The organism is Caballeronia sp. GACF4 (assembly GCF_023631025.1).
Lineage (GTDB): Bacteria > Pseudomonadota > Gammaproteobacteria > Burkholderiales > Burkholderiaceae > Caballeronia.
Genome location: NZ_JALQDW010000018.1, coordinates 1 through 230686 on the forward strand (window position 1 = coordinate 1; position 230686 = coordinate 230686).

The window sequence follows — 230686 nt, forward strand, 5'->3', positions numbered from 1 at the left end:
ACCGTGAAACGACTCCACGCCGATGATAGTGCGGATCTCCCGTGTGAAAGTAGGTAATCGTCAGGCTCCTCATGCAGCAACAAAAACCCCACCCCCAAACAGGTGGGGTTTTTGCATTTCTGCGGCGCATGGCGTGCGAGAGAACACGACGTCAACGCATCCAATAGCGTCAGGCACGTTATAAGCTTCGAAGGCTGTGATTCTGTCGGTAGAATGGCAACGCAAGGTTGTCCATGCCGAACGATTAGGCTGACCTCTGGAGCGCATATGAGAACGAGTCTGTTGATCGCCGCCGTGAGCGTCTCGCTGCTATTCGCAGCCTGCGGCAAGAAGAACGATGCGAGCGAGTCCAGTCTGGGCGACGCCATTTCCGCCGATATGAAAACAGATCGCGGGCTTCTGTGTCTGAATCGCAGTGGACGTGGCCCGTACACATTTCCATCGGCCTATACGAGTCGCGATCTCAACGAATATTCCGGCGCCGCGCTGCGTGAGCAACTCGCGGCGCTCGAAAAAAGCGGACTTATCGCGCGCTCCGCGGCGACGCCCGCCAATGCCAATGCCAAGCAAAATGGCATTGCATATAGCCTGACGGGCGAAGGGCAAAAGTACGCGGTTGAAACCACGCGTCCGGCTGGCGACCCCAACGCCACCAGCGATTCCCGTGTCTGGATGCTGTGCTACGCGCACGTCAAGCTCGACAAGGTCGTCAGTTGGACAGAGCCTGATCCCACCGCGCATCGTTCGGATGTCACCTACACCTATAAGCTCGATAATCCCGCGTCGTGGGTCGACGACCGCGACATCAAGCGCGCTTTCCCCGACCTGACCGCCGCCGATCGCGAAGCGGGCGAGACCAAGCTGCACGTCACGCTCGAACAGCGTACCGATGGCTGGGTGCGCGTGGATTGAGGAACTTCGCGCAAGCCAGGCCGAGCGACGACGCGCCATCGGGTCCGCCACGCATGTCCGATGTAGCGGCGCTCGCGGGCGTCTCGAAAATGACGGTATCGCGCGTGCTCGCAGGACACAGCGTTGCCCTGGCGACTCGTGAGCGCGTGCAGAAAGCCATCGAAGAACTCGGCTATGTAGCGGATGCCGCCGCCGGTGCGCTTTCATCCGGGCGGTCGGAATTCGTTGCCGTGCTCGTGCCGTCGCTCGCAAGCTCCAACTTCTCCGATACGGTGCGCGGTCTGTCCGCGTCGCTCGAACCGCATGGCTTGCAACTGCTGATCGGCGATACCGACTACGACTTGCAGCGCGAAGAACGCATCGTGCGTTCGATGCTGCGTCATCAACCACGCGCCATCGCTCTGACCGGCTCGCGTCACACGGACGCTGCCCGCGTTTTGTTGCGCCGCTCAGGCGTGCCCGTCGTGGAAATGTGGGATGCGCCCGCCGAGCCAATTGATTCCGCCGTCGGTTTCTCCAACGTCAGCGCCGCGCGCGCGATGGTGCGTCATCTCGCGGAACGCGGCCATCAACGCATCGGATTTCTCGGTGGCGCGAGTGAGTTGGACAGGCGCGGCCTCGACCGGCTCAAGGGCTTTCGTTCGCAGATGAAGGCGTTCGGTCTCGACGATACCCGCGTCATCCGGCTAGGCGACTCGCCGATCACGATGAGCCACGGCGGCCCTGCGATGGCCGCGCTGCTCGAAGCATGGCCGGATACGCAAGCCGTGATGTGCGTGAGCGACATGTCCGCGTTCGGCGCGATAATGGAATGCCACAGGCGCGGGCTTCGCGTGCCGCAGGACATCGCCATTGCGGGCTTCGGCAACTTCGAGGTCGCCATGTGCTGCACGCCGTCGATCACAACCGTTTCCGTCGATGCTTACGGCATCGGTTCGCGCACGGGCGCGACGCTGCTCGAAGCGATCGAAGCGCGCGATCGCGGAGTGATCGAGGGCATGGGCAAGAAGGTACGCGTCGGTTATTCGGTATTTGCGCGCGAGAGTGCCTAGGCGCATATCGAAGTAACTCGAACGCTGCGATAAACAACCCGCCCGTGTTACCGGTAACATAACGCAATCGAAAACCACGGAGACAACCCCATGCCCCAGCATCCAACTCGCCGTCTACGTAGCCAGGAATGGTTCGACGATCCCTCGCACGCCGACATGACCGCGCTCTATGTCGAGCGCTTCATGAACTACGGCCTCACGCGCGAGGAACTGCAATCGGGCAGGCCGATCATCGGTATCGCTCAGACGGGTAGCGATCTCGCGCCATGCAATCGCCACCATATCGAGCTTGCCGAGCGCACGAAAGCCGGTATTCGCGATGCGGGCGGCATTCCCATGGAGTTCCCCGTGCATCCGCTCGCGGAGCAAAGCCGCCGTCCGACCGCCGCGCTCGATCGCAACCTGGCCTATCTCGGTCTCGTCGAAGTGCTGCACGGCTTCCCGCTCGATGGCGTCGTTCTCACGACCGGCTGTGACAAGACCACGCCCGCATGTCTGATGGCAGCGGCGACCGTCGATCTGCCGGCCATCGTGCTGTCAGGCGGGCCGATGCTCGACGGCTGGTACGAAGGCAAGCGCGTCGGCTCGGGCACGGTCATCTGGCATGCACGCAATCTGCTTGCGGCAGGCGAGATCGATTACGAAGGCTTCATGCAACTCACGACCGCATCGTCGCCGTCCATCGGCCATTGCAACACCATGGGCACCGCGCTCTCCATGAACAGCCTCGCCGAAGCGCTCGGCATGTCGCTGCCGACTTGCGCGAGCATTCCCGCCGCATATCGCGAGCGCGGTCAGATGGCGTATGCGACGGGCAAGCGCATCGTCGACATGGTGCGCGAGGACTTGCGGCCATCGCAGATCATGACGCGCGAGGCTTTCGAGAACGCGATCGTCGTGGCGTCGGCGCTGGGTGCATCGACCAATTGCCCGCCGCATCTGATCGCGATTGCGCGTCATATCGGTATCGAATTGAGTCTGGAGGATTGGCAGCGTTATGGCGAAGACGTGCCGCTGATCGTGAACTGCATGCCTGCTGGAGAGTATCTCGGCGAGAGTTTTCATCGCTCGGGCGGGGTGCCGGCCGTGCTCAGGCAACTCGATGCGGCCGGTCTCATCGAGCGCGCGTGTCGGACGGTATCGGGCCGCAGCATCGGCGAAATCGCGGACGACGCGCCCGCTGCCGACCGCGAAGTCATCCGCACGGCCGACGATCCGCTCAAGCACGGCGCGGGCTTCATGGTGCTGTCGGGCAATTTCTTCGACAGCGCGATCATGAAGATGTCCGTGGTCGGCGAGGCCTTCACGAAGACCTATCTCAGCAAGCCGGGCGAAGAAAACGTGTTCGAAGCGCGCGCCATCGTTTTCGATGGACCGGAGGATTACCATCGGCGCATCAACGATCCCGCGTTGAACATCGACGAGCATTGCATTCTCGTGATTCGCGGCTGCGGCACGGTGGGTTATCCGGGCAGCGCGGAAGTGGTCAACATGGCGCCGCCTGCGGAAATGATCAAGCGCGGCGTCGATTCCCTGCCTTGTCTCGGCGACGGCAGGCAAAGCGGCACGTCGGCGAGTCCGTCCATTCTCAACATGTCGCCGGAAGCGGCCGTCGGCGGCGGTCTCGCGCTCTTGCGCACGGGCGACCGGATTCGCGTGGACCTGAATGCGCGTTCGGTGAACGTGCTGATCGAGGAAGGCGAACTCGAAAGCCGCCGCACGCATGCCGCGTTCGCCACGCCGCCCGCGCAAACGCCGTGGCAGGAGTTGTATCGGCAGACGGTGGGGCAGTTGTCGACGGGCGGGTGTCTCGAACCCGCGACCTTGTATTTGAAGGTGATCGAGACGCGCGGCAATCCGCGTCATTCGCACTGAAGAGGAGACGCTCATGGCCTATGCAATCTATCCGAGCCTCGTAGACCGACATGTCGTCGTGACGGGCGGCGGCAGCGGAATTGGCGCATCCATCGTCGAGGCGTTCGCGAAGCAAGGGGCGCGCGTGTCGTTCATCGATGTCGCCGAAACCGACGCGCGCGAACTCGAACAGGCGCTCGCCAACGAAAAGCACGCGCCGAAGTTTTACCGTTGCGATCTGCGCGATACGGCCGCCATCGAAGCCATATTCGACGACATGATCGCGGCGGCGGGACCGCTCGATGCGCTCGTCAACAACGCCGCCAACGACGACCGCCATCGATGGGACGACGTGAGCGCCGCGTATTGGGACGAGCGCATGGCCGTGAATCTGCGGCATCAGTTCTTTTGCGCGCAGGCGGCGGCCAAGAGCATGCGCGCGAACCGGCGCGGCTCGATCATCAACATGGGTTCGATTTCGTGGCATCTCGCGCTGCCGGAACTCACGCTCTACATGACGGCGAAGGCGGCTATCGAAGGCCTCACGCGCGGATTGGCGCGCGATCTCGGCGCGCACGGCATTCGCGTGAATACCGTGATTCCGGGCGCCGTGCGAACGCCGCGTCAGATGAAGCTGTGGCAGTCGCCCGACAGCGAGGCCGCGCTTCTTGCGCAGCAGTGTCTGCACGAGCGAATCGATCCGGAACACGTCGCGCGGATGGTGCTCTTTTTGGCATCCGACGATGCGGCGCGCTGCACGGGGCGCGATTATTTTGTCGATGCGGGATGGTTCGGAACCTGAGCGTTACGGCAAGGACGTCCCATGTGTCGTCTGCCCGTAACGTAACGTACACGGCACCTCACACCCGCGCGTCGCGCCCACGCATTGCACGCGGCGTCGCCTTCACCTTCGGCACGCTGCTGGTTTCGATGTAATGCTGCACGCGTTCGGCCGCGTCGTAGTAGCCGCGTTCATCGAGCCAATGCCAGACTGCCGCGAGGAAGAGCCCGAGGCCCGTATGGCCGCAATGGGCGATGAAATCCGCGACGCCTTCGGCCAGCGCGGCATCGCGCCCGGGCTCCTGCAGTGCGCTCGCCACGTGAGAGGCGCTGCGCGACACGAGCATGGCGTGCATCGAGAAAAGTTGCGGATTGAACGTGCGTGCAGCGTGACTGCGTTGTTTACTGCCCATCATCGGGCCCCCGGTTTCGAAAGTGCGGTGTACGGCGCGCTCGGTCCTGAACTGCTAGATGAGAAACGAGCGCGCGCCACCGATGGTCTATTTGGATTGTTCGTGACGCCTGTGCCGACGTTCGGAGCGGTTTATTGCAAGAAACGGGCCTACTTTGTCGATTTCGTTGTCCCGCCTTGCGGGATAAGGCAGACGAATACATGCGGCTTCATCCAAACAGCACCTGCCGGTGCGAAAAGACAAGTTTTTCTACATTCCGTAGAATCAATTGCCCGGCGTGCTTAATTCATAGCGAAGCCTAAGAAGCCGCCAACCGCGCATGGCCTGGCCTAAAGCCCAATGCGCTCAACCGGTCAACTCATGCGCCGTATCCTTGCGAGCCTTTTCAATGCAGGACAGCACGGCCCGCGCGCCGTCGTATGTGCCTTCGCCGTGCTGGCCGGCTGCTCCGGCAACACGGTCGCGCAGAGTGAGGAGCCAGCGAGCGCGAGCACCGCGAAGACCGATGCGCAAACCCAGCCGCAGCCGTTGCATCACGCGAAGCACACCGCGTCCGGCTTCGAGAACGACTACGGCCAGTTGCCGCACGAGTCGCTTCTGAAGTGGCGCTGGGAGCGCTTGCGGCAGGGTCTGCCCAAGCCGCCCGCGAACGGATATCGGTTTCCGATGGCGCATCCCGACATCGCCTGGCTCAAGGCCAATCGCACGGAGAACACGTTCACGTGGATCGGCCACGCGAGCGCGCTGCTGCAAATCAACGGCGTGAACATCCTCGCCGATCCGGTGTTCTCCGAACGCGCGTCGCCGTTCTCGTTCGCGGGTCCGAAGCACAAAACGCCGCCCGGTCTCACACTCGACGAGTTGCCGCATATCGATATCGTGCTGATTTCGCATAATCACTACGATCATCTGGATAAGGCGAGCGTCGAAGCGCTCAACCGGCAGGCGGGCGGCCCGCCGCGCTTTCTGGTGCCGCTCGGCGTGAAGAAGTGGATGAACGACGACGGCATCCAGAACGCGGAAGAACTCGACTGGAGCGACGAAACCCATGTTGCCGGCCTCGATATCTGGTTCGTGCCGAGCCAGCACTGGTCGGCGCGCACGCCCTTCGACCGCGCGGAAACGCTGTGGGGCGGCTGGGTCGTGAAGACGCCGGCGGGCGCGGCGCATCCGTTTTCGTTTTACTTCGCGGGCGACACGGGCTATTCGCCGGACTTTCGCGATATCGGCGCGCGCTTCGGCGGCTTCGACCTTGCGCTCATTCCCATTGGCGCGTACGACCCGCGCTGGTTCATGCACGGCCAGCACGTCGACCCCGAAGAAGCCGTGCGCATCTTCCAGGACGTGCAGGCGAAGAAGGCGATCGGCATCCACTGGGGCACGTTCGAACTCACCGACGAGCCGCTCGACGAGCCGCCGCGCCGTCTCGCCGATGCCGTGCGCCGCGCGGGCCTGCCCGCCGATTCCTTCACCGTGCTCAAACACGGCGAAATGATCCGTCTCGATTCCTCCCCCTCAAGCGCCGCCGCAATCAGCCGTTAACCCAGTCAACTGCACTGGCATATACCGTGCATGGTGCGTGGGACGCCGCGCGCAGTCAGAACGCGCGCGCCGCAAACGATTCAATGCTCGTGACGCCTTCCGACGCGGTTTCATACGGTCCGCGCCGATCGATTACACATGAGGGTTCATCGCGTGAAGCATCTGTCCATCCGGCATCGCATACTGGCGAGTTTCGGCGTCATTCTCTTCCTGATGCTGGTCATGGCCGCGCTGTCCTATACGCTGCTCGGCGGTATCGACCGCGAGGCGAAAAGCCTCGAAGAAGATTCGATGGTCGGTCTTTCGCTGTCCAACGATCTGCGCGCGGCCTGGCTTGAAAGCTACGCCGTGACGCAACGCCTGGTCTTCGCCGATAGCGACGAGGCACTCATTCGCCGCGATAGCGACCGTCTGACGCAAACGCGCGCGACGCTCGACAAGCTCATCGAGAACTACGCGCCGACCGTCCACGAAGAAGACGAGCGCCGCATCTTCGACGAATTCAGGCATCAGCGCGCGCTCTACGCGCCACTGCAGGACGAAGCGCTGCGCGGTCTCATCGATTCGAAACAAGCCGGCGCCACGGTGTTCAACACGCGCCTGACGCCAGTCTGGGAAGCGGGGCAAAATGCGGCGCGCGCGCTCGTCGACTACAACGAAGCGAGCAACGCGAGTTCGGTCAAGAGCATCCGTCATTCGGTGGGCAAGTCGGAGACGACGCTCGTCGTCATCATGCTGGTGGCGTTGGCCACGGCCGCCATGCTCGGTTTTCTGCTAATGCGCGCGCTGACCGTGCCGATGCTGCGTCTCGTCGATGTCGTCGACAAGATGCGTACGGGCGATTTCACGCAGCGGCTCGACCTCGCGCGCGCCGATGAGTTCGGCACGCTCGAAGCGGGTTTCAACCGCATGACGGACGAACTCACGGGGCTCGTCGGGCAGGCGCAGAAGTCTGCGCTGCAAGTGACGACATCGGTCTCCGAAATCGCCGCCACCGCGCGCGAGCAGCAAGCGACCGCGAGCGAGACTGCCGCAACCACGACGGAAATCGGCGCGACGTCACGCGAGATCTTCGCGACGGCGCGCGATCTCGTACGCACGATGAATGAAGTGTCGGGCGTCGCGGAGCAGTCGGCGACGCTCGCGGGCACGGGTCACGCCGGACTCACGCGCATGGAGGAAACCATGCGGCACGTGATGGAAGCGGCCGGTTCGGTGAACGGCAAGCTCGCGATCCTCAACGAGAAGGCGGGCAACATCAATCAGGTCGTCGCGACCATCACGAAGGTGGCGGATCAGACGAACCTGCTTTCGCTGAACGCGGCCATAGAAGCGGAAAAAGCCGGCGAATACGGGCGCGGCTTCGCGGTGGTGGCCACCGAGATTCGGCGTCTTGCGGATCAAACCGCGGTCGCGACCTTCGATATCGAACAAATGGTCAAGGAGATTCAGTCTTCCGTCGCGGCGGGCGTGATGGGCATGGACAAGTTCTCGGAGGAAGTGCGGCGGGGCATGCTCGACGTGCAGCAAGTGGGCGGGCAACTGTCGCAGATCATCCATCAAGTGCAGACGCTTGCGCCGCGCGTGTCGATGGTCAACGAAGGCATGCAGACGCAGGCAGCCGGCGCGGACCAGATTTCTCAGGCGCTCTCGCAATTGTCGGAAGCCGCGCAGCAGACGGCGGAGTCGTTGCGTCAATCGACTCAGGCCATCGACGACCTGACGCATGTCGCAAACGGTCTGCGTACCGGCGTATCGCGCTTCAAGGTGGCCGCGTAAAGCGGCGCGCGCCATGCTCTTCGTCCAGTTCACGCTCGGCTCCGATCGCTATCTGCTCGACAGCGCGCAGATCGAGCGCATGTTGCCGCTCGCGCCGTTGAAGGCGCTGCCCGGCGCGCCGGAGTGGGTTGCGGGCCTGTTCGATTACGAAGACGCGCCCGTGCCCGTGCCCGTGATCGATGTCGCGGCGCTGGCGCTCGGGCGCGCGTCGCGCGAACGCTTGTCGACGCGGCTCGCGCTCGTCGCATACAAGCGCGACGGCGCGCACGATTCGACGACGCATCGACTGGGTCTCGTGCTCGAACAGGCAACCCGAACCGTCAAGCTCGATACCGCCGCGTTTGCCGATGCGGGCATCGACACGCCGCACGCACGCTATCTCGGTCCCGTCGCGCGCGATGAAGCAGGCCTGCTGCAATGGGTGCGCATGGAACATTTGTTGCCGCTCGACGTGCAGGCGTTGCTCTTTGCCGAGAGCACATCATGAACGAAGACAACACGCGCCGCTTTACCGAGCTGCTGCATCGGACGATCGGGCTCGACGCCGAGTCTATCGGCACCAACGCGGTAATGCGCGCGGTGCGCGAGCGCTTCGATGCATCGCGCGCGGTGACGCTCGACGATTACTACCACGCCGTATCGAACGATCCCGCGCTGTTGCAGGAACTGATCGAAGCGGTCGTCGTGCCGGAGACGTGGTTCTTTCGCGATCCCGAGGTCTATACGGCGCTCGCGCGGCTTGCGCGCATTCGTCTGTCGGAGCGCCCTTCGAACCCCGTGCGCGTGCTGAGCCTGCCCTGCTCGACGGGCGAGGAAGCCTATTCGGTGGCGATGGCCTTGAGCGATGCAGGCATCGCGGCGGACCGCTTCGTCATCGAGGCTATCGACGTAAGCGAACGCGCGTTGTCGCATGCGCGCCGCGCGCACTATGGACGCAATGCGTTTCGTGGCCGCGCGCTGGGTTTTCGTGACCGGCATTTTCGCGCGACCGAAGACGGCTGGCAGCTCGACGAGCGCATGGCGCGCTGTGTGCGCTTCACGCAAGCCAATCTGTTTCAACTCGATGCGCGCATGTTCGAACGCTTCGACTTCATTCTGTGCCGCAACGTGCTGATCTACTTCGATCGCGAGACGCAGAGCGCCGCGTTGCGCGTGCTCGACAGCTTGCTGGCCGACGGCGGCATGCTCTTCATCGGACCTGCTGAAACGGGTCTCCTGATGCGCGAAGGCATGAGTCCCGCGAACATTCCGCTGGCTTTCGCGTTCAGAAGGCCCGAGCGCGAGATTGTGAATGCCGCTCCTCCGCTAAAGCCCGCGGCATCCGGCGAATTCGTCATGCCTGCATGGGCGCGAGGCGCTACGCGTGTGGACTCGTCGAAGATCTCCGTGTCGAAGCCGATGGCGTTTGCAGCGCCTGCAATGGCGTTGCATCGAACCTCGACACCGGTGAGCGTCAATCCGGCGCCGGCCTCGACGCCAACGCCAACGCCAACGCTCGCGCAAGCCCACGCTCTCGCCGATGCCGGTTCGCTGATCGAAGCCGAATCCATCGCGCGCGGGTGGTTGCACAAGCACCCGGCAAGCGCGGATGCGTACTATCTGCTCGGCGTGATCGCCGATGCCCGCAACGCGCACGACGAATCGCGCGCGCATTATCGCCGCGCGCTTTATCTCGATCCGACGCATCGCGAAGCGCTCACGCATCTTGCCGCGCTGCTTCAACTCGATGGCGACACGGACCGCGCGCGCATCATGCTGGCTCGCGCCGAACGCAGCGCCGAGAGCGCGCGATGAACGCCCGCACGCCGCTCATTACCGATGTCATCGACGACTGCTGGAACCGCATCGGCGTGCGCGGCGACGGCTCGTGTCCGAAGCTCGAACGGTACGTGCATTGCCGTAATTGCCCGGTCCATGAGTCGGCGGCGGCGCGCGTGCTCGATCGTGTCGATGCGGTTTCGGTCGTCGAGCGCTTCAAGGGCGACGCAAAAGGAAAGCGCGACGCAGCCGATGCCGTTTCGTATCTCGTGTTTCGCATCGGCGGCGAATGGCTCGGCTTGCCGACCGCGTGTTGTGCGCAGGTCGCGCAACTTCGGCCGGTGCATACGTTGCCGCATCGGCGTAACCGCGCGGTGCTCGGCGTCGTGAACGTGCGTGGACGTTTGCTGGTATGCGTGTCGCTGGCGCGTCTCTTCGGTATTGAGGAAAGCGTGGCGAAAGCGGTTTCGAAATCGCAAGTTGTCGATGCACGCGAACTCGGCCGTCTGCTCGTCGTTCAACGGCATCGGGATGACGCGCACGCGGATGACGAAGGACCGCTCGCTTTTCCCGTCGATGCCGTCGATGGCGTGCATCGCTTTTCGGCCGCGCGTTTGCAGCCGGTGCCCGCGACGCTCGCGCAACGTCATGCGTCGCATACGCAGGCGCTTGCGCCGTTCAAGGATACGACCGTCGGCTTGCTCGATGCCGAACGTCTCATCGACAGTCTCGACGGGAGTCTCGGATGACGAGTGCCGATCCCGGACGCCGCTCGCTGCTCGACCTGTTTCAGGAGGAAGCGCGCGCGCAGGCGCAGATTCTTTCCGATGGCCTTATCGCGCTGGAACGCGCGCCGAACGATCCGGTCACGCTCGAAGCGTGCATGCGCGCGGCGCATTCGCTTAAGGGCGCGGCGCGCATCGTCGGTGTGCCGGTCGGCGTGACGCTCGCGCATGTGATGGAGGACTGCTTCGTCGCGGCGCAGGCAGCGCGCGTGACGCTCGATGCGGTCTATATCGACATGCTCTTGTGCGGCGTGGATATGATCGTGCGGATCGGTCAGGCGGAAGAAATCGACGCGCAGACGACGCTGGAATGCGAGGTGAATGCGTTTGTCGAGGGGTTGAATGCGCGTTTGGTGGGTGATTCGGATGGATCGCGCGAGTTGGCGTTGGCAACGTCCACGGCGGATGAGACGGACAGACTTCGCCTAGGCGCAACGTATGATGTTTCGTCGCGCGATCGTGCAAACGATGGGCCTCGTTCGCACACACCGCATCATACGCATTCCGCAATGCGTTCGAACGAAGCTCACGCGCTTCACGCAAGCGATGAATCGAATCTCACATCGCGTTCTGACGAAGCCCACACGCTGCGCGCAAGCGCCGAAACGCATCGTCCACGAGCGTCGCAAGAAGCATCCCGCCCAACCGAAGCCCGCATGCTTCGCGTGCGCGCCGAAACTCTCGACCGCCTGTTGAGTCACTCCGGCGAGACGCTCGTCGAATCGCGCTGGCTCAAGCCTTTCTCGCAATCGATGCTGCGCGTGAAGCGCATTCAGCACGACGCGAGCCGCGCGCTCGAACGCCTGCACGACACCTTCGCCGACAGCGCGCCACTCGACGCGCGCGCACAGGCCGCGCTCGACGAAGCCCGGCGCCTGACGAACGAAGCGCACCGGCAACTGAGCGAGCGGCTCGCCGAACTCGAAAACTACGACCGCCGCTCGACGCATCTCGCGCAACAGATTTACGACGAAGCGCTCGCTTGCCGCATGCGTCCTTTCGTCGACGCAACCGGCGGCTTTGCGCGCATGGTCCGCGACGTGGCACGCTCGCTCGGCAAGGAAGTACGCCTCGTGATCGCCGGCGAAACCACGCAAGTGGACCGCGATATCCTCGATTTGCTCGACGCGCCGCTCGGCCATTTGCTGCGCAACGCGGTCGATCACGGCATCGAAGCGCCATCGCTGAGACGCGCGCTCGGCAAGCCGGAAATCGGCACTATCACGCTCGAGGCACGGCATAGCGCGGGCGCGCTTTTCATCAGCGTATCCGACGATGGCGGCGGTATCGACCTCGATGCATTGCGCCGCACCGTCGTGCACAAACGCCTTGCAAGCGAAGACACGGCCGTGCGTCTTTCCGAGGCGGAACTGCTCGAATTCCTCTTTCTGCCAGGCTTCACCATGCGCGACGCCGTCACCGATGTATCCGGCCGCGGCGTCGGGCTCGACGCCGTGCAAGACGTCGTAAGGCAAGTGCGCGGCAGTCTGCGCGTGACGCAGGACGCCCACGCCGGCACACGCTTCGTGCTGCAGTTGCCGATCACGCTGTCGGTCATTCGCAGCCTGATCGTCGAAGTCGCGGGCGAGCCCTATGGCTTGCCGCTTGCGCATGTCGTGCGCACGCTCGTGCTGCCGGTTAACGCTATCGATACGCTCGAAGGTCAGCAGCATTTCGCCTTCGACGGCAAGCGGCTGGGTCTCGTGACGGCACATCAAATCTTGCAGACGCCGAGCTTCGAAGCCGCGAACGACGCGCTCGATGTCGTCGTGATCGGGCAGGGCGCGTCGAGTTACGGCATCGTCGTGGACCGCTTTCTCGGCGAACGCATGCTCGTCGTGCAACCGCTCGACAAACGGCTCGGCAAGGTGCGCAACATCGCGGCGGGCGCGTTGATGGAAAACGGCGACCCGCTGCTCATCGCCGATCTCGACGACTGGCTGCGCTCCGTCGAAAAGCTCGTGGCGGGCGGCGAACTCGGCCGTGTCGATAGAAGCGCGTTACACACGACGGCAGCAAGCGCGAAACGTGTGCTCGTGGTCGACGATTCACTCACCGTGCGTGAGCTCGAACGCAAGCTGCTTGCATCACGCGGCTACGAAGTCGCCATCGCGGTGGATGGCATGGACGGCTGGAACGCGGTGCGCGGCGAGCACTTCGATCTCGTCATCACGGATATCGACATGCCGCGTCTCGACGGCATCGAGCTCGTGACGCTCATCAAACGCGACGCGCAACTTGCGCGCACGCCCGTGATGATCGTGTCGTACAAGGACCGCGCGGAAGATCGCCAGCGCGGTCTCGATGCGGGCGCGGATTACTATCTCGCCAAGGGCAGTTTTCACGATCAGGCGCTGCTCGACGCGGTGCGCGATCTCATCGGCGAGGCGAAGCCATGACCACGGAGCGCGCGCGATGAAGATCGGTATCGTCAACGACATGCAGCTCGCGGTCGAAGCGTTGCGGCGCGCGCTTGCCATTCGCCCCGACCTCGAGATTCTGTGGGTTGCAAGCGACGGCCGGCAGGCTGTCGACCTGTGCGCTTCGCAGACGCCGGATGTCGTGCTCATGGATCTCGTCATGCCGAACATGGATGGCGTAGCGGCCACGCGTCACATCATGGCGAAGTCGCCGTGCGCCATTCTCGTCGTCACGGTGGATATCGGCGCGAACACGTGGCGCGTGTATGAGGCGATGGGCGCGGGCGCGCTCGATGCCGTCGATACCCCCGCGCTCGCCGGTGCCGATGCGCGGCGCGGTGCAGCGGCGCTCATCGCGAAGATCGATCAGATCGGCGCACGGCTCGCGCCCTTGATGGCCATGACGGCCGCGCCCAAGAGCCAATCGCGGCTGCTTGCAATCGGCGCATCGGCGGGCGGCCCGGCGGCGCTCGCGACATTGCTCGGCGCATTGCCTGAAGACTTCTCTGCCGCGACCGTTATCGTGCAGCATGTGGACCGCGCCTTCGCCGAAGGCATGGCGGACTGGTTAAGCGGTCAATCCGCGCTGCCGGTGCGCATTGCGCGCGAAGGCGACGTGCCCGCGCCCGGCGTCGTGCTGCTCGCGGCGACCAACGATCATCTGCATTTCACGGATGCCACGCATCTCGGCTACACCGCGCATCCCGAAGCGTTGCCGTACCGGCCATCCGTCGATGTGTTCTTTCAGAGCGTGGTCGAACGCTGGACCGGACGCGCGGTCGGCGTACTCTTGACAGGCATGGGACGCGACGGCGCCATCGGTCTCAAGGCGATGCGCGCCAAGGGTTATCACACGATTGCGCAGGACGAAGCAACGTCCGCCGTCTACGGCATGCCGAAAGCGGCCGCCGCGCTCGATGCCGCCGTCGCGATCCTGCCGCTGCCGCGCATTGCGGGCGCACTCGCGCAAGCTTTCGACAAAGAAAAAGAAGCGCGTATAACGACATTTCCGAGGACACGTTTATGAAGCTCCCTCATCCCGATCCGCTCGCCGAACGCGTGAAGCGCGCAACGGCCGCCGCGGCTCAGAGCATCGAGCAGGCGAGCGCGCGCTCGCTGGCCCATGAACGCGCCGTATCCGAACTGCTCGCGGTGGCGCTCAATGCGCCGCCTGCCGCCGATTTGCCGGTGATGGTGCTGCTCGTGGACGATCAGGCGATCATCGCCGAGGCACTGCGCCGCGCGCTCGCCGACGAACCGAATGTCGATCTGCACTATTGCGCCGATCCCGCGAGCGCGCTTGCCGTCGCGCGCGAAACGCGGCCGACGGTGATCCTGCAGGATCTCGTGATGCCCGGCGTGGATGGACTCACGCTCGTGCGCCAGTACCGCGAACATCCGGCTACGCGCGACATTCCCATCATCGTGCTTTCGACGAAAGAAGAGCCGCGTATCAAGAGCGCGGCGTTCGCGGCGGGCGCGAACGACTATCTCGTGAAGCTGCCCGATACCATCGAACTGGTGGCGCGCGTGCGATATCACTCGCGTTCGTATCAGAACTTGCTACAGCGCGACGAAGCGTATCGCGCGTTGCGACAGTCGCAGCAAAAGCTCCTGGAAACGAATCTGGAATTGCAGCGCCTCACGCATTCGGACGGTCTCACGGGACTCTCGAATCGTCGAAGACTCGACGATTATCTCGATGCCGAATGGCGTCGTGCGGCGCGCGATCGCGCATCGGTCGGCTTTCTCATGATCGATGTCGACAACTTCAAGTCGTATAACGATACCTACGGACACGTCGCCGGCGACGATGTGTTGAAGCTTATCGCGCATGCCATCGAAACCAGTCTGAATCGTCCGGCCGATCTGGCCGCGCGCTTCGGTGGCGAGGAATTCGCGGTGGTGTTGCCATCGACATCGGCGCCGGGTTTGCGGCTGCTCGGCGAGAAGATTCGCATCGCGGTCGAGGCGTTGCAAGTGCCGCATGCGGGATCGGCCACGGACTTCGTGACCGTGAGTGTCGGCGGCGCGACGCAGGACGTGATCGACGAAAACGCTTCGAAACAACTGGTCGAATCGGCCGATCTCGCGCTCTATCGTGCAAAGCGCGATGGACGCAATCGCGTGATCATCGGTTGACTGGTGTAAAAAGCAAAGCCGGAAGCAAAAACGCGCGGTCCGAAGATCCGCGCGTTTTCGTTTGGGCTCACGCTTTCGTCATCGCCTGAACACGCCGAGCAAGAGCGTAGCGAGGAAGATCACGATAAAGATGAAGAACAGGATCTTGGCGATTTCCGCCGCGCCCGTTGCGATCCCGCCGAAGCCGAAGAAGGCCGCGATGAGCGCAATGATGAAAAAAATGACAGCGTAACGGAGCATGAAGCCTCCCACGGGGACACGATTGGTTGGTTTTTGATTCGCATGCGGACTGACATCGTCGCCGCCATCGCTCATCGGTTCATGCCGCGCTTTTGTTCAATGTTCGACGCGGCACGAGGACCTGAGCAACCAATGTGCCTAAGACCATGTCTGCGTGTAAATGCAACAACGCCGCGAGCACTGCTCGCGGCGTCGAGTAACGCGCTTCCATATGTGAAATGTCGATGCGCTCTAGCTGCCTGGCGCGCGATTGGAATCGGCTTCGTCTTGGAGATCGTCTTCATCGTCGACTTCGTTTAGCGCATCCGGCAGGTTGTTCTCCATTTCGTCGCGCTCGATCTGATCGGCCAGGTCGAGAGATTTACGCGTGGCGGGACCGGATGGGCGGTTGGCTCCAGACATGGCATGACTCCTTGAACGGATTTCAAAGCCGCGCCGGGAATTGGCGCGAGTGAACGGTGCCAGTCGAGGCACGTGCACGCCGGCAAGAGCCGCCTTAACGAATCGCTTAAGGGTGAATGCGCGATCGCTCGAAACGGCAATGGGTCGATGTCGACCGATGTCGACCACCGGGAAAAGACGCAGTCCCAAACTTGCAAGGGGGACGGCAAGAATTGCGCGGCCGGCGCGTCGGATCAGTATGCACCGGTCCGGCGGCGCGGCAAAGAGGCAATTAAAAGATCATCGGATGTTTAGCGCCGCGCTCGAAAAGCAAATCTCAGGCGAAGAAATGCGCGACGATGGGATACAGCGAGCACACGAGCAGCACGGCCATGGTGATGTTGAACGCGCGCAACCAGCGCGGTCTTGAAAGGAAGCGCCGCAACGACATGCCGAAAGCCGCCCATGCCACGATGCACGGCATCCCGATCACGACGAACAGGAGCGCCATCAGCCCGGCATTGAGCGAGAGACTCGAATGCAGATGGATGGTCGTCGCGGCGGTGAGGACCATCATCCACGCTTTGGGATTGACCCATTGAAACGCGACGGCTTCGTAAAAGCGCATGGGGCGGCGCTCGCCGTCGCGCATCTGCACGGACGACGACGTTCCGATCTTCCACGCCAGATACAGCAGATAGACCACGCTTGCGGTTTCGAGCACCGTATAGAGCCACGGCAGCCGCTCGAAGGCTTGCGCAAGCCCGAGCCCCACTGCAAGCATCAGGAGCGCGACGCCCGCGCTGATGCCGAGTACATGCGGAACCGTGCGCTTCAGGCCGAAGTTGACGCCCGACGCGAGCAGCATGGTGTTGTTGGGACCGGGCGTGATGCTCGTCACCATCACGAAGAGGGCAGCGGCGGGCAAGGCGTTCAGGAAGTCGATTGGCATGGTGCAGTCCGCAAACAAAAAATCTATTGCACCAAGTGTAGGGAAAGACGGCAGTACAGTACCGGTACAAAACGTCAGAGGCTTTCCGGTACGGTACGAGCGCCTTCAAAGAGAGCTATCAGACAGGAAACGGATTGCGCTCCGCAAATCCTTGCTGATGCCAGTACGGATACGGCGGCTTCACCGTGCTCGCTTCGTCGAGCTTCTTCACCTGCTCCGCCGTGAGGTTCCAGCCGACCGCACCGAGGTTCTGCCGCAACTGTTCTTCATTGCGCGCGCCGACCAGTACGGTCGCCACCGTCGGTCTTTGCAGCAGCCAGTTCAGCGCGATTTGAGGAATGGTCTTGCCGGTTTCCTCGGCGATGGCGTCGAGCGCGTCGATCACGCGATACAGATGTTCTTCCGGCACCGGCGGCCCCATGTCGGCGGTCTTATGCAGACGGCTCGACGCGGGCAGCGGCTGACCGCGCCTGATCTTGCCCGTGAGACGCCCCCAGCCGAGCGGACTCCACACCACCGCGCCCACGCCTTGATCGATACCGAGCGGCATCAGTTCCCATTCGTAGTCGCGCCCGATCAGCGAGTAGTAGGTCTGATTGGCGACATAGCGCGGATAGCCGTAACGGTCCGCGACATCCAGCGACTTCTGCAGATGCCAGCCCGAGAAATTCGACACACCGGTATAGCGGATCTTGCCCGCGCGCACGAGATCGTCGAGCGTGGAGAGCGTTTCCTCGACGGGCGTTTTCGCATCGAAACCATGTAGCTGGAAGATGTCGATGTAGTCCGTCTGCAAGCGCTTCAACGCATCGTTCACGGCATGGATGAGATGGAAGCGCGACGAGCCCACGTTGTTCGGCTCGTCTTTATCGAAGCGAAAGGTCGCCTTGGTCGAGACGATGACTTTGTCGCGCCGGCCCTTGAGCGCTTCGCCGAGGATGGCTTCCGACGAGCCGCCCGAATAGATGTCGGCGGTGTCGAACATGGTCACGCCCGCGTCGAGGCAAATGTCGACGAGCCGCTGCGCTTCGCTGACGTCGGTTTCGCCCCAGGCCTGAAAGAACTCGCCCTTGCCGCCGAACGTGCCCGTGCCGAAACTCAGCACGGGAACCTTGAAGCCCGAAGCGCCTAGATGTCGATATTCCATTGTTGCGTGTCCTCATTCGGTTGTCGGTCTGTCCTGCCGCATGCATCGCGGAAGGGGGATCGTCGAGACTACCGCAATGCGCACGTATGCGCTGAGACTGCCGCCGTGCGCTTTCACGAGGCTAACGCCGTTTTGCCGCGCGCTCGCCGAGCGAATCGTATATTGGCGGACAGCGCAGCAGCATGGGCACGAGCATGGCGGTGAAGCACGCGGTGAGCATCGGCAGGAGCAGCGTGAAGCTCGCGGTCATTTCGGTGACGAGCACGATACCCGTCATCGGCGAACGCACGACTGCCGCGAAGAACGCGGCCATGCCGACCGCCGCGAAGGTGCCGATATCGCCGGTGGATGCGGACATGCCGGGGAACCAGTCGAAGCAGATGCGGCCGAACACGAAACCGGTCTGCGCGCCGAGCACGAGCATGGGCGCGAAGAGACCGCCCGGCGTGCCGGCCGCATACGATACCGCGCCGAGCACGAAGCGCAGCGCAAGAATGGCCGTGACGCCCGCGATGCTGCCCGCGCCCACCAGCGCACGTTGCGTGAGGACATCGCCGCCGCCCGCGAGATCGGGTGCGATCCACGCGAGCAGACCGACCGCCGCGCCAATGACAGCCGCGCGCGCGAAGGCTCTGCGCGTCGGCGATGCAATCAACGGATGACGCGTGAGCCAGTCGGATGCGTCGAGTGTCCAGAGAATCGTGCGTGAATAAGCGGTGCCCAACAGGCCGAGCGCCACGCCGAGCACGAGATGCGCGGCCGTCATGCCGAAGCCTGGAAACGGCTGCGCGGGCAGATGGAAGTCGGGCAGATCGCCGTGCAGGAGACGCGCCATGGCAATCGCACTTGCCGATGCGCCGAGCGCGGCCACGGCGGTGCGCGTATCGAAGCGGCGCATCAGTTCTTCGAGCACGAACACCGCGCCCGCGATGGGCGCATTGAACGCGGTGGCGAGCCCCGCGCCCGCGCCGGCCGCGAGCAAGACGCCGCGATCGCTGGCGCTACGTCCAAGCAAGGTGCCGATGCGATGCGCGATGCTCGCGCCCATCTGCACCGTCGGTCCTTCGCGTCCGAGCGCGAGTCCTGCACCGATGGCGAGCACGCCGCCCACGAACTTGACCGGGATGAGGATGAGCGAAGCGGGCGGCGCCTTGCCATGCAAGACTGCCTCGACATGGGGAATGCCGCTGCCGCTTGCCTCGGGCGAGAAGCGCGCGACGAGCCACGCCGCCAACGCAGCGGCGAAAGCCGCCGCAAGCACCACGACAATGCTTGCCGCGCCATGCCCCGAATGCGCCCATGCAACGAGCGCGTAGCGCAGCGCATCGGCGCGTTCGAGCGAAAAGCGGAATAACGCACCGAGTGCGCCACTCGCCGCCCCGACGATGACCGCGGCTACGGCGAGCGGAATGAGTCCGCGTGGCGAGTCTGCTTCGACTTCGGCTTCGGGCTTGTAGTCGGTCATGGCGCTCGGTCGTTTGAAGGATGCGCGCCAAGCGTAGCACCGAACGCGGCGGCATCGCGGGCACGGCACTTGCAAACTTGGATTCGATGCAAATGCCGCGCTTGAATTTGGCGCGGCGAGCGAAACCATCACGGAGCAACCGGCATGAGTCGCACCCACGAACGCACGACGTCTGACGAAGCTGCATAACGCATGACGCACGTCGATGCCCCTTTCTTCGAGCCGGACCGCAATTGCGCGAACGTGCGCCATGCGGATCGCTTCAGCCTGCTGATAGACGGTGCGGATTATTTTCGCGTGCTGCGCGAAGCGATCACGCGCGCGGAGCGCACCGTGTTCATCCTCGGTTGGGATATCGACAGCCGCATGCAGCTCACGCCGGAAGGTGCGGACGATGGTTTCCCAGCTGCGCTCGGCGACTTCCTGCATGAGATCGCGGCGAACAAGCGCCGTTTGCGCATCTACATCCTCGCGTGGGATTTCGCCATGCTGTATGCGTTCGAACGCGAATGGCTGCCGGTCTACAAGATGGGCTGGCGCACGCATCGGCGTATCGCGTTTCAGATGGACGGCAAGCATCCGATGGGCGGATCGCAACATCAGAAGGTCGTCGTGATCGACGATAAGCTCGCGTTCGTCGGCGGTCTCGATCTCACGCGTTCGCGCTGGGACACGACCGCGCATGCACCCGACGATGCGCTGCGCCGCGATGCGAACGGTGCGCCGTATCAGCCTTTCCACGATGTCCACACCATGTTCGATGGCGATGCCGCGCGCGAAATGGGTATCCTGGCGCGCGAACGCTGGGCGCGCGCGTGCGGCAGACGGCTTGCGATACGCGCACATCGCGCGGCCGCCGACAGCGATCCGTGGCCGCCCGCACGCGCGGTCGATATCGACGATGTGCGAATCGCCATCTCGCTCACCGAGCCTGCTTACGGCGGACGTCAGCCCGTGCAGCAGATTCGCACGCAATATCTCGATGCCATCGCGAGGGCGCGCCGCTCGATCTATATCGAGAACCAGTACTTCACGTCGGGTTCCATAGGCGCGGCGCTCTCGGAGACGCTCGCGCGCGAGGACGGGCCGGACGTGGCTATCGTGGTGCCGCGCAATCAGAGCGGCTGGCTGCAGGAGGTGACGATGGGCGTGTTGCGCGCGCGGCTCAACACGCTCTTGAAAAGCGCGGACCGGCATGGGCGATATCGTCTGCTGAGCCCGGATGTGCCCAATCTCGGCGAGCAGATCGTCAACGTGCACAGCAAACTGATGATCGTCGATGACGAATTGTTGATCGTCGGCTCCGCGAACCTGAACAATCGCTCGATGGTGCTCGACAGCGAATGCAACGTATCCATCGACGCTGGCGCCGATCAGCGCATTCGCCGCGCGATTGCGAAGATGCGCGATACGCTGCTCGCGGAACATCTCGGTTGCGAAGTCGCGGATGTCGTGCGCGAGCGCGATGCACGTGGCGGCCTCAATGCCGCGATCGAAGCGTTGCAACGCAATCGCGATGAACATCGCACGTTGATTGCGCTCGACCCGGAAGTATCGGCGGAACTGGATCAGCTCATTCCGCCCGATGCGCTGATCGACCCTGAAACGCCTATCGCCGCCGATCAGCTCGTCGAACAATTCCTGCCCAAGGAAAGGACGCGTCCGCTGATCGGCCGCTTCGCGCTTCTCGGCGTGCTCGTGCTGATGGTGGTCGGCGTGGCCGCGCTTTGGCACTGGACGCCGCTTGGCGACTACGCCAATCTGAAGTCGTTGACCAACGCCACACGCCACATCGAAGCACTGCCGTTCGCGCCGCTGTTGATCATTCTGTGCTACGTGGCGGCCGCCGTGCTCTCGGTGCCGGTGACGTTACTGATCGCGACGACGGGCATCGTGTTCGGCGGTCTATGGGGCGGCGTCTATGCGTTCGCCGGCACGCTGGCAGCGGCGGCGATCACCTATTCGCTCGGCAACTGGCTTGGGCGCGATGCCGTGCGCAAGGTCGCGGGCGCGCGCGTCAACCGGCTATCCGAACGCGTGGCGAAGCGCGGCATCGTAGCGGTCGTCGTGTTGCGGTTACTGCCGGTGGCGCCGTTCGCCATCGTCAATCTCGTGGCGGGCGCCTCGCATATCCGCATGCGCGACTTCATGATCGGCACGGCGCTCGGCATGGGACCGGGCATCGTCCTGACAGTGGCGTTCGCGCATCAACTGGTGGCGTCGTTCCGGCATCCGACGGTCGGCTCGTTCGCGGTGCTGATCGGCATCGGCGCGGCGTTACTCGGCGTGTCGCTGCTGTTGCAACGCTTCCTCGGAAGTGGCGAAGAAGAGAAAGCCCACGAAGGCGCACCGAGCGATGCCGACAAACCGCGCGCCAGCGACGAGGCGCAACGCGCGAGCCGTCTGCGCGAAAGCGGTGCGATGCCGCGCGAAACCGGCCATGCCGCAAGCAACGGCGCGAACAAGGGCGCGCCTACACGCCATGACGAGGTCAACCCATGACGATGATGCACGAAGCGGGAATGGATATCGGCAATCAATCGAAGCACGCGGCGCGTGCGAGAGAGTTGCGTATCGCGACTTACAACCTGCATGGTGCGGTTGGCATCGACGGACGTTTCGCGCCGGAGCGTATCGGCGAAGTGCTCAACGAAATCGATGCCGATATCTTCGCGCTGCAGGAAGTGCCGCTCGGCGGCAGTGCATCGCCCGATGTACTCGAAGTGCTGCAGCGCATGACGGGTCTGCACGCGGTCGCGGGCCCGACGCTCGATACACCTGCGCGCCGTTATGGCAACGCGGTCCTTACGCGCTATCCGGTGCAGGCCGTGCGCACGCTCGATCTTTCGTTCAGAAGCCGCGAACCGCGTGGCGCGCTCGATGCCGACATCGACTGTGGCGGTGAAGTGTGGCGCGTGGTCGCGACGCATCTCGGGCTTGCATCGAGCGAACGTCGCATGCAGGTCGAACAAGTGCTGCAAAAATTCGATACACCTGCCTTGCCCGTGATCCTTCTCGGCGACCTGAACGAATGGTTCGTTCATGGCCGCACCTTGCGCCGGCTCGTTACGCACTTTCATCGCGCGAGTGCGCTGCGCACGTTTCCGACGCGCTATCCGCTCTTCGCGCTTGATCGCATCTGGGTGCATCCCGGTGAACGTCTGATGAGCGTGAACGTGCATCGCACGCGCTTGTCGCGGGTTGCATCGGATCACTATCCGCTCATTGCGCATATCGCGCATCGTTCATGACTGGCTCTTCATGAGCCTTTCAACTCGACGCATAAGCATCGATTCGATGCTCATCACTCGATCGTCGACTCGCATGTCAGCGCGACGCCACGAAAAAGCCCTGGAAAAACGATATAAAAACGCAAAAGACTCGCACGAACTCGCTTGGCGTATGTAGAATCCGGCCTGATACGAACGCATTACCGCGAACGTATTCCGATATCACTGACCAAAAACACAGGTAGGAGAAACATGCCGACTTCCGCAAAAACCGCTGCCAAGAAAGCCACGGCCAAAAAGGCCACGGTAAAGACCGCCGCACCGGCTAAGAAAGCAGCATCGAAGGTTGCCGCGAAGAAAGTACCCGCCAAGAAGGCCGTCGTTGCCAAGAAGGCAGTCGCCGCCAAGAAGACCACTGGCGCGCTGGCTCCGATCAAGGACACCTTCACCAAGGCATCGCTTGCAACGCATCTGTCCGAGCGTGCAGCCGTGGATGTGAAGGCGGTCAAGGCCGTGCTGGTCGCGCTGGAAGACACCATCCTTGGGTCCATCCATAAGAAGGGCGCAGGCGAGTTCACGCTCTCCGGTCTTCTGAAGATCACGGCGCAAACCGTTGCCGCGAAGAAGAAGCGCTTCGGCAAGGACCCGTTCACGGGCACGGAGCGCTGGTTCCCGGCCAAGCCCGCAAGCGTTCGCATCAAGGCGCGCGCGTTGAAGAAGCTGAAGGATGCCGCAGCGTAAGGTTTAAAGCCTGAACTGATTGCCTGATTTTCGGTGATCGGGAATCGAGAGGCCAGCGTTCCTTTTAATCGAGGACGTTGGCCTCTCGTGCTTTGATTTCAAACGTCGGCTTTCGCAAAGATATCGCTCAACCAGTCCACGAAAACCCGTACGCGCGCTGAAAGCTGCCTCGCATGCGGATAAAGCAGCGATACCGGCATGGGCGGAACAATCAAATCAGGTAACACGCATTGCAGCCTGCCATCGGCGAGTTCGCTTTCTATGCGATAACGCGGCACTTGCACAATACCGAGTCCCGCGAGCGCAGCTTGCGTATATAGCTCGACGCCGGTAACGGAAATCGCGCCCGGCAGTTCTATGCTTTGCACGCCGTCGGCCATTTCGAATTCAAGGGCAACATTGCGCCCGCTCGCACTCGATACATAATTCACCGCGCGATGCGCCGCAAGCGAATCGATATCTTCAGGCGTGCCCATTCGCGCGAGATAAGTGGGACTCGCCACCGTCACTTGTTCGAGCGTGGCGACGCGTTTTGCGATCATCGACGAGTCCTGCAGGGTGCCCGCGCGCAACACGCAATCCACGCCTTCACGCACGAGATCGACGAAGCGGTCGTCTTCGCCTACATGCAGTTCGATCTGCGGATAGCGTTCGAGAAACGCCGGCAACCCAGGCACGATGAAATGGCGTGCAAGCGTTCCTTGCAGGTTGACGCGCAGCAAGCCCTTCGGCTCCGCATGCCTGAACGAACCTTCCGCTTCCTCCATGTCCGCGATAAGCCGCACGCAACGGCGATAATGCGCGTCGCCATCGGGCGTGAGGCGCACGGTGCGTGTCGTGCGTTCGAGCAGGCGCGCACCGAGCCGTTCTTCCAGGCGCTTCATCAGATTGGTGACGGTTGCGCGCGGCATCTGCAAGTCGTCGGCGGCTTGCGTGAAGCTGTGGCGCTCGGCAATGCGCACGAACACCTGCATTTCCTGAAAGCGGTCCATGTCGGCTGAAGTTCGAGGTCTGAGATTGTTGAGGCAACTGGAACGATGATACTAATCCGCAAGCGATGATCGCGAAAACGAAATGATCCATCATGGCGCTCATCGATCAACGAACATCAGGAGCGAACCATGAATCAATCGCACGCGAACAAGGTTGCCATCGTCACGGGCGCATCGCGCGGAATTGGCGCGCAGATTGCGAGACGTCTCGCGCAGGAAGGTTTTGCGGTAGCGGTGAACTATGCATCGAGCGCGAAGGAAGCGGACGCGCTCGTCGCGGAACTGGAAGCCGCGGGAAGCCGCGCGCTCGCGGTAAAGGCGGACGTGGCTAGCGCCGACGACGTGCGACGCATGTTCGATGCGGTCGAAGCGCAACTCGGCCCCGTCGATGCGCTCATCAACAACGCAGGCGTGCTCAAGGCCACGCCGCTCGCCGACACGAGCGACGCGCTCTACGACCAGACTTTCAACATCAATGTGCGCGGCACGTTCAACACGCTGCGCGAGGCGGCGAAGCGTTTGAACGAAGGCGGGCGTATCGTCAATTTTTCGAGCACGACGCTCGCGCTCAACATGCCGGGATACGCCATTTACAACGCCACGAAAGCGGCCGTCGAAGCGTTCACGCATGTCTTCGCGAAGGAGTTGCGCGGACGAAGCATTACCGTGAATGCGGTGGCGCCGGGGCCGGTTGCGACTTCGCTCTTTCTCGATGGCAAGACCGACGAACAGATCGCGAACTTTTCGAAGATGCCGCCGCTTGAGCGGCTCGGCCAGCCGGAAGATATCGCGTCGGTGGTTGCGTTTCTCGTCGGCAAGGATGCGGGATGGGTCAACGCGCAGGTATTGCGGGCGAACGGCGGGTTGGCTTGAGTAGGACGCTCGATCGCGCCGTGTCGTTAGGGCGCCGTCTTCGCGTCAGAAACCCAATGCGAATTGATCTTCGACGTAACGCGTCTTCATGCGCTTCGTCTTCGTTTGGGTCGGCGCCGGCGTCTTCATCGGCGCCGCCACGATTTGCGCGATCTGCGCGACGAGACTGAACGCAGGTCGCGCATCGCACGCGATCCATTCGAACTGACCGGCCGACAGGCGTTTCGCGATCAGCGCGTACACATCCGGGTCGAACGGACGTATCTCCGGCGCACTGGCAAGCAACGATGCAATTTCATCGCGCGCGGCGCATGTGCCGAGATAGCACCATCGATCGATGACATGCCACGCCTCGCGATTCGTCGATGCATCGCGTTCGCTGATCGCGATGGCGCCTTCATGCGGCCAGCGCACGAGGCGCGCATTGCCGAGCGCTTCGAGCGCACGCGCCGCATGGTCCGCGAACGGCTCCGCGCCCGCGCATGAACCGAGACAGCGCTTCACCTGATAGCCGAAGCAACCGCGCGCCGGTCCCGCTTTTTCCAGGCCGAGCGTGGCGTGGCAGAGTCGATGTTCATCGGCGAGATGGCGCAGATACGCATGCGCCTTGGCGCGCGATTCGAACACGCCGAAGAGATGCGCCTCGCGCGACAGATCGCGCTTGCTCGCGCGCAGCAGCACGGGCGCAGGCGCGCCCGGCAGCCATTGCCACGCGCACGCCGCCGACGCGCGCTTGAGCAGCCGGTTATGCAGCGGCTGCAAGTCCTTCACGAGCTTCGCTTCGAGCAACAGCGCGCCGAGTTCGCCCACGGTCTCGCGGTATTCGATTCTGCGGATGGCCTGCGATATCGACAAATCCTTCGCCAACCGATGATCCCCCGCGAAATGCGCGCTCACACGCTGCTTCAGATTCACGCTCTTGCCGACGTAGAGCGTGAGGTCGTCCGCGCCGTGGAAGAGATAGACGCCGGGCGTGGCAGGCAACGCGTCGAGCGCGCCTTCGGGCAACGCGGCGGGCAGGCTCGCGCGCCTGACGAGCGCTTTCACGGCGGCATCGACGAGTTCTTGCGAATAGAGCGCGTGAATCTTCTGCCAGAACTGCCAGAGGAGGTCGGCATCGGCGAGCGCGCGGTGACGTCCTTCAGGCGCGAGATTGAAGCGCGCGATGAGCGCATCGAGCCCATGACGTTCGACCGATGGAAAGAGCGAGCGCGACAAGCGCACCGTGCACAGCGTGTCCGCGCGAAACGCAATGCCCGCGCGACGGAACTCGTTCTTGAGGAAGCCGTAGTCGAAGCGCGCGTTATGCGCGACGAAAAGCTTGCCCTGGAGACGCTCGGCAAGCGCCTGCGCGAGCGATTCGAAAGTGGGCTGACCGCGCACCATGCTGTCCTCGATGCCCGTCAGACGCGAGATGAACGGGGGCACCGGCATGCCCGGATCGACGAGCACGCTATAGCGTTCGATGCCCGCCTTGCTCACTTCTATGACGCCGATTTCGGTGATGCGATCCACCGTCGGATTGCTGCCGGTGGTTTCCAGGTCGACGAACACGATGGGACGCGCGAGGCCTGCGAGCAGCGTGTCCGCTGCGAATTCATCGAGGTCGTCCGTGAGATCGTGCATGAATAAGGTGCTGGAAGTGCGCGCTGGTGACGCTCTCAAGCAGCGCGGATAAGTGCCGTTAATCAGTTTAATGCCTTTACTGCCGCATTTATGCGATTCAGCGAAAAAACGCAGCGCGAATGCGATGCGCGGGCAGCGTCAGTACAATAGCGTTTTGTTTGGCTTCAGGATTGATCGACATGACTTATTGCGTGGGTATGTGTGTGGACGAGGGCCTCGTGTTCCTTTCCGATACGCGCACGAATGCCGGTGTGGACCACGTAAGCGCCGCCCGCAAAATGACTGTTTTCGAACAGCCGGGAGACCGGGTGATCGTGCTGCTCGCGGCCGGTAACCTCGCGCTCACGCAAGCGGTGACGCACATGCTCGCCGAACCCGCGGACCCGGACGCGCCCACGCTTTATAGCGTCGCCACCATGGCGGAAGCCGCGCGCATCGTCGGCGACGCGGTGCGCGAAGTGCATCGGCGCGACGCGCTTTCGCTCGCGGAATTCAGCGTCGATTTCAACTGCAGCTTCATTCTCGGCGGTCAGATACACGGCCAGCCGCCGCGCCTTTTCATGGTTTATGCAGCGGGTAACTTCATAGAATCGACGCGCGTTTCGCCTTATTTTCAGATTGGCGAGTCGAAATACGGCAAGCCGATCATCGACCGCGTCATTACGCCGTCCACGGATCTCGACGAAGTCGCGAAATGCGCGCTTATCTCCATGGATTCGACGCTGCGTTCGAATCTCTCGGTGGGCTTGCCGCTCGACTTGCTGGTCTACGAGAAAGACGCGTTGCGCGTGACGCGTTTCGCCTCGCTCGACAACGACAGCGCGTATTACCAGATGATCCACCGCACGTGGGGCGAGCGCCTGCGGCAGATTTTCGGCGAGATTCCGAACCCTTCGTGGACCGATCTGGCCAACGTGCCGCTGCGTCCGCGCGAGTCGCGCACGATCGTGCCGCGGCTCGTCATTGGCGATCTGCCAAGTTCTGGTGAAGCGCCGGCGCAGACGCTCGCCGAGGACGTGGATTCAAACGGCAACGCGCCGCAGCAGTAGACCTTCAAGAATCCTTCAGGGCGCGTTTGCAGGGCACTGCAGCGGCTCGGCGAGGCTTGTCTTGCTCGCGTATGCTCGGCGCGGCGAATCGGCCAGCACGGCGTCCATTCCAAGACACGCGGCGGCGCGATAATCCTCCGCCTGGTCGACCCCGATCGCCAGAATCCGGACCTTGCCGTTCGTCTTGAAGCAACTGACCGCCTGCGGCGTCCAGAGTCGCGCATCCACGGCGGAGCGCGCTTCGCCAAGCGTGAACGTCTCGACCAAATCCATCTTTCTCCTGTATTCGAACGCCGTCCATGCGCCTTCGGGCGGCGGCTTTCGGCACTCGTGCTCCAGCGCGACTTGCGCCAAGCGCTCACGCGTCGCATCGCGCGATTCGAAAAGACGCGCTTCGCGATAAGGCGCAAACGCCGCCTGGTAGGCGGCATCCGTCGAATAGATCAGCACGCGCGGCCACGCGCTTTCCTCGCTCAGCACGCGGGCGACGGCGCTTGCCTGCGTTTCGGCGGGCAGCGCTTTCATGTCGAGTATGACCGTCGTGGACGATGGAATGGCCCGCAATGCCTCGGCGAGCGAGGGAATAGGCAACGGCCGCGCGCGATACGGATACTGCTTCTCGCCGTTCGCATCCGTCTGCGTGAAGTTCCAGCCCGCGTTCAGGCTTCGCAACGCGGCGAATTCGTGGCTGGCGACAGTGCCCGTGCCATTTGTGTTTGCGGAGAGATCGGCCGGACGATAGAGCACCGGGACGCCATCGCGCGTGAGTTGCACGGTGAGCCAGATCGCATCCGCGTGATTCGCGAGCGCGGTCTCAATGGCGAGCAGGGTGTTTTCAGGCGCGTCCGCCGCGCCGCCGCGATGCGCGACGATCATTGGCAAAGCGTTACGGGATGCGGCTGGCACAGGCGCGAAACGGCAGGCGCCGAGCAAGACAAGCCAAGCGAAACACGAGACAGCGGCGAATTGGCGCGACAGCATGAACGAATCTCCCCGGATGCTTGGTTATCCGAACGATTGTGCTTTATGCGCGCGCGTCGATGAAGCCCGTCGGCACAATTTGTTGCGGTTCACGCTGGCTCGGAGTGTGGGACAAAGGCTTCGCACAAGAAAAAACAGCCACCGGAAAACCGGTGGCTGTCGAGGTGTGCTGCTCTATCGTGTGGCGCGGTACTCGCGTACCGGGCCATCCGCTTGTTCTTAGAACTTGTGACGCACGCCGATGATGACGATTTCCTGATGGCTGCTGCCGCTGTCGTAGCCGTAGGAACCGATCGAGGCTTGCGCCGAGTTGATGCCGCCCGTCGTGCCGTCGCGCTGATCGCCGCTTGCGTGCTGGTAAGCCGCAACCGCGTAGAAGTCCGTGCGCTTCGACAGCGAGTAGTCCGCACCCAGGCTGGCCTGGTGGTACTTGGCCGACGTGTCGCCGCCCGACTTCGTGTAGGTGTAGCCCACGCCAAGCAGCAGCGCCGGGGTTGCCTGGAAGTTCACGAAACCGTTGCCGACGTTGAAGTGTTCCGAGCCGAAGCGCGAACCACCGTCTGCCTTGAACTGTGCATTGCTGTACGAACCGCCGACCGTGAACGCGCCGATCGTGTACTGAACAGCGCCGCGAGCGATACCGATTGCGTGCGCCGATGCGTATGCGTTGTTGATCGGGCCGTCGAACAGTGCGTCCGACGTCGTGCTGTTCCACGTGCTTGCGCCCGTCGGCGGAATGCGGCCGGCGTTCGGGTTGTTAGCGTAGAAGTAGCCGCCGGCGACTGCCAGGGGACCGTTGTTATATGTTGCAGCGCCCGACCAGGTTTGACCTTGGCCCGTTGCGCCTGCCAGACCCGAGAAGCCGTACAGGCCTTCGACCTGGAAGCCCGCGTAGTTCGGCGAAACGTACTTGACGGCGTTGCTCACGCGCAGCGAGTTGTCGTAGTTGTCGACGTCGCCCGGCGTTGCGAAGATTGCGCCCCAGTAGTTGTCGGCCGTGATGCCTTGGACCATGTCAACCAGCGGATCGTATTGGCGACCCAGGGTGACCGTACCCCACTGATTGCCCGACAAACCGACGAATGCTTGACGACCGAACTCGCGGCCACCTTGGCCGAGACGGCCGGTGCCGATGTCAAAGCCGCTTTCCAACTGGAAAATCGCCTTCAGACCGCCGCCCAGATCTTCTTGACCCTTCAGGCCCCAGCGATCGCCGGACAGATTGCCGTTGATCATGCCGTACAGGTGGTCGCCATTTGCGTTGGCGTTGCTCACATAACCGAGACCAGCGTCGATCACGCCATACAGCGTCACGCTCGTTTGTGCCTGTGCCGCGCCAGCTGCGCCGAGCAGCGCCAGCGAGAGGGACGTCAGTGCGAATCGTTTCATCGAATTCTCCACGCGATTGTTAAATATCGTTGTTGCCGGCGCAGAGAATAACGCAACGTTTCGAATCTTAAGAAACGAAAAAAATTTACTGTCTCGTAAAAGACACAGTTTCTAACGTGGTCTCAAAAAGGGGGATTTCTGTTTGTTTTGAACGGGTTGCGGGTGACAGGCTATCTTGAAATTAGTTCCGCGCTCAATTCTAGGATATTCCAATGGCGCGCGATTACCATCAATCCGATTAACAAACCGCAGCCGCGAGCGGGTATTTTCCTTTCACCGAGGCAACAAAAAACGCCGCGCCCTAGAGGCGCGGCGTTCGTGGAAGGCGAAAAGGAAATGCGGATCAGCTTTGCAGGTCGTCGTTTTCCCGAGGCGCGGAGCCGCGGCGTGTAAGCAACGCGACTGCCATTCCCGCGCTTGCCGCGAAAAACACCGAGCGCCACGGGTGCCGCTTCACTGCGGCATTGGCGGTCGATGCCTTGCGACCCGCGCCCAGCATGGCCATCGCCGTGGCGCGCGTCGCGGTGCTCTCGACGCGCGCGATCTTGCGCGATATCTCCAGCGCCTTCGCCACCGCCGATACCTTCTTGCGCGCCTGTCCCGTCAACAACTGTGTGTGTTGAGCGCGCGCGCCGATGGCACGCCGGGCGCTCGTGGGCACGGGCGCATCGTTCCGAGCGCTGGCGGGCGATACGACTGGCGCTGTGCTCGATGCCTCCGTCGCCGCCGCCGATGCGGATGCCGCCGCGGGCATGCCCGTGCGCGTGGAAGCCGCGAGCATCGAACCGATCTTGGCGCGGCTGCCCGGCGGCACGCGTCCCATGTTTTGCTGGCCCCACGCGCCGCGCGGATCGTGCAGACGCGCGCGCGCCGCCGAGAACTCCGCGCCGAGCAACAACACGGCCGCCGAAAAATACAGCCACATGAGCAGAACCGCGAGCGATCCGGCCGCGCCGAACGCGCTGGCCGTGCCTGCGTGCGTCAAATAGAGCGCGAACAGTTTCTTGCCCGCCGAGAACAGCAGCGCCGCGACGAGCCCGCCGACGAGCGCGTCGCGCCACTGCACGGGGGCATCGGGGAGAAATTTGAGCAGCGCGCCGAACGCGACGGTCAGAATGGCGAGACCGGCGACCAATTGAACGATATCGCCGATGATCACGAACGGCGAGTCGCCCCAGAGCCACATGCCGACGGCCTGGATCGCGGTGTCCAGCACCAGCGAGACGATCAGGAGAAACGCCACGCCGAGCACGAGTCCAAACGAGATGAGCCGCACGCGCACCATCGCAAAGACGCTCGAGCGCTGATCGCCCGTGAGCGGCCATACAAGATTGAGCGCCGTATTGAGGGATGAAAACGTCGCCGACGCCCCGATCGCGAGCAGCGCGAACGAGATGACCGCCGCGATGCCCGTCCCGCCGCTGCGATGCGCATTCTCGACAATACTCTGCACGCCCGCCGCGCCCTGATCGCCGAGCAGCCCGTTGACCTGATGAAAGAGCTGACCGCGCGCGGCTTCGGCGCCAAACACCCAACCGGCCACGGCGATCACCATGACGAGCGTCGGCGCAAGCGAAAACGCAGAATAGAAGGCGATACTCGCGGCCATCGCGGCGCAGCGATCCTCTGAAAATTTCTTGAGCGCGCCGAGCACCCAGGAGGCGTCCTTTTTGACGACGGCTTCGATCTTCTGTGTGGATACGGAACTCATGGCGGACCTCTGGATACGATGAACGGACTGACCAAACTCGAACGAAGGAGAGCAGGAACTATTCCAGTCCAACCGTAAGTCGACGTGACTGGGTGCAACGTTTGGCTCTTGAACGCGCGTCGGCGCAACGCCACAACGAGGCTTCGCATCGAGTCGAAAGTGCCGTGTTCGCCAGCGAAATAGGACAGCGCGCCCTATAATTTCGCCACCCACATTACAAAACGCCGAGGCACTAAAATGCTGCAAATGTCACGGCGACAGTTCCTGAAGGTTTCAGCGAGCACGCTCGCCGGATCGAGCCTGGCGGCGCTAGGCTTCTCTCCGGCACCTGCGCTCGCCGAAGTTCGTCAGTACAAGCTGTCGCGTACCACGGAAACGCGTAATACCTGCCCGTACTGCTCAGTCGGATGCGGCATCCTCATGTACGGCCTCGGCGACAACGCCAAGAATGCGAAGGCCAGCATCATCCATATCGAAGGCGACCCCGACCATCCCGTCAATCGCGGCACGCTGTGCCCGAAGGGTGCATCGCTCATCGACTTCATTCATAGTCCCAGCCGCCTCATGCATCCCGAGTATCGCGCGCCGGGATCGGACGAATGGAAGCGCATCTCGTGGGAAGACGCGCTCGACCGTATCGCCAAACTGATGAAGGAAGATCGCGACGCGAATTTCGTCGAGACCACGGCGGACGGCAAGAAGGTGAATCGCTGGCTGACCACGGGCATGCTCGCGGCGTCGGCGGGCAGCAACGAAGTCGGCTATCTGACGCATAAAACTGCCCGCAGCCTGGGCATGCTCGCATTCGACAATCAGGCGCGTGTCTGACATGGCCCGACGGTGGCAGGTCTTGCCCCGACGTTTGGCCGTGGAGCGATGACGAACCATTGGGTCGACATCAAGAACGCGGACGTGATTCTGGTAATGGGCGGCAACGCAGCCGAGGCGCATCCGTGCGGTTTCAAGTGGGTGACCGAGGCGAAGGCGCATCGCAAGACGCGTCTCATCGTGGTCGATCCGCGCTTTACGCGCACCGCATCGGTGGCGGATTTATATGCGCCGATTCGCACGGGAAGCGACATCGCGTTCCTGGGCGGCATCATCAATTACCTGCTCACCAACGACAAGATTCAGCACGAGTACGTCCGCAACTACACGGACATGTCCTTTATCGTGCGCGAGGACTTCGCGTTCAAGGACGGCGAGTTCTCGGGCTATAACGCCGAGAAGCGCAACTACGACAAGTCGAGCTGGGACTACGAACGCGGCGACGATGGCTTCGTCAAGGTCGATCCGACCTTGCAGCATCCGCGCTGTGTCTACAACCTGCTCAAGCAGCATTTCTCGACCTATACGCCCGAGATGGTGACGAAGGTCTGCGGCACGCCGACCGACAAGTTCCTCAAGGTCTGCGAGATGCTTGCCACGACCGCCGCTCCGAATCGCGCGGGAACCATTCTGTATGCGCTCGGCTGGACGCATCACTCGGTTGGCGCGCAGATGATCCGCACCGGCGCGATGGTGCAACTTCTGCTTGGCAACATCGGCATGGCGGGCGGCGGCATGAACGCGCTGCGGGGGCACTCGAACATTCAAGGCCTGACCGATCTCGGCCTGATGTCGAATCTGCTGCCCGGCTATATGACCTTGCCGATGGAAGGCGAGCAGGACTTCGACGAGTTCATCAAGAAGCGCGCGACGCAGCCCTTGCGGCCGAATCAGTTGAGCTACTGGAAGAACTATCGCGCGTTCCATGTGAGCTTCATGAAGTCATGGTGGGGCGACAACGCGACCGCCGAGAACAACTTCGGCTTCGACTATCTGCCGAAGCTCGACAAGTCCTACGACATGCTCCAGGTATTCGAGCTGATGGCGCAGGGCAAGATGAACGGCTATATCGCGCAGGGTTTCAATCCGCTCGCGGCCGCGCCGAACAAGGCGAAGATCGGGCTTGGACTGTCGAAGCTGAAGTGGCTCGTCATCATGGACCCGCTCGCCACCGAGACTTCCGAGTTCTGGAAGAACCACGGCGAGTTCAACGATGTCGACGCCTCGAAGATTCAGACTGAAGTCTTCCGTCTGCCGACCACGTGTTTCGCGGAAGAGCGCGGCTCGCTCGTGAGTTCGAGCCGCGTGCTGCAATGGCATTGGCAGGGCGCGGTCGCTCCGGGCGAAGCGAAGAGCGACCTGGAGATCATGTCGGGGCTGTGGCTGCGCATTCGGCAGGCCTATAAGGAAAAGGGCGGCAAGTATCCCGATCCTATCCTCAACATGACCTGGCCTTATGCGGACCCGGAAAGTCCGACGCCCGAAGAGATCGCGATGGAGTTCAACGGCCGCGCGCTCGCGGATGTCGCCGATCCCACCGACAAGACGAAGGTGCTGGCGAAGAAGGGCGAGCAGTTGTCGAGCTTCGCGCTTTTGCGTGACGATGGCTCGACGGCGAGCGGTTGCTGGATCTTCTGCGGATCGTGGACGCAAGCGGGCAATCAGATGGGCCGGCGCGACAACTCGGACCCGACGGGCATCGGTCAAACGCTCGGCTGGGCGTGGGCGTGGCCGGCGAATCGCCGTGTGCTCTACAACCGCGCGTCATGCGATGTGAGCGGCAAGCCTTTCGACCCGACGCGCAAGCTGATCGCATGGAACGGCAAGGCGTGGACCGGACCGGACATTCCCGATTTCAAGGCCGACGAGCCCCCGGAGAACGGCATGAATCCGTTCATCATGAATCCGGAGGGCGTGGCGCGTTTCTTCGCGCGCGACGGCATGAACGAAGGACCGTTCCCGGTGCATTACGAACCGTTCGAGACGCCGCTCGGCTATAACCCGTTCTTCCCGGACAACAAGGCCGTGGTGAGCAATCCAGCCGCGCGCATCTTCCCGGATGACCGCGCGGCGCTCGGCACCGCCGACAAGTTCCCGGACACGGCAACGACCTATCGCCTGACCGAGCACTTCCACTACTGGACCAAGCACGCGCGACTCAACGCCATCGTGCAGCCGCAGCAGTTCGTGGAAATCGGCGAGGAACACGCAAAGGAAGTGGGCGTCGTGGCGGGCGAGCGCGTGAAGGTATCGAGCAATCGCGGGCATATCGTCGCGGTGGCGCTCGTCACCAAGCGCATCAAGCCATTGAACGTGGAGGGCAAGAAGGTGCATACCGTCGGCCTGCCGCTGCATTGGGGCTTCAAGGGCCTCACGCAGCCGGGCTATCTCGTCAACACACTGACGCCTTCCGTGGGCGACGGGAACTCGCAGACACCGGAGTTCAAGTCGTTCCTCGTGAAGGTCGAAAAAGCCGAGAAGGCGTAAAGGAGACGAGATGGCTCTGCAATCGCTCGACATCAAGCGCCTCTCGGCCACCACCACGCCGCCGCCGCAAGTCCGCGAGCCGGTGACGGGGACGGTCGCGAAGCTCATCGACGTATCGAAGTGCATCGGCTGCAAGGCATGTCAGACGGCGTGCATGGAGTGGAACGACCTGCGCGACGACGTCGGTCATACGACCGGCGTCTACGACAATCCGCGTGATCTCACCGAACATTCGTGGACGGTGATGCGCTTCACGGAGTACGAGAACCCGAAGGGCGACCTCGAGTGGCTGATCCGCAAGGACGGCTGCATGCATTGCGAGGATCCGGGGTGTCTCAAGGCGTGTCCGTCGCCGGGCGCGATCGTGCAGTACACCAATGGCATCGTGGATTTTCACGAGGAAAACTGCATCGGCTGCGGATACTGCGTCACGGGCTGCCCGTTCAACATTCCGCGTATTTCCAAGGAAGATCATCGCGCGTACAAGTGCACGCTCTGTTCGGACCGCGTCGCGGTCGGGCAGGAGCCGGCGTGCGTGAAGACGTGTCCGACGGGCGCGATCATGTTCGGCACCAAGGTGGACATGATCACGCAAGCGGAGGATCGCATCGAAGACCTGAAGGAGCGCGGTTTCGAGAACGCGGGTCTTTACAATCCGGCGGGCGTGGGCGGCACGCATGTGATGTACGTGCTGCATCACGCGGATCAGCCGCAGCTTTATCACGGGCTCGCGAAAGACCCGCACATCAGTCCGCTGGTGTCGATCTGGAAAGGCGTCACCAAGCCGCTTGCGATGGCGGGTATCGCGCTGGCCGCGATCGCCGGGTTCTTCCACTACACGCGTGTCGGTCCGAACGAGGTGAGCGCGGAAGAAGAAGCCGAAGCACAGCACGAAGCCGAAGAGGCGTTTCAGCAAAGGGAGCGTTCGAATGAAACACGATAGCGAACTGCGCGACGTGAAGGGCAACCGCCTGATCGTCCGTTACACGCCGAACGAGCGCAGCAATCACTGGATTACCGCGATCACGTTCGTCTTGCTGGCGCTCTCCGGTCTTGCGATGTTTCATCCGTCGATGGCCTGGCTCTACGCAATCTTCGGCGGCGGCCAGTGGACGCGCATTCTGCATCCGTTCGTCGGCTGCGTCATGTTCGTCTCGTTCATGATTCTTGCGCTGCGTTTCTGGCATCACAACTATCTGGACAAGGCCGACGTGCAGTGGATGAAGCAGATCGACGACGTGCTGGCCAATCGCGAAGACCGGCTGCCGGAGATCGGCAAGTACAACGCCGGGCAAAAGCTGCTGTTCTTCACGATGGCCGCTTGCCTGCCGCTTCTGCTGTTGAGCGGCATCGTGATTTGGCGGCGTTACTTCTCGTTCTACTTTCCTATCGAGATCATTCGCGTGGCGGCGGTCGTGCATGCGGCGGCGGCGTTCGTGCTGATCGTCGGGATCATCGTGCATATCTACGCGGCGATCTGGATCAAGGGTTCTGTCGGCGCGATGACACGCGGCACGGTCACTTATGGATGGGCCAGGAAGCACCATCCGCGGTGGTTCAAGGAGATCATCGGCAAGTAGGCCGAATGCGCGTTAGTCGAGAATGGCGTGAGGGCGCGCTAGCGCGTCGTCCGTCACTTCGATTGGCGCGCGTTCCTCGACTCGCACCGCGCGCTTCGAGGTCTAACGTGCGGACCATGTTGACGAGCGCGACGCCTTGCGTCCTTGTGCCAAGCCCGGCGAGCGGGACTGCGAAACCGGCGTATCGCGCGAAGCCGCCGCTCTGCGTGACAGGCGCGACCAGTGCGGTCTCCAGCGCATTGAATGACGCAGCCGAAAGCGCGAGCCCGCCTGAAGTCGCCTTGTTGCTCATGGCCAATTGCCGGACTCAGGCCGACGTGCGCAATATCCCCGTGTCAAATTTGTTGCCTTTCACCATCGCTCACGTCCTACCGGTTTTAGATTGTTCCAGTCAGCCAATTCATCGGAGATAGGCGCCTTCGGGTCGCACTGCGCCTGCAGTTCCTCGAGCGACAATTCGCGACGAGCCGGCATCGGCATGATTCCCTCCGGGCACACCTCGACATTGAATTTGTCGCCAAGGGTCAGTTTCATGCCTTCCAGCAGCGCGGCGGGCAACCGGACTGCCGCGCCATTTCCCTGCTTCCGTATTGAAAGTTCCATTTTGAATTTCCGTTGGCGTGGACTCATTTTTGTACCTCCGCGCGGAGCATGAGTATCGCTGAGCGCTCCGTTATAAGCTGTTATTCTTGATCCCGCCCCGACCTTCCTCAAGGAATCCCGTGGTCCAACGCATTCTCGAAGCCGCCAAGATCGAGTCTCTCGATCCTTCGGCCATTCCCCGTCTTCGCATGCCCGAACGCGGCACCGTGTTCGCCGCCCGCGCCGCGCGTCTGTTGCAACTCGCCGAAGCGAGCAATCCGATCGCGGGCTATCTGCGTCTCATGGCCGCGCTCGCCGATGCGCAGCAACGCATCCTTTCGACATCCACCGCTTTGATGCCCGCGCGCGAGTCGATCGAACGCAATCAGCAGCATTCGATGCCTATCGTCCCCGCGCTCACCGACGAGCGCGATCCCGCGTGGCGCGACGTGCTGTTCATGCTGCTCGACAGTATCGAAGCCGCGGGCGCGCTCACGCCGCCGCTCGCGCAACTCGTTGCGCGTCTGCGCACGACCGACGCCGCCACGCTCGACACGCAGGCCGACGCGATCATCGCGCTGCGCTTCGCGGAGATCGATCCGGCGGCGGCGCCATTCATCGTCGCCGCGCTGCAAGTGGTGTGGACCGATCTGGCCACGCGCATCGCCGTGTCGGATGTGCCTTATCTCGATGCGCCCGGCGTCTGCCCGCTCTGCGGCTCGATGCCGGTGGCGAGCATCGTGCGCGTCGGCGGCACGCATGATGGATATCGCTACGTGCAGTGCGGCTTGTGCTCGACCGAATGGCATGTCGTGCGCGCCAAATGCTCGAATTGCGACTCCACCAAGGGCATTGCGTATCACGCCATGGGCACGCCCACGGACGACGAAACCGAGGAGCAACGCGCCGCCCGCGCGAAGCAGGCCGCGCTCAAGGCCGAGTCGTGCGACGAATGCGGCACCTACAGAAAGATCGGCTATCAGGACAAGGCCTACGACTTCGAGCCTTACGCCGACGATCTGGCAAGCCTCACGCTCGACCTTCTGATGGGCGACGCCGGTTTTCGCCGTGCGTCGCCGCATCCGTGGCTGTGGCCCGAACACGTCGATGAAGCATGAAGGGAAGAGGATAGAAGCGTGAGTAATGTCACCGGCAACAACGACAGCGAATTGCGCGCGCTGATGGCACGAGTGCCATCGGTGGAGCGCGTGCTGGCATCGGCGGCATTCGCGCCGGTCTTGGCCGCGCACGGACGCACGCAGACGCTCGCCGTGCTGCGCGCGTCGCTCGACGCATGGCGCGCCGAAGCGCAGGCGGGCCGCGCATCCGTCGAGGCACTGGCCGATGCGAGCCTCGCGGCAAGCGTCGGCGCGACGCTCGACAAGCGCGCGGAAAGCAGCGTGAAAAGCGTCTTCAATCTCACGGGCACGGTGCTGCACACGAACCTCGGCCGCGCGCTGTTGCCGGATGAAGCGCTGCGCGCCGTCGCCGAAGTCCTGACGCGGCCGGCCAATCTCGAATTCGATCTCGCGACCGGCGCGCGCGGCGACCGCGATGACCTCATCAACGAACTCATCTGTGAACTGACGGGCGCCGAAGCCGCGACGGTCGTCAACAACAACGCGGCCGCCGTGCTGCTGACGCTGTCCGCGCTGGCCGCGCGTCGCGAAGTGATCGTGTCGCGCGGCGAGCTGGTCGAGATTGGCGGCGCGTTTCGCATTCCCGACATCATGAGCCGCGCGGGCGCGAAATTGCGCGAAGTCGGCACGACCAACCGCACGCATCTGAAGGATTACGACGAAGCGATCAACGCCAGGACCGCGCTCCTGATGAAAGTGCATTGCAGCAACTACGCGGTCACGGGCTTCACCAAGGAAGTCACGCTCGCGGAACTCGCGCCGCTTGCGAGGGCGCGCGGCTTGCCGGTTGTCGTGGATCTCGGCAGCGGCACGCTCGTCGATTTGGCGCAATGGGGCTTGCCGCGCGAGGCCACGGTTCGCGAGACGGTCGAGGCAGGCGCGCAACTCGTCACCTTCAGCGGCGACAAGCTGCTCGGCGGCCCGCAGGCGGGCCTGATCGTCGGTACGAAGGAACTGATCGCGAAGATCAAGAAGCATCCGCTCAAGCGTGCGCTGCGGGTCGGCAAGCTCACGCTCGCGGCGCTCGAAGCGGTGTTGCGGCTTTATCGCACGCCGGAGACGCTCGCCGAACGTCTCACCACCTTGCGCCTGCTGACGCGTCCCGCGGACGCCATGCGCATTGCCGCCGAACGCATCCGGCCCGTGCTGCAGGCAATGACCGGCGCGGATTTCGTCGTCGCCACCGAGCCGATGTTCAGTCAGATCGGCAGCGGCGCGTTGCCGGTCGATGTCCTGCCGAGTTACGGCCTCGTCGTGCGGCTCACGAGCGGCAAGAAGGCGGGCGGCCAGTTGAATCGCATCGAGCGCAGACTGCGCGATCTGCCGCGCCCGGTCATCGGGCGCATTGCGGATGGCGCGCTGTGGCTCGATCTGCGCTGTCTCGAAGCACAGGACGAAGCCGCGTTCATCGCCCAACTGGAGATGCGGGCAACGGGCCGCAACGCATGATCGTCGGCACGGCGGGGCATATCGATCACGGCAAGACCACACTCGTGCGCGCGTTGTCGGGGGTGGATACGGATCGTCTGAAGGAAGAGAAGGCGCGTGGCATTTCCATCGAACTGGGTTATGCATACGTGCCGCTCGGCGATGGCGGCGTGCTCGGCTTCATCGACGTGCCGGGGCACGAAAAGCTCGTGCATACGATGGCTGCGGGCGCATGCGGCATTGACTTCGCGCTCGTGGTGATCGCCGCCGACGATGGCGTCATGCCGCAAACGCGCGAACATCTCGCGATTCTCCAGTTGCTCGGCGTGAAAGACGGCGCAGTGGCGGTGACGAAATCCGATCGTGTCGATGCCGCGCGCCTGAACGAAGTCCATGCCGAAATCGCCGCGCTTCTAGCCGGCACCGCTTTGCAACACGCACCGCTCTTTAACACCAACGCCACGCGCGATGACGACTCCGGCGTGGCCGCGCTGAACGCGCATCTGCACAATGTCGCCATGCACTGGCGCGCGCGCCGCGACGACGGCTTCTTTCGTTTGGCCGTGGACCGCGTGTTCACGCTCGCGGGCCAGGGCACGGTGGCGACCGGCACGGTGTTCGCGGGGCAGACGAAGGTCGGCGACACGCTGGCGCTCGCGCCGCGCGAGGGCGAAGCGCCGGTTCGTGTGCGCAGCATTCACGCGCAGAATCGCGCTTCGGAGACGGGGCGCGCGGGCGAGCGCTGCGCGCTCAATCTCGCGGGCATCGAGAAAGACGCGCTGTCGCGCGGCGACTGGATTCTCGATGCGCGTCTCGCGCGAGCGTCCGAGCGAATCGACGTCGAACTCACGCTTCTCGCCGATGCCTCGCCGGCGCTCACGCACTGGAGCCCGCTGCATGTACATCTGGGCACGATGCACCGCGTCGCGCACATCGCCTTGCTCGACGGCGAAACGCTCGCGGCCGGGCAGACGGCGCGCGTGCAACTCGTATTCGATAGGCCGGTTTGCGCGCTGCCGGGCGACCGCTTCATCGTTCGCAATGCGCAGGCAGATAAAACGGTAGGCGGCGGGCGTGTGCTCGACCCGTTTGCGCCCGCACGCAAGCGCCGCACGCCGCAGCGCCACGCGTGGCTCGATGCGCTCACCGCGATGCTCGACACCGGCGCCATCGACGAACTCTTCGCGCAGTCGCCGTATGGCTTGCCGCGCTCGCTCGTCGAGCATCTTGCAGGTCGAACGCTTGGATCGATGACCCAGCCCGACGGTCTGCGCAGCATACCCATTCACGACGATGCGCTCTTGATCAGCGTCGCGCGATGGGACGCGTTGCACGCGTGTCTGACGGATGCACTCGCCGCCTTCCACGAACGCTTTGCGGACGAGCAAGGCCCGGATACCGCGCGCCTGCGCCGCATGGCCGCGCCGCTCGCGCCCGAAGCGCTGTGGCGCGCGCTCATCGACGACGCCGTGACGCTAGGCACGATTGAGCGAAGCGGTCCGTGGCTGCATTTGCCATCGCATACGGTTACGCTCGATGCCGCCGAGGACGCGCTGGCCCGCGTCGTGCTCTCATCGATCGAGGAAGGCCGCTTCGACCCGCCGTGGGTCAGGGATTTGGCCACCACGCATGGCGTGCCCGAAGACGCGGTGCGGCGTCTGTTGCGCAAGCTCTCGCGCCGTGGCGATGTCTTTCAGGTGGTGCGCGACTTGTTTTACGGACGCGCGTCCATCGCAGCACTTGCACGGCTGGCTGCCGAACATGCAAATGCGAACGGTGCGATAGGCGCGGCCGCATTTCGCGATGCCAGCGCGCTCGGCCGCAAACGCGCGATCCAGGTTTTGGAGTTCTTCGACAGGGTTGGGTACACTCGGTTTCACCGCGACCTTCATCTGTTGCGAACCGACAGCCGCTGGCACGAATCCGTCTGACTATCGAACGTCGAGTTACGACGTGGAGACCTTCGCGGCGCAGGCTGTCGCGTGAAATCCGATGGAGCATTCCTACTACAAGCTCTTGCATCTTCTGTCGAGCCATCCCGAATGGACGCTCGTGGTAGTGCTGCTTGCGTCGTTTCTGGAGTCGCTCGCATTCATTGGCACCTTCATTCCGGGCAGCACGGCCATGTTCATCGCGGGCGCGCTCGTCGGAACCGGCGCGCTGAATCTCGGCTGGGTGATGGTCTGCGCGGTCGTTGGCGCCATTGCGGGCGACGCGGTCAGCTTCTGGTTCGGCAAGCGCTATGCAACGAGCATTGCGCAGATGTGGCCGTTTCGGGCGCATCCCGGCGCACTCGTCGCCGGCCGAAGATACTTCGACAAACACGGCGCGAAGAGCGTGGTGCTCGCGCGTTTCGTTGGACCGATGCGCGCGGTGGTGCCGGTCGTCGCTGGCGTCGCGGGCATGACGCCCGCGCGCTTTCTGGCGGTCAACATCATTTCCGCGCTGATCTGGGCGCCGCTGCACATCCTGCCGGGCGTGGTCTTCGGAGCTTCGATCGAACTGGCGGGCGCGGTATCGATCCGGCTCGTGGTGATCCTCGTCATCCTCGCGGCGCTTGCGTGGCTCGTGTTCAATCTCGCGCGCGTGGTGATTTCGCATGCGAAGGAATGGACGTTCGCCTCGCGCGACATGTTGCTTGCGACCTGCCAGCAACGCCGTGGTCTGGCCGCGCGGATGCTCGCACGCGCGCTCGATCCGGGCAATCCTGCGACCGGGCTCATCGTGATGATTTCCGCGCTGCTGCTCGTCTCGGCGGTCGCGTTCTTCTACGTGCTGTCGGGCGTGGCGCGCGGCAGTTCGCTCGTGCAGGTGGACACCTCCATCTTCCGGCTGTTGCAGTCGTTCCGTTCGACCTGGGCCGATTCCATCCTCGATGCCGCCGCCACGCTCGGCAGCACGCCGACGCTCGCCGCGCTCGCCGTGACGGTCGTCGTGTGGATGGTGTTCGAGCGGCGCTGGCGCACGGTCACGTACTGGCTCGTCGCCGTCGTGTTTTCGCAATTGCTGGTGCTCGCGATCCGCTTCACCGCGCGCGATCCGATGCTCGTCACGCTCGCGCCCGCCGACCATTCTTTCCTGAGCAGTCACGTCTCGGCCACGGTCGTGATCTACGGCTTTCTCGCGTTCTTGCTGCTGCGGCGCGTCGGCACCATTTCGGGTGTGTTGATCGCGACAGCGACATCGGCGATCGTCACGGCCGTCGCGCTCGCCGGGTTGTACTTCGGCCGCTTCACCATTTCCGCCGTGCTTGGCAGCGTCGCGCTCGCGGCCATCTGGGTGTTCCTGATCGCGCTCACGGCGGTGTGGCGCAATCCCGGCAAACCGAAGCCGCGTCCGTGGATGCCGTTCGCGGTGCTGGCCGTCATCTGCGCAAGCGTGGCGTTGCAGTTGAGCGATTCATCCGAGGCGCACAGCGCGCCGCCCGTCACGGTCGTCATCACGCCGATTCAATGGACCGATACCTTCTGGCGCACGTTCTCGTGCTACCGGTCGGCCATGGACGGCGACCGTCGCGAGCCGATCACCGTGCAATGGGCGGCCACGCCCGCGCAGATTCGCGCGCAACTGACGAGCCGCGGCTGGACCGAGGTGTCGGGTGTGTCGGTGAAGAGCGTGATGTCGGTGGTGTCGCCCAACGCACCGGCGGTCGCCTTGCCCGCGCTGCCGCGTCTGAACAACGGCGAGCCGTCGAAGCTCGTGTTCACGCGCTCGCATCTCGGCCCGCAGGAGCGCGACGTCCTGCGTTTTTGGCCCACGAACTACGCGCTGGGCATGGGCGCCCGCGCGCGGCCCATGCCGATCTGGCTCGGGTCCGTGGTCCATGAGCGCATCAGGCGACCGACCTGGCCGTTCAACGTGCTGCGCCCGGACTTGCGTGGCGACCCGATGGCGTTCGACCGTGGCGCGAGTTCGCCGTGGGGCGGCATTGAAATTGCGAATAGCGCGGGGTGCGGCGGCATTCCCGTGATGCTCGTCGAATCGCGGGCCGATTGAGCGCGTCCGGCCGCGAGACCATAGACCACAACGAACCGAGGAAGACGCGTGATTCAGATACCGCCATCGGCGATTGCGCAGTGGGGCGGGGCGGCGGTGTTCGCCAATGTGCTGCTGACGCGGCTCGGTGTGCCGCTGCCTTCCGCGCCGTTGCTGCTGTTTGCGGGAACGGCTGTCGCGAACGGGCGGCTCTCGTTCGTCTCCGTGCTGATGGCGGCGGTGGCGGGCGCGCTCATCGGCGACGGTGTGTGGTTTGCGGCGGGACGCATCCACGGGCGCAAGCTCATTGCCGCGCTTTCGCGTCGCTCCTATGCGATCGACAACGGCATGCGTACGACCGGCGCTCTTTTCGAGCGGCATGGCGCGCCTATCGTCGCGGTATCGAAGTTCATACCGGGACTCGGACTCGTCACGCCGCCCTTGATGGGTACGACGCAAATCGCCGTGCCCGCGTTCTTTCTCTGGGATACGGGTGGGATCGTCGCGTGGGCTGCGTTCTGGCTGCTGGGCGGCGCGCTCTTTCAGCGGCAACTGCAATGGACGCTGATGGAGTTGCATCTGCATGGCGCGACGGTGATCGACCTGCTGGTGGTGCTCGCGCTTATCTTCTTCGCGTACCGTCTGTTACGCCGCAAGCCGCCGCATCAGCCTAGCGACAAGAGCGGTTAATGGCCGGTGCGCCGGCACGTATGCGAATTACGCATCACCGCTATAATCGCGGCGCGCCTGGTCGAAGTGTTGTCAGCGTGCTGAGTTTCTCCGCAGGAAGGCATTCGTATCCGGTGGTACGGCCGGGCTTCAAACCCGGTTGGGGATGTCAGACATTCCCAGGTCGGTTCGACTCCGGCTGCCTTCCGCCAATGCCTTTCCTCGCGCCTCTTTGGGTGCCGTTAGCGACGCTCGTACGACAACGTCGCCGGATCGCTGTTTCTGAAAACCGCGAACCACGGATCGACGAGGCCTCCGCCAACCGGAACGACGACGTCGCATTTCTTCGTGCGCGTGTCGCATCGGCGCAATTCGCCTGTCGTCTCCGCTGCGCTCCCAGAGATCGGAATGTACAGCTTTCCTTCGGGACCGAAGATCAGTGCCTGCGCGGATGCTCGCGGTTTATCGAAGTCGGATAGCGGCAAGGAGTCGACGACCTTCCCGCTCCTCACGTCGAACTTCAGAATGCGGTCGACGTTGTTCTTATCCAGCGGATCGGCGCTGCTGGTGGTGTCGCGAAAACTCGTGACCCAAAGGTAGCCCTTGTCGTCGAACACCAAGCCTTCTGGCCGATGGAATCCGAACTTCAAGCCCTGACTTTGCACCGATGCATTGGTCGCAATTACCTTGTCCAGTTTATGGGTGTAGGGATTGAAGCGAAGGATGTACGCGAGCAGCGATAAGGGGTCCGTCGGCGCCACCGCGGGACAGCCGCGCGCCGCGACATACAGCATGCCGTCCGGCCCGAACACGACGCCACGCGGATAGAAACCCGCCGCGAACCCGCCACGGTCCAGCGTGCGAACGAACGCGCCCGATTCGCTGTATTCCCGCACATCGCCTTCGTCCACCTTCGTGCAGGTTTGCCCGCTCTTGATGACGTTCGCGACGTAGTAATGGTCTGGCTGATAACCGTAATGCCAGTCGCGCGTGCCGCCGCCGAAAACGATGCCCTGCGGCGCATAAGGTACGTTTCGCGATTTTGGATTCACGAGGTACTGCTCGAACATGCCCGTGCGCCCATTCAGCTTGATGACGTCGCCACTCGCCGTAGGATCGATGCTGAAGTTTTGAATGCTGGCGATCAAGGAGGCGTCGTTGAAGATGATGCCCATGACGCCGTTCAACTCGCCACCGAAGGTAGAAGATGCGAAAACGCGCACGGCTCCGGTACGGAGGTCGACCTGCTTGATGGTGTCATCGTTCGTGTCATTCGGGTCGCCGATATCGCCGACGAAGATGCTCTCGCTTCTGTTGCCACCTCCTCGCGAGAACGAGTCATCGGCTTGCGCCCAATGCGTCGTGAATATGCCGCCCGCGACGGCCGCACTCAAAAGTAAAGAACGAAGAATCTTCGACGCGAATACCGCTCTTGCGTGCCGTGTCTCACTTGAGACCGGGAAAGCTGGTTTCATTGCCGCCTCCATGGATGAGCTTGATGTGTTCCTCGTATGCGCCACGGTCCGATCGCGCATCTGTGTCGCGACATGTGTGTACGACCGTGGCTTTCATCGGCGTCGCGTGCGGCGTCTGGTCTTGCTGAATTGCGCGGACAAAAGGAGAGGCGTGCTCGTGTCCGTCGAGCAGCATTAATTCGTTTGGAGTCTGAAATATACCGAACGGTCGGATGCGCGCTTGCTTTCTGGCGCGCGCTGGGACGCTGGCGATGACCTGACTTAGCATAGTCGGAACGAAGCGGAATGCAAGGCAATGACAAGACGCTCGTCGGATGCGTCCGGTGGGTTTCGGGCACAGCCAATTCAGCGCGAATCTTCGAGCCATTCGGAATTCACAATTCAGACTTGCTTTGACCTCTATATAGATTTTGGCTAACATCCAATCACTTGGTGTGTTCGTTTCGGGTTTTTGCAGCTCTTGCCCGCGCTTAAAAGTGCATATGCACTTTAGCTGGCCAACCTGGAACGGACGTGCTTAACCACGAAACAGGAGAGGCATCATGGGACAGCAACGAATTTTGGTTACGGCAGCGGCGGGCAAGACGGGCGTGCATACCGTTCAGAACCTCCTCGACAGCGGACATGCAGTCCGCGCGCTCGTGCGAACAGTGGATGCGCGCAGCGAGGCGCTTCGGCAGGCCGGGGCGGAAGTCGTCGTCGGAGACTTGCTCTCGCACGACGACGCCATTCGTGCGACGGATGGCGTCTCTGCCGCGTATCTCTGTTTTCCCGTGCGTCCGGGCTTCATCCAGGCGACCGCGTATTTCGCCGATGCAGCGCGTCGCAACGGACTCGATGTCGTCGTCAACATGTCGCAAATCTCCGCGCGAGAAGATTCGAAGAGCCACGCTGCGCGCGACCACTGGATTGCCGAGAGAGTGCTCGACTGGTCGGGCGTGCCGACGGTGCATATCCGTCCGACGTTTTTCTCCGAGTGGATGGTTTTTCCGTGGGTGCGCGATACGATCGTGCAGGACGGCAAGATTGCGCTGCCATTCGGCAACGGACGTCACGCGCCGATTGCCGCCGAAGATCAGGCGCGCTTCATCGCGACAGTGCTCGCGAACCCCGCAGGCCATATCGGCAAGACGTACGAGCTTTGCGGTCCCATCGAGCTGAGTCAGAAGGAAATTGCCGAGAAGATCGGCGCGGTGCTCGATCGCAAAGTCGTCTACGACCCGATGACGCTCGACGCTTATCGCGAGCATCTGAGCCAATACAAGTTGCCCGAATTCATGATCCAGCATTTCATCGAAGTGGCGGTGGACTATCAGAACGGCGTATTCGAAGGGCGCGACGAGATCATCGGCCGGGTCACCGGGAAGGCGCCGCAGACCGTCGAGGAGTTTGTAGAAGCCAATCGGGCTGCGTTCGAAAAGCGCGGCATTTAAGGCGCGTGCTCTGTAGCGTTGCCGTGGCGCGTTTAGCGTAAGAGCGCGTCATCGGCTCGCTTCAGCATCACGGACGTGTGCCGTTTCCAGATGTTCTCTGCATTAACGCGTCGCATGCGTTCCGACCCGTAGCGGTCTTTGGGTACGCTGGCTTATTCGCTGCAGAGCGCGTACCGCGTCGTCCGCGCCATGTACGGCCGAATAGCTTGAGTTTTGCAACCGGTCTAAATCGTTACCGGCCGACTGGCAGCGCAACGTATATGCGTCTTGCCAAACGACAGACATATTTAGGACGTTTAATAAAGTATCTTTCGTGCAGCTTGGTTACGATTGGGGTTCCGCTTGCTTTCGAACGACCGAGCCTGGTGGCTCCGGTTGTCGACAGCTTAAGTATCTGGCGACAGCATGTTTGCTGAAAGCGGACTGTCGCCCCACATAACCAGAAAAGGTTTGAAATGATCAAGATCGATCGCATTGCACTGGCACAATCGAATATCGCTGGCGGCGCTGTGAAGCAGGGCACGGGCACCGGCCCGTACTCGCCGAGCACGCCTGCCGCACCGACGCAAACGGGCACTGCCAGTTCCGTCATCATCGTCAACGGTCAGACGGTCATCAGTCAAAGCGTCACGTTCTAACGAACGCTGCGGCTGACAGTCGACAAAGGCGGATCGCACGATCCGCCTTCCTTCGAGTGTGTAACTGCCGTTCAACCTGCCTGCGCGGGTTGCACGCTGTCTTTCTGCCTGCGCTGCAGTTCCTGCGTCGTCTCGCCTTGACCGTTCGGCAACCAACCCGGCGGGCGAAGCACGAAGGAGACAGCATCCGAAACGCGCTTTGCACCGGCCATGTCTTTTCCAAGGCTCACCCAGTGCTCCGTCTCCACGACAATCGGGTTATGCGAAGTGGTCGGCGTTGTCAGGCCGTAGCGGCAGGGTTCATCGGCGCGTTCCTCCACGTAAGTGCCGAACAGCCGGTCGAAGATAATCAGCACACCGCCGAAGTTGGCATCGAGGTAAGTGGCATTCGAAGCATGATGAACTCGGTGTGAAGAAGGCGTGTTGAACACGTATTCGAGCCAGCCGAGCTTGGGTATCCACGTAGCGTGCAACCAGAACTGATAGAGCAGATTGATGGACACGACGGCTATCACCACTTCCGGTTTGACGCCGAGCCACGAGAGCGGCGTGAAGAAGATGGCCGAACCCGTGAGCTTGGTGGTCCAGCCGAGCCGATAAGCGGATGACAACGTCAACTGGTTCGGCGAGTGATGAACCGCGTGGCTCGCCCAGAAGAAGCGCACCGTATGCGCTATGCGGTGATACCAGTAGTAGCAGAACTCCTGGCCAATGAAGAGCAGGAAGATCGTCAGCATGTCGTTGGTCGCGACGGTATGGATACGGTGTTCCCACGCGAAATGAAACACAGGCGTTGCTAGCGAAAGCGGCAAGAACGCGAGCAGCTTTCGGCCGATCAGATCGGCGAGCGAAATCCAGAACTCGTGCCAGTCAAACGCGCGGTCGGTGCCTTTGTACTTGCCATGCAGCACGAACGCTTCGGTCATCGATGCAACAAGCACGATGGCCATCATGTACGTCGTGATTTTGCCGATCAATTCCATGATTTCACTCGGTTCCAGTGGGTTGCGAATGAAGTCACTTTAGCGATCGACTTCGTTGAAAACCATGCAGAAGTTATTTCGCGGGATGTCACGTCAACGACCTGCACCGGGCCTGCCGAAAAATCGAATTTAGATGCGCTTGCCTTTGGAGAGCCGTCTGAATGTTGCGTCGCTACAAATTTTCCATGCGGTTAATGATAACGAATCGCATTTACCCTATAATGCCGGCGACAATAGAACAGACCGAACGTGCGTGAGCCTTTCGGCGTTCGCCAAAATAATCCCGCCCGGATTCCCCTTGCCCTGGGACGGTAATCGACCATCACCGACGTTCTTCCGATTCATGCCCGTGTTCCGTTCGAATTCCGCGCAGGCCTTGCCTGCCAAGGCGCTTGTTCATCGCGCCGCTATCGTTGCCGCTATTGCCGTCGTGTTTTCCGTGTCGGCCCAAGCGCAAACTGCCGACGCTCCATCCAGCACCGATAACAGTGCTTCTACCGCCAATACTTTGCCTGCGGTCAAGGTTCAGGCATCGAAAGAAGCGTTGCCCGGTTCGCTCGAACCGACTTATGCAGGCGGCCAAGTCGCGCGCGGCGCAAGTTTTGGCGTGCTCGGCCAGCAGAAGATGCTCGACGTGCCGTTCAGCATGACGACTTACACGTCCAAGCTGATCGAAGATCAACAAGCGCGCACTATCGGCGACGTGCTGATGAACGACCCGTCCGTGCGCACGTCTTACGGCTTCGGCAACTTCGCCGAGACCTACGTCATTCGCGGCTTCCAGTTGCAGGGCGACGATGTGTCGCTCAACGGTCTCTATGGCATCACGCCGCGCCAGCTCGTCGCGACCGACGCGCTCGAACGCGTCGATGTCTTCAAGGGCGCAAATGCGTTTCTGAATGGCGCATCGCCGGGCGGTTCGGCGGTGGGCGGTGGTTTGAATCTGCAGTTGAAGCGCGCGGACGATAAGCCGCTTACGCGCGTGACGGTGGAGGAAACCGCTTCGGGCGATTTCGGCGCGCATGTCGACGTGGGTCGCCGTTTCGGCAGCGAAGGGCAGTTCGGTATTCGCGTGAACCAGGCGAATCACGACGGCGAGACGAGTATCGACGGCGAACATCGGCGCGACAATACGACGGCCGTGTCGCTCGACTGGCGCGGCGAAAAGCTGCGTCTCTACGGCGATTTTCTGTATCAGCGCCAGCGCGTGAACGGCGGCCGGCCGACGGTCAACGACTCGGCGAACTACATCCCCGAGCCGCCCTCGGCCACGTATAACTATGCGCAGACGTGGAGCTATTCATCGCTCGAAGATACCGTCGGCATCCTGCGCGCGGAATACGATTTTCTGCCTGGCTGGACGGCTTACGTGACGGGCGGCACGCGTCACACCAACGAGCACGGGGAGTATTCGTCGCCCACGGTGAGCGCGACTGGCGTGACGGCCACGCGTCTCGGCGTGCCGCACCAGGAGGACAACACGTCGGCGGAAGCGGGTGTGCACGGTCATTTCAACACGGGACCGGTGTCGCATTTCGTGGCGGCGGGCGCGTCGATCGTACGGACGGATTCGCAGTCGGCCTACACGCTTTCCGGTTCGTTCCCGACGAGTCTGTATGACACGCCGCAAGTCGGCTATCCGGCTAACGCGTTCACGGGCGGCAATCTGCAAGATCCGCAGACCACCGCGCTGAATCTGCTGCGCAGCATTTCCGTGTCGGATACGCTCGGCTTCCTGAACGATCGCGTGCTCTTCACCATCGGCGCGCGGCATCAGGAATTGCTGTCGAATTCTTACTCGTACACCGGAGCGCAGACGGCGAATTATAACCAGTCGATCACGACGCCGGTCTTCGGCCTGGTCGTGAAGCCGTGGGAAAACGTGGCGCTGTTCGCGAATCGCAGCGAAGCGCTGACCATCGGCGACACGGCGCCCAACACCGCGCTCAACTTCGGGCAGCAACTCGCGCCCGAGAAGTCGAAGCAATACGAAGTCGGCGCGAAGTACGACAACGGCAAGTACGGCGCGTCGCTCGCGCTATTCCAGATCGAAAAGCCGATGACCTACACCAACACCGCGGGCTTCTTCGTCGCGGACGGTGACGAGCGCCATCGCGGCGTGGAGGCATCGGTGTACGGCGAGCCGGTAAAGGGCGTGCGCCTGATCGCGGGCGCGACTTACATCAACGCGACGCAGCAGGACACGGGCACGGCCGTGACCAACGGCAACAAGCCGATCGGCGTGCCGACCATGATGTTCAACCTGAACGCGGAATACGATGTGCCGATGCTGAACGGCCTCACGCTAACGGCGCGCTGGATCCACACGGGTTCGCAGTATCTGAACGTGAACAACACGTTGTCGATCCCGGCGTGGGATACCTTCGACCTCGGCGCGCGCTACTCGACGGCGGTTTTCGGCCGTCCGACGACCTTCCGCGCAAGCGTGCTCAACGTGGCGAACAAGTCTTATTGGTCGTCGACGAGCGGCGGGTATTTGCTGCAAGGCGCGCCGCGCACGGTGCTGTTGTCGGTAACGACGGATTTCTGATGCTCACATAAAAACGCCGCTGGTTCGCAATGGAACCGGCGGCGTTTTCGTTTGCGCGATACACGTCAGGCAATCAGGCGTTCAGGCACTTATGCAGCGAAACCCGGCGTAGACGTACTGGTAATGCCCTTGAAACCAGTTGCGAAAACTCGGTCTCAACATGCATGCCGCGGTACGCGGTGAGCCGCCCTTCATGATGAAGTGCTTGCCGTCGAAGAAATTGGCCGAATAGCCGAGATAGAACGGGAAGGGCTCGAAGCCTTCGAGCGGCCCGAAGACCGTCGAGGTCCATTCCCAGCCATTGCCAAACTGGCCTTCGACGCCAAAGCCGCTGCGATTCTCCGGATAGGCCTGCACGGGTGAGGGATCCCAGCGCCGGAAGTCGAAGTTGCCTTCTACTTCATGCGGCGCGCCTTCCGCCGCGCGCTGCCATTGCGCCTCGCTCGGCAGCGCCTTGCCGGCCCAGCGCGCATAGGCGTTCGCCTCGGCATAACTCACGTACACCGGCCAGTCGAGCGGCAACTCGATTTCCTCGAACATCGTGCGCAGTCGCCAGCCATCGGAGCTGTCGCTTTCGGCGGGAATCCAGAAGGCCGGATGCGCCACGCGTTGCTCCTCCTTCCACGCCCAGTCGGCATCGGTCCAATAGGCACGATTCCAGTAGCCGCCGGCATCGATGAAGCGCAAATAGTCGCCGTTCGTCACCATGTGGCGGTCGATCTCGAACGCAGGCACGTCCACGCGAACCTGGCCGAACTCGTTGTCCCAACCGAACATGCCGCCTTCGCGCGTCAGCCCGAGTGTCGCCGTTCCGGCCGGCACGCTCACCGTCTCGTGGAAAAGTTCACGTTCGGAGTTTCGCTGCGAAATCGCATTCGCCGGCGCGATTTTTCTATCGACTGGCAATTGATGCAGCATGTAGGCAAGCGTTTCGGCGTGCATCAGCCGATGTTCGATTGCGACTTCCAGCAACTGCGCGGGCGATTCGTCGGCGGAAAGCGGCCGTGCGGCGATGGTCACCGGATCGAATTGCGCGTCGATATCCGCGCGCACGCGGTCGCGATACGCCCGCACTTCGGCGAGCGTGGGCCAGTCGGCGGGCTGATCGGTCGGCAAGCCGCCATCGACCGGATCGATGCCGAAAGCAAACAGTTGGTCGTAGGCAGGATTGAAGTCCGGCAGGTCAAAGAGCCGTTTGTCGAGCAGATTACGGTCGAAGGCTTCGAGATGCCCGATGTAGAAAACGATGCGATGCCGTTCGGCAATCGGCCGGTCGTAAAGATGCTCCGGCTTGACGATATCGAACAATTCGTCGGTCACGCGACGCGCCTCGGCGAGCCGGTCGAGCAACGGGTGACGCAGGGAAGGTTCGCGATTCATGTCGCCCAATCTCCGTGGCTTGGCCAATCAGAAAGATTAAAGCGTAGCGAACCGCGTGCCAACTGAAAAATCCACGCGGTTTATGCGCGTTTTGTCTAACAATCGCGGCGCAAGCCGCGCCGCGCAAGGCTTTGGCGTCAGATGCTGCGCAGGCGTTCGAAATCGTTGATGCGAATGGACTTGCCCTTCGCTTCGATGAGGCCGAGCTTGTCGAAACGCGAGAGCGTGCGGCTCACGGTTTCAAGCGTCATGCCGAGATAGCTACCGATATCGTCCCGCGTCATGCGCAACGTGAACTCCGCCGTGGCATACCCCCGCTTGGCGAGCCGCATGGATAGATCGAGCAGCAAGCGTGCAACGCGCTCTTCGGCGCGCAGCAGGCCGAGTTGCAGGACATGATCCGCCTCGCGATTGATAGCCTGTCCGAGCATGCGAAGCATCCGCTTTTGCAGGGTGTCGGTTTCGCGGCACATGCGCTCGAAAAGCGCATACGGAATGACACACACGGAACTGTCTTCGAGCGCGATCGCGTCGCAGGCATGCTCGCCCTCGCCGATACCGTCGAGCCCGAGCGCGTCGCCCGCCAGCAAGAGGCCCGTGACCTGTTCGCGTCCGCCTTCGCGGATGACCACGGTCTTGATCGACCCCGAGCGCAACGCGAACAGCGAATCGAACGGAGTGCCCGCCCGGTAGAGCGCTTCGCCACGCCGCACCGAACGCGTAACCGAGATCACATGTTCGAGCTTGGCGATGTCACGAGCGTTCAGGCCTTCGGGCATGCAGAGATGGCGCATGGCGCAGGTCGAGCACTGAGCCAGATTGCGCCGTGAGGGAAAAATGTCGGACATGGCGGCCGCTTTTGTTGATGGATGACAAAAACCATTGTCCCATCGCGGGATTGTTAACCCTGGCGACAAAATGCCGCGCATCCGTTTGCGCTAGTCCGTGGTCAGGCGCTTTCGTCGCCTTCCGCGCTGGCTGCCGAGGGAATTAGCAAAACGGGCAGCGTGGCTTGCCGCAGGCATCGCTCCGCAACGCTGCCAAGAAGCAGGCGCTGAAAGCCTTTGCGTCCGTGCGTGCCCATGATCAGCACATCGGCGTTGAAGTCGACGGCGGCCTTGGTGATGAGCATCGCAATGTCGTCGCTCGCGGTGGCCTCGACGGTCACGACCTGCCCTTCGATGCCGCGTTGCCTGAGCGCGTCCGCCGCCTGTCGAGCAAGGTCGGAGCCTTCCTCCGCCAGCGTTTTCTGCAACTGGCTCGGATCGTAGCCGGGCACGTCGAAATACACGGCCCCGCTCTCGACGACGTAATACGGCTGCACGACGGCCTGATGCGTGACAGCGAGATCGAGCGCGATTTCGAAGGCGCGCTGTGAAGTCCGGCTTCCGTCGATGGCGACGACAATGCGTTTGAACATGACGTTTTCCTCTTTCCCGGTCGATGTTTCACCGTGGATTGCACGGCGAGAAGGCGCTTCCAGCATAGCGCGCGAGTAGTCCGAAGACGTGCGGTTAATTTTGCGCTGGGTCGATCTGCCGCAAGCTAACCCGTACAATTCGTCTTTCTGACATCAGCGCCCGCTTAAAAATTCCACGGGCGTTCCTCCGACTCGTTTTCCCCAGCCCGCCGCATGACCGAAACCCAGCCGCCAGCACTCGCCTTCAGAACCGCGCTTTACGCGATGCTCGGCATCGGACTCGTCAACATGCTCGTGGCGCTCGATCAGACCGTGGTGAGCACCGCGCTGCCGTCTATCGTCGCGGAACTGCACGGCTTCGAGTATTACGCGTGGATCGCGAGCGCGTATCTGCTGGCGTCGGTGGTGACGGTGCCCGTGTTCGGACGTCTCGGCGATTACTTCGGCCGCAAGCGTTTCGTGATCGCCGCGGTGATCACGTTCACCGTGGCGTCGGTGCTGTGCGGACTCGCGCCGGACATGCTGTTTCTCGCGCTTGCGCGCGGCTTGCAGGGCGTGGGCGGCGGCATGATGGTCGGCACCGCGTTCGCCGCGATCCCCGATCTCTTCCCCGATCCGCGTGCCCGCGTGCGCTGGCAGGTGGTGCTGGCGGCGGCATACGGCATAGGCACGGCGGCGGGGCCGTCGCTCGGCGGCTGGATGAGTCAGCACTGGGGCTGGCGCTCGACCTTTCTCGTGAACTTGCCGGTCGGCGCGCTGGCGCTGTACTTCATCTGGGCGCATTTGCCGAATCTGCATCGGCCGCGTGAAGGTGGCGTGAAGATCGACTGGCCCGGCGCCGTGCTCGTCGCGCTCGTGCTCGGCGGTTTCCAGGCGTTGATCGAGGCACTGCCGAAGGGCGGACTGTCGGCTGGCAATCTCGCGCTCGGCGGCGCGGTGATCGTGGGCGCGGCGGCGCTTCTGATTTGCGAGCGGCGCGCGACGCATCCGATCATCCCGCTCGATATTTTTCGTGAGCCACAACTCGTCACGTTGTTCACGCTGTCGTTCCTCGCCGGCTTCGTCATGTTCTCGCTGATCTTCTTCGCGCCGCTTCTGCTGCAGGGCGGCTTCGGCCTTTCGCCGCAGGAGGCGGGGTTGCTCGCCACGCCGATTGCCGCGTGCATTGCGCTTGGCAGCTTCATCAACACGCGTATCGTCATTCATTTGAGCAAGCCGACGATGATCCTCACCATCGGCTTCACGCTGCTGATGCTGGCGTCGGTGGCGCTTGCCTTCGCGCAGGAAACGACGCCCTATTTGTATATCGAGCTGCCGATGGGCGCGGTCGGCATTGGTTTGGGCTTCGTGCTCAACAACATGAACATCTTCGGGCAGGAGATCGCGGGGCGCGAGCGTTTCGGCATCACAACGGCGCTCTTGCAGTCCACACGCATGGTCGGCGGCATGCTCGGAACGAGTATCGTCGGGACGATCGTCGCGCATCATTACGCGAGCGTGGTTTCACGCACGATCAGCGTTCTGGGTACGAGCGCGGCGTCGCAGTGGCGGCCGCGTTTTATCGACCCGCGCATTCTCGTCGATGAAGCGTTGCGCGACACATTGCTGTCCGAACTGCGCACGGCCGGGCTCGATGCTCCCGCGCTCTTCGATGCCGCCCGCGACGCGCTCGTGCAGTCCATTCACATCGGCGTGATGTTGACCGCAGTGGCCGCGCTGGTGGCGGCGTTGCTCGTGCGGCGGATTTCGCATATCACTTTTCGGCGGGCTGGGGCTTCGGCGAAAGACGCGGCGTAAGGCGCGGCGGTCAGGCTGAACGGCTGCCGCGCTTTAGTACGATCGGCTGCGCCTTCCACGGTTTGGTACCTTTCTGGCGCCAGTGTGCTAGCTTTTCGACGCGATCACCGCAGCTACGACACGCGTCGCTCATGCATTCGCGGAACGCTTCCCTCGCGTCGCCGGTCACTTAAATCAAGACGCGCAGCGCCGCACGCGGCACGCTTACTGCGCCCGTTCGTCGACACGTTCATTGCCGCGCGCCCTCGGATTTAATGAAAGAAGGCGCATCCGGCCTCATCGATACAAGGAGCTGACATGAAGATCACCGGCGAAATGCTGATCGGCGCATCGGCGGTAAGAGGCACCGACGCCACGCTGCGCGCCTTCGATCCCGCACGCGACATCGAACTCGAACCCGTCTTCGGCGGTGGCGGCGACGCCGAAGTCGCGCGTGCCTGCGAACTCGCGGATGCCGCATTCGACGCGTATCGTCTCGCGCCGCTGGAAACCCGCGCGCAGTTTCTCGAAGCGATCGCGGACAACATCATCGCGCTCGGCGATACGCTGATCGACCGTGCGCACGCGGAATCCGCGTTGCCGAAGGCGCGAATCGAAGGCGAACGCGCGCGCACGGTCGGACAACTGCGGCTCTTCGCGTCGCTCGTGCGTGAAGGCCGATGGCTTGCCGCGACGCTCGATTCCGCCCAACCCGACAGAAAGCCGTTGCCGCGCTCCGATCTGCGTTTGCAAAAGATCCCGGTCGGTCCGGTGGCCGTGTTCGGCGCTAGCAATTTTCCGCTGGCGTTCTCGGTCGCGGGCGGCGACACGGCGTCGGCGCTCGCGGCGGGCTGTCCTGTCGTCGTCAAGTCGCATCCGGCTCATCTCGGCACGTCGGAACTCGTGGGACGCGCGATCCAGAAAGCCGTTGCCGACAGTGGCCTGCCCGAAGGCGTGTTCTCGCTGGTGGTCGGCGCGGGCAATGCCATCGGCGAGGCGCTGGTGGCGCATCCCGCGATCAAATCGGTTGGTTTCACGGGCTCGCGCCGCGGCGGCCTCGCGCTCGTGAACATCGCGGCGAAGCGCCCCGAGCCGATTCCCGTTTTCGCCGAAATGAGCAGCGTGAATCCGGTCTTCGCTTTGCCGGGCGCGCTCGCCAAGCGCGGCGATACGCTCGCTTCGGGCTATATCGATTCGGTGACATTGGGCGTCGGCCAGTTTTGTACGAATCCCGGCCTCGTGATCGCGCTGGCGGATTCCGATCTCGACGATTTCATCGATCACGCGGCGGCCGCGCTCGAAAAGAAGGGCACGCAGACAATGCTGACCGCGGGTATCGCCGACGCCTACGCGAACGGCGTGAAGGAACGCGACGCGACGGGAGCGGAACGCATTGCAACGGGCAAGCAGGAAGGTGGCGCAGCTGGCAAGGGCGGCGCGTTGCCGGCGCTGTATCGCGTGACGGCGGAGCAGTTCTTGACCGTGCCGCAGCTCGCCGACGAAATTTTCGGGCCCACGTCGATCATTGTCGTGTGTCAGGGCGAGGACGAGATGATCGACGTCGCGCGTCGTCTGGAAGGCCAGTTGACCGCGACCTTGCTGATGGACAACGACGACATCGATCTCGCGCGCCGGCTCATGCCCGTGCTCGAACGCAAAGTGGGCCGCATTTTGGCGAACGGCTTTCCGACCGGCGTCGAGGTGTCGTATGCGATGGTGCACGGCGGCCCGTACCCGGCGACTTCCGACAGCCGTGCGACTTCGGTCGGCGCGATGGCAATCGAACGATTCCTGCGGCCGGTCTGCTATCAGGACTTGCCGGCAGCGCTCTTGCCCGAATCGCTTGCCGATGACAACCCGCTCAATCTCTGGCGCCTGCGCGATGGCGAGCTGGGACCGAATTGATCCACTTGAGCCAAACCGAGGAGACCCCAAGCATGACAAGCAACGAGCGCCGCTATCCCGACCCTGCCGTCCGTGTGCTGGACCCGCGCTTCAATGCGTTGAGGCTGGCATCGGCGTCGGTGGAATGTCTGTATCAGGGCGCGCGATGGTCGGAAGGCCCGGTCTGGTTCGGCGATGGCCGCTATCTGCTGTGGAGCGACATTCCGAACAACCGCATCCTGCGCTGGGACGAAGAAAGCGGGCAGGTCGGCGAATTCCGCAAGCCGTCGAATAATGCCAACGGCAACACGCGCGATCGCGAAGGGCGGCTCGTCACGTGCGAGCATCTCACCCGGCGCGTGACGCGCACCGAGTACGACGGTTCGATCACCGTGCTCGCGGATCAATACCAGGGCAAGCCGCTCAATTCGCCGAACGATGTGGTCGTGAAGTCGGACGGCTCGATCTGGTTCAGCGATCCGCCTTTCGGCATCGACGGCTATTACGAAGGCGAAAAGCAGACGGCGCAATTGAAGCCCGCGGTGTATCGCGTCGACGGCCAAAGCGGCGAGATCACGCTTGTGTTCGATGGCTTCATCGGGCCGAACGGGCTGGCTTTTTCGCCCGATGAGTCGGTGCTGTATGTCGTCGAATCGCGTTCGTCGCCACGCACGATTCACGCGTTCGATGTGCTCGACGACGGCCGGAAGTTAGGCGAACCGCGCCTCGTCATCGACGCCGCACGCGGTACGCCGGATGGCTTTCGCGTGGATATCCACGGCAATCTTTGGTGTGGCTGGGGTATGGGCGACGCGGAACTCGACGGCGTGCGCGTCTTCACGCCGCAAGGCGAGGCGATCGGACATATCGATTTGCCGGAGCGTTGCGCGAACGTGTGTTTTGGGGGAAGGCATCGCAACCGGCTGTTCATGGCGGCAAGTCACGGCCTGTACGCGCTTTATGTGAATACGCAGGGCGCAAAAGGCGGTTAAGCCATTCAGAATGCGCCGTGTGTGAGCGCGGCGCGTTCAAACCGATGCTTACTTGAAACCTGAACGGGTTCCGGCATCGAGCGCAGGGCCTACGCAATTCAGGCTGTAGCGCGCAGCGGCATCCGCGAGGCGAGATAGAGCGATGCCGCGAGCTTGCACACCAGTGCCGCACCGCAAATGATTGCGCCGGTCGGCAACGCATGCCATTGCAGGGCGATGGTCGGCGCCACGAACATGACGGACACGAAGCCGAGCGCGACAGTCATCCAGCGCGCCCACTGCAGTCGCGCGGCGACGCACAGATAAAGCAAGCCGACAAGCAAGCGCGAGACAATCGATGCAGCGAGCGGATGACTCGCCGCATCACCGGGAAATCCAATCGCGATAGCTAGCGCGAGTTCGGCCCATGACAGCGCGTACGCCGCGCCAAGGCACACGAGCGCGGATCTGAAGCGCTGTTCGGCCGCCGTGCGCGGCTCAGGAGGACGCGTGTGGTCAGTTGGGACGGATGCGGCGGTGTCGCTCGCGTAGCTTTCGTAGGCTTCGATCGTGGCCATTTGTTCTTCCCCTTGGTCGCGCTTCAGTCGATTAACGCGTTATCCGCGCTGTCGTTCTCATGCCTGTTCTCAGGCGTTTTTTCGTTGCATGACATCAGCATACGGCGTGCCTGAGCGATTGACGTTCGTCGGAGGAACACGCGTTGCTCGCTGAACATCAGCTTTCACCACGACAGGAGCCGAACATGAGCAACCAGAAAGAGCAAAATCCTCACTCCGAGCGCGACGAGGAAGACGTCGACAAAGCCGTGGAAGATACTTTCCCGGCAAGCGACCCGCCAGCAACCGGCGGCGTCACGCGTATCGAGCCGGATGAAGAGAAAGATCAGAAGAAATGAAAAAAGCCACGCTTCGCGCGTGGCTTTTAGTGGCGTCACGCCAGCGTGGCGTCGCGCTACGCTACGACTTGTCGATTTCGAAAAGCCGCGAAGGCCGCATGTGATTCAGGGCGTAATGCTTACGGCCACGCAAGGTGTTGCCATGCGCGTCGCGGCTTACATAAACCTGATTTTCCTCGACGGCGCGAATGCTTGGCGGCACCATCCCGCGGTCGATCACGCGATAACCGTGATCTAGCGCCAGCAATATTCCGTTGCGACCTGGCCGGCTGTCGAACCCGCCAAAGCCGTCGCCTTGCTCGGCGACATGGTTAGCATGCGTCGCGTTCGAATTGATGACGGCATCCGGATCGGTGGCCTGCATCTGCTCAAAGCGCTTCGCCTGGATGTTCTTGCCATCGGCATCGACGGTGTCGTCGAGGGTCTCGTCGTTGGCGACGTCGATGCCGCGCGGCCGCGACTCCGGCGTGCCGAGCGGTCCGATATTGCGGTCGGCCTGGCCCGCGCTTTCCTGCTTCGCGCCCGCGCCCGCGCCTGCATGCGCCTCGCGGCCGGACTCGGCCTTCTTCGCATCGCTCATGTTCACGCGCGCAGTCTCTGTGCTCGGCGTCTTGATCGGGCTGTCGGCGGCGCGATCCGCTTGCTTGTCTTGCGACTCGTTGGATTCGGCGTTATTCATTTCCTGCTCCTTGGGAACTGGCTAAACCGTTTTTCCTCACGCAAGACTCGTTCCGGAAATTTGGCGACGGAACTCCAGCCCTTGCAGGCGGGACACTCAATCGTCATCGGATTTTTAAGGCTTTTTTTTCAATGCCAAGCGGATTTCCTGCAAGTATTATTTGGAACCTGCTGGCAGCAAAGCGCGAATGCGGGACGCGAGCAACAAGGAGGGCGTGTCCAGTACGGCTGCTGGTTGAGCAAGTCATACGAACGAGCAGGGCACTTCACACAGGTGACTCATGCAACAAGATGCAGCCTTTTCACATCGAGGCTATCTACTCAACTGTGCGCCAGCCAGGACGGGGGATGGCGATTATCAGCCGTACGTCGTGATCTCGCGATCCAGCGACGGCGAGCTCGTTGCGAACCGATTCTTCCCTGCGGACTTGCGATTTCGCAACGAGGGAGAAGCCATCGCGCACGGCCGCGATTGGGCCGTCCGATGGATTGACGCAAGTCACGTTACAGTCTAATCCGCGGGCCGGACACGCAGCACGCTTGCGCAAAACCGTTTACGCTTAGTGTTCATCCGCCGCCGCTGCGCGGTCTCCGAACGCCAGCCCAGAAGACATGCAGAACAAGTCCTTACCCGAGCAGGCAGCGCCATCCGATTTTTCCACTCACGCGCCCCACGAATGGGGTTTGTCGCGCATCGTCGCTGACCTACGCCAATCGCGCGAGGAACTGCATCGCACGCGGCATCCGCTTGGCATACGTGAGTTGCCTTCGCGCGAGGCGATCGTGAGGATCGTCAACGGCCTGCGCTCCGCGCTCTTTCCCACGCACTACGGCGCGCCTGATCTGACCGATGAAAGCGTCGACTACTATGTCGGCCAGACGCTGGAAACCACCCTGCGTCTCTTGCATGAGCAGATTCGCCGCGCGCTGCGCTTCTTGCCCGAGCATCGTGAGACGGGCGAAGCGGAGGTCACGGCGCAAGCGTTCGCCATTGCGCGCGAGTTCGGTTCGCAGTTGCCGGAGATTCGCGCGCTGCTCGTCAGCGACATTCAGGCTGCCTTCACGGGCGACCCCGCCGCGCAGCACATCACCGAGATTCTGCTGTGCTATCCCGGCATCTGGGCGATGACGCATCACCGGCTCGCGCATGCGTTGCATCGGTTGGGCGTGCCGCTGCTCGCGCGCTTCATCAATGAGATCGCGCATTCGCTGACGGGTATCGACATTCATCCGGGCGCGACCATCGGGCCGAGCTTCTTCATCGATCACGGCACGGGCGTGGTGATCGGCGAAACGGCCGTGATCGGCCGGCATGTGCGCGTGTATCAGGCCGTGACGCTGGGCGCAAAGAGCTTTCCCTCCAGCAGCGACGGCGTGCTCGTGAAAGGCAACGCGCGGCATCCGGTTGTCGAGGACGATGTCGTGATCTACGCGGGCGCGACCATTCTCGGGCGCGTGGTCATCGGCAAGGGCTCGGTAATCGGCGGCAACGTTTGGCTCACGCACAGCGTGCCGCCGGGCAGCAGCGTTTCGCAGGGCAAGATCCGCGAAGGCAGCGGCGCCGACTCACCGAGTAACGGTTACGGCGCTTGATAGCTCTAAGTGTTCGAGACGTTGAACACGCTTTGAGTGCCGACGATAGACAAGAACTCACGCCGCGTCGATGGGTCGTCGCGGAACGAGCCAAGCATGCGCGACGTAACCATCGACACGCCCGCCTTGTGCACGCCGCGCGTCGACATGCATTGATGCGCGGCTTCCAGAATCACGCCGACACCGAGCGGTTGCAGCACTTCGTTGAGCGTATCGGCAATCTGCGCGGTCATCTTCTCTTGAATCTGAAGGCGCTTGGCGAAGGCGTCGACCAGACGCGCGAGCTTGGAAATGCCGACCACGCGTTCTCGGGGCAGATACGCGACGTGCGCCCGCCCGATGATCGGCACCATGTGATGCTCGCAATAGCTCTCGAAGCGAATGTCCTTCAGGACGATCATCTCGTCGTAGCCCTGCACTTCGGAAAAAGTGCGGGCAAGGATTTCATGCGGGTCTTGCTGATAGCCGGCGAAGAACTCTTCATACGACCGCACGACACGCGCCGGAGTGTCGAGCAGGCCTTCGCGACGCGGATCGTCGCCCGCCCAGCGCAAGAGAACGCGCACGGCGGCTTCGGCTTCCTCGCGGGACGGACGATCGGCCGGTTTAGCGTGGATGTCCGAATCGGAAAAATGGGTTTTGCGCGGGGCGCTCATTATTAGCTCCTTTCACATCGAAAGTGCGGATAGCACCCCTGTATTGTTCCATGTTTTCGGACCCTATCAGGGGTCAGGTCTTTCCTCCACCGTCGATGCCTGAGCCCGTCCGCCAGACTTGCTTGCCGTCTTCGGTGAGCGTGCCGCTACTGTTGTCCTTGTCAGGCTCGGTGCCCGGTTCGGCCAGATGGCCGCCCGGTTGCTCCTGCGCAGGCTGCTTCTCGCCCTTGCGCTGCTCGATGCGCTCCTCTTGCGAACGTCCCGCGTAATTGTTGCTGCCTGCATTAGTCATGGCGCTTCTCCTCGATTAAGTTACGACCAGAAGCGCGCAAGAGCTATACCTAAGCGGGTTTGTTTTCCGCGCCGCCAACCACCATCCACGACACGCCGAACTTGTCCTGCACCATGCCGAAGCGCTTGGCGAAGAACGTCTGCGTGAGTGGCATCTGCACCTGTCCGCCGTCCGATAGTGCGTGGAAGAACTTTTCGGCTTCCTGCTCGTCCTCCGTGGAAATGGACAGCGACACGCCCTGGAAATTCGGCTTGCCGCTGCACATGCCGTCGGACGCCATCAGCATGGACTGGCCCACTGTAAAGGCCACATGCATGACCTTGTCTTCCGACCCAGGCGGCATGCCGCAACCGCTCGCGGCCTCGCTGCCGCCACCGGATTTGCCGGCGTCAGGGTTGTCGCGAAAGCGCATCATCATCAGCACTTGTGCGCCGAGACTCTCGCGATAAAACGTGATCGCTTCTTCGCAGCGGCCTTCGAAGAACAAATAGGGTTGCACTTGCATGTCTGCTCCTTGAGTAATGCGTGAGTTGCCAGGTGAATTACTGGGACTCGTCGGGGTCCATATCCATTGTCAATGGCACCGACGCGTGTTCGTGCACGACGCGCCAGTCGCCGTCGATTCTTCTGAAGCACACGGTTGCACGCACGACGTCGTCGCGCCCGCCCGCGGCCACGCGATTCACCGCATGCGCGAAGGCGAGATCGCCGCTCACCGCCACGTGCAGATCGCGCACCTCGAACACGAGCGGGCCGCTGATGCTGTCGAACCACCGCTGCCAATGCTCGCGATACAGCTCGACGCCTTTGAAGGATGCAGGCGGCACGACATCGAACACGACGACATCCGTCGCGTAATGAGTCACCAGCGCAGCCGCGTCTTTTGCAAGCACAGCCTGACGCCACGATTCCGTGAGTTCACGGATGCGTGCTTCATCTTGCGCACGTTCGTTCTTGACGACCATGACCTTCTCCTCGATGACGTTGAACCTGAGTCGTGACAATGCAACGACACAGCCTTTGTTTCAGGCGATATTTTTGTTTGTGTACACCGTCCACAAAAAATAGCAGAGATAATGGACAGTGTCCACATAGGTAAAGCCTCGCTTATAAAAATGACAAAAGCCAAGCCGCGCAGCACGTATCGACATGGCGATTTGCGCCGCGCAATGATCGATGCCGGCATTGCGCTCGCACGCGACGGCGGGCCGGACGCCATCGTGCTGCGCGAAGTCACGCGGCGCGCGGGCGTGGTGCCGAACGCCGCGTATCGTCACTTCGGAAGCAGGCAGGAGTTGTTGACGGCCGTGCGTTCCGCGGCGTTATCGGCGGTCGCGCAAGCAATGGAGGAAGAACTCGCCGCGCGGCCGAAAAAGCGCAAGCGTGCCGATGCCGCGAAGGCGGGGCTACGCGCGGTCGGCGTCGGTTATCTGCGTTTCGCGCAGACCGAGACGGGTCTCTTTCGCACCGCGTTCACCGCGCCGCCAACCGAGTGGGGCGAGCATGAAGCCTCGTATGGCGTGGGGCCGGGCGGGCTCGATCCCTTTCAGCTGCTGAGCCGCGCACTCGATGAGATGGTGGATGCCGGCGCGCTCGATCCGTCAAGCCGGCCAGAAGCCGAGTATCTCGCGTGGAGCGCGGTGCATGGCTTCGCGCTCTTGCTGATCGAAGGGCCGTTGCAGGGATTGCCCGGCAAAGCCATCGAACCGCTTGCCGAGCGCTTGCTCACGATGGTGGAGAACGGTTTGTAATCGCCATGAAAAAAGGCCGCGAGACAATCGCGGCCCTTGGCAGAAGCGAACGCGGGTTACACTCGTTCTATCTTTCCCGACGCAGGCTCGACCACGCTGAACAGCAGCAACAGACAAAGCAGCGACGTCCCGAGCATGTAAAGGAATACACTGGTCCAGCTATAGCTGTCGAGCAGGAAGCCCACCGCGAGCGGTGCGCACGCGCCGCCTATCTGCCCGAGCGAATTGACGATACCGAATGCAGTCGGATACGTCGCCTTGCTTGCAAGTCCCATGGGATACGCCGAGTATCCCGCGAAGCCGATGCCGAGCATGAGGCCCGAGAGAATCAACGCTGCGCCGAGATAGACCACGCTGTCCGGCGCGTCGATGAGCGCGAACATCATGAGCATGGTGCCGAGCGCGCCGAGCATCATCATTGGCTTGCGGCGGCCGCCGAGCAGACGGTCGGAGATCAGGCCGCCGAGCATGTTGCCCGCCACCGCGCCGATGAACGGCGCCGAAGCGAGAAAGCCCATCTTCACCGAGGCAAAACCCTTCACGGTGACGAGATACGTGGGGATCCACGAGATGAAGATGTTGCTGATGCCGATCATGCAGCCATAGCCCAGCGCAATGCCGAAGATATTCCACGAGCGGAACACTTGCCCGACCGTTTCCAGCGGCGCCACGCGCTTCGTGCGATTGATGCCGTCGAGCCAGGGCATGGGCTCCATTTCGCCACGGCGCACGAGCTTGCCGGTCGAGCCATCGGTGGCGGATTCATCGAGAATATAGCGGCGTTCCGCGGGCGAGCAGAAGCGGTTTTCGCTCGGCGAATTCGTGACGAGAAACATCCATGCGACGGCAAAGAGAATGCCCGGAATGGCGAACACATAAAAGATTTCGCGCCAGCCCCAAAGCTGGATCACGATGATGCACACCGAAGGCACCATCAACGGTCCGAGCTTCGATGCGGCGATCCAGAGTCCTGCTGCCGTGCCTTTCTCGCGCGTCGGAAACCAGCGGTTGATGACGTTCGTGCAGCCAATGCCGAGCGGCCCTTCCGACAGCCCCAGACCCACGCGATACGTCATCAAAAGCAATACCGAGGACGTCGTTCCCATCAAGCCCGTGAAGACCGATGTCAGCAGCATGAAGACGGAAAACAGAATGCCAGTGGTGCGTTCACTGAGCCGTTTGTAGAGCAGGCCAACCGGAATCTGCACGAAACCGTAAGCGAAGGAAAAGAGACTGACGATCATCCCCGCTTCCGAATTGGAGATGTGATATTCCTTCTTGAGATACGGCAAAGCGAAGCCGAAGTTGGCGCGGTCCGCGCACGCGATGGCCCAGATGCAGAAGATCAGGCCCATCACTACCCAGCGATGGCTGGTTCGTTTCTCCGCGATCGGTTCTGCTTTCGCCGCGCCCGCGACGCTGTCGGCATTGTTCATTCGTCTTCCTCCGGTTCATACGGCTTCAGCGCTTCGACGCCTTTTCCGCGCGATGCTGCAACAGATGAATTTCAGCGCGGGTTGCCGCCGAGATGGACCGACTGGGTGGAATGCGATGCAGAAGGGGAAAAGAAGCGGCGTGTTTTCAAGCTGTGTCTCCGATCTGTATGCAAGGCTTTTTTATGGTGTTCCTGCCGGTGAACCCATTGTCGGGGTGGTGATTTTGGGCGTCCAATCTTTTATTGCTATTACCTGATTCCCGGATTGAATCGATCGAGCGATACCTCTGAGAGCACGCCAATAACGGTATCAGTTGATAGCGCTTTGGGATTGGACGCGCCATGCAAAAGACGACATGATCCGTCGACATCGCGGCCTGGCGCATGGCAGGCGAGACATGACCCAAAGGAGCCACTCAATTGAAGCCGACGAAGCCGAGCATTCTGCAACTGAACCCGATCCTCGTTCCCGCGATCAACGAGACGCTGGAGTCGCTCTACATCATGCATCGTCTCTTTCAGGTGGACGATAAGGACGCGTATATCCGCGAGCATGGCACTGCGATCGAAGGCGTCATCACGGGTGGCCATACGGGCATCTCCAACGATCTCGTCGACAAACTGCCCGCGCTCAAGGTGATCGCGGTCAATGGCGTTGGCACCGATGCCGTCGATCTCGCGTACGCCCGTTCGCGCGGGATTCCGGTCACAGCCACCTTCGGCGCCTTGACCGAGGACGTCGCGGATCTCGCCATTGGCCTGATTCTCGCGGTGTTGCGTGAAATCTGTCCGGGCAACGACTTCGTGAAGACCGGCAAGTGGCCTGAAAACCCGAGCCCCGCTGCGATTCCGCTGTCACGCCGTTTCAGCGGCAAGCGCGTGGGCATCGTCGGCATGGGCAAGGTCGGACGCGCCATCGCCGTGCGCGCCGCGGCGTTCGGCTGTCCTGTCGCCTATACCGATGTACGCGACATGGACGACATTGCGCATCGCTTTGTGCCCGACCTGCTGCAACTCGCGCGCGACAGCGACATCCTCGTGCTTGCCGCAGCCGCCGATAAAGCGCAAGGCATCGTCGATGCAGCCGTGTTGGACGCCCTGGGCCGCGACGGCTATCTCATCAACATCGCGCGCGGCAAGCTCGTGGTGGAAAGCGATCTCGTGCAGGCGTTGCAGGGCGGCGTGATCGCGGGCGCGGGTCTCGACGTATTCGTCGATGAACCCAACGTGCCCGCCGAACTCTTCGGCATGGACCGCGTGGTGTTGCAGGCGCATCGCGCGAGCGCGACGGTGGAATCGCGCACGGCCATGGGCGAGATGGTGCTGTCGAGCATCGCGCAGGCGCTTGCCGGGCAGCGTCCCGAAGGCAGCCTGACGACCTGATGCATGCACGGCCGTAAAGCAACGCAGGAGCCACTCGCGAGCCTCGACCTATAATGATCGGCTATTTCGTCAAAGTCGATTCCGCATGCTCGATCTCGGACAAGTGCGTTGCTTCGTCGCCGCCGCGACGGAACTGAACTTCAGGCGTGCGGCTGCGCTGCTCAACATGACGCAGCCGCCGCTTTCCAGGCAGATTCATCTGCTTGAAGAGAATCTCGGCGTCATGTTGTTCGAACGCGTTGGCCGCACGGTCAAGCTGACGCCGGAAGGGCGCGTCTTCCTTGCCGATGCCGCGCGTCTGCTCAATCTCTCCGAGCAAGCGGAAAGCACGGTGCGGCGCGCGAGCAAGGGCAAGACGGGACGCGTGCGGCTCGGCTTCACGGGCGCGGCCGGCTACGAGTTGATTCCGCAACTGCTCGTCGCGGCCAAGCACGCGCTGCCCGATATCGATGTCGTCCTGCTCGAACTCGTTTCCGTCGCGCAGATCGAGGCCTTCGCGGCCAATACCATCGACCTCGGCTTTCTGCGGCCCTTGCCTTCGCGGCAACAGCTCGAATTTCTGCTCATCGACAGAGAGCCGCTGATCGTCGCGCTGCCCGCCGGTCACGAGCTATGCGCTTATGACGAGATCGCCCTGCCGCAACTCGATCAAGAGCCGTTCATCATGCACTCGCCGGTGCACGGCAAATACTTCTGCGACCGCATCATGGGCATGCTCGCGAGGGAAGAAGTGAACCCGCATTTCACGCAATATATCGACCAGACGCCCACCATTCTCTCGCTCGTGCGCGCGGGGCTTGGTCTTAGCATCCTGCCGGCGTCGGCGCAGCGCTTTCATTACGACAACGTCGAGTTCAGGCATATCGCCAACAATCACGTGCAGGCGGAAATGAGCATGGCATGGCGCGTGGATCAGGATAATCCCGCTGTGACGGCCTTCAGACTCATGGCCGCGGATCACTTCGCGAGCCGGGTGCAGGACTGATCGACGCTTGCGCCCCAAGCGCCCATGCGAGCTTCAAAAGCAGCGCTCGAACCGGTTTCCCGCGCGCCGCTTTTTAATGCAATAAGGCCGAAGCGTGCATTTCATCGATAATGACGGCTCGCTCGCCCAACGCACGACTCAGCCCGATTCAAGCCGACTCCCGACCGCGCCCGATGCTCGCCAACTTGCTCGTCCAACTCGTCAACGGTCTCGCCGATGCCTCCGCGCTCTTTCTCGTCGCCTCGGGTTTATCGCTGATATTCGGGGTGACGCGCATCGTCAACTTCGCGCACGGCTCGCTCTACATGCTCGGCGTGTACGTCGCGTACAGCCTGACGAGCCGCTTCGGACAGAGCGTCGCGGGCTTCTGGATGTCGGTGCTGGCGGCGGCGCTCGTCATCGGCGTGCTTGGCGCGCTGATCGAAGTCGGCGTGTTGAGGCGCATCTATCGCGCGCCCGAGTTGTTCCACCTGCTCGCAACCTTTGCGCTGGTTTTGATCTTTCGCGATGCCGCGCTCTATCTCTGGGGCCCCGAAGACCTGTTCGGTCCGCGCGCGCCGCATCTCGCGGGCGCCGTGCAATTGCTCGGTCACGCGTTGCCTTCGTATGACATCGCGCTGATGTGCATCGGCCCGCTCGTGCTCGCGGTGCTGTGGTGGGCGCTGACGCGCACGCGCTGGGGCACGCTCGTGCGCGCAGCAAGCGCCGACCGCGAGATGCTCGGCGCGCTCGGCGTGAATCAGGCGTGGCTTTTCACCGGTGTCTTTTTCGCGGGCGCGTTTCTCGCGGGGCTGGGCGGCGCGCTGCAAGTGCCGCGCATGTCGGCGAATCTCTCGCTCGATCTGGAGACTATCGGCAACGCGTTCGTCGTGGTGGTCGTGGGCGGCATGGGTTCGATACCCGGCGCGTTCGTCGCTGCCTTGCTGATTGCGGAGATCAAGGCGCTATGCATTGGCATTGGGCATGTGTCGCTCGGCGGTATCGACTTTTCCCTGTCGAAGTTCACGCTCGTCGCGGAGTTCGTCGTGATGGCCGTGGTGCTCGTGTTGCGTCCGTGGGGACTCTTCGGCCGTCCGCAAGCCATCGCGCGCACTGCCGCGCCCGCCGATACGCCGCTTCGTCCCGCCACGCGCCGCCTGAAAATCGCAGCAGCGGGCGTAATCGTCTTGCTGGCGCTTGCGCCGCTCGCCGCTGGCGCGTTTCCCTACATGCCCGTGTTGCTCGTTGAGATCTTTATCGCCGTGTTGTTCGCCGCGAGCCTGCATTTCATCATGGGACCGGGCGGCATGCATTCGTTCGGGCACGCGGCTTATTTCGGCTTAGGCGCCTATGGCGCGGCGCTTTTCCTGAAGCTCTTTTCGTGGCCGATGGAAGTGTCGCTCGTGCTCGGCCCGCTCATGGCAGGCGTCGGCGCGCTCGTGTTCGGCTGGTTCTGCGTGCGCTTGTCGGGCGTCTATCTCGCCATGCTCACGCTCGCGTTCGCGCAGATCGTGTGGTCCGTCGTGTACCAATGGGATGAAGTCACCGGCGGCAGCAATGGTGTGCTCGGTATCTGGCCAGCGGCGTGGCTGGCGTCGCCGGTTGCGTTCTACTATTTGACGCTCGTGTTCGCGATCTTCGGCGTATGGCTGTTGAGGCGCATGCTGTTCGCGCCGCTCGGCCTCGCCATGCGCGCCGGCCGCGATTCGCCGTTGCGTGCGGAAGCAATCGGCATCGACGTCATGCGCGTTCAATGGATGGCGTTCGTCGTCGCGGCGCTCGTATGCGGTCTCGCCGGATCGCTCTATGCCTTTTCCAAAGGCAATATCTCGCCGGATGCGATCAGCGTCTCCCGATCCGTCGATGGTCTCGTCATGGTCCTGCTCGGCGGCATACAGACGCTATCCGGGCCTGTCGTCGGCGCCGCGCTCTTCACGTGGCTGCAGGACACCGTCGCGCGTCAGACCGACTACTGGCAGGCGCTGCTCGGCGGCGTGATCCTGCTGCTCGTGATCGCGTTTCCGCAGGGCATCGTGGGCTTTGCACGCGAACGTTTCGGGAAGGCGCAATGACGCTCTTGCGCATCGAGCATCTTTCGAAATCGTTCGACGGCGTCAAGGCTGTCGATAGCGTGTCGTTCGATCTCGCGGCGGGCCAGTTGCTTGCGCTCATCGGGCCGAATGGCGCGGGCAAGTCGACGTGCTTCAACATGATCAACGGGCAGCTGAAGCCTTCGTCGGGATCGATCCGTTTCGATGGTCACGAGATCGCGGGCAAGCGTCCGCGCGATATCTGGTGGCTGGGCGTCGGGCGCACGTTTCAAATTGCCGCCACGTTCAATTCGATGACGGTGCTCGAAAACGTGCAAATGGCGTTGTTATCGCGCGAGCGTCGCGTGTTCAATCCGTTTGCGCGCGTGGCCGCGTGGCGCGAGGATGAAGCGCTCGAACTGCTCGAACTCGTCGGCATGACGTCGCACGCGAGCCGTAGTTGCGCGGTGTTGGCGTATGGCGATGTGAAGCGCGTCGAACTGGCGATCGCGCTTGCGAATCGACCGAAGCTGCTGTTGATGGATGAGCCCACCGCAGGCATGGCGCCGCAAGAGCGTCACGCGCTAATGGCGTTGACGGCGCGGCTTGCAAGGGAGCGCGATATCGGCGTGCTGTTCACGGAGCACAGCATGGACGTGGTGTTCGAATATGCGGACCGGTTGATCGTGCTGGCGCGCGGCAAGCTGATCGCGGCAGGCGACGCGCGCACCGTACGCGACGATCCGCGCGTGCGCGAAGTCTATCTCGGGGAGGGCAGCGAATGAGTCGATCGAACGCGCTCCTCAAGGTCGAGGCCTTGAACGCATACTATGGCCGCGCGCAGATTCTGTTCGATGTCGGCTTCGAAGTGGGGCGCGGCGAAGTCGTCGCGTTGATGGGCCGTAACGGCGCGGGCAAATCCACGACGATGAAAGCGGTCATGGGCATGCTCGCGCGGACATCGGGCACCATTCGCTTCATGGGCGAGGACATTGCGGGCGTGGCGCCTTACCGTATCGCGCGCATGGGGCTTGGCTACGTGCCGGAAGACCGGCGCGTGTTCGGCGATCTCACGGTGATGGAAAATCTCGACACGGGACGCCAGCCGCCGCGCGAAGGTGCGCCGCAGTGGACGCCGGACAAGCTCTTTCGCGTATTTCCGAACCTCGGCGAGATGCGCGAGCGGCGCGGCAGCCGCATGAGCGGCGGCGAGCAGCAGATGCTCACGGTTTCGCGCACACTGATGGGCAATCCGCGCCTCGTGTTGCTCGACGAGCCATCGGAAGGCGTTGCGCCGGTGATCGTGCGGCAAATGGCCGACATGATCCTCGAACTGAAGCGCGAGGGCTTGTCGATCCTGCTGTCCGAGCAGAATCTGAACTTCGCGGAACGCGTCTGCGACCGCGCGTATGTGCTGGAGAAAGGGCAAGTGCGCTATGCGGGCGCGATGCGCGATTTCGTGCGCGACGGCACCGCGCGACGCGACTTGCTCGGCGTCTGACGGAACGAATCGACCAAAGGAGAACGCTTGATGATTACCCGAGCAGGCACGCTGATTCGCCTGACCCTGACTTCCGCCGCCATGAGCGTGACCCTCGGCGCGCACGCCGACACCATTCGCATCGGCGAGATCAATAGCTACAAGGCGCAGCCTGCGTTTCTCATGCCGTACAAGAACGGCTGGAATCTGGCGCTCGACGAGATCAACGCGGCGGGCGGCATCAACGGCAACAAGCTCGAAGTCGTCTCGCGCGACGACAACGGTAATCCGGGCGATACGGTGCGCGTCGCGCAGGAACTCATCGCGCGCGAACAGGTGCAACTGCTCTTCGGCGGCTACTTGTCCAACACTGGCCTCGCGCTCTCGGACTTCGCCAAGCAGCGGCGCATTTTCTTCCTCGCCGCCGAGCCCTTGACAGACAAGATCGTCTGGCAAGATGGCAACAAGTACACGTATCGGCTGCGGCCATCGACCTATATGCAAGTGGCGATGCTCGTGCCCGAAGCCGCGAAGCTCAAGAAAAAGCGCTGGGCGCTGGTGTATCCGAATTACGAGTATGGACAATCGGCCGTGGCGACCTTCAAGCGTCTGCTCAAGGCCGCGCAGCCGGATGTGGAGTTCGTCGCCGAACAAGCGACGCCGCTCGGCAAGGTGGATGCCGGCGCGGTGACGCAAGCGCTCGCCGACGCCAGGCCCGACGCCATCTTCAACGTGCTCTTTAGCGCCGACCTCGGCAAGTTCGTGCGCGAAGGCAATACGCGTGGCTTGTTCAAGGATCGCGCGGTGGTGTCGTTGCTGACGGGCGAGCCTGATTATCTCGATCCATTGGGCGCCGAAGCGCCGGTCGGTTGGGTGGTGACGGGCTACCCGTGGTATTCCATCGATACCCCCGCCAACAAGAAGTTCGTCGCGGACTACGAGGCGAAGTATCACGACTATCCGCGGCTCGGTTCCGTGGTCGGTTATACCGCGATGATGTCGCTTGCCAACGGCCTGAAGAAAGCCGGTTCCGCCGATCCCGACAAGCTCGCGGCCGCTTTCAAGGGCCTTGGCGTCGATTCGCCGTTCGGACCGATCACCTACCGCAAGCAGGACAATCAATCGACGATGGGCGCGTATGTCGGCGTCACCGCGCTCAAGGACGGCAAGGGCGTGATGACGTCGTATCGTTATATCGACGGCGCGAGCGTGCAGCCATCCGACGACGAAGTGAAGAAACTGCGGACCGCCGACTGACGCATCGACATTAAAAATGGACTACCTGACAAGCCTGAAGATCTTTCGCACGGTAGTGGAGGCGCGCAGCTTCGCGCGCGCGGCGGATATTCTCGGCTTGTCGCCGCCGGTCGTTTCGCGCGCGATCGCGGGCCTGGAGCAGCGCCTGGGCAGCAGGCTTTTCAATCGCACGACGCGGCAGATATCGCTGACCGAAACCGCCGAGCGCTTCTTCACCGACTGCTCGCGGCTTCTCGACGAACTTCAGGCAATGGAGGAACGCGCGTCCAATCGCGCGAGCGAGGCGACAGGCCTCTTGCGGCTCGTCGCGCACACCACGGTGATGATGAGCCGCTATGTCCCGCTGATCGCGAGCTTCAGACGCGAGCATCCGCAAGTGCGGCTCGATGTGACGCTGACCGAGCGTCCCGTCGATCTCGTTGGCGAAGGCTACGATCTGGGTATCGTCATGCCGTTCATGTTGTCGAGCGATACCGTGGTCACGCGTCTGCTCGAAACCATTCCGCTTGCTCTCGTCGCCAGTCCCACGTATCTTGCGGCTCATCCGGCGCCGCGTCATCCATCCGAACTCATCGATCACGACTTCGTGCCGATGTCCGCGTCCATCCGCAAACCGGCGCTGACGTTTAGAATCGGCGGCGAGGACGTGATCGTGCCGCTGCGTTACGATACCTCGTCGAACAGCGCCGTCTTCAATCGCGCAATGGTGCTGGAAGGCTTCGGTATCGGCATGTTGCCTGTCGCGCTCGTGCACGAGGAAGTGCAAGCCGGCCGGCTCGTGACGTTACTCGATGCCTACGAACTCGTCGATGGCGCCATCGAATTCAAGCTTGCCTTCAGCACGCGTACGCTCTTGCCCGCCAAGGTGCGCGCCTTCGTCGAACATGCGGTGCGTTTCTGCTCGGACCAAAGCGCAACAGCCCGCCCGCACGCCTGATCCCCGATTCTTTCTCTCTGCGTTATTCACTCATGTCGGCCGCGCAGGTTGACCGGGTGCATATGCACATATAGTCTTTCGAGTCATCATGCGCGGCTCGAAACGCGCGCTATTCCGTTCACTTTCGTGCATATGCACAACGACTCGCAAATGACGACTCCATCGACCAATCTTCCTTCGGCCACTTCGCCCGCAGCGGCCGCGAAGCCGCGCCGGATACCGTGGATGCTGCTCTCGCTAGGGCTTGTCGCGATCATCGTGATTGCGGCTGCGGCATATTGGGCGCTCGTGCTGCGCTTCGTGCAGACCACCGACGACGCCTACGTCGGCGGCGATGTCACCGTGCTCGCCCCGAAGGTCAACGGCTTCGTGACGGATGTGCTCGTCACGGACAATCAGCCGGTGAAGGCAGGCCAGGTGCTGATTCGCCTCGATGCGCGCGACTACGACGCCCGCCTGGCGCAAGCGAACGCGGAAGTGTCGAGCGCGCGGGCCGCGGTCGATGAACTGCGCGCCAAGGACGCGTTGCAGGCGGCGGTCATCAACCAGCAGCAGGCGGAAGTGCGTGCTTCGTCGGCGGAATTGTCGCGCAGCACGTCCGACCGTTCGCGTTATCGGGAACTCGTCAAGGACGACGCGGTGTCGAACCAGATCGTCGAACGCGCCGATGCCGACTATCTCAAGGCGCAAGCGGCGATGGATCGGAGCGGCGCATCGCTCGTCGCGGCAAAACGCCAGTTGACGGTGATCGAAGCGCAGATTGCGGACGCGCAAGCGCGCGTGGAGACCGCCGAAGCCGCGCGGCGCGTGGCCGAACTCAACGTCGAATACACGACGATCCGTTCGCCCGTCGATGGCTACGTGGGAAATCGCACGGCGCGCGTCGGCGTGCTCGCGAACGTCGGGACATCGTTGTTGACCGTGGTGCCCGCCACGGGCCTCTGGGTCGACGCCAACTTCAAGGAAGACCAGCTCAAGAAAATGCGCGCCGGCGATGAAGCCGATGTGGACCTCGACGCATCGAGCGTGCCGCTGACGGGTCACATCGAAAGTCTCGCGCCGGCCACGGGCGCGACCTTCAGCGTGCTTCCCGCCGAAAACGCCACCGGCAACTTCACCAAGATCGTTCAGCGTGTGCCGGTGCGCATTCGTCTGGACGTACCGAAAGGCATGGAGCACGTGTTGCGGCCCGGCCTTTCCGCGACGGTGAAGGTTCATCTCGACAAATCGCGCGGATAAGACGATGACACAGACCGCTCCCTTGGACCCGGCAAGTCAGCCCACGCGTCAGCGCGTGCTCGCGTTCGCGCTGATGTGCCTCGGCTTTTTCATGGCGACGCTCGATATTCAGATCGTCGCGTCATCGCTCAAGGATATCGGCGGCGGTTTATCGGCGAGTCAGGACGAGCTTTCGTGGGTGCAGACGTCGTATCTGATCGCGGAGATTCTCGTCATTCCGATGTCGGGCTGGCTCTCGAAAGTGTTCTCCACGCGCTGGCTATTCGTGGCATCCGCGGTGGGCTTCACCATCACGAGCATGTTGTGCGGCATGGCGTGGGACATCAATTCGATGATCCTCTTTCGCGGCATGCAGGGCGCGCTCGGCGCCGCGATGATCCCGACCGTGTTCACGACCGCCTTCGTGCTGTTCCCCGGCAAACAGCGACTGATTGCATCGACAACTATTGGCGCGCTGGCCTCGCTCGCGCCTGCAATCGGACCGGTGATCGGCGGGTGGATCACCGATCAATGGTCATGGCACTGGCTCTTCTATCTGAACGTCGTGCCGGGAATCGTGGTCGCGGTGCTGGTGCCGAAATACGTGCATATCGATTCGCCCGATCTTTCGCTGCTCAAGAAGGGCGATTACGTCGGCATCGCGCTGATGTCCGGCTTCCTCGGCTGTCTGGAATACGTGCTCGAAGAAGGGCCGCGCAAGAACTGGTTCGGCGACAACGTAATCGTGGCCTGCACCTGGATTTCGGCGATCTGCGGTTTCCTGTTCCTCGTGCATGCGTTCACCGCGAAAGAACCGATTGTCGATCTGCGCGCGCTCGCGGTTCGCAACTTCGCAATCGGCAGTCTGCTCTCGTTCGTGACGGGCATCGGCATCTTCGTGTCAGTGTTTCTGACGCCCGTGTTCCTGAGCCGCGTGCGCGGCTTCGACTCGTTGCAGACGGGTCTCGCGCTGCTTTCCGTCGGCTGCTTTCAGTTGATCGCGCTCGGGGCTTACGCGTTCGCCACGCGCTTCTTCGACATGCGCATCTTGCTGGTTTTCGGGCTCATCTGCTTCGGCGCGGGATGCTTTCTCTATACGCCGCTCACGCATGACTGGGGCTGGCAGGAACTGCTTCTACCGCAGGCGTTGCGCGGCATCGGGCAACAGTTCGCGGTGCCGCCCATCGTGACGATGGCGCTCGGGTCGTTGCCACAGTCGCGGCTCAAATCGGCGAGCGGACTGTTCAATCTGATGCGTAATCTGGGCGGCGCGATCGGCATTGCAGTGAGTGCGACCATGCTCAACGACAGGCTGAATCTGCACTATCTGCGGCTGAGCGAGAGCGTGACCGTTGGCCGGCCTGTCATCGAGCAGATGCTCTCGCGCAGTTCCGCACATCTCGCCGCCGCCGCCGGCGATGCGCTCGATGCATCGCAAGCCGGGCTCGCTTCGCTGCATGCGCTCGTGTTTCGCGAAGCACTCGTTCTGACTTTCGCCGACTGCTTCTATTTGCTCGCGCTGTGCTTTCTCGTCGGTATCGTCAGCGTGATTTTTTCGAAGCCGATTGCAAGCGCGCCACCTTCGTCCGATGCGCATTGAGTGAATACGACCATGAAGAAGCTCCTCATCGAATTACTGGCCTTGAGCGCGTTCAGCGCGTTGAGTGCTTGCGCCGTGCAACCCGCGACGCACGCCGATCTTCCGGCGACGGTTCAGACGACGGCTCCTGTCGATTGGAACGTGGACGTGCCCGCCAATACCGCCGATCCAGCCGCATGGTGGAATCAGTTCAACGACCCGGTGATGCATGAACTCGTCGCGTCGGTGTTGAACGGCAATCTCGACCTCCAGGCCGCAGTGGAGCGCGTGAAGCAGGCCGAGGCGCTCACCACGCAACGCCGCGCTGCCTTGCTGCCGCAACTCGACGCGAACGCCACGGCGTCCGATACGCGCCAGAACACGCCGCCGCCGCTTGGCTATGTGCGTCAGGCGGGCGTCGGTCTCGCACTGAGTTGGACGCCGGATGTGTTCGGCGGCGAGCGGCTCGAATTGCTGGCGGCGCAGGCGCAACTGGTCGGCCGCGAACACGCGTCGGATCAACTGCGTCTTGCACTCGCTGCCGATACGGCCGCCGCTTACGTCGATTTACGTTGGGCGCAGGCCGAACTCAAGATTCTGCAAGACAACGAGGCGATCCGCGAACGCGCGCTGAAGCTCACGCAACGCCGCCTGCAATTCGGCTTGTCGACGAAACTCGACGTGGCGCGCGCGCAGAATCAGCTCAGTGATCTGCAATCGCGCATGCCGCGCACGCAGTCGACCATTCAGCATCAGTTGAGCCTTATTGCCGTGTATTCAGGCCGCACGCCGGAGTCCATCGACCGACTGATGCTCGCCAATCCCGGCGCATCGCCCGTGATTCCCGTCCCTGCCGAGGGCGCGCCGCAATTGCTGCCTTCCGAAGCGCTGCTGCGTCGACCCGATGTGCTGGTGGCCTACGCGACGCTTCAGCAACGCGCGGCGGAAGTGGGCGTCGCGCGCGCGGAGCGCTATCCGAAGTTCTCGCTGCGCTTGTCGGATGGCTTGCTTGCATCGTCTTATCTCGGCTTGCCGACGCTCACCGACAACCTGTTTTCGGCCGCGCTCAACGCCACGAATCCGATCTTCAACGCGGGGCGTATCACGGCCGAGATCGAACAGAACGAGAGCAGGATGCGCGAGTCGGAACTGCATTTGCGGCAGACCCTGCTCGAAGCGCTCAAGGACGTGGAAGATACGCGCAGCGACCTCATCAGCACGACCGAGCAGAGCGCGAGATTGACCGACGCGCTCGGTGCATCGGGACAGTCGCTCACGCTTTCGACGCAGCTCTACAAGGGAGGCGCGGCAAGCTTTCTGGATGTGCTCGATGCCCAACAGTCCTATCTGCGCGACGCCGATGCGCTGAACCAGGCGAAGCGCGAGCACGCGCTCGCGGCGGTGGCGCTGTATCGGTCGCTCGGCGGCGGCTGGAGCGTGACTAACGATGACGATCCCATCAAGACAGCGAGTCTCAAGGAGTACACGAAATGAGCTTGATCGACGAAACCGCACCCGGCCTCGACGGCCTCGCTCAATTGCGCCGGCTGATCGCTAGCGGCCGCAAGCCCGGCATATTCGAGTCGCTCAGGCTCGACTTCGTGGAAGTGGAGGCGGGCAGGGCCGTGTTCGAAGGCATACCGGGCGATCATGCGTATAACCCGATCGGCACGGTGCATGGCGGCTACGCGGCCACCTTGCTCGATTCGGCATGTGGATGCGCGGTGCATTCGTGTCTGACCGCGACACAGGCCTATACGACGCTCGAGCTGAAAGTGGCCTATCACAAGGCCGTGACGCGCGATTCCGATTTGGTGCGCGCCGAAGGACGCGTGCTGACGATGGGGCGGCGCGCGGCGTTTGCCGAAGCGACGCTCAAGGACGCGAGCGGGAGGTTGTTGGCTTCGGCGACATCGACGCTGCTGGTCATCGAACGGTGAGAAGGCCCGGCATCCTCGAATCGGGATGCCGGGCAGTGGCGCTTACTTCACGCTCTGCAATACCTTGCGCACCGTGCCGAAGATATGATCGATCTGATCGTCCTCGACGATCAGCGGCGGCGAGAACGCGAGGATATCGCCGGTGTAGCGCACGAGCACGCCTGCCTCGAAGCACTTCACGAACACTTCATAAGCACGCGCACCCGGCGCGCCTTCACGCGATTCCAACTCCACGCCCGCGACGAGTCCGAGATTGCGGATGTCCTTCACATACGGCGCATCGCGCAACGCGTGCACGGCGCTTTCGAACTTCTCCGCCTTCGACGCCGCGCGCTCGAACAACTTGTCACGCGCGTACAGATCGAGTGTCGCGACAGCCGCCGCGGTTGCAACAGGGTGTGCCGAATACGTATAGCCGTGGAACAGTTCGATCGCGTTCGCCGCGCCTGCATCGACGATTGCGTCGTGCACCTTGCGATGCGCCGCGACCGCGCCCATGGGAATGGTGGCGTTGTTGATGGCTTTCGCCATGGTGATGAGGTCCGGCGTCACGCCAAAATACTCGCTCGCCGTGGCCTTGCCCAGACGCCCGAAGCCGGTGATGACTTCATCGAAAATCAGAAGAATGCCGTGCTTCGTGCAGATTTCGCGCAGCTTCTGCAAGTAGCCCTTCGGCGGCACCAGAACGCCAGTCGAACCCGCGAGCGGCTCGACGATGACCGCGGCAATCGTCGATGCATCGTGCAGCGCGACGATACGTTCCAGTTCTTCCGCGAGATGCTCACCCCACGCGGGCTGACCCTTGGAAAACGCGTTGTGCGCGAGGTCGTGCGTATGCGGCAAGTGATCGATCGACGGCAACAGCGCGCCCGAGAAGGTTTTGCGATTCGGCGCGATGCCGCCCACCGAGATGCCGCCGAAGCCGACGCCGTGATAACCGCGCTCGCGGCCGATGAGACGCGTGCGCTGACCTTCGCCGCGCGCGCGATGGTAGGCAATCGCGATCTTCAACGCCGTATCGACAGATTCGGAACCGGAGTTCGTGAAGAAGATGCGATCCAGTCCTTCGGGCATCAGGCCCGCGACCTTGGTGGCCGCCTCGAAGGCAAGCGGATGGCCCATCTGGAAGGTCGGCGCGAAATCGAGCGTCGAGAGCGCCTTCTGCACCGCTTCGACGATCTCGTCGCGGCAATGGCCTGCGTTCACGCACCAAAGGCCCGCGCATCCATCGAGAATTTCGCGGCCGTCCGTCGAGCGGTAGTACATGCCTTTCGCGCTTTCGAGCAGGCGCGGTGCGGCCTTGAACTGGCGGTTGGCGGTGAAGGGCATCCAGAACGACGAAAGGTCTTCGATGACGGGGCGGGCATTCATATTAAGTCTCCTCAAGGAACGGTCACTCTATTCCTCGACAAAATGGCGAGGCATAGACAGTTGGTTCACTGCATTGCTAACTGTGCTGGCAAAATGATGCAAACTGTAGTGGCGAGCGCGGCGCATATTCATCCAGTCCCGCGTGTTTCGACTATCCATACACATGATAGAACTCAGGCTCGAACGCGGCTCGCGTCATGCGCCGACGCTCGTCGAACAACTCGTGCAGGCTTTTTCGGGCGCTATCGAGGCCGAGACGCTGCGCGCGGGCGCGCTTTTGCCCTCGGTGCGCCGGCTCGCCGAGTCGCACGCGCTCAGCACGTTCACGGTGACCGAAGCGTATGGCAGGCTCGTGTCGATGGGTCTTGTCATCGCGCGGCGCGGTTCGGGGTATCGCGTGGCGGTGCGCCAGAAAAGCGAGCGCGTGCGGGCTGTCGAATGGCAGCCGCCTAGTCTCACGGCGACCTGGCTGCTCTCGGATGTCTTCGCGGATCATTCCGTGCCGATCAAATCCGGCTGCGGCTGGCTGCCGAACGAATGGGTCAACGAAAGCGGTTTGCAGCACGCGTTGCGCGCGGTGAGCCGCGTGCCGGCGGCGCGCATTGCCGATTACGGGCGGCCCTATGGATTTGCGCCTCTGCGCGAACGCATTGCGGAGCAGCTCGACCGGCACGGTTTGCCCGTCGATGCCGCGTCGAACGTACTGTTGACGGCCGGCGCCACGCAGGCGCTCGATCTGATCGTGCGCACGCTGCTGCGCCCGGGCGATGCGGTCGTCGTCGAAGATCCCGGCTACTGCAATCTGCTGCAGATTCTGCGGCTCGCGGGTCTCGACGTGCATGGCGTGCCGCGCACCGTGGCGGGCATCGATACGGAAGCGTTCGAGCGGATTGCGATCGAGCATCGGCCGAAAGCGGTTTTTCTCAATACGACTCTGCAGAACCCGACGGGCGCGACGTTCAGCATGGCGTCGGCGTTTCGTCTGATGCAGATTGCGGAGCGCCACGGCATGTGGGTCGTCGAGGACGATGTCAATCGTGAACTCGCGCCGCCCGGCGCGCCCTTGCTCGCGGCGATGGAAGGGCTGCACCGCGTGCTGTATGTCGGCGGTTTCGCGAAGACCATCACGCCTTCGTTGCGATGCGGTTATGTCGTCGCCGAGCGCGAAGTGCTGCGCGAACTCGCGCGCACGAAGATGGCGGTGGGACTGACATCGTCGGAGACGACTGAACGAATCGTCGAGAAAGTGTTGACCGAAGGCCGCTACGCGCGGCATGTCGAATTCGTCGTGGAAAAACTGAAGGACGCGCACGCGCTCGTGGAGGAGCGCATGGATGCGCTCGGCATAGCGCTGTTCCGCCAGCCGCGCGCGGGGCTGTTCGTATGGGGCGAATTGCCGATCGATCCCGCCGATGCAGGCGACATCGCAACGCGCGCGTTATCGCATGGAATCTGGCTCGCGCCTGGCTCGTACTTTCGCCCGGGCGACGCCGAGAGCGCGTCGTTCCGCTTCAACGTCCCGTATTCGATGGACGATTCGCTGTGGTCGTTCCTAGAAGGCGCGATTACGTAGGCACCCGCGATGCAGCCTCAAGCACTTCCGCTGGACTCATGCGTGCGCTGCCTCGCGATGTTCGCGTTGCGTGGCGGCGTCACCGCTGCGCTCACATCGGAAGGATTGCGCAGACCATGCCGTGTCTCGCGCGACGCGGCCAGATGCGCCTGTAGCCGCTCACACACGTCTTTTCTGCGTACGGGATTGAGCGGATCGCACAGACGAATGGTGAGGGTGCAAGCGTCGATATGCTTGAGACGATTGGTGCCGGGCTCGGGCGCCTCCCACAGCACGACGGTGTGCGTGCCATCGGAAACCTGCACGACCTGAAAACGTGCAAGATCGATCTTGGTCAATTCATGCGGTTCGATCGCCTGATGCATGGTGTCCTCGACATTAGCCGGCTGGGTGAGCGAGAGCAATGCAAGCACCATGCCGAGATGCGCAAAGCACGTCGGATGGTCGAGCGCGTTTCCAGGCGCATTCGCCCGCGTGCAAAAAGGACAATGCGCGCTTCAAACTACGCGCCCCGTCTTCGTGCACGCGTCATTTCCTGACCGCAACGAAGGCCGCAGTCGTGTAGGGCACGGTGACGACATCCTTGCCGCGCAATTCCGGTTCGGCTTCGATCAACGCGCGTACTTCATCGTCGATGAGCACGCGTTCCGCTTCCGGCAACGCCGCGATAAAACTGGTCGAGCGCACGCGATGCACGATCACATCGTCGGGGGAACCGGTGTGTCCGATCGAAAAATGGGTTTCGGCGAGCGCGTCGAAACCTTTATGCGGAAACGCGTGGCGCCATTCGCCTGTATAAAAGCGCGGCGCATCGCCCTCGTAGCGGTTCACGATGGCGTCGAGCTTCGCCACCCATGGCACACGAAAGTCGCGCAGATTCCAGACGAGGCCGAGCTTTCCGCCTGGCTTCAACACGCGATGAATCTCGCTCAACGCTTCGCCATTCGCAAACCAGTGGAACGACTGTGCACACACGACGGCATCCACCGATGCATCGTCAAGCGGAATGGCCTGCGCGGCGCCTTCGAGCACTTCCACACTCGGCTGGGCGGCGGCGAGCTTCGCGCGCATCGAAGCGACGGGTTCGACGGCAATCACGCGCGCACCGGTTGCAACGAGGCGCGGCGTGAACTTGCCCGTGCCCGCGCCCAGGTCGACGACGCTCGCGCCCGGCCGCAAGCCGAGCGTCTCGGCGAGCCAGCCCGCGAGTTCGGGCGGATAGTCGGGCCGTCCGCGCACGTAGCTATCCGCGTTCGCTGTGTAGCCGACGCTTGCGGCCTGATGAACGTTGGTCATGGCAGCTCCTTCATTCGCCATAGATATCGAAATCGAAATATTTTTGCTCGATGCGCTTGTACGTGCCGTCCTTGATCATCGCGGCGATGGCGCCATCGAGCTTCTCCTTCAAGTCGGTGTCTTCGCGACGCAATCCGATAGCCGTGCCCGGTCCGAAGATCGCGGGGTCTTCGAGCGCGCCGCCTGCGAATGCGTAGGGCTTGCCGCGCGGGGTATCGAGAAAGCCGCGTTCCGCTTGCACCGCGTTTTGCAGCGACGCGTCGAGCCGGCCCGTGAGCAGATCCGCATAGACCTGATCCTGATCCGCATACGACACGATGGTCACGCCCTTCGCGCCCCAATGCGCCTTTGCGTATGTCTCTTGCATCGACCCTTGTTCGACGCCCACGGACTTGCCCGCGAGCGATTCGGCCGTAGGCTGGATGTGCGCATCGCGCTTCGAGACGAGACGCGTGGGAACGTGGAAGAGCTTGCTGGAGAAGGCGATCTGCTTGACGCGCGCGGGCGTCATCGACATGGTGGAGAGCACGCCGTCGAACTTGCGCGACTTGAGGCCGGGAATCATGCCGTCGAAGGCGTTTTCGACCCACACGCATTTTGCTTCGAGCCGCCGGCAGAGTTCGTTGCCGACATCGATATCGAAGCCGACGAGCGTTCCATCGGGCGCTTTCGATTCGAACGGCGGATAGCTCGCGTCCGTGCCGAAGCGAATGGTCGACCAGTCTTTTGCATGCGCGCTGACGGCTACAGTCAGCATGGAGCCCAGCAACACCGTCAACAGCCTCTTCACGATTAAGTCCCTTGTTTGAGTTTGATTGCTTGTGACCGCCCTGGGATTATAGAGGCTCGTGCAGACGAAAAACGGCCGCGTGATAGCGGCCGTTCATTATTGCAGAGACATCGAAGCGCTCAACTCGCGCGCACTTCCACGCGACGCGGACGCGCTTCTTCACGACGCGGAATGGTCAGCTTCAGCACGCCGTTCTGCAGGTTCGCATCGATCTTCGCGGTGTCGAAGTCGTCGCTTATCGTGAATGCGCGTGCAAAGCGCGGCACGCGCAATTCGGCGTGATGCACACGCAGCGACGCCGTGACAGGCACGATTGCCTCGGCTTCGATGGTGAGACGCGAGTCATGTACTTTCACATCGAGTTTCTCGCGGGGCACGCCGGGCAGGTCGGCCCACAGCGTGATGCCCTGACTATCCTCGACGATATCGACCGCAGGCGTGACCGTCGTGCGGCGCACGGTGTCTTCCTTCTTGCGTGCAACTTCGTTTGCCTGACGCTCGGTGATTTGCGTGGTGTCGTTCATCATGTTCTCCCTGTGCCTTACTGAATGGTGATGGCGCGCGGCTTGGATGCTTCGCGCTTGCCGATGACGATAAACAAGGTGCCGTTTTCATAACGCGCTTCGACCTTGTCGGCATCCGCGTTTTGCGGCAGTTCGATCACGCGGCGAAACGCGCCCGTGAAGCGTTCCCTCGCGTAGGTGCGCGAGCCTTCGGTCAATGCTTCGGCGCGCCGTTCGCCGCTGATGGTGAGCAGGCCTTTGTCGACCGTCACGTCGAGCGATGCCGGCTCGACGCCCGGCACGAATGCCACGACTTCGATGGCCTCGTCGGTGCTGCCGACGTTCAGCGATGGAAACGCATCCGCGCGGCTGGCACGAATGCTGGAAGGCAGATTGCCGAGAAGCGAAGACATCTGCCGTTGCACGCGGTTCAGATCGCTCAGGAAGTCGCCGCCAAAATAAAAGTCACTCATGATTCGGTCTCCGATGTTACGGCCGTCAAGCCGGCAGCAGGAAGTTGAGATATGTCACCATGACAGCGCGCTGGTTCGCTGCCTCTGCATGCAAGGTAGGTGCGACGGCTATCGTTTCAATATCGAAAAGCGTATTTTGGGCGGGAATATTTATTCGCTTTCGTGCTCTTGAAATGAGCGTCGGCGCGCCTAGATTGAACCGTTTCGGCAGGCGCCAAGCTCTTACAATGAAGTCCGACAGTTCAGACGAGGAGACGAGACATGAAGGTGTGCATTTATGGCGCAGGCGCGATCGGCGGCTGGATCGGCGTGAAGCTCGCGCAGGCGGGTTGCGATGTCAGCGTGGTCGCACGCGGCGCGACACTAAACGCCATTCGCGCGCACGGTCTGCAACTCGTCGAGAAAGATGCGACGCATGCCGTGAAGGTCGCGGCAAGCGCATCGCCCGAAGAACTCGGTGCGCAGGATCTCGTCGTGGTGGCGGTGAAAGCGCCCGCGATGGAAGCCGTGGCCGCACAGATCGCGCCGCTTTTGAGCGAAAAGACCACGGTTCTGAGCGCGATGAACGGCGTGCCGTGGTGGTTCTGCGAAGGCCTGGGCGCCGAGTTCGCGGGCAAGCGGCTGAGTTCGATCGATCCGCACGGCGCCATCGCCGCCGCCATTCCGGCCGCGCAAACGGTGGGTTGCGTGGTCCACGCGAGTTGCTTGGTCGAAGCGCCGGGCGTGATCCGGCATCATCAAGGCAAGGGTCTCATTCTCGGCGAGGCGGCGGGGCAGTCGGGCACGCGTGCCGAAGCGCTCGTTTCGCTCTTCACGAAGGCCGGTTTCGACGCGACGCTCTCGCCGCAGATTCAGCGTGACGTGTGGTTCAAGCTCTGGGGCAACATGACGATGAACCCGATCAGCGCGATCACCGGCGCGACCACCGACCGCATCCTGAGCGACGATCTCGTGCGCGGCTTCGTCACGAACATCATGCTGGAAGCGAAGGAAATCGGCGCGCGCTTCGGCATTCCGATCGAGCAGAATCCGGCGGATCGCCATGCCGTGACACTCAAGCTCGGTGCAATGAAAACCTCCATGCTGCAAGACGTGGAAGCGCGCAAGGCCGTCGAACTGGATGCGCTCGTGGCGTCGGTACGCGAACTGGGCGCCATGACCGGCGTCGCCACGCCTTTCACCGACGCCTTGCTCGGCCTCGCGCGTCTGCATGCGCGCACGCTGGGCCTTTATCCCGTATAACGGCATAACGGCATGACGACACGTCAAAGGATGGCGATGGATCAGCACAACGCGCCAGAAGGCCGAAGCGAACTCACGGAAATGCGCGACATGCTGCGCGAGTTCGTGCGCGAGCGGGACTGGAGCCGCTTTCACTCACCGAAGAATCTGGCGAGCGCGCTTTCAGTCGAAGCGAGCGAATTGCTCGAACCGTTCACATGGCTGGCCAGCGGCGACAAGAGCGAGCTGGACGAGACGAAGCTCGTGGCGATTCGCCACGAAATGGCCGACGTGCTCGCGTATCTCGTGATGCTCGCCGATTCGCTCGACGTGGATCTGCATCGCGCGCTCATCGAGAAGATGGCGTTGAATCGCGCGAAGTATCCGGCGGACATGGTTCGCGGCGATGCCCGCAAATACTCCGAGTACAAAGCCGCAGATAACAAAGCGGATGAAAACAAAGCGGCCGGGTACAAAGCCTGATGACGTGCCGTTTCGCGCGCGGTTAAGCTTGTGGATCACCGCCTTCAAAGGATTTGCCGATGGACTTCTCCCTCACGCCCGAGTTGACTGAATTGCAGGCGCGCGTGCGTGCCTTCATCGCCGAAGAGATCGTGCCGCTGGAGAGCGATGCGCGCTGCACGCCGCATGGCCCGGACGAGTCGCTGCGCGCGGAACTGATCGCAAAGGGCCGTCGTGCGGGACTTCTGTCGAGTCACGTATCGCCGGAATTCGGCGGCCTTGGGCTCAATCATGTCGCCAAGGCGATCCTTTTCGAGGAAGCGGGTTATTCGCCGCTCGGCCCGGTCGCGCTCAATATCGCCGCACCGGACGAAGGCAACATGCATTTGCTCGAAGCCGTCGCGACGCCCGAGCAGAAGGAGCGCTGGCTGCGTCCGCTCGCCGCGGGCGAGATTCGTTCGTGCTTTTGCATGACCGAACCGCCGCCGGGCGCGGGCGCCGATCCTTCCATGCTGCAAACGCTTGCCGCGCGCGATGGCGACGGCTACGTGATCGACGGCGGCAAGTGGTTCATCACGGGCGCACATGGCGCGTCGGTCGCGATCATCATGGCGCGTTTCGAGGACGGCCCCGCGACCATGTTCCTCGCCGATATGAGGAGCCCCGGCATCGTGATCGAGCGCGCAATGGATTCGCTCGATACATGCTTTCCCGGCGGCCACGGCGTGGTGCGTTTCGAAGGCTTGCGCGTGCCCGCGCAAAACGTCCTTGGCGAAGCGGGCGAGGGGTTCCGATATGCGCAAGTGCGCCTGTCGCCCGCGCGTCTCACGCATTGCATGCGCTGGCTCGGCGCGGCCCGGCGTGCGCACGATGTCGCCACGGCGTATGCGCGTCAGCGTCAGGCGTTCGGCAAGTCGCTCGGCGAACACGAGGGCGTCGGCTTCATGCTCGCCGATAACGAAATGGATCTGCACATCACGCGCCTTGCCATCTGGCATTGCGCGTGGGTGCTCGACCAGGGCGTGCTCGGCAAACACGAATCGAGCGTCGCGAAAGTGGTGTCGTCCGAGGCGTTATGGCGTGTCGTGGATCGTTCGGTGCAAGTGCTCGGCGGACAAGGCGTCACGCACGAAACGGTCGTCGCGCGCATTTTCAGCGACATGCGCGCATTTCGCATTTACGACGGTCCGTCCGAAGTGCATCGCTGGAGCATCGCGCGGCGTATCTTGCGCGGTCAGCGGCCGCGCGCGGAGTAACGCGCGAGTACCGTGCTCAGGCAGCAGAAACGCTACCTAGTTCGCACCGGTCGCGCGTTGCGCTTGCCGTTGCTGGGAGACGATCTGTCCCGCGCGCATGGCATTGTCGGGATAGTTCAGCCAGTCGTTCGGATCGTAGCCGGCCGCGCGCCAGGCGAGAAACTCCTGCTTGACCTGAGCGCGTGTCTTCGGCGCGGAAGGGTCGCCGATCGGCGCGACCGGCTGGGCGAGCGCGTTCGCGGCACATGAGGCGACGGTCGCAAAAAGTATCAGATGGGAAAGACGAAATTTAGATGCCATGGCGATCACCTCGCATCGCGTCGAGCGGTTATTCCATTCTAGGCGACGGACACACGGCGGACACGTTAGAAGCGCCACTTATCCGCATCGAATAGAGGTGTTTTTGGCGAGATAGCCTTGAGTCAATACGGGTGCTTCATTGTCGATCTTCCGTCTATCTCGTGTAAAAGGTTCCGCAATGATCGGCCTCGTCGGATCGGTACCACGCCTCGGGAAACCCCGTGTTGCAATGCAGCATCCCATTGCGTATGCTGTTCTGAGCGGGGCGGCTCACAGCCGCTCAAGAATATCAACAGACATCGACGCAATAACAAAGCGCCCGTTTTCGAGGGCGTTCGTCGAGGAGGCAGGTTAGCCTTACGAACGTCAGCTTGAAGGAGCCGCAAACATGGACTTGACCTTATCGTCTCTGCCGACGCTGCATGTTTTTTATCAGGAAGGCGGCTGGCATTGGGCCATCACCGTCGAACGTGCCGCGGGTGTCGGCATGAAAATCGCCGCTTATAGCGACGAAGGTTTCGATACGGAAGAGGAAGCGCGCGAAGACGGCGAGCAAGTGCTTCGCTCCGACGACTGGCGTTCGCGTCAAATCTTCAGCCGCGGCGAGCGGCAGCAGGGCTGCACATAACGGACGATCGTCGGGTCTCGTTGCTTCTCTATCTCTAGCTTTTCTGCGTTTTATCTTCGGCCGCGTTATGCGTGACACGCTGCGCGTCGTTATCGACACGAATCGCATGGGTCGATGTCTCTCTGCTTCTCTCTCTCGATGCACTCCGCTTCGCGATGCCTTGCATGAATTCGCTTCGCCGTGCGGTAGTCTGCGTTTCATCAATTCGCTAAGTCGAGCGCGGTAAAGTTCGAGATGCAACGTGCGTCTTCAGCGCATGCCTTCTCAGCCGCCGATTCGCGGATTACCTACATGAACCACGACGAGCACCAACGGTTTCAGCCCAGCCCGAGCCTTTTGGACGCGACGCGAGATAGTTACCGCGAGGCGATTTATCGCATCGATATCGAGCCGGTCGTGGAGATGAAAATCGGCGAGCATAATGCCGATGTTGCTTCACTTCTTTCAAGGCATCATGTCTTTAGCGCGGTGTTCGTGACGGCCTTCAATCCATTCGGACACGTGCTTGAACCGGCGCATAACGCAAAGCGGCAGTGCTTGCTGATTGACCATATCGAACGAGCGGGCTTGCATGCGCTGCCCGGAGCCGGCATCGATCCGAAGGGAAAGTGGACCGCCGAAGCAAGTCTCTTCGTCCTCGGCACGACACCCCAATTCGCAGATGCGCTTATGCAAAAGTTCGAGCAGAACGCCGTGGTTTATGTCGATGCTGCGGGTCTGCCTTTTTTGCTGTGGCATCCGGTTTATCGTTGATATTGGTATTCGCCGTTGATTCTTCATCACTGGGTTTTCTGACTGACCACATCGCATGATTCGAACAGGTGGTGCTATGTGCACGCGCCAGTTGCTAACGTGATCGTCCATAAGACACGCAACGCAATTGCAAGTAATGCGTGGCACGCGCGACAAACGTAGACAGTTTCCGACACCTTGGTCGACGATGTCTGCATGCCCTTAGCTCGACTGATTTCGGAACGCTACCGAACGCTTCGGACCCGATACCGCGTTTGCAATCCGCATCTTGCAAGCGTGTGACTTTGTTCTGCTTTTCGTTCGCGACAAGTCCTTTTGTCAAATGTCCGGCGTCCCATCAAAGTAGGAACATTCTGATTGTTACGAACGGTTAATCCGCGAGTAAATAGCGGCCTTCCGCTTCGGGCGTTACCTGCGTTTTGAAATCTTTATAAAACTATAAAAAAATGAATAAGCATTCCTACCGGCTGGTTTTCAATCGCGTGCGACACATGCTGGTCGCGGTCGCTGAATTTGCATCGGCGCACAGCAGCGGAACTGCGAAGGGAGAAGGTCTTGCACGGCGCGCGCCCGTCGCCTCGATGTTTCAATCAGCTTTTAGCGCAATGGCCTCGGCGGCCATGCTGCTGCTCGGTTCGGCTTCCGGGCTGACGTTTGCACAGATCGTCGCCGCACCCGGTTCCGGCGCGCAGGTCATTCAAACTCAGAATGGTTTGAATCAGGTCAATATCGCAAGACCGTCCGGCAGCGGTGTTTCCGTCAATAATTTTTCACAATTCGACGTGCCTGCGAAGGGCGCGATTCTCAATAATTCGCCGGTCAACATTCAAAGCCAGCTAGCGGGATACATCTCGGGTAATGGGAATCTGACGCCCGGCAATTCAGCGAAGATCATCGTCAATCAGGTGATGAGCAATGCGCCTTGCCGCTTACAGCCTTTGCATCACTAGGGATACACGCACAGCAAGCACCAAACTCCGCAAATGAAGCGGCAGCAGCGCGCGCCAACGCCCAGCAAGAACAACAGGTCCAGCAGCAACGCGAAGCGCAGCAACGTGAGACGTCAGTTCAAACGCCCGCCGTGCGCTCAAGTGTTCCCGGCGATCAGGGCTTTCCAACCCTGCCAACCGAATCGCCGTGCTTTCGCATCAACACGTTCACGCTCGACGTACCACCAAGCCTGCCCGACGCGGTGCGCGCCAGAGGCGCATCGACCCTACCGCTCGACCCCTTCGCGTTCGCACGTGAATGGCTCGGCCACTACACCGATCAATGCATCGGAAAAGAAGGCGTGAACGTGCTGACCAAAGGCCTGCAGCAAGCGATCCTGAGTCGCGGCTACATCACCACGCGCGTGTTGTTACCCGAGCAAGACCTGTCGCACGGCACGCTCAAGTTCGCGCTGGTCCCGGGCGTCATTCGTGACATACGGTTCGCCGAACCCTTGTCACGGGGTTCGTGGAAAACCGCTTTCCCCACAAGACCCGGCGACGTACTCGACTTACGCGATCTTGAACAAGGCATCGAACAGATGAAGCGCGTCGCCAGTCAAGATGCGGACATGAAGATCGAGCCGACCGACATCCCCGGCGAGAGCGATGTCGTTCTCACGGTCAAGCGCGGCAAGCCTTATTCGTTCGTCGCATCGGTCGATAACTCGGGCAGTCGCGCAACGGGCAAGCTGCAAGGCAACCTCAGTCTCGGCATCGACAATCTCCTTGGCCTGAATGACGTCCTCACTGTCGGCGCAAATCAGGACCTCGAATTCGGCGACAAGGGCTTGGGCTCGCATGGCTTCAACGGATCGTATTCGATGCCATGGGGCTATTGGACCGCGACCGTCTTCGGCAACACCAACACGTACTATCAACAGATCGCGGGCGCCAACCAGACCTTCGTGTCGAGTGGCAACTCACAGACCGCCGGCGTCAAACTCGCGCGCGTCTTACATCGCGGGCAAAGCGACGTGTTCGGCACCTACGTGCAACTGTCGAAGCGCTTCGGCGCGAGCTTCATCGACGACACCGAAATCGAACTCCAGCACCGCAACAACACGTTCCTGGAACTTGGTCTGACGGATCGGCATTACCTGGGTGGCGCGCAGTTCGACGGCACGCTTGCGTTTCGCCAGGGCATCGGCGCATTTGGCGCGACGCCCGATCCATCCTTGCCGCCCGACCCGAATATCGCACCGACGCCGGCGACCAAGCCGAGCGGCCCGACTTACCGCTTCCACATGGCCGTGCTCGATGCGAACCTCTCGGTGCCGTTCGCCATCGCAAATCAAGCGCTTCGCTACGTGACGACGATCCACGGCCAGTACACGAACGACACGCTCAACTACATCGACGATCTGACCATCGGCAGCCGCTATACGGTGCGTGGCTTCGACGGTGAACAGATGCTCGCGGCCGAGCGCGGTTTCTACTGGCGCAACGAGTTGCAAGCGCCGATCGGAAAGACAGGGCAAGCGCTCTATGCCGGCATCGACTGTGGACGCGTGTTTGGCCCGAACACGGCGTTTCTCGCGGGTACGCAGCTCGTGGGCGCGGTAATCGGCATTCGCGGCGGCGTCCCAACGAAATATGCGGGCTTGAGTTACGACCTTTTTGCCGGCACGCCAATCTACAAGCCGTCAGGGTTTCCAACCTCACGCGTTACGGTTGGATTCCAAATGACGGCCCAACTCTAAGTCATCGCGAAGGGGCGTACTTGAAAGTACGACCCCTCGCTCGGGCACTGAGCGAGCAGGCGTCGCACCCTTAGCCTTCTTCCTGATCATCCTCCCCGCACCAAATCCCGATGCGTCAAATAAAGCCGTAGATCGAACTCGATTTGGTGATACCCCGGCTGCATCAATTCGCAAAGCCGGTAAAACGCCTTGTTGTGATCGTTCTCTTTCAGATGCGCGAGTTCATGCACGACAATCATCCGAAGAAACTCGGGAGCCGTATCCTTGAAGAGCGATGCGATCCGTATCTCTTTCTTCGCCTTGAGCTTGCCGCCCTGCACACGTGAAATCGCCGTATGAAGACCGAGCGCATGACGCAGCACATCGAGCTTGCTGTCGTAGATAACCTTGTCGATGGAAGGCGCCACGCGCAGAAACTCGCTCTTGAGCTCCGCACAGTATTGATAGAGCGCGCGGTCGGACTGCACCGCGTGCTTCTGCGGATAACGCGCTTCGAGATAGCTGCCGAGCTGTTGCTGGGCAATCAATCGGCGCACTTTGTCCTGTAGCGTATTCGGATAAGCGCTCAGGTATTTCAGCTGTTGCATGACGATAAAAGTCGATAGATAAAGATGCACGAAGGCGCGCACGCGCAGCGTTGTTTTATTCATTCTAGTCAACGCTGCGCCATCTCGCCGCCGAAAGAACCATGAGCGGTGTTGCAGGTCCCGCATTTACGTAAGTTTCTGTATCCGCCCGCTCCGGCAGACGCGCGCCATGCGAACATCTGCGCTCTTCATTGCAAGCAGGACAAGGCAGTCATGGCATCGAGCAAGGCCCATCACGCGACCGGGTGGGCTGCGGGAATCATCGCGGCGGCAATCGTTGGCCATATGGGCAACATCGGCAGCGCGCAAGGCATCGACAAGACCAGCGGCGGCATGTATTACCTTTACCTTGCGCTGGCGTTACTTGCTGGGGTAGCCGGTGCAACCGCGCCGGACTGGCTCGAAGTCGCCTGGTGGAGCAAGAGGCGCAAGCTCTGGATCACGCATCGCACGCTGACGCATTGGGGCATCGGCTGGGGCGCCTTGCTTGCGCTTTCGTGGCATCTGTTGAGACAACATCCCGCCGCGGCGGTCGGCTTCGGGTTCGCGTGCGGCGGCATCATGCATCTGCTCGCGGACTGGCCCAACCCGCTCGGCGTGCCCTGGATCGGTCCGCGTCATTCGCTCAATCTCTGGACGAGCGGAACCTGCGACCTGATCGTGGTCGGCTTGTCATGGGTTGCCGCGTTCTATGTCGTGGACGATCTCTGGTTCCATCACGCGCATGTTCGCATGCTGCTGAACGCGGTGCATGTGCTGACCGGTCCGGCATGAAGGCATCACCCCGTTAGAATGTCCGTTGCCTAATCTCTCGCAACAGGAGCCCTTGCCGATGCAACCGAATCACGCGCGAAGCCGTTTCCTTTTCCTGATCACCGCTCTCGTGATGCTGTTCGCCTTCTCCGGGTGCGCGAGTCTGCTCAACCGCGACAGCATGCGCGTGAGCGTCGCGGGCATCGAACCGCTCGAAGGGCAGGGGCTCGAAATGCGCTTCGCCGTGAAGCTGCGCGTGCAGAATCCGAACGATACCGCCGTGAACTTCGACGGCGTCGCGCTCGATCTCGATGTCAACGGCCGTTCCTTCGCAAGCGGCGTCAGTCCGCAAAGCGGCACGGTGCCGCGCTTCGGCGAAGTCGTGGTGTCGGTGCCGGTGACGGTGTCGGCGGTATCGGTGGCGCGTCAGGCGCTCGGCTATGCATCCGGCGACTCGGTCAGCAAGGTCTCCTACGTCGCGCGCGGCAAGCTCGCGGGCGGTCCATTCGGCGGCACGCGTTTCTCCGACTCCGGCACCATCGACTTTCCCGGCGGCAACGGCGCGTTGGGTTACTGAGCAGCCCGTCTTCGGGCTGTCGCGCGTTCGTCATCGTGACGGAATAAGGTGCCCTGACGAGCGCTCGCGCATTGTGCATCCGCACATGGTCCATCCAAGGCTTCCGCACGACGGGGCGCATAATCCTGCAGAGCATCCGACAGACTCGAAAAGACTGAGGAGGGCACCATGCTGGTCAGGAACGAAGCGCAGGTCGAACATCTCATCAAGGATCTGCTCGAATTCGCACACGGGCGTCTGCCTGACGCCGCCTTCCAGCTCATCGAGCCTTTCCTGCGTCATTACTACGACCAGGTGGATATCGAGGATATCGCGAGCCGCGATATCGCCGATCTCTACGGCGCGGCCATGGCGCACTGGCAAACGGCGCAGCAGTTCGCGGGCGGGCGCGAGGTCCTGCGCGTCTACAACCCCAATCTCGAACAGCACGGCTGGCATTCCGACCATACGGTGGTCGAGATCGTCAACGACGACATGCCTTTCCTCGTCGATTCCGTGACCATGGAGCTGAACCGTCTCGGTCTTGCGCTGCATTCGGCCATTCATCCGGTGTTTCGCGTGTGGCGCGCGGATGCCGGGCCGCACGCCGGCGACATCGTGCGTATAGGACAAGGTCACGCCGATGCAGGCGATGGCCGCTCGTCGCTCGAATCGTTCATTCATTTCGAAGTGGACCGCTGCAGCGAAGGCGAGCGGCTCGAAGAAGTGCGCGAGAGCATTGCGCGCGTGCTCGGCGACGTGCGCGAGGCGGTCGAGGACTGGCCAAAAGTGGTCGATGCGGCGCGCGCGTCCATCTCCGATCTGAAAGCGCGCGATACGTCTGCCGACGGTCTCGAAGCGCGCGCCTTTCTCGAATGGATGGTGGCCGATCACTTCACGTTCCTCGGCTGCCGCGATTACGACCTCGTCGAGCACGAAGACGGTCTCGCGCTACGCGGCGTGCCGGGTTCGGGAGCGGGCATTCTGCGCGAGCCGGCGGGCGGCGATCTCACGCCGCTGCCACCGGGCGCGGCCGCGATCGTCGAAGGCGCGGCGCCGATCTTTCTGACCAAGGCGAATTCGCGTGCCACGGTGCATCGGCCGGGCTATCTGGATTACGTCGGCGTGAAGCGCATCTCGCCCGACGGCAAGGTCACGGGCGAACGGCGCTTTCTCGGGCTTTACACATCGACGGCTTATCTCGTGCCGACCTCCGAGATTCCTATCGTGAGGCGCAAGTGCGCGAACATCGTGCGGCGCGCGGGCTTCCTCGAAAAAGGGCATCTCGCGAAGTCGCTCATCTCCGTGCTCGAACAATATCCGCGCGACGAACTTTTCCAGGCCGATGAAGACGTGCTCTTCGACATCGCGCTCGGCGTGCTGCGTCTGCAGGAACATCAGCGCACGCGTCTGTTCGTTCGGCGCGATCGCTTCGACCGCTTCGTGTCGTGTCTCGTGTTCGTGCCGCGCGACAAGTTCAACACCGACCTGCGCCGCCGCATTTCCAAAGTGCTGATGGCGGCGTTCAACGGCAAGAGCATCGAGTTCACGCCGCTGTTGTCGGAGTCGCCGCTGGCGCGGATTCATATCGTCGTGCGCGCGGATCGTGGCGCAATGCCCGAAGTCGATACGCGCGAACTCGAAGCGCGCGTCGTGCAAGTCGCGCGCCGCTGGCAGGACGATCTCGCCGATGCGCTCATCGACAGTCACGGCGAGGAAGAGGGCAACCGGCTGTTGCGCCGTTATGCGGATTCGTTTCCCGCCGGTTATCGCGAGGATTATCCGGCACGCACGGCGGTGCGCGACATCGAACTGATCGAGGCGACGCATTCGCGCCCCGGCGGTCTCGCAATGAGTCTTTATCGGCCGATCGAAGCGGCCATAGAACCGGGACGGCGCGCGTTTCGCTTCAAGGTGTATCGCGTGGGCGAGCCGATCGCGCTGTCCGCAAGCTTGCCGATGCTCGAACATCTCGGCGTGCGCGTGGACGAGGAGCGGCCGTATCTGATCGAGCCGAACGGCGCGCCTACCGCGTGGATTCACGATTTCGGTCTCGAATTGCAGGACGACGTGGAGTTCGATATCGACCGCGTGAAGCCGCTCTTCGAAAACGCGTTCGCGAGCGTCTGGACGGGCGAAACCGAGAGCGACGACTTCAATCGCCTCGTACTGCGCGCGCAGTTCGGCGCACGCGACGTGACCATCATGCGCGCGTATGCGAAGTATCTGCGGCAGGTCGGCTCGAATTTCAGCGACGCGTATATCGAACGCGCGCTCACCGGCAATCCGAAGATCGCGACGAAGCTGCTCGAACTTTTCATGGTGCGTTTCGATCCCGCACGCGGCGGTTCGGCCGAAGAGCGCGAACCGCACGTCGAGCGCGTGCTCGCCGATATCGAGGCGGCCCTCGACAAGGTGCCGAATCTCGATGAAGACCGCATTCTGCGGCAGTTCCTCGGCGTCATCACGGCGACCGTGCGCACGAATCATTTCCGCCGCGAGCCGAACGGCGAACCGCGTCCTTATCTGTCGTTCAAGCTCGATCCTTCGAAAGTGCCGGGTCTGCCCGAACCCAAGCCGATGTTCGAGATTTGGGTCTACGCGCCGCGCGTGGAAGGCGTGCATCTGCGCGGCGGCCGCGTGGCGCGCGGCGGCTTGCGCTGGTCGGACCGGCGCGAAGACTTCCGCACCGAGGTGCTTGGCCTCATGAAGGCGCAGATGGTGAAGAACGTGGTGATCGTGCCGGTCGGTTCAAAGGGCGGTTTCGTCGTGAAGAATCCGCCGCCGCTCACCGACCGCGAAGCGTTTCTCGCGGAAGGCGTCGCGTGCTATCAGATGTTCCTGCGCGGCCTGCTCGATGTCACCGACAACCGCAAGCCCGATGGCATCGTGCCGCCGCCCGATGTCGTGCGCCACGATCCCGACGATCCCTATCTCGTCGTCGCGGCGGACAAAGGCACGGCCACCTTCTCCGATTATGCGAACGCCATTGCGCATGAATACGGCTTCTGGCTCGACGATGCCTTCGCCTCGGGCGGCTCGGTTGGCTACGATCACAAGAAGATGGGCATTACGGCGCGTGGCGCGTGGGAGTCGGTCAAGCGGCATTTCCGCGAGATGAACTTCGATACGCAGACCACCGACTTCACCGTGGTCGGCGTCGGCGACATGTCGGGCGATGTGTTTGGCAACGGCATGTTGCTGTCGCGGCATATCCGCCTGATCGCGGCGTTCGATCATCGGCATGTGTTCCTCGATCCGAATCCGGATGCGGCCACGAGCTTCGAGGAACGTCAGCGTCTCTTTGCGTTGCCGCGTTCGAGCTGGGCCGATTACGACACCGCGTTGATTTCGGCGGGCGGCGGCATCCATGCGCGCACGGCGAAGACCATTCCCGTGTCGCCGCAAGTGCAGAAGGTGCTGGGCATCACGGCATCGAGTCTTGCGCCCGTCGAGCTGATCCGCGCGATTCTGCTCGCCGAAGCCGATCTGCTCTACAACGGCGGCGTCGGTACGTACGTGAAATCGAGTATCGAGACCAACGCGCAAGTCGGCGATCGCACCAACGACGCCGTGCGCGTGAACGGTGCGGAACTGCGCTGCAAGGTTGTCGCCGAAGGCGGCAATTTGGGCTTCACGCAACTGGGGCGCATCGAGTTCGCGCAACAGGGCGGACGCATCAATACGGATGCCATCGACAATTCGGCGGGTGTCGACTGCTCGGATCACGAAGTCAACATCAAGATTTTGCTCGGCCTCGTGGTCGCGGACGGCGAGATGACCGAGAAGCAGCGCAACGTGCTGCTCGCGGAAATGACGGACGAAGTGGGCCTGCTCGTGTTGAAAGACAACTACGCGCAGACGCAGGCGTTGTCGATTGCTAACCGTCACGTCGCTGAGACCCTCGATGCCGAGGCGCGCATGATGCGTTATCTCGAACGCGCGGGCCGGCTCAAGCGCAAGATCGAGTTCCTGCCATCCGACGACGAAATCGCCGAGCGCGCCGCTGCAAGGTTAGGACTGACATCGCCCGAGCGCGCCGTGCTGCTTGCCTACGGCAAGATGTGGCTCTACGACGAATTGCTCGAATCCGACGTACCGGAAGATCCGCTCGTCGCCGATCTGCTGCCCGCGTATTTTCCGAAGCCGCTGCAGCGCCGTTTTAGCGCGACCATGCAGCATCATCCGCTCAAGCGCGAGATTCTCGCCACGCATCTGACCAACGTGCTCGTGAATCGCACGGGTTGCACGTTCGTGCATCGGCTGATGGAGGAAACCGATGCGCGGCCGAGCGATATCGTGCGCGCCGCATTGATGGCGCGCGACGTCTTCAGCCTCGATGACTTGTGGCGCAATATCGACGGACTGGACAATCTCGTCGCGGATGAAGTGCAGGCACGCATGTTCGTCGATGTCGTGCGTCTGCTCGACGACACCGCACTCTGGTTTCTGCGAACGCTCGAACAAAGTCCGAGCGATGCGGCGGGCGTGCTCGCGCGTTGCCGTGAAGCCGCGCATAGGCTCGCGCCGCAACTGCCCGCGCTCTTGCCGGCCACGCAACTCGATGCCTGGTACGCGCGCCGTCGTGAACTCGAAGACGCCGGCGTGGAAAGCAGTCTCGCCGCACGTGTCGCGAGTGGCGAGATTGCCACGGCGGTGCTCGATAGCGCGGAAGTGGCCGCCTGCTCGGAGCGTGGTCTCGAAATCGTGGCGAGCGTCTACTTCGGCATCGGCACGTTGCTGGATTATCGCGGTATCGCCGAGCGCGCGATGGCTTTGCCCATCACCACGCACTGGGACTTGTTGGCCCGCGCCGCCGCGCTCGAAGAGCTCGGCCGGCTCAAGCGTGCGCTGACGGTGAGTGCGCTCGAACAGTCGAGAGGCATCGACAATCCGGATGTGATCGTGGAGAGTTGGCGCGCCAAACGCGAGGCGGCGCTCGACCGCTACACGCGCTTGCTCACCGAGCTTCGAGCGAGCGGCGGCACGAGTCTGTCGATGCTGCTCGTCGTGGTGCGCGAAATGGCGGTGCTCGAACGCGCCTGAATCAGCGGCGCTTTTTCCTGGTGGCTTTCGGTGGCGTGAGCGCGGCGGTCCAGAAGTCGGCTACTTGCTTCTGGCTGCGGCGCGTCGCCGTTTTCGTCTGTCGCCTGGCGGCCGCCGTTGCGTGGCCGCGCACCGATCCGGCCACGGTATTGGCGCCGGACAACCACATGCTCAGAAAAGGGTTCTTCATGGCGTTTGCCTGATGGTTGCGTTCGTTGATTCGTTTTTAACGCATCTCGAACGCACGGGACGTGCCCGCGCGGTGCGGTTGTGGTATTGCTTGGACGAAGCCTTGACGATCGAGGTTTTCGGTGAACGCAACATTCGCGCTGCGCCTTGCAGATGGCGGGTTGGCGCTGCGACCTTGATCGGCAAGAGAAGAAAGTAGCGACGCGCTTGGCAACTGCCGGGGCATCGCCTACGTCCTGCATGCCATTTCACGCCGCCGCGTTTGTAAAGGGCGACGGACTGACAGGAGCACGGGGTCATGGCTATCGTGCACGCCACAGCGGCCTTCGCGGCCGCGTTGATGGGACTGACGCTCGCGCCCTTCGGCAAGCGCGCGCCGGCGCGGGACATTCGGGTGGCGCGCGCGTCGCTCTCGCTTCGTTTCAGCTCGCTGTTCTCCGTGCCGCCGTTCAAGCGGCATGCGCATGGTGCCGCATCGCAAGCCATTGCAGTGCCCGCGAGCATCGAACCCAATTCGTCCTTGCGCGATACGCTCGAATGCCTTCCGCTCGCGATCCTGATTCTGCAAGCCGATGGCTGTATCGAGTTCGTGAACGGCAGCGCCGAAAAGCTGCTCGGTTATGCGCGCTGCGAGCTGATCGGCGAACTCGCGGAGCTCGTCGTGCCCGGCTTGCAGATGGCGAGCCCGCAGCAGCCTGGCGATATCGGCACGACCGTCGCGCAACTCTTCGCACGCCGCAAGGACGGCACGCAGTTTCTGGCCGATGTCGCCCTCAACGCGATGCACGGCAGCGACGCCTGCCTCACGCTTGCGGTGGTCATCGACCGCACGGACCGTTACGAGCTGCAGCGCAATCGCCAGGAACTCGCGCATATGACGCGCGTGTCGATGCTCGGCGAACTTGCAGCATCGCTCGCGCATGAATTGAATCAGCCGCTCACAGCCATACTCAGCAACGCGCAGGCGGCGCAGCGCTTCATGAGCCGCGAGCCGATCGACCTCGACGAAATGCGCGAGATTCTGCGCGATCTCGTCGCCGACAACAATCGTGCGAGCGAGATTTTGCGACGCATTCGCGCGCTCGTGAAAAAGGGCGAGCTGGAAGTCGCGCCCTTGTCGATGGCTGGCGTGATCGGCGATGTCGCGTTGCTCGTGCATAGCGACGCCATCGTGCGCGGCATTCGCGTCGTGCTCGAATTGGCGCCCGACTTGCCGCAGATCCACGGCGACAAGATTCAGCTGCAACAGGTTGTGCTGAACCTGCTGCTGAACGCCTTCGACGCGATGAACGATTGCACCGGCAAGCGCGTCGTGACCGTATCGGCTGCGCGTGATGGCGATGCGTGGCTGCAAGTCACCGTGCGTGATGAAGGCGAGGGCTTGCCCGCTGCTTTCACGGACGAACTCTTCAAGCCGTTTCATACGTCGAAGCGCGATGGTCTCGGGCTTGGGCTTTCCATCAGCCGCACTATCGTGGAGATGCACGGCGGGCGCATCTGGGCGGAGAGCAACAGCGGACATGGGGCGGCGTTTCATTTCAGGTTGCCGATTGGGATCACGTAAGGACCGCGCCATGAGCGAAGTCTTCATCGTCGACGACGATGCTTCCGTGCGCCGCGCGCTCGAGCGTCTAGTGGGCGCGGCGGGTTATCGCGTGGAGGCGTTTGCGTCGGCGCAAGCGTTTCTCGATCGTGCGCGCAAGCGCGCGGACCCCGCCTGTCTCGTGCTCGATGTGCAGTTGCCGGGCGTGAGCGGACTCGACTTGCAACGCGCGTTATGCAACACGAGCGAGACCTTGCCAATCATCTTCATCACCGGTCACGGCGATATTCCGATGACGGTGAGCGCCATGAAAGCGGGCGCGACGGATTTTCTGTCAAAGCCCGTTGGCGATACGGCCTTGCTCAATGCAATCGATGCCGCGCTGCTTCGTTCGGCCGCGGCGCTAGCCAGCCGCGATGAAATGGCCGGAATTCAACGCCGTATCGAACGACTCACGCCGCGCGAACGCGAAGTGCTGATACTCGTGGTGAACGGCTGGCTAAATAAGCAGGTGGCGAGTGAACTTGGCACCGTCGAAAAGACCGTGAAGGTGCATCGCGCACGTGTGATGGAAAAGATGGAAGCGCATTCGCTCGCGGAACTGGTGCGTCTGTCCGACAAGGCGGGCATCTTCGCTTCGGTCGGCGCATGCGCGGGGTACGCGAGCCGTGATCGTGGCGAGCGTGGCGCTGGCAATGCAGAGGTTCATTGAGCCGCGCCGGAAACTCAGGCGCGACTTCTTGCCGTTACGGCTTAGTGCGGGAAAGCGCCGTGTTCCGGTGCTTGCATCGGCGCGTGCTCGTGGTCGCGATTCTGCTCCATGCCGCGGTTGTCGGCGTGAAGCTCGTCCCGACGGCGTGCGTCCGGACGGCGTTCGTCGTGACGCTCTTCGTGACGGTACTCGTGCTTTTCATGCTTGTCGTGCTTGTCGTGCTTGTCGTGCGCGGCGAACGCGCTCAGCGACAGCGAAGCCATGACGATCGCGGCGAAAATCTTCTTCATTTAAAGCGCTCCTGATTCCATGACCGCAAGCCGGATGGCTCGCGTTGCGGAATCAACGTGCGCTTGGGTCTTTCGTTGACCCTTAGTATGCCGTTGTAAGGACTTTCAACATTTGTTCACAGATGTCGGCATGAGCGCGCGCCGTCAGAAGGGGCGGCGCGCGCTCATGCCGGCTGAGTCTTCGCTGGCATCTTCATGGACGAGCTTTTGAATCTCGATGCTCAGATACTCACGCAAGGTGCCGAGAAAACGCGGTTCCACTGCCAGCCGCAAGCGATCGAAGCGATGATTCACACGGCTGCGTTCGAGCATTTCGGCAACGGTTCGGGCGAATTGCCGGTCGCGTTCATTGGACTGCGGGGCGCGGGGCGCCGGGTTACGAAGCTCCTCGATTTGCCTGAGGTCAAGCTTAAGCCCTCTGGTTTCGAAGATCCGGGCACGGCTGTCATCGGCGGCCAGAACCCAGGTGATGGCGGTCATGTTGCTCCTCCTCCTCGCGGCCTTGAGCGCGAAGTCCCGACATTGTGCGCTTTCTCTCGCGCATCGTCAGACATGTCTGTCACGCAGTGCAGCAAAGCGCGCGGCGGGTTCCAGGAGGAGCAACGATGTGAGGCAGCGTCATGCAATTTCGATGCGCCATGCACCGCAACGTATCGGCGCATGGCGTCGAGTCCGCATCAATTCGCGAACGACAAATACGGCGAGCTGAAAGCCTGCGGCGGGAAGAGCGGCTGCACGCTGGTTTGCCGCGTGAAGCTGTATCGAACGTACACGGCAGCGAGCCATTCGCGATACTGATACGCGTTGCCGAACGAAGCCGTCGCGCCGATGGCGAGTTGCGGCGCAAGCTGGTATTCGCCCGTCGCGTTGAGCGAGTAGGACACGCCCGTCTTGCTCTGACTCGGATAGACCGCGCCGGCATCCGGTGCAAGGTTGGCCGCCGCGAACGCCGCCTGATAATTCGGCTCCGTCGGGAAGTAGTTCGACGCGTCCTGCCGATAATGCTGCACGCCGATCGAGCCCTTCAGGTCGTATGTGAAAAGCCCGGTGCGGCCCATGTATTCGACCGGAAAGTTGAGAATGACGTACTGCTGCGGACTGAAGTAGCCGCCTTGTCCGTAGGTGAAGTACGAAAGGTTTTTGTCGTAGTGCATCAAGGTGGTATTCGCGCCGATGGTCAGCGCCTGATCCGCGTCCTTGATGATGCGCGTGTACACACCGCCGCCGCCCTTGACCGCGTTGTTCGTGGCGACGTTCTTGCCGTCGAGGAACTGGTACATCGCGTTGACATAGACACCGCTCGTGCCGTCGTCCCAGGCGAGGTCGCCGCGCGCACCGCTCGATGTCACGCCGCCCCAGGTCGCGCCCGCAAGCTGATCGCGCGCGCCGGCATAGGACAGCAGGCTGTCCGTGACCGCGCGTCGTGCGACGGCGAGCGAGTACGAGACTTTATCGGTGATGGCGTTCTGATACTGCAAACCGCCGACGACGTTGGTCTCGCGAAAGCCGAGCGGCGTCGTGCCGACGTCGCCCTTGAAGTTGCGGTTCTCGTAACCGACCGCGAGTCCCACGCCGGTCGCCGTCTGAGAGCCGTACTGGTTGCCGGCGGCCGGAGCGATCGCGTTGATGCCGGAGCCGAAGCGCGCGAGCGTGTTCTGCTCGCTGCTGGCGGTGCCGGCGTCGAGCGTGACGGGCGTCGCCCGCACGATCACGTGGCCGTTGCCGGCCTTGATGCGGCCTTCGATGGGCGCTTCGATATCGGTGAGGTTCGAGAGACCGTCTTCGCCGTTGCGATTGCGGAAGATGATCCCGCCCGACACCGTGCTGGCCTGTTCCCGCTCGATCTGCGCGAGTTCATCGGCGACGCCTGCCGTCTGCGGATTCGCGACGGGCGCGGGCATGCCGCCTGTGTTCATGGTGGCGGCGGACGCGGCGCGCTGCCCGGCTTGCGCGGCTTGCGGATAATACGGCTGCGCGTAACCGGCGGGTGGTTGCGGCACGTACTGTTGCTGGGCGTATTGCGGTGGATAGGGTTGTTGATATTGCTGTTGCGGATACTGTTGCTGCGGGTAGGGCTGCTGATATTGCTGCTGCGCATAAGCTTGCTGCGGATACGCTTGCTGATACGGCGGCTGATATTGCTGCTGCGGATAGCCTTGCTGCGCATAAGCCTGCTGACCATACGACGCCTGCGCGTACTGCTGCTGCGGCGCGTTGGCGGCTTTACGCGATGCCGAGCGCTTCGCCGTCGATGTACCCGCCCGAGTGCTCGCGCTTTGCGGCGCATAAGCTTCCGACTGCGCGGCTTGCGCCGCGGGCGACATCGGCCAGGGCGAACTGTTGTACGCGTCCTGAGCGGCAGGCGGCGCGCCTTGATACATCGGCGCTTGCTGCGGATACGGCGCGGGCTGCGCGTATTGACCTTGTTGCGGATATGAAGCGGGTTGCGCGTACTGCGCTTGCTGAGGATACGAAGCCGGCTGCGCATACTGAGTCTGCTGACCCGGATAAGCCTGCTGCGCGCCACCCGCGCCCTGCTCCTGTCCCGGGTACGGCTGCAACGGCGCACCGGATTGCCCCGAGCCATAACTGTCGGGACCATAGCCGCCCTCGACCGGACGCGGCACACTGGCAGGCACGACCCCGCCACCCGACTCCCCCGAGCCATCCGCCGCGCCGCCATACCCACCGCCCGCAACCGGACGAGGCACATTGGCAGGCGCCCCCGGCGCGCCGTTATAAGGACTCACATAAGGCGCGGAATAAGGCACGGTCTGAGGAGGCGGCAAATAGTTCGGCACGGGCTGCGAATAAGTCGGTGTGATGTTCTGGCGATACCCCGGAAACGCATTCGATCCGGCGGCAAGCGCGGACGGCGCCGTATCGACGGCGGTCTTGCCTTCGAATGGATTGGTGCCCGGCAACGGCATCGTGCCGATACGGCTCATCGCGGTCTGCCAGTCGCGCGGCAGGTTGCTCGCTGGCTGACCGGGAGCAGGCGCGAGCGGCGTATTGGCCGCAAGCAGCGAGCGCTGCAGGAACTGCGCGGCGAGATCGAGCTTGCCTTCTGCCCGATACATCCGCCCGATCGATGCAAGCACGCCCGGATCGTTCGGCGCGGTGTCGTACGCCTGTTTGGCAAGCGTCTCCGCCAGCTTGAAATCGCGCACGCCGGTGGCGGCCGACATCGCGGCGGCTTGCAGATTCACGTCGTCCGGACGGCGCGCGAGCGCAGTTCGATAGCAGTTGAGCGCGCTGCGGTCGTCGCCCGCCGAGGTGTACATGCGGCCGAGCGCGGCCTGCAAGTCGGCGTTGTCGGGCATCGCGGCGAGCCAAGGTGCGATCACGTCGTAAGCCGCCGCGAGATTGCCGCTCTGGCGCACGTTGTCCGCCCGCGCGATCACGATTCCGACGTTCAGATTGTTGAAGTCGGCGCGTTGCTGCGCGGTGAGCGGCATCGACTGCAGCCGGCGCATCACGGAACCGAGTTCGGCGTCCTGCTGGGTCTGCGAGAGAATGCCCGCGTATTGCAGCAAGAGACCGGGATCGTTCGGCGAATTGGCGATCGCGCCGCGCGTGAGCGCGAGTGCGCGCGATGCATCGCCCGCTTTCAGATACGCCGACGCCACCGCGCCCGTCAGTTCCGCGTTGCCGGCAGCAAGCGGCTCGGCGCGACGCAGAATCGCATAGGCCTGCTGGCGCTGACCGGCCGCGGCGGCGCGCGTCGCGAGTTCCGTCTGCTGATGCACCCACAGACGATGCTGCAACGCGCCCATCGCCGGCGTGCGCTGCGCGGCGGGAATCCGGTCCAGTTGCGATAGACCCGTCGACCAGTCCTGTGTTTCGGCGGACAGAAGGGCGCTCGCGTAGAGCGCGTCGGTCATGTCGGGGTGCGCCGCGAGCAAGCCGTCCATCATGCTGCGCGCATTGCCGACCGCGCCCTGACGCACGTAAATGCGCGCGAGGTCGAGCCGTAGCCACGGATCGTCGGGGCTATTGAGCAGCGCGTCCTCGAAGAGACTGCGCGCCGTACCCAGATCGCCGCGTGCTTCGGCGGCGCGTGCCTGCGCGGCTTGCGCATCGCCACGCAGCTTGTTGATGCCGCCGGCTTTCGCCTGTTGCTCCGAGTTCAGCTTGTTGGCGAATTCGAGCGCTTCATCGCCGCGCCCCTGCGCCGCGAGCGCGCCGACGAGTCCGCGAATGGCATCGGGATTGTCCGCCTGACGCCGCAACGCCATGCGATACGCCGCTTCCGCGCCCTTCGGATCGCCATTCGCGAGCAGCATTTCGCCGAGCAGCGTCTGCGCGGTGACATCGGCGGGACTCGTCGCGATGGCGCGTTCGAAGAGCGCTTTGGCCTTCGCGATCTCGCCGTTGCTGCGTGCGCCGATGGCATCGCTCGTATAGGTCCAGTACGTCGCGCTCGTCAGCGCGTCCTTCCAGCGCGCCGGATTGCCGGCCCGCGACGCGCGTTCGAGATAGCTGCGCGCTTCCGCGAAACGCTCCTGTTTCAGCGCGATGACGCCGAGGCCGCCGAGCGCGTCAGCATCGTTCTGATCGCTTGCGAGCACCGACGAGAAGCGCGCCTGCGCCGCGGCCAGATCGCCGCGATCCACGGCAGCGAAACCTTCTGCGACAGTGCGACCGCGTGCATCGACGACTGCGCCCGCCTGCGCGCGTTCGCGTGCTTCCTTGTCCTGCAGCACCATCGAATCGAAACGCGCCTTGACGGCGGCATCGTCGGGCGAACCTTGCAGATACGCCTGAAACAGCGGTGCGTCCGATGCGCGCGCGCCGAGCCACAGCAGCGCCTGCCGCCAGCTCTTCTTCGCCTGCGCGCCGACCGTGCTGTCGTTCGACAACGCCGCCAGCCGGGCGATGCCATCGCGCCGCGTCGAATCGCGATACGTCAGAAGCTGCGCATAGGCGAGGGTGTAGCGCGGATCGTCGGCGTTCTGGCGCGCGAGCTGTTCGAGGCCGCGTCGCGCTTCGTCCCAGCCTTGCGGCGTCGCGGCGAGCGCCTGGTAATACTCGAGCTGAAGTTCGGGCGTCGCGGGCTTGCCTCCGATGGCACGCTTGTATTCCTGCACCGCCGACGCGCTCTGTCCGCTTTGCGCGAGACGGCGCGCGTCGTTGACGGTCTGATCGCGCGCGCTGGTTTCGCCGAGACGCCGCCCCAGATCGTCGATGTTCGGATAGTTCGGCGCGACCTGACGCAGTTGCGCGAGATATTGCTGCGCGCCGCTACCGTCCTTGCGATCGGCGAGCACCATGCCCATGCCGAAGAGCGCATCGGGCTGCTTCGGGTCGAGGCGCAGCACCTTCTGCCACGCCTGCTCCGCGAGGTCGCCGCGCTTGTGCGACTGCCAGTATTTGCCCTGGTCGATCAACACGTTGAGCGGATCGGCACTCGTCTGCGCGATGGCGATGGCCGGCGCCGCCGCCGCGAACAATGCCGCGATGCGGATGGCCAAGGTACGTTGTCTGGCCCGCATCAGCATGCGCTTCTCCAGTTCGGCACGAGACGGCCGGATTCGTCGAAGCGATAGCGGCCTTCGACGAAGCCGCCACCGAAGAGACCGAGCACGCGGTCGTAATACACCGGTTCGCGGCCCGCGCCCGGCGGCGCGACGAGTGCTTCGAGATGCGTGCGCGCGAGGCCCAGGCCGTGCTGGTCGTTCAGCGCCTTGAAGTATGGCGCGAGCGCGCCCCAATACGAGAGCGGGCCTTCGCCGCTGGCCGTACCGGTCGTCGAAGAAACCTTCTCCGGCGGAAATCCCGTCTGCGCCACGCTCTGGCGCATGCCGCCGAGCGCGTCGAGCCAGGGCTTCGCGAGCGGATCGCCCGCTGCCGTCATGCCGGCCCAAAGATAGACGCGGATCGCGTCGTAGCTGCCGGTATCGCCGCTTTTCGGATCGACCACGAACTGGCCGTTCTGACTTGTTTGATACGCCGCCCAGTCGGGCGCATAGCCGCGCGGCGCGGTGATCTTGATCATGCGCGCGGCGCTTTGCGCGAGCTTCGCCCACGGGCCGTCGGGCATGTCGCGAGCCAATGCGCGCAGGAGCGGCAGCGGCAGATAGCTCGGGTTCAGACGCGTGACATCGCCTGTGCGAAAGCCTTGCGGACCGGGCAGCAGCATCGGCCCGAGGCCCGGCAGATCGACCACTTCCTGCTTGGCGATCTGCGCCGCGAGCGCCTGGCCGAGCTTCGTATAAGCCGGCTCCTTCCACAGCCGTCCGGCTTGCAGCAAGTCGTATGCAATCCACAAGTCCGAATCCGATGCAGAGTTCGGGTCCATCACGCCATAGCTGCCGTCCGGCTTCTTGCCCCATTGCCACGAAGGCAGACGCACGTTGTTCGCATCGAACTGATTGCCGGCCAGATTGGCGCGCGTCCAGTCGAGCAGACGGTCGAAAGTCGCGCGGTCGTTGGCGACCAGCGCGAAGAAGAGGGCGTAGGACTGGCCTTCTGAGGTGGTCTGCTGCGCGTCGGTGGAATGGTCGACGACTCTGCCATCGGCCTGCACGACGCGCTCGACGAACAACCGATACGCCGGCCATTCGCATTGCTGTGCAGCTTGTGAACTCAACGCCGCGCCGGCAAGAACACCCGCGACGGCGGCCTTCGAAATTGAACCCCGCATGTCAGTCCCTCAGACGCCGCGCGGCGAGCGAGCGCAGCGCACGATAAAAGACGGCAGCGATGATGAGCGCGGCGATCACGGCGGAAAACACCAGCAGCACCGGATGCGCGGACAAGGCCCAGCGCATGTAGTGCATGGGCGAAAGCTGGCCGACGTAATAGGCTTCGCCGTTGGACGTGACCGCGACCGTGCGGCCGTGAATCACCGCCATCGCGCCTTGAATGGATGGCAACAAGTCGTTGTCGAGCAGGGCGGCGGACAAATCCGCATCCGACTGTCCCGCCGCGCTGATGAGCGCCACCGCGCTGCGCCCGCTCTTCAACGGCGACTCGAAGCCGGTGAGAAGCGCGTCGCCGTTGGAGCTCACGAGCGACAGATCGGCGCGCGCCGGAGAACGTTCCGGGCCATGCTCGCCATGCCACCAGTCGACCAGCTTGAACGCGACATCGCTCAGCTGGAAGGTGCGCGCGTCGCCGTCGCCGGAAAAGGGCATGTTCTTCGCCCAGCGTTGCAGAAGCGGCTGGCGGCCCGGCGAGCCGAGGACCAGCAAGTCCTTGTCGGCGAAGCGGTCGACATCGTTCGCGCTCGTCACCGTGACGCCCGTGACCGGATAACCCGTCGACGCTCCCATGCGGCCCATCTCCAGCAGAAAGAGACTGTAGTCCGCCGAGTTCGGATCGTTCGGCAGCACGACCGCCGTCTGCGACAAGTCGGCCATGCGCGTGAACGGGAAACCGCCGTTGGCGAACGCGGCCAGATCGGGCAGCGCCATGTAATGCGGGAAGCTCGAAAGATCGATGGTCGAATTCGGGTCGATGGCGCCGACGACGTTATCGAGCAGACGGCCAGTGCATTCGCCGGTCTTCGGAATGTCGTAGTAAAAGTGCATGCGCAACTGCGCGCGCGGCGAGATCAGAAGCGGCGGCAGATAAACCTCGCGGCGCGCGGCCACGGTCTTGTCCGGCATCACGCGGCTGAAGTACTGGCCGAGATCGAACGTCGAAGTCGATACCGCCGGGATGCGCAGCGACTGCACGAAGCCATTGTTCACGCTGATATTGAGCGACGAACGGTCCGGCGCCGGACGCACGGTGTAGCGATAGCTCAGATCGACCGGCACGCCCTTGGTCTGCCACATGAAGAGATCAGGCGGCACACGCAGGTTCACGCGCACGGCGTCGGCGTCGTAACCGCGCGCGGTCAGATCCTGCGCTTCGGCCAATTCACCGAAACGCACGGCGCGGTCGGACGGCAGCCAGTTCGGCGCATCGTAGGGGCGGCGCGGTTGCAGATCGGCGAATTGCGTGATCGTCGCGCTCGTGCCGGAGAACGCGTTGCGACCGACACCCAGCGCTTTCGCGGCGGTCTTCAACTCGTTGTCGTCGCGGCCCATCACGAGCAGCAAGCGCCCGCGCGCGGCGGCATCGCGTTCGACGACCGCAATGGTCGGGCCGGAAACCGGCGGCAGATCGACGCCCGCGATTTTCGTATCGCCGGTGGCGAACACGACGGCGTTGCCCGCGAGCGGGACGTTATCGGACTGTGCCGGGAAGATCGCGCCGCGATACCCCGCGAGCGAGCCGAAGTACGACGCCACGGTGCCCGCCGCTTCGAGAGCGGGCAGGCTCGGCTTGCCCGCGAAGACGAACGGCAGTTCCAGGCGGCGCACGTCGCGCCGGTCGAAGAACGGCGCGGGCAGCGCGGCGAGATCGGGCTTGCTGGCAAGCGACGCATAAGTGAGATCGAGCGAACTCGCGTTGCTGACCGTCGCCCACAGCGTCGAATTCGACGGGTCCTCGCACTGCTGCGTGTAATGGCCGATCAGCTGAACGTTGAGGTGATTGAACTCGGTGATGAAGCGCGGATCGATGGCGATATCGCGCGCCACGAGCGTGCCGGCCTGATCGCGCGGCACGGGCAGGGTCGCCGCGACTTCGCCGTTGACGAGCACCTTCAATTGCGAGATGGACGGCAACAGCGACGGCGAATAGCTATAGATCAGATGCAGGACCGCGGCCGTCACGACTTCGTCGCCGCGCACGGAAAACGCCACGCCGTTCTGGCCATCGGTGCCGCGCATTTGCAGCGGGTCCTGCGCGCCGAGGTCCACGAAAGTAAGCGTCTGACGACGGCCGCCGGGAACGAGCGTGCCCGGATCGGCGGTAGTCGGAAGACGCGCGGCGAGCGGCGAGGACGGCTTGCCGGAGAACGCGGGAACCGGCATGGCGAGCGCGGGCTGGACGATCGTCGCGGAGTTGTAGATCACGGCCGGGCTTGGCGCGGGCACGCTGCCGACGCCGGTGGCCTGCTGCGTCGGCGCGCCGTTGGCCGCGACGGCATCCGCCGCTGCCGCGATGGACGCGAGCGGGCCGGCAAGCGCGGTCTGCAGTGCCGCGAGGAACGCCAGCGCCCGCACCAGCGGGCGTTCGCAAAAACGCGGCGCGCGCTCGCCCGCATCGTGATCAACACGCAACTTCGCCATGCCGGTGCCTTTATTGGTCTTTGGTGTTCAGCTTCTTCATGTCGACTGAACGCTTGCTCGTCCAGGTCCGAAGGTCGCTGTAGAGATGCTCGAAAAGCCCCGCGATACCGCGCGTGCCTACCAGCAGCACGTGCGAAAGGCCGCGCAGCGGCGTATCGGGGCGGCGTCCTTCGGACCAGCCGGTCCACGCGTCCGCGCGCGCAAAAGTGGTTTTCACGAAGTCGTATTCCTGCTCGCGCGTGAGTTGCGAGAAGCGCAGGCCAACGCGGCCCTTCGCCGTGAAGCCGACCGTGGCCGGGAACGCGTATTCCTCGTCGCCTCGAAAGAGCGAGACGGTGACGCGTTCGTGCATCGGCACTTCGATGTCGTTCGGCAGCTTCACGCCGACGCCGCCTTCCGAATAGTCGATGGTCTCGCAAGCCAGCGTGCGCCCCGTCGAGAACTTGAGCATGACGGGCATCTTCATCGTCACGCGATGCGTGCTGCGCACCTGACGCCGCTCGCTAGCCGCCGCCACGCTGGCGCCGAGAATCAGCATGTTGTAGACGGTCCAGCAGAGATTCAGCACGGTGGTCTGCACTTCGCTGCGGATATGCCAGTTGATGACGATATGCACCACGCCCGCTATGAAGCCAAGCAGGTTCAGCAGCAACAAGAACAGATACGGACGCGAGATGCCCCAGTCGAAGTAATCCTTCGCGATCTGGCCGCCCTTGGCCGTGACGTTGAACTTGCCGAGCTTCGGGTTGATGACGGCCAGCAGCGTCGGCGCCGTGATGTACGACGCCAGCACCGACTCATACACTTCGGCCCAGAACGAATGGCGGAAAGAACGCTGCATGCGCGAATTGGTGATGCTCGCGTGCATCATGTGCGGCAGCGCGAAGATGGCGATGGTGCCCGCCGCCGCCTCGATCACGTGCGCGCCGAAGAACAGATACGAGAGCGGCGCGGTAAGGAACACGAGACGCGGCACGCCATAGAAAAAGTGCAGCATGCCATTGAGATAACACAGCCGCTGGCCGAGCTTCAGGCCCTTGCCGGTGAGCGGATTGTCGATCCGGAAAATCTGCGTCATGCCGCGCGCCCAGCGAATGCGCTGACCGATGTGGCCCGAGAGACTTTCCGTGGCGAGTCCGGCTGCCTGCGGAATCGCGAGATATGCCGTGGTATAGCCCAGCCGATGCAGCTTGAGCGCGGTATGCGCGTCTTCCGTCACGGTCTCGACCGCAATGCCGCCGATCTCTTCGACCATCGAGCGGCGCAGCACGGCGCACGAGCCGCAGAAGAACGTCGCGTTCCACAGATCGTTGCCGTCCTGCACGAGACCGTAGAACAGTTCGCCTTCGTTCGGCACCTTGCGGAACGTGCCGAGATTGCGCTCGAACGGATCGGGCGAGAAGAAATGGTGCGGCGTCTGCAGCATCGACATGAGCTTGTCGCGCAAAAACCAGCCGAGGCAGATTTGCAGGAACGAGCGCGTCGGAATGTGATCGCAATCAAAGATGGCGAGGTATTCGCCCTTCGTGATCTTGAGCGCTTCGTTGATGTTGCCGGCCTTCGCGTGGCGGTTATGCGTGCGGATCGTCCAGTTGACGCCCACCTCCTCGCAGAACGCCTTGAACTCGGGACGGCGGCCGTCGTCGAGCACGTGGATCGCGATCTTGTCGGTCGGATAGTCGAGCGCGAGCGCCGCGTAGATGGTCGGCTTCACCACCGAAAGCGGTTCGTTGTAGGTCGGAATGAAGACGTCGACGGTCGGCCAGTCGTTGCGATCGGCGGGCAGCGGCAGCGGCTTGCGCTTGAGCGGCCACGCGGTCTGGAAGTAGCCGAGCAGCAGCACGAGCGTGGCATAGACCTCGGCTGCGACGAGCAACAGGCCCCACGCGGCGTCGAGCGGACGCTCCCAGTAGGTCGTCTCGGTCAGACGCCAGAACATGTAGCGTCCCGACGATACGACCGACAACATGATCATGACGAGCGTCGCGTACTGGCCTTGCAGACGCCGGAAGCCGAGCGCGCAGGCAAAGCAAACGGTTGCGAAAGCGAGCTGCTGACCGAACGCGAGCGGCACCGTCACCACGAAGTAGAGCGAGAACAGCGCGAACAGCGTGAGCAACACCGTGAGGATGCGGCTGCCCCAGATGCGCGCATCGACGAAACGTTCTAGCCGCGACGTGGCTACGCTGACTTCCGTTTCCTGCGAGGGAATCTTGACGGAGCTCATGCGACGTTCCTCGAAGCGGCCATGGAATCGACGGTGGCGAGAAGCCAGTCGCCGCACGCGCGCAAATCGGCGGCGGCTTGCGAGAGCGGGTCGTAGTGGATGAGTGTCGTGTCGCACGCAAGCGACTCGGATACGCCTTCGTCCTGATGGATCACGCCCGGAAAGAGCTTCGTGCCGAGCATGTTGCGCAAGACCTTGAGCACGTCCTTGCTCAACTGGCGCGATTGGTCAACCTGATTCACCACGTAGCCCTGTCCGCCGAAGTCCTGACGCGGCGCGGCGTAGGCGTCGATCATGCGCTCCATGCCGGGAATCGCGGCGTAGGAAGCGGCATCCGCGAGCACGACGTTGAGCGCGAAGTTCGCGGCGCACAGCGCGGTGCGCGTATAAACCGACGAGCCCGGAGGGGTATCGACGATAACGATGTCGTTGAGATCGAGCGCAAGCGATTCGAGCGAGCGCGCGAGCCACGCGGGGTCCTGGTCGACGAGCGCCTCGAAGCGGCGGCGATCGTCTTCCAGCACCGCGCCGTAGGGCAGCACGGTGACGCCGTCGACGCCATCGAACATCACGGTCTGCCACGGGTCGCCCGCGAGCGTTGCACGCGAAATGCCGTCGATGCTGTCGAGCGGAATGCCGAAGTGCAAGCGCAGCGCGTTTTGCGGATCGAGATCGACGACGATCACGCGGCGATGGCGCGCGGCGAGCACCGAGGCGAGGTTCGCGGCGAGTGTGGTCTTGCCGACGCCGCCTTTCGCGGAAACTACCGTGATGACTTTCATGAGCGTGTGAGGCGGGCAGCGAAGAGGGCGCGGTTCGGCTGCGCGGAATCGGTTGCGCCGGATGACGGGCTCGGTTGGCGCAGGCGGTCGAACATCGCGGTGAGCGAGCCTTCGGCGGCTTGCGGTGCTTGTGGCTCTTGTGGCTTGAAGAGCTTGCCGAGAATGGAAGGCGCGGTGCTTTCCTGTTCGCGCGGGCCGGTGCGGGTTTGCACAGCCGGGTCGAGCGCGGCGGGTATTTCGCGAGCGCGGAAGGTCGAGGCGCCTTCCCGAGCGAGGGAGTGTGAAGCGGTTTTGATGCTGCCGCTCGCTTCCGGCGCAAGAGTGGCCGGAGGCGTCACGGCACCAGCGTTCCCCTGTTCAGACGCGAAGGGCGACGCCGAAAACCGCGCCGGCGCGCTCGGACGCGCAAAGACAGGCGCTGGAGCGGAATCGGGAATCGGTGCCGCGCTCTCGGTCTTCGCCTCGACGGCAACCGGCGCGGCGTCGGCGAGCGCCGAAAAGCGCGAGGCGCTCAGCGAATCGAGCGCGGCGGGCGACGTGACGGGCGGAATCGTGCGGCGATGCGCACGCGCGAAAAGCGGCGGCTTGGCGCGATTGATCGGCATTGGCGTGGGCGCGGCCGTGGCACGGTCGGCATCCGCTTGTGCCGCAAACTCGCGCTTGTGCACCGGACTCGCCTGCACATCACGACGCGGCGCGATTTCCGGGATGGCCGGTTGCGCGAAATCGAGCGTGGCCAGGAGCGGCCAGCGCGTGCGGGCATTCCTGGCCTCGTTTTCGCGGCCGATTTCCTGGTAGTCGCCTGCATTGCCGCCGAAATGATCGAACAGCTTTTCGATGTCGCGTGATGTATTCATGTTGCCGCATCCTCGTCGTGCCTTGCGTCGAACTGGCCTGATGCAATATTTTTGGCGCTGTCCGTTGCATGGACAGTCGATATCGCCGTTGCCTTCATATATAACGGCGGTCGTTGAAATTGATTGAATCCTTGCAGCGCCGCTTCAGTTGCGTCGCTTATCTCGTTGCGGCGCGCGCGAGCCGGAACTCGACTGCACCATCACTGCTCAATTCGCTTGCCTGGGAAATAGCAAGCCCTTGCGCGCCCAAACCGCTCAACCAGTGCTGATAAGCGCCTTCAAGAAAAGCCGGTGTCCATGCAAGCGCGCTTTCTCCGAACGCCGGCAACGGCGCGCAGTAGTGAACGATGCTCAGATACTCGCGCTCGTCGGCTAATTCGACGAAGCCCCATTCCGAATCGCGCCACAAAACATTCAGCGCGTGTGCGAGGTCGGCGGTCGAATCGCATTGAGGAAGCGGCCGGGCATCGGCGAATCGGCTGCCGACTCGATGCATCAACTGTCGAAGTTCCGCACGACCGATCTGCGCTTCGAACTCCTCGGCAAGCGCGCCAAGAAATCCACGCCATTGCCTGGAAATCGTGTGGTCGAAGAGGTAATCGAAAGTAGCTGACATGGTTGCCGTTCAGAATGGCCTAAGGGAGTCTGCAAGAATTCTTGCAATGTCGTCGGTTCTTTTTACCTGGAACGCTGCGACTGTTTAACTGCGCGAGAGAGCACCGATCCGGTGGTTTGTCCAGTCGATAAAACACGTCTGAAGGTATCCCACTGGGTTTTTTTTCGCCAGTGGAAAGACTATCAGCGCATTTTTTTATCGCATTGAGCGAATAGGCATGCGATTGCGGCTCAGTTCGAGCATTCGAATAAACCTGCCCTTATCGACAAAATTTAGACAAGCTCGGGCGAAGGCCCGCCCGCTATGGCTCTGCGGTCGCGGACGCGAGAGTGTACCATCTTGTTAATATTATCAAACGACAAAAGTCAGGCCTGATTCATACGGATTGACAATCACAGGAAGTGGTTAATCCTCTTATTAATTGCGTTGAGACAAAATGCATCTTTTTGTCTGACATCCGTGTTTCGAGGCATTTAAAAATGTCTGTAGATTGAATCGATATCGGTCAATGTGACCGATATCCGGCGCGGTTCAAAGCAAGTCTCTAACGCTTGACAGGCGAAAAAAAACGCCCCGAGCGGGGCGTTTTTTTCTTGGCCAGTCAACGATCACGGATTTGCGCGCACTGCGTCTCGAACTGCATCCATGACGATGCCATAGTCGAGCGGAATGTCTAGCGCATCGGAGTAACCGTTTTCGTCGGCGGACTCTTCGGGCGTGGCACTGACCGGAAGCGACTCGTAGGCGGTTTCGCCAGACGGATTGTCGCGTCCTTCGATGGCACCCTGTAATTGCGGATTCTTCACGATTAACTCCTTCCGGTAATGGAGCGGCGAGGAAATGCAATATAAACCAATGACATGACAAATTGACGAATCGATGGAAGCTCTCGATGAGCGTGCTTCGCGCGGTGCGCCGATGACCGCTGCAGTTGCATGTTCCCAAGAGCACGGGGCCCTACAGTGTAAGGGCGACGCGCTCGTGTGAATGTGCGTTCTGATTATGACGAAGCATGTTCTGAATTGTCTTGCAAATCTGTTTTTCGGCTCGAAACTTGCGTCCTTTTTAGCGAGAAAAATGTAGCTAAACACGCGGCGAAAAACGAGATCGCCGTGTGACGCGACTATGATGAAGAATCGTTGCGAAACGCCTTGCGAATGAGCGATTTATTGCGAAGTGGGGTAAGTTAAACGCAGGCTCGATCGCCGGCGAAAGCGGTGTCACAAAGGAGAACCAACAATGAGCAAAATAGCGATCATTGGCGCGACCGGACATGCCGGCAGCAAGTTGCTGGAGGAAGCGTTGCGGCGCGGACACACGGTGACGGCGCTTGCACGCAACACGTCGGAGATCGCCAGGCGTCCTGAAGTCACCGCGAAGAATGTAGACGCATCGGATGCGGCCGCGCTAAGCGAAGCCGTCGCCGGTCACGATGCCGTCTTCAGCGCCGCGCATTTCGCTTCATTGTCGGAGAGTGCGATCACCGAGCCGCTTCGACGCGCGGGCGTCAGGCGCTTGCTCGTGGTGGGCGGCGCGGCGAGTCTTTATGTCGGGCCGGGCCAGCGCGTGTTGGATCTGCCCGATTTTCCAGAAATGTACCGCACGGAGGCAACCGCGGGCGCGGCATTTCTCGACGCGCTGCGTCGCGAGCGCGAACTCGAATGGACGTTCGTTTCGCCGTCGGCGGAATTCGTCGACGGTCCGCGCACGCGCAAATTCCGTATCGGCGTGGACGAATTGCTCGTCGATAACAATGGCCGAAGCTGGATCTCTTTCGCTGACTTTGCCATCGCGTTTCTCGATGAATTCGAGAGCGGAGCGCATATCAAGCAGCGTTTCACCGTCGGTTACTGACAGCAACCAATAGACGCAAGGCGGCGACGATCCCGACACCCACGGATGCCGGAACTCGTCGCCGTCGTCGCTGCGCGACCGAGCGGTCAGCTTAGTCGTGCACGTCGCATTCGACTTCCTCGCTGTTGGCCGGCATGGCTGCGGCGAGAATCATCGCGGAGGCATTCTGCGGTTTCGGATCGCGCTGTGACGGGCGATACACCTGATCGCCGCGATGAATCGGCAACCCCGAGAGCGAGCAGATGCCTTCGGCGCTCGCCGTCGTCGCGCGCCAACCTTGATAACCATAGTGGCACGTACCTGGGTCCGACCAGTAGACGAGCGCCGTCGCGCTGGACGGCCGCTCGATCACGCGCACGACTGCCTGTGGGAAAGGCAGGCGGTCATCCGACGGGCGCGGATGCGGGTGCGCGCGGTTCCAGTCGCGCGTCAGGCGGTCGAGGAAACTATCTTCGATACGCGCGGTTCTTTGCGAGGGGCTGGTGTGGGCGGCATCATGCGGCGCCGCCTCGAGCAGGTGAACCGTCTGTGACCACGGGTCTGCAATTTTCGAAAAAGCTGTCATGGCATTGTTCCAGGCTTTGACTCGACCTAGAACGTACGCTATTAAGCATATTCCGATAAATAGTGCATCGGTGAAAACACTGTCCCGTTGCCGCGAATAATCGCGCGCTGGCGAAGCGAAGGCTTGCTGGACATGGGTTTGAGCGTCGGACGCTTGCGATCGCGGACCGCCGGTATTGTACGATCGTTCTCCGAAGTGGCGGCCTTGGCGGCTTAATTGGCCGAAATAACAATGAGGCAAGCGGGTAAGCGGGCGCTTTACGCGTCCTTCTACCCGGAAGCGCCGATGCGCCGGGCACGCGCTTCCACACGTTGCGCTATATGCGAATCTGCCGGAAAGCGACGTCTTTATCTGACGGTCGGCGAAGCGTCAACACGCAGGAAGTGGCCATCCTTGGGTCTGTCGCGTGGCGCAATGAAGCCGGTGTGGGACGCAAGCAGTGCGTGCCGCGTCTCACGTTGCCGTTGTCGCTGTCGCACGACCATCGCGTCACATTTTCACGCGCGCTGTGCGTCAGTTGCCGCGCGATGAATGAAGTATCTACAAGCGGCGCCTCGGTGGAAAGGCGACTTCAGCGTTAGCAAACTGCATGTCGTTCAGGCGGTCGCGGGCCCAATCGAAGGCGCAGCCAGCAAGCGCCTCACGCCAACCGTGGGCACGCTTGCGGACTGGCGTAGCAGCGAAAACATTACGGATAAAGCGTCGACATTCATAGAAGCACACCGAACTCTCGCTTATCGCCGACCGAAACCTGAATATACGGAGCTCGGCGACATCGCATTGCAGTGCTTTTCGCAGCCGAGGCCCTACTCGAAGCCTCAGCCGGCAACGCTTTGTCTCGATCTGGCGAGCCATCTCGGACCGCTTGCAGATCATTACTCCGCAACCGCGCGCGCCGCCGCACGGCCCCGCAACCACTCCAGCGCCAGCAATAGGCTCGTCGAGAACACGATCAGAATCGTGGCCAACGCGGCGATCGTCGGGCTGATGTTCTCGCGGATGCCCGTGAACATCTGACGCGGTAGCGTCGTCTGATCGGCGCCCGCGAGAAACAGCGTGACGACCACTTCATCGAACGATGTCGCGAACGCGAACAGCGCACCCGAAATCACGCCCGGCGCAATGACGGGCAGCGTCACGCGAAAAAACGTCCGCAGCGGACTTGCGCCAAGCGACTGACTCGCCCGCACGAGATTCATGTTGAAGTTCTGCAAGGTCGCCGCAACCGTGGTCACGACGAACGGCACGCCCAACGCCGCGTGCGCCAGAATCAACCCGAAATATGTATTGGCGATGCCGAGCGGCGCAAAGAATAAATACACGCCCACGCCGACGACGATCACCGGCACGATCATCGGCGAAATGAGGACGGCCATGAGCACGCTCTTGCCGACGAAATTCGCCTTCGTCAATCCAACCGCCGCGAGCGTGCCGAGAATCGTGGCGACGAGCGTAGCCGAGGGCGCGACGATAAAGCTGTTCTTCGCCGCCATGCGCCACTCGTCCGACATAACGAGATTGTGATACCAGCGCATCGAATAGCCCGGAATGGGATAGACGAGAAACGTGCTCGACGAAAACGAAAGCGGCACGATGGCAAGTACCGGCAGAATTAGATAGAGCAACGTCAGCACGCAAATGATGCGCAATGCGAAATACCAGACGCGCTCGATAGCGGACGTATGCGGCGCGAACATCGGTTTGGCGAGTTTCATTGTCTTACCCCAGGCTTACGTTCGAGCGCGTGAATCGACCGTAGACGACATAAAGCACGAGCGTCGCGGCAAGCAGCAGCGCACCGAGCGCGCAAGCCATGCCCCAGTTGATCGTTACGTTCGTGAAATACGCGATGTAGTAGCTGACCATCTGGTCGTTCGGCCCGCCGAGAAGCGCCGGCGTGATGTAGTAACCAATCGCCAAGATAAACACCAGCAGCACGCCGGCCCCGATGCCCGGATAAGTCTGCGGCACATACACGCGCCAGAACGCCGCGAACGGATGACTGCCGAGCGAAACAGCCGCGCGCTGATAAGTCGGCGGCACGGACTTCATCACGCTATAGAGCGGCAAGATCATGAAGGGCAGAAGAATGTGCGTCATCGAGATATAAACGCCCACGCGATTGAACAGCAGCGCGAGCGGCGAACCAATCAGCCCGCTCGCGAGCAGCGCCTTATTGACGAGCCCTTCACTTTGCAACAGCACGATCCACGCGGCGACACGCACCAGCACGGAGGTCCAGAACGGAATCAGCACGAGCACCATCACGAGATTGGCACGGCGCGCGGGCAGCGTGGAAATCCAGTACGCGAGCGGATAACCGAGCAGCAGCGCGAAAAACGTCACCGCGACGCCGATCACGAACGTGCGTCCAAAGACGTTCAAATAGATGGATTGATCCGGACCTGCATGCTCGATGTCGCCGAAACCGTCCTGCCGGTGATCCAGCGAAGCGAGCAGATAAAACGGCGAATATCGACCGGCGTTTTTCGCGATTGCCTGCCAATACGCGGGATCGTTCCAGCGCTCGTCGAGTTCGACGATCTTCGCGCGAATCTGCGGCGCGGCGAGCGGCTTGCCGTCGTCCGCGGCGAGCGGCATCGCGCGGGCAGTTTTTGCAACCAGCGAGCGATAGCCCGGAATCTCGGTGTTGAGTCGGCGAGCGAGCGCCCCCATCGATTCGCCGTCCTGTATCGCGGTGAGATCTTGCGCGAGCGCGGCATAAGCGGCATCGGGCGGCGCGGTTTTGCGATCCCAGTTTGCGAGCGCCGCGCCCGTGTGCGGCAGCGCGTTCGCGACTTCGGGATTCTGCACGGCGCGCGTGAGCAGCGCACCGATTGGCACCACGAAGATCAGGAACAGAAAAATGGCGAGCGGCGCAATCAGCGCGAGCGCCATTGCGCGCTTTTTCGCATCGACGAGCTTCAGTTCGCGCTTGAGTCGCGCGCTCGATTCGCGCGTGTCGTCCGCGGCGATCGTCATGGTGTTCACGCTTTCTGTCTCCTATCCATGCAAAGGCTTGGCGTTGGCTGCGGTTCGCATTGCACGAAACGCAGCCGTGCTTTCACCAAAAAACGCTTACTTCGACGACCACGCCGTGAAGCGCTGTTCGAGCTCGTCGCCGTGATCGGTCCAGAACGCCATGTCCTGCAGCACGGCATTCTTCGCGTTGGCGGGCGAATTCGGCATGTCGGCCTGGATCTTCGGATCGAGCGCCGCAATGGCCGCCTTGTTCACCGGACCATAGGCGATGTTCTTCGCGTACGTTTCCTGCGGCTGCTGCGACACCGAATATGCGATGTACTGCGTCGCGACATCCTTGTTCGGCGATCCCTTCGGAATGGCCCAGTAATCGAGGTCATAAATGCTGCCGTTCCAGACGACCTTCAGATTCTTGCCTTCCTTGCGCGCGGCATCGATACGTCCGTTATAGGCCGTCGACATCACGACATCGCCCGCGACGAGGAATTGCGGCGGCTGCGCGCCCGCTTCCCACCACTGGATATTCGGCTTCAGTTCTTCGAGCTTCTTGAACGCACGATCGGCGCCGGCTTTCGTGCCGAGCACCTTGTAGACATCCTTCGGCGGGACGCCGTCGGCCATCAGCGCGAATTCGAGGTTGTAGCGCGCACCCTTGCGCATGCCGCGTTTGCCGGGGAATTTCTTCGTGTCCCAGAAGTCTGCCCAGCCGGCCGGCGCGCCCTTGAGCTTGTCGGCGTTATAGGCGAGCGCCGTCGACCAGACGAAGAAGCCGGCTCCGCAAGTTTGCGGCGATTCGGTGACGAGTTCCGACTTCTTCGCGATCTTCGACCAGTCCAGCTTTTCGTAGAGACCTTCGTCACAGCCGCGTCCCAGATCGCCCGATTCGACTTCGACGACATCCCAGTTGACGTGCTTCGCTTCGACCATCGCTTTGACCTTGGCCTGCTCGCCGTTGTATTCGACGGCCGTGACCTTGTTACTCGATGATTTTTCGTAAGGCTGATTGAATGCGGCCTTTTGCGCATCGCCGTTCGCGCCGCCGAAATTGACGACGGTCAGTTCCGCCGCGAATGCGGATGCGCCCGACATGCACACGAGCGCCGCCGACGCCATGGAGCACAGTGCGAATTTCTTCATGGTGGTTTCCTCTCTTCCTTTTTGGCTTGGTGTTAGCAGTGGACTTGCGAGTAGACAAAGCAAAAGCGATGAAGCGCGCCGCTTTAGGCAAATACGCGCAAATGCTCGGGAGCGAATTCAAGCGCGACGGGCGCGCCGGGCGTGAAGGTATCGAGCAACGCATTGCCGAGCGGCACTTTCACGAAGCATTCGTCCTGTTCGCGTACGCCGCAGCGCATGCGTACGTGATCGCCGAAATAGATGAGGCTCTTGGCCTCGCCAGCGAGCGCGTTATGTGTCGCATGGTTCTGTTCGCGGATGGCCGCGAGCTTCATGCGCTCCGGCCGGATGCAGGCAATAGCCGACGCACCCGCCTTCGCCTTCGCGACATTCAGCCCGGAAAGCCGCGTGCCGTCGGCTAGGCGGATATCGCAGAACTCGCCTTGTGTTTGCTCGATGGTGCCGCGCAAGCGGTTGCTATCGCCGATGAAGTTGGCGACGAACTCGTTGCACGGCGCTTCGTAGAGATGGTCCACGGTATCGAGTTGCTGCACGATGCCTTTGTCGAATACCGCGACGCGGTCCGACATGGTGAGCGCTTCGCCCTGATCGTGCGTGACATATACGAAGGTCACGCCGAGCTTCTCGTGCAACGACTTCAGTTCGTACTGCATGTGCTCGCGCAGTTGCTTGTCGAGCGCGCCGAGCGGCTCGTCCATCAGCACGAGCTTGGGCTCGAATACGAGCGCGCGCGCGAGCGCGATGCGCTGCTGCTGACCGCCCGACAATTGCGCCGGGTAACGTTTCGCGAAGCTCTCCATGCGCACCATCCTGAGTGCGTTGTCGACGCGATGCGCGCGTTCCTCGGTGGACATCTTGCGAACCGTAAGCGGATATTCCACGTTCTGCTGCACGGAAAGATGTGGAAACAAGGCGTAGTTCTGAAACACCATGCCGATGTCGCGCTTATGCGGCGGCACCTTGTTGAGCAACTTGCCGTCTAGCCAGATCTCGCCGCCAGTCGGGAATTCGAAGCCCGCGAGCATCATCAGGCAAGTGGTCTTGCCCGAACCGGACGGCCCGAGCAGCGTGAGGAATTCGCCTTGGTAGATATCGAGGTCGAGCGATTTGACGACTAGGGTTTCCCCGTCATAAGTCTTTCTAACGCCGCGAAAACTGACGATCACCTGATCGGATTTCATCTTCCGTGTCTCCTTCGGAAATCGATGCGTTGTAGCTGGGAGCGGCCTGTATCAAGCCTCTACGGCGCCTGACCGGCGCCTTTGCGGCGCTCGGAAATTTTTCCACTGCCTGCGATAACTATAGCCCGTGACGGTTCTACAATGTGGAGCCATTTCAATATTCAACTTGGAACCACTTTGCCTTCTGGCGAGGTTCCTGAGGGCTCGGGGAAATTCATGGATACCATCATCCTCGCGGACTGGCTGAGTACGCGACTCGTCGAACGCTCGCAGGCGGAGCCGATGTACCGGCAGATGCTGGAACTCATGCAGCAGGCCATCCTGACCGGTCAACTTGCGCCCGGCACCAAGCTGCCGAGTTCGCGCATGCTGGCAAGCGATCTCGGCATCGCGCGCAATACCGTGCTGCACGTGTACGACCAGTTGACGGCCGAAGGCTATGTTACGTCGACGACCGGCAGCGGCACCTATGTGGCCGATACGGCGCCGCGCGAACGCGCCGCTGCGAAGCCGGGCGCCAAGTCGAGCGCCGACGCCGCTCAGAAGCCCTGCGCGATTTCGCAACGCGGCGCGCGCTTGATCTCGCAGGCGGGGGTATCGCCGAAACAGTGGGGCGCGTTCATGCCCGGCGTGCCCGATGTACGCGAGTTTCCCGCGCAAACTTGGAGCCGCTTGCAAGCGCGGCTCTGGAAGCGCGCGAATCCCGATTTGCTGACCTATGCGCCCGGCGGCGGTTATCGGCCGCTGCGGCGCGCGTTGTCGGACTATTTGCGTGTCGCGCGCTCGGTCAAGTGCTCGCCCGATCAGATCATCATCACGACGGGCATCCATCAGTCGATCGATCTGACCGTGCGTCTGCTCACCGATTTCGGCGACCGCGCGTGGGTCGAAGAACCGTGTTACTGGGGCGTGCGAAGCGTCCTGCAGTCGTCCGGGCTGTTGCTCGTGCCCGTGCCCGTAGATGACGAAGGCTTGAATCCGAACGCGCGTGACATGGCCACGCCGCCGCGTATCGCGCTGGTTACGCCTTCGCATCAGTATCCGCTCGGCATGGTGATGAGCCTCGCGCGGCGTCGCGCTTTGCTGGAGTTCGCGCGGCAACATGGCACGTGGATCATCGAGGACGATTACGACAGCGAGTTTCGCTATGGCAGCCGGCCGCTTTCGTCGCTGCAGGGACTCGACGACGCCGGACAGGTGATCTATGTCGGCAGTCTCGGCAAGATGCTGTTCCCCGGTTTGCGCATGGGCTATATGGTGGTGCCGGAAAATCTCGTCGATACGTTTCGCACGGGCGTCGCGGAGCTGTATCGCGAAGGGCAACTGATGCAGCAGGCCGTGCTCACCGAATTCATTCTCGACGGGCATCTCACCTCGCACGTGCGGCGCATGCGCGGGCTATACGGCGAACGAAGGGAATTGCTCATCAACGCCATTCGCGCGCGGTTCGGCAATACGCTCGCGGTGCACGGCGATCAAGCCGGACTGCACTTCGTCCTGGGCATGCCGGAACACGTCGACGACCGCGAAATCACGCGTCACGCAATGACGGCGGGCGTGGTGACACGGCCGCTAGCCAATTACTACATGAACGCGGATGCCGCGCGTCCCGGTCTCATGCTCGGCTACGCGTGCGTGCCGAACGATGAGATCGCGCCCGCGTTTGCGAAGCTCGCCGAATCGATCGAGATGGCGCTCTCGCCGGCGATGCAGGTGTGATGACGGCTCGTTGGCACCATTGCGCCGCGTGACCGCGGCGGGGCGGTCAAGATAACTGCTGAAGCGCAATCGAAGCAGGCGAGCGCCTTGCATGCCGTCGGATGTTCGCTGACCAAAGTCACGTCGAACAGAGCTGCTGCTTGCGTCAGGCAGCATTTATCGCATCACTAACTATTCCCTGACAAATTAGGAAAAATCGAGTGCCGTTTCTCGACGGTCTCGATTATCGTTGCGCTTCGCATTTCAACCAGACGAGATAAACGTAGCGCGTAAGCGGATGTCTATCTGTAGCAAACCTGGAAGCCGAGATGCGGCATTTGGGCGTCAAGTTCGAGGAGTGTGCGACCGCCTTTCGCGGCCGAACATTCAGCTTGATCTGACGACCCATCCCTGTCAATTTTTATAAGCACATCCAAATGAAAAAATCCTTGATCTCGGCGATGGTCGCCGCAGCAATGGGCCTCGTAGCAAGCGCCGCGTTCGCGTCGGACGGCACCATCACGTTCAATGGCGCGCTGACGGCCACGACCTGCACGATCAACGGCAACGGCACCAGCAGCAAGGACTTCACGGTCACGCTGCCGACCGTTTCCACGTCGACCCTGACGGCATCGGGCCAGACGGCCGGCACGACTTCGTACAACATCGCGTTGACGGGTTGCGCGCCGGTTACGGCAACGAGCGAAGCGGGCGTGTTCTATGAAGCCGGTGCAACGGTCGATGCGAACGATGGCCGCCTGATCGTGGCCACGGGCGGCGCTGGCAACGTCAAGCTGCAACTCCTGAACTCCGATGGTTCGATGATCAAGGCAGGCTACTCGCGTGAGCTGCAGAACGTGAAGTCGGCCGACATCTCCAGCGGCGCAGCATCGCTCAGCTATCAAGTTCAGTATTACGCGACGGGCGCGACGACCGCTGGCGCAGCCAACTCGTCCGTGATCTACAGCATCGACTACATGTGATCTTGCGGTAGTGGAACGGGGTCTTCGGCGCGATCATCGGTTGAAGACCCGTACATATGCGGGCGCGAGCCCGCTTTATCTTTACACTCGCGCTCCGTTTCGGGCATTACGTCAACATGAAAGTGGCAAAGAGACTCATAACGACCGCGGCATTTATCGTCGCGATGCAAGGGTTCATTCCTTCCGCGAATGCGTCGGTGGTGATTGCCGGCACGCGGGTCGTCTTCAATCAAAGCGATTCCGAAGTCACGGTGAAGCTGACCAACAACGGCAAGCTTCCCGGCTTGACCAAGGTGTGGATGGACAAGGGCGATCCGAACATCAAGCCGGACGCCATCGACGTGCCGTTCACCATCACGCCGCCGATCATGCGTATCGATCCGAGTAAATCGCAGACCTTGCGGATCATGTCGACGGGCGAGCCTTTGCCTGCGGACAAGGAGAGCATCTTCTATTTGAACGTGCTCGAAGTGCCGCCGAAACCCACGGGCGACGAAGCGAGCGCGAACCAGCTGCAGCTTGCATTTCGCACGCGCATCAAGTTTTTCTATCGCCCGAGCGGCCTTAAAGGCCAGGCAACGGACGCGCCGGGACAGATCGTGTGGCATCTCAAACACGATGGCGGCAAGAACTCGATCGAGGCGAGTAACCCCACGCAGTATCACGTGTCGTTCGACCGCGTGCAGGTTAGCAACGGCGCGAGTGCATCGGAGTTCACTGACGGCGGCATGGTAGGCCCGGGCGAAAGCAGGGCTTTCCCGCTCAAGGGCGAGGTGCCCGCGAACAGCACGAAGATTCGCTATACCGCAATCAACGACTACGGCGGCCCGCAGGACGGCGATGCCAGTCTGGCGCCCTGAGTCATTCGCAGGCTTCTCGTCGGGCCTGCCCAGCAGGCCGATTCCCCGCGATAGCGCAGCGTTGCGCTGAACATCGCCATCACTCGTTAAGGATGAACTCGGAGCATGCCGCATAGCGTGCCGAGTCACGCTGTTGCTGTAATTTCGGAACACTAAATGAATATGCAATACCGAAGCGCTCATGTGTCCGGCATGCGCCTGAGACCCATCAGCCTGTTCACGCTTCAGGCATTGGCCGCAATGGGCGTGAGCGCTCACGCATGGGCCGATTCTACCCAGCAGATCGCGGCCGTCGAATTCAACGAACAATTCCTCGAAAACGGCAGCGGCGAAAAGCTGGACATATCGCGCTTCAACAAGGGACAAGAGATTCTGCCCGGCACGTATCGCGCGGATACCTACGTGAACGCCGTCTGGAAAGGCAAGTTCGATATCGATATCCGCGAGGCGGGCGCAGGCACGGGTGTTGTCGCCATGCAGCCTTGCGTGAATGCGGACCTGCTCGATCGCATGGGTGTCGATCTGCGCAAGCTGTCGCCGGAGGCATCGGCGAAGCTCGATAACGCGGGCGATGCCTGCCTTACGTTGCCCGATCTCATTGCTGGAGCAACCGCGTCGTTCGACAACGGCGAGCAGCGTCTCGACGTCTCCGTTCCGCAAATCGCGATGAATTCCCGCGCACGCGGCTACGTCGATCCGAAGTACTGGGACGACGGCATCAACGCGGGCACGCTGCAGTACAACGCGAACGTTTATCACAGCTCGTCCGGCGGATACAACAACGACTCGCAGTATCTCGGGCTGATCGGCGGCATCAATGCGGGACCGTGGCGCTTTCGCTATCAGGGCAACCTGACGCACAACACCATCGGCGGTCAGCACTATCAGAGCGTGCAGACTTACGTGCAGCGTTCGTTCAGGGACATCAAGAGCCAGCTTACCGCCGGCGATACCTTCACGGACGGCGCGCTGTTCGACAGCTACGGAGTGCGCGGCGTCACACTCGGCACCGACGACCGCATGTATCCCGAGTCGCAGCGCGGCTATGCGCCCGTGGTGCACGGCATTGCAAACAGCAACGCGCGGGTGCAGGTCAGGCAGAACGGCAACATCATCTACGAGACGACCGTCGCGCCCGGCGCATTCGAGATCAACGATCTTTATCCGACGGGTTACGGCGGCAATCTCGATGTCATCGTCACGGAAGCCGACGGCTCGCAGCACATTTCCACCGTGCCTTATGCGGCGGCGGTGAACGCGTTGCGACCCGGCGTCACCCGCTATAGCGCGACCATCGGTCAGTACCGCGATCCGAGCATCGATATTCATCCGTTCGTCTCGCAGGCAACGGTGCAGCACGGCGTCAACAATCTCGTGACGCTCTACGGCGGCATGATCGGCGGAGATATGTATTTCTCCGGCATGGTCGGCGCCGCGCTGAATACGAGCGTTGGCGCATTCGGCCTCGACGTGAGCCACGCCACCGCGAGCTTCAAGGGCTACGGCACGCACAATGGCGCGAGTGTGCGCTTGAGCTTCAGCCGTCTGTTCGAGCCGACGAATACGAATATCGCGGTCGCGGCCTATCGCTATTCGACCAATGGCTTTTACACGCTGCAGGATGCCGTCGCGCTGCGCCAGTTGTACGAAGACCATCAACCGGGTTTTCTCGATGCTCGCCAGAAGTCGCGCGTTCAGTTCGTTCTGAATCAGAGTCTGGGCGAGGGCGGCAAGTACGGCTCGGTGTATGCCGTGGGATCGATTCAAAACTACTGGAACCGGTCCGATCACGACACGCAATTTCAGATCGGCTACAGCAATAGCTGGCGACGCCTGACGTATGGCGTATCGGCGGTGCGTCAGTATCAAGTGAACACGAATCGCTGGGATAACCGCATCATGCTCAACCTCATGGTGCCGCTCGGCTTTGGCGCGCACGCACCGCAATCGTCCACGACCTTCCAGCACGATACGAGCGATAGAAGCTCCACGTTGCAGGAATCGGTGACAGGAACGCTCGGCGCGGACAACGCGTTCAGCTACGGCGTCAACGCCAACTACAGCGACGGCGGAAATGGCTCGGGCAGTTCGACGAGCGCGGGCGGCAACGTCGGCTACATGTCGCCGTTCGCGTTGATGACCGCAAACGCCAGTACCGGACGCCACTATTCGCAGGTCGGCGCGGGCATTTCCGGCGGAGTGGTCGCGTGGCGCGACGGCGTGGCGTTCACCCCGAATATGGGCGATACGGTCGCCGTGGTCGAAGCCAAGGACGCGGCAGGCGCGCGCCTCGCGAATGGTGCGGGCTTGCGCGTCGACCGTTGGGGGCATGCGGTCATCTCGGGCATGCAGCCTTATTCGAACAACGAGGTCGAAATCGACCCCAAGGGTCTGCCGCTCAACATCGCGCTGAAGTCGACGGTGCAGCGCACGGCGCCGACCGCCGGTGCGGTGGTCGCCCTGAAGTTCGAAACCGAAAACCTGGGCAAGCCAGCGGTCATGCGCGTGACGCAGGCCGATGGCACGCCGCTGCCATTCGGCGCCGAGGTATTCGACGGCGACGCCCACACCGTCGGCACCGTGGCGCAAGGCAGCCGCATCATCGCTACCGGGTTGAAGGCGGACGCGGGCGCGTTGAACGTGAAATGGGGCGACGGGGCCAGCCAGCGTTGCGTGGTGCGCTATCAGCTGCCGCAGTCCGTCGATGCAACCAAACCCAATTCGATCTCCATCGGCGATGGCGTGTGTCAGTGAGGAGAAGACGCGATGATTAATCAAGAAAACCATATGGGTACGATTGACAAGGTCGCCTCGGCGCTGGTGCGCGCTCTGCTGTGCTGGCTCGTCGCGTGGGCGCTGTTACCGGCGAATGCATATGCGGATTCCGCTACTTGCCGGTCCAACTACAGTGCGTTCACGCTTTCGATGCCCGGCGCCGTGGCCGTAGCGCGCGATCTGCCAAATGGGTCGATCTTGACCGCATGGTCACTGTCGCCATTGAAGAGCGACTATTACACGTGCACCGTGGTTGGCTCCGTGTACACGGGGACCGACTTCGAGACCGCGGGAGTGACGACGGACAGTCGAACCACATATACCGTGACCTACAACGGCGTTGCGTTCGCTGTGTACCCGACCACTGTGCCGGGTATAGGCATCGCGATGGGCGGTTACGTCGTCCCCGATGGCAGACAGACGAACCTTCGCTCGTTCGAAAAGATGGGTTCGCAGTGGAACTACCCCGGCACGATCTACAACGGCGGGCAATTGATCGTGGCTTTGGTGAAGATCGGAGACGTGACACCCGGCACACTTTCGGGAACGATCGCCCAGGCTTTCTCCTGGCAGACCTTGACACCACCGCCCGCTGGCAACGTGCTGTCCGCCGGGGTGATCGACTTCAACATCACGCCGGTCGTGATCACCGTTCTGACCTGCGAGACACCGGACGTGACCGTGCCGATGGGAACGCAGGGACCAGCCGACCTGCCATCCGTCGGAGCCGCGCCTAGCAAGGTCATCGGCTTCAATCTGAGCTTCAACAATTGCCCGGCCGGTGCGGCAGTGCCGAATACGTCGGCTGGATTGATCCACAGCGTGCAGTACCGGATCGATCCGACTAACGGAACCATTGCCGGCTTCACCGACGTGGCGGCGCTGAATGGCAGTCCGAGTGCGGGCGGCGTGGGCATCCAGCTGTATGACAGCACGGGCTCGGTATTCGGCTTTGGCGTCAACCGCACGTTGAGCGGATTCGACGGCACGCGCAATGGCAGTTACTCGCTTCCCATGACGGCCCGTTATTACCGCACCGGCGCGCTGAGTGCGGGACCCGCCAACGCCACGATGACCTTGACCGTGCTCTATCTGTGACAACGCGCGGCGAATTGCCTGAGATATCGCCGCGCATTGTCTGACCGCTCATCAACACAAAGGAGAAACTCGAATGAAGCTTTTGAAAACCGGCGTGGCCGCGCTTGCACTCGTTGCCGCGCATTCGTCATTTGCCGCCGATGCCACGCTCAATTTCACCGGAACGATCATCTTGCCGACATGCACGGTGGATACGGATTCCGTTAATCAGACAATCACGCTTCAACAGGCTAAAACGACCGACTTTGCAGCCGTTGGCGCAACCAACTCCGCGCAGGCGTTCAATGTCAAGCTGGTCAGTTGCGCGGCCGGCACGAATATAGGGATGACCGTCAATGGAACCATCGATACGGTGGCAAGCGTCCTGAAAAACACGGGTACTGCTGCGCAAGTGGGCGTGCAATTGCTCAAGGCCACGAATGTGGGTGACAGTACGGGTTCGCCTCTCGCGTTGAATAGCGCGCTCACGCTGGGCGCAGCGGACGCTTCGGGTTCGATGACCGTTCCGATGGTCGCCCAATACTATAGGCTCGGCACGATGACCGGCGGCACGGTGACGGCATCGGCTACGGTGAACTTCACTTATAACTAAGGTTTCAATCGCTTCGTTAAACATAGCTGGCAAAACTACTTATTTGATTCCGCGGAGTCTGTATGTAGTCTCTGATTGCCGGATAAAGCCGGCTCAAAGAAAACCCTCTACTTAGCAACAAGCAGGATCATATCTATGCACAAAATCGATCGAGAAGCGTTGAGCGAATGCTACGTCGCCGGTGGTGAAGTCAAGGCGTCGAGCAACTCCAGTTCAAATACTAACGTTTCCATTTCCATTACGTCTGGGAACCATAACGACAAGGCAAGAATCTCTGTTGCGGCCAACTAACGTTTCCAGTCTGTCCGAAGAAGCGATTGAACGACGGGGCCAGTGGCCCCGTTGTCGTTTGCCTTTAAAAAACAGTCCACGATGACAATGAAAGCTCAATTGAAGCAACCGATAAGGGCTTCTCGGCAATCACAAACTTTATTTGATTGCCTGTGGGCATGTATATACTCCTATGACCAGTTTTATTTTTCGGAATTATCGAAGTTTAAATTCGTTTCGGGATGCCGTATCATTCGCCTTCCTTTGATATTCAGCAAGATTCGGATATCAAAGGCAATGTAATTCGCAAGAACCTCATACTTGAATTCTTGCGCGTATCGTCAATCTAAAAATAGTTTCAAGGCAATCATGCAAAAAATCGAACGTAACGCACTCCAACACGCTGACATCGCAGGCGGCTGCAACAAGGGTTCGTCGGCTCAGTCGCAAACCGTGATCAACATCTACATCACGGGCTAAATCGAATATCCGCTTAGCACTTCCCGGACGGCGGTAAGTGGTGGCCAACAGGGTAGTGCTGGCGGTTGATCGCTTGGCTTTTGACCTCTCCTGGTTTGCTCTCCGCGAGAGGTCATCGCAAGGGTAAAGAACGGATTATCCGCGCTGTATCCAATCTCGCCGAAGAGTGCGAGATCCGCTTTCTCATTATCTGACAGAAAATACCATGGCATCGTTGCGCCCAATGCTGAGAAAGTGGCTCGCGGTGTGTCGACATCGCGTAAAGCGCGCGGTTATTGGACGTATTCCGATGACCAAAGCGGAACAGCTCGCGAATATCATGCTGCGCGTCAACGGTTTATTCAATGCCGTCTGCCGCGCGTACGGCAACATTCGCGCAGAGATCGCGCGCGATATCCTGCATTTGCCAGCCGCGCAAATAAAGCGTTCACGCGCGGCAGCGCAACTGGAAAAGTTGATCGACCAGCGCATTTATTTCGGCCGCGATATTCGCAAGCACGAAGCCCTGCCCGAGTTAGACGCAATCGCGGAGAAGTTGGCGGCGCGAATCAGGCAACTCAAACGCGATGTGCCGAATCAGCCCGTGTTTGTCTCGCCCTTTCACTATGTCTCGCAATACGCGAATATTTATATCGTCGAGCGGCTTGTCGCCTTGCTCGACCTGAAGTCGCTTTCGGTGGTTTCGGGCGTGCCAAGGAATCAATATGGCGACGATCACAAGCTCATTCCCGGCATTAAAGTGCTTTACACCTATGGTGATGCAAATCGCAATGGACTTGGCGTGCGCGTGGCGCGTGCGCTGAAACGCGATGGCGTCGTCGTGCTGTTCTCCGACGTGCCGCCATTCACCATGCATCGTTATCCCATGGAGACCGCCGAGGTCAGAATGTTCGGACGCAGCGCGCGTATTCATAACGGCGTGTTCCGCATGGGCGAGAGTTTCAATGCGCTGTTGCTGCCGTTTTATTTGCGCTTCGAGCGCGGACATTTCGAGGCGCATATCTTCGACCACATTCCGCTCGCCGCGCCCGACGCGCCCCAGCGGCTCGCAAATTACATCGAAAGCGCGCTGACCGATAACTATCAGCAGTGGACTCCGGGCGGTCATCCCGCCATGTATTCGTTCGCTCCCAATCGCTAATCAGCGCAACCGAATCTGCGCGTCACGCACCCGGTGCAGACCGGGCCAGACCACGCAGCGAAGCCAGCCTTCATTCTCATGCAGCCGACCGATCTTCCCGAATTCAAAGACGTCCCGTGGCGATGGATAGCCTACGCGACGTCCATTTTTACTGTCGCCGCCGTCGCTTTCGCGTTCTTCCATCAGGTCGAACTGAAGCAGGATGTCAGTGGCGAAGTCATGTCTCCGTCCGAGGTCAAGATTCAAGGCTTGAGTGGACTGGTGTCGGGCATCTACGCGCGCACGGACGAAAAGGTGCAGCCCGGCACGCCGCTCTTTCGGCTGCAGCGGGATTTCTCGCTGACGACAGACGGACGTCGCCGACAAGTATTCGACGAGCAAATGCGCGATGACCAGATTCGCTCCATCGACGCGCAGTACAACGAGCGCCGCATCCAGTTGAATGCGCAGCGCGAATCGGCGCGCCTGACAGCAGTAAGCCGCCGCGCCGAGCTTGGGGCGCTCAACGCGCAGATCGCGCAGAACAATCAACTGGTCGGCGAGTTCCAGCAGCGGCTGGCGCGTCTGGATTCGGTGGCGGATTACGTTGCCGCCGACAAGGTTGAACAGGCTCGCGCGGATGTTCATCAGGGCAAGGCGACGGCCGCGCAAAGCGTCGCGCGTCAGCAGCAACTGGCGGGCGAAGTCAGCGCGTCGAGCAGCACGCAAGCCGATCTCGAAGCGCAATTGCGCGGCCTCGACGCGCAACATGAGCGCGACGTGCAAGACGTGCGCACGCGCTTCGAACGCGAACGTCAGGACGCGACCGTGTCCGCGCCGAAGGGCGGCACGGTCACGTTTTCGGGCCTCGTCGCGGGCCGCATGTTGACGACGGCCGACGTGGCGATGGTCATCGCGACAGACGAGAGCGGGCCCTTGCGCGCCGCGTTGAGCATTCCTTCTCGGCGTCGCGGTTTCGTGCGCGAAGGCCAGATCGTGCGGCTCAAGTTCGATGCATTCCCGTACGCCAAATTTGGCACGTACGAGGCGCGCATCGACTCCATCTCCGGCACCACCGTGCTGCCGGCGAGCCCGCCCAGTCCACCCGGCACACCAGGCGCGCCCGATCCGACCGAACAGACGGATAGCTCGAAAGAAGGCGAAGGCGATTACCTCGCATGGGCCACGCTGCGCGGCAATACCTTCGACTTCGAGGGACAGCATTTCAAGATTTTGCCGGGGATGCGGGCGACGGCGAGCATCGTCGTCGAGCGAAGGACGATTGCCGAATGGGTGCTGGCGCCCTTGTTCCGAATGCTGAGAGGTTGATGGTGCGGGTTATTTATCAGAATGAAGTGGCCGAATGCGGCTATGCGTGTCTGGCCATGGTGCTGTCGCATCTCGGCCGGGCGACCGAAGTACGCGAGTTGTCGAGCTACAAGCCCATTTCGGCGAACGGGCTGAGCTTGATGGACCTGTACGATGTCGCCACCGATTTCGGCCTTGCGGTGCAGGCATACCGCTTCGATCCCAACGATCTCTCGCAGGTCAAGAGGGGCTCGCTCATGCATTTCGGCGGCTCGCACTTCGTGGTGTTCGAAAAGGCGAGTCACGGCTACGTGCGCGTGCTCGATCCGGCAAGCGGCCGCCGGCGTATCTCGATGGACACGTTCCGCTCCGCCGTCTCCGGCTTTCTGCTGGAGTTCGCGCCTACGCCGCAAATGCCGCGCATCCGCGCGAAATCGCGCGTGCCCGCAGCGTTGAAGCGCGTGCGCGCACTTAATCCGGACCTCACGGCGCTCATCGCCAAGGTGCTGTTCGTCGCGCTCGGCAGTCAGTTCGCCATTCTCGCCGCGCCGTACTTCGGCAATCTGGTACTCGACTATGTGGTCGCCGCGGACAATCGCAACTTGCTGAACGTGCTGATCATGACGTTCGCAAGCATCTTCGTGCTTGGCGCGCTGAGCGAATTCGTGCAGAAGTATCTGACCGAATTGCTCTATAACGTCACGCAGATCAACATGACCGAAGGGCTGATCGGCCATTTGCTGCGCAATCCCATGTCATGGTTCGAGAAGCGTCACGTCGGCGACGTCTTCGCGCGCGTGAAGGCGCAGGACGAGATCAGCGTGTTCGCCACGCGCTCCGCCATTTCCTTGCATATCGATCTGGCAGTCGGCGCACTCGCGCTCGTGCTCATGTTCATTCAGAGCCGCCAGCTTGCCGTGGTCGCGCTCGTCGTTTTCGCCGTGTATGTGGCGGTTGCGCTCAGCATGTTCGCGGCCATGCGCGACAATCACGCGCTCGTGCTCGAAACCTCGGCCCGTTGCGACGACTCGCTGATCGAGACCATCCGCGCGGCTTCGCTGCTCAAGCTCGCGCAAGGCGAGACCCGCCGCACGGCTATCTACATGACCGTCTACAAGGCTTACGCAGCGGCGCTTCTCAAGAGCAGCCGGCTGACCTGCACGCGCGACGGCATGCTCAAGCTCGTCAATTATGCCGATACCATCATCATCACGTATCTGGCGGCGCGTCTCATGCTGGGCGGCAAGGTGTCGGTCGGCGTGTTCTATTCGTTTCTGATCTACAAGTCGCTGATGTCGGAGCGCTTTGCGAGCGCCATCAACGCGATGTTCCAATACTTCATGCTGAGCGTGCCGACCGCGCGGGTGGACGATATCGCCGAGAACGAGAACGAACGCTATACGCCGCTCGCGGATGCGCAGCGTGCCACCGAAGTGCGTCATTTCGAGCGTATCGACGTGCGCGATGTGACGTTTAGCTATGGCATTTCGGACCAACCGGTTCTGAAGAACGCGAGCTTCGAAGTGCGCAAGGGTGACAAGATCGTCATCACGGGGCCGTCGGGTAGCGGCAAGTCCACGCTCTTCAAGTTACTGTCGGCGGCCGAGCCGTTGCAGGAAGGGCATATCGCGCTCAACGACATCGCCTGGCCGAATCTCGCCGTCGATGAAATCCGCCGGCATCAGGCGCATATGCGTCAGGGCGACATCATCCTGCACGGATCGATCGCGGACAACATCACGCTCTTCACGGGCCAGGCGGACGAGGAGCGCATCCACAAGCTGCTCGACGACGTCGGCTTGTTACCCGACATCATGCGTTTGCCAATGCGAACGCGCACTGTCATCAGCGACACCATCGCGAATATATCAGCGGGGCAGCGGCAGCGTCTGTTGCTGGCGCGCGCGCTCTATCAAAATCGCGAGCTATTGCTACTCGACGAACCGACCTCGAATCTCGATCCTGCATCGGTGAAGCATATCGCCGGGTTGTTGCGCAATCTCGATCGCACCGTCGTCGTGATTACGCACGATATGTCGCTGGCTTCGGCTTTCGATACGCGCTATCGCTTCGAGGATGGTGGACTCGTGCGCGAAGGCCAAGCGCCTGTGGTTGCGACGCCGGAAGAAGAAGCTCATGCATAAATCGTTGAAGCGCAGCTTGCTGCTCGGTATGTTGATACACGCGTCGTTCGCCCATGCCGACGATCTCATGGCGGTCGTTCAACAATCGCTCGGTCACGACGCCGAATTCGCGCAGGCGCGCGCAAGCTTCGAGGCCGCGAAGCAAGCGGTGCCGATCGCGCGCGCCGCATTGCTGCCGCAAGTCGGAGGCGGCTGGGGACGCGCGTATAACCGCATCGTCATGGACGGCTTTCCGCGTCAGGACTATTGGCAGAACGGCTGGATGGTGACCGTCTCGCAACCGCTCTTCGACTGGAGCAAGTGGACCGCGTATCGTCAGGCGGATTTCACGGTGGCGCAAGGCGCGGTGGACTTCGCGGGGGCGCAACAGGCGTCGATCCTTCGCGCGGTGCAGGCTTATTTCGATGAACTCGCCGCGGAAGACGAGCAGAAGCGCACGGCGGACTATCTCGCGGCCATCGACTTGCAGCTCGATCAGGTGCGTCGCAAGCGGGCGGCGGGTGAGGCCACGCTCATCGACCAGCGAGAAGCCGACACCGCGCGCGAACAAGCCCAATTGCAGCAGGCGGATGCGCAGGAAGATGTATCGACGAAACGCCGCGCGGTCGAGCAAGTCACCGGCCAGCCGTTCTCGGCGTTACTTGCGTTGCCCCCAGGCATGACCTTGCCCGCCCTTTCCGACGGCGAAGAGTCGTGGACCGAGCAGGCGAAGGCGTCCAACTATTCGGTACAGTCGAAGCAACTCGGCTGGGAGATCGCGAAGTTCGATACCGCGAAGGCGCGCGCCGCGCATTATCCCGTCGCAAGCATTACGGGCACTTATCAGCCTGCGGGCGCTGCATCCGGCTACTCACGGCCTACGACTACCACCACGGCCATGTTTCAGGTGCAGATACCGCTGTTCTCGGGCGGCGAGGTTCAGGCGCGCGTGAAGCAGACGCTCGCGCTCGCGGACAAGGAGGAGCAGGCGTATCTGCTGGCATCCAGGCAAGCAGAAGCGTCCGCGCGCGACAACTTTGCTCGCTATACGCGTCAACGGATTCGGGTGGATTCGCTCACGCATCTCGTGCAATCCTCGCGAGACACGCTGGATGCCACGCAGATCGGCTACAAGGTCGGCAGCCGTTCGGGCACGGATGTGCTTCGATCCATCGACGCGCTTTACACCGCGCGCCGTGATCTGCTGCGCTCTCGCTACGATGCCATCGTCGCGTTCCTGAAACTGAAGGCCGATGTCGCGACCTTGAGCACGAACGATATCGAGGCCATGAACGCGAAGTTGTGTTGCAGCGCGCAGACGGCGCTCACGGAATCGGCGAAAGCGAGCGGCGGGTCGTTCTAGTCCGCGCTCGCTCCGCGTTTCACCGCTCGCACCACGCGTGCGAGCGCCTTCAATGCATCGGCGGGGGAGTCGGCGAATTGCGCGGCGACTATGGCGCCATCCACGGCGAGCGCCAGCGCTTGTGCATCGGCCTTGGCTGTGCGCGATGCCGGCATGAGTGCGCGAATTGCCGCTGTCATATCCCGCTTGTGCCGCCGCGCGATATCCACGGCCGGCGGCAACGTGCCGCCCACTTCCACCACCGAATTGATGAACGCGCAGCCGCGATACGTGTCGCCGCCGAACCACTCGGCAAGCGCGGGCACGAGCGCTGAGAGCGAGCCGCCGTGACGCGCGAGCGCGTCGCGAAACCACGTCATCCAGTTCTCGTGACGGAACACCAGGAACGCGACGATCAGATCGTCCTTGCTCGGAAAATAACGGTAGAACGTTTTCTTCGCGACGCCCGATTCCGCGATCACCCGGTCAATGCCGGTCGCGCGAATGCCGTCGCGATAGAAGAGATCGTGAGCCGTTTGCAGGATGCGCGCGTCGGGCGTGAGTTCCGTGACTTCGTTATGCGTGTTCATGCAATCGATTGTAGACAGGTTCGTCTACCTGCGCTAGAGTAGGCCGCAGGTAGACAGACCTGTCTCCCTATATCGACTACACGTCAGAGCGCAAAGGAGAGTTCGCCATGGAAAGCAAACCGCCGTTCCCGCCGTTTACCGCCGAAACCGCCGTGCAGAAAGTCCGTGCCGCCGAAGATGGCTGGAACACGCGCGACCCGAAGAAAGTCGCACTGGCTTATAGCCAGGACACCCGCTGGCGCAATCGCGCGGAATTCGTCGACGGGCGCGCTGCCGTGGAAGCGTTCCTGCAGCGCAAGTGGGATCGCGAACTGGACTATCGACTCATCAAGGAACTGTGGGCGTTTACGGGGAATCGCATTGCCGTGCGTTTCGCTTATGAATGGCACGACGATTCCGGCCACTGGCATCGCAGTTATGGCAACGAGAACTGGGAATTCAACGAGGCGGGTCTCATGACGCACCGCCACGCGTCGATCAACGACTTGCCGATTCGGGAAGCGGATCGCAAATATCATTGGCCGCTCGGACGCCGGCCGGACGACCATCCCGGCCTGAGCGATCTCGGCTTTTAACACGCGCGTACGCTCACATGTTGCGACGGCGGCGAAACGCCCACCATCCCGCGAGCACGGTAAAGCTCGCGACGATCAACACGAGCAGCCAGAAGCCGTGATGATTTTCCGCGAGCGGAATGCCGCCCACGTTCATGCCGAAAAAACCCGCGACGATATTGATCGGCAACGCGAGCACGGTCACGAGCGTCAGTGTGAACAGCGTGCGATTGCTCTGCTCGTCCATGCGCGTCGCGATCTCTTCCTGCAAGAGCTTGATGCGCTCGACGAGTCCCGCGAGATCGTTGAGCACGAGCGAAAATTCCTCGGTGGCGTCGCGCAATTCCTGAATGTCCTGCGCGTGCAGCCAGCGCGGCGGACGCGCAAGCAGCCGGAATACCGAGCCCGGTTCCGGCGCGAGCAGGCGTTGCAGCCTGACGAGCACGCGTCGCAACGCGCCGAGATCCGAACGGCTCGTGGGCGAATGCAGCGACAGAAAGCGGTCTTCTATGCCGTCCACTTCCACGCTCGTGCGCCGCACGATCTGCACGAGCAATTCCGCCTGATCGCGCAGCAGATGCGCGAGTAATTCCGCGGGCGAACGAAACAGCTCGCCACGTCGCACCGATTCGCGCAGGGAGTCCACGGAACGCAGCGGCTTCATGCGCGCGGTGACGAGAATCTTGTGATGCGTGTACGCCCACAAGGTGGCGATCTCGGACGGCGTCAGTTCGAAGTTGAAGATCACATCGTTGATGACGGCGAACAACGCGCCTTCCTTATGCTCGATGCGCGTCGAGTGCGAGCCTTCGCTGAGCGTCTCGAAGAACGCGTCGGGAAGGCCGAGCCGCGTGCGCATCCAGCGTTCGCACGCGCTATTGGCGAGATCGAAGTGCAGCCAGATGAATTCCTTCGACGTATCGTCGCGGGCGAGCCAGGCGCTCGCGGTGTCGGCGTCGATGGCAACGCCCGGCTGGTCGAGATGAAACCGGAAGCCGCAGACGAGGCCGGAGAAGTCGGAGCCGTAGGACGGTCTATGCAGGGTAGCGGGATTCATGCGGGCGGTCGGTGGCAGTGGCTAAACGGCGTCATCGATATCGACTGGCGTGACAGGGCGGCAGGCGTTAGTGTGCCATTGCTCGCGCGTCTGTCGATTGGGGCGCGCGAGCCAGGTTCTTCATACCCGTGCAAATATGGCTGTCACAAAGCGGGCGTATCATGGCGCAACGCAAGAAGGGCGCGGCGCGCCCTCGCATCGGACGATATCGACGCGAATCATTTGCCCAAACCGGGGAGAGGCAAGAGTGGACGACCGTGATGAACTGGATGGCGATACGCAAACCACGGCAGCAGGCGTGGTCCGGCTGGCTTCGGTGATCGCTGTTCTCGTGCGCGAAGGCGCGGTGGATACGCGCTTTGGCGGCAAGCTTTTCAAGCGGATCGACAAGGAAGCCCGGCGCGTGGCGGAGAACGAAGAAGCGGAGCGGGACGCGGTTTTCGCCGCGCTCGGCGAACTCGATCTGGCCTTGCGTCAGCACGACGCCGCATCGCTCGTGGAAGCAAACGCGCGCCTGCGTGACCGCGAAGAAGTGGTCGCGGGCAAGCGTCGCAAAAGCAAAAAAGACTGACCGCGCACGCCAAGAAGCGGCGGCGCGCGTCTCTGGTCCGAAACCTGCTGGCTGTTCGGCAAAATGAATTTGCCGGATTGCCATGCCTCTGACTTCGCTGACCTCGTCTTCTCAACCGTGTTCGCTGTGGACCAACCGCAGCGTCGACGTCGACCGTAAGCAATGGCGCATTCTTATCGTGGATGACAACGCCACGAGCGCCGAGGCACTCTCCGCCGCCTTTCTCGCCGATGGCTTCGAGACGCGCGTCGCGCTCGGCGGCCTGGAGGCGCTGCACGCGGTGGATCGTTGGAGCCCGCATATCGTCATTCTCGATATCACCATGCCCGAGCACGACGGTTTCGCCACCGCCCGTGTCTTGCGCCGCGTGGCTCAGACGCGCGACGCCGGGATCATTGCGTTTACCGCGCTCGGTGAAGAACTCGTCAGGACGCAAGGGCTTCACGCCGGTTTCGACGGTTATTGCCAGAAGGGCAGTTCGCCGGCCGCGCTCGTGCGGCTCATCGAAAAGCTCGTGCAGGTGCATTGAGAGATAACGCCGGAAATCAGCCCGAGTTACCCGTCTATTGCACGCTCGTGCGATAAATAATCGTTTTGCCCCCGCTAAACAAAGCTCGCGCCGCTGCTGGACTGCATCGTCCGCAAACCCTTATCCGAAAAGGCTGCTCAGAACTTAAGCACAATCGTGCTGCCAGCGATTGTTGGTTCAGCGTGAAAAGTGTATTGAAAGATATCGAGATAAAAAAACGATAGTAGGGGTATACACTGCATTTCATCGACGTAGCAGACAGTTTCTCGCAAGACCGCTGCGGCGCTTTCTGATTGAACGTCAACCGTCTTTGGAGCTCACCATGAAACGCAATCTTATCGCTACTCTCTTGATCGCCGCTTCCGCCACGCTCGCAGCACCCGCATTTGCAAGCGGCTACGGCCCGGCTCCGTTCTACCGTCCGGCAGTCGGCGCGCCGAGCTCGCAACAAGGCCCGAGCGCACAAACCATTGCTGCTGAAGAAGCGGCTCATGGCGACAACCGCGCTTTCGGCGGTTCGCGTGACTCGCTGGCTCAATCGGGCAATCGTGCGCAAGCCAACGGCGACAACAACGCAAACTCGGTTTTCTTCGGTCACTGATCGAAGCAGTCCGGCCGGATTATCATTCGGCTAAACGGACTGACCAGTACGCAATAAGCAAAGAAAACGGCGCCCGGAGAAACAGACTCACAAGGTCTGTTATCTCGGGCGCCGATTTCGTTTGATCGCTCGGTTTTCAGGCCGCGTTGGCCAATGCGCCGCGCATGACGGTTGCGAGTTCGGAAGCCTCGAACTTTGACACATACGCATTCGCTCCGACTTTGCGAACGTGCTGCTCGTTCGCGGAACCCGAAAGCGACGAGTGGATCACCACCGGAATATGCTGCAAACCGGATTCCGCCTTGATCCGCCGCGTGAGCGTGAAGCCATCCATTTCCGGCATTTCCAGGTCCGTCAGCACGAGCGCGATCTGATCCGACACTTCCGTGCCGTCCTTCTGCGCCTTTCTGAGCGCCGATTCCAGCACGTCCCACGCTTCCTGACCGGTCTTGGTCATGACGAAGGGCACGCCCATCGCGGTGAGGCTCTGTCCGATGAGCGAGCGCGCCACGCCCGAGTCGTCCGCGGCGAGCACGCGCGCGCCGGGCTTGAGCCGCAGGCGGCCCGTGCTCTCCTCGGTGATATCCGATTCCTGCCCCGGCAGCACTTCCCGCACGATGCGCTCGACATCCAGCACTTGCGCAAGACGCGATCCGTCGACGTTGCCGTCCAGCCGCGCGAAGCTCGTTACCGTGCTGCCGCCCGAATGCGATTCCGCCGACAGCACCTGATTCCACTCCAGCCGCACGATGTCATCGACTTCCTCGACCGCGAAGCCCTGCGTGGTACGCGCGAACTCGGTGACGAGCAGGATCTTCGGACCGTTTTTCGGCCGGCATCCGGTGATGCGCGCCAGATCGATCACGGGAATGATCTGCCCGCGAATGTCGGCGACGCCGAGAATTTCCGCGCTCGATCCCGCGACAGCGGTGATCGTCGGCATCGCGAGAATCTCGCGCACCTTGAACACGTTGATGCCGTAGAGCTCGCGCTGTTCCGAACCCGGCGCCTCGCCGAGCCTGAACAGAAGCAGCTCGAACATGTTGCTGCCCGCGAGCCGCACGCGCTGCTCGATATCCTGTTGTGAACTGCTCACCTTTGTCATCTCCATGAGCGGCGCCTCATTGCGCCGCTTGATGCGCGCATCGCGGCGCGCGTGTCTGATTAGCGGCACGAATCGACAAAACTGAAGGCGACGCGCCATGCGCGCGCAAACGCAAGTCCAGCGGGCTTGCACAAACATGCGAGCGGACGGGCGCATATCCGCGAGCCGGGGTTGATCTATACTTTTTCCACGGTCGGACTTTCGCCGATGCAGCCGGTCACTTTTAAGCCCGCGCTACATGTCGCACGACGAGCTGCCTCGCCCGTTACGCGCAACATCGGTTCCGCACAACAAAAGCGCGTGTTCATCGGCCGGTGAGCCGCGCGAAGCCAGACGGAGGCGCTCGATGGCAACAGTCGCACAGGTACTCAGTTCCAAACCCGATCAGACGGTCATCACGATCGCGGCAACTGCATCGGTCTACGATGCAATCAGATTGATGGCCGACCGCCATATCGGCGCGGTGATCGTCACGGAGAACGAGGAGATCGTCGGGATCGTGACCGAGCGCGACTATGCGCGCAAGGTCGTGCTGATGGACCGTTCGTCCAAGCAGACGCCGGTGCGCGACATCATGACCTCGCACGTGCGTTACGTCCGCCCCGACCAGACCACGGACGACTGCATGGCGCTCATGACGGAAAAGCGCATGCGCCATTTGCCGGTGATCGACGACGGTAAGCTGACCGGCATGATTTCCATCGGGGACTTGGTGAAGAACATCATCTCCGAGCAGCAGTTCACCATTCAGCAGCTCGAGTACTACATTCGCGGCGGCGAACATACCTGATCTGCCTTGAGCGATGGCGCACGCTTGCGCGTGCGTCTCGTCATGCAGCTGTAAGCATTTTGTTATGATTCGGCAGATACTCGCCGGGCTTAGTTGCGTGCGTGTCGGCGGGACGTGGCGTCTTAAGCGCGCTTCCACGGCACGTCGGCGGCCAGGCGGGACGAATCGCACGATGCCAGGAGCGCTGCCGATGACCCCGACCGCCACACCCGTCATACCCGCCGAACCTGCTCGAGGCGCGGAACAAGGGCAGACACTTGCGCCGCACGCGCCGTTTTTTATCGTGATGAACGCGGGATCGGGCCGCAAGCAGGCCGACGAAACCCGCGCCGTGCTGGACCGCGAACTTGGCGCGGCGGGTCGGCGCTTCGAAATGTGCGTCGTCGATGACCCCGGCCGTCTGCCCGCCGCCGCGCGCGAGGCGGCACAACTGGCGTTCGATCAAGGCGGCGTGCTGGTCGGTGCCGGTGGCGACGGCACGCTATGCGCCGTGGCGGAAGCGGCGCTTACGCGCGGCGTGCCATTCGCGGTGCTGCCGCGCGGCACGTTCAATTACTTCAGTCGCGATCACGGTATTCCCGCCGATCTCGAGCTTTCCACCCGCCTGTTGCTCGAAGCGCGCGTATTTCCCGCGCAGGTGGGCTACGTGAACGGCCAGATGTTCATCGTCAATGCGAGTCTCGGGCTTTATCCCAAGCTGCTGGAAGATCGCGAAACCTACAAGCAGCAATTTGGCCGCAGCCGTCTGGTCGCGCTGTGGTCCGCGCTCAACACGCTATTGCGGCGGCATCGGCATTTGCGGCTGCATATCGAGCATGAAGGGCAAGTGCGCGACATCCGTTCATCGACGCTCTTCGTCGGCAACAACCGGCTGCAACTCGAACAGATCGGCATGGCCGAAGCCAGCGCACTGGAACATGGCTTGCTTGTGGCCATTGCGCCGCGTCCGGTCGGGCGGCTCGCACATCTGTTCCTGTCCTTGCGCGGCGCGGCAGGGCGGCTAGCCGACTCCGATCACGTGACGAGTTTCACATTCGAGCGCATTACGGTGACGCATCCGTCCGGACGACGCCGTCGCGTGAAGATCGCAACCGATGGCGAAGTGGCGTGGCTGCAGATGCCGCTGGAATTCCGCGTTTCCGACAAGCCATTGCTGCTGCTCAAACCCGAGCCGGTCGTGGCCGAAGCCAATCGCTCATGAACGTTTTGCTGCAAATATCCGATCCGCATTTCGGCACCGAACGCCCGACGGTGGTGGCGGCGCTCTTGCGGCTTTCCGATGCCATCTCGCCCGATCTAGTCGTCGTCTCGGGCGACATCACGCAGCGCGCGCGGCGGTATCAGTTCGCGCTGGCGGGCGCGTTCTTCGATGCCCTCGGCACGCGGCCCCGGCTCGTCATTCCCGGCAATCACGACATTCCGCTCTTCAATCCGCTCGCGCGGCTTTTTCGTCCGTATGCGAATCATCAGCGCGTGTTCGGCGCGGAGCTCGAGCCGTCGTTCGAATCGGACACGCTGCTCGTGCTCGGCGTGAACACCACGCGTCCGTTCCGTCACAAGGACGGCGAAATTTCGATGCAACAGGTCAAACGCGTTTCCGCGCGGCTCGAAGCCGCAAGCGCGAAGCAATTGCGCGTGGTGGTCACGCATCAGCCGGTTGCGGTCACGCGCGCGAAAGACGAGGCCAACCTTCTGCATGGACACGAGCGCGCCGTGCAGCGCTGGGCGCGCGCGGGCGCCGATCTCATTCTCGGCGGGCACATTCATCTGCCCTACGTGTTGCCGCTGCACGATACCTTCGCCGGCCTGCCGCGCAAGCTGTGGGCGGTGCAGGCGGGCACGGCGCTGTCCCGGCGCACGCGCGGGACCATCGACAATTCGGTGAACGTGATTCGCTACGACGGGTCATCGGGTACGCGCAGCACGACCGTCGAGCGCTGGGACTATGTGGAAAAGAGCGAGCGCTTCGAGCTAATCGCGCGTCACGATCTCGCGCTGGATAGCGCCGCCGCCGAACCGGCAACAGTCGCATCCGCCTGATCGACGCTCTTGGAGCGCTTCGTGCTGTTGCAACTCAGGAAGCTATGTACGCCGGATGACGAGTTCCGCGAAACCTGTCGCGGGATCGTGCTCACGCGTGTAGCGTTCGTCCGGCAACTTTGCGATCAGCACTTCCGCCGTCGTGCGCACGATGCATCCCGCCGTGACGTGGCCGCCGAAGACGCGGCCATCGGCATCGGAGATGCTCATGTGCAGATGCGGCCCATCCGCCGATAGCGATCCCGCCAGCGTCAAGATTTCGAGGTCGCCGCGCAGAACGGTTGCCTCGTCGCGCCCGGCATAGCGCAAGGCAGCCACGCTCAAGCTGCCAATGCCTTGCAGGACGAACGCCGCGCCCGCTTCTTGCGCGCTTTTTTGCGAGCGAACTGCGAGATCGAGCGCGAGGCGCAGGTCATCGCCGGGAGAAAGACGCAGGGTAAGCGTGTGCATGGAAGATTCGCCGCGAGCGTGAGCGTGAGAACGAGCGTAAGTAGAAGGAATGCCAACAAGCGTACACGTTCGCACGGCCCGATGGCATGATGGACCGTCGCTTGCATCGCCAACAAACCGATTGGAGACGCCATGAGTTTCGAACTGACGATGCTGGCCTGGACGCTCATCCTCGCTCTCGTGCAAGTGCTGTTGCCCGCGTTCTTGCGCAACAAGGAGACGGGCCTCAGATACAACGCCGGTCCGCGCGACGGCCCGGCGCCGCCGCCGCGCAAGCTCACCGGGCGTCTGATGCGAGCGCAATCGAACCTTTTCGAGACCTTGCCGATCTTCGCTGTCGCGGTGCTGATCGTGCATGTCGCCGGGCGCGAAAATGCGCTTACGCACTATGGCGCGCTCATGTATTTCGTCGCGCGCCTGTGCTACGTGCCGCTTTATGCGGGCGGTGTGCCGTTCGTGCGCTCGCTGGTGTGGCTCATTTCCATCGTGGGTATCGTGTTATTGCTCGTGCCCATCATCTGACGCGTGATTGAAACGTGATCGACCTCAAGGGAGTGATTGCATGTCCGCACAACCGTACGATCCATCGGTAGTGGAAGTCGAAACCGCGCCGGACCCCGAGTTCGCGGTGATCCTCATGCACGGACTCGGCGCGGATGCCAACGACTTCGTGCCGCTCGTGCCCGAACTGCGTCTGGCCGATGCCCCCGCCATGCGCTTCGTGTTTCCGAACGCGCCGGAGATTCCCGTAACCGCGAACAACGGCTACGTGATGCGCGCGTGGTACGACATCCTGTCGTTCGAAGGTATCAACCGGCGCGTGGACGAGGCGGGCATCGAGACGTCTGTGGCCTTCGTGCGCGAACTCGTCGCGCAGCAGAACGCGCGCGGCATCGCCTCCGAGCGCATCTTTCTCGCCGGCTTTTCGCAGGGCGGCGCAATGACCTATCAGGCGGGGCTCACGCATCCGGAAAAGCTCGCGGGGCTGATCGTGCTGTCGGGTTATATCCCGTCGAAAGGCTTGATCGATGCCTCGTTCAGCGATGCGAACCGCGACACGCCGATCTTCGCCGCGCACGGCAGCTTCGACGACGTACTCAACGTGCGGCTAGGCGAGGAAGCCGTGGAATTCGCGCGCGAGCAGGGCTGTACGGTGGAATGGAATACGTATCCGATGCCGCATTCGGTCTGCATGGAGGAAGTGGAAGCACTGCGCGAGTGGCTGGGTGCGCGCTTGCGCGAGGGTTGAAGCGCCGCGTTGGTATGCCCGCCGATCCGCTTCGGCGAGGTGGAAGCCGCAGCGCGTCGGCATTGCCGCGGCGCGCGCCGGTTGCATGAAAGAAGCGGCGCACTAGACAAGCACGTCAGCCGCGCAATGTCCGAGCAAAGAGTTCGAGCACCGCGTCCGCATTGACGCCGATACACGCGTCGCACGATGGCCGCGTGTCCCAATCCGGCGCGCTGGCACGCATCGACGTGGGCTTTTGCACAGTCAAACCCGCCGCGATACCTTCGGTCAGCACGCGCACCGGCCCGCTTCTCGTCGTGAACAGTTCGCGCGCGACGACGAAAGCGGCCGCCGAATAATCGTGTGCGTAGATGCCGCGCGTCTCGCCGTCGTTCGCGTGAAAGCGCTCGTAAAAGCGCGAGACGTTCCATACGAACCGGCCGGCATCGCCTGCGCTGTCCCGCACATCGGCGAGAAACGCGTTCGTCATCACGGTTTCATGCGTTACATCGAGCCCGACGATCGACACCTTCCACGGCGCGCCGAAGACGATATCGGCCGCTTCCGGGTCGCCATGGATGTTCGCCTCGGCGGCGGGCGTCACGTTGCCGAGCGCGCCGTTGTAACCGAACGCGCCGCCCATGACGACGACCTCGCGCACGAGCGATGCAATCTCCGGATCGTCTCTTAACGCGAGCGCGAGATTCGTGAGCGGCCCGACCGCGAGCAGCGTGATTTCGCCCGGCTCCGCGCGCACCTTCTCGATGATGAACCGATGTGCCGCGCGCCCGTCCTCCTTCACCGTGACGGCTTCCGTGCGCTCGACGTTGCCGAGCGCATCGTCGCCGTGGATATGCGGAATAGGTTCGGGCGCGGCGCGTTGCAAAGGCGCCGCCGCACCGCGCGCGACCGGCACATTCGGCGCGAAACGCGATGCAAGATAGAGCGCGTTGGCGGTCGTCGTATGGATATCCGCATTGCCGAACACGCTCGTGATGCCGATGAGTTCGATCCGCGGATGCAACGTCTGAAACACGAGCGCGATAGCGTCGTCGATACCGGGGTCAGTGTCGTAGATGACCTTGTGCACACTCATGCGATGGCTGCCTCGCAAGCGCTCTGGCCGGCGGCTGCGTTCGGCATCAACGCGACCATGCCGCGGCGCAATTCCGCCGGGCTCACGGGCTTGCTCAGCACGTCCTGCTCGCACGCGAGCGGCACGATGGTGGCCGACGGTTCGCCCGTCACGACCAGACACGGACACGGACGGCCGAGCCTTGCGGTGCCCAGCATGGCTACTTCGCGCGCGGTCTTGGAGTCGCGCAGGCGGTAGTCGGTGATGATGAGATCCGGGAAGCGCTCGATGTCCGCGAGAATGGTTTCGAACTCGTCGAAGGTCGCGGCGGAGTCGTAAAGCACGCCCCATTGCGAAAGCAGCGCCTCGGTGGATGCGCGCACGAGGCCGTCGTCTTCCACGAGCAGCACGTAGCGCCCGCTCAGCGCCGCCGCTTCGTTCGCCTCGGACAATGCAGGCGCGCGCGTGGACGGCTTGTCGAGCGTCGGTCCGCACTGCGGCATTTCCAGTGAGAAACGCGAACCGCGCCCTTCGGTGGACTTGAGCTCGATGCGGTGTTCGTCCAGCATCGAAATGACCGCATTGACGATAGACAGGCCGAGTCCCAGCCCCTTGTCGCGATCTTGCTCCGGGTTGTCGACCTGGAAGAAGGGCTGGAAGATGGCGTCGAAATAATCGGCCGGAATGCCGATGCCGTTATCCAGCACGTCGATGCGCGCCCGCGTCGGCGAGCGCACCACGCCGACGATCACGGTGGGCTTGGCGGTCTTGCTGGCGCTCTTGCTTTGATCGGCGTACTTGATGCCGTTCGAGATCAGATTGGCGATGGCGCGTCCGAGCCAGTGCGCGTCGCTTCGCACGCAGACGACTTCCGACTTCGGCAGCCGCAGCCGCAAGTCGACGCCACGGCTCATGGCGAACGGACGCAATTGTTCGACGGCTTCCTCGATGGTTCGCCGCACGTCGAACACGTGATAGCGCGGCACCACGCGGCCCGATTCGAGCCGCGAGAGATCGAGCACGGCATTCAAGAGCCGCGCCAGAATGATTGACGAGCGCCCGCATTCGTCGATGAGCCGTTCCGCCTGCTCGAACTCGCCGTTGCGGATGGCCTCGGCGGCGGCTTGCAGGAACAGGTTGAGCGCGTGCATTGGCTGGCGCAGATCGTGGGTCGCGGCGGCGAGGAAATTGGACTTCTCGCGGCTCGCGGTTTGCGCGGCGATCATCTGCTGTTCGCGCAACGCGAGCAATGCCGTGGTCTTGTTCTCCTGGTCCTTCCTGGAGATCTCCAACTCGTCGTTCTTGCGCGCGAGCGAGCCGTTCGCGGCGCGCAGTTCGTCGTTGAGCGAGGCGAGCGCGCGTTCGGCGGAAAAGCGTTCGCGCGAGACGCGTTCGGCGTGCACGCAGACGCCGTGGCCGACCACGATCACGTTGAACATATAGAACAGTCCGGCAAAGAAATTCTCCGGATTGAGCAGATGCGCGGTGAGCTGCAGCACCACGATCGACGCCATGGTGACGATGCCCGCCGTCAGCACGACCCGCGAGCGCAGATAGAAGAAACTGAACTGCACGAAGAGCGCGAGGCACAGCCCCGTGAAATGCTGCGTGTAGTTATAGGGCGAGGGCGTGATCGCGAAGAGCGCGAGGATCAGACACAAGAGCCCGTAGATGCCCGTGAGGATGACCTTCTCGGACATCGCGTGCGAGCGGAACGAGGGCCGCAGGACGAGACAGCATTCGAGAATCAGCAACACGATGCCCGCAAAGCGGATTGCCAGAATGTCGGACAGGCGCCCGTTCAGCGCGCTGTTGCCTTGCGAAAAACTGAAGTCCCACCAGAGGAAGCAGGTCCAGATGACGAGCGCGAGCAGCGCGGATGCGCGCCTGAACGCGCAGAAGCGCTGCGCGTGATCTTCGAGGAATTGCGCTTCCAGCGCGCGGTCGGCGAAAGCGGCCGGAATGGAAAGATTGCGAACGAGACTGAGCCCCGCTTCTCGCGCGGCGGAGAAAATCTCGGGAGTGCGCACACGTTCGGCGCGTTGAGGGACGGCCATCGCTTGTTCGAGTCGCGGTTTCGGGGATATCTACTGTAGGCCAACTTGGTCTTACCAATACGCCTTTTTTTAGGCATCAACCGTTAAAAACGGAAATTAATGCGAGCTTTTGGCGGGCGGACGCTGAAAAAAGATGGCTTTGGACGGCAGCGGCGGGGAAGGAGGAGAGAGTCGACGCGCAAAGCAACCGGTGCATCTCGGAACCGGATCAGTCGAACGGCGAGCCGGGCATGCCTGCTCGCCGTATCGAAGGACGGCCACGACAGATGCCCCCCGCGCGATGACGAGGGCTAACCGTACCGCGCGAGAGTGCGCGATACCGCGCCTCGCGCATTCACGATTTCGGTTTGGCCTTGGTGCTGCGTTTGGCGACCTGCGTTTCGTTGGCGCCCGCTGCCTTGGGCGGCGATGCCTTGGGACCGGCCGTTTTCTTGCGGCTCGACATTTCGGTTTCGGCGGGATTGCTCGCTTGAGCCTTGCGTGGGGATGGCATGATGACCTCCTTCAGTGTGTGTCCAGGACGAACACACTGATAACCATAGGACGCGCATAGCCGGGAATCAAGACGGCGCAAGGCTTTCGCGCCGTCTTTCGCAAAAAGCTTCTGAGAGCGAAGCAATTCGCGGTCTCGACGCGCCGCATCGACGCCAGTTCAGCCGATGAGCTTGAGCCCTGCCGGCAACGCCTCGCCGAACACGCGGCCTTCGTCGGCGCGATCGAGCGTGACGACTTCGCGGACCATGGCGATCCACGCTTCCGCCGCGCCCATCATCTCCAGGCGCTGCACGACGGCGGCGCGGATGTCGTCGGGAAGGTCGCGCGAACGGTCGCCCGTCATGCGCGCGATCTGCACGGCCGCGAACGCCGCCGGATCGACCTTCTTCCAGTCGAGCGCGAGGATCGCGCCGAGCCAGGCGGTCGCCGTCTCGGGCGGCACGACGCCATGCGCGCTGCCGTAGAACGGCTGCCGCGCGCCGATCCGCCCGACCGCCCACCAGCTCTGCACGTTCTCCGAAGGCTTCTTCAGCCGCGTGAGCAGCCATTCGCCGGTTTCGATCTTGCGCGCGACCGGCACGCGTTCGAGCGATGCCGCGAGCCGCACCATGTCTTCATAGCCCGCGCGCGCAGCGCCCGCCGCGCGCCGATAGCGGCTCGTGCCGGGCGGCTGAAGCACGAAGGCCATGTCGTCGAGCAGGCGCAGTTGCGCGGCTTCGGGCAGACCGCCTGCCGCGCGCCGCCATAGCGTCCACCATTCGGACCAGATCTGGCTTTCGTTGCCGTACTGGATGCCCTGGTCGAAGAGCGTCCACAATTGCTCGACGCGCCAGCCATCCAGCGGATGACCGAAGCCCGGCCGCAAGCAATAGCCCGTCAGGTTGAGCCACAGCCGTTCGTGATCGGCGGAACGGCGGCGGCGTTTCGCGCGGTCCCACAGCGCGCCGTAAAGCTCGCGCAAGAGCGCGAGATCCCAGCTATCGCGCGGGCCGAGCGCCTGTTCGAGCAGCGCGCGCAGGCGCTTGATCTCCTTCGGGCCGACGTCCTGCGAACGCGCGCCGAAAGTGCGGTCGATCAGATCGATGGCTTTTGGCAACGCAGGATGCGTTTCGCTTGCCGCCGCGTCGTTCGACGCATTCTCCCGGCGCAATTGAAATTCGAGCAGCCAGCGTTTGGCGGGATCGTCGGTGGCGATGCAGTGCATCTCCAGCGTGCCGACTTCAGTGAGCGAAGTCGTCAATTGCACGGGCGTCTCGTTGGGCTTGTGCGCGTGATTCGCCTCCTGGCCGCGCGGATCGACGACCGTGGCGATGGGCGGCAAGCGCACGAAGTCGCCGGCCGAGGCGCTGACATCGGCGATCTCGCCTGCCTTGAACGTCGCATCCGCCACCGATGACACCAGGTGAAAGCGCACCGGCGCGCCGAGCCGCAACGCGAAGGTGCGGTCCGCCAGATGGATGGCCTGACCTTCCTCGGTGCCGCGCGGCAGCACGCAGACGCCGCGCTCGCCAGCGTCGCTCGTGTCTTCGTCGAGCAGCAGGAAGTAGCTGCGTGCAGAGCCGCCGCCGATCTTCGGTGCGCGGCCCGCGCGCGCGAGCGCATAGGCGACCGCGCCGCGCGCCACGGCAACGTCCGGATCGTGATTGGCGAGCACGTGGACCGGCGCGCCGCGCCAAGAACCGAGCGCCTCGGCGATACGGCTCGCAAGCGGTTCGGCGCGAAACACGCCGCCGTTCAGGAGCAGCGTGTCGGGAACGGGCAAGCTGGCTTGGTCAGATGCCGCTTCGCCCAACGCCTCGCGCGCCTGCGTGGCATGTTGCGCGAGAAACGCCGCGACGTGCCGCGTGACGCCGGCATCGCTTGCATAAGGCAGCCCGAATTCGACGATACCCCCGCGCGCGCGACGCGGACGCTCGTCGGGCGCGACCATCGGAAAGAAGCCATCGACGATGATCCGCGCGATCTCCTCGCGCGTCACTTCCGTGGAGCGCGCGCCGCCGATCAGCTTCGAGCCCGCGCCGAGCAGCGTGATCGTGGCCTTGTCCGGCGCGTTGGCGCCGAGCAATTGCTCCTTGGCCGCGCGGCAACGTTCGACGAGTTGCGAAAGACGCGCGGCGGAGAGGCGCTCCTGATCGTTGCCGGCAAGGCGCCGCTCCACCAGATGCGCAAGCGCCAGGTCCATGTTGTCGCCGCCGAGCATCAGGTGGTTGCCCACGCCGATGCGCGTCAGGCGCGGCTCCGGGCCGTCCATCGCGACCTGGATCAGCGTGAGGTCGGTCGTGCCGCCGCCGACATCGCAGATGAGCACGAGCCGCGTGGCCGCGAGTTCATCGGCGAGCTTTTCGCGATGGTGAAACAGCCAGTCGTAGAACGCCGCCTGCGGTTCTTCCAGCAGGCGCAGCGCCGTAAGCCCGGCCATGCGCGCCGCTTCGAGCGTGAGGGCGCGCGCGCCTTCATCGAACGATGCGGGCACGGTGAGCACGAGGTCCTGCGCTTCGAGCGGCGAGCCCGGAAAGCGATGGTTCCACGCCGCGCGCACATGCGCGAGATAACTCGCGCTCGCGGCGACGGGCGAGATCTTTTCGATGTCGTCGCCCGCGCCCCACGGCAGAATTGGCGCGACGCGATCCACCGAAGCATGCGAGAGCCAGCTTTTCGCGCTCGAAACGAGCCGCCCCGGAACCTGCGCGCCCAGCACGCGCGCGAGCTGGCCGACCACTTCGGGCTCTGCCCCGGCGTTTGCGTCACGGGGCCACGGCAACTGCAAGTCGCTCGCGTTCAGTTCTCCCGCCGCCGCGTGATACCGCAAAGACGGCAGGAGCGGGCGCGCCGCCACTTCGCCCGGACTCACGAGCTGTTCCATCTCGAAGACGCGAATCTCGTCCGAGCCCGCTTCGGCATAGGCGACGACGGTATTGCTCGTCCCCAGATCGATACCGACGCGATAGCGCGCGCCCGCCGCCTTCTTACGCGCCGGCACTTACAGGCCCATGCCCGAGTCGGCGCTCACGCCGCCGCGCATGTCGAACTCGACCTTCCAGCGCTCGGACGATCCGCGCGGCACGGCTTCGAGTTCGAGCGTGCCTGCCTCGGTGATGCGCGCGTGCAGCTTGACCGGCACGACTTCGCCGGGCGTGCGCCCTTCCGATGGCAGCGATGCCTCGATCTCCTCGAGTTCCTGCAGTTCGTCCGGCTGCCAGTATTCGAGCAGCGTGCCCACCTCGTCCTGACGGCGCACCGACGAGCCGAAAAAGCGGAAATGCACCGGCTCTCCGACCACGAGCCCGAACTCCTGCGCGGGCAGCGCGGCCTCCGTGCCTTCCTCCATGCCGAAAGGCGCCACGCACAGTGCCTGCACGGGCGGTTCGAGTCCGGGCACGGCAGGCATTGCCGACTCGACCGCGACGTAGTATGCGCGTGCCGTGCCGCCACGAATGCGCACGCCCTTGCCGCGCCGAACATAGCCGTAATAGGCCGCGCCGCGTGCCACCGCCAGATCGAGGTCCGCGCCTTCGAGCAGACGCGCGGCGGGCGCGTTCTCGGCGGCGAGCCATGAATTGAGCGTGGACATGACGCGCTCGACCAGGAGCGGCGACTTGAACACGCCGCCGTTGAAGAGCACCGCGGTCGGATGCAGCAGCGTCGCGCCTTGCGGGGCTTCGTGCGGCAAGCCTTCGATTTCCGCGAGCGCGTTCACCTGACGGCCGAGGAACGCGGCGAGGTGACGCGTCACGGCGGCATCCTGCGCATAGGGCAGACCGAGTTGCGTGAGACCGGCGCGTGCGCGGCTGACCGGGCGCGCGCTGCCATCGACTTGCGGGAAGAAGCCTTCGAGCAAGATCTGCGTGAGTTCGGCGCGCGTGAGCTCGGTGCGCAGCGAGCCGCCGATCAGCTTCGAGCCACGGCTCGGCACGACGAGCGGCACGGTTTCCGTGTCCGGATGGGTGAGCAGCGTTTCCTTGGCCGAACGGCACGCATAAGTGAGCGCGCGCAGTTGCCACGGATCGGGTTGTGTGCCGGCGGCCGTGAGCTTGCGCGCGACGATATGCGCGAGCGCCAGGTCCATGTTGTCGCCGCCCAGCAGGATGTGTTCGCCGACCGCGACGCGATGCAGTTCGAGATTGCCTTCACGCTCAACCACGGCGATCAGCGAGAGATCGGTGGTGCCGCCGCCGACATCGACGACGAGAATCACATCGCCCACTTTCACTTGCTTGCGCCAGCCGCCCGTCGACTTCTGAATCCAGCTGTAGAGCGCGGCTTGCGGTTCTTCGAGCAGTGTCATGCGCGCATAGCCGGCCGCCGCCGCGGCTTCGGCGGTGAGTTCGCGGGCGGCGGGGTCGAAGGAAGCGGGAATCGTCACGGTGACGTCCTGCTGATCGAAAGGCGCGTCCGGATGCGCGTGATTCCATGCCTCGCGCAAGTGCGTGAGATAGCGCACCGAGCTTTCGAGCGGCGAGACGCGTTCGACTTCCTCGGGAGCATCGGCGGGAAGGATGGCCGCGCGACGATCCACGCCCGGATGGCAGAGCCAGCTTTTCGCGCTGGAGACGAGGCGGATGGGCGTGCCAGCGCCCCGGCTGCGCGCCAGCTCACCGACGATAAACGGCCGCTCCTGCGTCCACGGCAAGGTCAGATCGCCGGGCGCGAGTTCGCTCGGATGCGGCAGATACAGAAACGAAGGCAGCAACTCGCGCTCCTCGGCCGCGCCAGGCGCCGTCAATTGCGCGATGGACAGCACGCCTTGCGCGGTCTTCTCGCCGTCGCTTGCGGACAAGTCGACGTAGGACAGCGCGCAGTGCGTGGTGCCGAGATCGACGCCGATGGAATAGCGCGGCGCGTACTCTTCGTGATGATCGCTCATAGCTCCACCTCGGCCGGTGCGACGATGCTCGCGTCGTGTTGGTCCGCGAGCTTCGGCAGACGTGTTTCAGCGACCTTCCAGCCGCGATGGCTGAGATTGCCCGAGAACGGCGGCTTGCCGACGACGTTGCCGGTCACCCGCACGGCGCTGGCGTCGAAACCTTCGGGCAGCGTGATGCGGCTGCCTTCGGCTTCGTTGCGCACAGGCTGGATGGTGAAATGTTCGCGCAGCACCGAGCGGCAGCCGTCGTGCACGAGACGCGCGGCCGCGCCGATATCGGCGTCGCTGTAGTTGGCGATGTCTTCCTCGACGAAATCGATGAAGCGGGCGTCGCGCTGCAAAAGGCCGAGCAATTGCAAGGCGGCGACGGGGCTCGATTCCTTCAGCGGCGACGGCGCGGGCTTGGGCGCGACCGGCGCGGTTGCTACCGGCGCGGCGGCGGGCACGGGCGCTTCCGGCGCATGCGGGGCTTCGCGCAGGCGCTGCACGCGGCCGGCGAACGCGCCGTTGCCGAGCACGCCGAAGAACGCTCCGAAGGCAATGCCTATCCTGCCGAAGAAGGACGGATTCATGTCGGTCATGTGTTTGATGCTCCTTGTGGCTGCTTGCGAGGACGACCTATCCTCGGCGGCGCTGGTGGCCGGTGGCGGCGCGGTTCTGGTGTGCGGAAAACGGCAGCCGATGCCGCGAGCGGCGGCACGGCAGGCCGTTTGAGCGCGGTTGCGTGAGCCGAAGCACGCGACGAGAACGTCAGCGCGTTTCGATCCGTATCCCGATATTGTCCATGATGTTGGCGCCGGGGCGCTAAAACCCGCCCGCGAGGGTCGCGCGGCGGCGCCCATTCTCTTGATTTAGGCGCTTAAGTCAAGGCTTGGCGGGATCGAGACGGCTTGATCGTGGCGCGGAGGCCGAGTCGCCACTGAACATTGCGTTGGCTGGCGTGCTCACGACCGGGTCGAACCGACGTGCATGCAAGCTGGCGTACGGCGTGTCCTGGTCGCTTGCGACGTTTGCGCCTGGCCCTCGCGCCGGCCGATGCAGTTTCGCGAGACGAGACAACAGCCCGCGCTCAAGCCTTCACATCGAAGCCCGCGAGATAACCGGCCGTATCGCCGCCATCCCAAACGCGTCCATCGCACAAGGTCGCTTTTCGATACTCGTCCGGCACACTTACGCCTGCCGCCAGCGCCGCCTCGCGATACAACGCCGTCTGGTTCACTGCCGACGCAATGGCGGCATCGTCGTGTTCACCGGAAAGCATCCCCCAGCGCCGATACTGCGTGATGAACCACGAGCCATCCGACACGCGCGGAAAGTTCACCGCGCCCTTGTCGAAGAAGCGCACGGGAAGCGCGCGCGCGTCGCCGCCATCGGCAGCAGCCAGCCGGCTTTCGATGAGCGCCGCCGGGACGCCAAGCAACTCCGCCGAAGCCAGCGCCCGCGAAATCTCCACGCGATGCTCGCGCGCGTCGAGCCACGCGCATGCGTCGAGCAGCGTACGCACCAGCGCCCGCGCGCTATTCGGATACAGCGCGACGAAATCGCGCCGGCACGCAAGGACCTTCTCCGGATGATCCGGCCAGACTTCGCTCGTGTACGCAACCGTGCGTCCCACGCCGCGCGCTTCGGCCACCGCATGCCACGGCTCGCCCGCGCAGAAGCCGTCGAGCATGCCTTCGGCCATCGCATCGGCCATGCGCGGCGGCGGAATCACGACGCTTTGCACGTCGCGCAGCGGATGCACGCCATTCGCCGCCAGCCAGTAATACAGCCACATCGCATGCGTGCCGGTCGGGAAAGTCTGCGCAAGCACGGGCGGGCGGTCGAGCGACGCCAGCGCATCTTTCACGCTCGCGCCATTCCGAATGGCATCGGCGAGCGGGTTTGAAAAGGTGATCGCCTGACCGTTGCGGTTGAGGACCATCAGGACGCCCATGTCCGCCTGCGGCCCGCCGATGCCCAGTTGCACGCCATACACGAGCCCATATAGCGCGTGCGCGGCGTCGATCTCGCCGGAAAGCAGCTTGTCGCGCACGGCGGCCCACGAAGGCTGACGGCACAGTTCGATACGGATGCCGTGGCGCCGCCCCATCTCGTGGATGGCCGCGACGGCAAGCGGCGCGGCGTCGCTCAACGCGACGAAGCCGAGCCGCAAATGCGTGCGTTCGGGCAACGCGGACGGGGATGTATTCGTTTCGGGCAAGTTCATGGTCTGTGCAATGTGCTTGGTCAGGGCAGCAAATCCGCGACCGAGAGAAGCTGGCGCGCGATCTCCGCGACTTTCACGCCCTGGTCCATCGCGCGTTTGCGCAGCATGGCGTAGGCGTCGTTCTCGGACAGGCCGCGGCGATCCATCAGCAGCCGCTTCGCGCGGTCGATGATCTTGCGCTCCGCAAGCTCGTTCTCCACTTGCGCGAGCCGCTGCCGCAACTGCGCCTCGTGTGCGAAGCGAGCAAGCGCGACTTCGATGATCGGTGCAAGCCGCGCGGGCGCGAGCCCTTCCACGGAATACGCTGTCACGCCCGCGCCGACGGCGGCGCGAATGAACTGCTGATCGGCGTCGTTGCTGAACATGAGCACGGGACGCGGCGCGGCCTTGTTCATCACCGCGAGCTGTTCGAGTGTGTCGCGCGAAGGCGAATCGGTATCGATGATGACGACATCCGGCTTCTGGCTCTCCACGGCCGCATGCAGCGCGGAAGGCGCGGCGACCTCGGCGAGCATGTCGTAACCGAGACGCGCCAGCTGCTCGCGCAAGTCGCCGATGGGCTTGGCGGTGTCGGTGACGAGCAAGACGCGCAACATGGATGGAGCAGGAGTCATGCGGGAAACGGTCGGAACGAAGGCATACGCGATACGTTCGACTCTAACGCGCGCCAGGCCGCTTGAGAACCTGGCCGAATGGCATAGGCAATACGGCGTGCGAATGTGCGCGACCGGCGTCTTTCGTTGCGACGAACGCGCGGATTCAACGTTGCATCGCGAGCTATTCGTTCAAGCGGCATGCGCGAGACCTTGCCTGGAATGGCACGCGAATTCGACGGCTTCGCCTATCGCGCCGCCAATCAGAATGACGGCGGGGCTGCCGAGTCCGGCGGCGGTGGCGTCGGCGGCGAGACGATCGAGCGTGGTGACGAGGCGCTTCTCATCGGGCGATCCCGCGTGCTGCACGACCGCGGCCGGTGTATCGGCACGCAGCGCCAGGAGCAACGCCTGAGCGATGCTCGCAATGCGGCTCATGCCCATGTAGATGGCGAGCGTCGTGCCGGTGGCGGCGAGCGCGGCCCAGTCCGGTTGACTGTGATCCTGCATGTGCGCCGTGACGAAGGTCACGCCCTGACAATGATCCCGATGCGTCAGCGAAATGCCGAGCCCCGCTGCCGCCGCGAATCCCGACGACACGCCGTTCACGATATCCACAGCAATGCCTGCATGGCGTAGCGCCGAAATTTCCTCGCCCGCGCGGCCGAACAGCAGCGCATCGCCGCCCTTTACGCGCACCACGTGCAGGCCCTTTCTCGCATAACGCTGCATCAGACGTTCGATGAACGCCTGCGGTGTCGACCGGCAACCGCCGCGCTTGCCGACGCGAATCACGCGCGCGTTGGGCGCAAGCGTGACGATCTCTGGATTGGCGAGGTCGTCGAGCATGAGGATGTCGGCGGCGGCGAGCGCCTTGGCCGCGCGCAAGGTCAGCAAGTCGAGATCGCCGGGACCCGCGCTCAGGAGGGTGACTTTGCCTTCAACGTGATTCATCGTGTTCTCTTTCGTCTCGGGGCGAGATGACTCGCCTGTATCGGTGGGGCGCATCGGCGCGGCGGGACGAAATGCAAAAAGCGTCCGCCCGTGTCGTTGCACGAGGGGACGCCGTTGTCCTTGGGCCTTGGTCGATGCATGCATCGGTCGATGTATGCATGCTTTGCGCTGCTGCCAGCGCCGTTGCCGGCAGCGCTTCGAGCAATGCAATAAGCGGGCCATTTGCGCCGGGAACGCGCTTGCGTAGATGTCGCGAGGGCTTGCGCCTCGACGCGCGCATCACGTCGCACCGCAAGGAGGCACTGTCGATGTGCAGCCGGCACCCGAACAGCGCGCGCATGCCTCGATGCGTTGCCAAACGCATGGCGTGCATGGCGTCCCGCGTTCATTCGCACGATTAACCAGACGGTTCAAAAATAAGCGACGTTCGCACGCCATCAGTGCTGCGCCGCACCAGCGATGTGCCCGCGCGCATCAAAACGCGACGCGGAGCCAATGCGCGCTGCCGGTGCAGGATCGCTCGAACGCTTATTCCGCATGGTTGTGAGCTGCATGCGTTCAACATGGCATATCCCTTGCCTTATGTTCCGCCATCGGATCAACGGCGATCCGTCCTGATTACAGCGCCCGGCAGGTTAAAGCCATGCGGGCATCGGACAACGGCGTCCCCCGCATCGGCTTTCCGGCTGATGCGCGGGACGCCTTTCTTTTTTGGCGGAAAGACGATGGACAAAGCCACCCGGATCGATCTCTTCAGCATGCGCACGGCGCCGATGCGCGCCTTCCATCTCACATGGATGGCGTTCTTCGTATGCTTCTTCGCTTGGTTCGCTTGCGCGCCGCTGATGCCGCTCATCAAGCGCGAATACGGCCTCTCCAACGACCAGGTCGCCAACCTCAATATCGCGGCCGTGGCCGTGACCATTCTCGTACGTCTGATCGTGGGCCCGATGTGCGACCGCTTCGGCCCGCGCAAGGTCTATAGCGCGCTGTTGCTCGCAGGCGCGGTGCCGGTGTTCGGCGCGGCGCTTTCCACGGGCTACGACAGCTTCCTGTGGTGTCGTCTTGCCATCGGTGCAATCGGTGCGAGCTTCGTCATCACGCAATACCACACGTCGGTGATGTTCGCGCCGAACGTCGTCGGCACCGCGAACGCCACGACCGCGGGCTGGGGCAACGCAGGCGCAGGCGCGGCGCAAGCTCTCGTGCCGATGCTGGTTGCCGCCGCGATCGCGTTGGGCGCAGGCGCGGCATCGTCGTGGCGCATCGCGCTGATCGTGCCGGGTATCGCCATGCCTGTGATGGCGTACTTTTACTGGCGCTATACGCAAGACTGTCCGCAAGGCAACTTCACGCTACTGCGCGAACTGGGCGTTGCCATCGACGGCGGCAAGAAGGGCGGCTGGCAGAGTTTCGTGACCGCATGCTCGAACTATCGCGTGTGGATGCTGTTCGTGACCTACGGCGCGTGCTTCGGCGTGGAAGTGTTCATCCACAACATGGCGGCCGTGTATTACGTCGATCACTTCAAGCTCTCGCTCGGCGCGGCAGGACTGGCGGCAGGCAGCTTCGGTCTGCTCGCGCTCTTTGCCCGCGCGCTCGGCGGCTGGCTTTCCGATAAAGCGGCCGCGCGCCGCAGCCTCGATATTCGCGCGACCTTGCTGTTCGTACTGATCGCGGGCGAAGGCATCGGTCTTTATGCGTTCGCGCATGCCGAAGGCGTCGCGCTCGCCATCGTATCGATGCTCATCTTCGGTCTCTTCACGCATATGGCTTGCGGCGCGACCTACGCGCTCGTGCCGTTCATAGACCGCAAGGCGCTGGGCGGCGTGGCTGGCGTGATCGGCGCGGGCGGCAACGTCGGCGCGGTCGCGGCGGGCTTCCTCATGAAAGGCGTGGGCAATGCGCAAGCCACGCTCTCGATGCTCGGCGTGATGGTCGGAGGCGCTGCACTGTGCGCGCTGGCCGTGCGCTTTACCCCGGAACACAAGGCACGCGAAGCCGCGTTGCGTGAAAGCGCGCTCGCGGGCAACAACCGTGTAGCTGGTTAAGTCATCACTCAGGCAGAGTCCCCATGAAAATCGTCGTCATCGGCCACGGCATGGTCGGCCACAAGTTCCTCGAATGTCTCGCCGAAAGCGGGCATGACACGCTGCAAGTCACCGTGCTCTGCGAAGAACCGCGCGCGGCCTATGATCGCGTTCATCTGACCGAATTCTTTTCGGGCAAGTCGGCCGATGAGCTTTCGCTCGTGCAGGAAGGCTTCTTCGATCGCTCGGGCTATGCGCTTCAGCTCAATGCGAAAGCCGTCGCGATCGATCGCGCGGCGCGTACCGTGACCGCATCCACGGGCGAAGTGCTGCCCTACGACAAGCTGGTGCTCGCAACGGGTTCGTATCCCTTCGTGCCGCCCGTCGAAGGCAAAGAGCGCGCGGGATGCTTCGTGTATCGCACGATAGAAGATCTCGAAGCGATGCGTGCCTTCGGTGCGAAATCGAAAGTCGGTACGGTCGTCGGCGGCGGTTTGCTTGGTCTCGAAGCGGCGAAGGCGTTGCGCGATCTCGGGCTCATCACGCACGTCGTCGAATTCGCGCCGCGTCTGATGGCCGTGCAAGTGGACGACGGCGGCGGACGCGTGCTGCGCAGCAAGATCGAGGAACTGGGCGTGACGGTGCACACGGGCCGCAACACGCTTGCCATCGTCGATGGCGAGGGTGCTGCGAATCGCATGAATTTTGCCGATGGCGCGCATCTCGATACCGACATGATCGTGTTCTCCGCGGGCATTCGTCCGCGTGACGATATCGCGCGTGCGGCCGGTCTCGAGATCGGGCCGCGCGGTGGCATCGTGATCGACGACGCATGCCGCACGAGCGATGCGGATATCTACGCCATCGGCGAATGCGCGCTGTGGCAAGGGCAGTTGTTCGGCCTCGTCGCGCCGGGTTACGACATGGCGCGCATCGTCGCGAAGCAGGTCATTGGCGCGGACGACGCCATGTTCGCGGGCGCGGACATGAGCACCAAGCTCAAGCTGATGGGCGTGGACGTGGCGAGTATCGGCGACGCACATGGCAAGACGCCGGGCAGCCGCTCGTATCAGTTCAGCGACGAGCGCAAGCAGATCTACAAGAAGCTGGTCGTGTCCGATTGCGGCAAGTTCCTGCTGGGCGGCGTGATGGTCGGCGACGCCACTGAATACGGCACGCTTTTGCAGATGATGCTCAACAAGATCGAGCTGCCGGAAGCACCCGAATTCCTGATCTTGCCGCAAAGCGACGGCAAGGCGAAGCCCGGCCTGGGCGTCGAAGCCTTGCCCGATGCCGCGCAGATCTGTTCGTGCAACAACGTGAGCAAGGCGGAAATCTGCGCGGCGGTGTGCGCGGGCGCGACGAGCATCGGCGCGTTGAAGAGCGCATGCAAGGCGGGCGCATCGTGTGGCGGCTGCGTGCCGCTCGTCACGCAGGTGCTGAAGAGCGAGATGAAGCGCCAGGGGCTCGCGGTCAACAACCATATCTGCGAACACTTCCCGTATTCGCGCCAGGAGCTTTATCACATGGCGCGCGTGGAAGGACATCGCACGTTCGGCTCGATGCTCGCGAAGCATGGCAAGGGTCTGGGCTGCGATATCTGCAAGCCTGCCGTGGCCAGCATTCTCGCTTCGTGCTGGAACGAGTTCGTGCTGAAGAAGGAGCATGCGGGCCTGCAGGATTCGAACGACTACTACCTCGCCAACATTCAACGCGATGGCACGTATTCCGTCGTTCCGCGCATGCCGGGCGGCGAAGTCACGCCCGATGGTTTGATCGCGGTCGGACAAGTGGCGAAGAAGTACGGGCTCTATACGAAGATCACGGGCGGCCAGCGCGTCGACATGTTCGGGGCGCGCGTGGAGCAGTTGCCCTTCATCTGGGAAGAGCTGATCGCCGCGGGCTTCGAATCGGGACATGCCTATGGCAAGTCGCTGCGCACGGTGAAGTCGTGCGTCGGTTCGACATGGTGCCGCTATGGTGTCGGCGATTCGGTCGGTCTCGCCATCGCGCTGGAAAACCGCTACAAGGGGCTGCGCACGCCGCACAAGATCAAGTTCGGCGTCTCGGGTTGCACACGCGAATGCGCGGAAGCGCAGGGCAAGGATATCGGCGTCATCGCGACGGAGAAGGGCTGGAACCTTTACGTCTGCGGCAACGGCGGCATGAAGCCGCGTCACGCCGAACTGCTCGCATCCGATCTCGACGAAGTCACGCTCATTCGCTACGTCGACCGCTTCCTGATGTTCTACGTGCGTACGGCGGACCGCCTGCAACGCACGAGCGTGTGGCGCGACAACCTCGAAGGCGGCCTTGATTATCTCGTCGATATCGTCGTGAACGACAAGCTCGAACTCGCCGCCGAACTCGAAGCGGAGATGCAACTCGTCGTCGATACGTACGAAGACGAATGGAAGAAGGCCGTCACCGACCCCGAAACGCGCAAGCGCTTCCGTCACTTCGTCAACAGCGACAAGAGCGACGAGAACGTGACCTTCGTGGAAGAGCGCGGCCAGATTCGTCCCGCGACGCCCGAGGAACGCAAGCTGAAGCTGATCGACATTCCTGTCGTCGTCGAAACCGTTTGAGCGCTGGAGACCACCATGAATGACCGCATTGAACAGGACTGGACCGAGATCTGCGCACTCGATGACATCGTGCCCGACACCGGCGTCTGTGCGCTTTTCAAGGGCGCGCAGGTGGCCGTGTTTCATGTGGCGGGCGACGAGCAGAGCGTCTTCGCCATCGACAACTTCGATCCGCATTCGCAGGCGGCGGTGCTCTCGCGCGGTATCGTCGGCAGCTTGGGCGAGCGCATTGTCGTGGCATCGCCGATCTACAAGCAGCACTTCGATCTGCGTACCGGCGAATGCCTCGAAGCGCCGGAGCGCTCCGTGACCGCGTATCGCGCACGCGTGGCCGGCGGCAAAGTGTGGATTGCCGCATGAAGACGGAATATGCGGTTGCGGCTGGCGCGGCCGATGTACCGATGGTGCAGGCGCGTCAGCGTCTCGTCGTGATCGGCAACGGCATGGCGGGCATGCGCACGGTCGAGGAATTGCTGAAGATCGCGCCCGAGCTGTACGACATCACCGTGTTTGGCGCCGAGCCTTACGGCAACTACAACCGCATTCTGCTTTCGCCCGTGCTTGCAGGCGAGAAGAGCGTGGACGACATCATCCTCAATACGCGCGAATGGTATCGAGCCAATGACATCACGCTGCATGCAGGCGACGCCGTGGTCGGAATCGATCGCGTGCGGCGCATCGTGCGCTCGGCAAGCGGTATCGAGGCGCGCTACGACCGACTTCTGATAGCGACGGGTTCGAAGCCGTTCATCATTCCCGTGCCGGGTTGCGATCTTCCGGGCGTGATCGCGTTTCGCGACATTCAAGACGTGGAAAAGATGCTGGCGGCATCGCGCGATCATCGTCACGCGGTGGTGATCGGCGGCGGCTTGCTCGGTCTCGAAGCGGCCAACGGTTTGCAACGTCAGGGCATGTCGGTGACGGTCGTGCATTCGAGCGAAAGCCTGATGGACCGTCAACTCGATGCGAGCGCGTCCACGTTGCTCAAGCGTTCGCTGGAAGCCAAGGGTCTGCGTTTCGCGATGGCCGCGAGGACGACGGAGATCGTGGGCGATGAACGCGTGACGGCGGTGCGCTTTGCCGATGGCCGCGAGATCGAAGCTGATCTCGTCGTGATGACCGCGGGCGTGCGTCCCAACATCGCGCTCGCGAAGGAAGCGGGACTGCACTGCGAGCGCGCGATCGTCGTCGACGACACCTTGCAGACTTACGATCCGCGCGTCTATGCAGTGGGCGAATGCGTGCAGCATCGCTCGGCTACGTTCGGTCTCGTGGCGCCGATCTGGGATCAGGCGCGTGTGGCCGGCGCGCATCTCGCGGGCGCGGGACATCGCCGTTATGTGCAGCGCGCGACCGCGACCAAGCTGAAAGTCACGGGCGTCGATCTTTACTCGGCGGGCGATTTCATCGGCGACGATTCGTCCGAAGACCTCGTGCTGCGCGATCCGCGTCGCGGCGTCTACAAGCGTCTCGTGTTGCAGGCGGGCTGTGTGATCGGCGCGGTGCTGTATGGCGACGTGAAAGACGGCGCATGGTATTTCGAGCTGATTCAGAACCGCACGGATGTCTCGCATCTGCGCGGACGTTTGTTGTTCGGCAAGACGCTTTGCGAAGCGCAAGCATAGATATGAACGCGAGAATCCCCATCATTCCGGTTCAGGCGGCTGCCGTTCGCACGACATGTCCTTATTGCGGCGTGGGTTGCGGCGTTGTGGCGACACCGCGCACGGCTATCGACGTGGCGATTGCTGGCGACGAAACACATCCGGCCAACTTCGGCCGCTTGTGCGTGAAAGGCTCGGCACTCGGCGACACGGTGAGCCTCGAAGGACGTCTGCTCAAACCGAAGCTGCGCGACGGTCAAACCGGCGCGCTCGCCGATGTCTCCTGGAGCGATGCCATCGGCACCGTGGCGAGCGGATTCGCTCGCATCGTCGAACGTCACGGTCCGGATGCGGTCGCCTTCTACGTATCGGGGCAATTGCTCACGGAGGACTATTACGTCGCCAACAAGCTGATGAAGGGCTATATCGGCAGCGCGAACATCGATACGAACTCGCGGCTTTGCATGTCGTCGTCGGTGGCGGGACACAAGCGCGCGTTCGGCGAAGACCTCGTGCCGCTGAATTACGAAGACCTCGAACTCGCCGATACCATCGTGCTCGTCGGATCGAATACGGCATGGTGTCATCCAATCCTGTTTCAGCGCATCGTGAAGATGAAGGAAGCGCGGCCGGACGTGAAGATCGTCGTGATCGATCCGCGCCACACGGCAACGTGCGAGATGGCCGATCTGCATCTGCCGCTCAAGCCCGGCAGCGATGTGCGGCTGTTCAACGGCCTGTTCGCGTTTCTGGCGGAGCATGGCGCATCCGATTCCGCTTTCGTCGATGCACACACCAACGGCTTCGATGCCGCGCTCGCGGCAGCAGGACCGCCCGATCTCGCGCAGACCGCGAAGGACTGCAAGCTCGATGCGCACGATCTGATGACCTTCTATCGGCTCTTTGCGCGCACCGAACGCGTGGTGACGGTTTATTCGCAAGGCGTGAATCAATCGAGCGCGGGGACGGACAAAGTCAACAGCATCATCAACTGTCATCTGTTGACAGGACGCATTGGCAAGCCAGGCATGGGACCGTTTTCCTTCACGGGACAACCGAACGCGATGGGCGGGCGCGAAGTGGGCGGCCTTGCCAACACGCTGGCGGCGCATCTCGAACTGGATAGCCCGTTGCATCGCGAGATCGTGCAGACGTTCTGGGCGTCGCCTGCGATTCCCGAACGCGCCGGATTGAAGGCCGTCGATCTGTTCGACGCCATCGAAGCCGGCCGCGTGAAAGCACTATGGATCATGGGCACGAATCCGGTCGTGAGTCTGCCGGACGGCGACCGCGTGAAGCGCGCGCTTGCAAAGTGTGAACTGGTGGTGAGCTCGGACATCATCGAGCATACGGATACCAACGCTTGCGCCGATGTGTTGCTGCCCGCGCTCGGCTGGGGCGAGAAGGACGGCACCGTGACCAACTCGGAGCGCCGTATCTCGCGGCAGCGCGCGTTTCTGCCGGCACCGGGCGAAGCGCGCGCCGACTGGCGGATCATGTGCGATGTCGCGCGTCGCATGGGCTTTGCGGGCTTCGACTTCCAGGCGCCGCATGAAATTTTCGATGAACACGCGCGTTTGAGCGCGTATCGCAACGACACGGAGACGGGCGTTTATCGCGCATTCGACATCGGCGGACTAACGCAACTTGGAGAGCAAGACTACGACCTGCTCGAACCCGTGCAATGGCCGCTGCGCTCGAAAGACGACACCGGCAGCGCGCGACTTTTCGAGGAACGACGCTTCAGTCATGCCGATGGGCGCGCGCGTTTCATCGCAACGCCGCCGCGCGATCCGGTCAACGCGCCCGATGCCGACTATCCTCTTATTCTCAACACGGGCCGCGTGCGCGACCAATGGCACACGATGACGCGCACCGGGCGTTCGGCGAAGCTCGCCGGGCATATCAGCGAATCGTTCATCGACATGCATCCGCAGGACGCGCTTGCATACGGCGTGCGCGAAGGAGAGCTCGCGCGCGTGACGAGCCGCTGGGGTTCGATGATCGCGCGTGTTCAATTCGGCGGCGGCATGTCGCGCGGCAGCGTGTTCGTGCCGATCCACTGGAACGATCAGGTTGCCTCGGATGCGCGCGTCGGCGCGGTGGTGAATCCGGTCGTCGATCCGGTATCGGGCGAGCCCGAGTTCAAGCACACGCCTGTGTCGATCGAGCAATTCCACGTGACATGGCACGGCTTCGCGCTTTCGCGACGCGCGCCCGCGCTCGATTCCGTTACGCACTGGACGCGCGTGCACGGCGCGCGTTTCGTGCGCCATGAACTGGCGGGACGCAATCGTTTCGATGCCGCGCATGACGATCATCACGACTGGGCGCGCGCGCTCTTTCGCATTGACGATCCGCATGCGGACTGGATCGAATACGAGGACAAAAGTGCGGGCGTGTATCGCGCGGCGCATGTGGTGAACGATCGCATCGAGAGTTGCGTGTTCGTTTCCGAGCGCCCCGACTTGCCTGCACGCGCTTGGCTTGCGAGTCTCTTCGAGAAAGAGCGTCTCGACGATGAAGACCGCGCGAGCCTTTTGCTCGGCCAGCCGATAGGCAAGGGCGAGGACACAGGACCGACAGTCTGCTCGTGCTTCGGCGTCGGGCGCAACACGATCTGCAAGGCGATTCAGGACAAGGGTCTGAAGACGGCTGCGGAGGTCACCGCTTGCGTGAAGGCCGGCGGCAACTGCGGATCGTGCGTGCCGGAGTTGAAGAAGCTGATCGTCGAAACGGAGATGGCTCGGTTGAGCACGGTTTGATTTGTCATTTGACGGCTGCGGCAAGAAGCGGGCGCCTCGGCGCCCGTTTTTACTTCATGCAGTCTTCCAATAAGCGCCCTGTGAGCGCTGTCGAACCAAACATCTGATGAATCAGCGCGATTTCAGCGCAAATGTTGGTTCCCCCGCCAATTCCTTTCGCGATTCTCCTTACAGTCCTTTCCCACAGGCGCATCGACAAAAATGAGCGTCAGCGGGCATCGTCGAATGGCTATAGGGATTGAAACGAAGGCACGGTTATTTCGGATGGCGAATGAGTTTCTTGGTGACGCTTCCACGCTATAGGGCACACGAAGCGAAGCTTGCCGCCATTGCAATAGCCATTGCAATAGCCGTTGCCATTGCCGCGACGAAACCGACGTCGCAAACCGCTCGGTAACACCGTTGGAACTCCGGAGGCAACCAGGCAAGGTGGCGTTTCTGGAGCATGGAGATGTGCTTCACAGCCGTCTCTTCTTTTTGGGTTGGCTCGGATGTGGATACATCGGAAGGGCCAACCCTTTTTTTTGACATCGCGGGAAAGCACCGCGAGAACAATCAGCCCGTGGAATGCCGTTCCGAAAGGCCCATCGCAATGCGCGCCTGCTGCGCATGCTCGGCGGATAACGGCGCCCCGGCCGATGCTCCGCCTTCGCTCATGGGCCGATGCTCATTGCCGAATCGCGCCACCGAGAACGCGAACGTGTTGATGCCCTTGGCACTCGTCGCCGATACCGTGCCGCGATGCATTTCCGCCACGGCCTTCACGATAGCCAGTCCCAGCCCGTGATTCTCCCGGCTGTTGGTGCGCGAGCTTTCGGCGCGATAGAAACGATCGAACAGATGCTCCATGACAGGCGGCGCGATCTGCTCGCCGGGATTAGCCACCGCGATCCGCACGCGCCCATGCTCGCGCGCGATGTTGACCGAGATAGTCGCGCCCGGCGCGCAATGCTGAATGGCGTTCATCACGAGATTGGAAAGCGCGCGGCCGAATAGCGACGTGTTGACGAAGGCGCGTGCATCGCCGCTTGCCGTCGCGCGCACTTGCGCTTCTTCGAGCGGTATCTCCAGAAACTCCAGCGTGCGGCTCACTTCCGCCGCGAGCGACACTTCGACGAGCCCCGTTGCGCGTTCGCCCTGATCGGCACGCGCGAGGAACAGCATGTCGTTGATGATCGCGCGCACGCGCTCGAACTCTTCGAGATTCGACTGCAACGTATGACGCAATTCTTCGATCGGCCGGTCGCGCGTGAGCGCCACTTCCGTCTGGCCGATGAGAATGGTGACGGGCGTGCGCAACTCGTGCGCGACATCCGCATTGAACGATTCGAGCCGTCCATACGCGTGATCGAGCCGTTCTAGCGCGCCGTTGAATGACTTCGCGAGGTCTTCGAGTTCAAAGGGCAACGAGCGCGTGTTGAGCCGCTGCGAGCGATTGTTCGGACTTACGTTCTGCGCGTCGCGTGTCAGACGCGTCAAGGGCGCAAGGCCCAGTCGCGCCACCGAATAGCTGAGGAACAACACGGCGACCGTGGCGAGCGCCGTCAATGCGGCAAGCGCAAGCCCGAAGGCGCGCATGGTCCGCACGTTCGGCGAACAGTCCACGGCCACGAAAAGCTGCAACGGCGGACGGTCCATATACGGCGGAATGGTCAGCGTGGTCATGAGCATTTCATACGCGCGGCCTTCGGGCTGGAAGTGCCCGTAATGGTCCTGCACGCGCTTGATCTGATCGCGCAAGGGCGGTGCGCCGTAGTTATAAAGGCCGTCGTTGCTGGCCACGGCGAACATCGTGGAGCCGTCACGCGGCGTGATGTCCGCGAGCTTCTCCTTGGCCATCTTCCACTTGTCGGGGTTCGATACGTGCGAGACGATCAGCCGTGCGATCTCCGCGCGATTGTCGAGCGAGTCGCGCAGATGCTGTTCGAGCTGCACACGCAGCACGAGAAAAAGCCCGGTGCCCACGAGCGCGAACACGAACAACGCGACGACCGCGAACATGACCGCAAGCCGCCGCGCAATGGATCGCTGCGAGCGCGGTTCGCCGTCGCCGGATTTGGCCCACTGCACGTTCATGATGTTCTCGCGTCTTCCCTGGTTTCCCGCGTGTCGCGTGCTTCGCGCACTTCGAGCACGTAGCCCATGCCGCGCACGGTATGCAGGAGTTTGGTGCGAAACGGCCCGTCGAGCTTGGCACGCAGCCGCTTGATGGCGGTTTCCACCACGTTGGTATGACTTTCGAAATCCACTTCCCAGACGAGTTCGGTGATGGCCGTCTTCGACAGGATATCCCCATGACGGCGCGCGAGCACGCTCAGCAGCTGAAATTCCTTCGCGGTGAGATCGAGGCGCACGCCGTCACGCGTGGCGCGTCTGCCGATCAGATCGACGTAAAGATCGCCCACGGAAATGAGCGTGGATTCCTGCGCGCGCGTGCGCCGTGCGAGCGCGTGCAGTCGCTCGACGAGTTCGAGAAACGAAAAAGGCTTGGTGAGATAGTCGTCCGCGCCCTCGCGCAGACCGCGCACACGGTCATTGATATGATCGCGCGCCGTGAGCATGATGACCGGCGTCGACTTCTGCAGACGCAGCGCCTTCAGCACCGCGAAGCCATCGCGGCGCGGCAGCATGACATCGAGCACGACCACGTCGTAATCGTATTCGATGGCCAGATGCGTGCCTTCCTCGCCGTCCATCGCGACATCGACGACCCAGCCTTGCTCGGTCAGTCCGGAGCGCAGGTAATCGACTACCTTGTGTTCGTCTTCCACTATCAGGACTTTCATGCCTGCCTCTTCAAGGGGTTTGCTTACCGCTCGCTTGCTTATTGTTATAGGTGATTACTATACGATCCTCACGTCTAACATGCTTGCATCGAACCGCCATTCAACGCGATGATTCCTCGACGCTCTGATTCGATGCACCCTGTTCCTGCGCCGCGTCATGCACGTCCCATCCGCCGCCCAGCGCCTTGACGAGCGCGACAGACGTGGTGTGTTGCTGGCCACGTATCTGCACATCCTGGCGCTCGCTCGTGAGCAATTGCTGCTGTGCGGTGATCACGTCGAGATAAGCGACGAGGCCGCCCGAATATCGATCATTGGCAAGCGAAAGCAGACGCTGCGAGTCGACCACGGCTGCATGCGATTGCTTCGCCGCGCCATCCAGCACCGATAACCCGACGATACCGTCCTGCACCTGCTGGAACGCGCCGAGAACGGTCTGACGATAATTCGCCTCAGCCGCCACGTAGCCTTCGCTCGCGAAGTCGACGGCAGCGGAACGCCGGCCGCCATCGAACACGACCTGGCTCGCCATGGTGCCGATGGTCCACAAGAGGCTTGGCGCGGAGATGAGACTCGAGAACGCGGTGCTCTCCCAGCCGACGTTACCGTTCAAGGTCAGGCTCGGAAAGAATGCAGCCTTGGCGACGCCGATTTGCGCATTCGCCGACGCCATCGAACGCTCCGCCGATGCCACATCCGGCCGGCGTTGCAGCACGTCACTCGGCAGGCCGAGCGGTATCGACGGCACCGGACGATCCTTGATGTCCGCCGCGATGGAGAACTGCGGCGCGGGCGTGCCGACGAGCGCCGCAATGGCGTGTTCGTATTGCGCGCGCTGGTTCAGCAGCAGTTGCGCCTGCACGCGTGTCGAGTCGAGTTGCGACTGCTGTTGCAGCACGTCGAGACCGGATACCGCGCCCAGATCGTGCTGCGAGGTCACGTAATCGAGCGCTTTCTTCTGCAGCCCCACGGAGCGATTCAGCACGTCGATCTCGGCATCGAGTTCGCGCATCGAGAAATAGCTGCTCGCGAGTTCCGTGGTGAGAACGAGCCGCGCGTTGGCGAGGTCGTCGCGCGATTGTTCCGCCGTTGCCTGTGCGCCTTCCACTTCGCGGCGAATGCGTCCGAACAGATCGAGGTCATAGCTCACGGAAGGCGCGAGCTTGATGTCGTTCTGAACCGTGCTCATGACCGGCGTGTTGTAGCTCGTGACCGGACGATTCTTCGATACGCGCAGACGGTCGGCCTGTGCGCCGAGATCCACCTCGGGCAGCGCGAGCGATGAGGTTTGCGCGAGCGTTGCGCGGGCCTGTTCGTAATGCGCGACGGCGGCCGCGAGCGTCTGATTCTGCGCGAGTGCTTGCGTCTCCAGCGTGTTCAGCGTGGCGTCGTCATAGCTCGTCCACCAGTCGAGCGCGAGCGGCGCGTGCGAAGGTTCGCCGACTCGCCAGTACGAGTCGGTTTGCCAGTCGGGCGGCGTCTCGGCGACGGGGCGCTTGTAATCGGGGCCGACGGTGCATGCCGCGAGCATCGTCAACAAGCCGATGGCAACGATGCCTCTCATGACGCGGCCTTCTGATTCGGAGTCTGCGGATCGTGCTGATTCTGCTGCTTCTGCGGCTGGACCACGACATGATCGCCGTCCGCAATGGAATCGCTCGGATTGATGATGATCTTGTCGGTCGGCTCGATACCGCTCTCGAGTTCGAGCGACTGCCCGAGATCCTGCGCGATCACGATCTTGTTCAGATGCACATGGCCGTTCGAGTCGACCACCGCGACGCGCGGTCCTTCCGCACGGAAGAGCAACGCATTGCCCGGCACGAGCAGGCGTGCATGGACGACGGCTGGCACGGCGACCTGCACATAGGCGCCGGGACGCAGGCGCTGATCGGCGTTGGGCAGCGTGACTTCGACTTGCAGCGAACGCGTGGGCACGTCGATCGCGCCGGAGATATGCGTGATCTTGCCGTGGAACTGCTGACCGGGAAGCTCGGCCTGCATCACGACCACCGACTGACCGACCGACACGTTCTGCGCATACGCCTGCGGCAACTGCACGAACACGCGCAGCGGGTCCGACTGCGCGAGCGCAAAGAGCGCGCGGCTCGCGCCACTGCCCGCGTCGATGAGATCGCCGACATCGACGTTGCGCTGCGTGACCACGCCTGCAAACGGCGCGACGATGCGCTTGAACGATTCGAGCTGACGCAGACGCTTCACGTTGGCGTCCGCGGCGGCGAGATTGGCCACGTCCTGGTTATACGTGCTCTGACGTTCGTCGAGTTCCTGCTGCGAGACGGCATCGCGCTGACGCAGTTGTTGCCAGCGTTGCAGCGAGCTTTTCGCAAGGCCCAGGCTCGATGCTGTCTGATCGCGTTGCGCGACCGCCTGCGCGAGCTCCTGATCGATTTCAGGGGTATCGAGATCGGCGAGCAACTGGCCTTGCTTCACGCGTGTGCCGATATCCGCGTACCAGTGCAGCAGATAACCCGTCGCGCGCGCATAAATCGGCGATTCGACGAAGCCGCGCAGCGTACCCGGCAAGGTCGTGTTGCCGCCGCCATCGGTCTGCGTCGGCGCGACCACGTTGACGTATTGCTGGGCGTTCTGTTGCGTGCGCGTGACGACCGAGCGGTTGTGGATCATGTCGCTGATCACGGTGCGCGCCGCGCCGAGCGCGAGCAGCGCAAGCACGATCACGAGCGCGATCTTCGCGCGTTTCCATTCGACATGGCGCGGTGGCAGCGCGGGTCCTTCATTCGGATCACGCGCGGGAATCGCGAGCGAGGCGTGGTTCTTTTCAGTCATGTTCGTCGGAGTGCCTGGATTGAATTCAGTGCTGCGTGTTCGTGTCGTCGGACTGCGCTTCGCCGTGCGGTTTCTGGCCTTTGCGTTCCGCGCGTTTAGCAAGGCGCGCGTGAATACCCGCGAAGACGAGCGGCACGAAGAACAGCGTGGAAACCGTGGCAAACAGCAAGCCGCCGATCACCGCGCGGCCGAGCGGCGCGTTCTGTTCGGCGCCTTCGCCGAGACCGAGCGCCATTGGAATCATGCCGATGATCATCGCGAAGGCCGTCATCAGCACCGGGCGAATACGGCTTGCGCCTGCTTCGAGCGCGGAGGCGAGCGGCGGCACGCCCGCTGTCAGACGTTGCCGCGCGAACGACACCATCAAGATACTGTTGGCGGTGGCGACGCCCATCGTCATGATCGCGCCCGTGAGTGCGGGCACGGACAGATGCGTGCCGGTGAGAAATAGCATCCAGACGATACCCGCGAGCGCCGCCGGCAACGCGCTCACGATGATGAGCGGATCGACCCACGACTGGAAGTTGACGACGATAAGCAAATACACCAGCACGATCGCCATGGCCACGCCAACGCCCAGCCCGAAGAACGATGTACGCATGGTCTCGACCTGACCACGCACATTGATCTGCGTGCCGCGCGGAAGCGTGCGGCGCGCTTCATCGACGAGATGATTCACCTGACGCGCCACGCTGCCGAGATCGTTTCCTTCCACGCTCACGAAGAGATCGATCACGGGACGGATGTTGTAGTGCGAGACTTCCGCGAACTGATTCTGCGGCGAGACACGCACGAGGTTGCCGAGCAACTGCGTCGGTCCCGTGAGCGAGGCAGACACAGGCGTGCGCAAGAGTTCGTCGACCGATGAAACCTGATACTGCGGCGTCTGTACCGCGAGGTTGTATTCCACGCCATTCTTCGGGTTGAACCAGAATCCCGGCGACGTTTGCGAACTGCCCGATAGTGAAACGAGCACGTTCTGCGCGACATTGCTTGCCGAGAGATTGAGCTGCTGCAGACGCGTGCGGTCCATGGTCAGGTTGATGACGGGTTCGTCGAGCTTCTGCTGGATGTGCGTATCCACGTTGCCGGGAATCATGCGGATCTGCTTCATCAGCTTGGCCGCGACCTGAAAGTTAGCTTGCTGATTTTGGCCTTGAATCTGCACGTCTACGGCGGCGGGCAAGCCGAAGTTCAGAATCTGCGTGACGATATCCGCGGGCTGAAAGAAGAACTCCACGCCGGGGAATTTCTGCGGCAAGAGCGCGCGCAGTTCATCGATATATTTTTCGGTCGGCGCGTGATCTTCTTTCAACGCGACCTGTATCTCGCCGTCGAGCGTACCGATGGTGCCCGAGTTGCTGTACGAGAGATTGATACCGCTATAGGGCAGGCCGAGATTGTCGAGGATGGTATCGAGCTCATCGGCGGGCACGACCTGACGCACGACCTTCTCGACTTCATCGGCGAGACGCGCGGTTTCCTCGATACGCGTGCCCGTTGGAGCACGCATGTGCATGCGGATGTCGCCGGCATCGACCGTGGGAAAGAAGTCCTGGCCGAGCACGAACACCAGCGCGGTGGAGATGAGACAGAAGCCGAGAAAGAGCGAACCGTAGAGCCGCCGCTTCACGAGCAGGCTGCTCAGAATCACGATGTATGCGGCGCGCATGCGCTCGAAGCCGTGATCGAACCGGCGATGCAGCCGCATGAAGAGATTCGGCTTCTTCTTGGCATCGGGTGCATGCGCGTGGCCCATCAGCAGCATGGCGAGCGTCGGCACGAGCGTCCGAGAAAGAATGTACGACGCGATCATGGCGAACACCACGGCTTCCGCGAGCGGCACGAACAGGAACTTCGCCACGCCGGTCAGGAAGAACATCGGCACGAACACGATACAAATACACAGCGTCGAGACGAGCGCGGGCACGGCAATTTCGCCCGCGCCTTCGAGAATCGCTTCGTGCAGATCGGTGCCCATGTGCAGATGGCGTTCGATGTTCTCGATGGTGACGGTGGCGTCGTCGACGAGAATGCCCACCGCGAGCGCGAGCCCGCCCAACGTCATGATGTTGATGGTTTGCCCGAGCGCATGCAGCACGATCAACGACGACAGAATGGACAACGGAATCGAGATCGCGATGATGCAGGTGCTGCGCCAGTTGCCGAGGAAGAGCAGGATCATGGCGGCCGTGAGCGCGGCGGCGATCAGCGCTTCGCGCACCACGCCCTGCACGGCGGCTTTCACGAACACCGATTGATCGAAGAGCGCGGTGATCTTGATGTCTTCCGACAACGACGAACGCGCTTGCGGCAGGAGACCCTTCAACGTGTTGACGATAGAGAGCGTCGATGAATCGCCGTTCTTCAGCACCGAGATCAGCACGCCGCGCCGGCCATCCTGACGCACGACGTTGGTCTGCGGCGAGAAGCCATCGCGCACGTGCGCCACTTCACGCAGATAAGTCGTCGCGCCGTTCACGGTTCGCACGGGCAGGTCGTTGAGGCCTTCCACGGTGGTCGGTGAACCGTTCATGTTGATGGTGAATTCTTTCGGCCCGATCTTCGCCGTGCCGGTCGGCAGAATCAGGTTCTGCGCGTTGACGGCGCTGACCACATCGGTTGGCGTCAAGCCTTTGGCGAGCAGCGCGCGCGTATCGAGGTCGATGGAGATGAGACGCGACTTCCCGCCATACGGATACGGCACCGATGCGCCCGGAATGGTCACGAGCTGTGGGCGCAGGAAGTTGAGCGCCGTATCGTTGAGCGACTGCTCCGACTCCTTGGGACTCGACAATCCAAGCTGGATCACAGGAATGCTCGACGCCGAATAACTGATGACGAGCGGCGGCGTTGCGCCGGGCGGCATCTGCTTGAGCTGCGCCTGTTCGACGGCCACCGTCTGCGCGATCGCCGTCTGAATGTTCGCGGTTGGCTGCAAAAACAGCTTGATGATGGCGATACCCGGCAACGACTGCGACTCGATATGCTCGATGTTGTTGACGGTGGTCGTGAGACTGCGTTCGTTCACGGACGTGATGCGGTTGGCCATGTCCTCGGACGAGAGGCCCGTGTACGTCCAGATGATGCTGACAACCGGAATGTTGATCTCCGGAAGTACGTCCACCGGCGTCGTCAGAATGACGAATGGCGTGGCCAGCAGGATCATGATGGCCATTACGATGAACGTATAAGGCCGCTTCAGCGCTACGTTGACAATCCACATTGAGGCGTTCGGAAGAGCGAGGGAGGGACGCAGGTGCTTTCACGCGCGGGACGAGTCTCGAAGGCGGGTCGGTGAGTCGCCTTCGGTGCCCTATGGTAGTGGCAACGTACCAACGAGATAATGACGCGAAAATGGCGATTTCGTCATCTTGCGTGAAATGAAAGGCGTGTGTAATCCTAAGCGCTCGAAAGGAAAGCCGGCAGCGCGCAATGGAAGGTGAACGTAATCGGAAAGTACGTCGATGCATCGCGCGAAAGGCAATGCGAGTACCGCAGTGAGACGGCGCGGGATCGCTTCAATTCAGCGGAAGCCGCGCTGGCCTCGTTCGGAATGGCGTGACTGTTGAATGACGTTATTGCGGAGTCTGGCCGAGCGGCGTGGTCGTCATGGTCGGTTGTCCCGACGCGGACGAGCCTTCCGACGATGCGCCATACGACGGGTTCGAGACCTTCTGTTCGGCGGCCTGGATATCGTTCGGGTAAAACGCATCGCGCTCCGACGGGTTGTAGCCGGCTTGTTCGACCTTGACGAGATCCTGTGTGACCTGTGCACGGGTGAGTCCTTCGCTTTGAGCAAAGGCGGCAAGTGGCGCTGCGGCCAACGTAACGATAGCGATGCGAGCGAGTAGTTTCATGGCGAACTCCCTGAAAAGTTAAGGACGATTCGCGGCGTGCGGTTTCGTGGTTTCGAGCGTCATGAAGCTCGTTACACCCACCACCGCCACGGCACCGATTCTATGTCTCGCACCGTGACGAGATGCTGGCGGTCAAATGGCGCTTTGGTCAGATTGAAGCGGGCGCTGTCACAAACGTTTTCGCCTGTGGCGGCAAGCGCCCGATGATAGACTCGCGAGCTTCGAGCGTCCTGTAAGACAAAGGCATGGTTCGTTTCAGTGACGCTCGCTTTCGTTCAAACATCTTTCGTTCAAACATCGACACCGGGACCGTCAATTGCCGTTCAAGCTGCCGACCACGGCCACCGCGCCATTCTGTCCGTCTGAAGTCAAAGGCTCCGTCGCCGTCGCGCCTGGCGCGTCGTTCTGGAAAAAGCTGCTGCAGTTCGCGGGGCCGGGGCTGCTCATCTCCATCGGTTATATGGACCCGGGCAATTGGGCCACCGATATCGAAGCCGGATCGCGCTATGGCTACGACCTGCTTTTCGTGGTCGTGCTTTCGAGCCTTGCGGCGATGGTGCTGCAATGTCTGTCGATGCGCCTCGGCATTGTCACCGGACGCGATCTCGCGCAGCTATCACGCGAACGCTACGCAAAGCCCGTCGCTCATGCGCAATGGGCGCTCGCCGAACTCTCGATCATCGCGTGCGATCTCGCCGAAGTGCTCGGCGGTGCGCTCGCGTTTCACTTGCTATTCGGCTGCTCGCTGATGTGGGGCGTGATCTTCACCGCGTTCGATACGCTCATCGTGCTCGGTCTCAAGGGCAAGAACTTTCGCGATCTCGAAGCCATCATGCTGGGTTTGATTGCGACCATCGGGCTTGGCTATATTGTCGAACTCGTGCTCGTGAAGCCGCATTGGGCTTCGGTCGCCGCAGGTCTCGTGCCTTCGATCAGCCTCTTCTCGCAGCGCGAGCCGCTGTATCTCGCCATCGGCATTCTCGGCGCAACCGTGATGCCGCATAACCTCTATCTGCATTCGTCGATCGTGCAAACGCGCGTGGTTCAGCGCGATAAGAAGAGCCTGGCGTCGGCCATCGGCTTGTCGCGCATCGACACTATCGTCGCGCTCGTGCTTGCGTTGCTCATCAACGCGGCAATTCTGATTCTCGCGGCATCGGCGTTTCATGCGACAGGGCATACGCAAGTCACCGAGATCGAAGATGCCTACAAGCTGCTGGCGCCTATCGTCGGCACCGGGCTGGCCGCGGTTCTCTTCGCGGTGACGCTATTCGCTTCGGGACAAAGCTCGACGTTTACCGGCACCATCGCGGGCCAGGTCATCATGGAAGGCTTCCTGCACTTGAAGATTCCGTGCTATCAGCGGCGTTTCATCACGCGTGCGCTCGCGCTCGTGCCCGCGCTGATCGGCGTGTATGCGATGGGCAACGGCGCGGTCGGCAAGCTGCTGGTCGCGAGTCAGGTCGTGCTGAGCCTGCAATTGCCGTTTGCATTGTGGCCGCTCATTCGCATGACGAGCGATCGGACGCTGATGGGCGAGTTCGCCAATGCCATGACCACGAAGCTGCTGGCGTGGCTCTTGTTCGTCGTGATCAGCGTGGCGAATGTGTGGCTCGTCGTGCAGACCGTGAGCGACTGGCTTTCCTGAGCGCATGAAAGAAAGCGCCATGCACGCGTGATTTGTGCATGGCGCATCTGTCGATGTAGCCTGGAGGTTACTTGACCACCGCTGCCGGCGCGGTCGATTTCGCCGCCACGGCCGCCGGAATCGCGGTTTCGGGAGGCAAGGTCTGATCCACCGTCGTGCGGCCGCCATCGCGGAAGAATGCCTGTTCCGCAGCCTTGTTCAGCACGAGAATACTGATACGGCGATTGGTCGGTTCGTCGGCAACGTCCTTATTGAGCGGCAGCGCATCGGCGAGACCGCGCACCTGAAGAATCTTGCTTTCCTTCATGCCGCCGCTGACCAGCGCCCGGCGCGCGGAGTTGGCACGCTCGCTCGACAGCTCCCAGTTCGAGTAGCCCGTCTGATTGCCGGAGTAGGGCACGGCGTCCGTGTGACCGGCGATAGACACGCGGTTATCGACGTCATTCAACGACGCGCCGATATTCGTGAGAATCGTCGTCACATAGCTTTCGAGCTTGAAGCTGCCCGACGCGAACATGGGCCGCTTGAGCGAATCGACAATCTCGATACGCAAGCCTTCGCTCGTGATCGCGATCCGAATCTGATCCTTGAACGCTTTCAGTGCAGGCGTCTGTTCGATCAGCGCTTGCAGCTTCTGCTTCAGTTGCTGCAGGCGCTGCATGTCGTCCGCGGCGACGGCGGCACGCGCGATTTGCGGCGGCACTGGCTGAGTCTGGCTCTTCTTGCCTTCGCCGGGACGCGTGCTCGACAGATCGCGTCCGCCGCCTGGAATCACGCTCGTGTGCGCGGATGCGCCGCCGTCGTTGCCGAAGAGCGCGGAAAGCGGTGTGTTGAAGTAATCCTCGATGCCTTCCTTGTCGTACTTCGACGTGGAGCCCAGCAGCCACATCAAGAGAAAGAAGGCCATCATCGCGGTGACGAAGTCGGCGTAGGCAATCTTCCATGCGCCGCCATGATGACCGTGTCCGTGCGCCTTCTTCTTGCGGCGCACGATGATGGTCGGCGCGAGCACGGATTGCAGCGGATCGCGTGAAGGTTTCTCAGCCATGAACGTGTTTTCCGGTAATGAGCGCGAGCGGCTTTAAGCGGACTTCGGCATCTTGGTGGCGCGCACGGCGTCGTCCAGTTCCTTGAAACTCGGACGGTCCGCCGTGAAGAGCACCTTGCGGCCAAACTCGACGGCGATGGTCGGCGCGTAGCCGTTCATCGACGCGAGCAACACGGACTTCACGCACTGGAACGGCTTGGCTTCGGCCGCGCCCTTTGCGTTGAGCAAGTCAGCGAGCGGTCCGAAGAAACCGTATGCGAGCAGAATGCCGAGGAAGGTTCCGACGAGCGCACCCGCGATCATCTCGCCCAGCACGGCGGGCGCGGCGCCGACCGAGCCCATGGTGTGCACCACGCCCATAACCGCCGCGACGATACCGAACGCCGGCAAGCCGTCCGCCATCTTCTGAATTGCGTTACCGGCAATCGCGCTTTCGGTGTGATGCGTTTCGAGTTCTTCGTCCATCAGGTCCTGCATTTCCATCGCGTTGACGTTGCCTGCGGACATCATGCGCAGATAGTCGACGATGAATTCGAGCAGATGATGATCGTTCATCACGTGTTCGTACTTCTGGAACACGGGGCTGGCTTCGGGAGCATCGACGTCGGCTTCGAGCGCCATCATCCCTTCCTTGCGGGCCTTTTGCAGCAGCTCATAGAGCAGCGCGATCAGCGCAAGGTATTTCTCTTTCGTGTAGGCGCCGCCCTTAAAGGCCTTCGGCAGACCTTGCAAGGTCTTCTTGAGCGTTGCGGTCGGATTGGACACGACGAACGCGCCGATTGCCGCCCCGAAAATACACAGCAACTCGAACGGCTGAACCAGCGCCGCCAGATGCCCGCCGACGCCGATAAAACTCCCGATCACCGAACCGATGACCACTACCCAACCGATAATGACAAACATGATCTCTCCGCAAGAAGTCAGGGCGTCGCGAGCACTGCGAGCTCGACATGAGACACGCACGGCACGCGAAACTTTATTGGCTTGTTGATGGCTTTTAACGGCGCGGACCACCCGAGATTTAGGGTTACGCGCGCAAAGATTTCTGCGCAATGGTTTGCGAGGTAAATGTTACGACGGCATTCGACGCAACTTTGACCGGTCATTACGCGTCAGGTAATGGATCGCGGATGGACGAATCGACTAACATCGGCGGCATGAATTCGACTTTTGCGTTCGTTGCATCGAGTGTTGCGCCGCCCGCGACGGTCGGCGCGCTGTTGCGTGAATGGCGCCAGAAACGGCGCATGAGCCAGCTCGACCTGGCTGGCGACGCCGATGTATCGACGCGTCATTTGAGCTTCATCGAATCAGGGCGATCGTTGCCGAGCCGCGAGATGCTCATGCGCCTGGCCGAGCAACTCGATGTGCCGCTGCGCGAGCGCAATACGCTCCTGATGGCGGCGGGTTATGCGCCGCTATATCGCGAACGCCCGTTCGCCGATCCGCAACTCGATGCCGCGCGCCGTGCCGTCGAACTCGTGCTCAAGGGACACGAGCCGTATCCGGCGTTGGCCGTCGATCGTCACTGGACGATGATCGCTGGCAACGCCGCCGTGTCGGCGCTGGTTGCGCTCGCGGCGGATGCGTCGCTACTCGCGCCGCCTGTGAACGTGCTGCGCTTGTCGCTGCATCCGCAAGGCTTGGCTCACGCAACCGAGAACTGGCACGAATGGCGCGCGCATCTACTGGCGCGTGTGCGTCGGCAGATCGAGGTTTCTGGAGACGCCACGCTCGCTGCGCTGCTCGTGGAACTCGAGGCTTATCCAACGCTGCCGCATGCCGGCAAGGCGAGGAGTGCCGAACTCGATCCCGTGGTCGTGCCGCTGCGCCTTTTGACGCCACACGGCACACTGTCGTTTCTGAGCACGACGACGGTATTCGGCACGCCGGTGGACATCACGCTATCCGAGTTGGCAATCGAGGCCTTTTTTCCCGCCGATGAATTTACGGCTACCGCGCTCGCGGAGATGTCGTTGCGCTCACGGCCATCAGCTTACAAAATTGAACCTGACGACGCGGCGCGAATCAATGAATGAGCACGCGGCGTTTTAGCGAAGCGGCTAACCATGGCTTTTGTCCAACCAACGCGGAAGACAGCGATGATTCAAACATTCGAACAAGTAATCGGCGGGCAAAGCATGCAGTTCTGCGCGAGTATCGCGGACGGCGGCGGTCCCCGGCGCGTCATCATCAGCCGGGCGGATTCGGCGGAATCGCTCGTGATCGTGGAGGCGGGCGGCATTATCGGTGCCATCAAAGCGGAAGTCGAGGCGCCGGATACGTTCGTCGCGGATGCCGTGAAGCGGGCGCAGGAGGAAGGCTTGATCGAGCGCGCCCTGCAGACGGGTGCCGTGCAAACTACGAATTTGTAATTCTGGTTTAGACGGCAACAACGCCCGCGTGGCGATCTTCGGTCGCGCGGGCGTTGTGCTTTCTGTGTTTGGAAGATAGTGCGAGCCACATAGCGCGCTGCTTAGGCTCTCGGCCTGCCGTCTCTGCGGTCAGTTAGGCGTGACCTCGACCGGCGCCGGAATTCAGCGGAGCCGCGCGGTCCGTTTCACGAAAGCAGCGCCGCTCGAACAACGCGCGCCTTCAAAGGCGCGGCTGCCCATTCCTCGGATCGGCGGGAACGAGTGGCGTCGCTGAATCCGGGCCATCGGGCATGTCCGGATCATCGGGATTCGGCGCCGCGTCGGGGTCGAGCAGCTTGTCCGGGTCTGGTTCCATCGGCTCTTCGGGTGAGCGGGGCATCGTCGACATGATGGGGTGTTCTCCAGAGTATGCAGTTCGTGTGTGACCGGCACGGTTTCGTCGATGCCGGGCGTCCCTCATGCGTCTGCAACGCGCGTTCCTGAGTCTCGTCGCATTATTCCGTCGCCTGCCGTGCCGCGCTCATCGGGCGATTGCCACGCGCATCGCGCACGAGAAACCCGCTGAAGCAAGCGCAGACTAGAAGCGCCACGGATATGCCCGCCGACCAGCGCACCGCATCGACGATCTGCGCCGTTGCCGCGCCGCCTTCGCCATGTCCCGCGAGCGCGCCGAATGCCGCCACGCCGATTGCGCCCGCCGCCTGCCGCGCCGTATTCAATACTGCGGACGCCGTGCCCGCGCGCTCCTGACCGACCGTGCCGAGAAGCGCGGTGGTCATTGCCGGAACCGCGACGCCCATGCCGGTTGGAATCAGGAGGAACGGCACGATGAGCGCGAGCGTGGGCGTGTGGGCATCGACGAAAACGAGCGCCGCGAAACCGGCGGCGTCGATAAGCGCGCCGGCGATCATCGGCGCACGCGAGCCGAAACGCGCGACGACCGGCCCGCTCGCCAGATTCGACAGCAGAAAGCCGCCCGTCAGCGGCAGAAAAGCGAGACCGGTCTGCAACGGCGTATGTCCGAGCACGCGCTGCAAGTACAGACTCAGCACGAACACCATCCCATAGTAGGTAAGATTCACGCCGATACCGAACACCACCGCCGCGCTGAAGGTGCGCTCCTTGAAGAGCGCGAGCGGAAGCATCGGCGAGCGTGTGCGGCCTTCGATCACGACGAACGACGCGCCCGCCAGCAACGCCAGCGCAACCCCGCCGAGCACGAGCGGATGCGTGAGTCCGAGCGGCCGCATCTCGATGACCGCGCCGACGAGCGCCGTGAGCGCGATCACGGCAAGCGCCTGACCGGGCAGGTCGATACCGCGCGCGCCACGACCGGTTCCAGGTTGCGCGGGTGTTTCGCGGACCCACGCGAACGTCGCCGCTATGCCCGCCGCACAGATCGGCACGTTGACCCAGAAGATGCTGCGCCAGCCGAACGCCGCGATCAGCACACCGCCGACGATCGGCCCGGCCGCGATCGAAATCGAGCCCGCAGCCGTCCACAGACCCACCGCGCGCGCCCGCAAACGCGGATCGTGACCGCAGGCTGCGTTGAGCAGCGCGAGCGAACTGGGCAGCATCGCCGCCGCGCCGATTCCTTGCAGCGCGCGGGCCGCGATCAACTGCGGGGCATCGCGCGAGAACGCGCACGCGAGCGACGCCAGCGCGAACAAGGCGAGCCCGCCCGCGAAAAGCCGCCGCGCGCCGATGCGATCGCCGAGCGAGCCGGCGGAAAGCATCAGCGCGGAAAAGGCGAGCGCGTAGCTGTCGATGGTCCATTGCAGACTCGCGACGTTCGCGTGCAGGTCGTGACCGATGCTCGCCAGCGCCACATTGACGATGGATACATCGAGTTGCGAGACGACGAAGCCGACGCTGGTGGCGGCAACGATGAGCACCTGACGCGCGCTCAGGCGCGCCGTTTTGGGATCGAGATCGAGGTTCGAGTTCATGCCCTCAATGCTAGACGCGGCGCGCGCTCGATGTTTCAGGCACGGGTGAAACGTGGCGGTTCAGGTCGTAAAAAGCGCACTCACGGGGAGTGCGCGTTGCGTGATCGGATCAGGCCCGCCGTTCAGGCCTCGATCGCCGCTTCCCGGATAAACAGCGTAGTCACCGCGCCCACCGCGCACAGCGCGCAGACGTAGATCACGGGTGCCATCGGACTGGATTTCATCATCAGCGAAACGACGATCGGCGTGAGTCCGCCGAAAACGGCATATGCGACGTTGTACGAAAACGAGATGCCCGAAAAGCGAATGGCGGGCGGAAACGCTTTCACCATGACGAACGGAATTGCGCCGATCACGCCAACCGTGAAGCCCGCGCACGCGTACCACGGCAAGAGCACGGAAGTATCGAGCGAAACTTGCCGGAACAGCAGGTAATACGACACGCCGAGCGCAATCGCGCCGATGAAAATCGTCCTGCCCGCGCCGATGCGCCCCGCAATCGCGCCCGCCAGCACGCAACCGATGGTCAAGAACAGCGTCGCCACGCAATTGGCCGCGAGCACGGTCGCCGGCGCGATGTGGAATTGCTTCTGCAGAAGCGTCGGCGTCATCAGAATGACCACGACGATAGCCGCGGAAAGCATCCACGTGAGCAGCATCGACACGATCACGGCGCGGCCATGATCGCGCAGCACGGCTTTGAGCGGAATCTCGGCGGCAAGCGACTTGCGCTTTTGCAGTTCGGCGAACACGGGCGTTTCATGCAGCCAGCGTCGCAGATACACCGAGCACAACCCGAACAATCCGCCGAGCAGGAACGGCAGACGCCACGCGAAGTCCGCGACTTGCGCCGGCGCGAAGCTCTTGTTGATCGCGGTCGCGACCAGCGAACCGAGCAGAATGCCGGCCGTCAGTCCCGCCGTGAGCGTGCCGCACGCGTAGCCGACATGACGACTCGGCACGTGCTCCGACACGAAAACCCACGCGCCAGGCACTTCGCCGCCGACGGCCGCGCCTTGCATCACGCGAAAGAGGAGCAGCAGAACGGGCGCCATCATGCCAATCGAAGCGTAAGTGGGCAGCAGGCCCATCAGGAGCGTCGGCACCGACATCAGCAGCACGGAGAGCGTGAACATGCGCTTGCGGCCGAGCAGATCGCCGAAATGCGCCATGACGATACCGCCCAGCGGCCGGGCAAGATAACCCGCCGCGAAGATGCCGAAAGTCTGCAGTTGCCGCAGCCAGTCAGGAATCGTGGCGGGAAAGAACAGCTGGCCGATCACGGGCGCGAAGAACACGAAAATGATGAAGTCGTAGAACTCGAGAGCGCCGCCAAGTGCGGCGAGGGTGAGCGTTTTATAGTCGCCGCGCGTGAGACGGCGGCCCGCGGCGCTCGTGGTGTCCGAGGCGCCGGGCAGAGGTGTTGCGTGCATCGAAAAAAGAACCCGTAAATGAAAAGAGCCGCGCACGTGTCGGGACGTGCCGCGCAAGAAGAGGCGTTGTCCTGCGGCTTTTCAAGACGCGCCGGGTGAGCGCGAATCAAGGACCGGATGATGAGCCCGACGGACGCATTATCGTATCGCGCCCGGCGGCCGCGCTGCGCGAACGACTCGGAGTCGCGCGGCAGCGTTCCTTTGCGAGACATCGGTAAGAGCTCGCAAACGGGGACGTTCAAGCCAGACGCGCGATGTTACAGGATGAAAGGCCACCTCCGGCAGAACGGCCGATCTATTTTCGAGATGGTTGTGCGTGCGACACGGTGTCGAAATCGTCACATGCGTTGACAAATTCGGATGAGTCCGATGGGAAAGGGAAACAGGTCTGCCCAGAATGCCGCCTGTATTTAACCGTCTCAGTCTGTAACGAGACGTCCTGCGGTGCCCGTTCGACAAGGCATCTGCTTATTGCCCCTCAGACTCATCAGGCCAGACCCTATGCGCGTCGCCGTTTTGCAAACCGACCCAAGTTATAGAAATCTCATCAGCGACGTCGTCAAGCGGCTTGGTCACGCGTGCGTGACCTTTGGCGACGGCCTTCAGTTGTCCAAGGCGCTCTCGCGTTCCACGGTCGATCTGCTCATTCTCGACTGGAATTCATCCGGTCTGTGCGGTCTCGACCTGCTCAAATCCGTGCGCTCCAGTTTCGGCGAGCGCGTGCCGGTCATGTTCGCCACGCCCGACGGCGCCGAACACAACGTCGTTTGCGCGTTGACGGCAGGCGCGGACGATTACGTCGTTTATCCGGTGCGCCCGGGCGAATTCGGCGCGCGCATCGAAGCGCTGATCCGCCGGGCGTATCCAACCACGTCGAGCGCTTGCCTCGAAGTCGGGCCGTATCGCTTCGACTCGCGTCAGCAAGCCGTCACGGTGCGCGGCCGTCCGGTGCAGTTGAGCGGCACGCAATTCCGCCTCGCCCAGTTGTTCTTCTCGAATATCGGTCGCGTGCTGTCGCGCGATCATATTTTCGCGATGGTCTGGGGTCGCGAGTTCCGCGAAACCACGCGCACTATCGACAGTCACGTGTCGCGTCTGCGTCTGGCGCTGGAAATCGAGCCGGTCAATCACTTCCGCCTGCAGCCGGTGTACAAGAGCGGTTATCGCCTGTTGCATCTGTATGGCGATGGCGAGGAAACCGGCGACGAGCGGGTTGAACCCGAGCATGCCCGTATTGCTCCTTAAGAGCACCAAGTAAAAATGCCGTCGCGAGACGGCATTTTTGCGTTTGCCTTGAAAGACTCACGCTTTCACATATGGATTCCGTCGCGAGACGGCATCGCTTTGTTCGGCGAAATCAGAGCCGCGGCAATTCAGGCCGCGTTTCGATACTTCGCCGGATCAGCGCTTCGATCTCCTTGCGTTCGTCGCCGGCAAGCGGAAGTCGCGGCGGGCGTACCGGCTCCGTGCCAAGGCCGACGATCGTTTCCGCGAGCTTGATGTTCTGCACGAGCTTGTGCGACACGTCGAGCGCGAGCAGTGGCGCGAACCAGCGGTAAATCGCGCGCGCTTCCTCCATGCGTCCCGCCTGCAAAAGCTTGTAGATCGCCACGGTCTCGCGCGGAAACGCGCACACGAGGCCAGCCACCCAACCGTGCGCGCCCATCAGCATGGCTTCCATCGCCAGATTGTCGACGCCGCAAAAGAGCGCGTAGCGGTCGCCGACTTCGTTGATCAGGTCGGTAATGCGCCGTACGTCGCCGCTGGATTCCTTGATCGCCGCGAATTTGCTGTCTTCGGCCAGTTCCGCGAACATGCGCGGCGTGACATCGACGCCATACGCGAGCGGATTGTTGTAGACCATGATCGGCAGCGGACTTGCATCCGCGACCATGCGGAAATGGTTGAGCGTCTCGCGCCGATCCGACATATAACGCAGACCCGGCAGCATCATGTAGCCCTTCGCGCCCCGGCTCGCCGCGCGCGCCGCCTGGCGGCAGCCGTCGAGCGTGCTGTTTTCCGCGATGGTCAGCAGTACCGGCACGCGTTCGCGCGCCGCGTCCACGGCGATATCGAGAACGTCGAGCTTTTCGTCGAGCGAAAGCGTCGAAGCTTCGCCGAGCGAGCCGCACACGATGATGCCGTCCACGCCAGCCTCGATCTGCGCTTCGATGTTCTTCTTCGTCCACGCGCGGTCTATGCTGAAATCGGCGTTGAACTTGGTGGTGACGGCGGGCATCACGCCTTCCCAGATATGCGACACGGCGGCTCTCCGAAAATGTTTGAACGCTGTGCAGTTTAAGCACGGCAAAACAAGGCGTCTTGCGCGTTTCGCGCGCGGCGCGTGCCGATTTCGGCACAGCGCGCGCGGGCTCCGGCGAGCGTCGTCGGGCGAGGGCGGGTTATGCCGATATCGTCATCGAAATCGCGTAGCCGCTCCAAGACGCCTGCCGCGCGCATTTTTAGGATAGGCAGCATGAAAACCATCGACATCATCGATTCGCATACGGGCGGCGAGCCGACCCGCCTCGTCACCGCGGGCGGTCCGGACTTGGGCGACGGCACACTCGCGCAACGGCTGGAGACGTTTCGCACGCGTTTCGACGACTGGCGCCGCGCCATCGTCACCGAGCCGCGCGGCTCCGACGTCATGGTCGGCGCGCTTCTTTGCGCGCCCGACGACCCCACCGCGACTGCGGGCGTCGTCTTCTTCAACAACGTCGGCTATCTCGGCATGTGCGGGCACGGGACCATCGGGCTCGTGGCGTCGCTGGCGCATGCGGGACGGATAGCGGCGGGGCGGCATCGTATCGATACGCCCGTCGGTCCCGTCGATGCCACGCTCAATCCGAACGGCAGCGTCAGCGTGCGCAATGTGCCGGCATACCGGCATCGGCGCGCGGTGACGGTGGATGTGCCCGGCTACGGTCCGCTCACGGGCGATGTCGCGTGGGGCGGCAACTGGTTTTTCCTCGTCGCGGACCACGGACGCACGCTCGACGGCGCGCGTATCGCGGAGTTGACGGCATTTTCCGATGCGATTCGCGAAGCGCTGCAGGCGCAGGGCATAACGGGCGCGGCGGGAGCGTACATCGACCATATCGAACTGTTCGCGGATTCGCCTTCGACGGGCATCGACAGCCGCAGCTTCGTGCTGTGCCCAGGCAGCGCGTACGACCGGTCGCCGTGCGGCACCGGCACGAGCGCGAAGCTCGCGTGTCTCGCGGCGGACGGATTGCTCGCGCCGGGCGAAATCTGGCGGCAGGAAAGCATCATCGGCAGCGTGTTCGAGGCGAGTTACGAGCACGCGCAAGGCGAGATCGTGCCGACGATCACCGGCTTTGCGCACGTCATGGGCGAAGGGCGGCTCGTGTTCGACGAGCGCGATCCGTTCGCGCGCGGCATTCCGGCGAGCGTTGCCGCGTGACGCACATGTCGGCGGATGTGATCGTCGTCGGCGCGGGCATCGTCGGCGCGGCGTGCGCGGCGGAACTGGCTGCGCGCGGGCTTGTGGTCGATGTCGTGGATGCGCGGGGTATCGGCGGCGGCGCGACGGCGGCGGGCATGGGGCATATCGTCGTGATGAACGATTCCGCCGCCGAATTCGCGCTGACCCGCGCGTCGCGCGACTTGTGGCTGGCGCTCGCGCCGCATTTGCGCGAACGCGACGCCTTCGTGCGATGCGGCACCGTCTGGGCCGCCGAAGACGACGAGGAACTCGACGCGGCGCAAACCATGCGCGATGCCTTCGCGGCAGGCGGCGTGCGCGCGCATTTGCTCGATGCGACCGGCTTGCGCGAGGCGGAGCCATCGCTGAGTCACGCGCTGCGAGGCGGCGTTCTCGTCGATGACGACGCCATCGTCTATGCGCCTGCAGCCGCGCAATGGCTGCTGACGCGCTCCGAAGGCGCCGCGCGCATTCGCGTCGTCACCGGCTGCGCGGTCGCTGGCGTCGCCGCCACCGACAGCGCCGCGAGCATCACGCTTCGCGGCGGCGAGCGGCGTCACGCGGCGCATGTGGTCGTCGCCAACGGGATCGCGGCGGCGGAGTTGATCGATGGTGTGTCACTCGAAGCCAAGAAGGGACATCTGCTGATCACGGATCGTTATCCGGGCACGATCAGGCATCAGGTGGCGGAACTCGGGTATATCAAGAGCGCGCATCACGCGCGCGGCGTGTCGGTGGCGTTCAACGCGCAGCCGCGGCCGACGGGACAGATTTTGATCGGCTCTTCGCGGCAGTTCGGCAAAGTCGATCCGGCCATCGATGCCCGCGTGCTCGCGCTCATGCTCAGACGCGCGTCGCGGTTTTTGCCGGGCATCGGCGCGCTCAACGCGATTCGCGCGTGGACCGGTTTGCGCGCGGCGACGCCGGACGGCATGCCGCTGATCGGCCCGGCGCGGTATGCGGGCGATCGGTTGTGGCTTGCGGCCGGGCATGAAGGGCTGGGCGTCACGACTTCGCTCGGCACTGCCGCGTTGCTGGCGGATCAGATTCTCGGCGCGATGCAAGCGCCTTACGCGGCTGCGTTTTCGCCGCAGCGGTTTGCGCGGGAGCCGGTCGATGGTTGAGATTGCGCGCTTGCCGCTCGCGTGGCCGCTTTGGCTTTCCAAGCTTGCAAGCAGGAATGCCTCGACGATTGCTGCCGGGCGTGGCGCCATCGACGGCGAAGCGCCGGGTCCGCTCGCGCTCTTACAAGATCGTCCAGATGGCTGAAACCGTCCGCATCTTCATCGACGGTGAAGCGCTCGACGTCGCCGCTTTCACCACCATCGCCGCCGCGCTCGCGATGCGCTCGATCGCAGGCACGCGCCGCTCCGTTTCGGGCGAGCCGCGCGCCGCGCTCTGCGGCATGGGCGTCTGTCAGGAGTGCCGCGTCATCGTGACGGGCCGCGCGCATGTGCTCGGCTGTCAGACGTTGTGTGACGAAGGCCTCGTCATCCAGACGATGGCGACGCCGCGATGACGCCCGAAATGTTCGATCTCGCGATCGTCGGCGCGGGGCCGGCGGGGCTCGCGGCGGCGCAGGAAGCCGCGCGCGCGGGCGCGCGGGTCGCGCTCATCGACGATAACCCGCGTCCCGGCGGTCAGATCTGGCGGCAGGGTCCGCAGGCAGCGCTCGCCGATCCACTTCGTCACTGGCTCGCCGATACCGCCACGCGCCCGAATCTCACACGCTTGAGCTCGACCAAAGTGGCCGCCGTCTCCGGCGACAAGCGGCTCCTGCTGGAGCAGCAGACGGCATCGCTCGAAATCGCATGGTCGAAGCTGATTCTCGCGACCGGCGCGCGCGAGCGTCTGTTGCCGTTCGAGGGCTGGACGTTGCCCGGCGTCACGGGCGCGGGCGGCTTGCAGGCGCTCATCAAGAGCGGGATGCCGGTGCGCGGGCAGCGCGTCGTGGTGGCGGGAAGCGGTCCGCTACTGCTCGCCGCCGCCGATACCGCGCGCCGTCACGGCGCCGAAGTTCTCGCGGTCATCGAGCAGGCGCGTTTTGGGCGCATCGCGCGTTTTGTCGCGTCACTTGCGGTGACGCCCGCGAAGCTCGCGCAGGCCATGGCGCTTGGGACGGCTGGCTATCGGACGGGCGGTGTCGTCGTGAAGGCGCACGGGCGTGAGCGCGTTGAAGCCGTCACGATCCGCACTGGCAGTCGGGAGCGAGTCATCGAAGCCGATCGCATCGCGTGCGGTTACGGGCTCGTGCCGAATACGACGCTCGCGCAGGCGCTAGGCTGCGCATTCGCCGATACCGCCGCCCTTTGCGTCGACGACACTCAGCGCACTTCGCTCGATGCGGTGTTCGCCGCCGGAGAATGCACGGGCATCGGCGGCATGGAGCTGGCGCGCGTCGAAGGATTGATTGCGGCGCGCGCGGCGCTGGGGCTCGCCATCGACATGCGTCTCGTGCGCGAACGCGGGCGCTGGCGTGCGTTTGCTGGGCGCGTCGAGCGCGCTTTCGAGCTGGGTGCCGCCGCACGCACGCCGCCATCCGCCGACACGCTCATATGCCGCTGCGAGGACGTGCGCTTTGGCGACGTCGCGGCGCATGCCAATTGGCGCGATGCGAAGCTGCAGACGCGCTGCGGCATGGGCGCGTGCCAGGGACGCATTTGCGGCGAGGCGGCGTCGGTGTATTTCGGCTGGGAACGCCCGATGACGCGTCCACCGTTCGCGCCAGTTCGCATCGATACATTGATGGCGGAACTCGACGAAGGCGCGGTGGATTGAGGTCTTGGCGGCCGATGAACCGCGTACTAGCGTGATGAAGCCGTGCCGCGATACGCTTCACGCCAACGCCAACGCCAACGCCAACGCCAACGCCAACGCCAACGCCAACGCCAACTTCAAGAACCGACGCCCGCTCACGCATGAGCCGCCATGCAAGGCAGACGCCACGCTCAATTTTGTCCTGATGCACTCGCTCCTATAATCACCCGCATCGCGTTCAAAGTCAGCCCAACCGAAAACGCATGCCAACCTCGCCCGGCCTTCCCGACGAAGAACCCGCAGCCGATGCCTCGCCTGCATCGACGCTCGGCGCCATGCTCGCGCACTTCGCGCTGCTCGCGCCGGTGTTCGACGCGATGCCCGATATCGTGTTCTTCGTGAAAGATCGCCACGCGCGCTACGCGATGGTCAACCGCACCCTCGCGCGCCGCTGCGGCCACAAGGACGACAAGTCCGCGCTGCTCGGCCGAACCGCCGAGGACGTTTTTCCGAGCCGCTTCGGGCGCATCTATACGGCGCAGGATCAGGCGATCATCGCGCAGGGCACTCAGCTCATCGATCAACTCGAATTGCATCTGTATCCCGGCCGCGAGCCCGGCTGGTGCATGACCTGCAAACAGCCGCTGCACGATGCGACGGGCAAAATCGTGGGTCTCGCGGGTATTTCGCGCGATCTGCAAGCGGCCGAAGGCACGCATCCGGCCTACAGCAGGCTCGCGGCGGTCGTGCAGCACATTCAGGAAAATTTCGTGCAGCCGCTCAACATGCGGCAACTCGCGCAGATGGCGAACATGTCGATCGCGCAGCTCGAACGATATTTTCACAAGGTCTTTCACCTGACACCGCGCCAGGTATTGCTGAAGACGCGGCTCGATGCCGCCACCGCACTGCTCGTCTCAAACGACAACAAGGTGACGGACGTGGCAGCGTTATGCGGCTACACCGATCACAGCGCCTTCACGCGGCAGTTCAAGGCGACGATCGGAATTACGCCGACGGAATATCGCGCGCTGTTGCAGACGTCGCAGGCGCCGCAGCCGTCTTCCACGCGCCCCGATTCCGCCGCGAACCTAAATGTCTGATGAGAAATCGGGGCATGGCTGCGGTTTTAATTACACGGTCGTGCGGCTTTACCGGCCGGTGCGCCACTAAAAAAACGCTGAAAGCGCCGCCAGTCAAGGGTCTGCGGGCGACGCCGGAGACCGGTCCGGTTCTTGCTCGATTTCGGTGCGCCGAGACCGGCATTACCCCCGTTGTCCCGGCGCGAGACATACTGCGCGGCATTCCGCACCGGTGCACGCGCAGCATAGAACACGGTGCGTTCGGAATTCCCGCCGCGTTTTCTTGTCAACGTATGCTTGGTGCGCGCAGTCGACGCGAGGTTGCCCAGGCAGTCAGGAGCGGCGAGCCGTGGAGACCGTGCGCGAGAATTCCGTTTTAGGCAGTCGAAAAGAACATCATGAACGAAGTAGCAAGATTGGGGCACACGCGGATCGTGCTGGTCGAAGACGATCCCGAAAGCAGGGCATCACTGCAAATTTTGCTGGAAGAAGAAGGCGCCGATGTGATCGCCGTAGCCGACGCCGAAGACGGCGCGGAAGCCGCGATCCGGAATCTTCCCGATGCGGTGATATGCGATCTCGACCTTCCCGGAATGGACGGTTTCTACCTCGTGCAACGTTTGCGCGACCACGAAATACGGGGCAATCTCCCGCCTTCCGTGGCCATCGCGCTGACAGGACACGACGGCGACGAATACCGATTACGAAGTATCGGCGAAGGATTCCAGCATTTCATGACGAAGCCCGCGCATCCCGATGAACTGGTGGCGCTGATTCAAGACGCGCTGTCGGCACGTGTGGTGACTTGAATTCGCGTTTGTCTTGCGCGAGCGGCGTCGGCTGCAAGCGCAAGACAGCGGGAAAAGGCAGGCGATAAGCGGCTACGAGCGGTCGCGATTGCGGGCGCGCGTTGCGCCGGTAATGACGGCGATGCCGAGCAGGATGACGGCTACGATGGCGATCGTATGTTGCGACACGTGCATGGCAACGAGCCCCCACGCTACGCCGCCGATGAAAATCAGCCAGCCCACCAGATAAATGATCAGCGTCACGGTTTCTCCTGTTGTCCCTGTGTGCGTGTGAAAGAGATGCGCCCTCGGGCGCGCGGACATTATCCTTCGACGTATGCTCGCGTGGTGTCGGCTTGCAAGTCGCATACCAACGCTCACGATAACAATACGAGGCAACAGCGTGCTCACCGTCCATCACCTCAATAATTCCCGCTCGCAACGCGTCCTCTGGATGCTCGAAGAACTCGGCGTCCCGTACGAGTTGAAGCGTTACGAGCGCGATCGCAACACCATGCTCGCGCCGCCCGAATTACGCGCCGTGCATCCGCTCGGCAAGTCGCCGGTCATCACGGATGGCGCGCAGACCATTGCGGAATCGGGCGCCATTCTCGAGTATCTCGTCGATCGCTACGGCGAAGGGCGTTTCTCGCCGCCGCATGGCGCATCGCCGGAACGCGTGCGCTTCAATTACTGGATGCATTACGCCGAAGGCTCGGCCATGCCGCCGTTGCTGCTCAAGCTCGTGGCCTTGCGCATCGGCAGCGCGAAGATGCCGTTCTTCGTGAAGCCGATCGGCCGCCGGATCGCGCAGACCATGCAGACCAGTTTCATCGATCCGCAATTGAAGCTGCACTTCGGTTATATCGAAAGCGAACTCGCGAAGTCCGAATGGTTCGCGGGCGACACTTTCAGCGCCGCCGACGTGCAAATGAGCTTTCCGCTCGAAGCCGGCAGTCAGCGCGCGGGCGCGAAGAGCTTGCCGCATGTGCGCGCGTTTCTCGAACGCATTCACGCGCGGCCTGCATATCAGCGTGCGCTCGAGCGCGGCGGCCGTTACGATCTCGCGGGATAGCGTCGGATAGCGCCCGACGCTTCGGCGCGCGCCGTTGCGTACAATGAAGCGCGACTTCATCGCAGATGCAACCAAGCTCCAAGGCAAGCATGGCTCGAATCGTTCCCGACGACTGGAAGAACCTGGAAGCAACCGGCGCAGCGGCCCGCGAGCTCGAAACGCTCGCGCTGCTGGAAAAGCTGCCCGAGGACTACACGGTGTATCACGGCGTACACTGGACGCGCGTCAACGAAGGCTTCTCCGTCTTCGGCGAAGCGGATTTCGTGGTGGTCGCGCCATCGGGCCGCGTGCTGATGATCGAGCAGAAAGCCGGTTTCCTGCGCGAAACCAGCGCGGGGCTCGTGAAGGTCTACTTGCAGAAGGAACGCAACGTCGCCATTCAACTCGCGCGCACGCTGGAAAATCTGCATCGGCGCTTTACGGCGGCGTTCGGCGCGGGAACGTATCGCATAGAGGAACTGCTGTATTGCCCCGACTACACGGTGAAGGACGCGGCCATTGCCGGCGTGCCGCCCGGACGTATCGTCGATGCAAGCCGCAAGGCGCAACTGCCGAAAGTCGTGCTGGAGATTCTGCCGCCCGACGAGCCGCGCTTCGAGTCGGCCGCGCGCATCCATCACTTTCTCGCCGATGAACTCTCGCTCACGCCCGATACCAACGCGCTCGTCGGCGCAGCCAACACGCTCGTCACGCGCCTTTCAGGCGGTTTGGCGACATGGGCGCGCCGGCTGGAGTTTTCGCCGTTTCGCTTGCGCGTGATCGCAACCGCCGGCGCGGGCAAGACGCAACTCGCCGTGCGCGTCATGCGCGACTCGCTCGCGGCGGGCAAGAGCGTGCTGTACGTATGCTTCAACCGGCCGCTCGCGGATCATATCCGCGCGATTGCGCCGAAAGAGGCGAGGATCGCGAATTATCATCAGCTGAGCGCCTCGGTGGCGCGCGATGCCGGCAGTCCGCCCGACTTCTCCCAGCCCGATGTCTTCGCGACGCTCGAAGAACGCTTCGCCGCCGTGCCCGTGCCCGAGCACTGGAAGACGGATGTGTTGATCGTTGACGAGGGACAGGATTTTCAGCCGGGATGGGTCGAACCGCTGGAACGGTTGCTGAATCCGGACGGCGCGTGGTGGTGGCTCGAAGATCCGATGCAGAACCTGTATCTGCGCGAGCCCGTGCCGCTGCCCGGCTGGACCATTCTGCGCGAGACGACCAATTACCGCAGTCCGCGCGATCTTCTGGGCTTCATCCGCAAGATCGTCGGTCCGGGCGCGCGGCTGGATGCGGGCAGTCCGTTCGATGGCTCGGACGTGACTATCGCCACCTACGAGAACGGCCATTCCGACGAAGTGATCGAGGCGACCAAGCGCGCCATCACGCAGGCGCTCTCGCTCGGCTTTCGCAAGCAGGACATCGCGGTGCTGTCGTTTCGCGGGCGCGAGGGTTCGGCGCTCACGCCCGTCGATCATCTCGGGCCGCATCGGTTGCGCGCGTTCACCGGCACGTACGATCTGTTCGGCAATCCGGAGTATCGCGAGGGCGACGTGCTGCTCGAATCGATCTATCGCTTCAAGGGACAATCCGCGCCGTGCGTGATCCTCACCGAAGTCGACTTCGACGTGCTCGATGAACAAGCCGCGCGCAAAGTCTTCGTCGGCGCGACGCGCGCGACCATGAAGCTGATCGTGGTCGCGTCGGAGCGGGCGGCAGCCGCCATCGAAGCGCTGCCATAAAGCAATGTCCGTCATAGCCGCCAAACCTGCCGCGCCCGGCATGCCCGGAAGGCCGTGGTTTCGCCGTTTCTGGTACGCGGCGCTGATCGTGCTCGCGGTAGCACCGCCTATCGGCGCGGTCGGCTACATGCTGTATTCGGGGCTGTTGGCGCGCGATTCGCATCGCTTCGCGCTGCCTTACGACGGTCTCTATTGGGACGCGGCGCAATTTCAGATCGACTACGAGCGTTTCGAGAGCCAGGTGCTGCTGTTCCGTGGCGGAATCGATGAAGACGCGGATGCCGTGCGCGCAAGCTACCGGCAGCTACGCGCGCGGCTGAAGCAGGTCGCGGAATCGAACGATCTGCTCGCCGGACACGACACGCTGCGCAATCGTCAGCAGGAAATTCTCCGGCAGATCGACACCGCGCTCGGCTCGGTCGAAACCGATGTCGAGGCATTGCGCGCCGACCATCAACGCACGCTGCGCACCATCGGCGTGTTGCGGCAGAATGCGCCCGCCGTCGCGGAACTCGCGAGCGGCCGGCGTCTGATGGAAATCGTCGGGCGCGATTCCGTGGTGCGCGACTTCGAAAAGAAGCGCACGTATCTGATCTACGGTGGCATTCTGCTTGGGCTTTTATCGGCGGCGGCCACGGCGCTATTGCTGTTCAACGGCTACCGGCGCACGCGTCTCATCGAGCAGCAACGCGCCGCGCTCAGCGCCGAGCATCAGGCGACCCGCGCCGCGCGCGAGGCGGGCGTCGCGAAAGACACGTTCCTCGGCATGATCAGCCACGAACTGCGCACGCCGCTGCACGCCATCGTCTCGTCGGTCGAGCTTCTCGGGCTGAATCTGCGCGCCGAGGCGGATCGCAAGATCATTCAGCGGCTCGAAGCAGGCGCGCGCCATCTCGAAGCGCAGATGCGCGATCTCACCGACTACGCGCGTCTCGGCGCGGGCAAGCTCGAACTGCGCATGGCCGTGTTCGATCCCGCGGAACTGCTCGATTCAATCGTCGATGCCAACACGCCCGCGGCTAACGCGAAAGGTCTTGCGTTACGCGGCGGATTCGAAGGCGCGCGCGGGCCGCTCGAATCGGACCCGCATCGCGTGCGGCAGATCGTGACCAACCTTGTGACCAACGCCGTCAAATACACGGAGGCAGGTTCCATCGACGTGCATTTCGTGCGCGCCGACAAGCGCCTCGACATCTCCGTGGTGGATACCGGACCCGGCATCTCTCGCGAACAATTGCCGCTCATCTTTCAGGAGTTCACGCAACTGGATTCGTCCAGCACGCGGCGCTTCGACGGCGCGGGCATGGGTCTCGCGGTCGTGCGCGGCCTGGTGAATTTGCTGGGCGGGACGATCGAGGTATCGAGCGAAGTCGGGCAGGGCGCGGCGTTTCGCGTGAGTCTGCCGGCGGTATCGGTGGACTACTTGCCGGAGCCGCGCGATGAAGCGATGGAAACGCCCGCCAGCGGCAGATCGCGCGTCCTCGTGATCGACGACCACGAAGCGATCCGCGATTCATTGACGGAAATGCTCACGCACCTGGGTTATTGGACAGTCGCAATGCCCGATGTGGACAGCGCACTCGCATGGCTGCGCGCCAACGACGCCGATGTGATCCTCGCCGACCTGCACATGCCGGGCAAGGACGGCTACTCGTTCGCCAACGAATATCGCGCGCGCCTTTCGCCGGGCGCGAGCGTGCCGATCATCGCGGTGAGCGCCTACGCGCCGGAACTCGTCGACCCGCGCGCGGCGATTCTCTTCTTCGATTATTTGCTGAAGCCCGTGCGCTATGACGTGCTGAAAGGCGCCGTGCACCGCGCCGTGACGGTGCGGCGGCGCGCGGCGTGAGCGGACTCAACTACGCAAAAGCCGCTTGGAAAGATCCGCGACGAGAATGCCGAGCCGCGCCGGTTTTTCGAAACACGTCACGTTGTAGTCGCGAATCACCTGGCTGATTTCGGACTCGCTCGCCTTGCCGGTGGTTAATTCGCCTGTCAGCACGAAGATGGGCGCATCCGGATTGTCCGACTCGCGCACGTCGCGGATGGCGCCGGCTGACGTGTGTACGCCGAACAGCCAGTCGATCACCACGGCATCGAACACCTGCACTTGCAGCGCTTCGTGGAACGCGTCGAGCCCGTAGTAAGCCATAGCCGTGAAGCCGCTGAATTCCAGATAGTCGTGCAGATTGTCGGCGGAAGCGTGATCGTCGTCGACTACGGCGATGATCGGCTTCTCGATATCCGCGCGGCGCGGCAGGATCTCGATCTTGTGGACGTCGAACGCTTCGTGAAGCAGCACGCCTTCGTGACGCGAGACGATCCAGCGGTTATTCAGCTTCTGCGCGATGAAGTCGGGCCGGCTGCCCGCGTCCAGCGCATTTCCGACCCACGTCATGCAGGGAATTTCCAGCGAGCCGATCTTGAGCACCGCGTCGTGCGCCGTGCCTTCACTTTCGTCGGCGCGCGTGTCGATGGGTTCGAAGAGCTTGAGCGCGGCTTCGTCGAACGCGTCCGCGACCTTGCGAATTTGCGCGAGCGTCCACGGGCTGTTACCGCGCAGTTTGCGGTGCCCTTGCGAAAAACTCAGGTCGAGGATGCGGCACAGTTCCGCGGTTTGCTGCCGCTTGCCAATACCGTGGCGGGCCATGAGCTCACGCACGCGCTCAGCGACGGCGAGCGATTCCGATGAAGACGTTTCAGTGACCATACAGCCAAATGCGTAGAGGGGTGTCGACAAGGAAGCGGTTCGCGCGAGGCAAGACGCCTGAGTGCCACATTGTAAAGGGCGCGGCTAAGCGAACTCAAAACGGACCGGCGGACGATCGACAATGAGCTTGCATTTTACTTTCGTGCGATTGCTGCCGTCGTTCGTTGGCGCTCATTGAAGATCGTGGTTTACGAGGCGTGCGTAAGTGTTGCCGATCGACCCGCCAGGGACGTCGGATCGGCGTCGCGAGCCGCGACGCTCGATTGCGCAACAGGCATCGGTTGCGGCGGTTTCAGGCAAATGCGGGCGCGGTTTGGCGCGCGGATTTTTGCACGACGGGCATTTCGTCGAGCAGCGTGGAAAGCTGGCTTTCGGCGTCGCGTCCACTGAATTCGCGCAAGGTGGCAAGCAGCGTGCGCCACGGCGCGGGCCAGCGCGTCTCGCGGACGCAGTGTCCGGTTGCGTCGGTGATGCGCAGTAGCGTGGTGTCGGGGAAGTACGTGAGCGTGACGGGCATTCCGTCGAGTACGCAAGTGGCAGTACAGGCTTTCGGTGTGAACATGCTTTCTTATGTGAGTAATGTTCGGGCGCGGCCCGATTTATCGTCTGGTCAATGCGACCGTGAAGAGCTAGAGCAACGCGCGTTCCCGACGATGGCTGCGAACGCTACTTGAATATTCGGAATCGGCTCCATCTTAAAAAGTCGCTTCGATAGTTAAACGGCGTTTTGCGAAGTTGGGGATAAGTTGACCGAGATTATCGCTTTATACTGCGATGCAGCCAGTTTAAGGAGTTTCTCGTGTTCGTCGCCATTCTTTTCTTTAGCCCAATCGGCATCGCCGCTTTATTTGCCTTTGCCATGTTCGCCGACCGCGCCTTTCACGACCAGCACTTGGAAAGGTCTGGGACTGCGGTCCACCCCGAGACACCTCGGCGCATGTTCAAACTTCGCTCACGCGACGCAAAACCTGCTCGTCGATAAGCCAGCCGATCCGCTTTCGCTATCGAACGATTGCCCTTTCGAATTGTTGCGCTATTGCCGTGGGACTATAGTGCGTCTCACGGCATTCATTTCTTGCATGAATGACGCAACAACAAGGAGACGAAAGGATGAACCGGATCGATCTGGCGGGCCGCACGGTGGTTGTAACAGGCGGCGCGCGCGGCATTGGCCTCGCGGTGGCGCAACGGGCGCTCGAATCGGGCGCGGATGTCGTGCTGTGGGACGTCGACGGCGAACGGCTGCAACGCACGACTGCGGAACTCTCCGCCAAGCACGAAGACCGCAAGGTGAGCGACGCAGTCGTCGAACTCACCGATGAAGCCTCCATCGAGGCGGCCGTCCAGAAAGCGCTCGCCGCGCACGGCCATATCGATGTCCTCGTGAACAACGCAGGCATCACCGGCGGCAACGGCACGACCTGGGAACTCGCTCCCGATGTCTGGCGCCGCGTCGTCGATGTCAATCTGATCGGGCCGTATCTCACTTGCCGCGCCGTCGTTCCGCACATGCTGAAGGCGGGTTACGGGCGCATCGTCAACGTGTCGTCCATCGCGGGCAAGGAAGGCAACCCTAACGCCTCGCACTACAGCGCGTCGAAGGCCGGGCTGATCGGACTCACCAAGTCGCTCGGCAAGGAACTCGCGGGCAAGGGCATTCTCGTCAACGCGGTCACGCCGGCCGCCGCCAAAACCGAAATCTTCGATTCGATGTCGCAGCAGCACATCGACTACATGCTGTCCAAAATCCCGATGAACCGCTTTCTTCAGCCGCAGGAAGCCGCGTCGCTGATTCTCTGGCTCTCGTCGGAAGACTGCGCGTTCAGCACGGGCTCGGTGTTCGATCTGTCGGGCGGACGCGCGACTTATTGATATCGCCGTGATTGCTCGATCGCCATCATAAAAAAGCAAGGCGACCTGGAGAGAGACATGAATGACTCCGTTAGCGCGGAAGGCGCCGTCACGTCCCGCGTGATGCGCCGGCTGCTGCCGTTTCTGCTGCTCATGTATGTGCTCGCATTTCTGGACCGCGCGAACATCGGTTTCGCGCAGAAGGCGCTGCAGCAGGACACCGGCCTCACCAATGCCGCGTTCGCGTTCGGCGCGGGCGTGTTCTTCGTCGGCTACGCAATCTTCGAGGTGCCGAGCAATCTGCTCTTGCATCGCGTGGGCGCGAAGCTGTGGATGTGCCGCATCATGGTGACGTGGGGTCTTGTTTCGGCGGCGATGTCCTTCGCGCACAACGCCACGACCTTCTACACGTTGCGCTTTCTGCTCGGCGTGGCGGAAGCCGGATTCTTTCCCGGCATCGTCTATTACCTGACGCGCTGGTTCCCGCAAAGCGCTCGGGCGCGTGCGCTCGGCGTGTTTTACTTCGGCGCGCCGCTCGCGTTCATCTTCGGTGCGCCTTTGTCCGGATTGCTGCTGGACTTGCACGGCGCGCTCGGCTTCTCGGGCTGGCAATGGCTTTTTCTGGTCGAAGGCCTGCTCGCGTCGATCGTTGGTGTCTGGGCGTTCTGGTATCTCGACGACGACCCCGCCCGCGCACGCTGGCTCACTCAGGATCAACGCGCGCTGCTCGTCGCGCGTCTCGATGACGACGCCCGCAACGCGTCATCGCACGGACCGCGTGGCGTGCTGGCGGCGCTCATCGATCCGCGCGTGCTGGTCTTGTGCTGCGCGTATTTCCTGATCCAGGCAGCCGTCTATGGCGTGGTGTTCTATCTGCCGCAACAAGTGTCCGCGCTGCTCGGAACCAAGGTCGGCTTTCGTGTCGGACTCGTGACCGCGTTGCCGTGGGTGGCGGCCGTCGTCGTCACGTGGATCGTGCCGCGTTATGCGGATCGCACCGGCAAGCATCGCGTGTGCGCTATCGCGTTGCTCGTTATGTCGGGCGTCGCGATCGTCGTGTCGGGCATTGCGGGAACGCCGGTGGTATCGCTTTTCGCGCTGTGTTGCGCCGCGAGCGGATTCATCGCCGCCCAGCCGCTCTTCTGGACGTTCCCGACGCGTTATCTCACTGGCGCGGCCGCGGCGGCCGGCATCGCGCTCATCAACTCGTTGGGCGGCCTCGGCGGATTCTTTGCACCGATGGCCCGCACCGCCGCCGAAGCCGCATTTCATTCGACCAGCGCCGGACTCATGGTGCTCGGCGCGGCGAGCGTCCTGGCCGCGCTCGTGATCGTCGCCTTCGTGCGCGTGCCGCAGCGCGACGCCTCGCGCGATGCCCGCGCCAAACCCGCCAGCGCATCCTGAACAACAACGCCTTCAAACGGAGACAGACACTCATGTCCATGCCCACCATTCGCCAAGTGCGCGCTTTCACCGTTCGCGGCGGCGGCGCCGATTATCACGACCAGGGCGCTAACCACTGGATCGACGATCACATCTCGACGCCGATGGCGCGTTATCCCGAGTATCGCCAGAGCCGTCAGTCGTTCGGACTGAACGTGCTCGGCTCGCTCGTCGTGGAGATCGAGGCAAGCGACGGCACGGTCGGCTTCGCGGTGACGACGGGCGGCGAGATCGGCGCATTCATCGTCGAGAAGCATCTGGCGCGCTTCCTAGAAGGGCAGCGCGTGACGGATATCGAAAAGATGTGGGATCAGATGTATTTCGCGACGCTGTACTACGGGCGCAAGGGTATCGTGCTCAACGCAATATCGGGTGTCGATCTGGCGTTGTGGGACCTGCTCGCGAAGGTGCGCCAGGAACCCGTCTTCCAGTTGCTCGGCGGCCCGGTGCGAGATGAACTCCAGTTCTATGCAACCGGCGCGCGGCCGGATCTCGCCAAGGAGATGGGTTTCATCGGCGGCAAGATGCCTTTGCAGCATGGACCGGCCGAAGGCGAGGAAGGGCTCGCGAAGAACATCGCCAAATTGGCCGACATGCGCTCGAAAGTCGGTGACGACTTCTGGCTCATGTTCGACTGCTGGATGAGCCTCGACCTCAACTACGCGAAGCGCCTCGCGAACGCGGCGCGCGAGTATGGCCTGAAATGGATCGAAGAGGCGCTGCCGCCCGACGATTACTGGGGCTATGCCGAACTGCGCCGCGCGGTGCCAGGCGGCATGATGGTGACGACGGGCGAACACGAAGCCACGCGCTGGGGTTTTCGCATGCTCTTCGAGATGGGCTGCGCGGACCTCGTGCAGCCGGATGTCGGCTGGTGCGGCGGCATCACGGAGCTCATCAAGATATCGGCGCTCGCGGATGCGCATAACGTGCTCGTGGTGCCGCACGGTTCGTCGGTGTATAGCTATCACTTCGTGGTGACGCGTCACAACTCGCCGTTCGCCGAGTTCCTCATGATGGCCGAGAAAGCCGATCAGGTCGTGCCGATGTTCACGCCCTTGCTGCTCGACGAACCCGTTCCGGTGAACGGCCGCATGAAGGTGCCGGAGACGCCGGGCTTCGGCGTGCGGCTGAATCCCGAATGCGCGTTGACGCGTCCGTACACTCATTGAAGGAAACGTTCATGCTGTTGAAAGACAAAGTGGTGATCGTGACGGGCGGCTCGCGCGGCATCGGCCGGGCGATCGCGCTGGCGAGCGCGCGCGAAGGCGCGAACGTCGCGATCAACTATTGGGGCGACAACGACAAGTCGTACGGCAAGGGCTACGCCGTCGAGTCGATCCTGCGCGAGATCGAGGCGCTCGGCCGTCGCGCGATTGCGGTCGAAGGCAATGTCGCCGAACACGAGACCGGCCGCGAACTCGTGCGCCGCACGGTGGACGCCTTCGGGCGCGTCGACGTGCTGTCGAGCAACGCGGGCATCTGTCCGTTCCATGCGTTTCTCGACATGCCGCCATCGGTCTATGAAACCACGGTCGCGGTGAACCTGAACGGCGCGTTCTACGTGACGCAGGCCGCGGCGAATCAGATGAAGGATCAGGGCACGGGCGGCGCGATCATCGCGACGAGTTCGATCAGCGCGCTCGTCGGCGGCGGCATGCAGACGCATTACACGCCGACCAAGGCGGGTGTGCATTCGCTGATGCAATCGTGCGCCATCGCGCTCGGCCCCTACGGCATCCGCTGCAATTCGGTGATGCCGGGCACCATCGCCACCGACCTCAACGCCGAAGACTTGTCCGATACGGAAAAGCGCGCCTATATGGAAAAGCGCATTCCGCTCGGAAGACTCGGTGAACCGGACGATGTGGCGCAGTGCGTCGTGTTTCTGGCATCGGATCGCGCGCGTTACGTGACGGGCGCGTCGCTGCTCGTGGATGGCGGTCTCTTCGTCAACCTGCAGTGACCGCGAGCGACGACGCCGAATACTTGCGCAACAGCGCGATGAAGTATTCGGCGGGTTCGGAGAGCGTCTCGAACTTGCGGCGCAGCAAGCCGAAGCCCGACAGACTCTTGCCGATTTCAATGGGCAGTTCCACCAGCAATTGCGCGCGCAGATAATCGCGCACGACGGATTCCGGCAGCATTGCGACGGCGTCGCTGTTTTGCAGCAGTTGCAGCGTCGCGAAGATAGACGCGCATTCCACGATATCGGCAGGCGTGGTGAGCCCGGCACGCGCGAGTTCATCCTCGAAGAGATGACGCGCGGGACTCGTGATCGGCTGGAGGATCCACGGCCAGCCGACGAGTGTATCGAGCGCGAGCGTCGTCTTCGAAACGAGTGGATGTCTGGCGCGCACGACGAGCCGCATGGCTTCGCGCGCAAGCGGTTCGAAATCGAAGTCGTTGTGCTGCAAAGGCGTGGTGAGACGGCCGAGCGCGAGATCGACTTCGCGGCGATGCAGCAGTTGCACGACCTGGTCGCTGGTTTCGCCGAGGATGCGCACGTTGAGCAGCGGCCGCTCCGACTTGAGTTCGGTGACGGCCATGGCGAGCACGTCGGGCGCGGCGCCCATGATCGCGCCGACCGTGAGTTGGCCATGTCCGCCACGGCGTTTGTTGTCGAGGTCGTCGGCGAAGCGGGTGAGGTCGGCGAGCGAGCGGCGCGCGTAGGCGAGCGCGGACATGCCGAGCGGCGTCGGCTGCATGCCGCGCGCGTTGCGCTCGAAGAGCAGGAAGCCGAACGCTTCCTCGATATCGGCGAGCATGCGGCTCGCGCTCGGCTGCGCGACGTTGATGGCGTCGGCGGCCTGGTGCAGATTGCGCGCGTCGTCGAGCGCGACGAGCAGCGCCAGATGCTTGAATTTCAGGCGATTGACGAGCGCCACCTGTGAGACGTTCTGATTCATTGTCGGTCCGCGGTGATGCAACGCAGTAGCTTCAAACCGATACGCATTTGCGATCGGCCAATCCTTCTTTCGGATTGTCGTGTTATCGGTCGGCGAATTATAGTCGCAGCACAACGAGCCGCGAACATTCGGGCTCACTAAACAAAATCAGGCGGTCTGCCATGGAGACAATGGCATTTCGCATGACCCTGAAGCCGGGCATGCGCGAGGAATACGAGAAGCGCCATCGCGAGATATGGCCCGAACTGGCCGATGCGCTCGTTGCAGCGGGCATCCGCGACTACTGGATTTTTCTCGACGAAGCGACCGGACATCTGTTCGCGACCTACAAACGCACCGGCACGCATTCGACCGACGCGTTGCCGCACTTGCCCATCATGCGCAAATGGTGGGACTACATGGCCGAGCTGATGGAAACGCATGCGGACAACGCGCCTGTTGCCGTGCCGCTTGCGCCCGTCTTTCATCTTCCGTAATCGCGCATTTCCAAGCTCGTGAGGAACACCATCATGCAGGTCGTCGATCCGCATATCCACTTGTGGGATTTGTCCACGCATCACTATCCGTGGCTGGCGAATCCGCAGACATCGTTTGTCGGCGACGCGCGCGATTTGAAGCATGACTATCTGCTCGCCGATCTGTTGCGCGATGCCGGCGACATCGAAGTGCTGAAGATCGTGCACGTCGATGCGAACCACGATCCCGCCGATCCTGTCGAGGAAACGCGCTGGCTGCAAGGACTCGCCGACGACACCGGCCGCGGCATGCCGAACGGCATCGTGGCGGGCGCGGATTTGTCGGCCGACGATGCGCCCGCCGTGCTCGAAGCGCACGCGGCCATCGCCAACACGCGCGGCATCCGACAGATTCTCAACGTGCACGAAAATCCGTTGTATGACTACGTCGGGCGGCACTTCATGCACGAGCCTCGGTGGCGCCGGAACTTCGCGTTGCTCGAGCGCTTCGGCATGTCGTTCGACTTGCAGCTTTATCCGTCGCAGATGAACGATGCCGCGCAACTCGCGCGCGAACATGCAAACACGCAGTTCATCGTCAATCATGCGGGGATGTTCGTGGACCGGTCTTCGGTCGAAGGATATCGCGCGTGGCGCGACGGCATGCGTGCGCTCGCGGCTTGTCCGAACGTCGCGGTGAAGCTGAGCGGCTTCGCCATGCTCGATCACGAATGGACAGTGGAGAGCTTCCGGCCGTATGTGCTCGAAACCATCGATACCTTCGGCGTCGGCCGCGCGATGTTCGCATCGAACTTCCCGGTCGACAGGCTTTTCGGTACTTACAAACAGTTGTGGAACGCCTACGCGCAGATCGTGAGCGACGCGAGCGACAGCGAAAAGCAAGCACTATTCGTGCGTAATGCGGAGCGGATTTACTGTATTTGATAGCAACGTTCGAAGACCGGAACTGGCGTCGGACTTGATCGAAGCGTCGCGTGAAACCTGCGTAAGTGCTCAGGCGCAACGCCAAGGTCCACGGCGTTGCACAGGCCGGAGCGAGCGCCAGCTTCGGCCGACAAACAGGAGACAGCGCATGACAACCAACAAGCCGGCAAGACTCGAATTGCGGCACGCGAGCAAGGCGTTCGGCCGCGTGCGCGCATTGGGCGACGGCAGCCTGCAACTCTTCGCGGGCGAAGTCCACGCGTTGCTCGGCGAAAACGGCGCGGGTAAATCCACGCTCGTCAAACTGCTCGCCGGCGTGTATCAGCCGGATGCAGGCGAGATTCTGGTCGATGGCGAACCGCGCCGCTTCGCCAATCCCGCCGAGGCACGCGATGCCGGTCTCGCCGTCATCTATCAGGAGCCGACGCTGTTCGCGGACCTTTCCATCGCGGAGAACATCTACATGGGCCGGCAGCCGCGCGACCGGCTCGGACGCATACGCTACGACGAAATGCATCGCGAAGTCGATGCGTTGCTCGCGTCGCTCGGCGTGAACCTGCGCGCGCAACGGCTCGTGCGAGGCTTGTCGATCGCGGACCAGCAAGTGGTCGAGATCGCCAAGGCGCTTTCGCTCGACGCCAACGTGCTCATCATGGACGAGCCCACCGCCGCGCTCTCGCTAACGGAAGTGGAGCGGCTCTTCGCCATCGTGCGTGCGCTGCGTGAGCGCGATGTCGCGATCCTCTTCATCACGCACAGGCTCGACGAAGTCTTCGCGCTGACGCAGCGCATGACCATCATGCGCGACGGCATGAAGGTCTACGACGCGCTCACCAGCGACATGACCATCGATGCCATCGTGAGCAAGATGGTCGGCCGCGATCTCGACACGTTCTATCCGAAGGCGGACGTGCAGCCCGGCGACGTGCGTCTCTCGGTCCGCAACCTGACGCGCGAAGGCGTATTCAAGAACATTTCCTTCGATGTCCGCGCAGGCGAGATCGTCGCGCTCGCGGGCCTCGTCGGCGCGGGACGTAGCGAAGTCGCGCGCGCCATCTTCGGCATCGATCCGGTCGATGGCGGCGAAGTGAAGATCGCGGGGAAGGCGCTCGCCCTCGGCCATCCGGCGGCAGCGGTGCGCGCGGGCCTCGCACTCGTGCCGGAGGATCGCCGCGCGCAAGGGCTCGCGCTGGAACTGAGCATCGCGCGCAATGCATCGCTCACCGTGCTCGGCCGCTTGATGCGGCACGGGCTCATCTCCGCGAAAAGCGAATCGACGCTCGCCGCCGACTGGGGCAAGCGCCTGCGCCTCAAGGCCGGCGATCTCGATGCGCCCGTCGGCACGCTGTCGGGCGGCAATCAGCAGAAGGTCGTGCTCGGCAAGTGGCTCGCGACGAATCCGAAGGTGCTCATTATCGATGAACCGACGCGCGGTATCGACGTGGGCGCGAAAGCCGAGGTGTATCGCACGCTCGCCGAACTCGTGAAAGAGGGCATGGCCGTGCTGATGATTTCAAGCGAGCTGCCCGAAGTGCTCGGCATGGCGGACCGCGTGCTCGTCATGCACGAAGGCCGTATCAGCGCCGACATTGCTCGCGCCGATGCAAACGAAGAACGAGTGATGAGCGCCGCGTTGGGCGCATCGCCGCAAACCCTGGGACGCGCCGCATGATGACACGACACTCTCCCACCATGCCCGCGCTGCCTGCCGCCGAAACGAAACGCGAGAGTCTCGCGGGTTCGATCGCGAAGAGTCGCGAGCTCACGCTCTTCATCGTGCTGCTCGTGCTGATTGGCGCGACCGCTGCGGTGAAGCCGGACTTCCTGAATCTGCAGAATCTGCGTGACGTGCTGCTGAATGTGTCGATCATCGGCTTGCTGACGGCGGGCATGACGATCGTCATGCTGATGCGGCATATCGATCTGTCGGTGGCGTCGATCGTCGGCGTGAGCGCATATGCGGTCGGCAGCCTCTTCGTGATGAACCCGCACATGCCGGTGATCGTCGCGATGTGCGCGGGCATGGGCGTCGGGCTCGTGATCGGCGCGGTGAACGGCGCGCTCGTCACCTTCGGGCGCGTGCCGTCGCTCGTCGCCACGCTCTCGACGCTGTATATCGTGCGCGGCGCGGACTACGCGTGGGTCCACGGCGGCCAGATCAACGCGACGAGTCTGCCGGATAGCTTCGCCACGATCGCAACCGGATCGCTGCTCGGCGTGCCGAATCTCGTGTTGATCGCGCTCGTCGTGCTGATCGCGTTGTCGGTGTATCTGAAGCAGTATCGCGGCGGCCGCGAGCATTACGCCATCGGCTCGAACCCCGAAGCCGCGCGTCTCGCGGGCATTCGCGTGGACCGCCGCGTGATGATCGGCTTCCTGCTGTCCGGCGCGATCGCCGGCCTTGCGGGCGTGCTGTGGCTTGCGCGTTTCGGCACCGTCGATGCCAGCACGGCGAAGGGCATCGAGCTGCAGGTGGTCGCGGCGGCGGTGGTCGGCAGCGTTGCGATCACGGGCGGCGTCGGCACGGTGGCGGGCGCGACGCTTGGCGCGCTGGTGCTGGGCGTCATCAACATCGCGCTCGTGGTGTTGCGCGTGTCGCCGTTCTGGCAGCAGGCCATTCAAGGCGCGCTGATCGTCGCGGCGATCGCGCTGGATACGTTGCTCGCGCGCTCGGTCGCGCGCCGCATGATGAGGAAACGCGATCATGGCTAAACCCGACTCGGCTCTTTCCACGGCAAAACGCCGTCATCTGCAATGGGAGGCGATGCTCGCCATCGTGCTGGTCGTCTCGCTGATCGGCGGACGCGTGCTTTCGCCGATGTTCCTTTCCGGCGCGAACCTCTCGAACATGCTCGCCGATTTCACCGAGATCGCGCTGATCGCCTTGCCGATGACGCTCATCATCGTCGCGGCGGAAATCGATTTGTCGGTGGCGTCGGTGCTGGGCGTGTCGAGCGCGTTGATGGGCGTGCTTTGGCACATGGGCTTGCCGATGCCGCTCGTCATCGCCATCGTGCTCGTCGCGGGCACGATGGCCGGGCTGCTCAACGGGCTCGTGATCGTGCGCTTCAATCTGCCATCGCTTGCTGTCACCATCGGCACGCTAGCGCTGTTTCGGGGTCTCGCTTACGTGTTGCTCGGCGATCAGGCCATCGCGGACTTTCCGGCGTCGTACACGTCGTTTGGCATCGATACCATCGCGGATACCTTCCTGCCGATGCCCTTCGTTCTCGTGATCGCGGGCGCGCTCGTCTTCACGGTGCTGTTGCAGGCGACGCCGTTCGGCCGCAGCCTCTTTGCCATCGGCGCGAACCCCACGGCCGCGCAGTTTTCGGGCATCGACGTGGCGAAGACCAAGATCAGGCTCTTCATGCTGTCCGGCGCGATGGCGGCGCTCGCGGGCATCGTCTATACGCTGCGTTTCACCAGTGCGCGCGGCGACAACGGCGAAGGCTTCGAGTTGTCCGTGATCGCGGCGGTGCTGTTTGGCGGCGTGAGCATCTTCGGCGGACGCGGGTCGATGATCGGCGTGCTGCTGTCGCTCGTGATCATCGGCGTGCTGCGCAATGCGCTGACCCTCGCGGATGTATCGAGCGAAACACTGACTATCGTGACCGGGGCGCTGCTGCTGTCCTCGGTGCTAATTCCCAATCTGGTCGCGCGCTGGCGGGCCGCGCGTGAAAGACGCTTCATGGCGCAGACGTCGTAGGTGTTGAGGGCTGGTCGAGGGTGCATTGAAGAACGTTGATAACCAGCGCAACGGTTTGTCCAAAGGCAAAACTCGCGCGCAATGACAGGAGACATACATGAAAAAACCGTATCGATTCTCACGCGGGCCGGTGCTCGCGGCGGCTTTGCTGGCCGCGACCGTGGCGCTTGCCGCAAGTGCCGCCGAGCTGAAGAGCGGGCTGAAGATCGCTTTCCTGCCCAAGCAGATCAACAACCCGTACGAAGTCATTGCCGATGACGGCGGCATGGCCGCGATCAAGGAATTCAAGGGCGATGGCAAGGTCGTCGGCCCGTCGGATGCGGGCGCGTCGTCACAGGTGAGCTATATCAACACGTTGATCACGCAGCGGCAGAACGCCATCGTGATCGCCGCCAACGACGCCAACGCGGTCGTGCCGTATCTGAAAAAAGCGATGTCGCAGGGCATCAAGGTCGTGACTTTCGACTCGGACACCGCGCCCGACGGACGGCAGATTTTCGTGAATCAGGCCGAATCGGAAGCGATCGGACGTGGACAGATCCAGTTGCTGTCGAAGCTGATTGGCGGTGAAGGCGAATTCGCGATTCTCTCCGCGACGCCCAACGCGACCAATCAAAACACCTGGATCAAATGGATGCAGGACGAACTGAAGAAGCCGGAGTATTCGAAGATCAAACTCGTGAAGATCGCCTACGGCAACGATGACGATCAAAAATCATTCGTGGAGACGCAGGGCCTGCTGCAGGCTTATCCGAACCTGAAGGGCATCGTGGCGCCGACATCGGTGGGCATCGCGGCGGCGGCGCGTTATATCTCGAGTTCGCCGGCCAAGGGCAAGGTCACGGTGACGGGTCTCGGCACGCCGAACCAGATGCGCGCGTTCGTGAAGAACGGCACGGTCAAGGCGTTCCAGTTGTGGGACCCGGGTCAGTTGGGTTATCTCGCGGCGTACGCGGCGGCCAGTCTTGCGTCGGGCACGATCACGGGCAAGGAAGGCGATTCCTTCGAAGCCGGCAAGCTGGGCAAGCGGACCGTGGGAAAGAGCGGGGAAGTGATTCTCGGGCCGCCTACGACGTTCGATTCGGCGAATATCGATAACTTCAATTTCTGAGGTCGAAAGGGTGGTGGGAATCTGAGAGGTTGGCCCCGCGGTCGCGGGGCTTTTTTATTCGCGTATGCAAATGGGTCATCCACGAAACTATCCACAGTTTCTGTTGAAAGCCCTGTGGATAGCCGCTGCGTGACCCATCCAACGCATTGATCCGCAAAGGCTTTCCGGAGCGTGGCGATTGCGCGTCAAGATCAGCGTAAGGGCTGCCCGTCCCTGAGCACTTGAATGGCCGTCGCCGATTCGAATTGCGCATGCACCATATCGCCGGACTTCAAGCCGTCAAGCGATAAGTCCGGCGCGACCGCAAGCGTCACCGTGTGGGTCGGGCCGCGTAGCGTGATCTCGCGCTTTTTCTTGTCGATGTGCTGAATCGTCGCCAGTATCTCCACCGTGCGCGCCTGCGCCGTCACGCCGTTCGTCGCCGGAACGGTCGCTTGCGTGTCGACGCGCTCACGAATCGCACCCGGCTTCGCCTTGACCGCGCGCATCAGCACGGCGTTGCGATACTCGATGTTCACCGTGTCGCCTATCTTGAGCTTCTTGACATCGGCGACCTGCGGATTGACGGCAACTTCCACGACGCGCCCCGCCGGCCCTTTTAGCGCGACGCTGTTCGTCACCGGGTCGATGCCAACCACATGCGCCTGCACTTGCGCCACCGCCGCCCCGGCTCGCGCTTGCGGTTCCGACGCGGCATCCTGCGCCGCAGCCGGCAAAGCCGAGCCACAAGCAAGCGCGACGAGTGCGCATCCGATCCATGAACTGCCTGCACGACGCGAAGTTCGAAGCATGGTCATCTCCTTTGATATGTGAACATCACCGGCATCAGCGTCGCGACTTCGACAGCAGATGCCCAAGCCCGAGATTGGTCGCGATCTGCCACACATAGACGCGCGAATAACGCACGCCGAAGCGCCGCTCGATCAGTTCGCGCAGACGCGAGTTGGTCCACGCGTCGCTCGCAAAACCATGCACGCGCGCCGGGCCCTGCAAGGCGGCCGCGATCCATTCGAGCGCCTCGCGGTCCAGCACCGATACCCGTCCGCCCACGCCCATTTTCGCGAGCTCGTCGAGCCCGCCATCGGACACGATTGCCTTGTAACGCTTCACCGTCTGCAAGGACAGATGCAGATGCTCCGCCACGGCCTGCACCGATGCCCCTTCGAGCAACATGCGCCCGGCTGTCATACGCCGCTCGACGCTCGGCAGGGTAGTGGGCCGGGGCAACATGGCGCTCCTCGTTCGATACGCGTTTCGCGGACGCTATACGTCAGCCGCGATGCAAGGCGAGGTCTGAGCGCGTGCTCCGCTTCCTCGTCTGTCGATGCAGCTGCCAATCAGTTTCGGTTTCGGTATCGTGGCGCGCGAGGCGTCGGTAAGCGTTCATGCGTTCCCCCTGTCGAGCAAAGACTGCGGGACCTGTTCGGCGTACTTGCGGTGTACTAACGGTGTGCTGGATGTAACGATGAAGTGTTCGCGAAACGGCGGCGGTTTCAGGAAAGCCGGGTACTGGTCACCACCAATAAACGTTTTCCGCCGCGAAAGGGAACCATCGTCGAAATTTTTTAGGCTTGATTATTCGCGATGAATTGCCTATGCGCGAGGCTTCGCACGCACTGCGCTCCGCAATTGCATGCGTGTGCGTTTCGAATATGCACGGCCGGTCGGCAAATGCGGGCGCGATTAACCACGCCGTCTTTGCGAAAAAACGGCGCGCGCAGAAGCACGCGGAGCATTCCGCTTGCATGGCCTGAGGTGAGAATGACGAAGGCGAAACGCCCATGCCTTACGAATCGCGCTTAATGACTACGCATAATGATGGCGTTTATTGGCCACCGTGCATGCGTATCCGAAAGGCGGGGAAACGAGGAAGGGCGTTACACGCGATAAAACTCGATATCCTGACCGGCATGCACGGCGCGCTTCAGCCATTCAGGCATGTCGCCCAGGCCGTCCCACGTGTCGCCGCTGGCGTTACGGAAAATCGGCGCTGCGCCGTCTCCGGATTGCGGCAGTGACGGCAATTGCGGCATGGCCCGAGCTGGCTTCGCCGTACCGTTGGCGCCGTTGGTCTTGGTAAAGGTAGGCGGCGGTTCGGCCGCTGGTGCGTCGGCCAATGCTTCGGCCAGCGCGCCTTCCGTAATGCCGAACTCGACCATCCGGCTGCGTAAATACGCGATGATGCTGTCTCGCTTTCTTTCGTCCACGGCTTTCCTGATTCAGCTTTTTGATTTGCGAAAGACGAACCGATGCCCCGCGCGGACCGGGGCGGCTCGATGACTAGGTTTGATATGTTTTTTCCAGCGTGACGCACAGTGAAACGTGCGTCAATTAGTGTATTTACCGCAGACCGCGCTTATCCCATCACACGCGCCGCCCACACCGATTAATGTCCCCGCTGTGTCGGCTATATAACAGTAATACCGGCTTCGGACATTGGCTCGTGCGGGAATCGCCATGACGGACGCACGACTATAGTGCGCGCGGGAGGTCACGTCGGGAGGCTACGAACTGCGGGAAAGCGACACTCTAACCGCCCGGTTTCCCGAACGGCTGATGCGTCGCCTGAACGCTATTGTATGCTGCTTGCGCCAACTATTAAATTGTTTTAACGACTATGTTGTTCACCCGGCAATTCCGCACCGTGCGCGCGAATTGCCGCAATCAGTTCGGCGGGCGTAATTTCATAACGAACTTCACGATGAATACCCGGCTTGCGCTCGTCGATCTCGATCAGCAGAACAGCCTTGCCGTCGGATGCGGGTTCAAGACGCAGCGAACGCACTTCCTGGCCGCTCGATTCATCGTATTCCGTCAGGAGCGTCATGGCGCCCGTGGCGGCGCTTTTCGGCATCGACATTCTTCCTCCCGTCTTGCGACGTATTTGTTGTTGTCTTGCCGCGCCTCCTCTCTCATGCACGAATTTCGGGCGCACGACGAAGGCCGACACGGCGAATAAGCAGATGCGAAGCGCGCACGCGCCCCGCCTGTCTCATTATTGCCTGTCAAAAGCGCGCGCGTAAAGCGTAGGGGCTTTCCCGAATGTCGTGCGGCCTTCGTCGTTGCGCCGATTCAACCGCCGGCGGCAATCGAATCGCGTACTTCCGCCGTGATCTCGAACGAGCGCAGACGCGCCCGATGATCGAAGATCTGCGCCGTGACGATCAACTCGTCGGCCTGAGTCTGCTCGATCACCGAGCGCAAACCCGCTTCGACATCCGCACGCGCGCCGACCACCGAACACGCGAGCGACCGCTCGACGCCTGCGCGCTCGCCCTCGCTCCACGCGATCTGGTCGACGGGCGGCGGCAACTGGCCGGGCGTGCCGCGCCGCAAATTGATGAACTGCTGCTGCAGCGAGGTAAATAGAAAGAGGGCTTCATCGACGGTATCAGCGGCGAAGACGTTCACGCCGACCATCGCGTGAGGCTTCTTGAGCGTCGCCGATGGCCGGAACTGCGTGCGATACACCTCCAGCGCGGTCAGCAGATAATCCGGCGCGAAATGCGACGCGAACGCGAACGGCAGCCCGAGCGCCGCCGCCAGTTGTGCGCTGAAGAGCGACGAGCCGAGCAGCCAGATGGGCACATGAAGACCGGCGCCGGGCACTGCGCGCACGCGCTGTCCCTCGACGGGATCGGCGAAAAAACGCTGCAGTTCGACGACGTCGTCGGGGAAGGAGTCGGCGCTGCCTTGCAAGTCGCGACGCAGCGCGCGAGCCGTGGTCTGGTCAGTGCCGGGCGCGCGTCCGAGGCCCAAGTCGATACGTCCCGGAAACAGCGACGCGAGCGTGCCGAACTGTTCGGCGATGACGAGCGGCGCGTGATTCGGCAGCATGATGCCGCCCGAGCCGACGCGAATGGTCTTGGTGCCCGCCGCGATATGGCCGATCACGACCGCCGTCGCCGCGCTGGCGATGCCCGTCATGTTGTGATGCTCAGCGAGCCAGTAGCGGTTATAGCCCCAGCTTTCCGCGTGACGGGCGAGGTCGAGCGAATGCGCGAAGGCGTCGGAGGCGGTCGAGCCGAGCGGAATCGGTGAGAGGTCGAGAAGCGAGAAGGGGATCATTGCGACGTTCCGGATGCGTGGGACGGCGAGAAGCGTGGCCGTCAGCGTTCAGGCCCGGCTGGCAGACAAGCCGCGCCGATGCCTCGCGTTTAAAAGTCGATTGTGCCGAATGTGCGGGATTCTTGCCGAAGCGATCAGGCGAGCCGCGGATAGCCTTGCGCGATGGCATCGCGTTCGAGGTCGAGAATCGGCGCGTAGTCGGCGCGCGTGGGGCGCACGAAGCCGTCGAGCCGCAGCCGTTGCGCAAGCGCGGGATGGTCGCGTACTGAATCCGCGAGCGCGGCGGCGAGCCGCTCGATGCCGTCTTGCGGAACCCGCTTCGAGGCGATAAAAGGCAGCGCGGGCGAACTCGCCGTCACGCCGATTTCCCTGACGCCTTCGGCTAGTTCCGGCACATGTTCGCGCACGTAAGCAAAGGTCACGCAGTCGATGGCGGCGACATCCGCGCTTCGGTCCGTCGCGAGCGCTTGAAGCGAAGCCAGATGCCCGCCGCTTCGCTCGACCGATGCGAAGAAGCGGCCCTCGCGGGCCAGCGGCGCGACCGCGTGACGCAGTAAGTTCATGCCGCTGTTGGAGTCGTCGCTGTTGTAGATGGCTCTGAGGCCGCGACAGTCGGCGAGCGTCGTCGCTTGCGTGTGCTTTCCGGCGACGATCGCGCTGCGATAGCTGCCATTCGCGCAGCCGGGGACATCGAAATTGGGCGTGGCGACGAGTTGCACGCGGCCTTCGAGCGCGTGAACGAGCGGATAACCGCAGGTTTGCGACAGGAGCAGATCGTCGCGTTGCCAGAAAGTGGTGAGATCCGCGCCCGGATCGACGATGTCGAGCGTGTCAGCGCGTTCGTCCAGCCAGTCTGTCACCCGTGCTTCCACGTCCGTCAGCAGCGCGCGCCAGTCGGTAGCCAGCGCGGGCGTGACGTTATACATCGGAAGCGCGGTGATCCATTGCATGGGTGAGCTTTGCGAGAAGCGAGAGCGCTCTATCGTACAGGGCGGCTCGACCGCAGGCCGAGCTACGAAACCTTCGCCGAGCGCGAATCACGCGTGGACGCCGCAGCCCTGACCAGCACCGGCTGCCCGAAGCGCTTGGCCGCGCCGCGTTGCATCGCGTTCGTGCGCGTCGTGACGGAGGTATCGGCGATCCATTCCACCGGCGCGCGCGTCCCGCCCGCGAACGGATGCACCGGTGAAACCGCGCGCGCGAACGCATGCTTTTTGATCCACTCGCCGTACCCGCGCACGACAAATCCGCCATTGCTCGCGCCGTACGCTTCGCGCCGCTGCCGATACACCGCGCCCAGCGCAAACCACGGCACGCCGGGCAAGTCGTGATGCACCGAATGATAATTGTTGTTCAGAAACAGCAGTCGCCAAGGCCACGCGGCCTCGTTCAGAACGGTGCGTTCGCGGGCATCGCCTTCCGCCCGATGCTCCTGAAACGATCGCACCGAAGCCAGCGCCAGCGATGCATAGCCGACGCCGAACAGAAACGCGCGCCACGGAATGCCGCAACGGGCATCGAGCCACCATGCAAGCGCGGCAAGCGACGCTGCGTGCACGAGCCAGCTCGCGACGATCCGCCATTGACCCAGCGCGACCGCCTGCGCGGCTTCGCGCCACGAGGCGGCGATCGAGAACCATGGACCGATCAGCACGCGGCCCAAGAACGTATTGCGGGCAGCGAGGGCCGCGCGCAATACGACGCCCGCATTGGCCCACTGCTCCGGCGTGACGTAATAGCTTTCCGGGTCGCGGCCGGGCTCGGTCAGATGCGCGTCGTCGTGATGACGCAGATGCGAGTCGCGATACACCGCATACGGAAACCACACGGCGAGCGGCGCCAGGCCGAAAAGCATGTTGACGAGCGGCCAGCGCGTGGGATGTCCATGCAGCAGTTCGTGCTGCAGCGACATATACCAGCACGAGAGCACCGCGAGCAGCGTGAGCGTGACCGGCAAGCCGAGCGTGCGCGCATGGAGCGCCACGCTGAACCAGCCGCTGTACACCGCGACGATCACGAGCCACGTCGGCCACGCGCTGCGCCAGCGCCACGTCGCGCGTTGTTCCTGGAGTTGCTCGCGTTGCGCGTCGTCGAGATAGCGGGGCATGGCGAAAGTCGGGATAAGCGAAGTGCCATCCTAGCTGCGCGCTTCGATGCGCCCAACCAATGAATCCGCCTATGTTTTCCCCGCTCAGCGAATAGGAATAGGCAAAAAGTCATATATGCGGCAGGTCACGTGATTGCCGGTGAACGCGCCGAACGCGCGGGAGTGGCCGCGCCGATTATTGGCCGCCCATCGAAGCGCGGTATCCTTTGACCCTTTGTGGCCCCAAATCCACCGACATGTCCCGATTTCACGACAGAGACGCTAACCCGAGTCACAGCGCGGGCATCGAGACTGCCGGGCGAATGGGCGCTTTCAGTCTGCGACGCAAGTCGACGCGCATGTTTGCCGGGCTCATCGTCTTCAATGTGCTCGCGTGGCTCTGGGCGCTCGTCGCGTTCCGGCACTATCCGGTGCTGCTCGGCACGTCGCTGCTGGCGTATTCGCTCGGACTGCGCCATGCCGTGGATGCCGATCACATCGCCGCCATCGATAACGTCACGCGCAAAATGATGCAGCAGGGTAAGCGTCCGCTTGGCGTCGGCATCTTCTTCTCGCTCGGCCATTCGACGGTCGTCGTGGTGGCGAGCGCGCTCATTGCCGCGACCGCGTTCGCCGTGCAGGGCCGCTTTGCGCAGTATCGTGAGATCGGCGCGGTGATCGGGACGTCCGTCTCCGCGCTTTTTCTCTTCGCCATCGCGGCGATGAATCTGTTCGTGCTGGGCGGCGTCTGGCGCGCATTCAGGCGCGTGCGTCGCGGCGAAGCATGGCGCGACGACGACGCCGATCTGCTGATGGCGGGCGGCGGACCGATCGCGCGCATCGCCCGGCCGCTTTTCCGCCTCATCAGCCGAAGCTGGCATATGTATCCGCTCGGCTTTCTCTTCGGACTCGGTTTCGACACGGCGACCGAGATCGGCCTCATGGGTATCGCCGCCGCGGAAGCCGCGCGCGGCATGCCGGTGTGGTCGATCCTCGTGTTTCCGGTGCTTTTCACCGCGGGCATGTCGCTCATCGATACCGCCGACAGCATGCTCATGGTCGGCGCCTATGGCTGGGCTTTCATGAAGCCGATCCGCAAGCTCTACTACAACCTCACGGTCACGCTGGTCTCGGTGCTGATCGCGGTGCTGATAGGCGGCATCGAAGCGCTCGGGTTGATCGCCGACCGGTTGCAACTGAAGGGCGGACTGTGGGACGCGGTCGCCGTGCTTTCCGAACACTTCGGCGCGTTTGGTTATGCAATCGTCGGTCTCTTCGCCGCGTGCTGGCTTATCTCAGCGCTGATCTACAAGTGGCGCGGCTATGATTCGCTCGATGGCGGCATCGTCCGCTAGAAAATGTCTTCAAACTGACTCGTCGGGCATTCTTTCTGCTTGAAAGCTTCGCCGCCGCTCATCCGATCCCTGCATCGAGCGGCTTTCAGGGAGAAAAACATGTCACAGCCGAAACCCGGCGCGCAGCAAGAAGAAACATCCACCGAAGCTTCTCCCAAGGAAAGTTCCGCTGGCGCACAGTCGCCCAACCTCGATAACGCCGAGCGTGAACAGGCGGCCGAGCATTCGACGCCGCATGCGCTCGTCGTCCATGAAATCGTCCGCGAAGAAGGCGAGGCGGCGATGGAGCGGACCTTCGGCGCGCTGATGTGGTCGGCGCTTGCCGCCGGCCTTTCGATGGGTTTCTCGTTTCTCGTCCAGGCAATTCTCGAAAGCTCTTTACCGGAGACGAGTTGGCGTTCGCTCGTATCGAGCTTCGGCTATACGATCGGTTTCGTGTTCGTCGTGCTCGGACGCCAGCAGTTGTTCACCGAGAGCACGCTGACCGCTGTGTTGCCGGTGCTCACGCGCCGCGATATGAAGACGCTGTTCAAGACACTGCGGCTTTGGGCGATCGTGCTCGTCTTCAACCTTGTCGGCACGGCAATTTTCGCGGGCATTCTGCAGATCAAGGGCGTCTTCTCGCCGGAAGTCACCGAAGCGCTCGCCCACGTCGCCGAGATGCCGTTTTCCGCCGACTTCGGCGTGACGCTCGTGCGCGGCGTGTTTTCAGGATGGCTGATCGCGTTGATGGTCTGGCTGCTGCCGAGCGCGCGCTCGGCGCGGCTGCTGACCATTTTGATCGTGACTTATACGGTTGCCGTGAGCAAGCTGACGCACGTGATCGCGGGATCGGTGGAAGCGGCCTATGCGGTGATGATCGGCGCGGCGAGTATCGGCGATTACTTTCTGGTCTTTATGATTCCGACCGTGATCGGCAATATGCTCGGCGGGATATCGCTCGTGGCGATCGTGAATCACGCGGCCATTGCGCCGGAAATCGAGGGAACGCCGCAAGGCGAGAAGTAACGGATAGGCGGCACAGGGCGTCGGGTAACCGGCAACGCCCTGATCGCTATCCGACCACACGCCTTATTTATTGTTGCCAGCTCCCGTGCCGTATAGGCCGTTGTTGAACCCGCCCGCGCCATCGGTCTTGTGATCCTTGCCGGCGCTGGGGCCTCGCGCCGCGCCCGCCGCATCCTTCGATTGCGGCTTTTGCGACTCATGCACCGTCACGCCCGCCGGATTCGCACGCGAAGTCGAATCAGAGGCGCGACTGTCTTGCGAGTCGGAGCCGGAGCCCTGGACGATCTGCGCAAAGCCGTAAGTGCTGAACACCGTCGTGCCGATGGCAACAATAGCAGCGACCATCTTCGAGGTGCGGTGTGATGTGTTGGACATGGCGTTCCCTGTATGAATCGATGACCTTTCATCGAGCAGGAACGATGCCCGGCAGTGAGCACCGAGAACCCCTCGCGCAGCTTTCGCGCGAACAAATACGACAATAGCGCGCGCTGAAGCGCGGAATTTCGCGCCGCCCGGCGCGAGTGGCGAAAGCGGTTTTTAGGCCGCTTTCGCCCACAGCCTGTTCGTGGATTTCTTGCGGCTTCCCGGGCCGCTCGGCCCTTTGCTGCTCACGGAATCGAGCGCCGTCGAAAGCGCTTCGATGCGCTGCTTCTGCGCCGGCACGAGCGCGAATCCCGCCGATACCGCCGCAAGCCGCTCGCGCCAATAGTCGACATTGAGCGTGCCGGAAGACTGGTTGTTCATCGTGCGAAGCTGCGCGACTGCGCGCTCGATATGCTGAAGTTCGAGATCCGCCATGGCCGAGGGCAAGAGACTGCCCTTGGTCTCACTTTTCTTTTTTTTCATTTGTGGTCTTCCTCTCGGCAGGCAAGCACCCGATGAAATCGCTCATCGTCGCGCTACGCCGTAGCCGCTTCACCCCGTACCCCGATCACCCACGCCGGCTCTGGTCGAACCGTCGTGAGCGCCCCTTACTCGTCTTTGTTTTCACGACGCGTGCGGCGACGACATCCCCATGTCAACGCCTTGCGAATCGTTAAAAAATAGTCGCAAACGGCGAGGCGGCGCTCCGTCTGGCATCGCACATTCAAGCAGGCGCGGTGCGGCGCTATGTGCGCTGCGCCGCGCAAAGGGCTGATGAGATTCGGAAGGATGCGGGACTACCCGCGACGACGAAACTGCTACTCGGACGCGCGCTTGCCGCTGCGGCTGATCTGCGCTTCGAGCGCCTCGTCGAGCTTGCTGACCTTGCGCGGCTTGCCGGGCTCGCGCGCGTTGACGAAGGCGACGAAATCGTCCATTGGCATTGGCTCGGAGATCTTGCGCGAGCCTTCCGCCGATCGTTCGACCAGATAGAAGTAGCCGCCGGGCATGGAGACGGCCGCATAGTGCGCGTTGCCGCTACGCGTTTTAAGCCGTTCGACGGCGTTGATGGCTTTGGTCGAGCGCATTTGAACTCAGGGCGCGCACTTCTTGCCAGCGCCTTCGATCCAAAGATTCGATGCGTGGCGCTCGCCGGGATAAAAGCGGTACGTGGTCTCGCCGTTGTCGTAGCGGACCTTGACGACGTTCGAATCGCCGAATTCGAGCATGGTGCCTTGCGGGATTGGCGTCGACTTGTATTTGGTGTCGTGCTTCTTTGCTTCGTCGGTGATGCACTGGACGATTTCGCCGACCCGGTTATCCGTGGATGCGGCTTCGACTTCGGGTTGCCCGGCATCGGCATTATGAAAACGGCCGCACGCGGTAATGAGCAAAGGCAGCGCTAGCGCCGCGACAAATTTCTTCATGAGTCTCCCGAATGACCGTTGTTCTCTGCGAACCCGCATTAGAGCACAGGGCCTTTACAGTTCGATAAGGCGGCCATGCGGCAAGGTTCGCGCTCGATGAATGGGCAGCAATGTGCGCGCCCGCTCAAGCATCCGGCGGCACGCCCAGCAATGGCAACGTCGCGCCGACGATGCCAGAGAACACCGGCCCCGCCACTGTCCCGCCGTAATACGTCGTGCCCGACGGCTCGTCGATCATTACCGCGACGATCACGCGTGGATCGCTCATCGGCGCGATGCCGACGAACGACGCGCGATACTTGTTCGCCGCATACGACCGCCCGATCTGCTTCCTCGCCGTGCCGGTCTTGCCGCCCACGCGATAGCCTTCGACCGCGGCGGCGCGGCCGGTGCCGTTCGGTCCCATCGCCATTTCCAGCATGTTGCGCACGGCCTTCGCGGTGGCGGGCTTCGTGACCTGCAACGGGTCGCGGCGCGTTTCGCCCTGAATCAGCGTGGCTGCGTGAAAGCGCCCGTCGCCAGCATAGGCCGTATAGATCTGCGCAATCTGCACGAGCGACAGCGACATGCCGTAGCCATAAGCCATGGTCGCCTGCTCGATCGGCTTCCAGCGCTCGGGCGCGCGCAACCTGCCGACCGCCGCGCCCGGAAAAGTCAGCTCCGGCGCGCGGCCGATGCCGTAATCGCGGTACTTGTCCCAGATGGTCTGCGCGGGAATCTGCAGCGCGAGCTTCGTGAGCGCGACGTTGCTCGACATCTGCACCGCCTCCGACACGGTGATGACGCCGTGATTCGACGTATCGTGGATCACGTTCGGGCCGATCTTGAGCGTGCCGGGCGACGTATCGATGCGCGTCTCCGGCCGCGTCTTGCCAAGGTCGATGGACAACGCGGCGACCAGCGGCTTGATGGTGGAGCCGGGCTCGAAGGTATCGGTGAGCGCGCGATTGCGCAGTTGCTCTCCGGTCAAATGGCTGCGGTCGTTCGGATCGAAGGTCGGATAGTTGGCGAGCGCGAGCACTTCGCCGGTCTTGGCGTCGAGCACGACGACACTGCCCGCGCGCGCCCGATGCTTCGCAATCGCCGCCTTCAGATGCGTATGCGCAAGCTGCTGAATGCGCCGGTCGATGGTGAGCGCAATGGTCTCGCCGTTTTGCGGCAAGTCGGGCTCGCCGATCTGCGAGATCACGCGCCCGAGCCTGTCGCGAATCACTTCGCGCTGACCCGCTTCGCCTGTCAGACGCGCGTTCGCCGCGAGTTCGACGCCTTCCTGACCGTTGTCCTCGTTGTCGGTGAAGCCGACGATATGCGCCGCCGATTCGCCTTCCGGATAAAAGCGCTTGGTGTCCGGCACGAGCGTGATGCCCGCGCGCCCAATCTGCGCGATCTTCTCCGCTGTCTCGGCCTCCACTTGCCGCCGGAGCAACACGAAGCTGCGGCCGGTTTCGACGCGTCTTTGCAAATCGCGCGCGGGCATGCCGAGCAGTTGGGCGATGTCGTCGCCGCGCGTGCCGTCGAAGAGTTTCGGGCTTGCCCAGACTTCATACGTCGACAGGCTGACGGCGAGCATGGCGCCGTGACGGTCCACTATCTTGCCGCGCGTCGCCTGCAAGGAGAGCGTGCGCTGATAGCGCTTCTGACCTTCGCCGATATAGAACTCGCGGTCGACCACCTGCACCCACGCCGCTCGTCCGGCGAGCGCGAAAAAAGCCGCGGCAAGGCCGATCACCACGAGTTGCGAACGCCACGCGGGCAACTGCCGCGCGAGCATCGTACTGCGATGATGAGTCTGAAAATCGCTGCCGCCGCGCGTCTTTTTCTTAAGCATCGTGGTCTCGTGCGTGTGCTGGGAGTGGGATCGGCGTTGCGCTCGATACGTTACGGGAGCCGCGCGAGCGCGCCATCGAGATCGGCGGCATCCGGCAGACGAATGGCGAACTCTTCCGACAGCACACGCCTTAGTTCTTCTATCGTCTTCAGTTCGCGATGACTGGTGCCTTCGCGGTCGTCATGCACGCTCAGGCGCCGGTTGAAAAGCCCGTAACGCTTGCCGGGCGCAAGACGTGCCGCGAGCAGGTTGTTCACGAAGACGGAACTCGGGTAAGTCGACACGAAATGGTTCGACATCTCGTAGTCGACGTCGTATTGCGGATCGAGGTCGAAGCGATAGACCGGCTTCCAGTCGCCGTCGATATAGGCGTTCAGGATGTAGCCCGGCAGCATGGTTCCGGTTTCGATGCCGTCGAGCCGGAACGCGCCATGCGGCGTGATCTGTTCAAGCCCGGACTTGAGCGCGAGCGGCGCGGAGAGCGTCATGCCGCCGAAACCGACATCCGTGAGGAAGGGACCTTCGTCGAGATCGACGATCAGCAGCATGTGGGCACGCGGCGGCATGGCGGGATCGTCGCGGCCCCACAGCACACGTCCCGCGTAACCTCGCGCGCGAAAACCGAGCGCTTCTAGTACCCTGCGGAACAGCAGATTGTGTTCATAGCAATAGCCGCCGCGCGCATTGGTCACGAGCTTGCGCTGAACCGAGGCAAGATCTAGGCGAACGGGACGGCCGAGCAGGACATCGAGATTTTCGAACGGGATGGCTTGCGGGTGCAGCGCATGCAAGGCGCGCAGTGTTTCGAGCGTGGCCGCCGTATGCTGCGTTTGTTCGTAGCCGATGCGTTTGTAATAGGCGGGCAGGTCGATCTTGGTATCGTCGGCATTCATGTGAGGTCCGTGTCGCATTGATGGTTGATGATGACGCATGCCCCGCACCGCCCGTACCCACGCCGCTGGCGCGCATATTTTACGACACGTAAGGTTGCGAATTACAAAAACCATACGTCTTTATTGCTTCTACCGCAAAGCACTGCAAGCTTTTGAACTGTGCCGCGTCGCTCGGGGTCTGTCCTGAGTACTGCACAAAACGATCAAGGGGCGAACGAGTCATGCCGAACGAGAACAACGAAGCACAGCAATCGAATCCAACGCAATTGAGCGGGCAAAAGCCGGAACAGGCCACGCCGCTTGCCGGCAAGCATCCCGCGCCGCCTTGCACGCTGGTCATCTTCGGCGCGGGCGGCGATCTCACCAAGCGGCTCCTGATGCCCGCGCTCTACAACCTCGCATCGGATGGCCTGCTCGACGACGGCATGCAGATCATCGGCGTCAATCATGGCGAGCGCGAAACCGCCGACTGGCGCGATGAGCTGACGCAGTCGCTACGCAAGTTCGCCGCCGACAAAGCGAGCACGTTCCACACGTCGCAACTCAACGAAAAAGCGTGGAGCTGGGTCACCGAGCGGCTCGAATACTTCGCGGGCGAATTCACCGAAGACGAAACCTTCGAGCGCCTCAAAAGCCGGCTCGCAAAGGCCAAGGGCGGCAACGTCGTGTTCTATCTGGCGGTGAGCTCGCGGTTCTTCGGGCCTATCGTCGAGCATCTCGGCAGCGCGGGCCTGCTGGAAGAGAAGGACGGCAACTTCCGCCGCCTCGTCATCGAGAAGCCGTTCGGTACCGACCTGGCCACGGCGCAGGAGCTCAATCGCTGCATTCTTTCGTATGCGTCGGAGTCGCAGGTTTATCGCATCGACCATTTTCTCGGCAAGGACACGGTGCAGAGCATTCTCGCCGTGCGCTTCGCCAACGCCATGTTCGAGCCGATGTGGCGGCGCGAGTACATCGATCACGTGCAGATCACGGCGGCGGAAACCATCGGAGTGGAAGGGCGCGGCAGCTTCTACGAACAGACCGGCGCATTTCGCGACATGCTGCCGAACCATTTGTTCCAGTTGCTCGGCATGGTGGCAATGGAGCCGCCCAATTCCTTCGACGCCGAAACCGTGCGCGACAAGAAAGCCGAGGTGTTCGATGCAATCGTGCCGCTGCATCCTAAAGACGTCGTATTCGGCCAGTACGAGGCCGGTCCAGCGGGCAAGGGTTACAAGGAAGAAGACGGCGTCGCGAAAGACAGCCGCACCGAAACTTATGCCGCGGCGCGCGTCTATGTGGACAACTGGCGCTGGGCGGGCGTGCCGTTTTACTTGCGCACCGGCAAGCGCTTGACCGAGCGCCGCACGGAGATTTCGATCTATCTCAAGGCCGTGCCGTTTCGCCTGTTCCGCGACACGCCCGTCGATGAACTCACGCCCAACGTCTTCACGCTGCGTATCGATCCGGCGCACGGCACGAGTTTCGACTTCAACGTGAAGGTGCCGGGACCGATCATGCAGATCGGCGCGGTGCGCTCGGCGTTCAATTACGGCGATTTCTTCGCGGAGCGCGCCAACGTCGGTTACGAAACGCTGCTCTACGACTGCATGCTCGGCGACGAGACGCTGTTTCAGCGCGCGGACAGCATCGAGACGGCATGGGCCGCGGTGGACGACGTACTGCATCCGCATGACGGCGAGGTCGAGGTGCACGGGTATCCGGCCGGTAGCGCGGGGCCCGAGGCATCCGACAAGCTGCTCGCAGCCGATGGCCGCGCGTGGCGCTCGCTTACCGACACCATCAAGAAAACCGACTGATCAAGGGGACGAAAAGCGTGAGCACGACATCCGTAGCGAAAAAAACCAAGAGCCGCACGACCATCGACAAAGGCGCCGCGCGCGCCGAGCGCATTCTCGCCATCGACGTGGGCGGCACGGGCTTGAAAGCCGCGATCATCTCGGAAGAAGGCGAGATGAAGAGCGATCGCCTGCGCGTGGCCACGCCGCATCCGGCGACGCCCGAAGTGCTCGTCGATACGCTCATCAAGCTGGTCGAGCCGCTCGTTGCCGAACCGCCGACGCATATTTCCATCGGCTTTCCGGGCGTGGTGCGCAACAACGTCGTCCTGACCGCGCCCAATCTCGGCAACGAATACTGGAACGGCATCCCGCTCGCGGATTTGATCTCGCAGCGCGTCGGCGGCGTGCCCGTGCGCATGATCAACGATGCCGAAATGCAGGGGCTCGCGGCTATCGAAGGGCGCGGCCTGGAGTTCGTGCTGACGCTTGGCACCGGCGCCGGCACCGCGCTCTTTCGCGACGGCGAACTCATGCCGCATCTGGAACTCGCGCATCATCCAGTGTCGAAGAAGGGCGACGCGTATGACCAATACATCGGCGCGGCGGCGCGCGAGAAGGCGGGCAATAAACGCTGGAACAAGCGCGTTCAGAAGGTCATCGGCATTCTGTCGTCGCTCGTGAATTACGACAAGCTGTGGATCGGCGGCGGCAATGCCGCGAATCTGAAGTTCGAGTTACCGCCGAACGTGGCGGTGGTGTCGAACGCGGCGGGCATCGAAGGCGGCGCGAAGCTCTGGCATCCGCGTTCCGTGCGGGAAACGCGTCAGTTGCCGCATTTCAATACGCAGCACGCGGAGAAGGAAAAGGGAGCGCAAGCATGAGCGCCGCCGATATCCGCTACGGCCTCCATAGCGCAACCGGCGACGGCGCCGCCGCGTTCGAGGCGCTCGCCACGGTCGAACTCGTCGTCACCGATTGCGACGGCACGCTGCTCTACACCGACAAGACGCTCGGCGACAAAGCCGTCGACGCCGTGCGGCGCCTGCGCGAAGCGGGCGTGCAGTTCACGGTGGCGAGCAGCCGGCCGGGCAAGGGCATGCGTCATATCGTGAAGACGCTCGGCGTGGATTTGCCGTTTGGGTCCTACAACGGCGGCAGTCTGGTTCAGCCGGGAACGTGGGAAACGTTCGCCGCGCACAAACTGCCGCGCGATGCCGTGCAGACCGCGCTGGACACGCTTGCCGAAACGGGCGTGGATGCCTGGGTGTTCATCGACGATAACTGGTACTTGACCAATCCCGATGGCGAATACGTGCCGCTCGAAACGCGCACCGTGGGCTACGAAGGCGTGCGCGTACAGCGCTTCGACGAACTCGATCTGTCGGCGGTGGACAAGATCGTCGGTTCGACTTCGAATGCGACGCTGATCGAACAGGTCGAGAAACGGTTGGAGGAGCGGCTGAAGGATCGCGCACACGCGGCGCGTTCGCAAACCTATTACCTCGATGTCACGAGCCTCGAAGCTAATAAGGGCGACGCCGTGCGCGAGCTGGCGAAGCGCGCGAATGTGCCGCTGGATCGTGTGGCCGTGCTCGGCGACATGGGCAACGATGTCGCCATGTTCGAGATCGCGGGTGTGTCGATTGCCATGGGGCAAGCGTCGGAGGCCGTGCAACGGCGCGCGAGCCTGGTTTCGGCAAGCAATGACGAAGACGGTTTCGCTATCGGCCTCAACGCCATATTGGCGATGCGGGCCGCTCGATAGCTCGATTAAGCGAAATGTACAGACATCGACGCGTGGCGCAGCCGTGGCGGTTTGCCCGACCGGGCTGGCTAGCGGCCGCGTCGAAGTTGTGAAGATCCGCTCAAGGTAATGCACGCGTTTGCCGCGGATCGGGCGGGCGCGTTCCTGATCAAACCGTTACCGCATGTACGACGTTCCTGCTTAACGACGGCGCATCGGCGCACGCGGGCCGCCGCTGCCTGCGCGTTCGTCCTTGTGCCGGAAGTTGATGCGGCCCTTGGTCAGGTCGTACACCGACAATTCCAGCGTCACGCGGTCGCCCGCGAGAATACGAATGTGGTTTTTGCGCATGCGGCCCGAGGCGTATGCGCCCACGACGACGCCATTGTCCAGCGTCACGCGGTAGCGACTGTCGGGAAGCACTTCATCAACGATACCGTCGAGTTCGAGTAGTTCTTCTTTCGCCATATGGAGCTCCTGTTGAAGTAGTAATCATGGGTGCCGCGCCATTGCCACAGTGCCTCGCCGCGGAAGTCGCCAAAAAGGCGGGCGGCGCTGCACGGGCGTGGTCGCTGCAGGGCGGCGTGCATCGCAAACAAAGCGCGAAAGCGGTGCCCGACGCGCCCCTGACGATGAGCGCGCCGCGTCTCAATTCAGGCCCGAGAGCTTGACGGACAGAGGCCGGAACGACATGGCGGCTCGGAAGTGAGCGCCTGGCCGGCATGACCGGGACGGCGACATCGGCGTGGCCAAGACCGTGCAAGGACCTTGAATTTTTGCCGACGTGCGGTTGGTGCGGTACAGGTAAAGCTTAGAGTGAACGTGTCGAATGCGCGCTGGCAACAGTCTGGAGGAGATATGAGGCCGTTTCGCGTCAATTCAAGCTACCAGCTCAGAACCGGTGAGCCTGCCGACAGACCCTGAAGCGCCTCGCGCCGACACGTTCTGTTAGACAAATGAAATC

Annotated in this window: 205 protein-coding genes, 1 tRNA gene and 2 pseudogenes; 116 read left to right on the plus strand and 92 right to left on the minus strand. The window is 62.7% G+C overall.

Annotated features, from left to right (window positions below; genetic code table 11):
- Positions 1–267 precede the first annotated feature (267 nt).
- The 4 genes from NCR40_RS15110 (at position 268) to xylB (ending at position 4620) form a co-directional block, all read left to right on the plus strand.
- Entirely contained in the window at positions 268–912 is a 645-nt protein-coding gene (locus NCR40_RS15110; RefSeq protein ID WP_250466566.1) for an SEN1982 family lipoprotein, read from the plus strand.
- A 53-nt stretch (positions 913–965) separates the two neighbouring features.
- Positions 966–1964: a LacI family DNA-binding transcriptional regulator gene (locus NCR40_RS15115; protein WP_250509853.1), complete on the plus strand. Its 999-nt coding sequence runs from the start codon at positions 966–968 to the stop codon at positions 1962–1964.
- A gap of 90 nt (positions 1965–2054) precedes the next feature.
- A complete protein-coding gene (locus tag NCR40_RS15120) occupies positions 2055–3839 on the plus strand; it encodes an IlvD/Edd family dehydratase (RefSeq protein ID WP_250466567.1) in 1785 nt (594 codons plus the stop codon).
- 13 nt (positions 3840–3852) lie between these two features.
- Positions 3853–4620, plus strand: a complete 768-nt coding sequence (xylB, locus tag NCR40_RS15125; protein WP_250466569.1) for a D-xylose 1-dehydrogenase — start codon at positions 3853–3855, stop codon at positions 4618–4620.
- A 58-nt stretch (positions 4621–4678) separates the two neighbouring features.
- Here xylB and NCR40_RS15130 read toward each other — a convergent pair whose 3' ends face one another.
- A complete protein-coding gene (locus NCR40_RS15130; RefSeq protein ID WP_244828716.1) occupies positions 4679–5014 on the minus strand; it encodes a hypothetical protein in 336 nt (111 codons plus the stop codon).
- A 357-nt stretch (positions 5015–5371) separates the two neighbouring features.
- Between NCR40_RS15130 and NCR40_RS15135 the strand changes: the two genes are divergently transcribed.
- The 8 genes from NCR40_RS15135 (at position 5372) to NCR40_RS15170 (ending at position 15437) form a co-directional block, all read left to right on the plus strand.
- Positions 5372–6553 (plus strand): MBL fold metallo-hydrolase, encoded by a 1182-nt coding sequence (locus NCR40_RS15135; RefSeq protein ID WP_250509854.1) that lies wholly within the window; start codon positions 5372–5374, stop codon positions 6551–6553.
- Between the two features lie 138 nt (positions 6554–6691).
- Complete coding sequence (locus NCR40_RS15140) at positions 6692–8332, plus strand: methyl-accepting chemotaxis protein (protein WP_250509855.1); 1641 nt, start codon at positions 6692–6694, stop codon at positions 8330–8332.
- A 13-nt stretch (positions 8333–8345) separates the two neighbouring features.
- Complete coding sequence (locus NCR40_RS15145; protein ID WP_250509856.1) at positions 8346–8819, plus strand: chemotaxis protein CheW; 474 nt, start codon at positions 8346–8348, stop codon at positions 8817–8819.
- Positions 8816–10126: a CheR family methyltransferase gene (locus NCR40_RS15150; protein ID WP_250509857.1), complete on the plus strand. Its 1311-nt coding sequence runs from the start codon at positions 8816–8818 to the stop codon at positions 10124–10126. The genes NCR40_RS15145 and NCR40_RS15150 overlap by 4 nt, the downstream gene beginning before the upstream one ends.
- The gene (locus NCR40_RS15155) at positions 10123–10839 is read left to right on the plus strand and encodes a chemotaxis protein CheW (protein ID WP_250509858.1); all 717 of its coding nucleotides are present in this window, start codon (positions 10123–10125) and stop codon (positions 10837–10839) included. Before NCR40_RS15150 ends, NCR40_RS15155 begins: the two co-directional genes overlap by 4 nt.
- Positions 10836–13274, plus strand: coding sequence for a hybrid sensor histidine kinase/response regulator (locus NCR40_RS15160; protein ID WP_250509859.1), 2439 nt, complete (start codon positions 10836–10838; stop codon positions 13272–13274). The genes NCR40_RS15155 and NCR40_RS15160 overlap by 4 nt, the downstream gene beginning before the upstream one ends.
- Before the next feature lie 16 nt (positions 13275–13290).
- A complete protein-coding gene (locus NCR40_RS15165) occupies positions 13291–14322 on the plus strand; it encodes a chemotaxis response regulator protein-glutamate methylesterase (protein WP_250509860.1) in 1032 nt (343 codons plus the stop codon).
- The gene (locus NCR40_RS15170) at positions 14319–15437 is read left to right on the plus strand and encodes a diguanylate cyclase (protein ID WP_284503312.1); all 1119 of its coding nucleotides are present in this window, start codon (positions 14319–14321) and stop codon (positions 15435–15437) included. The genes NCR40_RS15165 and NCR40_RS15170 overlap by 4 nt, the downstream gene beginning before the upstream one ends.
- Before the next feature lie 78 nt (positions 15438–15515).
- Here NCR40_RS15170 and NCR40_RS15175 read toward each other — a convergent pair whose 3' ends face one another.
- The 5 genes from NCR40_RS15175 to clcA form a co-directional block, all read right to left on the minus strand.
- Positions 15516–15677, minus strand: a complete 162-nt coding sequence (locus NCR40_RS15175; protein WP_035967564.1) for a DUF1328 domain-containing protein — start codon at positions 15675–15677, stop codon at positions 15516–15518.
- A 231-nt stretch (positions 15678–15908) separates the two neighbouring features.
- Positions 15909–16079: a hypothetical protein gene (locus NCR40_RS15180; protein ID WP_244828708.1), complete on the minus strand. Its 171-nt coding sequence runs from the start codon at positions 16077–16079 to the stop codon at positions 15909–15911.
- A gap of 316 nt (positions 16080–16395) precedes the next feature.
- The gene (locus NCR40_RS15185; RefSeq protein WP_250466581.1) at positions 16396–17010 is read right to left on the minus strand and encodes a LysE family translocator; all 615 of its coding nucleotides are present in this window, start codon (positions 17008–17010) and stop codon (positions 16396–16398) included.
- Positions 17011–17128: 118 nt separating this feature from the next.
- Positions 17129–18157 carry an aldo/keto reductase gene (locus NCR40_RS15190; protein ID WP_244828706.1) on the minus strand — a complete coding sequence of 343 codons (1029 nt, stop codon included), beginning with the start codon at positions 18155–18157 and terminating at the stop codon, positions 17129–17131.
- 121 nt (positions 18158–18278) lie between these two features.
- Positions 18279–19622, minus strand: coding sequence for a H(+)/Cl(-) exchange transporter ClcA (clcA, locus tag NCR40_RS15195; RefSeq protein ID WP_250509861.1), 1344 nt, complete (start codon positions 19620–19622; stop codon positions 18279–18281).
- Positions 19623–19814: 192 nt separating this feature from the next.
- Between clcA and NCR40_RS15200 the strand changes: the two genes are divergently transcribed.
- The 3 genes from NCR40_RS15200 (at position 19815) to NCR40_RS15210 (ending at position 23593) form a co-directional block, all read left to right on the plus strand.
- Complete coding sequence (locus NCR40_RS15200; RefSeq protein ID WP_250509862.1) at positions 19815–22124, plus strand: VTT domain-containing protein; 2310 nt, start codon at positions 19815–19817, stop codon at positions 22122–22124.
- Positions 22121–22873: an endonuclease/exonuclease/phosphatase family protein gene (locus NCR40_RS15205; protein ID WP_250509863.1), complete on the plus strand. Its 753-nt coding sequence runs from the start codon at positions 22121–22123 to the stop codon at positions 22871–22873. Before NCR40_RS15200 ends, NCR40_RS15205 begins: the two co-directional genes overlap by 4 nt.
- A gap of 231 nt (positions 22874–23104) precedes the next feature.
- Positions 23105–23593, plus strand: a complete 489-nt coding sequence (locus NCR40_RS15210) for an HU family DNA-binding protein (RefSeq protein ID WP_244828702.1) — start codon at positions 23105–23107, stop codon at positions 23591–23593.
- A gap of 98 nt (positions 23594–23691) precedes the next feature.
- On the opposite strand, the gene NCR40_RS15215 is transcribed toward NCR40_RS15210, so the two are convergent.
- Positions 23692–24585 (minus strand): LysR family transcriptional regulator, encoded by an 894-nt coding sequence (locus NCR40_RS15215; protein ID WP_250466591.1) that lies wholly within the window; start codon positions 24583–24585, stop codon positions 23692–23694.
- Between the two features lie 129 nt (positions 24586–24714).
- On the opposite strand from NCR40_RS15215, the gene NCR40_RS15220 reads away from it, so the two are divergent.
- Positions 24715–25458 carry an SDR family oxidoreductase gene (locus tag NCR40_RS15220; RefSeq protein WP_250493170.1) on the plus strand — a complete coding sequence of 248 codons (744 nt, stop codon included), beginning with the start codon at positions 24715–24717 and terminating at the stop codon, positions 25456–25458.
- A gap of 45 nt (positions 25459–25503) precedes the next feature.
- On the opposite strand, the gene NCR40_RS15225 is transcribed toward NCR40_RS15220, so the two are convergent.
- Positions 25504–27084, minus strand: a complete 1581-nt coding sequence (locus NCR40_RS15225; RefSeq protein ID WP_250509864.1) for a 3'-5' exonuclease family protein — start codon at positions 27082–27084, stop codon at positions 25504–25506.
- A 179-nt stretch (positions 27085–27263) separates the two neighbouring features.
- Here NCR40_RS15225 and NCR40_RS15230 point away from each other — a divergent pair, with 179 nt between their 5' ends.
- Positions 27264–28133, plus strand: coding sequence for a proteasome-type protease (locus NCR40_RS15230; protein ID WP_244828698.1), 870 nt, complete (start codon positions 27264–27266; stop codon positions 28131–28133).
- A gap of 15 nt (positions 28134–28148) precedes the next feature.
- On the opposite strand, the gene NCR40_RS15235 is transcribed toward NCR40_RS15230, so the two are convergent.
- The 3 genes from NCR40_RS15235 to NCR40_RS15245 form a co-directional block, all read right to left on the minus strand.
- Positions 28149–29114 carry a glycerophosphodiester phosphodiesterase family protein gene (locus NCR40_RS15235; protein ID WP_502800986.1) on the minus strand — a complete coding sequence of 322 codons (966 nt, stop codon included), beginning with the start codon at positions 29112–29114 and terminating at the stop codon, positions 28149–28151.
- A gap of 219 nt (positions 29115–29333) precedes the next feature.
- The gene (locus NCR40_RS15240) at positions 29334–30503 is read right to left on the minus strand and encodes a porin (protein ID WP_244828696.1); all 1170 of its coding nucleotides are present in this window, start codon (positions 30501–30503) and stop codon (positions 29334–29336) included.
- A 343-nt stretch (positions 30504–30846) separates the two neighbouring features.
- Positions 30847–32214 (minus strand): YihY/virulence factor BrkB family protein, encoded by a 1368-nt coding sequence (locus NCR40_RS15245; RefSeq protein ID WP_250509865.1) that lies wholly within the window; start codon positions 32212–32214, stop codon positions 30847–30849.
- Positions 32215–32451: 237 nt separating this feature from the next.
- On the opposite strand from NCR40_RS15245, the gene fdnG reads away from it, so the two are divergent.
- Genes fdnG through NCR40_RS15260 form a run of 3 tightly spaced genes read left to right on the plus strand, consistent with a single transcriptional unit; the run spans position 32452 to position 37109 of the window.
- On the plus strand, positions 32452–35529 hold the full coding sequence (gene fdnG, locus NCR40_RS15250) for a formate dehydrogenase-N subunit alpha (protein ID WP_250509866.1): 3078 nt from the start codon (positions 32452–32454) through the stop codon (positions 35527–35529).
- Between the two features lie 10 nt (positions 35530–35539).
- The gene (fdxH, locus tag NCR40_RS15255) at positions 35540–36472 is read left to right on the plus strand and encodes a formate dehydrogenase subunit beta (protein WP_244828693.1); all 933 of its coding nucleotides are present in this window, start codon (positions 35540–35542) and stop codon (positions 36470–36472) included.
- Positions 36459–37109 (plus strand): formate dehydrogenase subunit gamma, encoded by a 651-nt coding sequence (locus tag NCR40_RS15260; RefSeq protein ID WP_244828692.1) that lies wholly within the window; start codon positions 36459–36461, stop codon positions 37107–37109. The genes fdxH and NCR40_RS15260 overlap by 14 nt, the downstream gene beginning before the upstream one ends.
- Positions 37110–37121: 12 nt before the next feature.
- Here NCR40_RS15260 and NCR40_RS15265 read toward each other — a convergent pair.
- Both NCR40_RS15265 and NCR40_RS15270 read right to left on the minus strand, forming a co-directional pair.
- A pseudogene (locus NCR40_RS15265) lies at positions 37122–37467 on the minus strand (type II toxin-antitoxin system ChpB family toxin).
- Positions 37461–37712 (minus strand): AbrB/MazE/SpoVT family DNA-binding domain-containing protein, encoded by a 252-nt coding sequence (locus NCR40_RS15270; RefSeq protein WP_250509867.1) that lies wholly within the window; start codon positions 37710–37712, stop codon positions 37461–37463. The pseudogene NCR40_RS15265 and the gene NCR40_RS15270 overlap by 7 nt, the downstream one beginning before the upstream one ends.
- Positions 37713–37831: 119 nt before the next feature.
- On the opposite strand from NCR40_RS15270, the gene fdhE reads away from it, so the two are divergent.
- From fdhE to NCR40_RS15300, 6 genes are all read left to right on the plus strand, one after another.
- Positions 37832–38809: a formate dehydrogenase accessory protein FdhE gene (fdhE, locus tag NCR40_RS15275; RefSeq protein ID WP_250509868.1), complete on the plus strand. Its 978-nt coding sequence runs from the start codon at positions 37832–37834 to the stop codon at positions 38807–38809.
- Between the two features lie 18 nt (positions 38810–38827).
- On the plus strand, positions 38828–40279 hold the full coding sequence (gene selA, locus NCR40_RS15280; RefSeq protein ID WP_250493177.1) for an L-seryl-tRNA(Sec) selenium transferase: 1452 nt from the start codon (positions 38828–38830) through the stop codon (positions 40277–40279).
- Positions 40276–42189 (plus strand): selenocysteine-specific translation elongation factor, encoded by a 1914-nt coding sequence (gene selB / locus NCR40_RS15285; RefSeq protein WP_250509869.1) that lies wholly within the window; start codon positions 40276–40278, stop codon positions 42187–42189. The genes selA and selB overlap by 4 nt, the downstream gene beginning before the upstream one ends.
- 61 nt (positions 42190–42250) lie before the next feature.
- Positions 42251–44254, plus strand: coding sequence for a bifunctional DedA family/phosphatase PAP2 family protein (locus NCR40_RS15290; protein ID WP_250466603.1), 2004 nt, complete (start codon positions 42251–42253; stop codon positions 44252–44254).
- Between the two features lie 48 nt (positions 44255–44302).
- Entirely contained in the window at positions 44303–44923 is a 621-nt protein-coding gene (locus NCR40_RS15295; protein WP_250466605.1) for a DedA family protein, read from the plus strand.
- A 95-nt stretch (positions 44924–45018) separates the two neighbouring features.
- A tRNA-Sec gene (locus tag NCR40_RS15300) sits at positions 45019–45114 on the plus strand.
- A gap of 30 nt (positions 45115–45144) precedes the next feature.
- Here NCR40_RS15300 and NCR40_RS15305 read toward each other — a convergent pair.
- A complete protein-coding gene (locus NCR40_RS15305; RefSeq protein ID WP_250509870.1) occupies positions 45145–46377 on the minus strand; it encodes an NHL repeat-containing protein in 1233 nt (410 codons plus the stop codon).
- Between the two features lie 542 nt (positions 46378–46919).
- Here NCR40_RS15305 and NCR40_RS15310 point away from each other — a divergent pair.
- Both NCR40_RS15310 and NCR40_RS15315 read left to right on the plus strand, forming a co-directional pair.
- Positions 46920–47810, plus strand: coding sequence for an NmrA family NAD(P)-binding protein (locus NCR40_RS15310; protein WP_250509871.1), 891 nt, complete (start codon positions 46920–46922; stop codon positions 47808–47810).
- A 455-nt stretch (positions 47811–48265) separates the two neighbouring features.
- On the plus strand, positions 48266–48448 hold the full coding sequence (locus tag NCR40_RS15315; RefSeq protein WP_250466609.1) for a hypothetical protein: 183 nt from the start codon (positions 48266–48268) through the stop codon (positions 48446–48448).
- A gap of 71 nt (positions 48449–48519) precedes the next feature.
- Here NCR40_RS15315 and NCR40_RS15320 read toward each other — a convergent pair whose 3' ends face one another.
- The gene (locus tag NCR40_RS15320) at positions 48520–49431 is read right to left on the minus strand and encodes a sterol desaturase family protein (RefSeq protein WP_250509872.1); all 912 of its coding nucleotides are present in this window, start codon (positions 49429–49431) and stop codon (positions 48520–48522) included.
- 343 nt (positions 49432–49774) lie between these two features.
- Here NCR40_RS15320 and NCR40_RS15325 point away from each other — a divergent pair, with 343 nt between their 5' ends.
- On the plus strand, positions 49775–51982 hold the full coding sequence (locus tag NCR40_RS15325) for a TonB-dependent receptor (RefSeq protein WP_250509873.1): 2208 nt from the start codon (positions 49775–49777) through the stop codon (positions 51980–51982).
- Positions 51983–52063: 81 nt separating this feature from the next.
- Here NCR40_RS15325 and NCR40_RS15330 read toward each other — a convergent pair whose 3' ends face one another.
- The 3 genes from NCR40_RS15330 to NCR40_RS15340 form a co-directional block, all read right to left on the minus strand.
- Positions 52064–53362 (minus strand): SUMF1/EgtB/PvdO family nonheme iron enzyme, encoded by a 1299-nt coding sequence (locus NCR40_RS15330; protein WP_250509874.1) that lies wholly within the window; start codon positions 53360–53362, stop codon positions 52064–52066.
- 137 nt (positions 53363–53499) lie between these two features.
- Positions 53500–54210, minus strand: a complete 711-nt coding sequence (locus NCR40_RS15335) for a helix-turn-helix domain-containing protein (RefSeq protein ID WP_244828680.1) — start codon at positions 54208–54210, stop codon at positions 53500–53502.
- A gap of 101 nt (positions 54211–54311) precedes the next feature.
- Positions 54312–54782 carry a universal stress protein gene (locus tag NCR40_RS15340; protein WP_244828679.1) on the minus strand — a complete coding sequence of 157 codons (471 nt, stop codon included), beginning with the start codon at positions 54780–54782 and terminating at the stop codon, positions 54312–54314.
- Positions 54783–54995: 213 nt separating this feature from the next.
- On the opposite strand from NCR40_RS15340, the gene NCR40_RS15345 reads away from it, so the two are divergent.
- The 3 genes from NCR40_RS15345 to NCR40_RS15355 all read left to right on the plus strand — a co-directional run bounded on the left by NCR40_RS15345 (position 54996) and on the right by NCR40_RS15355 (position 59434).
- Positions 54996–56579, plus strand: a complete 1584-nt coding sequence (locus tag NCR40_RS15345) for an MFS transporter (RefSeq protein WP_459904271.1) — start codon at positions 54996–54998, stop codon at positions 56577–56579.
- Between the two features lie 297 nt (positions 56580–56876).
- Positions 56877–58463 carry an aldehyde dehydrogenase (NADP(+)) gene (locus tag NCR40_RS15350; protein ID WP_250509875.1) on the plus strand — a complete coding sequence of 529 codons (1587 nt, stop codon included), beginning with the start codon at positions 56877–56879 and terminating at the stop codon, positions 58461–58463.
- 32 nt (positions 58464–58495) lie between these two features.
- Complete coding sequence (locus NCR40_RS15355) at positions 58496–59434, plus strand: SMP-30/gluconolactonase/LRE family protein (protein WP_250509876.1); 939 nt, start codon at positions 58496–58498, stop codon at positions 59432–59434.
- A gap of 98 nt (positions 59435–59532) precedes the next feature.
- Here the strand turns inward: NCR40_RS15355 and NCR40_RS15360 are convergent, their stop codons facing one another.
- Entirely contained in the window at positions 59533–59991 is a 459-nt protein-coding gene (locus tag NCR40_RS15360) for a hypothetical protein (protein ID WP_250509877.1), read from the minus strand.
- 185 nt (positions 59992–60176) lie between these two features.
- Between NCR40_RS15360 and NCR40_RS15365 the strand changes: the two genes are divergently transcribed.
- Positions 60177–60329, plus strand: a complete 153-nt coding sequence (locus NCR40_RS15365) for a hypothetical protein (RefSeq protein ID WP_244828674.1) — start codon at positions 60177–60179, stop codon at positions 60327–60329.
- Positions 60330–60390: 61 nt separating this feature from the next.
- On the opposite strand, the gene NCR40_RS15370 is transcribed toward NCR40_RS15365, so the two are convergent.
- On the minus strand, positions 60391–61008 hold the full coding sequence (locus NCR40_RS15370; RefSeq protein ID WP_250509878.1) for a DUF3005 domain-containing protein: 618 nt from the start codon (positions 61006–61008) through the stop codon (positions 60391–60393).
- A gap of 280 nt (positions 61009–61288) precedes the next feature.
- On the opposite strand from NCR40_RS15370, the gene NCR40_RS15375 reads away from it, so the two are divergent.
- Positions 61289–61522 (plus strand): DUF6566 family protein, encoded by a 234-nt coding sequence (locus tag NCR40_RS15375; protein WP_250509879.1) that lies wholly within the window; start codon positions 61289–61291, stop codon positions 61520–61522.
- A 97-nt stretch (positions 61523–61619) separates the two neighbouring features.
- Complete coding sequence (gene epsC, locus NCR40_RS15380) at positions 61620–62600, plus strand: serine O-acetyltransferase EpsC (protein ID WP_250509880.1); 981 nt, start codon at positions 61620–61622, stop codon at positions 62598–62600.
- Positions 62601–62605: 5 nt separating this feature from the next.
- On the opposite strand, the gene folE is transcribed toward epsC, so the two are convergent.
- From folE to NCR40_RS15400, 4 genes are all read right to left on the minus strand, one after another.
- Positions 62606–63256, minus strand: a complete 651-nt coding sequence (gene folE, locus NCR40_RS15385) for a GTP cyclohydrolase I FolE (protein WP_244828667.1) — start codon at positions 63254–63256, stop codon at positions 62606–62608.
- A 73-nt stretch (positions 63257–63329) separates the two neighbouring features.
- Positions 63330–63548: a hypothetical protein gene (locus tag NCR40_RS15390; protein WP_244828666.1), complete on the minus strand. Its 219-nt coding sequence runs from the start codon at positions 63546–63548 to the stop codon at positions 63330–63332.
- A 49-nt stretch (positions 63549–63597) separates the two neighbouring features.
- Positions 63598–64053, minus strand: a complete 456-nt coding sequence (locus NCR40_RS15395; RefSeq protein WP_250509881.1) for a VOC family protein — start codon at positions 64051–64053, stop codon at positions 63598–63600.
- Between the two features lie 37 nt (positions 64054–64090).
- Entirely contained in the window at positions 64091–64513 is a 423-nt protein-coding gene (locus NCR40_RS15400; protein ID WP_250510274.1) for a YybH family protein, read from the minus strand.
- Between the two features lie 150 nt (positions 64514–64663).
- Between NCR40_RS15400 and NCR40_RS15405 the strand changes: the two genes are divergently transcribed.
- A complete protein-coding gene (locus tag NCR40_RS15405) occupies positions 64664–65299 on the plus strand; it encodes a TetR/AcrR family transcriptional regulator (RefSeq protein WP_244828656.1) in 636 nt (211 codons plus the stop codon).
- Positions 65300–65355: 56 nt separating this feature from the next.
- Here NCR40_RS15405 and NCR40_RS15410 read toward each other — a convergent pair whose 3' ends face one another.
- The gene (locus tag NCR40_RS15410) at positions 65356–66735 is read right to left on the minus strand and encodes an MFS transporter (RefSeq protein WP_250509882.1); all 1380 of its coding nucleotides are present in this window, start codon (positions 66733–66735) and stop codon (positions 65356–65358) included.
- Between the two features lie 419 nt (positions 66736–67154).
- Here NCR40_RS15410 and NCR40_RS15415 point away from each other — a divergent pair, with 419 nt between their 5' ends.
- The 11 genes from NCR40_RS15415 to NCR40_RS15465 all read left to right on the plus strand — a co-directional run bounded on the left by NCR40_RS15415 (position 67155) and on the right by NCR40_RS15465 (position 79522).
- Positions 67155–68117 (plus strand): 2-hydroxyacid dehydrogenase, encoded by a 963-nt coding sequence (locus NCR40_RS15415; RefSeq protein ID WP_250509883.1) that lies wholly within the window; start codon positions 67155–67157, stop codon positions 68115–68117.
- A gap of 85 nt (positions 68118–68202) precedes the next feature.
- Positions 68203–69102, plus strand: coding sequence for a LysR family transcriptional regulator (locus NCR40_RS15420; RefSeq protein WP_250466630.1), 900 nt, complete (start codon positions 68203–68205; stop codon positions 69100–69102).
- 173 nt (positions 69103–69275) lie between these two features.
- A complete protein-coding gene (locus tag NCR40_RS15425) occupies positions 69276–71153 on the plus strand; it encodes an ABC transporter permease (protein ID WP_250509884.1) in 1878 nt (625 codons plus the stop codon).
- A complete protein-coding gene (locus tag NCR40_RS15430; RefSeq protein WP_250509885.1) occupies positions 71150–71896 on the plus strand; it encodes an ABC transporter ATP-binding protein in 747 nt (248 codons plus the stop codon). The genes NCR40_RS15425 and NCR40_RS15430 overlap by 4 nt, the downstream gene beginning before the upstream one ends.
- Entirely contained in the window at positions 71893–72612 is a 720-nt protein-coding gene (locus NCR40_RS15435) for an ABC transporter ATP-binding protein (RefSeq protein ID WP_250509886.1), read from the plus strand. The genes NCR40_RS15430 and NCR40_RS15435 overlap by 4 nt, the downstream gene beginning before the upstream one ends.
- A 30-nt stretch (positions 72613–72642) precedes the next feature.
- A complete protein-coding gene (locus NCR40_RS15440) occupies positions 72643–73848 on the plus strand; it encodes an ABC transporter substrate-binding protein (protein WP_244828645.1) in 1206 nt (401 codons plus the stop codon).
- Between the two features lie 16 nt (positions 73849–73864).
- Positions 73865–74785 (plus strand): LysR family transcriptional regulator, encoded by a 921-nt coding sequence (locus NCR40_RS15445; RefSeq protein WP_244828644.1) that lies wholly within the window; start codon positions 73865–73867, stop codon positions 74783–74785.
- Between the two features lie 150 nt (positions 74786–74935).
- Positions 74936–76024 carry an HlyD family secretion protein gene (locus NCR40_RS15450; RefSeq protein ID WP_244828643.1) on the plus strand — a complete coding sequence of 363 codons (1089 nt, stop codon included), beginning with the start codon at positions 74936–74938 and terminating at the stop codon, positions 76022–76024.
- Between the two features lie 4 nt (positions 76025–76028).
- The gene (locus NCR40_RS15455; protein ID WP_244828642.1) at positions 76029–77603 is read left to right on the plus strand and encodes a DHA2 family efflux MFS transporter permease subunit; all 1575 of its coding nucleotides are present in this window, start codon (positions 76029–76031) and stop codon (positions 77601–77603) included.
- 12 nt (positions 77604–77615) lie between these two features.
- Complete coding sequence (locus NCR40_RS15460) at positions 77616–79076, plus strand: efflux transporter outer membrane subunit (protein WP_250509887.1); 1461 nt, start codon at positions 77616–77618, stop codon at positions 79074–79076.
- The gene (locus NCR40_RS15465) at positions 79073–79522 is read left to right on the plus strand and encodes a PaaI family thioesterase (protein WP_250509888.1); all 450 of its coding nucleotides are present in this window, start codon (positions 79073–79075) and stop codon (positions 79520–79522) included. Before NCR40_RS15460 ends, NCR40_RS15465 begins: the two co-directional genes overlap by 4 nt.
- A gap of 42 nt (positions 79523–79564) precedes the next feature.
- On the opposite strand, the gene aptA is transcribed toward NCR40_RS15465, so the two are convergent.
- Positions 79565–80893 carry an omega-aminotransferase AptA gene (gene aptA / locus NCR40_RS15470; protein ID WP_250493201.1) on the minus strand — a complete coding sequence of 443 codons (1329 nt, stop codon included), beginning with the start codon at positions 80891–80893 and terminating at the stop codon, positions 79565–79567.
- Positions 80894–81056: 163 nt separating this feature from the next.
- Here aptA and NCR40_RS15475 point away from each other — a divergent pair, with 163 nt between their 5' ends.
- Entirely contained in the window at positions 81057–82466 is a 1410-nt protein-coding gene (locus NCR40_RS15475; protein ID WP_250509889.1) for an aminotransferase-like domain-containing protein, read from the plus strand.
- Positions 82467–82483: 17 nt separating this feature from the next.
- On the opposite strand, the gene NCR40_RS15480 is transcribed toward NCR40_RS15475, so the two are convergent.
- From NCR40_RS15480 to NCR40_RS15500, 5 genes are all read right to left on the minus strand, one after another.
- A complete protein-coding gene (locus NCR40_RS15480; RefSeq protein WP_250509890.1) occupies positions 82484–82882 on the minus strand; it encodes a hypothetical protein in 399 nt (132 codons plus the stop codon).
- 112 nt (positions 82883–82994) lie between these two features.
- On the minus strand, positions 82995–83762 hold the full coding sequence (locus tag NCR40_RS15485; protein ID WP_244828623.1) for a class I SAM-dependent methyltransferase: 768 nt from the start codon (positions 83760–83762) through the stop codon (positions 82995–82997).
- Between the two features lie 10 nt (positions 83763–83772).
- Positions 83773–84552, minus strand: coding sequence for an ABC transporter substrate-binding protein (locus tag NCR40_RS15490; protein WP_250509891.1), 780 nt, complete (start codon positions 84550–84552; stop codon positions 83773–83775).
- A 119-nt stretch (positions 84553–84671) separates the two neighbouring features.
- Positions 84672–85076: an Hsp20/alpha crystallin family protein gene (locus tag NCR40_RS15495; protein ID WP_244829720.1), complete on the minus strand. Its 405-nt coding sequence runs from the start codon at positions 85074–85076 to the stop codon at positions 84672–84674.
- Between the two features lie 17 nt (positions 85077–85093).
- On the minus strand, positions 85094–85528 hold the full coding sequence (locus NCR40_RS15500) for an Hsp20/alpha crystallin family protein (RefSeq protein WP_250466646.1): 435 nt from the start codon (positions 85526–85528) through the stop codon (positions 85094–85096).
- A gap of 261 nt (positions 85529–85789) precedes the next feature.
- Here NCR40_RS15500 and NCR40_RS15505 point away from each other — a divergent pair, with 261 nt between their 5' ends.
- From NCR40_RS15505 to NCR40_RS15515, 3 genes are read left to right on the plus strand one after another with little or no spacing between them, the layout of a single operon-like run.
- Entirely contained in the window at positions 85790–86770 is a 981-nt protein-coding gene (locus NCR40_RS15505; protein ID WP_250509892.1) for a 2-dehydropantoate 2-reductase, read from the plus strand.
- Positions 86771–86806: 36 nt separating this feature from the next.
- Positions 86807–87232 (plus strand): nucleotide pyrophosphohydrolase, encoded by a 426-nt coding sequence (locus NCR40_RS15510; protein ID WP_250510275.1) that lies wholly within the window; start codon positions 86807–86809, stop codon positions 87230–87232.
- A 59-nt stretch (positions 87233–87291) separates the two neighbouring features.
- Complete coding sequence (locus tag NCR40_RS15515) at positions 87292–88467, plus strand: acyl-CoA dehydrogenase family protein (protein ID WP_250509893.1); 1176 nt, start codon at positions 87292–87294, stop codon at positions 88465–88467.
- Between the two features lie 36 nt (positions 88468–88503).
- Here NCR40_RS15515 and NCR40_RS15520 read toward each other — a convergent pair whose 3' ends face one another.
- Positions 88504–88767 (minus strand): DUF4148 domain-containing protein, encoded by a 264-nt coding sequence (locus NCR40_RS15520; protein WP_250509894.1) that lies wholly within the window; start codon positions 88765–88767, stop codon positions 88504–88506.
- A 388-nt stretch (positions 88768–89155) separates the two neighbouring features.
- Between NCR40_RS15520 and NCR40_RS15525 the strand changes: the two genes are divergently transcribed.
- The 4 genes from NCR40_RS15525 (at position 89156) to NCR40_RS15540 (ending at position 92840) form a co-directional block, all read left to right on the plus strand.
- Complete coding sequence (locus tag NCR40_RS15525; RefSeq protein WP_244828611.1) at positions 89156–89395, plus strand: hypothetical protein; 240 nt, start codon at positions 89156–89158, stop codon at positions 89393–89395.
- 291 nt (positions 89396–89686) lie between these two features.
- Positions 89687–90148: a DUF3293 domain-containing protein gene (locus tag NCR40_RS15530; protein ID WP_250509895.1), complete on the plus strand. Its 462-nt coding sequence runs from the start codon at positions 89687–89689 to the stop codon at positions 90146–90148.
- Positions 90149–90594: 446 nt separating this feature from the next.
- Positions 90595–91098, plus strand: coding sequence for a two-partner secretion domain-containing protein (locus tag NCR40_RS15535; protein ID WP_284507783.1), 504 nt, complete (start codon positions 90595–90597; stop codon positions 91096–91098).
- On the plus strand, positions 91071–92840 hold the full coding sequence (locus tag NCR40_RS15540; protein WP_284507784.1) for a ShlB/FhaC/HecB family hemolysin secretion/activation protein: 1770 nt from the start codon (positions 91071–91073) through the stop codon (positions 92838–92840). Before NCR40_RS15535 ends, NCR40_RS15540 begins: the two co-directional genes overlap by 28 nt.
- 86 nt (positions 92841–92926) lie before the next feature.
- Here the strand turns inward: NCR40_RS15540 and NCR40_RS15545 are convergent, their stop codons facing one another.
- The gene (locus NCR40_RS15545; RefSeq protein ID WP_244829716.1) at positions 92927–93427 is read right to left on the minus strand and encodes a M48 metallopeptidase family protein; all 501 of its coding nucleotides are present in this window, start codon (positions 93425–93427) and stop codon (positions 92927–92929) included.
- A 213-nt stretch (positions 93428–93640) separates the two neighbouring features.
- On the opposite strand from NCR40_RS15545, the gene NCR40_RS15550 reads away from it, so the two are divergent.
- From NCR40_RS15550 to NCR40_RS15560, 3 genes are all read left to right on the plus strand, one after another.
- Positions 93641–94201 carry a metal-dependent hydrolase gene (locus tag NCR40_RS15550; protein ID WP_244828604.1) on the plus strand — a complete coding sequence of 187 codons (561 nt, stop codon included), beginning with the start codon at positions 93641–93643 and terminating at the stop codon, positions 94199–94201.
- A 58-nt stretch (positions 94202–94259) separates the two neighbouring features.
- Complete coding sequence (locus NCR40_RS15555) at positions 94260–94757, plus strand: LEA/WHy family protein (protein ID WP_250509897.1); 498 nt, start codon at positions 94260–94262, stop codon at positions 94755–94757.
- Between the two features lie 168 nt (positions 94758–94925).
- Positions 94926–99782: an NAD-glutamate dehydrogenase gene (locus NCR40_RS15560; protein WP_250509898.1), complete on the plus strand. Its 4857-nt coding sequence runs from the start codon at positions 94926–94928 to the stop codon at positions 99780–99782.
- 1 nt (position 99783) lies between these two features.
- Here NCR40_RS15560 and NCR40_RS15565 read toward each other — a convergent pair whose 3' ends face one another.
- Positions 99784–99972, minus strand: a complete 189-nt coding sequence (locus NCR40_RS15565) for a hypothetical protein (protein ID WP_250509899.1) — start codon at positions 99970–99972, stop codon at positions 99784–99786.
- 297 nt (positions 99973–100269) lie between these two features.
- Here NCR40_RS15565 and NCR40_RS15570 point away from each other — a divergent pair, with 297 nt between their 5' ends.
- On the plus strand, positions 100270–101535 hold the full coding sequence (locus NCR40_RS15570) for a PAS domain-containing sensor histidine kinase (RefSeq protein ID WP_250509900.1): 1266 nt from the start codon (positions 100270–100272) through the stop codon (positions 101533–101535).
- 10 nt (positions 101536–101545) lie between these two features.
- Positions 101546–102226, plus strand: a complete 681-nt coding sequence (locus NCR40_RS15575) for a response regulator transcription factor (RefSeq protein WP_250509901.1) — start codon at positions 101546–101548, stop codon at positions 102224–102226.
- 41 nt (positions 102227–102267) lie between these two features.
- On the opposite strand, the gene NCR40_RS15580 is transcribed toward NCR40_RS15575, so the two are convergent.
- The 10 genes from NCR40_RS15580 to NCR40_RS15625 all read right to left on the minus strand — a co-directional run bounded on the left by NCR40_RS15580 (position 102268) and on the right by NCR40_RS15625 (position 116932).
- Complete coding sequence (locus NCR40_RS15580; RefSeq protein ID WP_250509902.1) at positions 102268–102516, minus strand: hypothetical protein; 249 nt, start codon at positions 102514–102516, stop codon at positions 102268–102270.
- Between the two features lie 144 nt (positions 102517–102660).
- Complete coding sequence (locus NCR40_RS15585) at positions 102661–102996, minus strand: host attachment protein (protein ID WP_244828591.1); 336 nt, start codon at positions 102994–102996, stop codon at positions 102661–102663.
- A 197-nt stretch (positions 102997–103193) separates the two neighbouring features.
- Positions 103194–108011, minus strand: coding sequence for a cellulose synthase subunit BcsC-related outer membrane protein (locus NCR40_RS15590; RefSeq protein WP_502800999.1), 4818 nt, complete (start codon positions 108009–108011; stop codon positions 103194–103196).
- Entirely contained in the window at positions 108011–109162 is a 1152-nt protein-coding gene (bcsZ, locus tag NCR40_RS15595; RefSeq protein WP_244828587.1) for a cellulose synthase complex periplasmic endoglucanase BcsZ, read from the minus strand. Before bcsZ ends, NCR40_RS15590 begins: the two co-directional genes overlap by 1 nt.
- A gap of 1 nt (position 109163) precedes the next feature.
- Complete coding sequence (gene bcsB, locus NCR40_RS15600) at positions 109164–111644, minus strand: cellulose biosynthesis cyclic di-GMP-binding regulatory protein BcsB (RefSeq protein ID WP_250509904.1); 2481 nt, start codon at positions 111642–111644, stop codon at positions 109164–109166.
- 10 nt (positions 111645–111654) lie between these two features.
- A complete protein-coding gene (bcsA, locus tag NCR40_RS15605) occupies positions 111655–113871 on the minus strand; it encodes a UDP-forming cellulose synthase catalytic subunit (RefSeq protein WP_250509905.1) in 2217 nt (738 codons plus the stop codon).
- A complete protein-coding gene (gene bcsQ, locus NCR40_RS15610; protein WP_250466681.1) occupies positions 113868–114653 on the minus strand; it encodes a cellulose biosynthesis protein BcsQ in 786 nt (261 codons plus the stop codon). The genes bcsA and bcsQ overlap by 4 nt, the downstream gene beginning before the upstream one ends.
- The gene (gene bcsP, locus NCR40_RS15615; protein ID WP_250509906.1) at positions 114650–115510 is read right to left on the minus strand and encodes a cellulose biosynthesis protein BcsP; all 861 of its coding nucleotides are present in this window, start codon (positions 115508–115510) and stop codon (positions 114650–114652) included. The genes bcsQ and bcsP overlap by 4 nt, the downstream gene beginning before the upstream one ends.
- 157 nt (positions 115511–115667) lie before the next feature.
- Positions 115668–116126, minus strand: a complete 459-nt coding sequence (bcsD, locus tag NCR40_RS15620; RefSeq protein ID WP_250466685.1) for a cellulose biosynthesis protein BcsD — start codon at positions 116124–116126, stop codon at positions 115668–115670.
- Positions 116127–116734: 608 nt separating this feature from the next.
- Positions 116735–116932: a hypothetical protein gene (locus NCR40_RS15625; protein WP_250509907.1), complete on the minus strand. Its 198-nt coding sequence runs from the start codon at positions 116930–116932 to the stop codon at positions 116735–116737.
- A 433-nt stretch (positions 116933–117365) separates the two neighbouring features.
- Here NCR40_RS15625 and NCR40_RS15630 point away from each other — a divergent pair, with 433 nt between their 5' ends.
- Positions 117366–117980, plus strand: a complete 615-nt coding sequence (locus tag NCR40_RS15630; RefSeq protein ID WP_250509908.1) for an NAD(P)-dependent oxidoreductase — start codon at positions 117366–117368, stop codon at positions 117978–117980.
- 91 nt (positions 117981–118071) lie between these two features.
- On the opposite strand, the gene NCR40_RS15635 is transcribed toward NCR40_RS15630, so the two are convergent.
- Positions 118072–118545 carry a DUF3331 domain-containing protein gene (locus tag NCR40_RS15635; RefSeq protein ID WP_250509909.1) on the minus strand — a complete coding sequence of 158 codons (474 nt, stop codon included), beginning with the start codon at positions 118543–118545 and terminating at the stop codon, positions 118072–118074.
- Between the two features lie 368 nt (positions 118546–118913).
- Between NCR40_RS15635 and NCR40_RS31625 the strand changes: the two are divergent.
- Positions 118914–119036 (plus strand): annotated as a pseudogene (locus NCR40_RS31625) (2-oxo acid dehydrogenase subunit E2); the annotation flags it as partial.
- 384 nt (positions 119037–119420) lie between these two features.
- On the opposite strand, the gene NCR40_RS15645 reads toward NCR40_RS31625, so the two are convergent.
- The 4 genes from NCR40_RS15645 to NCR40_RS15660 form a co-directional block, all read right to left on the minus strand.
- Positions 119421–120260, minus strand: a complete 840-nt coding sequence (locus NCR40_RS15645) for an ABC transporter permease (RefSeq protein WP_250509910.1) — start codon at positions 120258–120260, stop codon at positions 119421–119423.
- Between the two features lie 4 nt (positions 120261–120264).
- The gene (locus tag NCR40_RS15650; RefSeq protein ID WP_250510277.1) at positions 120265–121527 is read right to left on the minus strand and encodes an ABC transporter permease; all 1263 of its coding nucleotides are present in this window, start codon (positions 121525–121527) and stop codon (positions 120265–120267) included.
- 96 nt (positions 121528–121623) lie between these two features.
- Entirely contained in the window at positions 121624–122664 is a 1041-nt protein-coding gene (locus tag NCR40_RS15655) for an ABC transporter substrate-binding protein (RefSeq protein WP_250466692.1), read from the minus strand.
- 83 nt (positions 122665–122747) lie between these two features.
- Positions 122748–123845, minus strand: a complete 1098-nt coding sequence (locus NCR40_RS15660; RefSeq protein WP_250509911.1) for an ABC transporter ATP-binding protein — start codon at positions 123843–123845, stop codon at positions 122748–122750.
- A gap of 216 nt (positions 123846–124061) precedes the next feature.
- Between NCR40_RS15660 and pdxR the strand changes: the two genes are divergently transcribed.
- The 10 genes from pdxR (at position 124062) to NCR40_RS15710 (ending at position 138515) form a co-directional block, all read left to right on the plus strand.
- The gene (pdxR, locus tag NCR40_RS15665; protein ID WP_250466695.1) at positions 124062–125564 is read left to right on the plus strand and encodes a MocR-like pyridoxine biosynthesis transcription factor PdxR; all 1503 of its coding nucleotides are present in this window, start codon (positions 124062–124064) and stop codon (positions 125562–125564) included.
- A gap of 416 nt (positions 125565–125980) precedes the next feature.
- Positions 125981–126526 carry a fimbrial protein gene (locus NCR40_RS15670; protein WP_250509912.1) on the plus strand — a complete coding sequence of 182 codons (546 nt, stop codon included), beginning with the start codon at positions 125981–125983 and terminating at the stop codon, positions 126524–126526.
- A gap of 116 nt (positions 126527–126642) precedes the next feature.
- Positions 126643–127386: a fimbria/pilus periplasmic chaperone gene (locus NCR40_RS15675; RefSeq protein WP_244828563.1), complete on the plus strand. Its 744-nt coding sequence runs from the start codon at positions 126643–126645 to the stop codon at positions 127384–127386.
- A 156-nt stretch (positions 127387–127542) separates the two neighbouring features.
- Positions 127543–130140, plus strand: coding sequence for a fimbria/pilus outer membrane usher protein (locus NCR40_RS15680; protein ID WP_250509913.1), 2598 nt, complete (start codon positions 127543–127545; stop codon positions 130138–130140).
- A gap of 12 nt (positions 130141–130152) precedes the next feature.
- Positions 130153–131259 (plus strand): fimbrial protein, encoded by a 1107-nt coding sequence (locus tag NCR40_RS15685; RefSeq protein ID WP_250509914.1) that lies wholly within the window; start codon positions 130153–130155, stop codon positions 131257–131259.
- Between the two features lie 73 nt (positions 131260–131332).
- Positions 131333–131851 (plus strand): fimbrial protein, encoded by a 519-nt coding sequence (locus NCR40_RS15690; protein WP_244828555.1) that lies wholly within the window; start codon positions 131333–131335, stop codon positions 131849–131851.
- A gap of 1039 nt (positions 131852–132890) precedes the next feature.
- Positions 132891–133742, plus strand: coding sequence for a lysophospholipid acyltransferase family protein (locus NCR40_RS15695; RefSeq protein ID WP_250509915.1), 852 nt, complete (start codon positions 132891–132893; stop codon positions 133740–133742).
- Between the two features lie 78 nt (positions 133743–133820).
- Positions 133821–135050 (plus strand): HlyD family secretion protein, encoded by a 1230-nt coding sequence (locus NCR40_RS15700; protein ID WP_244828543.1) that lies wholly within the window; start codon positions 133821–133823, stop codon positions 135048–135050.
- A 2-nt stretch (positions 135051–135052) separates the two neighbouring features.
- On the plus strand, positions 135053–137173 hold the full coding sequence (locus NCR40_RS15705; RefSeq protein WP_250510278.1) for a peptidase domain-containing ABC transporter: 2121 nt from the start codon (positions 135053–135055) through the stop codon (positions 137171–137173).
- Entirely contained in the window at positions 137166–138515 is a 1350-nt protein-coding gene (locus NCR40_RS15710) for a TolC family outer membrane protein (RefSeq protein WP_250509916.1), read from the plus strand. The genes NCR40_RS15705 and NCR40_RS15710 overlap by 8 nt, the downstream gene beginning before the upstream one ends.
- Here NCR40_RS15710 and NCR40_RS15715 read toward each other — a convergent pair.
- Entirely contained in the window at positions 138512–139084 is a 573-nt protein-coding gene (locus tag NCR40_RS15715; RefSeq protein WP_250509917.1) for a TetR/AcrR family transcriptional regulator, read from the minus strand. The genes NCR40_RS15710 and NCR40_RS15715 overlap by 4 nt on opposite strands.
- Positions 139085–139191: 107 nt before the next feature.
- On the opposite strand from NCR40_RS15715, the gene NCR40_RS15720 reads away from it, so the two are divergent.
- Positions 139192–139659 (plus strand): nuclear transport factor 2 family protein, encoded by a 468-nt coding sequence (locus NCR40_RS15720; RefSeq protein ID WP_250493231.1) that lies wholly within the window; start codon positions 139192–139194, stop codon positions 139657–139659.
- Positions 139660–139672: 13 nt separating this feature from the next.
- Here the strand turns inward: NCR40_RS15720 and NCR40_RS15725 are convergent, their stop codons facing one another.
- Positions 139673–140695 carry a transporter gene (locus NCR40_RS15725; RefSeq protein ID WP_250493232.1) on the minus strand — a complete coding sequence of 341 codons (1023 nt, stop codon included), beginning with the start codon at positions 140693–140695 and terminating at the stop codon, positions 139673–139675.
- A 247-nt stretch (positions 140696–140942) separates the two neighbouring features.
- Here NCR40_RS15725 and NCR40_RS15730 point away from each other — a divergent pair, with 247 nt between their 5' ends.
- The 3 genes from NCR40_RS15730 to NCR40_RS15740 all read left to right on the plus strand — a co-directional run bounded on the left by NCR40_RS15730 (position 140943) and on the right by NCR40_RS15740 (position 142396).
- Positions 140943–141266: a hypothetical protein gene (locus NCR40_RS15730; protein ID WP_244828535.1), complete on the plus strand. Its 324-nt coding sequence runs from the start codon at positions 140943–140945 to the stop codon at positions 141264–141266.
- A gap of 82 nt (positions 141267–141348) precedes the next feature.
- Positions 141349–141795: a response regulator gene (locus NCR40_RS15735; protein WP_250466710.1), complete on the plus strand. Its 447-nt coding sequence runs from the start codon at positions 141349–141351 to the stop codon at positions 141793–141795.
- Between the two features lie 322 nt (positions 141796–142117).
- On the plus strand, positions 142118–142396 hold the full coding sequence (locus tag NCR40_RS15740; RefSeq protein ID WP_244828532.1) for a hypothetical protein: 279 nt from the start codon (positions 142118–142120) through the stop codon (positions 142394–142396).
- 136 nt (positions 142397–142532) lie between these two features.
- Here the strand turns inward: NCR40_RS15740 and NCR40_RS15745 are convergent, their stop codons facing one another.
- Positions 142533–143492 carry a chemotaxis protein gene (locus NCR40_RS15745; RefSeq protein WP_244828531.1) on the minus strand — a complete coding sequence of 320 codons (960 nt, stop codon included), beginning with the start codon at positions 143490–143492 and terminating at the stop codon, positions 142533–142535.
- A 355-nt stretch (positions 143493–143847) separates the two neighbouring features.
- Here NCR40_RS15745 and NCR40_RS15750 point away from each other — a divergent pair, with 355 nt between their 5' ends.
- The 3 genes from NCR40_RS15750 (at position 143848) to NCR40_RS15760 (ending at position 146331) form a co-directional block, all read left to right on the plus strand.
- On the plus strand, positions 143848–144291 hold the full coding sequence (locus NCR40_RS15750) for a CBS domain-containing protein (RefSeq protein ID WP_250466713.1): 444 nt from the start codon (positions 143848–143850) through the stop codon (positions 144289–144291).
- 190 nt (positions 144292–144481) lie between these two features.
- Positions 144482–145492, plus strand: coding sequence for a diacylglycerol/lipid kinase family protein (locus NCR40_RS15755; protein ID WP_250509918.1), 1011 nt, complete (start codon positions 144482–144484; stop codon positions 145490–145492).
- Complete coding sequence (locus tag NCR40_RS15760) at positions 145489–146331, plus strand: metallophosphoesterase family protein (protein WP_250509919.1); 843 nt, start codon at positions 145489–145491, stop codon at positions 146329–146331. The genes NCR40_RS15755 and NCR40_RS15760 overlap by 4 nt, the downstream gene beginning before the upstream one ends.
- A gap of 42 nt (positions 146332–146373) precedes the next feature.
- On the opposite strand, the gene NCR40_RS15765 is transcribed toward NCR40_RS15760, so the two are convergent.
- Positions 146374–146781: a PPC domain-containing DNA-binding protein gene (locus NCR40_RS15765; protein WP_244828521.1), complete on the minus strand. Its 408-nt coding sequence runs from the start codon at positions 146779–146781 to the stop codon at positions 146374–146376.
- A gap of 132 nt (positions 146782–146913) precedes the next feature.
- Here NCR40_RS15765 and NCR40_RS15770 point away from each other — a divergent pair, with 132 nt between their 5' ends.
- Positions 146914–147303, plus strand: coding sequence for an MAPEG family protein (locus NCR40_RS15770; protein WP_244828519.1), 390 nt, complete (start codon positions 146914–146916; stop codon positions 147301–147303).
- A gap of 40 nt (positions 147304–147343) precedes the next feature.
- Positions 147344–148030, plus strand: a complete 687-nt coding sequence (locus NCR40_RS15775) for an alpha/beta hydrolase (RefSeq protein ID WP_250509920.1) — start codon at positions 147344–147346, stop codon at positions 148028–148030.
- 115 nt (positions 148031–148145) lie between these two features.
- Here the strand turns inward: NCR40_RS15775 and NCR40_RS15780 are convergent, their stop codons facing one another.
- From NCR40_RS15780 to cobA, 9 genes are all read right to left on the minus strand, one after another.
- Positions 148146–149105, minus strand: a complete 960-nt coding sequence (locus NCR40_RS15780; protein ID WP_250509921.1) for a nucleoside hydrolase — start codon at positions 149103–149105, stop codon at positions 148146–148148.
- Positions 149102–151141 carry an ATP-binding response regulator gene (locus NCR40_RS15785; RefSeq protein ID WP_250493237.1) on the minus strand — a complete coding sequence of 680 codons (2040 nt, stop codon included), beginning with the start codon at positions 151139–151141 and terminating at the stop codon, positions 149102–149104. The genes NCR40_RS15780 and NCR40_RS15785 overlap by 4 nt, the downstream gene beginning before the upstream one ends.
- Positions 151142–151475: 334 nt before the next feature.
- A complete protein-coding gene (locus tag NCR40_RS15790; RefSeq protein ID WP_250509922.1) occupies positions 151476–151634 on the minus strand; it encodes a hypothetical protein in 159 nt (52 codons plus the stop codon).
- A gap of 159 nt (positions 151635–151793) precedes the next feature.
- Complete coding sequence (locus NCR40_RS15795; protein WP_250509923.1) at positions 151794–154616, minus strand: Hsp70 family protein; 2823 nt, start codon at positions 154614–154616, stop codon at positions 151794–151796.
- A complete protein-coding gene (locus tag NCR40_RS15800; protein ID WP_250509924.1) occupies positions 154617–156500 on the minus strand; it encodes an Hsp70 family protein in 1884 nt (627 codons plus the stop codon). It lies immediately after the preceding gene.
- Complete coding sequence (locus NCR40_RS15805; RefSeq protein WP_250466727.1) at positions 156497–157081, minus strand: DUF2760 domain-containing protein; 585 nt, start codon at positions 157079–157081, stop codon at positions 156497–156499. Before NCR40_RS15805 ends, NCR40_RS15800 begins: the two co-directional genes overlap by 4 nt.
- A gap of 488 nt (positions 157082–157569) precedes the next feature.
- Positions 157570–158709, minus strand: a complete 1140-nt coding sequence (locus NCR40_RS15810) for a CmpA/NrtA family ABC transporter substrate-binding protein (RefSeq protein ID WP_250509925.1) — start codon at positions 158707–158709, stop codon at positions 157570–157572.
- Between the two features lie 20 nt (positions 158710–158729).
- Positions 158730–159305 carry an ANTAR domain-containing response regulator gene (locus NCR40_RS15815; RefSeq protein ID WP_244829714.1) on the minus strand — a complete coding sequence of 192 codons (576 nt, stop codon included), beginning with the start codon at positions 159303–159305 and terminating at the stop codon, positions 158730–158732.
- A 189-nt stretch (positions 159306–159494) separates the two neighbouring features.
- Positions 159495–160256 (minus strand): uroporphyrinogen-III C-methyltransferase, encoded by a 762-nt coding sequence (cobA, locus tag NCR40_RS15820; protein ID WP_250493241.1) that lies wholly within the window; start codon positions 160254–160256, stop codon positions 159495–159497.
- A 725-nt stretch (positions 160257–160981) separates the two neighbouring features.
- Here cobA and NCR40_RS15825 point away from each other — a divergent pair.
- Genes NCR40_RS15825 through NCR40_RS15845 form a run of 5 tightly spaced genes read left to right on the plus strand, consistent with a single transcriptional unit; the run spans position 160982 to position 169243 of the window.
- Positions 160982–162307 carry an MFS transporter gene (locus NCR40_RS15825; protein WP_250509926.1) on the plus strand — a complete coding sequence of 442 codons (1326 nt, stop codon included), beginning with the start codon at positions 160982–160984 and terminating at the stop codon, positions 162305–162307.
- A gap of 23 nt (positions 162308–162330) precedes the next feature.
- On the plus strand, positions 162331–164874 hold the full coding sequence (nirB, locus tag NCR40_RS15830; RefSeq protein ID WP_244828500.1) for a nitrite reductase large subunit NirB: 2544 nt from the start codon (positions 162331–162333) through the stop codon (positions 164872–164874).
- A gap of 15 nt (positions 164875–164889) precedes the next feature.
- Positions 164890–165234 (plus strand): nitrite reductase small subunit NirD, encoded by a 345-nt coding sequence (gene nirD, locus NCR40_RS15835; protein ID WP_244828499.1) that lies wholly within the window; start codon positions 164890–164892, stop codon positions 165232–165234.
- Positions 165231–166499: an NAD(P)/FAD-dependent oxidoreductase gene (locus tag NCR40_RS15840; RefSeq protein WP_250509927.1), complete on the plus strand. Its 1269-nt coding sequence runs from the start codon at positions 165231–165233 to the stop codon at positions 166497–166499. Before nirD ends, NCR40_RS15840 begins: the two co-directional genes overlap by 4 nt.
- Positions 166500–166501: 2 nt before the next feature.
- Entirely contained in the window at positions 166502–169243 is a 2742-nt protein-coding gene (locus tag NCR40_RS15845; RefSeq protein WP_250509928.1) for a nitrate reductase, read from the plus strand.
- A gap of 555 nt (positions 169244–169798) precedes the next feature.
- On the opposite strand, the gene NCR40_RS15850 is transcribed toward NCR40_RS15845, so the two are convergent.
- From NCR40_RS15850 to NCR40_RS15875, 6 genes are all read right to left on the minus strand, one after another.
- Positions 169799–171319 carry a heavy metal sensor histidine kinase gene (locus NCR40_RS15850; RefSeq protein ID WP_244828493.1) on the minus strand — a complete coding sequence of 507 codons (1521 nt, stop codon included), beginning with the start codon at positions 171317–171319 and terminating at the stop codon, positions 169799–169801.
- A complete protein-coding gene (locus tag NCR40_RS15855; RefSeq protein ID WP_244828488.1) occupies positions 171316–172029 on the minus strand; it encodes a heavy metal response regulator transcription factor in 714 nt (237 codons plus the stop codon). Before NCR40_RS15855 ends, NCR40_RS15850 begins: the two co-directional genes overlap by 4 nt.
- Before the next feature lie 100 nt (positions 172030–172129).
- Positions 172130–173593 carry an efflux transporter outer membrane subunit gene (locus tag NCR40_RS15860; RefSeq protein WP_250509929.1) on the minus strand — a complete coding sequence of 488 codons (1464 nt, stop codon included), beginning with the start codon at positions 173591–173593 and terminating at the stop codon, positions 172130–172132.
- On the minus strand, positions 173590–174840 hold the full coding sequence (locus tag NCR40_RS15865; RefSeq protein WP_250509930.1) for an efflux RND transporter periplasmic adaptor subunit: 1251 nt from the start codon (positions 174838–174840) through the stop codon (positions 173590–173592). Before NCR40_RS15865 ends, NCR40_RS15860 begins: the two co-directional genes overlap by 4 nt.
- Before the next feature lie 25 nt (positions 174841–174865).
- Positions 174866–178066, minus strand: a complete 3201-nt coding sequence (locus tag NCR40_RS15870; protein WP_250466742.1) for an efflux RND transporter permease subunit — start codon at positions 178064–178066, stop codon at positions 174866–174868.
- A 352-nt stretch (positions 178067–178418) separates the two neighbouring features.
- On the minus strand, positions 178419–178700 hold the full coding sequence (locus NCR40_RS15875; RefSeq protein WP_250509931.1) for a DUF4148 domain-containing protein: 282 nt from the start codon (positions 178698–178700) through the stop codon (positions 178419–178421).
- Positions 178701–179016: 316 nt separating this feature from the next.
- Between NCR40_RS15875 and NCR40_RS15880 the strand changes: the two genes are divergently transcribed.
- A complete protein-coding gene (locus tag NCR40_RS15880) occupies positions 179017–180348 on the plus strand; it encodes an Nramp family divalent metal transporter (RefSeq protein ID WP_250493246.1) in 1332 nt (443 codons plus the stop codon).
- 67 nt (positions 180349–180415) lie between these two features.
- Here the strand turns inward: NCR40_RS15880 and motB are convergent, their stop codons facing one another.
- Complete coding sequence (gene motB, locus NCR40_RS15885; protein ID WP_244828478.1) at positions 180416–181396, minus strand: flagellar motor protein MotB; 981 nt, start codon at positions 181394–181396, stop codon at positions 180416–180418.
- A gap of 33 nt (positions 181397–181429) precedes the next feature.
- Positions 181430–182299, minus strand: coding sequence for a flagellar motor stator protein MotA (gene motA, locus NCR40_RS15890; RefSeq protein WP_244828477.1), 870 nt, complete (start codon positions 182297–182299; stop codon positions 181430–181432).
- Between the two features lie 254 nt (positions 182300–182553).
- On the opposite strand from motA, the gene NCR40_RS15895 reads away from it, so the two are divergent.
- Both NCR40_RS15895 and NCR40_RS15900 read left to right on the plus strand, forming a co-directional pair.
- Positions 182554–183435 carry a helix-turn-helix domain-containing protein gene (locus NCR40_RS15895; protein WP_250510279.1) on the plus strand — a complete coding sequence of 294 codons (882 nt, stop codon included), beginning with the start codon at positions 182554–182556 and terminating at the stop codon, positions 183433–183435.
- Positions 183436–183498: 63 nt separating this feature from the next.
- Positions 183499–183771, plus strand: a complete 273-nt coding sequence (locus NCR40_RS15900; RefSeq protein WP_244828475.1) for a hypothetical protein — start codon at positions 183499–183501, stop codon at positions 183769–183771.
- Positions 183772–183991: 220 nt separating this feature from the next.
- Here the strand turns inward: NCR40_RS15900 and NCR40_RS15905 are convergent, their stop codons facing one another.
- The 3 genes from NCR40_RS15905 to NCR40_RS15915 all read right to left on the minus strand — a co-directional run bounded on the left by NCR40_RS15905 (position 183992) and on the right by NCR40_RS15915 (position 187156).
- Positions 183992–184159, minus strand: a complete 168-nt coding sequence (locus tag NCR40_RS15905) for a hypothetical protein (protein WP_244828474.1) — start codon at positions 184157–184159, stop codon at positions 183992–183994.
- Positions 184160–184265: 106 nt separating this feature from the next.
- A complete protein-coding gene (locus NCR40_RS15910; RefSeq protein WP_250509932.1) occupies positions 184266–185723 on the minus strand; it encodes an MFS transporter in 1458 nt (485 codons plus the stop codon).
- 122 nt (positions 185724–185845) lie between these two features.
- Positions 185846–187156 (minus strand): MFS transporter, encoded by a 1311-nt coding sequence (locus tag NCR40_RS15915; protein WP_250509933.1) that lies wholly within the window; start codon positions 187154–187156, stop codon positions 185846–185848.
- Positions 187157–187657: 501 nt separating this feature from the next.
- Between NCR40_RS15915 and NCR40_RS15920 the strand changes: the two genes are divergently transcribed.
- Entirely contained in the window at positions 187658–188401 is a 744-nt protein-coding gene (locus NCR40_RS15920; protein ID WP_250509934.1) for a response regulator transcription factor, read from the plus strand.
- A gap of 112 nt (positions 188402–188513) precedes the next feature.
- Here the strand turns inward: NCR40_RS15920 and NCR40_RS15925 are convergent, their stop codons facing one another.
- Positions 188514–189419 (minus strand): dihydrodipicolinate synthase family protein, encoded by a 906-nt coding sequence (locus tag NCR40_RS15925; RefSeq protein ID WP_250509935.1) that lies wholly within the window; start codon positions 189417–189419, stop codon positions 188514–188516.
- Between the two features lie 213 nt (positions 189420–189632).
- Here NCR40_RS15925 and NCR40_RS15930 point away from each other — a divergent pair, with 213 nt between their 5' ends.
- The 7 genes from NCR40_RS15930 to NCR40_RS15960 all read left to right on the plus strand — a co-directional run bounded on the left by NCR40_RS15930 (position 189633) and on the right by NCR40_RS15960 (position 195252).
- On the plus strand, positions 189633–190583 hold the full coding sequence (locus NCR40_RS15930; protein WP_284507785.1) for a 4-hydroxyproline epimerase: 951 nt from the start codon (positions 189633–189635) through the stop codon (positions 190581–190583).
- Between the two features lie 5 nt (positions 190584–190588).
- Positions 190589–191728, plus strand: coding sequence for an NAD(P)/FAD-dependent oxidoreductase (locus NCR40_RS15935; protein ID WP_250510281.1), 1140 nt, complete (start codon positions 190589–190591; stop codon positions 191726–191728).
- Between the two features lie 137 nt (positions 191729–191865).
- Entirely contained in the window at positions 191866–192123 is a 258-nt protein-coding gene (locus NCR40_RS15940) for a (2Fe-2S)-binding protein (protein ID WP_250510282.1), read from the plus strand.
- On the plus strand, positions 192120–193382 hold the full coding sequence (locus NCR40_RS15945; RefSeq protein WP_250509936.1) for an NAD(P)/FAD-dependent oxidoreductase: 1263 nt from the start codon (positions 192120–192122) through the stop codon (positions 193380–193382). Before NCR40_RS15940 ends, NCR40_RS15945 begins: the two co-directional genes overlap by 4 nt.
- A gap of 4 nt (positions 193383–193386) precedes the next feature.
- Positions 193387–193584, plus strand: a complete 198-nt coding sequence (locus tag NCR40_RS15950) for a hypothetical protein (RefSeq protein ID WP_250509937.1) — start codon at positions 193387–193389, stop codon at positions 193582–193584.
- A gap of 40 nt (positions 193585–193624) precedes the next feature.
- The gene (locus NCR40_RS15955; RefSeq protein ID WP_250509938.1) at positions 193625–194464 is read left to right on the plus strand and encodes an AraC family transcriptional regulator; all 840 of its coding nucleotides are present in this window, start codon (positions 193625–193627) and stop codon (positions 194462–194464) included.
- Between the two features lie 377 nt (positions 194465–194841).
- A complete protein-coding gene (locus NCR40_RS15960; RefSeq protein WP_244828431.1) occupies positions 194842–195252 on the plus strand; it encodes a response regulator in 411 nt (136 codons plus the stop codon).
- Positions 195253–195324: 72 nt separating this feature from the next.
- Here NCR40_RS15960 and NCR40_RS15965 read toward each other — a convergent pair whose 3' ends face one another.
- A complete protein-coding gene (locus NCR40_RS15965; protein WP_244828429.1) occupies positions 195325–195495 on the minus strand; it encodes a hypothetical protein in 171 nt (56 codons plus the stop codon).
- Between the two features lie 139 nt (positions 195496–195634).
- Here NCR40_RS15965 and NCR40_RS15970 point away from each other — a divergent pair, with 139 nt between their 5' ends.
- The 3 genes from NCR40_RS15970 (at position 195635) to NCR40_RS15980 (ending at position 199882) form a co-directional block, all read left to right on the plus strand.
- Complete coding sequence (locus NCR40_RS15970; protein WP_250466759.1) at positions 195635–196306, plus strand: glutathione S-transferase family protein; 672 nt, start codon at positions 195635–195637, stop codon at positions 196304–196306.
- 89 nt (positions 196307–196395) lie between these two features.
- Complete coding sequence (locus tag NCR40_RS15975) at positions 196396–198033, plus strand: ATP-binding domain-containing protein (RefSeq protein ID WP_250509939.1); 1638 nt, start codon at positions 196396–196398, stop codon at positions 198031–198033.
- A gap of 4 nt (positions 198034–198037) precedes the next feature.
- On the plus strand, positions 198038–199882 hold the full coding sequence (locus NCR40_RS15980) for an ATP-binding response regulator (RefSeq protein ID WP_250509940.1): 1845 nt from the start codon (positions 198038–198040) through the stop codon (positions 199880–199882).
- Between the two features lie 6 nt (positions 199883–199888).
- On the opposite strand, the gene NCR40_RS15985 is transcribed toward NCR40_RS15980, so the two are convergent.
- Entirely contained in the window at positions 199889–200743 is an 855-nt protein-coding gene (locus NCR40_RS15985) for a helix-turn-helix domain-containing protein (protein WP_244828425.1), read from the minus strand.
- Positions 200744–201035: 292 nt separating this feature from the next.
- A complete protein-coding gene (locus NCR40_RS15990) occupies positions 201036–201305 on the minus strand; it encodes a hypothetical protein (protein ID WP_250493258.1) in 270 nt (89 codons plus the stop codon).
- Positions 201306–201542: 237 nt separating this feature from the next.
- On the opposite strand from NCR40_RS15990, the gene NCR40_RS15995 reads away from it, so the two are divergent.
- From NCR40_RS15995 to lra1, 5 genes are all read left to right on the plus strand, one after another.
- Positions 201543–201725 (plus strand): hypothetical protein, encoded by a 183-nt coding sequence (locus tag NCR40_RS15995; RefSeq protein ID WP_250509941.1) that lies wholly within the window; start codon positions 201543–201545, stop codon positions 201723–201725.
- A 128-nt stretch (positions 201726–201853) separates the two neighbouring features.
- The gene (locus NCR40_RS16000) at positions 201854–202615 is read left to right on the plus strand and encodes an SDR family NAD(P)-dependent oxidoreductase (RefSeq protein WP_250466764.1); all 762 of its coding nucleotides are present in this window, start codon (positions 201854–201856) and stop codon (positions 202613–202615) included.
- A 57-nt stretch (positions 202616–202672) separates the two neighbouring features.
- The gene (locus tag NCR40_RS16005) at positions 202673–203998 is read left to right on the plus strand and encodes an MFS transporter (RefSeq protein ID WP_250509942.1); all 1326 of its coding nucleotides are present in this window, start codon (positions 202673–202675) and stop codon (positions 203996–203998) included.
- Between the two features lie 32 nt (positions 203999–204030).
- On the plus strand, positions 204031–205209 hold the full coding sequence (gene rhmD, locus NCR40_RS16010; protein ID WP_244828420.1) for an L-rhamnonate dehydratase: 1179 nt from the start codon (positions 204031–204033) through the stop codon (positions 205207–205209).
- 11 nt (positions 205210–205220) lie between these two features.
- Positions 205221–206003: an L-rhamnose 1-dehydrogenase Lra1 gene (lra1, locus tag NCR40_RS16015; RefSeq protein ID WP_244828419.1), complete on the plus strand. Its 783-nt coding sequence runs from the start codon at positions 205221–205223 to the stop codon at positions 206001–206003.
- On the opposite strand, the gene NCR40_RS16020 is transcribed toward lra1, so the two are convergent.
- Positions 205990–206946, minus strand: coding sequence for a LysR family transcriptional regulator (locus NCR40_RS16020; RefSeq protein ID WP_250509943.1), 957 nt, complete (start codon positions 206944–206946; stop codon positions 205990–205992). The genes lra1 and NCR40_RS16020 overlap by 14 nt on opposite strands.
- A 161-nt stretch (positions 206947–207107) precedes the next feature.
- On the opposite strand from NCR40_RS16020, the gene NCR40_RS16025 reads away from it, so the two are divergent.
- From NCR40_RS16025 to rhaS, 6 genes are all read left to right on the plus strand, one after another.
- Positions 207108–207422 carry an L-rhamnose mutarotase gene (locus NCR40_RS16025; protein WP_250466771.1) on the plus strand — a complete coding sequence of 105 codons (315 nt, stop codon included), beginning with the start codon at positions 207108–207110 and terminating at the stop codon, positions 207420–207422.
- Positions 207423–207455: 33 nt separating this feature from the next.
- Positions 207456–208346 (plus strand): amidohydrolase family protein, encoded by an 891-nt coding sequence (locus NCR40_RS16030; protein WP_250509944.1) that lies wholly within the window; start codon positions 207456–207458, stop codon positions 208344–208346.
- Between the two features lie 148 nt (positions 208347–208494).
- Complete coding sequence (locus NCR40_RS16035) at positions 208495–210018, plus strand: sugar ABC transporter ATP-binding protein (RefSeq protein WP_250509945.1); 1524 nt, start codon at positions 208495–208497, stop codon at positions 210016–210018.
- On the plus strand, positions 210018–211058 hold the full coding sequence (locus tag NCR40_RS16040) for an ABC transporter permease (protein ID WP_404989444.1): 1041 nt from the start codon (positions 210018–210020) through the stop codon (positions 211056–211058). The genes NCR40_RS16035 and NCR40_RS16040 overlap by 1 nt, the downstream gene beginning before the upstream one ends.
- Positions 211051–212055, plus strand: coding sequence for an ABC transporter permease (locus NCR40_RS16045; RefSeq protein ID WP_250509946.1), 1005 nt, complete (start codon positions 211051–211053; stop codon positions 212053–212055). The genes NCR40_RS16040 and NCR40_RS16045 overlap by 8 nt, the downstream gene beginning before the upstream one ends.
- Before the next feature lie 97 nt (positions 212056–212152).
- On the plus strand, positions 212153–213166 hold the full coding sequence (gene rhaS, locus NCR40_RS16050; RefSeq protein WP_244828410.1) for a rhamnose ABC transporter substrate-binding protein: 1014 nt from the start codon (positions 212153–212155) through the stop codon (positions 213164–213166).
- 191 nt (positions 213167–213357) lie between these two features.
- On the opposite strand, the gene NCR40_RS16055 is transcribed toward rhaS, so the two are convergent.
- The 7 genes from NCR40_RS16055 to NCR40_RS16085 all read right to left on the minus strand — a co-directional run bounded on the left by NCR40_RS16055 (position 213358) and on the right by NCR40_RS16085 (position 219341).
- Positions 213358–213957, minus strand: a complete 600-nt coding sequence (locus NCR40_RS16055; protein WP_244828408.1) for a hypothetical protein — start codon at positions 213955–213957, stop codon at positions 213358–213360.
- Positions 213958–213991: 34 nt separating this feature from the next.
- Entirely contained in the window at positions 213992–214396 is a 405-nt protein-coding gene (locus NCR40_RS16060; RefSeq protein ID WP_244828407.1) for a helix-turn-helix domain-containing protein, read from the minus strand.
- Positions 214397–215043: 647 nt separating this feature from the next.
- Entirely contained in the window at positions 215044–215373 is a 330-nt protein-coding gene (locus NCR40_RS16065) for an H-NS family nucleoid-associated regulatory protein (protein WP_244828406.1), read from the minus strand.
- Between the two features lie 401 nt (positions 215374–215774).
- Positions 215775–216026 carry a hypothetical protein gene (locus NCR40_RS16070; RefSeq protein ID WP_370652151.1) on the minus strand — a complete coding sequence of 84 codons (252 nt, stop codon included), beginning with the start codon at positions 216024–216026 and terminating at the stop codon, positions 215775–215777.
- Positions 216027–216238: 212 nt separating this feature from the next.
- Entirely contained in the window at positions 216239–217234 is a 996-nt protein-coding gene (locus NCR40_RS16075; protein WP_250493262.1) for a luciferase-like monooxygenase, read from the minus strand.
- 134 nt (positions 217235–217368) lie between these two features.
- Positions 217369–218184 carry a phosphate/phosphite/phosphonate ABC transporter substrate-binding protein gene (locus NCR40_RS16080; RefSeq protein WP_250509947.1) on the minus strand — a complete coding sequence of 272 codons (816 nt, stop codon included), beginning with the start codon at positions 218182–218184 and terminating at the stop codon, positions 217369–217371.
- Between the two features lie 62 nt (positions 218185–218246).
- A complete protein-coding gene (locus NCR40_RS16085; RefSeq protein WP_250509948.1) occupies positions 218247–219341 on the minus strand; it encodes a fatty acid desaturase in 1095 nt (364 codons plus the stop codon).
- Positions 219342–219643: 302 nt separating this feature from the next.
- Between NCR40_RS16085 and NCR40_RS16090 the strand changes: the two genes are divergently transcribed.
- Both NCR40_RS16090 and NCR40_RS16095 read left to right on the plus strand, forming a co-directional pair.
- Positions 219644–220675, plus strand: a complete 1032-nt coding sequence (locus tag NCR40_RS16090; RefSeq protein WP_250509949.1) for a HoxN/HupN/NixA family nickel/cobalt transporter — start codon at positions 219644–219646, stop codon at positions 220673–220675.
- 99 nt (positions 220676–220774) lie between these two features.
- Positions 220775–221683: a formate/nitrite transporter family protein gene (locus NCR40_RS16095; RefSeq protein WP_244828402.1), complete on the plus strand. Its 909-nt coding sequence runs from the start codon at positions 220775–220777 to the stop codon at positions 221681–221683.
- 63 nt (positions 221684–221746) lie between these two features.
- On the opposite strand, the gene NCR40_RS16100 is transcribed toward NCR40_RS16095, so the two are convergent.
- From NCR40_RS16100 to NCR40_RS16125, 6 genes are all read right to left on the minus strand, one after another.
- A complete protein-coding gene (locus NCR40_RS16100) occupies positions 221747–222058 on the minus strand; it encodes a beta-xylosidase (RefSeq protein WP_250466784.1) in 312 nt (103 codons plus the stop codon).
- Positions 222059–222220: 162 nt separating this feature from the next.
- The gene (locus NCR40_RS16105) at positions 222221–222529 is read right to left on the minus strand and encodes a hypothetical protein (RefSeq protein WP_244828399.1); all 309 of its coding nucleotides are present in this window, start codon (positions 222527–222529) and stop codon (positions 222221–222223) included.
- A 335-nt stretch (positions 222530–222864) separates the two neighbouring features.
- Positions 222865–223134, minus strand: coding sequence for a hypothetical protein (locus NCR40_RS16110; RefSeq protein WP_250509950.1), 270 nt, complete (start codon positions 223132–223134; stop codon positions 222865–222867).
- A 6-nt stretch (positions 223135–223140) separates the two neighbouring features.
- Entirely contained in the window at positions 223141–223473 is a 333-nt protein-coding gene (locus NCR40_RS16115) for a hypothetical protein (protein ID WP_250509951.1), read from the minus strand.
- Positions 223474–223597: 124 nt separating this feature from the next.
- On the minus strand, positions 223598–225301 hold the full coding sequence (locus NCR40_RS16120) for a peptidoglycan D,D-transpeptidase FtsI family protein (RefSeq protein WP_250466788.1): 1704 nt from the start codon (positions 225299–225301) through the stop codon (positions 223598–223600).
- A gap of 50 nt (positions 225302–225351) precedes the next feature.
- The gene (locus NCR40_RS16125; protein ID WP_250509952.1) at positions 225352–226194 is read right to left on the minus strand and encodes an arylamine N-acetyltransferase family protein; all 843 of its coding nucleotides are present in this window, start codon (positions 226192–226194) and stop codon (positions 225352–225354) included.
- Positions 226195–226415: 221 nt separating this feature from the next.
- On the opposite strand from NCR40_RS16125, the gene zwf reads away from it, so the two are divergent.
- From zwf to NCR40_RS16140, 3 genes are read left to right on the plus strand one after another with little or no spacing between them, the layout of a single operon-like run.
- Positions 226416–227996: a glucose-6-phosphate dehydrogenase gene (gene zwf, locus NCR40_RS16130; protein ID WP_250466792.1), complete on the plus strand. Its 1581-nt coding sequence runs from the start codon at positions 226416–226418 to the stop codon at positions 227994–227996.
- 17 nt (positions 227997–228013) lie between these two features.
- Entirely contained in the window at positions 228014–228859 is an 846-nt protein-coding gene (locus NCR40_RS16135; protein ID WP_244828393.1) for an ROK family protein, read from the plus strand.
- Positions 228856–229743, plus strand: coding sequence for an HAD family hydrolase (locus tag NCR40_RS16140; protein WP_250509953.1), 888 nt, complete (start codon positions 228856–228858; stop codon positions 229741–229743). The genes NCR40_RS16135 and NCR40_RS16140 overlap by 4 nt, the downstream gene beginning before the upstream one ends.
- A gap of 180 nt (positions 229744–229923) precedes the next feature.
- On the opposite strand, the gene infA is transcribed toward NCR40_RS16140, so the two are convergent.
- Positions 229924–230190: a translation initiation factor IF-1 gene (gene infA / locus NCR40_RS16145; protein ID WP_244828391.1), complete on the minus strand. Its 267-nt coding sequence runs from the start codon at positions 230188–230190 to the stop codon at positions 229924–229926.
- Between the last annotated feature and the right edge of the window lie 496 nt (positions 230191–230686).

Coding starts and splice junctions, on each gene's coding strand:
- NCR40_RS15680 (WP_250509913.1), top strand. CDS start 127,543: ATGAATATGCAATACCGAAGCGCTCATGTGTCCGGCATGCGCCTGAGA.
- NCR40_RS15180 (WP_244828708.1), bottom strand. CDS start 16,079: ATGTCTGGAGCCAACCGCCCATCCGGTCCCGCCACGCGTAAATCTCTC.
- NCR40_RS15465 (WP_250509888.1), top strand. CDS start 79,073: ATGAGCTTGATCGACGAAACCGCACCCGGCCTCGACGGCCTCGCTCAA.
- NCR40_RS15440 (WP_244828645.1), top strand. CDS start 72,643: ATGATTACCCGAGCAGGCACGCTGATTCGCCTGACCCTGACTTCCGCC.
- NCR40_RS15700 (WP_244828543.1), top strand. CDS start 133,821: ATGCAGCCGACCGATCTTCCCGAATTCAAAGACGTCCCGTGGCGATGG.
- NCR40_RS15320 (WP_250509872.1), bottom strand. CDS start 49,431: ATGGAATTGATCGGCAAAATCACGACGTACATGATGGCCATCGTGCTT.
- nirB (WP_244828500.1), top strand. CDS start 162,331: ATGAAAATCGTCGTCATCGGCCACGGCATGGTCGGCCACAAGTTCCTC.
- NCR40_RS15840 (WP_250509927.1), top strand. CDS start 165,231: ATGAAGACGGAATATGCGGTTGCGGCTGGCGCGGCCGATGTACCGATG.
- NCR40_RS15450 (WP_244828643.1), top strand. CDS start 74,936: ATGACGACTCCATCGACCAATCTTCCTTCGGCCACTTCGCCCGCAGCG.
- fdxH (WP_244828693.1), top strand. CDS start 35,540: ATGGCTCTGCAATCGCTCGACATCAAGCGCCTCTCGGCCACCACCACG.
- NCR40_RS15960 (WP_244828431.1), top strand. CDS start 194,842: ATGAACGAAGTAGCAAGATTGGGGCACACGCGGATCGTGCTGGTCGAA.
- NCR40_RS16100 (WP_250466784.1), bottom strand. CDS start 222,058: ATGTCCAACACATCACACCGCACCTCGAAGATGGTCGCTGCTATTGTT.
- NCR40_RS15980 (WP_250509940.1), top strand. CDS start 198,038: ATGTCCGTCATAGCCGCCAAACCTGCCGCGCCCGGCATGCCCGGAAGG.
- NCR40_RS15185 (WP_250466581.1), bottom strand. CDS start 17,010: ATGCCAATCGACTTCCTGAACGCCTTGCCCGCCGCTGCCCTCTTCGTG.
- NCR40_RS15360 (WP_250509877.1), bottom strand. CDS start 59,991: ATGGCCACGATCGAAGCCTACGAAAGCTACGCGAGCGACACCGCCGCA.
- NCR40_RS15515 (WP_250509893.1), top strand. CDS start 87,292: ATGGACTTCTCCCTCACGCCCGAGTTGACTGAATTGCAGGCGCGCGTG.
- NCR40_RS15210 (WP_244828702.1), top strand. CDS start 23,105: ATGCCGACTTCCGCAAAAACCGCTGCCAAGAAAGCCACGGCCAAAAAG.
- NCR40_RS15900 (WP_244828475.1), top strand. CDS start 183,499: ATGATTCAAACATTCGAACAAGTAATCGGCGGGCAAAGCATGCAGTTC.
- NCR40_RS15290 (WP_250466603.1), top strand. CDS start 42,251: ATGGAGCATTCCTACTACAAGCTCTTGCATCTTCTGTCGAGCCATCCC.
- NCR40_RS15630 (WP_250509908.1), top strand. CDS start 117,366: ATGAGCAAAATAGCGATCATTGGCGCGACCGGACATGCCGGCAGCAAG.
- bcsP (WP_250509906.1), bottom strand. CDS start 115,510: ATGAATACATCACGCGACATCGAAAAGCTGTTCGATCATTTCGGCGGC.
- NCR40_RS15865 (WP_250509930.1), bottom strand. CDS start 174,840: ATGACTGAAAAGAACCACGCCTCGCTCGCGATTCCCGCGCGTGATCCG.
- NCR40_RS15215 (WP_250466591.1), bottom strand. CDS start 24,585: ATGGACCGCTTTCAGGAAATGCAGGTGTTCGTGCGCATTGCCGAGCGC.
- lra1 (WP_244828419.1), top strand. CDS start 205,221: ATGCTGTTGAAAGACAAAGTGGTGATCGTGACGGGCGGCTCGCGCGGC.
- NCR40_RS16125 (WP_250509952.1), bottom strand. CDS start 226,194: ATGAATGCCGACGATACCAAGATCGACCTGCCCGCCTATTACAAACGC.
- NCR40_RS16120 (WP_250466788.1), bottom strand. CDS start 225,301: ATGCTTAAGAAAAAGACGCGCGGCGGCAGCGATTTTCAGACTCATCAT.
- NCR40_RS15225 (WP_250509864.1), bottom strand. CDS start 27,084: ATGCACGATCTCACGGACGACCTCGATGAATTCGCAGCGGACACGCTG.
- aptA (WP_250493201.1), bottom strand. CDS start 80,893: ATGAATGCCCGCCCCGTCATCGAAGACCTTTCGTCGTTCTGGATGCCC.
- NCR40_RS15405 (WP_244828656.1), top strand. CDS start 64,664: ATGACAAAAGCCAAGCCGCGCAGCACGTATCGACATGGCGATTTGCGC.
- NCR40_RS15955 (WP_250509938.1), top strand. CDS start 193,625: ATGCCAACCTCGCCCGGCCTTCCCGACGAAGAACCCGCAGCCGATGCC.
- xylB (WP_250466569.1), top strand. CDS start 3,853: ATGGCCTATGCAATCTATCCGAGCCTCGTAGACCGACATGTCGTCGTG.
- NCR40_RS15425 (WP_250509884.1), top strand. CDS start 69,276: ATGCTCGCCAACTTGCTCGTCCAACTCGTCAACGGTCTCGCCGATGCC.
- NCR40_RS15810 (WP_250509925.1), bottom strand. CDS start 158,709: ATGAACTTGCCCGAAACGAATACATCCCCGTCCGCGTTGCCCGAACGC.
- NCR40_RS16005 (WP_250509942.1), top strand. CDS start 202,673: ATGAATGACTCCGTTAGCGCGGAAGGCGCCGTCACGTCCCGCGTGATG.
- epsC (WP_250509880.1), top strand. CDS start 61,620: ATGCAGAACAAGTCCTTACCCGAGCAGGCAGCGCCATCCGATTTTTCC.
- NCR40_RS15245 (WP_250509865.1), bottom strand. CDS start 32,214: ATGAGTTCCGTATCCACACAGAAGATCGAAGCCGTCGTCAAAAAGGAC.
- NCR40_RS15375 (WP_250509879.1), top strand. CDS start 61,289: ATGCAACAAGATGCAGCCTTTTCACATCGAGGCTATCTACTCAACTGT.
- NCR40_RS15110 (WP_250466566.1), top strand. CDS start 268: ATGAGAACGAGTCTGTTGATCGCCGCCGTGAGCGTCTCGCTGCTATTC.
- motB (WP_244828478.1), bottom strand. CDS start 181,396: ATGGCTGAGAAACCTTCACGCGATCCGCTGCAATCCGTGCTCGCGCCG.
- NCR40_RS16105 (WP_244828399.1), bottom strand. CDS start 222,529: ATGAAAAAAAAGAAAAGTGAGACCAAGGGCAGTCTCTTGCCCTCGGCC.
- NCR40_RS15520 (WP_250509894.1), bottom strand. CDS start 88,767: ATGGCATCTAAATTTCGTCTTTCCCATCTGATACTTTTTGCGACCGTC.
- NCR40_RS16060 (WP_244828407.1), bottom strand. CDS start 214,396: ATGTTGCCCCGGCCCACTACCCTGCCGAGCGTCGAGCGGCGTATGACA.
- NCR40_RS16140 (WP_250509953.1), top strand. CDS start 228,856: ATGAGCGCCGCCGATATCCGCTACGGCCTCCATAGCGCAACCGGCGAC.
- NCR40_RS15560 (WP_250509898.1), top strand. CDS start 94,926: ATGCTGGTCAGGAACGAAGCGCAGGTCGAACATCTCATCAAGGATCTG.
- NCR40_RS16115 (WP_250509951.1), bottom strand. CDS start 223,473: ATGAAGAAATTTGTCGCGGCGCTAGCGCTGCCTTTGCTCATTACCGCG.
- NCR40_RS16095 (WP_244828402.1), top strand. CDS start 220,775: ATGTCACAGCCGAAACCCGGCGCGCAGCAAGAAGAAACATCCACCGAA.
- motA (WP_244828477.1), bottom strand. CDS start 182,299: ATGTTTGTCATTATCGGTTGGGTAGTGGTCATCGGTTCGGTGATCGGG.
- NCR40_RS15825 (WP_250509926.1), top strand. CDS start 160,982: ATGGACAAAGCCACCCGGATCGATCTCTTCAGCATGCGCACGGCGCCG.
- NCR40_RS15400 (WP_250510274.1), bottom strand. CDS start 64,513: ATGGTCGTCAAGAACGAACGTGCGCAAGATGAAGCACGCATCCGTGAA.
- NCR40_RS15710 (WP_250509916.1), top strand. CDS start 137,166: ATGCATAAATCGTTGAAGCGCAGCTTGCTGCTCGGTATGTTGATACAC.
- NCR40_RS15365 (WP_244828674.1), top strand. CDS start 60,177: ATGAGCAACCAGAAAGAGCAAAATCCTCACTCCGAGCGCGACGAGGAA.
- NCR40_RS16000 (WP_250466764.1), top strand. CDS start 201,854: ATGAACCGGATCGATCTGGCGGGCCGCACGGTGGTTGTAACAGGCGGC.
- cobA (WP_250493241.1), bottom strand. CDS start 160,256: ATGAATCACGTTGAAGGCAAAGTCACCCTCCTGAGCGCGGGTCCCGGC.
- NCR40_RS15755 (WP_250509918.1), top strand. CDS start 144,482: ATGACCCCGACCGCCACACCCGTCATACCCGCCGAACCTGCTCGAGGC.
- bcsD (WP_250466685.1), bottom strand. CDS start 116,126: ATGTCAGCTACTTTCGATTACCTCTTCGACCACACGATTTCCAGGCAA.
- NCR40_RS15445 (WP_244828644.1), top strand. CDS start 73,865: ATGGACTACCTGACAAGCCTGAAGATCTTTCGCACGGTAGTGGAGGCG.
- NCR40_RS15590 (WP_502800999.1), bottom strand. CDS start 108,011: ATGCGGGCCAGACAACGTACCTTGGCCATCCGCATCGCGGCATTGTTC.
- NCR40_RS15815 (WP_244829714.1), bottom strand. CDS start 159,305: ATGTTGCGCGTCTTGCTCGTCACCGACACCGCCAAGCCCATCGGCGAC.
- bcsA (WP_250509905.1), bottom strand. CDS start 113,871: ATGAGCTCCGTCAAGATTCCCTCGCAGGAAACGGAAGTCAGCGTAGCC.
- NCR40_RS15760 (WP_250509919.1), top strand. CDS start 145,489: ATGAACGTTTTGCTGCAAATATCCGATCCGCATTTCGGCACCGAACGC.
- NCR40_RS16025 (WP_250466771.1), top strand. CDS start 207,108: ATGGAGACAATGGCATTTCGCATGACCCTGAAGCCGGGCATGCGCGAG.
- rhmD (WP_244828420.1), top strand. CDS start 204,031: ATGTCCATGCCCACCATTCGCCAAGTGCGCGCTTTCACCGTTCGCGGC.
- NCR40_RS15550 (WP_244828604.1), top strand. CDS start 93,641: ATGGCATCGAGCAAGGCCCATCACGCGACCGGGTGGGCTGCGGGAATC.
- NCR40_RS15915 (WP_250509933.1), bottom strand. CDS start 187,156: ATGCACGCAACACCTCTGCCCGGCGCCTCGGACACCACGAGCGCCGCG.
- selB (WP_250509869.1), top strand. CDS start 40,276: ATGATCGTCGGCACGGCGGGGCATATCGATCACGGCAAGACCACACTC.
- NCR40_RS15735 (WP_250466710.1), top strand. CDS start 141,349: ATGCCTCTGACTTCGCTGACCTCGTCTTCTCAACCGTGTTCGCTGTGG.
- NCR40_RS15390 (WP_244828666.1), bottom strand. CDS start 63,548: ATGACTAATGCAGGCAGCAACAATTACGCGGGACGTTCGCAAGAGGAG.
- NCR40_RS15130 (WP_244828716.1), bottom strand. CDS start 5,014: ATGATGGGCAGTAAACAACGCAGTCACGCTGCACGCACGTTCAATCCG.
- NCR40_RS15985 (WP_244828425.1), bottom strand. CDS start 200,743: ATGGTCACTGAAACGTCTTCATCGGAATCGCTCGCCGTCGCTGAGCGC.
- NCR40_RS15535 (WP_284507783.1), top strand. CDS start 90,595: ATGAATAAGCATTCCTACCGGCTGGTTTTCAATCGCGTGCGACACATG.
- NCR40_RS15460 (WP_250509887.1), top strand. CDS start 77,616: ATGAAGAAGCTCCTCATCGAATTACTGGCCTTGAGCGCGTTCAGCGCG.
- NCR40_RS15635 (WP_250509909.1), bottom strand. CDS start 118,545: ATGACAGCTTTTTCGAAAATTGCAGACCCGTGGTCACAGACGGTTCAC.
- NCR40_RS15205 (WP_250509863.1), top strand. CDS start 22,121: ATGACGATGATGCACGAAGCGGGAATGGATATCGGCAATCAATCGAAG.
- NCR40_RS15850 (WP_244828493.1), bottom strand. CDS start 171,319: ATGAACGTGCAGTGGGCCAAATCCGGCGACGGCGAACCGCGCTCGCAG.
- NCR40_RS15310 (WP_250509871.1), top strand. CDS start 46,920: ATGGGACAGCAACGAATTTTGGTTACGGCAGCGGCGGGCAAGACGGGC.
- NCR40_RS15805 (WP_250466727.1), bottom strand. CDS start 157,081: ATGACCGACATGAATCCGTCCTTCTTCGGCAGGATAGGCATTGCCTTC.
- NCR40_RS15855 (WP_244828488.1), bottom strand. CDS start 172,029: ATGAAAGTCCTGATAGTGGAAGACGAACACAAGGTAGTCGATTACCTG.
- NCR40_RS15990 (WP_250493258.1), bottom strand. CDS start 201,305: ATGTTCACACCGAAAGCCTGTACTGCCACTTGCGTACTCGACGGAATG.
- NCR40_RS15150 (WP_250509857.1), top strand. CDS start 8,816: ATGAACGAAGACAACACGCGCCGCTTTACCGAGCTGCTGCATCGGACG.
- NCR40_RS15355 (WP_250509876.1), top strand. CDS start 58,496: ATGACAAGCAACGAGCGCCGCTATCCCGACCCTGCCGTCCGTGTGCTG.
- NCR40_RS15505 (WP_250509892.1), top strand. CDS start 85,790: ATGAAGGTGTGCATTTATGGCGCAGGCGCGATCGGCGGCTGGATCGGC.
- NCR40_RS15340 (WP_244828679.1), bottom strand. CDS start 54,782: ATGTTCAAACGCATTGTCGTCGCCATCGACGGAAGCCGGACTTCACAG.
- NCR40_RS15935 (WP_250510281.1), top strand. CDS start 190,589: ATGTCGGCGGATGTGATCGTCGTCGGCGCGGGCATCGTCGGCGCGGCG.
- NCR40_RS15115 (WP_250509853.1), top strand. CDS start 966: ATGTCCGATGTAGCGGCGCTCGCGGGCGTCTCGAAAATGACGGTATCG.
- NCR40_RS15530 (WP_250509895.1), top strand. CDS start 89,687: ATGAACCACGACGAGCACCAACGGTTTCAGCCCAGCCCGAGCCTTTTG.
- NCR40_RS15480 (WP_250509890.1), bottom strand. CDS start 82,882: ATGGTGCTTGCATTGCTCTCGCTCACCCAGCCGGCTAATGTCGAGGAC.
- NCR40_RS15455 (WP_244828642.1), top strand. CDS start 76,029: ATGACACAGACCGCTCCCTTGGACCCGGCAAGTCAGCCCACGCGTCAG.
- NCR40_RS15930 (WP_284507785.1), top strand. CDS start 189,633: ATGAAAACCATCGACATCATCGATTCGCATACGGGCGGCGAGCCGACC.
- NCR40_RS15140 (WP_250509855.1), top strand. CDS start 6,692: ATGAGGGTTCATCGCGTGAAGCATCTGTCCATCCGGCATCGCATACTG.
- NCR40_RS15170 (WP_284503312.1), top strand. CDS start 14,319: ATGAAGCTCCCTCATCCCGATCCGCTCGCCGAACGCGTGAAGCGCGCA.
- NCR40_RS15910 (WP_250509932.1), bottom strand. CDS start 185,723: ATGAACTCGAACCTCGATCTCGATCCCAAAACGGCGCGCCTGAGCGCG.
- NCR40_RS15395 (WP_250509881.1), bottom strand. CDS start 64,053: ATGCAAGTGCAACCCTATTTGTTCTTCGAAGGCCGCTGCGAAGAAGCG.
- NCR40_RS15685 (WP_250509914.1), top strand. CDS start 130,153: ATGATTAATCAAGAAAACCATATGGGTACGATTGACAAGGTCGCCTCG.
- NCR40_RS15135 (WP_250509854.1), top strand. CDS start 5,372: ATGCGCCGTATCCTTGCGAGCCTTTTCAATGCAGGACAGCACGGCCCG.
- NCR40_RS15175 (WP_035967564.1), bottom strand. CDS start 15,677: ATGCTCCGTTACGCTGTCATTTTTTTCATCATTGCGCTCATCGCGGCC.
- NCR40_RS15920 (WP_250509934.1), top strand. CDS start 187,658: ATGCGCGTCGCCGTTTTGCAAACCGACCCAAGTTATAGAAATCTCATC.
- NCR40_RS15475 (WP_250509889.1), top strand. CDS start 81,057: ATGATAGAACTCAGGCTCGAACGCGGCTCGCGTCATGCGCCGACGCTC.
- NCR40_RS15695 (WP_250509915.1), top strand. CDS start 132,891: ATGACCAAAGCGGAACAGCTCGCGAATATCATGCTGCGCGTCAACGGT.
- NCR40_RS15160 (WP_250509859.1), top strand. CDS start 10,836: ATGACGAGTGCCGATCCCGGACGCCGCTCGCTGCTCGACCTGTTTCAG.
- NCR40_RS15650 (WP_250510277.1), bottom strand. CDS start 121,527: ATGACGATCGCCGCGGACGACACGCGCGAATCGAGCGCGCGACTCAAG.
- NCR40_RS16045 (WP_250509946.1), top strand. CDS start 211,051: ATGGCTAAACCCGACTCGGCTCTTTCCACGGCAAAACGCCGTCATCTG.
- NCR40_RS15725 (WP_250493232.1), bottom strand. CDS start 140,695: ATGAATCCCGCTACCCTGCATAGACCGTCCTACGGCTCCGACTTCTCC.
- NCR40_RS15720 (WP_250493231.1), top strand. CDS start 139,192: ATGGAAAGCAAACCGCCGTTCCCGCCGTTTACCGCCGAAACCGCCGTG.
- NCR40_RS16055 (WP_244828408.1), bottom strand. CDS start 213,957: ATGCTTCGAACTTCGCGTCGTGCAGGCAGTTCATGGATCGGATGCGCA.
- NCR40_RS15675 (WP_244828563.1), top strand. CDS start 126,643: ATGAAAGTGGCAAAGAGACTCATAACGACCGCGGCATTTATCGTCGCG.
- folE (WP_244828667.1), bottom strand. CDS start 63,256: ATGAGCGCCCCGCGCAAAACCCATTTTTCCGATTCGGACATCCACGCT.
- rhaS (WP_244828410.1), top strand. CDS start 212,153: ATGAAAAAACCGTATCGATTCTCACGCGGGCCGGTGCTCGCGGCGGCT.
- NCR40_RS15235 (WP_502800986.1), bottom strand. CDS start 29,114: ATGCTGTCGCGCCAATTCGCCGCTGTCTCGTGTTTCGCTTGGCTTGTC.
- NCR40_RS15905 (WP_244828474.1), bottom strand. CDS start 184,159: ATGTCGACGATGCCCCGCTCACCCGAAGAGCCGATGGAACCAGACCCG.
- NCR40_RS15750 (WP_250466713.1), top strand. CDS start 143,848: ATGGCAACAGTCGCACAGGTACTCAGTTCCAAACCCGATCAGACGGTC.
- NCR40_RS15510 (WP_250510275.1), top strand. CDS start 86,807: ATGGATCAGCACAACGCGCCAGAAGGCCGAAGCGAACTCACGGAAATG.
- NCR40_RS15545 (WP_244829716.1), bottom strand. CDS start 93,427: ATGCAACAGCTGAAATACCTGAGCGCTTATCCGAATACGCTACAGGAC.
- NCR40_RS15240 (WP_244828696.1), bottom strand. CDS start 30,503: ATGAAACGATTCGCACTGACGTCCCTCTCGCTGGCGCTGCTCGGCGCA.
- zwf (WP_250466792.1), top strand. CDS start 226,416: ATGCCGAACGAGAACAACGAAGCACAGCAATCGAATCCAACGCAATTG.
- NCR40_RS15120 (WP_250466567.1), top strand. CDS start 2,055: ATGCCCCAGCATCCAACTCGCCGTCTACGTAGCCAGGAATGGTTCGAC.
- NCR40_RS15765 (WP_244828521.1), bottom strand. CDS start 146,781: ATGCACACGCTTACCCTGCGTCTTTCTCCCGGCGATGACCTGCGCCTC.
- NCR40_RS16110 (WP_250509950.1), bottom strand. CDS start 223,134: ATGCGCTCGACCAAAGCCATCAACGCCGTCGAACGGCTTAAAACGCGT.
- NCR40_RS15845 (WP_250509928.1), top strand. CDS start 166,502: ATGAACGCGAGAATCCCCATCATTCCGGTTCAGGCGGCTGCCGTTCGC.
- NCR40_RS15330 (WP_250509874.1), bottom strand. CDS start 53,362: ATGAATCGCGAACCTTCCCTGCGTCACCCGTTGCTCGACCGGCTCGCC.
- NCR40_RS15485 (WP_244828623.1), bottom strand. CDS start 83,762: ATGACCAACGTTCATCAGGCCGCAAGCGTCGGCTACACAGCGAACGCG.
- NCR40_RS15655 (WP_250466692.1), bottom strand. CDS start 122,664: ATGAAGAAATTCGCACTGTGCTCCATGGCGTCGGCGGCGCTCGTGTGC.
- NCR40_RS15270 (WP_250509867.1), bottom strand. CDS start 37,712: ATGGAACTTTCAATACGGAAGCAGGGAAATGGCGCGGCAGTCCGGTTG.
- NCR40_RS15495 (WP_244829720.1), bottom strand. CDS start 85,076: ATGAACGACACCACGCAAATCACCGAGCGTCAGGCAAACGAAGTTGCA.
- NCR40_RS15220 (WP_250493170.1), top strand. CDS start 24,715: ATGAATCAATCGCACGCGAACAAGGTTGCCATCGTCACGGGCGCATCG.
- NCR40_RS15895 (WP_250510279.1), top strand. CDS start 182,554: ATGAATTCGACTTTTGCGTTCGTTGCATCGAGTGTTGCGCCGCCCGCG.
- NCR40_RS16040 (WP_404989444.1), top strand. CDS start 210,018: ATGACACGACACTCTCCCACCATGCCCGCGCTGCCTGCCGCCGAAACG.
- NCR40_RS15860 (WP_250509929.1), bottom strand. CDS start 173,593: ATGAGAGGCATCGTTGCCATCGGCTTGTTGACGATGCTCGCGGCATGC.
- NCR40_RS15575 (WP_250509901.1), top strand. CDS start 101,546: ATGAGCGAAGTCTTCATCGTCGACGACGATGCTTCCGTGCGCCGCGCG.
- NCR40_RS15740 (WP_244828532.1), top strand. CDS start 142,118: ATGAAACGCAATCTTATCGCTACTCTCTTGATCGCCGCTTCCGCCACG.
- NCR40_RS15585 (WP_244828591.1), bottom strand. CDS start 102,996: ATGACCGCCATCACCTGGGTTCTGGCCGCCGATGACAGCCGTGCCCGG.
- NCR40_RS15525 (WP_244828611.1), top strand. CDS start 89,156: ATGGACTTGACCTTATCGTCTCTGCCGACGCTGCATGTTTTTTATCAG.
- NCR40_RS16075 (WP_250493262.1), bottom strand. CDS start 217,234: ATGATCCCCTTCTCGCTTCTCGACCTCTCACCGATTCCGCTCGGCTCG.
- NCR40_RS15325 (WP_250509873.1), top strand. CDS start 49,775: ATGCCCGTGTTCCGTTCGAATTCCGCGCAGGCCTTGCCTGCCAAGGCG.
- NCR40_RS15430 (WP_250509885.1), top strand. CDS start 71,150: ATGACGCTCTTGCGCATCGAGCATCTTTCGAAATCGTTCGACGGCGTC.
- NCR40_RS15555 (WP_250509897.1), top strand. CDS start 94,260: ATGCAACCGAATCACGCGCGAAGCCGTTTCCTTTTCCTGATCACCGCT.
- NCR40_RS15775 (WP_250509920.1), top strand. CDS start 147,344: ATGTCCGCACAACCGTACGATCCATCGGTAGTGGAAGTCGAAACCGCG.
- NCR40_RS15790 (WP_250509922.1), bottom strand. CDS start 151,634: ATGCCATCCCCACGCAAGGCTCAAGCGAGCAATCCCGCCGAAACCGAA.
- NCR40_RS16020 (WP_250509943.1), bottom strand. CDS start 206,946: ATGAATCAGAACGTCTCACAGGTGGCGCTCGTCAATCGCCTGAAATTC.
- NCR40_RS15315 (WP_250466609.1), top strand. CDS start 48,266: ATGATCAAGATCGATCGCATTGCACTGGCACAATCGAATATCGCTGGC.
- NCR40_RS15870 (WP_250466742.1), bottom strand. CDS start 178,066: ATGTGGATTGTCAACGTAGCGCTGAAGCGGCCTTATACGTTCATCGTA.
- NCR40_RS15345 (WP_459904271.1), top strand. CDS start 54,996: ATGACCGAAACCCAGCCGCCAGCACTCGCCTTCAGAACCGCGCTTTAC.
- NCR40_RS15500 (WP_250466646.1), bottom strand. CDS start 85,528: ATGAGTGACTTTTATTTTGGCGGCGACTTCCTGAGCGATCTGAACCGC.
- NCR40_RS15940 (WP_250510282.1), top strand. CDS start 191,866: ATGGCTGAAACCGTCCGCATCTTCATCGACGGTGAAGCGCTCGACGTC.
- NCR40_RS15145 (WP_250509856.1), top strand. CDS start 8,346: ATGCTCTTCGTCCAGTTCACGCTCGGCTCCGATCGCTATCTGCTCGAC.
- NCR40_RS16070 (WP_370652151.1), bottom strand. CDS start 216,026: ATGTCGATGCCGAAAAGCGCCGCCACGGGCGCCATGACGCTCCTGACG.
- NCR40_RS15660 (WP_250509911.1), bottom strand. CDS start 123,845: ATGAAATCCGATCAGGTGATCGTCAGTTTTCGCGGCGTTAGAAAGACT.
- infA (WP_244828391.1), bottom strand. CDS start 230,190: ATGGCGAAAGAAGAACTACTCGAACTCGACGGTATCGTTGATGAAGTG.
- bcsZ (WP_244828587.1), bottom strand. CDS start 109,162: ATGCGGGGTTCAATTTCGAAGGCCGCCGTCGCGGGTGTTCTTGCCGGC.
- NCR40_RS15975 (WP_250509939.1), top strand. CDS start 196,396: ATGGCTCGAATCGTTCCCGACGACTGGAAGAACCTGGAAGCAACCGGC.
- NCR40_RS15420 (WP_250466630.1), top strand. CDS start 68,203: ATGCTCGATCTCGGACAAGTGCGTTGCTTCGTCGCCGCCGCGACGGAA.
- NCR40_RS15785 (WP_250493237.1), bottom strand. CDS start 151,141: ATGGCCGTCCCTCAACGCGCCGAACGTGTGCGCACTCCCGAGATTTTC.
- NCR40_RS15780 (WP_250509921.1), bottom strand. CDS start 149,105: ATGAGTGTGCACAAGGTCATCTACGACACTGACCCCGGTATCGACGAC.
- NCR40_RS15335 (WP_244828680.1), bottom strand. CDS start 54,210: ATGTCCGACATTTTTCCCTCACGGCGCAATCTGGCTCAGTGCTCGACC.
- pdxR (WP_250466695.1), top strand. CDS start 124,062: ATGGATACCATCATCCTCGCGGACTGGCTGAGTACGCGACTCGTCGAA.
- bcsB (WP_250509904.1), bottom strand. CDS start 111,644: ATGGCGAAGTTGCGTGTTGATCACGATGCGGGCGAGCGCGCGCCGCGT.
- NCR40_RS15690 (WP_244828555.1), top strand. CDS start 131,333: ATGAAGCTTTTGAAAACCGGCGTGGCCGCGCTTGCACTCGTTGCCGCG.
- NCR40_RS16090 (WP_250509949.1), top strand. CDS start 219,644: ATGGGCGCTTTCAGTCTGCGACGCAAGTCGACGCGCATGTTTGCCGGG.
- NCR40_RS15770 (WP_244828519.1), top strand. CDS start 146,914: ATGAGTTTCGAACTGACGATGCTGGCCTGGACGCTCATCCTCGCTCTC.
- NCR40_RS15200 (WP_250509862.1), top strand. CDS start 19,815: ATGACGCACGTCGATGCCCCTTTCTTCGAGCCGGACCGCAATTGCGCG.
- NCR40_RS15410 (WP_250509882.1), bottom strand. CDS start 66,735: ATGAACAATGCCGACAGCGTCGCGGGCGCGGCGAAAGCAGAACCGATC.
- NCR40_RS15435 (WP_250509886.1), top strand. CDS start 71,893: ATGAGTCGATCGAACGCGCTCCTCAAGGTCGAGGCCTTGAACGCATAC.
- NCR40_RS15715 (WP_250509917.1), bottom strand. CDS start 139,084: ATGAACACGCATAACGAAGTCACGGAACTCACGCCCGACGCGCGCATC.
- NCR40_RS16080 (WP_250509947.1), bottom strand. CDS start 218,184: ATGCAATGGATCACCGCGCTTCCGATGTATAACGTCACGCCCGCGCTG.
- NCR40_RS16085 (WP_250509948.1), bottom strand. CDS start 219,341: ATGCCCCGCTATCTCGACGACGCGCAACGCGAGCAACTCCAGGAACAA.
- bcsQ (WP_250466681.1), bottom strand. CDS start 114,653: ATGAAAGTCATCACGGTAGTTTCCGCGAAAGGCGGCGTCGGCAAGACC.
- NCR40_RS15260 (WP_244828692.1), top strand. CDS start 36,459: ATGAAACACGATAGCGAACTGCGCGACGTGAAGGGCAACCGCCTGATC.
- NCR40_RS15875 (WP_250509931.1), bottom strand. CDS start 178,700: ATGAAACTACTCGCTCGCATCGCTATCGTTACGTTGGCCGCAGCGCCA.
- NCR40_RS15370 (WP_250509878.1), bottom strand. CDS start 61,008: ATGAATAACGCCGAATCCAACGAGTCGCAAGACAAGCAAGCGGATCGC.
- NCR40_RS15800 (WP_250509924.1), bottom strand. CDS start 156,500: ATGAGCGATCATCACGAAGAGTACGCGCCGCGCTATTCCATCGGCGTC.
- NCR40_RS15945 (WP_250509936.1), top strand. CDS start 192,120: ATGACGCCCGAAATGTTCGATCTCGCGATCGTCGGCGCGGGGCCGGCG.
- NCR40_RS15645 (WP_250509910.1), bottom strand. CDS start 120,260: ATGAAACTCGCCAAACCGATGTTCGCGCCGCATACGTCCGCTATCGAG.
- NCR40_RS15670 (WP_250509912.1), top strand. CDS start 125,981: ATGAAAAAATCCTTGATCTCGGCGATGGTCGCCGCAGCAATGGGCCTC.
- NCR40_RS15565 (WP_250509899.1), bottom strand. CDS start 99,972: ATGAAGAACCCTTTTCTGAGCATGTGGTTGTCCGGCGCCAATACCGTG.
- NCR40_RS15165 (WP_250509860.1), top strand. CDS start 13,291: ATGAAGATCGGTATCGTCAACGACATGCAGCTCGCGGTCGAAGCGTTG.
- NCR40_RS15580 (WP_250509902.1), bottom strand. CDS start 102,516: ATGAAGAAGATTTTCGCCGCGATCGTCATGGCTTCGCTGTCGCTGAGC.
- NCR40_RS15305 (WP_250509870.1), bottom strand. CDS start 46,377: ATGAAACCAGCTTTCCCGGTCTCAAGTGAGACACGGCACGCAAGAGCG.
- NCR40_RS15155 (WP_250509858.1), top strand. CDS start 10,123: ATGAACGCCCGCACGCCGCTCATTACCGATGTCATCGACGACTGCTGG.
- NCR40_RS15350 (WP_250509875.1), top strand. CDS start 56,877: ATGAAGATCACCGGCGAAATGCTGATCGGCGCATCGGCGGTAAGAGGC.
- NCR40_RS16035 (WP_250509945.1), top strand. CDS start 208,495: ATGACAACCAACAAGCCGGCAAGACTCGAATTGCGGCACGCGAGCAAG.
- nirD (WP_244828499.1), top strand. CDS start 164,890: ATGAATGACCGCATTGAACAGGACTGGACCGAGATCTGCGCACTCGAT.
- NCR40_RS15570 (WP_250509900.1), top strand. CDS start 100,270: ATGGCTATCGTGCACGCCACAGCGGCCTTCGCGGCCGCGTTGATGGGA.
- NCR40_RS15190 (WP_244828706.1), bottom strand. CDS start 18,157: ATGGAATATCGACATCTAGGCGCTTCGGGCTTCAAGGTTCCCGTGCTG.
- NCR40_RS15230 (WP_244828698.1), top strand. CDS start 27,264: ATGACTTATTGCGTGGGTATGTGTGTGGACGAGGGCCTCGTGTTCCTT.
- clcA (WP_250509861.1), bottom strand. CDS start 19,622: ATGACCGACTACAAGCCCGAAGCCGAAGTCGAAGCAGACTCGCCACGC.
- NCR40_RS16030 (WP_250509944.1), top strand. CDS start 207,456: ATGCAGGTCGTCGATCCGCATATCCACTTGTGGGATTTGTCCACGCAT.